Raw genomic sequence first — 230686 nt, forward strand, 5'->3', positions numbered from 1 at the left:
TTTTAATAAGTAATTAATTACTTTATATAGCATCGCTTTTTATAATAGAATCACCAGTCACTCGTTAAAACCTCCTTTTTTATAATTATTAAGCATTGGGTACTACTTTGATTCTTCTAATTGATAATTACGATTCTTTTACTTTTAATATCTATGATTACCTTTGCCGTGCAGGAGCCGAAGTTATGGTCATCAAAAATGATGAAAAGTCTATTGATGAATTAAAGCAATTATCGTTTTCCAAAATGGTCATTTCTCCGGGGCCGGGAATACCCGATAATGCCGGAATATCATTATCGGCGATCAATTGTTTTGCTAATCACTGCCCAATCCTTGGCATTTGTTTAGGTCATCAAGCGATTGCACAATATTTTGGTTATAGCATTGTTAAAGCCCCAGTACCAATGCATGGTAAAATTGATGAAATTACTCATGATGAGCAAGGCTTGTTTGTCGGGATTAAAAATCCACTATCTGTTGTAAGGTATCATTCTCTAATTGCCCAAACTAATTTGCCATCAAATGAATTACCTTTAATAGTCACCGCTAAAAATAGGCAAGGATTAATTATGGGATTACGCCATAAAACACTGCCAATTGAATCGGTACAATTTCACCCTGAAGCAATTAAGACAGAATTTGGTTTAAAAATAATTAGCAACTTTGTTAATGGTAATTAAAATGAAAATTTATATCGATTTTGAAGGTGAACGTAAATGTTTTTGTGATCCAATCAAAATTATAAAATCAAACGATTATAGATCTATTAAACAGCTCATTGATGAGATAGAAAACTTCACGAATAAAGGTTATTACGCCTGTGGCTATCTTGCTTATGAAAGTGCTATGGGATTTAGTGAAAGCAATAAAACCAAAATTATAAAAAGTTCAAATCATGATTTACCATTACTTTTATTTGGTATTTTTGATAATTATACGAGTGAGCCGATTCCAGATTCAGATCACTTTTCACCACTATCTTTAAAGCTATCTTGCGATACTGATATTAACGAATATCAGCAAAAAATTGACTATATTCGCACACAAATTGAATTAGGTAATACTTACCAAACCAATTATACCATCCAATTTAGTGCACCATTTAATGACGATCCTTTAGATTATTATCACTTTCTAGAAAAAAATAATCTTGCCAATTATTGTGCCTATATAGAATTTGAAAATTATCATATCTTATCTATCTCTCCTGAGCTATTTTTTAAATTAGAAGATAAAACTATTACAACAAAACCAATGAAAGGTACTACCGCACGAGGATTGACGACACAACAAGATAAACAACAAATAAAGTTGTTGAAATCAGAAAAAAATCTTGCAGAGAATATGATGATTGTTGATTTACTGCGTAATGATTTAAGCAGAATTTCAAAACCAGGATCGGTAACCGTTCCACATTTATTTACCGCAGAAAAATATCCAACGGTATGGCAACTAACCTCGACTATTCAAGGAATAGTAAAAGATAATATTAACCTGTATCAACTATTGCAAGCACTGTTCCCATGCGGCTCAATCACTGGAGCGCCTAAAGCAAGTACCATGCAAATTATTAGTAATATTGAGAATTCAGCTCGTGGCGTATATTGTGGTTCAATTGGTTATATTGAACCTTTTATGAAAAAGGCGATATTTAATATTCCAATACGTACCTTAACCATTAATAATCAACAGTTAAATTATGGTGTTGGCGGAGGTATTACCTGGGATTCAAGCGCCGATGATGAATATAATGAAGTCTTAGCGAAAACAGCTATTTTGCATAGAACTTTATCTATGCCTGAATATATTATTGAAACTTTATTGCTAGAAAATGGAGAGTTTTTGTTACTTAATGCACATTTGGAGAGATTGAACAACTCAACGCAATATTTTGATTTTACATGTGATATTAAAACAATCAAACAGACATTAACCAAGCTAGCAAAAAATTATCCATTAGGAAAATATAAAGTCAGACTTTTGCAATCAAAATCTGGACAATCAGAAATAAGTATAGATTTGCTTACCACCTCAATGGTGATTAATAATATAGCTTTTGCGCCTAAAAGTGTCGATAAACACAATGTTTTTCTCTATCATAAAACAACCAATCGGCAACATTTTCCTCAATTGACAGTTGGTAAAGAATTTATCAATTATAATCAACATGATGAAATAACCGAGTTTGTTAATGGTAATATCGCTTTATTAATTAATGATAAGTGGATAACGCCTGCCATTACATCAGGATTACTAGCTGGCACTATGCGACAACATTATTTAAAACAGCATAAATTAATTGAGAAAACGATTAACAAAAAAGATATTTTTCAGGCCGATAAAATAGCATTTATTAATAGTGTTCGTGGTTGGGTTGAGATTGATGAGCAGGTATTTAGTGAATTGAAAAAACAGTTATGATAATTTGAAATCAAATACTGATAACATTCCGCCATTATATAGGCGGAATGTTAAACAATAACTAATATTTGATTGAATTTGCAAATTCAAACTCTTCATCTTGCCAACCTTGCGATAAGGCTTTTACCAGTGCGTCATAACCATTTTTTGCCAATGGCACATGACGATCAATAAATTTAGTCCTAATTTGTCCTTTATTATCTGTCACTACCCAGCGTCCTTTTATCACTGCATCTCCATTATAACTACCATGGAAACCATCAATAAAAAGCTTAATTGTTAAGGTCGGTGTAGTAATAGATTTGGTTGAAACTAAATAATTAGGTAAAAGTTGGGTTAGATCCTGCGATAATCGATCTGCAAATTGTTGAGACAGTGTCGATGCCCATAAATTATTGGTTGCTGTGACATATTTTATATCTTGTGTTTGTAAAACAATACCTGATTTATTTAAAAAACTAGCTACTTCAATAGACTCAATCCAAATAAACTTATTGGTCGAGCGAGTCGTCATTGAATCAGCATTAATTAAATTACTTGTTAATTGAAAATAATTTTTTTCTGGAGTATTCGACGAACAGCCTACCATTACCGTTAATAATGCTATCAATAGTGTAATTTTAAAGCTTCGAATCAATTTCAACATTATTTGTTTCCTCTAGCTTTTGGTTCTTGATCTGTTTTGTTTGGTGCAGAAAAGATCAATGAGTTACTTTTATTGTTTAGCGTATGGAGTAAAGGTGTTAATTCATCCATCATTTGCTGAATTTTTTGTAAGCTTTCATTCATTTGTGTATTAAGTTGTGAACCTGGTTGTATTCCTTTCATCGCTTCATTTAACGAACGCATAGCTTTTTGTAAATCTTTCGGCATATTTTGCATCTCTTTGCTTGCCATAATTTGATTGATGGTATTCATTAAGCGTTCACTGGATTGTAAAGATTTATTAAATTGTTCCATAGTATTGGTGACTGGTAAATTATTAAAATTATCTAATAATTGCAGTATTTTTGCTTGAATTTGCGCAAATCCAGTTGATGTAGATTCAATCGTATCGTACCCATATTGTTTAGCCAATTTAGTATCATATTTGTCTTTTAACTCTGGATAAAAATCTAAATCAATATAGAGCGCCCCCGTAAACATATTTGAAGTCTTTAATGATGCTCGCAAACCATTTTTTTGCTCATTTATAATTAAATTAGCAATATCTATCTTATCTTCTACCAATTCAGCTAATCTGTCAGGTTCGATTTTGATTAGTATCGGTACTCTTTGATTGAGGATTGATCTTTCTTGCAACATTTCTGTGGTATAAAACGGCACTTTACTTACTGTACCGAGTCTTATGCCATGATATTCAACTGGCGCACCTTCGGTTAAGCCAGAGATTGAATCATTAAGCATGATAATAAATTCCTTATAATCGGTATATTGGGAATCTTGAATTGATTTTCTATCTTCATATAACTTATATACATCATGTTGTTTAGCAGGTTGTCCCAATTTAGCGCCATCAGGTAAATCAAAGCTGATACCGCCTGACATTAGAACATCTAAAGAAGGCACATCTAAGCTGGCACCACGAGAAGATAGCGATAAATTGATTCCCCCCTCTTTCCAAAACCGTACATTTTCAGTTACTAATGCATCATAAGGCGTGGTAATGAAAATTTGATACTTCATTTTTCGTGCTTCAACATCAAACTCGGACGTCTCAACATTACCGACATGATAGCCGCGAAACATTACTTTAGCGCCACGGGGCACAACACCGCTTTGATCGCTATCTAAATTTAAACGAATTCCTTTTATGCTTGGATCGGATAATGGCGGTGTATCAGACAGTACAAATGGATTGTTTTTAAAGCTATGAGTATCATTACCGGAAACAAGCTCAATATAAACACCGGATAAAATAGTACCTAGCCCTGTTACACCATCACGACCAATTTCAGGTTTAACTACCCAAAATATCGAATCATTTTTCAATAGCGGATTCATATCGTTATAAATTCTACCTTTAATTACGACTTGTTTGTAATCATCAGATAATGTCACTTCATCAACAATACCAACATCAACACTACGATTTTTTATAACTGTTTTACCGGCCACAATACCACTTGCATCTTTAGCTAATAAGGTAAAAGAAGTACCTCGATCAGCAAAATGAGCATAGATAATCCATAAACCAACAATTGCGGTAACTATGGGAATAATCCATATTGCTGAAATTGCTCTAATTTTAATTATTTTTGCTAACTTACTTGAGCTTGCCATATTATTCCTATTATTTTATTTTCTAGTTGGTATTCGATCCCATAGCAAACGTGGATCAAATTTTTGGGATGCAATCATTGTAATGATAACAACAGTGGCGAAAAAACTTACCCCTATATCAGGATATACGCCCATCATCTGTTGATTTCTTACTAAAGAACACACGACCGAAACCACAAAGATATCAATCATTGACCATTTACCAATAAATTCAACAGCATTATATAATTTCTTCATTTTTAGACAATTACGTTTTTTCTTATGCTTAACTGCCAAAGCAAAATAACAGAGCAAACTAAGTGAAATAATTTTTAAAATGGGGATAACCACGCTAGCAGCAAAAATAATTAACGCTACCGGTACATCACCAGCTTGCCACATATAAATAACGCCATCCATAATCGTCGAACTTGAAGGTGACCCAAATACTTCAGTAATCATGATGCCAAATAAATTAGCGGGTATATAAATAATCAGTGAAGTGACTAATAGTGCAATCGTCCACTGTATTTTATCCCTTCCTCTAAGTTGGCTTTTTTGTTTACATCTTGGGCATTTAGCATACTCAGTAGGAACCATTGCATGACAACAACTACACAATTTTATATTTTGATAAATTCCTGTTTTACCCACTTGTAACGGTTTTAAGGTAAAATTATTACGATGGATTTCATTCCATATTTTTCCTGGTGTAAAAATAACTAATGCTTTGATATAAAAGAAAACAAACAAACAAAACGCCCAAAATGTTCCTGTAACACCAAGGCTGCCATAACTCATTAATTTAACAAAACTAACTAAAATTCCCGTCAAAAATATTTCAGGCATACACCAATGCTGAAATTTTTCATACACGATCAAGAGATCTCTTTTTCGATATTTAGTCAGTTTTATTTTGGAACAAAGTAATACAATAATAGATAAATTGAGTAATGGAAAAACGAGCACAAATAGAACAAATAGTGCGGAAATATAGCTATATCTATCAAAAAAAAGTGTTTTAGGTATATCCAAAACACTTACACCATTAATATTACCAACTAAATTAATATCAATAAATACAAAACCACAAGCGACAACAAGCATAATTAATGAACAAAATGCATACATTGCCGCACGAAACTTCATATTGTTCTGATTTTTAAACAATGTCGTACCACAGCGAGGACAAGTTGCTTTATGACCAATTGCAACATCTGTTAATTCGATAACCAAATCACAATGGGAACACAATACATAATCTTGATTATCAACAGTCATCATTTTCCTTTATTTGATAGTGTATTAATTAGTAAAGATGTTTTTGATTAGCATAACGTTTAGGTATAAAAAATTGCCAATATTTGTTAAACGATTATGTTATGGGGTAATTAATTTAATACATCAATAATGGCCAACAGCTTTTGAGGTTAATCATACCAAATGCTTCTTTTTTATGAAAGTATAACCTAATTAAATTAGCATAATTTGATTATTATCATTTTTCCAAATGACAATATGAAGATCGTTATTCTAAATAACGCTTAAGATAACGTTTAATTAATTGCATAACGGGATTTATTAATAAATATTAAGAAAATTTGTGAGTAATTTCACATAATTAATCAATTTAAGGCTGTTTATAAAAAAAACTTGATACTGTATAACAATACAGTATAATGTGTTTCATATCCTTACTTATTGGAATTTAATTATATGAATGAAAACAAACAACGAGCACTTTCAGCAGCATTAAGTCAAATCGAAAAACAATTTGGTAAAGGTTCAATAATGCGTTTAGGCGACACACAAACCTTAGATGTGGACGCCGTTTCAACTGGTTCTTTGGGATTAGATATAGCATTGGGTATTGGTGGCTTACCAATGGGCCGAATTGTTGAGATCTTTGGACCTGAGTCATCAGGTAAAACAACGTTAACATTATCAGTTATTGCACAAGCACAAAAAGAAGGTAAAACCTGTGCATTTATTGATGCTGAACATGCTTTAGATCCAATATATGCTGCAAAATTAGGGGTTCAAGTTGATGATTTATTAGTTTCACAACCAGATACAGGTGAACAAGCGCTTGAGATTTGTGATGCATTGGTTCGCTCTGGCGCAGTAGATGTCATTATTGTCGACTCAGTCGCAGCATTAACACCGAAAGCAGAAATTGAAGGTGAAATGGGTGACTCGCATATGGGATTACAAGCACGTTTAATGTCTCAAGCATTACGTAAATTAACCGCTAACATCAAAAATGCGAATTGCCTTGTCGTTTTCATCAACCAAATTCGTATGAAAATTGGTGTTATGTTTGGTAATCCTGAAACAACTACTGGCGGTAACGCATTAAAATTCTATGCTTCAGTGCGTTTAGATATCCGCCGTACTGGTGCAGTAAAAGAAGGCGAAGATGTTATCGGTAGTGATACTCGTGTAAAAGTGGTTAAAAACAAAGTCGCTGCACCATTTAGACAAGCTGAATTCCAAATTCTTTATGGATGTGGTATATCAAAAGAAGGCGAATTGATTGATTTAGGTGTTAAACATAAATTAGTTGATAAAGCCGGTGCATGGTATAGCTATAATGGTGAGAAAGTTGGACAAGGTAAAGCTAATTCAATTAAGTTTTTACAAGAACATCCTGAAATCGCTACCGAACTTGAAACCAAATTGCGTGATTTATTATTAAATAGTCCAGCTGTTTTCTCTGCTGAAGATGAAGAATCTACAACAGAAGATGAAAATTTCGAATAATGTCACACAATCTTAATAAATTAATTTTAGCTAAAGCTGTGCAATTACTTGCACAGCGTGATCACTCTTCATATGAACTTACCAGAAAATTAACTTTATTTTTTAGTAAAAAAATAAAATGTATAGAAGATGATTATCCAGAAGAATTAAGCCAATTAAAGATACAAATAGAACATGTTATTAAACATTGTACTCATCAACATTGGATGGATGATGAGCAATATATTGAAAAATATATATTTATGCGTGCGAATAAAGGTTATGGAAAATATAAAATTAGTTTGGAATTAAAGCAAAGAGGATTATCATCCGATCTTAATAAAAAGCTATTAAATTTAGCTGATATTAATTGGTCTGAGATAGCTTATCAACAATTGTTGAAAAAGTTCAAACTTATTGATCCTAAAAATAATCAACAAAAACAAAAAGTAGCACAGTATTTAACCTCTAGAGGTTTTACACAAGGTGATATAAAAACTGTGTATAGTTTGTTGACTTAAACTATTATAGTCCCTACAATATTAAACAGAATGAATGCCCATTGCGTAAAAAAGCTCTCAAGATCTTTTAATTTTATTCCTTACTAATAGTAATTAGTTCAATCGCTGTATTAAGAATATTTACTTTTCAACTTAAGTTGTAACGGGTATATTACTATGTCTAAAAATTTATCGTTTAATATGGAAGCATAAATGAAAAGCACTGCAGAAATTCGTCAAAATTTTCTTGACTTTTTCCATAGCAAAGGACACGAAATTGTTGCGAGTAGTTCCCTTGTTCCACACAATGACCCAACACTTTTATTCACAAATGCGGGAATGAATCAATTTAAAGATGTTTTCCTTGGTATTGATAAACGATCTTATACCAGAGCAACGACATCACAACGTTGTGTGCGAGCTGGAGGCAAACATAATGACCTTGACAATGTAGGATATACTGCTCGGCATCATACTTTTTTTGAAATGTTAGGAAACTTTAGTTTTGGCGATTATTTCAAACATGACGCGATTCATTTTGCATGGGAATTACTTACCAGTGAAAAATGGTTTAACCTACCAAAAGATCGCTTGACAGTAACCGTCTATGAAACCGACGATGAAGCTTATGCAATCTGGGAAAATGAAATTGGTATTCCCAAAGAACGTATTATTCGCATAGGTGATAATAAAGGTGCACCATATGCATCTGATAACTTTTGGCAGATGGGAGATACCGGGCCTTGTGGACCTTGTACTGAAATTTTTTATGATCATGGTGATCATATTTGGGGAGGTCCTCCAGGAAGTCCTGAAGAAGATGGTGATCGTTTTATTGAAATTTGGAACATCGTTTTCATGCAATTTAATCGCCATGCTGATGGAACAATGGAACCATTACCTAAACCTTCCGTTGATACAGGCATGGGGCTTGAACGAATCGCAGCAGTATTACAACATGTCAATTCAAATTATGATATTGATCTGTTTAAAAAATTAATAAAAGATGCTGCGCAAATCATCAAAACTAAAGATTTAGAAAGTAAATCATTACGAGTTATTGCTGACCATATACGCTCTTGTGCTTTTTTAGTTTCTGATGGAGTTTTACCTTCCAACGAAGGTAGAGGCTATGTATTACGTCGAATTATTCGCCGAGCTGTACGTCATGGACATATGCTAGGCGCTAAAGATATATTCTTTTATAAGTTAGTTAAGCCTTTAATTGATGTAATGGGAAGCGCCGCTAATGAATTAGCAAATAACCAAAAATTGGTTGAAGAAACTTTAAAAATAGAAGAAGAACAGTTTTTAAAAACATTAGAACGAGGCTTATTTTTACTTGATCAAGAGTTAGGTAAGATTACTAATGCAATACTACCTGGAGATGTTGCGTTTAAACTGTATGATACTTACGGTTTCCCATTAGATCTTACTGCTGATGTATGTCGTGAAAAAAATATCACTATTGATGAAGACGGCTTTAATCAATGCATGGAAGAACAACGAAAACGAGCTCGTGAATCCAGTTCATTTAGTGTTGATTATAGCAATATGATTAAACTTGATGATAAAACTGAATTTTTAGGTTATAAATTTACCGAATCATCAGGAAAGGTCATTGCAATTTTTCAAGATGGAAATAAAGTTGAAGCTATCAATGCCGGTGATACCGCAGTTGTCATCTTAGACAAAACACCATTTTATGGTGAATCAGGCGGACAAGTTGGTGATAAAGGTGTATTAAGCTCAGCAAATCTATTATTCGATGTGACTGATAGCCAAAAATATGGCAAAAGTATCGGTCATATTGGTAAAGTCACCAAAGGAACATTAAAAGTTGGTGATATTGTAACCGCTGCAATAGATGTAGAACTACGGGAACGTATCCGTCGTAACCATTCAGCAACACATTTATTGCAAGCTGCTCTACAACGTATTTTAGGAAATCATGTACATCAAAAAGGATCACTAGTTAATGACAGTTACCTTCGATTTGATTTCTCGCATAATCAAGCTATTACGCAAGAACAAATTGTTGAAATTGAAAATCTAGTTAATCAACAGATACGTCGTAACTTGCCAGTCGACATAGAACTGATGCCTATTGATCAGGCTAAAAATAAAGGTGCTATGGCATTATTTGGAGAGAAGTACGAAGATATTGTTAGAGTATTAACCATGGGCGATTTCTCTATTGAACTTTGTGGTGGCACACATGTTGATAGAACTGGAGATATAGGCCTATTTAAAATCACTTCTGAATCAAGTATTGCCTCAGGAGTACGTCGCATCGAAGCCACATCAGGACAAAATGCGATGGAATATATACACCATGAATCCAATTTATTAAATCAAATTGGACAATTGGTCAAAAGTGATAAATCAGCGGTGTTATCACGAATTGAGCAATTGCTCGATCAAACTAAAGCATTAGAGAAAGCAATGGAGCAGCTAAAAGCCCAACAAGCTAGCCAACAAAGCGGGCAATTGCTTGATCAATGCGAAAAAATAAATAATAAGAACTTGCTAATTGCTAAACTTGATAACGTCGAAGCAAAAATGTTACGCACTATGATTGATGATTTGAAAAATCAATTAAAAACCGGCGTAATTATTTTAGCAGCTGTTAATGGTGACAAAATCAATTTAGCTGCCGGTGTAACTAATGATTTATTAAGCATTGTTAAAGCTGGTGAATTAGTATCTCAATTAGCATTAAAAGTAGGTGGTAAAGGTGGTGGGCGGCCTGATTTCGCCCAAGCAGGTGGAATGGATCTTTCAGCGTTACCAGAAGCGTTATCTTCTGTGAAAAAGGAAATCAGTAATAAATTACAAGCAAGTTAGCCAGATGTGCTCCAGTGTTTGTTTGTTAATTAAACATTAGAGTATTTCTGTAAATTCCGTCTTTCTATCTTATTGATGGGGGGCTGACGAAGCTATATCTTAAATTGTTTGGATATATACTTAACTGATATTAGGAGATCTAATGTTAATTTTAACTCGGAGAGTAGGTGAAACACTTATAATTGGTGACGATGTTGTTATTACCGTTTTGGGCGTGAAAGGTAATCAGGTCAGAGTCGGTATTAATGCACCTAAAGAAGTTTCTATTCATAGAGAAGAAATATACAACAGAATTCATCAATCGCAAGATAAAAATGATGAATCAGTTCAGCCCAAAGAGTAATATTGGGTACGAAATAAACAACTAGCACGTGTTCTTAAAAAAATGTTTGACTTATTTTTTCTAGAACGTAATATGTGCGCCACACATTATGATTTTGTTGTTGAAGCAAAGTCATAATGTTTTGGTGAGATGGCCGAGAGGCTGAAGGCGCTCCCCTGCTAAGGGAGTATGCGGTCAAAAGCTGCATCGAGGGTTCGAATCCCTCTCTCACCGCCATTTATAAATTAAAATATGCATCCGTAGCTCAGCTGGATAGAGTACCCGGCTACGAACCGGGCGGTCAGGGGTTCGAATCCCTTCGGATGCACCATTTTAAAATATTCAATACGCATCCGTAGCTCAGCTGGATAGAGTACCCGGCTACGAACCGGGCGGTCAGGGGTTCGAATCCCTTCGGATGCACCATTTTTTTACGAACTTACACGCATCCGTAGCTCAGCTGGATAGAGCACTCGGCTTCGAACCGAGCGGTCAGGGGTTCGAATCCCTTCGGGTGCGCCATTAAGCATCCAAAAGCATTTCGATTTCTTACACGCAAAAAAATTATAATTTATATAAACTCCAGCTGAACTGATAGCCATGCCTTGATCTCCATTAGATATTTCTCTTTACATATTTTGATAAAAACAAGGGACAAGAATAAGACAATTACTTTGTTAATAATCATCAACCCTGTTTATAGATTGAAATGATAAATATATAAGAATAATCTTTTAAATATAAATCTAATAAAACACAAAATATAATAAACTTGATTAACTACCCTACCTACCCCCTTACCTGACTCAAAAACGGCTAATAATGCTCATTTATAGCCTTTTAAAAGCATATAATCTATGGCTGTACTCGTTATACATTATCCAATACAATCATTGCTGTAAAATTCGAATATCGCGAGATGAATAAAAAACTCAAAAGGCAATAGTTAAACATGCAGAAAAAATCTAGATGAAACGTTTTATGGATTAAAAAGAAATGATTCTATATTTAAAAAGAATACGATATAAATGAAAATATAGATTTGCAAAGATAGAAAAATAACAAATTTATTATATTTTACTTTTAGATCAAAAAAAGCTGACTTTGTCAGCTTCAATTAATAATAATTTTATATTTTAGTTATATAATTAGGCAAATGATAATAATGCGCCACCAATCACAACTATCAATAAAACCCATAGTGCAATAGCAATAATTCCGCAAACCATCCCGGCTGTAGCAAAACCAGCACCATTTTTATTATTATTTCTTATATCACCCTTAGCAATAGCGCTTAACACTATAGCAACAATAGCCACAGCAATACTTAAAAGTCCCATAGGAATTAATGATACAATCCCACAAATCATTCCTGCTATAGCAAAACCACTTGTTGGTTTATTCTGTTGTTGTTCCATTTACCTTCTATCCTGTAAAAATTTTGAAAAGTTAAAATAAATAAATAGCAATTAAGTATAATATTATCGTTTTTGCAAATCAATATAAGATCCATTCAATGCGAACTATCACCAATTATCAAATAGTTCACTGAATCCCTCAAAAAAACTTATAAGGGATAGTTGATGAAAAAGAAAGCTAAAAAGTGTTTAAACCTTTTTCATTGATTATTTTAACTTTCAGATAAGACTTTGATGGATAGAAAATTGTCGATAACAATAGTAATCCGAACGAAACAACTAAAAATTCTAATAATATCTATATTAGAAAAATATAGTTTCAGTAGTAAATAAACGATTTAAAATTTGGTTTATTACTTTTGAAAAAAAGAATAATAAATTTTATAGACGGAACAACGTTTTTAATATTATATATTTTACTAAAAAATGACTGTTAATAACTTGTATTTGTATTTGCTTTTATTAATAATAGTCACCTGAAAATATTAAGCAAGATACACAACAGTAACAAACACAAAAAATAATAAATTTTATATGTATAGTATTTTGACATATAACGAATGATTATTTTCTTATCCAATTAAATAAATTTATGAATATCATTTAGCGTTGTTCGGGACTGCCACTTCGGTTGAATCCCAAAACAATTCTAGTATACTTAACTCACGAATTTCATATATGTTATTAATCATACTTTTTTATTTATATGTTTTGTTAGCTGTACTAAAATAAGAAATTAAATAAATAACATTAATAAACAATAATGGACTCTTTTTATGTTGGACCCAAATTTACTTCGAAATGAATTAGATCTCGTTGCTAGCAAATTAGCACGTCGTGGATTTAAATTAGATGTTGAGACAATTCGACAACTTGAAGAAAAACGTAAAACACTACAGGTTGAAACAGAAAACTTACAAGCACAGCGCAATGCACGCTCGAAAGCAATTGGTGAAGCCAAAGCACGTGGCGAAGATATTTCAACACTGCGCGAAGAAGTAAACAAACTTGGCGAGAAGCTTAATAGCGCAAAAACAGAGCTTGATAAACTTCTTAATCAAATCAAAGATATTTCTGCCAACATTCCTAATATTCCTAATGATTCAGTGCCAGATGGTAAAGATGAGAATGATAATGTTGAAGTTTCTCGTTTTGGTACCCCACGAACCTTCGATTTTCCTATTCAAGATCATGTTGCATTAGGTGAACGTTTTGGTGGTCTTGATTTTGCTGCTGGTGTAAAATTAACTGGCGCACGTTTTGTGGTAATGAAATCACAAATAGCACGTTTACATCGTGCAATTACGCAATTTATGCTAGATCTACATACCGAACAACATGGCTATGCTGAAATTTACGTACCATATCTAGTGAATCAAGCTACGCTTTTTGGAACAGGTCAATTACCTAAATTCGCAGGAGATCTATTCCATACTAAACCTCTTGATGAAGAGTCAGAAAGCAGTAATTATGCACTAATTCCAACTGCTGAAGTACCAGTTACTAATTTAGTGCGTGATGAGATTCTTGATGAAAGCGTATTACCATTAAAAATGACAGCTCATACACCTTGTTTCCGTTCTGAGGCTGGATCTTATGGTAAAGATACCCGTGGCTTAATTCGTATGCATCAATTTGATAAAGTCGAACTTGTACAAATTGTTAAACCAGAAGAATCAATGCAAGCATTAGAAGAATTAACTGCACATGCTGAAAAAGTTTTACAATTATTAGAATTGCCATATCGTAAAATTGTACTTTGTACTGGAGATATGGGCTTTGGTTCTTGCAAAACTTATGATTTAGAAGTTTGGGTACCAGCACAAAATACTTATCGTGAGATATCTTCATGTTCAAATATGTGGGATTTCCAAGCACGTCGTATGCAAGCTCGTTACCGCAATAAAGCTGATAATAAAACCTATTTAGTACATACCCTAAATGGTTCAGGTTTAGCTGTTGGACGTACACTGGTTGCTATAATGGAAAATTATCAACAAGCAGACGGAACAATTAAAGTACCATCAGTATTAGTGCCATATATGAATGGCCTTGAAGTTATTGGTTAGTTTTATAATTTCATATATTCATTGTAGCGCTATTCATTAGCGCTATTTTTTTATTAATTAAGGTAAATAAGATGATAAAAGGTGTTGCATTATCAATCCTAGCATCATGTCTTTTTGGTTTGTTGTATTACTATCCAGTATTATTGCAACCTTTATCTGTAGTAGATATTTTTTGCTGGCGATTATTAACATCTTTTCCGGCTATTATTGTCTTAGTTCTGATTGAAAAGCAATGGTCATCTATATCTGCCCTCTTTATTCGGATTAAACATCAGCCATTTCTTTTAGTTGGGTTATTGTTTTCCTCTTTCCTACTGACTATTCAAATGCTTATTTTTATTTGGGCACCAATAAATGGTCATGGATTGTCAGCTTCTCTTGGCTATTTTTTATTACCATTAAGTATGGTGGTCTTTGGGCAAATTTTTTATAAAGAAAGGCTAAGTATTTTTCAAAAAATTGCGGTACTACTCGCTAGCATAGGTGTTATATTAGAAATCTATATTACTGGCGCTTTCTCTTGGGAAACGGCGGTCATCGCCTTGGGTTATCCTATTTACTTTATGACACGACGTAAATTGCAAATAGAAGGTATTGCAGGAACATTTTCAGACTTCTTTTTTATATTTATCGGCTGTCTGATTTATTTTCTTTTACATTACTCTTGTAATCAGATTATAAGTGATTTATCTCATTTCCATATTTTTATCCCAATGCTCGGTATTATTACCGCCATCGCCTTTGCTATGTATTTCGTAGCTAGACGACTATTACCACTTGGATTATTTGGATTACTAGGGTATGTGGAACCAGTATTACTTACCATTGTTTCAGTATTATTTTTGCATGAATCAGTATCTAGTGAACATATTGTGTCATACGGACTGATTTGGCTATCTGTTTGTGTCCTAGCGCTTGAAGGCATCCTCTATCTGTTACGGGCGGTGAGAAGGAAAAGATTAAAATAGAAGGTTAACAGGCGCGATTTTAAGCGCCTTATTTATGTTGAAGTTTTTTATTTGCTAAATGTTACATATTGACCATAACTTTCAATAATTGCCTGAATTCGATCTAATGTTTCTCGTGGTGGTGCTTCCACACCTTCTAACATATATTTATCACCCAATGTATCCCATTTATATGCACCTAGCTTATGGTATGGAAGTAGTTCAACTCTTTCAATATTTTCCATCCCTTGAATAAACTTACCGAGTAAATGAGCAGAATTATCATCATCCGTCCATCCTGGCACAACAACATAGCGGATCCAAGTTCGTTTATTTATTTTTTGAAGATATTTAGCAAATTCCAGAACTCGTTTATTCGGAACACCTACCAATTTTTGGTGTATCTCATCATTTATTTGTTTCAAATCAAGCATCACAAGATCTGTTACTTCCATTAACTCTTCAACGGTATGATCAAGTTGTCTTGCATAACCATTAGTATCTAGACAAGTATGAATTCCCTCAGCATGACAAGCTTTAAACCATTCAGTGATAAATTCTGATTGTAAGGTTGCTTCACCACCAGATGCAGTCACACCACCACCATTAGGCATAATAAAATTTTTATAAGTGATGATCTCTTTCATCAGCTCAGCGACAGTAATTTCACGCCCTGCTTTTAAATCCCACGTATCACGATTGTGACAATATAAGCATCGCATTAAGCATCCTTGAAAGAAAACAATGAAGCGAATACCTGGTCCATCAACTGTACCAAAAGACTCAAAAGAGTGAATACGACCTTTAATCGGTTGTTGTGTTGTCATAATAATATTTTTTTCCATAACAATTCTCTGATAATTGCTTACATTGCTCTTTTTTCTTATTTTAACTCAGTTAGACTAATGTTTTCACCAATTACACCAATAAGTGAGAAACGATATTAATTTGATTATAGTGAATATATATCAAGACAAATAAATAAAATAGCTTTGCATTATCCAATAACGTTTTTTAGCAAAAAATTTCAACTATAAAAAAATAGCGCCCCTAAAGGACGCTATTTAATTTAAGTTTATTATTAACTAAATTACATTGATTGAGTGAAAGTACGTGTAATAACGTCTTTTTGTTGCTCTTTAGTTAATGAGTTGAAACGTACTGCATATCCAGATACACGAATAGTTAGTTGTGGATATTTTTCTGGATGTTCCATCGCATCTAATAATGTTTCACGATTTAATACGTTAACATTTAAATGTTGACCACCTTCAACTGTTGCTTCGTGATGGAAGTAACCATCCATTAAGCCAGCTAAGTTACGTTTACGTGCGTCATCATCTTTACCTAATGCATTAGGAACGATTGAGAAAGTATATGAAATACCATCTTTAGCGTAAGCAAAAGGAAGTTTAGCAACAGAAGTTAATGAAGCAACCGCACCTTTTTGGTCACGTCCGTGCATTGGGTTAGCACCTGGTCCAAATGGCGCACCAGCACGACGTCCGTCTGGAGTGTTACCTGTTTTCTTACCATATACTACGTTTGAAGTAATAGTTAACACAGACTGAGTAGGAATTGCATTACGATAAGTTTTAAGTTTTTGAATTTTCTTCATGAAACGTTCAACTAAATCAACAGCAATGTCATCAACACGTGGATCATTGTTACCGAATTGTGGATATTCACCTTCGATTTCAAAATCAGTTGCTAAACCATCTTCATCACGAATAGTTTTTACTTTCGCATATTTAATTGCAGATAATGAGTCAGCTGCAACAGAAAGACCAGCTATACCACAAGCCATAGTACGAATAATATCACGGTCATGTAGCGCCATTAATGATGCTTCATAACTATATTTATCGTGCATATAGTGAATTGCATTTAAAGCTGTCACGTATTGTTTTGCTAACCAATCCATAAAATGATCTAAACGAGCGAACACTTTGTCAAAATCAAGATATTCGTCAGTGATTGGATCTTCTTTAGGACCAACTTGCATTTTTAATTTCTCATCCACACCGCCATTGATTGCGTATAGAAGGGTTTTAGCAAGGTTTGCACGAGCACCAAAGAATTGCATTTGTTTACCAACAATCATTGGACTTACACAACATGCGATAGCATAGTCATCGTTATTGAAATCAGGACGCATCAAGTCATCATTTTCATATTGTAAAGATGAAGTATCGATAGATACTTTAGATGCAAATTCTTTAAATCCAGAAGGTAATTGTTCAGACCAAAGAATTGTCATGTTTGGTTCTGGAGAAGGACCCATTGTATATAGAGTATTTAAGAAACGGAAAGAAGTCTTAGTTACTAATGTACGACCATCAACACCCATACCTGCAATAGATTCTGTTGCCCAAATTGGGTCGCCTGAGAATAATTCATCATATTCAGGAGTACGTAAGAAACGAACCATACGTAATTTCATAACGAAGTGGTCAACAATTTCTTGCGCTTCTTTTTCGGTAATTAAACCAGCTGCTAAATCACGTTGGAAGTAGATATCAAAGAAAGTAGAAGTACGACCAAGAGACATTGCTGCACCATTTTGAGATTTAACAGCAGCTAAATAACCAAAATAAGTCCATTGCACAGCTTCTTGTGCTGTAGTTGCTGGTGCTGAAATATCGAAACCATATTTCGCTGCCATTTCTTTAATTTGACCAAGTGCACGATGTTGTTCAGCAATTTCTTCACGACGTTGCATAGTCATTGGTAAATCAACGCCATTTTCAAAGTCAGCTTGTAATGAAGTAAATTGTGCAAATTTATCTTGCATTAAGTAATCGATACCGTAAAGCGCAACACGACGGTAGTCACCAATGATACGACCACGACCATAAGCATCAGGAAGACCAGTGATTACACCTGATTTACGACAACGTAGGATATCTGGAGTATAAATATCAAATACACCTTGGTTGTGAGTTTTACGATATTCAGTAAAGATTTTTTTAACTAATGGATCTAAAGTTCTATCGTAAGCTTTACAAGAATTTTCGATCATTTTGATACCACCAAACGGGATAATTGCACGTTTTAATGGTTTTTCAGTTTGTAAACCTACAATCTTCTCTAAATCCTTTTCGATATAACCTGCATCATGAGCAGTGATAGTAGAGATTACACTGGTATCAAAATCAACTGGCGTATGAGTGGAGTTTTCAAATTTGATACCTTCCATCACTTTATCCCACAATTTAGTGGTTGCTTCTGTAGCGCCAGCTAAGAAAGATTCATCACCCTCATAAGGTGTGTAATTTTTTTGAATGAAATCGCGAACATTGACATTATTTTGCCAATCACCCTCTTTAAATCCTTTCCAAGCCTTTGCTTGTACTTCATTTAAATTACTCATAGTTATTAACCTCAGGTTTACAAAAATATCTATCTACTCTTACATAAGGGTAAATATTATAAAATCAATGTGGCTTACGTAGATGTAAAGCCCAATTAGGAACGGCGACTAATAAGCCCCCTAAAATATTCCCGATAGTAACAGGAATTAAATTATTTACAATAAAATGCTCAACTGTTAGTGCTTTAAAGGTATCAGGAGCGACCCCGACAGCAGCCCAAAACTCAGGTGACGCAAAATTATTAATTACAATTCCCATAGGAATCATAAACATATTTGCAATGCTATGTTCAAACCCACTGGCGACAAACATAGCTACAGGTAGCACCATAATTAGCATTTTATCAAGTAAACTACGACCAGCATAACTCATCCAAGCAGCTAAACACACCATTAAATTAGCTAATAAACCAAGGAACACCGCTTCGATGAAAGTATGGTGTAATTTATGATCTGCAGTTTGTAAGACATTTAATCCCCACAAACCATTGGCAACCATATATTGCCCAGAAAACCAAATAATTGCTACAAACAGTATAGCACCAATAAAGTTACCAATATAGACAAAAATCCAGTTACGAAACATTTTTACCCAACTTATTCTATGCATCATTTTAGGTAAAATAGTTAAAATGGTTGAAGTAAATAGATCCGTTCCACAACAAACGACAAGCATCAAACCAAGCGAGAAACAGATACCGCCAACTAATTTAGCGAGTCCGAAAGCAACGGTTGCTGTACCGGTAGTTGCAGTAATATAGAATACGAAGGCGATGGAGATAAAAACACCTGCAAGAATAGCAGATAAGATAGTACTACTAGGGTGTTTATTAACTTTATAATTGCCAAGTTCTTCGGCGATTTGGGTCATTTGTGCGGGAGAAAACGAGTCCACAAGCTTATCATTACTCAAGTTGACATCCTCAAAAAAACTATGCTTTTATGAGGCGCATAGTATACTCCAAAATTAACGTAGATCACGTTTTTTTTATTAAAAATCTTTAAAACTTAAAAAATCATTAGTTATTAATAATGTGAATTGTATATAAGATAGCCACTCTTTGTATCTCTTATCTAGACTAAAAAAGTGGCTAATAATCGTTGCGTAATTAATTATTTGCTATCTAAGATTTTACTTACTTTCACTAAATAATTACGTGATTCTTGAGAAACATGTGAGGTCACTAATTTTCGATAAACTTGTTGTGGTGTCATCGAGTTAATAATATTAATAGCTTCATTTCTATCATTAGAAAAAGTACGCAATACACTACCAGCACCACCATTATAGGAAGTGATCATTGCATATCTTAATGAAATTGGATTATTTATACCGGCTAAATACTTAGTCTTCAACAATGATAAATAAGCGGTTCCCATATCAACATTATTACGTGGATCGAGTAAAAATTGACGGCTAGGTTCGCCTGATTTTCCTCGTGAATTAAAGATATCTCGGCCGGCAGTATGTTGTTGAACTTGCATTAATCCTAACGCATCAGTACGACTGACTGCATAAGGGTTAAATGCAGATTCTACTTCCATGATAGCTAAAATTAATCGTTCATCAATAAAATAACGATTTGATGCTTCAGTAACAAGTGGTAAAAATTTTCTTGCTCGTTCATTAATATGATTTGGAACTAGCTTGATTTCAACATAGGTAATTTTATGAGAACCAGATGAACGGACTTTTAGATTATTGGCAAGTAAATAATCAGCAAAACTATTCGCCCTACCACTCCAACGAATTGGCTGTCTTTCTTGGTCAAGAACTTGGTTATATAAAAATGGTTCTCCTGATAAGTTCTGACTTATTTTATCATGGCGAATAATATCAACTGGCTCTGGCATAAGTAATGTCGAAACAATCGCATCTTTTAAATAAGCTAAAGGAGTATCAGATAAAGTCTCAATTGTTATTACACCTGAAACAAAATTAATGTGGACTCGTGTTTGCAAATTATCTTCATACTGAACATAATCTTTTGGTCCGGCAATAAGAATTTCTTTGGCCCCCCAAATTTGTTCTATATTATTTGCATACTGACTGATTAAAATATTAAAAGCATTGGTATCTTTTATATAATAATCTTCATCAGTACTTTTGTTTTTCGAACCAGGACAAGCTGTTAATAATGTTACGGAAATGAGTAAAGTAATAATTTTATAGTTATTTTTCATTTTAGCTCTCAATTTTCAGGTTTATACCCATCAATAACCACATCTTCACCTTCAAATAAAAACTTAACCATTTCGGTTTCTATTTTTTTACGATGTTCTAAATTCATCATATTGAATTTATTTTCATTAATTAACATTGTTTGTTTTTTAAGCCATTCTTGCCAGGCAATCTTTGAAATTTCATTATAAATACGTTTACCCAATTCACCTGGATAAAGCTGAAAATCTAATCCTTCAGATTCTTCTTTTAAATAATGGCAATAGATAATGCGACTCATATTTATTCCTATCTTATCGACGATTATTAATTAACCGTTGATTATACCCGAAAATAATTACAGAAAAGAATAAAATATATAACTTTATTTTAAATGAATATAAATTCAATAATTATGAATAAATATTAACTTTACTATCTTTTTAAATAACATAAAATATAAAATGACCGTTGGTTAAAATAAGGATTAAATAATGCAGCCCGAAATTACACGAGATCTGTTTGATAAAGTAATTCTACCCGTTTATTCACCTGCTAGCTTTATACCAGTGAAAGGGAAAGGTAGTCGAGTATGGGATCAAAATGGTGAAGAATACATCGATTTTGCTGGAGGTATAGCGGTTAATGCTCTCGGTCATTGCCATCCTGAGTTAATCAATGCGTTACACCAACAAAGTGAAAAATTATGGCATGTTAGTAATGTTTTTACCAATGAGCCTTCACTACGACTTGCCCAAAAAATTATTGATAATACCTTCGCTGACCGTGTTTTCTTTGCCAATTCAGGAGCTGAAGCAAATGAAGCCGCTTTTAAATTAGCAAGATATTATACTGCAGAAAAATATAGTCCATACAAGACGAAAATTATCGCTTTTTATCAATCTTTTCATGGCCGTACTTTTTTTACCGTATCAGTCGGAGGGCAAGCCAAATATTCTGATGGTTTTGGGCCTAAACCTGCCGATATTATTCATGTTCCTTTTAATGATTTAGATGCTGTTAAAGCAGTAATGGATGATCATACTTGTGCTGTAGTATTAGAACCAGTGCAAGGTGAAGGAGGATTAACCTCTGCCACACCAGAGTTTTTAAAAGGTGTTCGAGCACTTTGTGATCAATATAATGCCCTATTAGTCTTTGATGAAGTACAATGCGGTATGGGGAGAACTGGTAGTTTATATACTTATCAACAATATGACGTCATTCCTGATATTTTAACTTCCGCTAAAGCTCTCGGTGGTGGCTTTCCTATTAGTGCAATGCTAACCACAAATGAGATTGCATCGGTAATGCATCTTGGTGTTCATGGTACCACTTATGGTGGAAACCCACTGGCCTGTGCCGTTGGTTGTGCTGCCTTCGATATCATTAACAACCCAGAAGTACTTGAAGGTGTCCAAAAGCGTCGGGCAATGTTTATTGAACAACTTGAAACCATCAATGATAAATTCAAAGTATTTCGAGAGTATCGAGGTAAAGGCTTGCTTTTAGGTGCTGAATTACAACCTGAATTTCATAGTAAAGCGCGAGATTTTTTAAATTTTGCTACCGAGTATAAAGTAATGATACTTAATGCTGGGCCAAATGTACTACGTTTTACGCCATCTTTAATTATCTCGGAAGATGAAATAAAAGAAGGTATGAACCGATTTAGAAAAGCAGTCGAAAAAGTTGTCAATTCTTAAGTTTTTCTATACAGTAACGGCATTTTAAGTGATTAAGTGCCGTTAATGCACTTAAAGGATATTGTTTATGAGCGACATTCGACCATTAAATTATACTAAAACGCATTTTATCTTAAGTGCCCCTGACATTACACATTTACCAATTGATACTGGCGTTGAAATTGCATTTGCAGGCCGTTCCAATGCGGGTAAATCAAGCGCACTCAATACATTAACCAATCAAAAAGCCCTAGCAAGAACCAGTAAAACTCCAGGACGAACACAACTAATTAACCTTTTCGAAGTTGAAGAAAACTGTCGCTTAGTTGATTTACCTGGTTATGGTTATGCCCAAGTACCTGAAACGATTAAACGCAAGTGGCAAAAATCACTGGGTGAGTATTTGCAAAAACGAGAAAGTTTAAAAGGTTTAATTGTCTTAATGGATATTAGACACCCATTAAAAGATTTGGATCAACAAATGATTGAATGGGCTGTATCTGTAAATATTCCTGTAATGTTATTATTAACTAAAGCCGATAAACTGGCTTCTGGTGCACAAAAAAAACAAGTTAATATGGTTAAAGAAGCCATTTTACCTTTTCAAGGTGATATTACTGTTGCACCTTTCTCATCGCCAAAACGCGTTGGTTTAGATGCATTAAAACAAAAACTAGACGAATGGTTTAGCCAACAATAATGGAACATTATGAATAACAGTGCATTTTCTTTCCAAACATTAACGCCGGAACTGATTCTAGATAGCTTAGCCGCCATAGGTATCTACGTTGATTCAGGCCTTACGGCTTTAAATAGTTATGAAAATCGTGTATATCAATTTTCTGACGAAAATCACACTCGTTATGTCGTTAAATTTTATCGACCACATCGCTGGAATAGATCACAAATTATTGAAGAGCATCAATTTACCCAACAATTATCACAGGCAGATATCTCAGTTATTGCACCTCTGGTAATTAACAACAGTAGTGTGCATGAATATCAGGGCTATCTATTTGCATTATTTCCTAGTGTTGGCGCAAGGCAGTATGAAACCGATAATTTAGAGCAATTTGATTCCATAGCAACTATGCTTGGTCGAATTCATCAAATTGGCGCAAAACAACCTTTTGAACACCGTCCAACCATAGGTTTGCAAGAATATCTTTACCAACCGCAAGAAATTTTGTTATCTAACGCCATCATCCCGAATAAAATCCAAATAGAGCTTAAAATCATCCTCCGCGATTTAATTAAAACTGTTGAACAACATTGGCATAACGATTGGCAACCAATTCGACTACATGCCGATTGTCATCCTGGAAATATTTTATGGCGGGATAAAGCCATCTTGGTTGACTTTGATGATGCGAGAAACGGTCCAGCAATTCAAGATATCTGGATGCTACTCAATGGTGATCAACAACAGCAGAGAATTCAATTATCCAGTTTTATTGAACTTTATGAGGAATTTTTCCTATTTGATAATAACCAATTGAAATTAATCGAACCATTACGAGCAATGCGAATTGTGCACCATCTGGCATGGATTATTCAACGTTGGCAAGATCCGGCTTTTCCTCGAGCCTTCCCTTGGTTGACTGATATTGATTTTTGGCAACAACAATTAAAACAATTTAACCAACAAATTGAAGCAATTAAAGCCCCACCATTACAGTTATTATCAATTATGTAGACAACAAATAATATTAAATAGTTTTCATATTTAGAAAAATAAGTAATTCATTGAGACTTGGAGATATTGAAACTAACTTTTCTTTTTGAATTTTGGTTAACTGTTTAATACGATATTCTAATTTCAAGGCAGTTGATCTATCACCAACACTTAGTTGATAGACGATAATAAGATCCTTATGTCCTTTTAGATGTTTTGCACCTTTACCCATTTGATGTTGGTGTAATCTCCGAGCAACATCAGTAGTGATACCAGTATATAAAGATTGTTTTGCGGTTCTTATGATATATAAAAACCACACAGCAGCTTTAGTTTGCATAAAAAATAGTCGCTGTTAATAATAAACAGATCATATCATTAAGTGAATTTTTATAAATAGTAAATCTACCTTTTCCACTTTTCTACCTTAATTACTCATCTTTACTAATATTAGCTTTGTATTAATTTAACTTAAAAGTTCAATAAGTAGTTAAAATTCTTTTTATATACTTTTGATGTTTGTTCTAATAACTGTCAGTGATTGATTTACTTTAGGTGGGATAATGTTTAAGATAGCTTAATTTTTTTGATCTCTCTTAGGACTACAAAATTTGAATAACTTTGCAAAAATTATTGAAATTGAACGTGGCAATATGAAATTTGCCTATGTGCAAAATGATGAAATCAATTATTTAGACCTTTTTGACCAATTTTTGGCTGAAGAAGGCCATCATGAATTACTCGATCCAAGTGATAGAATTGAGCGATATACATATTTAATCAATCATGAGAAAACTAAATTCATTTTTAAAATTGATGGTGGTGTTGAACATCGTTTAGAACGCCGTATTATAGCCAAATTGACTGGTGACTTTTATTTCAATTTAATTCATAAGCTAGCTAAAATATCGTTGGAAAAATGTGATATTGCTTATGAACTTTATTTAGTTGCATTTGATAAAGTTACCAAACGTCATTATATGATTTTTAATTTTATTGAAGGTCGCTCGTTAAAATGGGAAGAAATGAAAACCTATGGTGAACAAATAAAAAACTGCGTTGAAAAATTACATAGTTATAATTTAGTTTCCAATGACATTCATGGAGGGAATTTTATTTTAACACCTGAAGGAACAATCAAAGCAATTGATTTAACCAACTCTGGTTTTATTTGGCTTACCAAAGCTAATGATGCGATCGAGTTGCGTGAGCGTTTTGATATTAAAATTAAAGTACCGGTCTTGGCAATGGCAATAAAGAAATTTACCCATGGTTTTAAACGATTATCACGGAAAATTCGCGGTAAAAAAGACTAATAATAAAATTGAGAGAAAAATTAATTTCTCTCAATTTCTCGCCAAAATTATTATTATTTTAATTTTATATAAAACAAATTACTGACTAATTTTTAATACTAAAAAATATTTATATGTTCATCTTTTAAATACTAGTAAATCCTTTTATAACCAGTTAGAATTAAAGTAGTTAATCAAACTAGGATGAGATATGAGAAAGTTAATTGGTTTTACTGTTTTAGTAATGTTGCTAACTGGCTGTGCTTCTCACAAAATGCAATCAATCTATCAAACTCCAGGAGTCGAAATTACCCAAAATCCTGTCGGTGTGGATATAATAAATAAATATAGTACTTCTCGTCCTATCACTGTTCTTCATTCTTCATTATCAGTTTGTATTGCTCAAGAACTTGATAACAGCCCAGTGGTTTTGAATAGCGATAACTATTTGGGTTCAGCTTGGTGGCCATATTACAATATGCCAACTCAACAAGCCATTACCATCAATGGCGGAGATACCATCAAATTAGTTGAAGGAAATAATATTGTTGCCAATGCGCTTACTGATTATCAATCGCAAACTAAATACTTTATCAGTTATACCTTAACAACTACGCGAAAAGCTAAAAATATTCATTACTTATTTAGCAACATTAAACAAGCTCAACAATATACCGGTTCGATTGCTAATGATGGATTTCAAAACGTAAAAACCCTTGAAAGATCACATCCTGATTTAGTTATTGATGCACTTAATAAAGAAGTCGATAAAATTCAAGCTTGCTTATTACGCTAATCCCCTCGTATTCCTTAAAAGTTTTTGAGGAACAGGGTTTTTAGCAACTATATATTATTTTTTAATAATTGAATAACGTTTCTATAAGCTTATCCTTCCTTGAACAACTAGCCTTACCTAACCTTTAGCTAAAGCTGGTTATTATGTTTTCCCTGTTATGTTTACTGATGAAGTATTTAAACAAAATGGCTTAACGGTAGCTAACGAAATTCACGCAGTTAGTTTATCTAAATTACAACAGACCTTTGATCCTGATGCAGTTTTATATATTAATGTGCAAAATTATGGAACTAATTATCAAGTGATCCAAAGTGATACACGTGTAACATTAGAAGCAAAACTACTCGATGCTCGAACTGGAAAAGTTATTTGGACAAGCAGTGCTACAGCTTCTAGTCTAGAAAACCAACAATCAAATAATAGTTTATTAGGTATGTTAATTTCTGCTGCTATCACTCAAATAAGTGATACTGTTACGGATCGAAGTGTAGCAATCTCAAGCGTCGCAGCTGCTCGTTTATTTACACCAAACCCGGTAAAAAGTAACGGGATTTTATATGGTCCTTATGCTAAACAAAAATAACTGATCTGATAATTTCTTTATAAAAGAGCGGTAATAATTACCGCTTTTTCATTGATATAATTTCACATATCATTATTACCTTTTTTAACCATACTCATCATCTTACAGAATCATTTATTCATCTTTTGTTTAGACACTAAAGACAACACTGTTTAGCTAATAATGGCTATATAAAAAAGTTTAAGAACCGGGATTGGTATACTCAAAAGGGGCAAAAATTAAAAATGGATGTATAGATTGATTTAATTAGTCAAATGATTATAAGAGCATCCTAATAAATTAGTCATTACTAATTTTATTATTTTAAAAATGGTCTAAATATAAATGTCTTTATAAATCAATAATTATGTTAGTAACATACTTACATTAATTACAAAATTAGTTAGATAACTTTCTTAATCTTCTGATTTATATCTACCTAACTATACTGCTTATGTACTATAAAAAAACATAAAGAGGTTTAGTTATGAGCGTGCTTGAAGATATAAAAAAAAATAAGATGTATATAGGTTCACTCCCCCTTCCTATATTTTTAGTTTGTTCCATTATAGTTATTATTGCCGCCCAATTGGACATGCTACCTAGAACGTTAATCGGTGGTTTTGCCGTAATATTACCTTTAGGTTGGTTTTTGGGAACTGTCGGACAAAATATTCCATTTTTCAAAAAGTTTGGAGCCCCTGCTATTCTGTCATTAATTGTTCCTTCATTATTAGTTTACTATGGTGTATTTGATGAAAATACCCTATCGGCGACAAAAATGTTAATGAAAGAATCTAACTTTCTGCTCTTTTATATCGCAAGTTTAGTATGTGGTAGTATTCTTGGTATGCATCGAGTCATTTTAGTTCAAGGCTTTATTCGCATGATGATCCCGATGTTATTAGGAATGTGTTTAGCGGCACTAGTTGGTGTAGCTGTCGCTGTAGCTTTTGGTGATACTTGGGAACACGCCTTTTTCTATACCGTTTCACCAGTAATGGCAGGAGGAATTGGTGAAGGTGTTTTACAACTTTCTAATGCTTATAGCAATATCCTAAATCAAGATTATGATAGTTTCGTTAGTGCATTAATTCCTGCTACAGTAGTTGGTAACTTTTTTGCAATTACATTTACAGCCGTTATGAGCCGAATAGGTGAAGTTAAACCTCATTTAAGTGGTCATGGTCAATTGGTCAAAATTGAGTTTGATGGTTTAGCTGAAGCATTAAAAGATGATAAAACCCCACTTGATGCTCGCTCAATGAGTGGTGCAGTAATGATTTTATCCACTTTATTCATTTTTGGAATGATTCTAGAAAAAATGATTCATTTTCCTGGCCCTGTTTTAATGATTATTGCTACAGCGGTAGTTAAATATTTCCGTTTATTACCAGAAAGTGTAGAACGTGGTAGCCAACAATGGTACAAATTTATTTCGGGCAATTTTACTTTCCCATTGATGGCTGGATTAGGTCTGCTTTATATTGATTTAGCTAGTGTAGTTAATGTATTAACAATCCCATATTTCATTACTATTATCGCGATTGTCTTCACAGTTTCAATGACAGGATTTGTCTGTAGCTTCTTCTTAAAAATGTATCCTGTTGAAGCATCAATTATTTCGTCTTGCCAAAGCGGTATGGGCGGGACTGGTGATGTAGCCATACTTTCTACAGCAAATAGAATGAACTTAATGCCTTTTGCTCAGGTCGCAACAAGATTAGGAGGGGCTTTGATGGTGATATGTACCACAGCACTAATGCGTTATTTACATATGTAATTTTATATAAAATAAAGAATTAATAAATAAATTTATAAACAGTTTGAGATGAATTATTGCATTAATTTAATCTTACAAAATATCTAACATAGATTTAATATATTTAAAAAGGTAAATATTATGACAACAGTACAAGAAAAAGCGCTAGCAATCAGTAAGCAAATGCATGGCAAATTTGAAACTCATTCTAAAGTGCCCGTTAATTCAATGGCAGATCTTAGTGTTGCTTATACACCTGGGGTTGCCGCAGTGTGTACTGAAATAGCGAAAAATCCTGAATCAGTTTACGAATATACCAGTAAACGTAATTTAGTAGCTGTTATAACTGATGGTTCTGCTGTATTAGGTTTAGGAAATATTGGACCAGAAGCAGCTATTCCAGTAATGGAAGGAAAAGCAATTTTATTCAAGCAATTTGCTAATGTTGATGCAATACCGCTATCAATTAGTACTCAAGATCCAGATGAGTTAGTGAAACATATTGCTGCGTTGGCTCCTTCATTTGGTGGAATAAATCTTGAAGATATTAGTGCGCCAAGATGTTTTGAAATTGAAAAAAGATTACAAGAAATTTTAGATATTCCTGTGTTCCATGATGATCAGCATGGCACAGCAATTGTGGTACTAGCAGCACTATATAATGCCTTAAAAGTTGCTGGCAAATCGATAGTATCAGCCAAAGTTGTGATTAATGGCGGAGGAGCAGCTGGTTTAGCGATCGCCGATATGTTATTAGCTGCTGGAGTCTCCGATCTTAAAATTGTTGATAAAATTGGTATATTATCTGAAGATGATACTTCGTTACCACCCCATCATTTAGCAATGGCGAAAAGAACCAATAAATCTAAACAAAAAGGTACATTAGAAGACGCAGTTAAAGGTGCTGATGTATTCATTGGTGTATCTGCGCCGGGAGTACTGAAACCTGAATGGGTTAAAACAATGGCCGAAAAATCGATTATTTTTGCAATGGCAAACCCTACACCAGAAATATTCCCTGACGAAGCCAAAGCTGCAGGAGCTTATATTGTTGGAACTGGGCGTAGTGATTATCCAAATCAAATCAATAACGTGTTAGCATTCCCAGGTATATTCAGAGGAGCCTTAGATGCTAGAGCAAAAAATATTACATTAGCCATGCAACTTGCGGCAGCCAAAGGATTAGCGGATATCATTACACCAGAAAAACTTTCAGTTGATTGCATATTACCTAACGCTTTCGAACCTAATGTAGCGAAAGTTGTTGCCGAAAGTGTCAAAAATGCAGCAAAACTGTAATGATAACTTGAAAATAAATTAGATTAACTAAAAAAACCTACTAATAAATTTATTAGTAGGTTTTGCCTGTTAATCAGTTAATATAGTTAGACGTTTATTTTTTATATATTAAATGATAATGAGATACTTATTTAACAAATTACCATTGAAAGTTAAGCTAATAAGCCTAATTTGTTTGGTTTTTATACTCTCAGTTATTGCACAAAACATCTATATTATTCATGTAGTCAATAACGAATATCTTATTAATTCTCGACAACGTGTAGAAAATATTGCCAGTATTATCTCAACTTCTCAGACGATCATTGATAAAATACAAAATCCTACTTTACAAAATATCGCCGCCATTCAGGCAACTACAGAACAAACTAGAGCTCTGACTCAAATCGATTTTATTGTTATATTCAATATGCAAGGTGTTAGATATTCACATCCAGATAAAAATAAAATCGGCCAAACTATAGTCGGAGGAGATGAACAACGAGCGTTAAATGGTGAGTCCTATACTTCAATTGCAAAGGGTACGTTAGGGGATTCTGTTCGAGCATTTAAACCAATCATGAATGAAAAACATCAACAAATTGGTGCCGTTTTGGTTGGTCAAACGTTGCAGAAAATTAATCATTTAGCATCGAGAACAAGCCAACCGATTTGGTTATCCTTATTTGCCTCGTTAACTATCGCTATTATTTTAGCCTACTTGTTATCCCATAATATAAAAAAGATCCTATATGGTCTTGAACCAATTCAAATGGCTCAGTTATTTGCAGAACGAAATGCAATTATTAGAACAGTAAAAGAAGGGATTGTTGTTATCAATCGAAACGGTTTAATAACTCAAATTAATGATGAAGCGATTAGAATTTTACGTATAGATGATGATAAAGAAAATATTATTGGCTTACCTATTAAGAATTTCATTCCTAATACTCGCCTACATGAAGTGATGATGAGTGGCAATGCTGAATATGATTGTGAACAAAATATCAATGGAGTGGTAATACTCACCAATCGAACTCCTTTATTTGTTAATGATGCTTTAGTCGGGGCCATTGCCTCATTTAGAGATATGACAGAGGTTCGTAAATTGGCAGAAAATTTAACTGGAGTAAATCGATACGCCGATGCCTTACGTTCACAATCACATGAATTCAATAACAAACTACATGTTATTTATGGTTTAGCTTTCAATGATAATAAACAAGAATTAATGGACTACCTTGAACAAATTATTGGCAACCAACAAGCTGAATCAAAACTTGTTAGTCAATATATAAAAGATCCAATTATAGCTGGTTTTTTAAATAGTAAGTTTAGCCGAGCCCGTGAATTAAATGTTACCTTAGAGTTCAATATTGATGGTGTTTTAGCACCCATAACAGACACTTCTGTTATTCATAGTTTAGTCACAATACTTGGTAATTTAATTGATAATGGTTTAGATGCTGTACAGTTTTTAGATGATAAACAAATAAAAGTTAGTTTAGTCATAGATAACTCTAATTTTGAAATAGAAATTAATGACAACGGCGAAGGTATTTCAGAAAAAGATATTCAATATATTTTTCAAAAAGGTTATTCGACTAAAGGTGATAACCGTGGCTTTGGACTCTATTTAGTATTGGCTAGTATTGACGAATTAGATGGGCATATACAATTATGTGATCTTAATAATAAAAAAGGGACTTGTTTTAAGGTACTATTACCACTAAAAGAGATATATAGGAATAAATAAGAAAATGGTAGAAGTTTTAATCGTTGAAGATGATCCAATGGTGGCTCAATTAAATAAAAAATATTTACAAATGTTACCTGGTTTCAATTTGGCATCTGTTGTTAGTCATGGAGAACAAGCACTACATTTTATTCATGATAACCACATTGACCTGTTACTGCTTGATGTATTTATGCCAAAATTAAATGGTCTTGAACTATTAAAATACATTCGCATTAGTTATCCCAAAATAGATATCATAATGGTAACAGCTGCATGTAATACCAACGACATTCAGACAGCATTACGTTTAGGTGTCATTGATTACATAGTTAAACCCTTTACTTTTCAACGATTTCGCACAGCCTTAATCTCCTATCAAGAACGAGTTCGGTTGTTATCATCATCAGAAATACTAAATCAAGATCAATTAGATGATCGGATTTTTACCAAACACGTTAATCCCTCAACTAGGTTACCTAAAGGTATCGATTCACAAACATTACAATCAGTGCGAGAGGTGGTCGCTAATTATCAGCAAGATTTTTCAATGAGTGATATTGTTGAATTAATTTCACTATCTAGAATATCAGTTAAGAAATATCTGGATTACTTAGAAGAACAGGGAGAGATAGAAAGTCATTTGACTTACTTACCAATTGGTCGCCCAGTAAAGCGTTATATTTATCAAAAATAGATCCTATGCACTTTAATTTTTTTCTTACTATTTAATAAATTAGTTATTAAAAAATAAATAAAACTATTTATCCATAGTAATTTCATCTAAAGATAAACTAAAACTTGGCACAAATATATCTAAAAAGTAATCCATTTCAGGACTGTTTCGTTCTGATAATGTTTTTTTCAAACGTTGCTCAGCTAACTTAAATTCATTATTGCCGGCGCTAAGTTCTTCAATGGTTTTAAGGTATGCACATAAAGCATCTGCTTGTTTTACGATACTTTTTTCAGACTCATCATAATAATCATCATCAATTAATGATCTAAAATCGTCTTGCAACTCTTTAGGCAACATATTAATAAGTTTATTTTGAGCTATTTTTTCAATTTTTTTATATTCAGATGTAATTTGCGGATTATAATATTTAGTTGGTGTTGGTAAGTCACCAGTCAGTACTTCTGATGCATCATGGTACATCGCTAATAATGCGATTCGCTCAGGATTAACATTGCCATTAAATCTTTTATTCTTAATGACTGCTAAAGCATGTGCAACAAAAGCAACTTGTAGACTATGCTCAGATACATTCTCTGTTCTCACATTTCGCATTAAAGGCCAGCGATTAATTAATTTCAAACGTGATAAATGAGCAAAGAAATGGCTATTATTCATGTTAATATCTCATAATTATAAAAATAAAAAACGCTTCCAATTCGGAAGCGTTAATAAAGCAATTATTCTCGTTTAAGGATTTATGCTAGAACAAGTTGTCTAGTACCTAAAGCAACAGGAACACTTTGCTCTTCAGTAAATGTCACATATTCCCAAGCATCTTGTTTCGCCAATAAAGCTTGCAATAGTTGGTTATTTAATGCATGACCTGATTTATAGCAAACGACTTCACCAATCATATTGTGACCACTCATATATAAGTCACCAATGGTATCAAGCATCTTATGACGTACAAATTCGTCTTCAAAACGAAGACCGTCTTCATTAAGAACTTTATAATCGTCAACAACAATCGCGCAATCTAAACTACCACCTAAACATAATCCTTTGGATTGCAGAGCTTCGATATCTCGCATAAAGCCAAAAGTTCTTGCACGACTAATTTGGCGAATAAAAGATTCAGAAGAAAAATCTAGTTGGTAACGTTGCGAACTACTATCAATAGCCGGATGACGAAAATCAATAGTAAAATCTAAACGGAAACCACTATATGGTCGCACTTCTGCCCACTTATCACCATTTTCAACACGAACAGTTTCTTTTACTCGTAAGAACTTTTTCAACGCATTTTGTTCAGCAATTCCAGCATCTAGTAATAAATAGATAAACGGACTTGCACTACCATCCATAATTGGAATTTCCGGAGCATTTACTTCAATAATAATATTATCGATACCAAGTCCAGCTAATGCTGAATTAATATGTTCGACAGTTGAAATACGAACATTATCTTCATTAACCAAACAGGTACAAAGCATTGTATCTCGCACTGATTTTGCATCCACTGGGAAATCAACATATGGATTTAAATCTGTACGACGATAAATAACACCTGTATTTTCCGGTGCAGGACGTAATGTCAAAGTAACTTTTTTACCAGTATGTAAACCGACACCAGTTGCTTGAATTGTCTTTTTTAATGTTCTTTGTTTCACTTCGCACCTACTTTTTTATTTGTTACTATGCCATTAGACAATAATAAATCAAATAAGTTCAATATTAATTAGCCTGCTTACGAATAAACGCAGGAATATCTAAAATTTTACGCTCTTCAATAGGAGACACATCAGGTTCATTCACAACCTTAGATATTGATGATTCTTCTTGTTGTAACGGTAAATGACTGGTTTGACCAAACAACGAGCCGTGATGAGCGGCAGGTTTAGTTATCTTAACTTCTGGACGTTTATCCATTCCTATACCTGTAGCAACCACAGTCACTCTAATCTCATCTGACATATCTGGGTCAAAAGTCGTACCAACAACAACAGTAGCATTATCAGATGCAAACGCTCTTACGGTGCTACCCACTGTTTCGAACTCTTCAAGACCAAGGTCAAGACCTGCTGTAACATTAACTAATACGCCACGAGCTCCTGATAAATCAATATCTTCAAGTAAAGGACTTGAAATCGCCATTTCAGCTGCTTCTTCAGCTCGATTATCACCAGTTGCACGACCAGAACCCATCATCGCATAGCCCATCTCAGACATTACAGTTCTAACATCAGCAAAGTCGACATTGATGTGACCAGGTTTGGTAATTAGTTCGGCGATGCCTTGCACTGCACCTTTTAATACACCATTTGCTGCAGCAAAAGCATCTAATAATTTAACGCCACGCCCTAAAACTTTTAATAGTTTATCATTTGGAATTGTGATAAGTGAATCAACATGTTTAGCTAATTCAGCAATACCTTGCTCAGCAAAAGCCATGCGTTTTTTACCTTCAAATCCAAAAGGTTTTGTAACTACAGCTACAGTTAAAATACCTAATTCTTTCGCAATTTCAGCAACAACTGGTGCAGCACCAGTACCTGTTCCGCCACCCATTCCGGCTGCAATGAAGACCATATCGGCACCTTCAATCGCACTACGAATAACATCACGATCCTCTTCTGCTGAATTTCTGCCAACTTCTGGATTAGCACCAGCACCAAGTCCTTTGGTAACATTATTTCCGATTTGGATAGTTTGACCAACTTTTATTCTTTTCAATGCTTGTGCATCAGTATTTGCTGCAAAAAACTCAACGCCTTCAATATGTTCAGCAATCATATGCTCAACAGCATTACCGCCGCCGCCACCGACACCAATAACTTTAATGACAGCTGCTGGCTCATCATCCGCAACCATAGGCTCAAACATAACTTATCTCCAAATTTACGATCTAAGGACATTGTACAGATAACCAGCTACAATGTCTACGAAGTTATTAAATATATTAGCTAAAATTCTTTTTTGAACCAACCGGTCAAACGTTTAGCTATCCCTTTTAATGATGATTTATTGCTGTCTTTAGCATCATCATGTAATAAACTTTGTTTACCATAATGCAATAACCCTACAGTTGTTGAACAATATGGTTTTTGTACATAATCAGTTAATCCTGAAATATTTAAAGGCTGGCCGATACGTACTTGATTTTGAAACACTTTCTCAGCACATTCAACCATACCTTTAATTTGAGCAGCACCGCCTGTTAACACAATCCCTGCTGCCAATTGATATTTAACATTTTGTCTTTTAAGCTCGTCTTGTAATACTAATAGCTCTTTTTGAACTAACGATAAAAGCTCTGAATAACGAGGTTCAATGACATCAGCTAATGTTTGCCGCTGTAATGAACGAGACGGACGTCCACCTACACTTGGAACATCAATAACTTCATCTTTACCGACTAGTGAACCAACAGCACATCCATAACGAATTTTAATATTTTCTGCATCCATTGGTGGTGCGCCAAATGCGTAAGCAATATCACTGGTAACCACATTACCAGCATAAGGAATAACCACAGAATGACGTAATGCTCCACCAGTATAAACTGAGACATCCATTGTTCCGCCACCAATATCTATGACGCAAACACCTAACTCTTTTTCATCATCAGTTAATACAGCATAACTCGATGCCAAACCAGAAAAAATAAGCTGATCAACTTTCAATCCACAACGCTCTACTGCTTTAACTATATTTCTCGCCATATCATTATGGCAGGTGATCAAATGAACTTTCGCTTTCATTCTTACACCAGATAATCCAATTGGGTTTTTAATACCTTCTTGTAGATCAATAGAGTACTCTTGGGCAATAACATGTAAGATTCTATGTTCATCTAAAATACGTACAGATTTAGCAGTATGAACAACATTTTCAACATCTTCTGCTGTCACTTCTTCATCTGCAATCGGCACCATTCCAATTTCATTCTGACAACGAATATGTTTACCTGACAGGCTTAAATAAACAGAAGATATTTGGCAATCAGCCATTAATTCAGCTTGATCAACAGCTCGTTGGATTGATTTAACCACTGATTCAAGATCGTTCACACCACCTTTATCAACACCTTTTGATGGACAATGGCCAACACCAATAATATTGACAATACCATCAGGAAGAACTTCACCAACGAGGGCAAGAACTTTCGAGGTGCCAACTTCAAGTCCAACAACCAATTTTTTCTCTGTTGCTTTCATACTTCAGCCTTTATTTATTCCTTATTGAGAGATTTTTTCTCGTTGCACTGAAATACCATTTTCATAACGTAAATCAGCAGCCGTTATTTTTTCACCATCCGGTATTCTTGACTGAATTTCTGGAAATAATTTGATAAATTGTTGATAACGTTGTTCTATTTTTTCGCTACCTAATATCAATTTTATTTCCTCATTTTCAGAACACAAATCAACTTTACATTGCTTTACCATTAATTGCCATGCATTACGTTCATCCGATATTGCTGCCTGAATTATCAAAGTAGACTTATTGTTAGCCCATTTTTTAGAGAGTTCCTCTAATCTAAAATAAGTTTCTAACATTGACTTGGCTTTACCTTCAGGGCTATAAAGCCTTGGCAATGATAAATCGTTCAAACGATCCAATGGCACACTGAAAGTATTGCCATTTTTATCAAGTAAATATAAATCATTCCAGTAAAATGCAGGTTTATATTCTTCAATGTTTACAATCAATCTGTCGGGCCATTGTTTACGAACACTTGCTTGTTTTACCCAAGGATATCGCATAATTTCTTGCTGAATATCATCCACATCTTGTCCAATATAGGTATTTGGCAAACCTAATCCTAGAATTGCTTGTCTAAGATCATCTTCAGTCGTATAAGTATAATCACCACTTAAGGTCAATTGTGATAATACCATCTGATCGGGATCTTCCATCCAGTCTCGAATAGAATTGACGACCCATCCACAAATAACAACTATTACTACTAAGAACAAAAAACCTAACATTTGTTCTGCATTGCGAAAAACAAGCAACTTTCTTTTATTCTGGTTTTGATGTTTATGCGCTGCTTGTCGGACTTTTTTCATAAAAATAAAGCCAATTATATGGTTGCTAATTGTAAAATACGTTTAACCAATTCACTAAATGACCAGCCATATTCTTTTGCCGCCATTGGTACCAAGCTGTGATCTGTCATTCCAGGGGCAGTATTTACCTCAAGTAAATATGGCTTTTCATTTTCATCAAACATAATATCGACTCTTCCCCAACCTCTACATCCTACAGCTTTATAAGCATCTAGAGCTAACTTACGAATTTCTTGTTCTTTAGCATCACTTAATCCACTAGGGCAAAAATATTGGGTTTTATCTGACAAATACTTTGCATCATAATCATAAAAATTGGTAGCAGGTTTAATGTAAATTGCAGGTAAAACATCTTCACCAACAATAGCTACAGTAAACTCTGGTCCAGCTAAAAATGATTCGATCATCACGGTATTATCATATTTAAAGGCAATATCAACAGCTGCTTTTAATTCGTCTGCTTGATTAACTCTGGACATACCGACACTTGAACCTTCATGGCTAGGTTTAACAAACAATGGTAAGCCAAGTTGTTTAATAATATTATCAACATCAATTGATTGTGATTTATCAACCATTACATAATCAGCAACAGGTAAACCAAGTGATTTCCACACTAGTTTGGTTTTTAACTTATCCATAGTTAATGCTGAGGATAAAACATCACTTCCGGTATAAGGAATATTTTGATAAGTTAAAATAGCTTGAGTAATACCATCTTCACCACCACGCCCATGCAAAATAATAAATGCTTTTGAAAAACCATCTTGTTTTAAATTAGTTATACAATACTCTTTTGTATCAACAAGATGGGCATCAATACCATTTTCTTTTAATCCTGCTAGAACAGCTTGTCCTGATTTTAGTGATACTTCACGTTCAGCAGAGGTTCCACCATACAATACAGCAATTTTATCAACCATTATTATAAAACCCCTTTTGAAAATAATTGACTACCAGCTAATTGACGGGCAATCCGACCAACACTACCAGCGCCTTGTGTTAATAACAAATCTCCACCTTGTAATATTTCTTTCATAATTTCCGGTACCAGATCTAAATCTGAAACATAAATTGGATCCACTTTTCCTCGATTACGAATTGAACGACAAAGTGAACGACTATCAGCACCAGCAATAGGTTGTTCTCCAGCAGAATAAACATCTAACATAACTAATGCATCAACTTGAGAAAGTACTTGGGCAAAATCATCAAAGAGATCTCTAGTTCGCGTATATCTATGCGGTTGAAATAACATAACTAAACGCCGATCTGGCCAACCATTTCTAGCCGCTTGAATTGTAGCATTGACTTCACTAGGATGATGCCCATAATCATCAACCATCATTATATCTTTATCATTGCCGTAAGGGAAAATACCTAGAAGATCGAAACGTCGACTAGTACCTGCAAATTTTGCCAGCGCGCGTACAATTGAATCATCATCAATACCATCCTCTGTTGCTGCAATAATCGCTGCTGCGGAATTTAAAGCATTATGTTTACCTGGAGCATTCAATTCAATTTGTAAATCATCTCTATCTGGACGGCAAACTGTATAATAGCTAACACCTCTTTCTTGGCGATAATTTTTAATCACAACATCGGCTTCTTCGCTAAACCCATAGGTTATAATTTTACGACCAACAACCGGTAACAACTCGCGATTAATCGGATCGTCATAACACATGACGGCTAAACCATAAAAAGGAAGATTGCGTAAAAAAGAGATAAAGGTTTGTTTAAGATTTTCTACACTTCCTTGATAGGTATCCATATGGTCAGGTTCGATATTAGTGACTATAGAGACCATAGGCTGTAGATGTAAAAATGAAGCATCACTTTCATCTGCTTCGGCAATAAAATAACGGCTACTACCTAATCTAGCATGTGTTCCTGCCGCTTTTACTAATCCACCATTAACAAAAGTTGGATCAAGTTTAGCTTCAGCATATATAGAAGTAACCATTGCTGTAGTGGTTGTTTTACCATGGGTACCAGCGATAGCAATACCATATCGAAAACGCATTAACTCAGCTAACATTTCAGCTCTTTGAATCACTGGTATCCGAGCCTCTCTAGCTGCAATAACTTCTATATTATCCTGAGAAATAGCCGAAGAGATAACCACAACACTAGCACTCAGGACGTTTTCAGCAGCATGACCAATGACAATTTTAGCACCTAATGTTTCTAAATGCTGAGTTACAGGATTTTCAGCAATATCTGAACCGCTAATTTGATATCCTTCATTAGCAAGAACTTCGGCAATACCGCCCATGCCCGCGCCACCAATACCAACAAAATGGATATGTTTGACTCGTTTCATTTCTGGAATGATTGCTCTTAATTCAGCTAATTCCTTAGTATTCACACTTAAACCCCTAGCTAGTTAGTTACTTCTTATTTAGTATTCGGTATTTAAAAATTTATTGGACAATCATTTGTCAAACAAATTAAGATTAAATATCAAACACATCAATAAGACCATTACTTAAAATTATATATAAAATTCACTATTTTACCACCGAAATAAGCGTTTCGGCTACTCTTTCCGTCGAATTTATAATTGATAAACTTTTTGCTTTAATAGCCATTTCAACTAAATCTTCGCGACTCAAATGCTCAAGTAACGTAAATAGTGAGTCAACATTGAAATCTGGTTGTTCAATTATCTTTGCTGCACCAATATCCGCTAAAGATTTCGCATTCCAAAATTGTTGGCGATCTTTATGCATAAATGGTACGAAAATAGCTCCAATACCAACAACTTCAATCTCACTTACAGTTAATGCCCCACTACGGCAAATTACGATATCAGCCCAATCATAAGCTTCTTTGACATCTGTTATAAATTCTGTCACACGATTATTTGTCATATCACAATGCTGATATGATTTAAGTACATCATCTAACATACCTTTGCCTGTTTGATGCCAAACAACATACTTATCAGACAATCTTGTAATTACTTGAGGTACAACATCATTAATGACTTTGGCTCCTTGACTTCCGCCCATAATCAAGACTCTAATTGGGCCTTGTCGATCTTTAAATCTTTCGCTTGGTTCTTTAATCGTTAATAAATCACTACGAACAGGATTTCCAACAACTTCTGCATTAGGAAATGCTGTTGGAAAAGCTTGTAAAACTCTGGTCGCAATTTTAGCTAAAGATTTGTTAGTTAAACCTGCTATACCATTTTGTTCATGTAATACAACCGGAATGCCTAAAGATTTAGCAGCAATACCACCCGGTCCGGAAACATATCCTCCCATACCTAAAACGACATCAGGACGATAATTTTTTAAGATTTTTCTTGCTTGCAAAACCGCTTTTAATATTTTGTAAGGCGCTTTTAATAACGCCATTTTACCTTTACCTCGCAAACCTGATATTTGGATAAAATCAATATCAATACCATTTTCTGGCACTAAATGTGCTTCCATACGGTCTGCAGTGCCTAGCCATCTCACTTGCCAACCCTGCTTCATTAAATAATGAGCAACGGCAATACCTGGAAATACATGACCACCGGTTCCACCAGCCATGACTAATAATTTTTTCATTATTTTATCGACCTTATTCTTGCTTGAGTTTGTTGTTGTCTAAACTCAAAATCTATTCTCAGTAATATTGCAACCGCAATACTCATCACAATAAGGCTTGAGCCTCCATAACTAATAAATGGCAAAGTTAAACCTTTTGTCGGTAACATACCGGAGGTGACACCAACATTAACAAAAGTTTGAAATCCAAACCAAATACCAATTTCACAAGCCAAATAGCCCGAAAATTGAGAACCTTCATTCAAAGCTCGATAGCCGATTGCTAATGCTTTGAAAGTTAGAAAGAAGAGTAATAGCAATAACGCAGCAACACCAATATATCCATACTCTTCTGAAATAATTGAGAAAATAAAGTCGGTATGACATTCAGGTAAATAGCGTAATTTAAAAATAGAATTACCAATTCCTTGTCCAGTAATACCACCATTACCAATTGCCATTAATGATGCAACGAGCTGATAACCAGCACCAGTTGCATCTTGCCACGGATCAAGGAATGTCATTAAACGCGTTAAACGATAAGACTCATATAAAATAAGACAAACTACAGCACCGACTCCAGTTAGTAAAATCGCAATAAATTGCCATAATTGAGCGCCAGCAATAAATAAAATACCTATTGTTACCATAAATAATACAATTACAGTACCTAAGTCAGGCTGTTTAAGTAACAAAATTGATAAAACTGCCATAACCACCATAGGTTTGAAAAAGCCCCAAAAGCCGCTTTGGACTTCTTCTGACTTACGGGCTAAATAACCTGCTAAAAATAAAAATAACGATAATTTAGAAAGTTCAGCTGGCTGAAAATTAAAAACACCTAATGGGATCCAACGAGACGCACCGTTGATTGAAGAACCAATCCCTAAAACCACTATCAACATAATAATTGAAAGGATTAATAAAACTGATCCAAATTGTTGCCAACGTTGCATCGGAATATATAACGTGATACCCATTAAAAAGAGCGACATTCCGATTTGAATCAACTCTCGTTGCGTATAGAAAAATGGATCACTCTCATTAAACGCCATTGATGAAGATGTCACCATAATTAAACCAAATACTATTAAACCAATTACAGTCCAAAGTAGTTGATTATCAAATGGAATATTGGGATTAACTTGTTTTTTTATCCAGAAGAATGTCATGTATCACTCCTTGAACCATACTGTTTGGCAAGTTGTGCAAATAGATTTCCACGCTCAATATAGTTTTTAAATTGGTCTAAACTCGCACAAGCTGGAGAGAGCAACACGACATCATTTGCGACTACTTTTTTAGCTATACACTGAATGGCTTCAGACATAGTTAACGTAACAGTTGTGATTTCAGGGGCTAAATTAGCAAGCAAATCTCGATCTCGGCCAAAACAGAAAATTTCAATATTTCTACTTTTTAAATAAGGAATCAAAGGGGTAAAGTCTGCCGATTTACCATCACCACCTAACAATAAAAATAGTTTTCCATTACATATAACACTTTTCAATGCCGCTTCAGTACTACCGACATTAGTGGCTTTAGAATCATTAATCCATTTGACATTATTGTTATCAAATACTAATTCAAAACGATGAGGTAAACCTTGAAAATTAGAAATTGTTTGTAAGCTTGAATCTCGTGGGATCTGTAAATTATCAGCAATAGCTAAAGCAGCCAAAGCATTCAGATAATTATGACAGCCGATTAGTTTCATTGATTTAGTTGATAAAACAGGCTGATTTTGTGCAATTAAATGTTCATACTTCTCATCTAAATGATAGTCTCCATTGTTTAATCCAAAAGAGACACAATGTTGTTGTTTACCAAACGGTTTAGTCAATTTATCATCATAGTTAATAACACAACATTTTGCATTATGATAAATGCGTTGTTTCGCTTCAGTATATTGCAACAATCCTTGTGGATAACGATCCATATGGTCTTCAGAAATATTCAAAATTGTTGCCACTGAAGCTTGTAAACTTGATGTTGTTTCTAATTGAAAACTTGATAGTTCAAGGACATAAACATCACAGTCTTGTTGCAATAATGATAAAGCGGGTTCACCTATATTGCCACCTACACCAACTTTTATACCAGCTGCTTTTATAATATCGCCAACCAAAGTAGTGACAGTCGTTTTACCGTTTGCCCCGGTAATGGCAATAACTTTTTTATTTGTTTGTTGATTAATTTCACGGCAAAAAAGTTCAATATCCCCAATAATCTCAATACCGAGTTCAGCAGCTTTTTGTAATTCAGGTGTTGATAAAGCAATACCTGGACTAGCAATAATCAAGTCAGACTCAAATAGCCAATCTGTATTTAAATTACCTAAATGATAAATAACTCGCTTATCTAATTGCTCTAATCCTGGAGGAGATGAACGAGTATCAATTACTTTCGGTATAACATTTTGAGCAAGAAAATAGTTAACGCAGGAAAGTCCTGTAATACCTAATCCGATAATAACAATTTTTTTACCTTGATAATCAACCATGATTTAATCCTGCTCTAATATTATTTAGCGTAATTTCAAAGTTAATAAACCAATTACCACTAACATCAGTGAAATAATCCAAAACCGAACAATAACTCTTGGTTCTGGCCAACCTTTTAATTCATAGTGATGATGAATTGGTGCCATTCGAAAAATTCGTTTACCTCTTAATTTAAAGGATCCTACTTGTAAAATTACAGATAAGGTTTCAATAACAAAAATACCACCCATAACTAACAATAAGAACTCTTGTCTGAGTAAAACAGAAATAATCCCAAACACACCACCTAAAGCTAATGAACCAACATCGCCCATAAAGACCATTGCCGGATAAGTGTTAAACCATAAAAAACCAAGACCAGCACCAATAATAGCTGTACAAACGATCATTAATTCGCCACTAAATTTAATATATGGAATATGTAAATAAGCAGCAAAATTAACATTACCAGTTGCCCAAGAAACAAGTGCAAAACCAGCAGCAACAAAAACTGTTGGCATAATTGCCAATCCATCGAGACCATCAGTTAAATTCACTGCATTACCAGCACCAACTATGACGACATAAGTCAATAAGATAAACCACAATCCTAATTGCGGCATAACATCTTTAAAGAATGGTACAACTAGTACTGTAACAGAACTATCTTTTCCATAAGCATAAAGACCAAAAGCAACAATTAATGCAATAACTGACTGCCAAAAATATTTCCATCGAGCAATTAGACCCGCTGTATTTTTACGTATAACTTTTAAATAATCATCTGCAAAGCCAACAATACCATAACCAAGTAATACAAATAATGTTACCCAAACATAAGGATTTCGCAGATCAGCCCATAAAAATACTGAAATTGAAATGGAGGCCAATATAAGCGTTCCCCCCATTGTTGGTGTTCCTTTTTTACTTAAATGAGATTCCGGACCATCATTACGGATAACTTGACCAATCTGCAATTTTTGCAACCAATCAATGACTTTTTGCCCCATAATTAGCGAAATGGTCAATGAAGTTAATAGCGCTAAAATAGCCCTTACCGTAAGATAAGAAATAACATTAAAGAAAGTAAAATATTTAACTAAATATTCTGATATCCACACCAACATAATTTTAATCCTGACCTATTTTTGTTTGAATTTCCACGATAAGATCTTCCATTTTTGCACTACGTGATCCTTTGACTAGCATAGTTAAAGTTGGATGTAGACGTAGTAAGTTTAATAAATAATCTACAGCACATTGTTTATCAATAAAATGATGGCCAACACCACTTAATTGACTGATTAATTCACTTAACTGGCCGACACTAACAACACAATCAATATTTTGTTGTTTAGCTAACTCGCCGATTTGTTGATGATAAATGTTTGCATCGTTACCCAATTCAGCCATATCACCAACGACTAATACTTTATATCCGGGCTGTGTTGCTAAAACCTGAATAGCAGCAGACATTGAGCCTACGTTAGCATTATAAGAATCATCCCAAATTAACTGCGTTTGATTTAATCTAACAGGATATAATCGCCCTTTTACCGATTTTGACGCAGCTAAACCTTTTTTAACCTGTGTTAACGTTGCTCCTACAGATATTGCTAAAGCAGATGAAGCTATGGCATTTGATATATTATGCTCACCAACTAATGGTAAGGTAATTTCACTATCACCAATTGGTGTATGTAATGTGAAAGTAGTCTGATCCATAATTTCAATATTACTAGCATAAAAATCAGCAGCTGAATTATGTATCGAAAAGGTCCAGACAGTTTTATTTTTGAGCATAGCTAACCATTTATCAGAACAACTTTCCAAATTAATAATTGCAATTCCGTTATCAGCTAATCCTTCAAAAATTTCACCTTTAGCTGTTGCTACACCCTCAAGAGAACCAAATCCCTCAATATGCGCCAAAGCTATATTATTAATTAGCGCACTGTTTGGTTTAACTAAGCGTGTAGTATAAGCAATTTCACCAATATGATTGGCACCTAATTCAACAACTGCAAATTGGTCTTGCTTCTTTAATCGTAGTAATGTTAGTGGCACACCTATATCATTATTAAAATTACCTTGAGTATAAAGAGTCTCACCACATTGTTGTAAAATATTAGCAGTCATTTCTTTGACGGAGGTTTTGCCCGATGAACCAGTCAACGCAACAAATTTTGCTGTACTTTGATCTCTTACAAATTCAGCTAGTTGACCTAATGCTATATAAGTATCATTGACCACTATTTGAGGAATATCATTATCGATTTTACGATTTACAATTACCGCAATAGCACCATCGTCAATTGCTTGTTTAGCAAATAAATGACCATCAAATTTTTCACCGACCAATGCAATAAATAATGATTGATCAGTAATTTTACGTGAATCAGTACAAATTTCCCTAATAGTCAATTCTTCATCTGGAATATAATAAGATGTTCCATTGACGATTGTGGCAATTTGTTTAATAACTAAAGGAATCATGATAGATTCTCTACTCCTAAAATCTGTTTTACCGTTTCTTGATCTGAATAATGATGTTTAGTTTTACCAATAATTTGGTAATCTTCATGTCCTTTTCCAGCAATTAAGATCACATCATCAGCTTTAGCCTGAGCAAGCGTTTCTCGGATAGCTGTAACTCTATCAGTAATAACTTGTGTATTTTTAATATTGCTTAAACCTTGCTCTATATCATGAATAATTTTAGCTTCATCTTCAGTTCGGGGATTATCATTTGTTAATACAATTTTATCAGCAAATTGTTCCGCGACTTCAGCCATTAAAGGTCTTTTACCGGTATCTCTATCGCCACCACAACCAAAAATCACCCATAATTGGCCTTTGCAATGAATACGACTTGCTTGTAATGCTTTTTGTAATGCATCTGGGGTATGTGCATAATCAATAATGACTGTTGGACTATTTTTTACATGTATCACTTCCATACGACCACAGATCGGCTTAAGATATGATGCCATATTAACAACAGCAAAAAATGGATAATCAAGAGTCAACAAGGTTGCAATTGCTAACAATACATTTGATACATTAAATTCACCTAATAATCGGCTGTGAATAATAGCATTACCCCAACTCGATTCCATATGAATTTTGGCCCCTTTATCATGATATTCAATCATTGATACGCCAACATAAGGCTTATCCAATGTTTTTAAACGGCGCAATGATTTAGGTTGACATGACACAACCGTAACACTTGATAATTTGTCAATCCAACGCCGTCCGTATTCATCATCATAATTAATAATTGATTTACCTGAACTAGCAACTTGCTTTTCGTGTTCATCACCGCTGAATAATGACCATTTTGCTTTAGCATATTTATTCATGGTTTTATGATAATCAAGGTGATCACGACTTAAATTAGTAAACACTGTTGCCGCACAATTTAATGCTTTTACTCGATTCATCGCTAAACCATGGGACGAAATTTCCATAGCGACAACTTGAACTTGTTGCGTGACAAATTCGGCTAAAGCTGATTGAACTTCAATAGCCGATAAAGTCGTATTTAATGAAGGCTCAAGTTGATTATAAATACCATTACCTATCGTACCCAATAATGCGGCTTTTTTATTTAACAAAGTTACACATTGTGCGATAAGCTGAGTTACCGTTGTTTTACCATTAGTTCCAGTTACACCAATAACCGATAAATTTTTAGATGGTGAAAAATAAAAATCGTCTGCAATTTTTGATAATTTTTGAGAAAGCTGAAATATACTAATTTGTGGAATAACTTTCTTATTTTTTTGTTTAAGATAATCAATTTTCAAATCATTTGATTTTCTATTTGTTTCAATTAGAACTACAGCGGCACCAGATGAGATAGCTTGCGGAATAAAATCCCGACCATTAACGGTATACCCTTTAATAGCAATAAAAACATCATCTTTATTTACTTTTCGACTATCAATTATCAAATGATTAAGTGAGAAATCATCTAGTTCTAGATCACTCCCACCTAATAATTTATATAACGTTTTAAATGTGTTAGTTGCCATTATTTGTTACCTACTAATATACGATCATTTGGCCATCTACTTGGCGGTCTGGTTTAACGTTCATTGTTCTAAGAACACCACCCATAATTCGACTAAAAACAGGCGCTGAAACGGATCCCCCGTAATATTGTCCTGCTTTTGGATTATCAATTACCACAACTAGTGAATATTTTGGCCCTGTTGCCGGTGCAATACCTGCGGTATAAGCTAAATACTGGTTGACATATCGACCACCAGCTAGTTTTTTAGCTGTACCCGTTTTAACACCGACACTATATCCAGGAACTGAGGCTTTAGTTCCGCCACCGGTTACTGCCACAGCTTCCATCAATTGCACTACAGTTTTAGCTATTTTTTCACTTACAACCCGTTTACCTTCTACGGGTTCTGTCACTTTTAATATTGAAACCGGTCGATAAACACCATAACTACCTATAGTTGCATAAGCTCGAGCTAATTGTAATGGGGTAACACTTAAGCCATAACCAAAAGAAAAAGTTGCACGCTCTATATCCGCCCATTTTCTTGTTCTATCGGCAGCAATAGAACCACTAACTTCACCGCCTAAACCAAGTTCTGTTGGTTGGCCTAAGCCAAAACGACTATAAAACTCAACAAGATCACCTGATTGCATTTGCAGTGCTAATTTACTTACCCCTACATTACTGGATTTTTCCAAAATACCAGCTAAATTCAGTGCTTTTTGATAAGAAACATCTTTTATTTCATAGCGGTTAACTAAAAATGGTCTAGTATCTATGATAGTGTTCAAATCAGCTATTTTCTTTTCTAATGCAGCCATAACAACTAAAGGTTTAACTGTTGAACCTGGCTCGAATGCATCTGTTATGGCTCGATTTCGTAACAAATTATAATCAATTGAAGAACGATTATTTGGATTATAGGATGGACTAGTTGCCATCGCTAAAATCTCACCAGTATGAACATCGATCAAAACAGCTGTACCACTATCAGCCTTATTAAATGTAACGGCTTGACTAAGCTCGCTATAAACGAGCGACTGTAAACGCTCATCAATACTTAACGTTAAATCAGAAGCAATTTCACTTTCGGTTCTTTCTAGCTCCTCAATAACACGACCAACTCTATCTCGTCTTACTACACGTTGTCCTGATTCACCAATAAGCCATTTATTAAAACTTTTTTCGATACCTTCAGAACCTTTTTCTGTACCGTTTTCATCGGTATCTGTTAAGCCAATTAATTGGGCGATATTTTCTGCTGCAGGGTAATAACGTTTTGAAGTCTTAGCAAACGATATTCCTGGTAATTTCAATTTTTTTAAATAATCCGATATAGTTGGTGTAATTTGTTTAGATAAATAAACAAAACGCATCGATGGATTACTCAATTTTTGTTCTAATGTCGACATTGGAATATTTAACGTTTTCGCTAATCCTTGCCAACGAATATCATTGGCATCAACCCCACCTTTCTGCACAACTATTTTCGGATCAGCCCAAACATCATACATTGGAACGCTAACGGCCAGTGCTCTGCCATTACGATCAGTAATCATCGCTCTCGGCGCACTCATTTCTTGATGACGAATGGAACGTTTATTGGCTTCAGCAATAAGTTTATCGGGTTCAATTATTTGTAAAATAGCCAATCTAATCAACAAACCAATAATGGCTAAAATAATAAAACCATATACTAGGTAGAATCGATTAAGCGTAAAAACTTGCTTTTTACTGTTTAATTTATTCCCTTTATTCGATTTCGTAGTAAGTCTTACGTTATCTTTTTTATTTTTATTGGCAAACTTCATTATTTACTCTTTATCACAATAACGGTTTCATTTTGAGGTGTAACATACGACATACTTAATTGATTTTTAGCTTTTTCTTCAATCCGTTTTGGATCTGCAAGCACGTTTTCTTCAATAACTAAATTACGCCATTCACTTTCTAATACATCTTGTTCAAGTAGTAATTGTTCACGTTCAAATAATTGTTTACGTACCTGCTGTGTTGTTATCAATATAGCACCAGCTGAGATAATAATAAGTAACAATAACAATAATGAAATCTTTTGATGACCAAGCAAATCATTAAGGATTAATCCAAATAAACTTTTGCTTGGTCTTTTTTGATTGTGTATTTCTACACTAGTTCTGTTATAAATTTCATTGTTTTGGTTACTATTCATTTTTCCTTTCTGCTATCCTTAATATCGCGCTACGTGAACGCGGGTTACCATATATTTCATCATTACTTGGCTTAATTTTGCCAAGTGATTTTAATTTAGCATTACCATATTGTTTAATTTGTTGTTCTGTTAATGGTAACCCTGCAGGTAAATCTGGACCTTTACTCTGTTTATTAATAAATTGTTTTACGATTCTATCTTCTAAGGAATGAAAACTAATCACAGCAAGTCTTCCTTGATTAGCCAGTATTGACAAGCTGCTATTTAATGCTTGTTCAACTTCCTCAAGTTCACTATTTATGTAAATCCTAATAGCTTGAAATGAGCGTGTTGCTGGATGTTTATTTTTATCTTTCTTCGGAGTTACTTTTTCAATTAAACTCGCTAACTCTAAGGTACGAGTGATTGGTGCTACCTTATTTTGCTCGACAATTGCCCGCGCGATACGTTTAGCAAATTTTTCCTCACCAAAAGTTTTTAATACCCATGCAATATCATTTTCATCACTATTTAGTAACCACTCACTTGCAGTTATACCTTTATGATTATTCATCCGCATATCAAGTGGTCCATCTTTCATAAAAGAAAATCCTCTTTCAGGATCATCTAATTGAGGTGATGACACACCTAAATCTAACAAAAAACCATCAACGCAGCCTAGGAACCCTAATTCATTAATATATTGATATACATTAGAAAATTCACCTCTAACAAAAGTAAATCTAGGATCATTTATCTGACATGCTGCTTGCTCAGCCCTATCATCACGGTCAATTGCTATTAGTTTTCCTTTGTCACCTAATTGTTCGAGGATCAAACGAGAATGACCACCACGGCCAAAAGTCCCATCAACATAAATACCGTTTTTTTTTAAATTCAATGCTTCTACAGCTTCATTTAATAAAACTGTTTTATGTTGATAATCCATTGTTATTTACTCTTATTAAATTGTTAGATTTTTTAAATTATCTGATAAGTTTTCAATATCTGTTGGTAACGCAGCAATATCATCACTAATTTGTTGATACCATATTCCTTCATCCCAAATTTCAAATTTATTAGATTGGCCGACAAACATAGTATGTTTTTCTAGTTTTGCATAAGTACGTAAAGTTGGTGGTAGTAAAATACGTCCAGCATTATCTAAATTACATTCCGTTGCATAACCTAATAGTAGCCTTTTAATTCTTCTTTCTACTTCAACAATAGTCGACAATGTTGACAGTTGAAATTCAATTTTTTGCCATTCAGACATTGAATAGAGCGTTAAACAAGGATGATACAAACCAATGGTACAAACTAAACCGTCAGACAAAAAATCACGATAACGAGTAGGAATTGCTATTCGCCCTTTACTATCTAAATTGATTGAAATTGCACCACTAAACATGAAAGCACCATAATTAACAATTTTTATTGTTTTTAATTTATAAAAAAATCAATATGTTAATTAAAATCCTATTTTTCACCACTTTACCCCACTTTTTACCACAAAAGTTAATAAAATAATAGATGTTTAATTAATTTATTTCTACCAATGTAAAAAATGTCTATAACTGCTAGTAACTGCTAGTAAATACTAACAACTGGAATAAAGTAATAAAAAATATTAAAAGGTACTATGAATGTAGTTCTTAAATACTAAACGTTATGTTTTCTAATAAAAAATGCTGTTGATCAGAGCATTATAAATATAAAAGATAAATGATTTTTGGTAACAATAGATTTTAGTACCAGACTGAAAATTAGAATATTGCCAGTCAGAACTGGCAATCTTGATTTAGTTAAGAAGCAGTCCAAAAACCAATAACATTAACTTTGTTTTGCTGCAAAACTGCACGAATAGGCATTTGATTAATATCGTCGCCTTGTTCTGCTTGCTCAAGTACTTGCATTTTACTTTCACCAACTAAATGTAAATAGATATTTTCACTATCTAAAATAGTAGGTAATGTTAAGGTAATACGATCAAGTGGAGCGGTTAATGGTGTCATACCGATAACTTTGCGACCGGATTTCATATCTAACCCCGCCATTAAATTAGCTGCGCCAGGGAAAAGCGAGGCAGTATGTCCATCTTCACCCATTCCCAAAATTAACACATCAAATGGCATCGGAATTTTATTTAATATTTTATCGGTAATTTCTGCACCGTCGAATGGATTATCACAATTATTTTTCAAGCCGACAAAATTAGCTAATTTAGCCTTATTTTGTAGTAAATAAGTTAATACTAACTTCTCATTACTCGCATCATCAGTATCATTTACCCATCGATCATCAACTAATGTAATAAAAACCTTATGCCAATCTAAATCTTGTTGGCTTAGTAATTTAAATAGTGGTATAGGTGTTTTTCCACCGGATACGGCGATAGAGGCATGTCCTTTTTTTTCAATAGCCTTTTTTAGTTCTTTAACAATATGGGCAGCTAAATCTTCAATCAATAATTGATTGTTTGAGTATTTATTTAATGTAAACATTTTCGCATTTCCTCTATTCAAACTCATGCCATGAATGACCATCTTTAGTGATCAAAGCCACTGAAGCGACAGGTCCCCAAGTACCTGCAGGATAGGTTTTTGGTAATTCATTATCTAACTTCCAAGCACTAATAATTGAATCAACCCATTTCCATGCTGCTTCAACTTCATCACGGTGAACAAATAAAGCTTGTCTGCCACGCATCACTTCTAATAATAAACGCTCATAAGCATCAGCACTATGTTGATGAAATGTTTCTCTAAAACTTAAGTCTAGCTTAGTAGTTTGTAAATTATGAGTACTATCTAAGCCAGGAACTTTATTTAAAATTTCAATGTCCATACCTTCATCTGGCTGTAAACGGATAGTTAGTTTATTTTGTGGCAATTCTGAATAAGATTCGCTAAATAAATTAAGCGGTAAAGATTTAAAATAAACCACAACTTCAGAACATTTGCTTGGTAAGCGTTTACCCGTTCTTAAATAGAAAGGAACCCCTGCCCAACGCCAATTATCTATATCCACACGAATAGCAACAAATGTTTCCGTATTACTTTGCTTATTAGCACCATCTTCTTCTAAATAACCAGGCACATTAATACCATTAACAAATCCAGCCGTATATTGGCCTCTAACTACTTTTTCACGAATATTAGCTTTATTAATTGGACGTAATGCATTCAGTACTGCAATCTTTTCTCTACGTAAACTATCGTCGTCAAGATTTGCCGGTGGCGACATTGCAATCATAGTAAGAATTTGTAATAAATGATTTTGCACCATATCTCGCATTTGCCCAGCTTTATCAAAATAACCCCAACGCCCCTCAATTCCAACTTGTTCGGCAACAGTTATTTCAACATGATCGATTGAATTTCTATCCCAAAATGCAGCAAACACAGGGTTAGCAAAGCGTAATGCAAGTAAATTTAAAACTGACTCTTTGCCTAAATAATGATCAATACGATAAACTTGTGACTCACTAAAAAATTTTGCAACTGAATCATTAATTTCTTTCGATGATTGTAAATCAAAACCTAATGGCTTTTCCATGACAATTCGACTTTGAGATTGGTTCAAACCTGCAGCTGCTAAGCCTTGACAGATAGTCCCAAATGCATTCGGATGCATAGCAAAATAAAAAATAGCAGGATGCGATTTTTCAAGTTTATTTTTCAAAGAATCAAACCCTGATATATCATTAACATCTAATTTATGAAAGTTTAGACGCTGACTAAGTCGTTGCCAAACACTTTCATCTAAAGGCTCGGACATAAATGAGGTCAACGCATCTTTAGCTACTTCAGCATAAGCCTTTTGATCCCAATCAGCACGGCCTACACCTAGAATTTTTGTCTGTTTTGGTAACTTTCCATATTTTTCTAATTGATATAGAGACGGTAAAAGTTTACGCCTCGTTAAATCCCCTTTAGCGCCAAAAATAACTAAATCGCAAGCTGGGATATCAGACATGAAGTTCTCCTAAAATGGTGTCATCTACAATTTATTTTATTATGTTTGATTACCAGTATACATCAAGTTAATAGAATAAATCATAATAATAGGTATTTGTCTTTTTTAGACTCAAATAAAAAAATAAAAGGTCACCTATATGGTGACCTTTTATCTAAAAATATGTTGAATAATACTTCAACAATCAGCAATTATGCACGTACAAAATCCATATGAACTAATTTTGGTTTAAATGGATGACGTTGTACTGCTTGTACTTTAACTTTAACTGCTTTACCATCAATTTCAATAGTTAATACTTCAGAATAAAATTCTGGTTTTTCTTGCATATTGAACACTTGGTTGTGATCTAACACGATAGAAACTGCAGGTTCTGTTCCACCATAGACAATAGCCGGGAACTGACCAGCGTGACGCAGGCGGCGGCTCGCACCCTTACCATGCTCTTTTCTTACTTCAGCTTTAAATGTAAACATATTGATTTCTCTTATTTATTCAAAATAAAAACCAATTACAGGCGACCCAGTAGTTGGTTATAAAATTAGTGCTCTAAAAAGCGCTAGGGATTATAAAGTGTTATGTTAGTAAACGCAATCAAATAATCAACTCTACAAAGATAAAGTCACATATTGATTGCATTTATAATAAGCAAAATATAATGCTTAAATCACTTCAATCTTAAACCCATATACTGATTTTTGTATTGTCGATAATTTTAACGGTTTATTAATACGACAGGTCTCAACGCATACCATAGATTGATATTCTTGATCAGCGAAATCAGCCATTGCTTTGGCCTTATCTATCCAAGGATTCCAAGTAACGACATCACTTGCATTAGTATTAGTTAATTTTATGGTTCGTTTTCCATCAAAAATGGTGATTGCTTCATCAGCATTAGTATAAACACGATCAACTTCTTGATTAAAGGTTAGTTGTCCTAAAATAGCCGGTTTATTTTCAACTGGTAAGCGATCTTGATATAAATCCCCTAAACCTTTAACAGTAACATTATCAATATTATTAATACCAAAATAAGTATGTAATGCACTTGTTGCTTCAAAATCTCCTTGGCAAGATAATGTCACTTCACAAGTTTGTCCCACATGAATGGTTAACCATGCCTGAAAAGGTTTTGTGAAAAAACGTTCTGTCTGTTGGTTATTGGTTAATGATAAAGTTAAATCCACACCATTATTGTCTTCTTTACAAGAATCTAATTGCCATTCAACTAAACGAGCAAAACCATGCATAGGATCACCCAATTTACCAAACCATGGCCAACAAATTGGCACGCCACCTCTAATTGCCATTTCTTTTTTAAAATTTGCTTTTTGACTCAACCAAATAACGGGTGTCGTTTCTGTTGAAGGTTGCCAAAATAGTAAATGAGCACCTTGTAACGATACTGCTGCTGAACATGTTGGATGTTTAATCACTAAGACAGGTAATTCACCAAATATATTTTGATGGACTGATAAACTCAATGACGAACCGGTAGCATAACTATCTAAAATCTGCTTAATAATACTCATTTTTACTCCTAACTATTTAATTTGCTTGGCGAATACTGCCTATAATCTAGATCTAATTGTACGCATATTACTCGAATTATAAAAACGGAATACAGACAATAAAAGCTTTTTTTACTAAATTGGAGTAATATAGCCAGCTATTTCTTATCAGTTACTTACGCTTTGTAAAAAATTTGAGGAAAGGCATATGTTTCACTATAAAATTCCACTGAGTTTATATATACATATGCCATGGTGCGTGCAAAAATGTCCATATTGCGATTTTAATTCACACAAAATGAAGAATGCGCCGGATTACTCTGCATATATTGATCATTTAATTAATGATTTAAAACAAGATGTATTGCTTACTCATGATCGTTCCATTCATTCAATTTTCATCGGCGGTGGAACCCCAAGCCTTTTTTCTGCTGAATTAATTAATAAATTGTTGGTAAGTATAAACAAAATAATACCAATTAATCATAATGCAGAAATTACTATCGAAGCAAATCCTAATTCCGTTGATGTAGAAAGATTTAAAGGATATCAGCAAGCTGGTATTAACCGAATATCGATCGGTGTACAAAGCTTTCAATATGATAAACTTCTAAAGTTAGGGCGAGTTCATAATCCACAGGAAGCAATAGATGCCGGAAAATTAGCCCATGATTTAAACTTAAAAAGCTTTAATTTAGACTTAATGCATGGCTTGCCAAATCAAACAATTCAGGATGCATTGCATGATCTTAAACAGGCAATTGCAATCGCTCCACCACATCTATCTTGGTATCAACTAACAATTGAGCCGAATACTTTATTTGGTTCTAAACCTCCTGTTTTACCTGATGATGATATGCTCTGGGATATTTATCAACAAGGCCACCAATTGCTAACTAACCATGGATATCAACAATATGAAACATCGGCTTATGCAAAACCAAATTATCAATGCCAACATAATTTAAATTATTGGCGATTCGGCGATTATATCGGTATTGGTTGTGGTGCTCATGGCAAACTAACACAAAATGACGGTACCATTATTCGGACGGTAAAAACAAAACACCCGCAGGGATATATGCAAGGACGTTATTTAGAGCGATCTTATACTGTAGCTAAAGATGAATTAGCCTTTGAATTTTTTATGAATAGATTCAGACTATTTGAACCAACACCTAAAATGGAGTTTGAGCAAAGAACATTTTTACCTATACAATCTATTGAACAATCGATTTCACTTGCTATCAAAAAGAATTATTTAATTGAAGATGAAAAAAACTGGCAAATAACAGACCATGGCAAATTATTCTTAAATTCATTGCTAGAAATTTTCTTATAACAAAATTAATTAAAATAAGATAACAATTTTTATTTACTCTAAATTAACAAAAAAAATACTAACTATTTAAACAAACATATAGAGATCTTTACTTACATTTTTTTAAAAAAAGAGCATACTAGATTCGACAATGCATTTATTTCATTGTTTTCCTATTCCTTATGTTTTCCCAATAACAATGTTATTGGGATTTTTTTGTAATAAGGAAAATTAAGTTTTCATTACCTCGTTAAACAGTTGTATGTTGTGATAAAAACTGTTTGATTTCGACAAGTGAAGATGTTCCTTCCATCGGCCCTTGTTTTGATACAGCCAATGCACCACTCACATTAGCAAATTGCAATGCAGTTTCAACAGGATATCCGGCTAATAATAAACTGACAAATGTTGCACCAAAACAATCACCAGCTCCTGTTGGGTCGACTGGATTGACATTAAAACCATCAACATGAATCATTTTTAAGCTTTTTTGTTCATCTAAACCATAATAATTGGCACCTTTAGCACCTCCTTTTACAACAATATGCTTAATACCATTGTTTAATAAAGTTGACATAGTTTGTTGTTCACTCTCATCATTATTTTGAGCAAAATAACAAACCTCATTTTCGCTAGGTAAGAAAATATCGGTATACTCCATAATATAACCAAAAGATTGCTCCATTTCTTGAATGTTAAACATCTCTTTACGTAAATTAGGATCAAACGAAATTGTTCCTCCTTTATTTTTAATGATATCTAATGCTTTTCTCATGGCATCAATGGCTCGAAAAGAGTAAAGCGAAGAGCCCATAACATGCAAATGAGTACAATCTTTTAACAATTTTTCATCAATATGATTAAAAGATAATAAACCACATGCACTATTGGGAATATTAAAAATGAAATCTCTATCACTATGGTCTTGATAACTAACAAACGCACTACCAGTATTAGCCATACTATGTGAAGTTATACCGTCAATAATCACACCATCTTTTTTAAGCCGATTAATACACATTTTTCCAAAGCTATCTTTTCCCACACAGCTAAAAAAAATGACAGGAAAACCTAATTTAGCGACTTGATCGGCAAATATTGCTGGAGCACCACTTGGATAAGGACCAATAAATTCACCTGTTTGATCAAAGCGTTGATTACTTTCCTTTGCCAAAAATTCAACCAGCAATTCACCTACAGTACAAATTTTAAATTCCATCTTAGTTATGTCCCCAATAGATTATGATAAGTCATACAATATTTATTAATTGCAATTTGTTTAAAATTAGAATTTAACAATTGGTGATGATATTCAGTCACCGCTGCTTTAGATAAAATTGTGACATCTATATGTTTTAATTTACCAATACTATGATTATCCGTAAGCAAAGATCTTTCTAATAAAAGACCAATAGTATGTTTAGAGTTTTTTAAGATTTGTTGATATGTTTCTTTTTGTTCACTATTTTCAATAATTAGATCATTATTTTCATCAATTGCTGCCAATTCGATAATGAAATGGGAAATGGCGTAGTTATTGCGAATACTGATTAGGTCATTACAGTTTTTAATAATATTTCCTTCACATAAAACGCCACCAATTAAAATGACTTCTGCATCAGAAAATTCACGTACTAATTGTGCATTTCTTAGGTCATTCATGATAATACGTAACGATTTTTTTTTATGCAAAAAAGGGATTAGTTTCCGAGTTAAAAAACCATGTCCTAAAAAAATAGTATCACCATCATTAATATAGCTTAAACAAGCTTTTGCTAAATCAATATCAGAATTGCCTTTGGATTGACTTGAATTAATTGTAGCAGAATTATGCACTTGCCCTTCTGGAGAAATATAAATAGCGCCGCCAAATGAACGTTTTAAATATCCTTGTTGCTCAAGGTAAGTTAAATCTTGTCGGATAGTAACATGAGAAACCTTTAACTGATCAGACAACTCATCAACTTTTACTTCACCATTTTGGCGTACAATTTTTGCGATATCTAATCGACGTTTCAATAGCGCTGAAGATGCTTTAGCCAATTTTCACTTCCTATGTTAATGGTAAATACTTTGTACAAGACACATAAAACAGGTCATATAAATATTTAGTAACGAACCATAACTATTTCAAACTGTAACTATATAATTTTCATATATATGATCCGTTATTTCTTATTCTAGGTTAGGAAAAAATTTTTGACAAAAAAAATACTCAATTACATTTCTTATTCAGCGACAAAAGTTAGTATTTGTGATCCATCTCACAAAATTTACACTAGTATAACTTTCATTTTGCAATCATAATTGATAAAAAATAATTCCAATTTGAAAGTAACTTAAGGTTATGAGGTTCACTACAGTTAAGGAGCAGTAAAATGAGTATTATCTCAAGTCATAATATGTTAAAAAAAGCCCAAAAAGAGCAGTATGCTATTCCCGCCTTTAATATTCATAATTTAGAGACAATGCAAGTAATTGTTGAAACCGTGGCAGAATGTCAATCTCCTGTCATTTTGGCTGGTACACCAGGAACATATAGCTATGCAGGAACTGAAAATATCATTGCTATTGCCAATGAATTATCAAGAAAACATAATGTTCCATTAGCAGTACACTTAGATCACCATGAAGAATTCAATGATATAACTAACAAAATTAATGCTGGTGTTAGATCAGTAATGATTGACGGTTCACACTTTCCTTTCGATGAAAATATTGCCCTCGTAAAACGTGTTGTTGATTATGCTCACAGATATGACGTAAGTGTTGAAGCAGAACTTGGCCGCCTTGGTGGTGTTGAAGATGATTTGGTTGTCGATGCTAAAGATGCATTATATACAAATCCACAACAAGCTATAGAATTTGTTAAGAAAACAAATATAGACTCTCTGGCTATTGCGATAGGTACAGCACATGGAATGTATAAATCAGAACCAAAACTTGATTTTGACCGCTTATCCGAAATTCGTTCAGTAGTAGATATACCATTAGTTTTACATGGCGCTTCAGGTGTTCCAGATAAAGATGTTCGTGAATGTATCAAACGTGGTATTTGTAAAGTAAATGTTGCAACTGAATTAAAAATTGCTTTTTCTGATGCCCTAAAACAATATTTTATTGAAAATCCAGATGCTAATGATCCTCGACACTATATGAAACCAGCTAAAGCAGCAATGAAAGAGATTGTCAAAAAAATCATTACAACTTGTGGCTGTGCAGGTAAGTTATAAAGGAAATCATATGATTTACACTTTAACACTTAATACTGCAATTGATATGAATATTCATTGCCAAGGGCTAAAACCCAATTCAGTAAATAGAACACTAGATACAGAATATAGCCCTAACGGTAAAGCAGTTAATGTTTCAATTGTATTAAATAAATTTGATAAGCCTACTTGTGCATTAGGCTTTTTTGGTGGTTTTTCGGGAAAATATATTATTGATGAACTAACTAAGATGCAAATTCAAACTATCCCTTGTTTGATCGATGATATTACCAGAATTAATGTTTTTATTAATGATGAACAAAATGAATATAAATTGGTCTCTAAAGGACCTTTTATTCCTGATAACAAAAAAGCTGAAATGCTAACTATTATTGAGTCACTCAACAATAACAGTTATTTAGTTATAAGTGGTAGTTTGCCAAATAACATTGAACCTGATTATTTGGAATTAATTTTAAAAATTTGCATAAGCAAAAATATCAAAATAATTTTAGATATTAGTCATACTAAATTAAAAGATTTATTAATTTATAAACCTTTACTTATCAAACCTAATAATGAAGAGTTAAAAGATATTTTTGGTTTTACAACTGATACAACAGAGCAAATAATTGCAGCATTAGAAAATGTTCATCAGCAAGGAGCACAAAATATTTTACTAACTATGGGTTCAAAAGGACTTTACTTTTCAAACGGGAAAAATATTTGGTTCTGTAATTCAGTATCCATAAAACAATTAAGTTCTGCTTGTGCAGGAGATGCATCGCTAGCTGCATTTCTTAGCGAATGGCTTCCTGCTCAAAACAATTATGAACTAGCCATGAAAAAGGCATCAGCAACTGGTGCCAATGTTGCCGAATCAAATGGTTTAGGATTATTAAACAAAGTTAGTACCTATATCAAACAACTTGAAGTGACTCAAATAAAATAAAATTAAATGGAAAATTGTTATGAAAAAAATACTAGCAGTAACAGGGTGTCCTACTGGTATAGCACATACCTATATGGCAGAAGAAGCATTGAAATCAGCAGCTCAAAAAGCTGGGGTTGAAATTAAAGTAGAAACCAATGGCGCAAGTGGTGTAGAAAACCTAATAACTGATGCAGATATTGCTGATGCAATTGGTGTGATTATTGCGGCTGATAAAGATGTTAATCCTGATCGTTTTAATGGATTACCGGTTATTGAAGTACCTGTAAAAGATGGTATTCATAAAGCGACTATGCTTATTGAAAAAATAAACTCAGGAACAGTACCTATTCGCAAAAAATTAAAAAACAACAGTCACTCATCAGAACTACCAAATCAAAATGAATTAAAAGAATCTGTTGGTCGACAAATATATAAGCATCTTATGAGTGGTGTTTCAAATATGTTACCATTCGTTGTTGCTGGAGGAGTATTAATTGCATTGTCATTTCTATGGGGTATTTATTCCGCAGATCAAAGCAATCCTGAATATAATGAGTTTGCTGCATTACTAATGAAAATTGGTGGCCAAGCTTTCGGTATTATGGTCCCTATTTTTACAGGTTTTTTAGCTTATTCAATAAGTGGGCGACCAGGTATGGTAGCTGGTTTTGTCGGTGGTTTAATTGCTAATATAACTGGTGCAGGTTTTTTAGGTGGTATTATTGCTGGATTCGCTGCTGGTTATTTAATGCTGATTGTTAAAAGACTTTTAGATGGCCTTCCTCGTGCATTTGAAGGACTTAAATCAATTTTCATAATGCCATTAATAGGGGTGTTTGTGATTGGTGCAGGCATGTTTTTACTTGGTGGACCGATTGCTGTTGTTAATAATGGTATGAAAGAATGGTTAGCCTCATTGCAATCTGCTAATCCTATTTTATTAGGAATTGTTATTGGTGCAATGTGCTCTTTCGACTTCGGTGGCCCTATCAATAAAGCTGCTTATGTAACAGGTACAATGCTGTTAGGAGAAGGTAATTACTATTTTATGGCTGGTGTTTCCGCTGCATGTATTGTACCTCCTTTTGTTATTGCCTTTGCAACTACTATTTTCCGAAGTAAAGCATTTACTGAAGAAGAACGTGCTGCTGGCATTGTAAATTATATACTTGGTTCAACTCATATAACCGAAGGCGCTATTCCATTTGCTGCCAAAGATCCATTACACGTTATTCCAATTATGATGTTTTCATCAGCTATTGCCTCAGTATTAACTTTTATTAGTCAAATCCAAGTTCCTGCACCTCATGGAGGATTTTTAGTCCTACCTTTAGTCAATAAACCTTTCATGTGGGTTGGTTGTATTTTTATAGGTGCATTAGTCGGAGCGATTTTATTAGGTTTATGTCGTATACGTGAAAAACGAAAATCGACTGTTGAAAAATAAAAAGTCAATTATTAAATATGGCTAATAAATTGATCTTTTGAATATATATGAATTTTTAAGGTAAATAAATGAGCAATATACAATTAAAAATTGAAGATATATCTATTATAAATGGCGTTTATACTAAACAAGATGCAATAAAAGCGGTATCAGAAAATATGATAAAAGCGGGATTAGTAAAGCCCGATTATACTCAATCGATGTTCGATCGTGATCTGCAAATATCAACTTTTCTGGGTAATGGTATAGCAATTCCTCATGGAACTACCGATAAACGTGATAGTGTTATACAAACAGGATTAAAAGTTATCTATTACCCTGATGGTATAAATTGGGATGAAGATAATAATATTGCCTATGTTGTTATTGGTATAGCGGCAAAAAGTAATGAACACTTAGATATTTTGCGTCAATTAACAAGAGCAGTTATTGCTGAAGATACAATAAAGCGAATTCAATCCGTTAAAAAACCAGAAGAACTATTAACAATCCTTCAAGGAAATTAATATTATCATCCCATGAGAAGAAATGATATTGTAAACTCATGGGATTTTTATCTTCATCTTATAAACGATGGAACAATTAAATCAGTAAACAGAGTTAGTTTTTAAACTACACAGAATATTAGGTATTAAAACTTTCCAAACGATTATTGATAATTGTTTTATTATTAACCATTTCAAATGAGATTAAAATGCCTTCCCAAGTAATACCTAAAACAATTAACATGCCTTCAAAATCATAATAATAAAGTATATGATCTTTATAGAGACCGTCTTTAAATTTATAATTATGATTAAATTCATCAGTTAATTCAAACGGGTGACCAATCTTAAAATCAAAACCAAGGTAACTTAAAATTTGATTAGCTTTATCAATTAAAAAAGTGTTATCCATAACTTCTTGAATTGATAATACTTCAACATGATCTAAAATATAAAAAAATTCAATTTGATAACCACCTTTTAGTATTCCTTGGACATCAGCATAACTGAAATCTTCAATAGTCTGATATTGATCTGAACTAAAAAAATCATCAATATTGAGCATACTAAATTTTGTTTTATCATACATATCAATTAAATCGCTTTTCTATTTTCCGTTTGATCTTATTCAAACTAGATAATTCAACTATCGCCAAGATTGAAGTTTATTTTCTTTTTAAGATAATCCTTAAATCATCACCCACAGTAACCACCGATTCAAATTGAAATTGGGGCGCTAAAGATAATTTTGTAAGATTAGGTAAAACACATAAGTCTTTGGCATTATGCCCTAGCAATTTAGGAGCATAATATATGATTAATTCATCAACCAGATCTTGTTCAATTAGTGCACCGGCTAAATGAGATCCAGCTTCAACCCATACAGAATTCATTTGTTGCTTAGCTAATATGGATAATAACTTTGATAAATCAACTTGATGATTATTTGATGATTCAATGATAAGTTTACTATTTGAAGATAATATTGGCAGATTTTGCTTGCGAACAATCCAAATTTCACCAGATTGATCGAAAATATTTTCATTACCCATCATTTGATTTTGACTATCGATTATCACTCGTACTGGTTGGCGAACTTCATCGAAAGGATAAATTTTTTTAATTGAATCAGGCAATTCACTAAATCTAACAGTTAAACTGGCATTATCAGCCTGAACTGTTTTCCTTGTGCTTAATATACAACTAGCTTGTGCTCTATATTGTTGAACATCTTGTCTTGCTAATGCAGATGTAATCCATTTACTTTCACCGGAGGCCATAGCAATTTTACCATCCAATGAAGCCGCCATTTTAAGTTGAACGTATGGCAGACCTGTTCGCATACGTTTTAAAAAACCTTTATTAATCGCTTCGGCTTGTTCGGTTAAAACGCCAACTTGAACTTCAATTCCAGCATCTTTTAATCGTTTAATGCCATTACCAGCAACGTTAGGATTAGGATCTTGCATAGCAATAATTACCCGCTTTATGCCAGCTTGAATAAGAGCGTCAGCACAAGGTGGAGTTCGGCCAAAATGACTGCAAGGTTCTAATGTTACATAAGCCGTTGCCCCTTTTGCTTGGTCACCAGCCATTCTTAATGCATAAACTTCGGCATGAGGTTGCCCGGCTTTTTGATGATAACCTTTGCCAATGATCTGATTATTTTTAACAATAACACAACCAACATTAGGATTAGGTGTAGTGGTAAATCGACCAAGTTTAGCAAGTTCAATAGCTTGCTGCATATAATATAGATCTTTATCCATAGCTATCTTTTAAATTAAGATTATTTTTGTTGCAATTTGGCAATTTCATTACTGAATTGTTCAATATCATCAAAACTGAAATAAACAGAAGCAAAGCGTATGTAAGCAACTTTATCAAGATTTCTAAGCTCTTCAATTACAAAATCACCAATTAATTTTGCCTGCACTTCACGTTCGCCAGTAGCTCTAAGTTTTGATTTAATACGCGTAATAGCATCTTCAATTGCATCAAAACTAACCGGACGTTTTTCAAGAGCTCGTTTTATACCATTACGAAGTTTTTCTTCATTAAAAGGTTCTCGAACCTTATTACTTTTAATAACATTAGGCATAATTAATTCAGCCACTTCAAAGGTTGTGAAACGTTCATTACATTCCACACATTGTCGACGACGACGAACTTGAAAACCTTCACCAACTAATCGAGAATCAATAACCTTTGTATCATCAGCATTACAAAACGGACAGTGCATAAATATATCCTGAAAACGTTTAACCTACATTACAATAGCTGAAATTATTATTTTAAACAAGATTTAAGCTAAGTAATATAAGTTACTGCATACTATTTCTAACTGCAGTATACTCAAATGAATGTTAGATTTCCGCCACTTATTTAGTGACGGAAAATTGATTTACCATGTTAATGAGATTAAAAAATCGCGTAATTTTGCAAAATCATCTGGCATATAATGAGACAGCAACGGCATTTCAGCCCTTTCAGCTAATGCAGGTGGTAATGGAATGGATCGACCAAGAATATCCTCTACCACTTCTTTAAACTTGGCTGGATGAGCTGTTCCTAAAAATAAACCATACTCCCCTTCTTGCAATTGATCGCGTAAAGCTCGATAAGCAATAGCTCCATGAGGCTCAGATAAATAACCCTTTTTATCCAATTGTTGAACGGTTTGTACAGAAACCTTATCAGAAACAGCTGCATGACCTAATGATTTTAATACCCAACCTTCTCGTTGATAAATTTCCTCAATTCTTGGCCAATTATTAGGCTGACTTACATCCATAGCATTAGATAATGTAGCTACAGTTTTATGAGGTTCCCACTTACCTGTTTCTAAATAACGAGGAACAGTGTCGTTGGCATTAGTTGCAGCAATAAAACGTTTAATTGGCAATCCCATAGTTTTAGCCAGCAATCCGGCAGTTAAATCACCAAAGTTACCGCTTGGCACAGAAATAACTAATTGTTCTCGTTGTTTTGCTGTCAATTGAGCATAAGCTTCAAAATAATAACAAATTTGCGCTAGAAGCCGACTTATATTAATAGAGTTTGCTGAGTTTAAACCAATAGCAGTTTTTAACTCTTCATCATCAAACGCCTTTTTAACTAATGCTTGGCAGGCATCAAAATCACTTTGAATAGCAATGGTGTGAATATTATCACCTAAAGTACAAAATAGTTTTTCTTGTAACGGGCTAATTTTACCTTCTGGATATAAAATCACTACGCGAATATTCGGTAAGTGATAAAATGCATGGGCAACAGCTGCACCAGTGTCCCCAGAGGTTGCCGTCAAGATTGTGATTTTTTTATCCGCAGCAACTTGAACTAATGCTTGTGCCATAAAGCGGCCACCAAAATCTTTAAATGCTAATGTTGGACCATGATAGAGTTCAAGTGAACCGATATCATCTTCTACTGATTTGACTGGAGCTGGAAATTGGAAGGCATTTTGTACTAATCGATGCATATCGTTATCACTAATTTCATTACCAATAAAAGCCGATAATATTTTGGCACTTCTAGTAACAAAATCCATAGTTAGCAATGACTCTATTTCTGCATCTGAAAATTTTGGTAATTGCTCTGGGAAAAATAATCCTTGCCCTTTACCTAATCCTTGTTGTACGGCCTGAGCAAAACTAACTTGTTCAGAATGATCTTTTAAGTTATACAATTTCATAATTTGTTCCAACTATTTTATACTTTAATTGTTTTCTTTTTGATTTAATTTTATTGTTCAATTTAATAACAATTAACTTAAATCACTCTTGCACCTTGTGGATCTATTTTACAAATATGGGTAAAACCATCTTCATTTTGTAGATAAGAGCTTTTTAATAATGACTCTATCTGCTGTGCCGTTTCAAGATTATCCGCCACAACAAACATCGTCGGTCCAGATCCTGATATCCCTGAAGCTAATGCACCAAGTTGTTTTACTTTCTTTTGAGTTTCATCAAAATTAGGTAGTAATTGTTTACGATAAGGTTCAGCAATATTATCAATTAACATTGCCGCAGCAAGTTTAGGTTGTTTAGTATAACAAGCATGCAAAAAACCACCGACATAGCGACCATGAGCGACACAATCAGCTTTTTGGTATTGAGCAGGCAGAATAGCTCTGGCTTCTGCTGTAGAGACTTTAATACCAGGATAGGCCATTACCCAATACCAATTTTCAAAGTGAGGTATCGACTCACTGATAACACCCATTTCATCAAGAATAAGTTGCATACCACCTAAATAACAAGGAGCGACATTATCATAATGGACACTACCAGATATACGCCCTTCTAGCTCTCCCATCATCGAAAGCATTTCAAACTCATTAAATGGTTCATTAAAAAACTTATTTAATGCAACAAAAGCACCAACTACTGAGCAAGCACTTGATCCTAAACCAGAACCAATTGGCATATTTTTTTCAAGAGTTATACTAACAGGCAATGTTTTATCCATAGCCTTACAGAAACGCTGCCAACATTGATAAACAATATTGAATTTTGGGTCTTTTGGCAGTTTTTTGACAAACTGACCTTTGCAAGTAAGGTTAAACTCAGTTGCAGACTCAATAGTAATACAGTCACCTAACATTGCACCACTAATTGGATTGATTGCCGCCCCCAAAATATCAAAACCAACACTAATGTTTGCCATTGATGCAGGAGCATAAACAGTTAATGATTTATGACTCATTTAGCCTCCAATTTTTCCCGATGTGGTTCGTAGAATATCAGCAAAAACACCTGCCGCTGTCACGTCATTACCAGCGCCATAACCACGTAATACTAATGGAATTGGTTGATAATACCTAGTATAAAATGCTAAAGCATTTTCACCATTTTTAACTTTATAAAGTGGATCATCTGTATCTACAGCTTCAATTTTGACGCAACATTGACCACCATCAATACTACCTACATACCGTAATACTTTTCCTTCTTTGGCTGCTTTTTCTGATTTTTCTTTAAATTCAGCATCTAGTTGTGGTAATTTTGACATAAACTCATCGATATTACCTTGAGAATATTCCGCAGGCAGAACTGATTCAACTTTAATTTGATCTAATTCCAGTTGTAATCCTGATTCTCTGGCTAAAATCAACAATTTTCTGGCTACATCTGTCCCTGATAAGTCATCACGAGGATCTGGTTCGGTAAAGCCCTTTTCTTTCGCCAATTTAGTCGCTTCTGATAAAGACATACCTTCATCTAATTTGCCAAAAATAAAAGATAACGATCCAGATAATATGCCGGAAAACTTGATCAGTTCATCACCAGCATTGAGCAGATTTTGTAAATTTTCTATTACAGGTAAACCAGCACCAACATTGGTATCATATTGAAACTTACGTTTACTATTGGCCGCTTCTTGACGTAGACGAAGATAATAAGCCATTGAACTTGTATTGGCTTTCTTATTTGGTGTGACCACATGGAAGCCATTGGCAAGGAAATCAACATATTTATCTGATACATCACTACTTGAAGTACAATCAACTAAAATTGGATTAAGTAATCGATTGTTTTTAGCAAAATCAATAATACTATTTAGAGTATAATCTGTATCACTTTGTTTTATTTGATCACGCCAATTAGCTAAATCAATACCATCACGATTAAGTACAGAATGTTTGGAATTGAATAAACCACAAACCCGTAAATCGATCTGTTTATTTTTAAGCCATTTTTGTTGACGACCAATTTGATCGACCAATGCACCACCAACACCACCAACACCAATAACAAACACATCTAACATTTTGTCTGTACCAAAAAGCATTTGGTGCGTTACACGTACTCCCATTACAGCAACATCATTATCAACCACAACCGAAATTGAACGCTCTGATGAACCTTGTGCAATTGCTACGATGTTAATATTGGCTCGAGCTAATGCAGTAAAGAAGTTAGCTGATAAACCACGTAACGTTCGCATACCATCACCAACAACAGAAATAATTGCCAATTTGTCAATCACTTCTATAGGTTCAAGTAAACCATCTTTTAATTCTAAATAAAATTCATCACTTAATGCCTCTTCAGCACGATATAGTTCGGTTTGAGGAACACAAAAACTAATACTATATTCAGATGATGATTGGGTAATCAGTACCACCGAAATCCCTGCATAAGTCATAGCAGAAAATACTCGAGCAGACATACCTACCATACCTTTTAGCCCTGGCCCTGATACATTAATCATCGCCATATTATTTAAGTTAGTAATACCTTTGACGGGGGTTGAACTGTCAATCACATTAGCGCCAATTAAAGTGCCTGGAGCATCTGGATTATTGGTATTTTTAATTAAGCATGGAATTTGGAATTGGGCGATTGGCAAAATTGTTCTTGGATGAAGCACTTTAGCACCAAAGTAAGATAACTCCATTGCCTCTTGATAAGACATGGTTTTTAATAATTTGGCATCTGGAACAATTCGAGGATCACAGGTATAAACCCCATCCACATCGGTCCAAATTTCACAGCTATTTGCACGTAAACATGCAGCTAAAACTGATGCCGAATAATCAGATCCATTACGGCCAAGAACAACTAATTCACCTTTTTCATTTCCGGCGGTAAAACCTGGCATCAAAATAATATTTTCTGGTGGAATATGCATCTCGCTGATGCGATGGGAAGATTCAACAATATCAACCGTTGATTCTAAATAATCACCTTCGGCAATTAACATTGCTACCGGATTAATTACGGTCACTGCATGACCTTTTGCTTTTAGCACCTCTTGCATGATTGCAATTGAAAGTTTTTCACCTCTGCAAATGATAGTAGCATTAATACTGTCAGGACATTGACCTAATAACCGAATACCTTCTAACAATTGTTTGACATTATTTAACTCATTGAGTGCAAATTTTTTCATCTCTTCATAGGCAAAATTAGGCAGTGCTTGTGATATTCCTGCTAAGAGATCCGCAAAGATTTTTTCTGCATCATAAATATTTGTTTGTATATCTTGTCGTGCTACAGTTTTTTCAACCATTGCGACTAAATGATTGGTAATTTTAGCTGGTGCAGATAAAACTGTTGCTGTTTGTTCTTGTTTAGCATTATTCTCAATAATCTCTGCTACACGCAAAAAGCGTTCTGCGTTAGCAACAGATGTTCCTCCAAATTTTAAAACTTTCATATCACACCTTACTTATTTTTCTAATTTATGCCAATGACAATTCAAAATGCAATTTTTTAGAATCACTTATAAAATCAATATTTTGAATTCTTTTTTTCTGTTATTAATGTTTTTAAATATTTTTTATTTTATAAAACAAAAAACCCGCCTTTTTTGGCGGGTTTTCGATATTTTTAAGGAAAAATCAACCCGCCCTATAATTAATAATAGTGCCGGTGGTGCCAATAATACCTGAAATCATCATCATAGTTTTCATTATTTTTCCTAAAAAAATCCCTAAACAAAACAGCCTGACATTTTCATGTCAGGCTGTAAAAATTAAAAAACTTTTTTGCTGTTTTCGTATTCGTTCACTACCTTATTTAAGGCTTGGTAGATACTTTCTGCATCCTGTTTTTTTAATGCTTCATCAAGTATATTGAGATACGATAACATTAACTTCTGATTGTCTTCAGCAAATTGTGGCGAAACTTCCTGATCTTCATATAACATGACATAAGTACGCGCAAATCCAAAGATCAAAAAATAAACTGATGCATTTTTTGGATCATCTTGGATTAAAGTCCTCATAGCCTTACGTAGTTTTACATACGAGTCGGTACCAGGTAAGCTTGTCGCAAATGTTTTTGTTACGTCAGAAAATGTCATTGCTAAAACCTCAATCAAAATCACAAGCGAAAAGGATAGCAATCCATTAACATAAGTGCAAGTCTATTTTGATTTTCAATTCTATTTTTTTATTATTTTTTATTTAACACATTGATATATATCAATGCCAATTTGGTTTAATGTTAAACTTGTTTACAAACAGATAACCCTGCCGAAGCTTGGGCAACTGGCATAATTTCAATTGAATTCACATTAAAATGATTTGGTGTATTCACTAACCATGACACCGTATTAGCAATATCCTCAGGAGTAACATAATCAACATCTTTATAAACTGTCGCGGCTTGTTCGTCATTACCATGGAATCGTACATTTGAAAATTCTGTACCACCACATAATCCTGGTTCAATATTTGTTACTCTGATTCTTTTACCTAATAAATCTGTCCGTAAATTAGCACTAAATTGCTTAACAAATGCTTTTGAGGCACCATAAACATTACCACCTTTATAAGCATAAGTTCCCGCCACTGATCCAAGATTTATTATGTAACCATAATTGCGTTCAACCATACTCGGTAAAATTTGATGAGTTAGGTGAACTAAGCCAATAATATTAGTTTGAATCATGGTTTGCCAATCATTGTAGTCAGCTTCATATGCAGGTTCTAATCCCAGTGCCAATCCAGCATTATTGATTAATATATCAATCGGTTGAAATTCTTTCGGTAGTTGTAACAAGATGGTTTCGACTGCATCTTTTTTGGTGACATCAAACGTTAAAGGTAAAAAATTATCCCCTAACTGATCAGCAAGTTTCTGTAATTTATCACCTCTTCTAGCAGCACCAATGACTTTATAACCGTCAGCAATAAGTTTTCGACAAATAGCTTGACCAAAACCAGAAGAAGCTCCAGTAACTAAAGCGATATTCATATTCAATCCCCTTTACTCATGATAATTGTCTGATTTTACCTTTATAACATTGAAATAAATAATAGATTATTCTGCATTAAATACAAAAAAACCCGCTATATAGCGGGTTGACATCGAATATTTCATTTAGCTGGTTCTTCGGAAAGCTCTTCATCTTTTAAAGGAACAATCAACGTATCAATATGGGTATTATTAATTAGTTGACGAGCAGAAGACATTAATTTGCTCCAGAAATCTTGGTGATGACCACAAACAACCAGATCTGCACCATATTCATGGATAGCTTCAATTAATACTTGGCCAAATTCACCATTGCCAGAAAGAGTGTGTGCAATTGGATAACCAGCATCATCAGCAAGTTTATTCAATGCAATATGAGCATCTTCAGTGATACGATCTTTCATATCATTCATATTAATATCAACTAAACCAGTATAAAGATCAGAATAATTAATACCGACATGAATTAGTGATATTTGAGCATTATATGGTCTAGCCATAGAAACTGCTTTTTCAACAAGAACTTCACTTTCAGGTGATAAATCCACTGCGACTAAAATATGTTTATAAGCCATAATATTCACTCCTTCCTATTTTTGATGCTCTAATTAAATTAGAATTTATATTTCCTTTTTACTACTAAATTAATTTTTGAGCAAGCCAAAATAGTGACCCAGATAACAAAATTGAAATTGGCAATGTAAGAATCCAAGTTAATGCAATATTTTTAATTGTTTTACTTTGTACCCCACCACCATCAACAATCATCGTACCAGCAACCGATGAGGAAAGAACTTGAGTTGTTGATACAGGCATTCCAGTATAGCTTGCTATACCGATTGATAACGCGGTTGTAATTTGTGCAGAGACACCTTGAGCATAAGTCATCCCTTTTTTACCGATTTTTTCACCAATGGTTACTGCAACCCGTCGCCAACCTATCATAGTACCTACAGCAAGCGCTGAAGCTACGCCGATGATAATCCAAACTGGTGCGTACTCTACAGTTTTTAATAAATCATTATTTAGCGATTTTAAGTATTGCTTATCTTCTGTAGGTACATTTGGTTGTTTAGCAACATGAGATACCGTATCGGATAAACATAATAAAATACGTCTAGCCTGGGAGCGTTGATCTACATTAAGAGAACCATAATCATTCATTTTATTAAACAAATTATTAGCAATCCCTAATGTAGTAAACGAACGAGAGTAATCACAATGATATTGATTTAAATCATTTACAGGGATTGAAGTATCTACAGCAGACTGTTTTCCTATTACAGTATTAAGTTCATCATTATGAGTAATAAAATATTCTTCAATATTATGAATGGCATTCCTAGTATTAGTAATTTCATAGGTTGATGCTCCCATATTTACAATAAATCCAGCAGGCGCAATTCCCATTAATACTAGCATTAATAAACCAATACCTTTTTGCCCGTCATTAGCGCCATGAGAAAAACTTACTCCAGCAGCAGAAATGATCAACATTATGCGAATCCAAAATGGTGGTTTTTTCTTACCATAGAGTTTTTCGCGTTGTTCGGGCGTCATAAAAATACGCTCTCTTTTTTTACTACGTTTTTTACTTTGACCTTTACGAGTCCAGTATTTCCGCAGTAAAAAAATCATTAATCCGGCTATAACAAGACCAACAACAGGTGAAATTATTAATGATAAAAAGATTTGAATCATTTTAGGAATATTAAGTGCATCAATAATAGAAGTATCCATAATAAATGCATTAGCCAATGCAACACCAATAATTGCACCAATTAAAGTATGAGAGCTTGACGCTGGTATACCTACGTACCATGTACCTAAGTTCCATATAATGGCGGCAAATAAAATCGAAAATACCATTGCCAGGCCATGTGCAGAACTTACATTTAATAATAAATCAGTAGGTAAAAGATGAACAATTGCATAAGCAACACTAAGTCCACCAAGCAATACCCCAAAAAAGTTAAACATACCAGCCATAAAAACAGCAAGCTGTTCTTTTAATGCTCTAGTATATATTACTGTCGCAACTGCATTTGCGGTATCATGAAAGCCATTAATTGCCTCGTAAAAAAGAACAAAAAATAGTGCTAAAACTAGTAATATAATGGTTGAAAAGTCTAAATCAGCAAATAGATGAAACATAATATATCTTTCTGTTGTTAATAGCGGCTCTATTATCCTTGAGAATACCGCAATGAGCAAAACAATTTTTACATTTTTCGTTTCGCATAATGGGATGCTAGAACAGCACAGATCATTAATTGAACTTGATGAAAAATCATTAACGGCAAAATCATTATTCCAGTTATAGACATAGGGAAAATCACACTAGCCATAGGAATACCACTTGCAAGACTTTTTTTAGAGCCACAAAATACAATTGTGATTTCATCTTCTTTGCTAAAACCCAACAATCGCGAGCTATAAGTAGTAATTAATAACACGATGGTTAACAAAATTATCGAATAAAAAATAATTTCTAAAAGAGATAAAAAACTAACTTTTGCCCAAATACCATTAACTACCGCATCACTAAAAGCAACATAAACAACTAATAATATTGATATACGGTCAGTTTTTGAAATAACACTTTTATATTTATCCACCCATTTGCCAATAAAACGTCTAGATAAATGACCAACTACAAAAGGTAACATCAGTTTAAGCATAATAGATTCAATGGCATCTAAAATATTCATCGAAGCAGCGGCTTGAGTATGCATTAATAGACCGACTAAGACAGGAGTAATAAATACACCTAATAATGTCGATGCCGATGCGCTACAAATTGCTGCAGCCACATTACCTTTTGCTATTGATGTAAAAGCAATTGCCGACTGGACAGTAGCAGGTAAAACACAAAGGTAAACAAAGCCTAGATAAAGATCTTCAGATAAAAAAGTTGGTACAAGCAATTGCATCATCATCCCTAAAATAGGGAACACCACGAAAGTAATAACAAATATCAATAAATGTAATCGCCAATTTTTTATACCAATAACTATCGCATCAAATGACAGTTTTGCTCCATGCATAAAAAATAATAGACCAATAGCAAAAGTTGTGAGAGCTTCAAAAACAACCTTAGCTTGTCCTTCACATGGGAAAATACTTGCCGTCATCACAACACAAATCAAAATCAGCAAGAATGAATCAATTTTAAAACGTTGAAGTATATTCATGATATTAGTTTGATTAGTTAAAAAAATCGCCACAAAAGTGGCGATATATCTAAAGTTATACTTTTACTCTAGGAAGCTTCGTAGTACATCAGATCGGCTTGGGTGACGTAATTTACGTAATGCTTTAGCCTCAATCTGACGAATACGTTCACGTGTTACATCAAATTGTTTACCAACCTCTTCAAGAGTATGGTCGGTATTCATATCAATACCGAATCGCATGCGTAACACTTTAGCTTCACGTGGTGTTAAGCCAGACAAAATATCACGTGTTGCACTACGCAGACTTTCAGATGTAGCGGCTTCTAATGGTTGCTCTAGTGCTGTATCCTCAATAAAATCACCTAAATGTGAATCTTCATCATCACCAACTGGTGTTTCCATTGAAATAGGCTCTTTAGCAATTTTCAATACTTTACGAATTTTCTCTTCCGGCATTTGCATGCGTTCAGATAACTCTTCTGGTGTTGGTTCACGACCAATTTCTTGTAACATCTGACGTGAAATTCGATTTAACTTATTGATTGTTTCAATCATATGTACAGGTATACGTATTGTTCTTGCTTGGTCAGCAATTGAACGTGTAATCGCTTGTCTAATCCACCAAGTGGCATATGTAGAGAATTTATATCCTCGGCGATATTCAAACTTGTCAACAGCCTTCATCAAGCCAATGTTACCTTCTTGAATAAGATCTAAGAACTGTAAACCTCGGTTAGTATATTTTTTCGCTATTGAAATTACCAAACGTAAATTGGCTTCTACCATCTCTTTCTTAGCTCGTCGGGCTTTTGCTTCACCGATAGACATTCGTCTATTAATGTCTTTAATTTGCTCAATAGAAAGATTCGTTTCTGTTTCTATCTGTTGTAAACAGATAATTTCAGCCTCAATTGGCGCTTCAAATTCCATTAAATTAGCAGCAAAAGCGCCTTTACCTGTGACGGCTTTTTTATACCAATTCATGTTATTTTCATTGCCACTAAAATGCGTCATAAATTGTTTTTTCGGCATTTTACACTGTTCAACACAGATCTTCATAATTACACGTTCATGTGCTCTTACGCGATCCATCATGCTTCTCATATTATTAACAAGAATATCAAATTGTTTACCTACTAATCTGAATTGTTTGAAAACTTCAGATAAATTTTCAATTTCTTGTTGTGCTTTTTTATGAGCACGTCCATATTTTTTTATTGCTGCTGAGGTTTTATCATGCTGTTCTTTAAGTTCAGAAAATTTGGCTCTTGCCACTTCTGGATCAATTGAAACATCATCATCAGCTGAGGAATCGCCATCTTCTTCACTTTCGTCATCGTTATCATCGATATCGATTTCAGCTTCACTCTCGTCTAACTCTTCTGGAAGCTCTTCAGATGCTTCTTCAGCATTAGGATCAACAAAACCAGTGATAAGATCAGATAAACGAACCTCACCACTTTCCACTAAATTGTATTGTTCTAAAAGATAAGTAATCGCTTCTGGGTATTCAGATACTGAGGTTTGAACTTGATTAATCCCATCTTCAATACGTTTTGCGATATCAATTTCACCTTCACGAGTTAATAATTCTACTGCACCCATTTCACGCATATACATACGGACAGGATCTGTCGTTCTGCCTATTTCTGATTCTACATTAGATAAAACTAGTGCTGTAGCTGCCTCAACGGCCTCTTCATCCGGAACATTATCTGAAAGTAATAATTCATCTGAATCTGGGGCTTCTTCAAGTACTTGAATGCCCATATCATTGATCATTTGGATAATATCTTCAATCTGATCTGAGTCAATGATTTCTTCAGGCAAGTGATCATTGACATCAGCATAGGTCAGGTATCCTAGCTCCTTTCCTCGGATGATCAGGAGTTTTAACTGTGATTGAGAATTTTGCTCCATAAAGGTATCCACATTTAGTTATTCGGTCATGTATATTATATATGCAGAATAAGAAATAATTTTCTACATATACCCTGTATATTTAGTCTTTTTTTGATAAAACAAGTATTAATGTCGCTAATTCTTTTTTCTCTGCGGTACTTAATCCGGAGACTCTCTCTTTTGCGATCAGTTCATCTTGCCTTTGGGCGAGTATATTATCATATAACTCTTTTAAAGTATGAGAAAAAATTGAATCTATTTCATCATCTTGGTAATGGTACTCCCATGTAGCTAAACGACTTAACTGTTTATAAAATGGTCGACTAGTACACTCTGTTAATATCTGTGCTGTAGTTATATTTGGGTATTGTTGGCATAATTCAAGTAGCTCAATAAATATATCTATGCCAGCTAAATTAACTTGTCGCATAACATTAATATCTGCAACCATTTTAGCCATATTCGGATATTGCAGTAATAAACCAATCAAAATCCGCATGGTCGTTAATTTCATCTGCGGTGCAGACACGGCCTCAATAGGTTTATTTTCACTTTTATTTTGATTAGCGGCAATAAGTTGTTCTATTTGTGATATATCAAGTAGACCTAAGTAACGACCTAATTTCTGAAGTAAATTAAGTCTGAATACTTTTGCTTTAACTTGCTCAAGTAAAGGTATGGCAAGCGAACTCAATTTAGCTTTACCTTCAGCAGTTTTTAGGTCAACTTGTTTTAATAATTCATCAAATAAAAATTCCGATAAATTAGGAGAATTTTTTACATAATCTTCAAAACCGTCTTTACCAACTTTACGCACAAAACTGTCAGGATCTTCATCTTGTGGTAAAAAAGCAAAAGTAATTTCTTTACCATCAATCAAACAAGGTAGTAAAACATTAAGTGCTCGCCAAGCTGCACTTCGCCCTGCATTATCACCATCATAACAAAATATGACAGAATCAGTTGCTCTAAATAATAATTTGATATGTTCTTCAGATGTTGATGTACCTAATGCAGCAACCGCATAATCAACTCCGTATTGAGCAAGTGATACGACATCCATATATCCTTCAACCACAATCAGTTGTTCTGGATTTCGATTAACCTCTTGCGCTTCATAAAGACCATACAATTGGAAACCTTTATGAAAAATTGGCGTTTCTGGTGAATTAATATATTTGGCTGAATCATTAACAATCGTTCTACCTCCAAAAGCAATGACATTACCTTGCCTATCGCGAATTGGAAACATTATACGACCACGGAAACGATCATATTGATTACCACTATCATTGGTAACTAACATGCCAGCTTGATTATATAATTTTGTTTCAGCTTTAGTTTTTACCACATTTTGTGAAGTTAAACGCCATTCATTAGGCGCATAACCTATTTTATATCTAGTTATAATCTCTTGATTTAAACCACGTTGATCAAGATACATATGAGCATCTTTTGACGTCGATAATGCTAATTGCTGTTGGTAGAAATCGGTGATTTTTGCCATCAAGGAGTAGAGATCACGACGCAAATTACGCGATTCAATTTGCTTTGATTGATCAGCTTGATTGCTATCACTTTCCGTGTAAGGAACACGAATGCCTTGCATACTAGCAATTTCTTCAATGGCTTCAGGAAACGTTAATCGTTCATACTGCATTAAAAAATTTACAGCAGAACCTGATGCACCACAGCCAAAGCAGTAGTAAATTTGTTTTTTTTCATTTAATGAAAAAGAAGCGGTTTTTTCATCATGAAAAGGACAACAACCAAAATAATTATTTCCCTTTTTTTTCATTTTAACGCGCTTACCTATCACATCAAGAATACTTGTGCGGGCAAGCAAATCTAAAATAAAATCGCGAGGAATAAGACCTTTCATGATAAAATTCAACCAATTATGGCATTATAAAAAGACAACAAGCCGTAATAATAATACGGCTTGTTAAAATTGTTTATATCTAGAATATAAATGAATTGTTTTTTAAAAACAATTTAAATTTTCAGTATAAAAATTAATATAGACGAGTGCGACGAGCGTTTTCTCTTTCTAATTTCTTAGCATGGCGTTTAACAGCAGCTGCTTTTGCGCGTTTACGAATAGTTGTTGGTTTTTCGTAAAATTCACGATTACGAACTTCAGCTAATACTCCTGCTTTTTCGCAAGAACGTTTAAAACGACGTAATGCTACATCGAAAGGTTCATTTTCACGTACTTTAATTACTGGCATGTGCCTCTCACCTCAAATTTGTTTAATATCACAAAGGACTAAAATTAGTGCGCAATTTTACTCCTAATTGGTATGGGTTGTAAAGTAAAATATCGTATAATTACTATATGATAAATTAATTTGCTAATCTACTTTTTCAATCAGATAATAAAATAGTTTGATTAAAGATATATAGGTGTTTTATGTCGTCTTTCTTTACTGGTCAATATCCACAAAAACGTTTACGTCGAAACCGTGCACAAGATTTTAGTCGTCGTCTAGTAGCAGAAAATCATTTAACGGTTAATGATCTAATTTACCCAGTATTTATTGTTGAAGGCAACAATATCAGTCAATCCGTACCATCAATGCCGAATGTAAAACGAATGAGTATTGATATATTAATGAAAGAAGCTGAACAAGTTGCTAAATTAGGTATACCAGTACTTTCATTGTTTCCGGCTATTGATACCTCACTAAAATCACTATTAGCCGAAGAAGCTTATAACGAACAAGGTTTAGTTCCTAGAGCAATTCGAGCATTAAAAAAAGAAATACCAGAACTTGGAATTTTAACCGATGTCGCTCTCGATCCTTATACGACACACGGTCAAGATGGTATTATTGATGACAACGGTTATGTTCTCAATGATATATCTGTCGAAGCGTTAATAAAACAAGCATTAATACAAGCAGATGCTGGTGCAGATATTATTGCACCAAGTGATATGATGGATGGCCGAATTGGTGCAATACGTAAAGAACTAGAATTACATAATTTTGTTAATAGCCAAATTATGGCTTACTCGGCAAAATATGCATCTAGCTTTTATGGACCTTTTCGTGATGCCGTTGGTTCAGCTAATAATATCAAAGGTGGCAATAAAAAAACTTATCAACTTGATCCAGCCAATAGCAATGAAGCCTTACAAGAAATTTATCAAGATTTAAGCGAAGGCGCAGATATGGTCATGGTTAAACCTGGATTGCCCTATTTAGATATCGTTCGTCGAGTAAAAGAAACTTTTGCAGTACCTACATTTGCCTATCAAGTATCAGGAGAATATGCAATGTTAATGGCTGCAATCGAAAACGGTTGGTTAGATGAAAAGTCTACTATCATGGAATCTCTACTCTGTTTCAAACGAGCAGGCGCCGATGGCGTGTTAACTTATTTTGCTAAGCAAGTAGCTCAATGGCTCAATAACCAGTGATAGCTACATTATATTTATCATATCAATTTACTAATTAAAGTGAATTGATATGATTAATAATTTAAAAACTAACACAAATCTTCACAGTAAATTCTAATCTATATTGAGAAACAAATAACCAAAATTAGCCCAATCAAACATATCAATAATAAATAACATCATTAATATTTTAATTTTTTTAATAAACATTAAATTAAATCAATTACAAAATCTTAATTTATGGATAAAATATATTAAGTTACTTGTTCTGACACTAAAAATCACAAATTAGGTGATGAGTGTGAAGATTAGTCTGATATGATGATCAAGTAACTATTCAATAATATAAATATTATTGCCCATAGCTAGAATAAACTGATGAATCGAAATATTAATATCGCTATTAGATATAAATAAAATTTTAACCAATAACATTAAGAAGCCAATATTATGAAAAATTATATCTATCTATTTTTATTAAGTATTTTATTGTTAACTGGATGTGATAATAAAAAAAACAGCCAATCATCATCTGATGAAACTCCAACGACTAATCAAAATAACGAAGTTAATACTAATACCCAAAATGATACAACTGATAAAACTACAGGTACAACAAATAACAATGAAGACAATACAATCAAATCTAGTAATGACAATAAATCACAGTTACCAACCCAAGTAACTAATAGCTATCTATTTCATACCGAACCAGAGTTGTTACCTAATAAGAAACTCATTAAACAGCAAACTATTCAAAGTTCGGATAAAAAATCTATTAATTATAACGATAAAGGTTATGTTAAAGATTACGACTTGGAAGGATTATATGGCGAAATAAATTATGATACAGCTAAATACATTTATGGTATGAAAGATACTAGAAACAGTTATGACATTACCTTCGATGAATCTAAAAATATTATTGGTATGAAAAATAGTAATGATGAAATTGTTGCTATTAGTGAATTTGATGAACAAGGCCGTTTAGTTGAAACCACTTTATCTAACTTCGCTGATAATAATATTAATTTTATCAGTAAGATTATTTATGAAAATGATCTGGTTGAACAAGTATTATATAACGCTTATGTAAAAATGGATGATAAAAAACAATTACCCGTTTTAGTAAGAGAAAAAGATGTTATTTATAATGCAGACAAACAATTAGAAAAAACTATCACTCGAACCTTCAAATTATCTGCCAAAGGCGAAGTCATTATCAATGATAAAAATGAACAAGAATTAGAATCTACTGAAACTTGTAGTTATTCTGAATATAACCAAAATAATGACTGGACCAAAGCTGTTTGTGAAACAACCGGAAATGGTTCAAGTAAAATTAATCTAACCAGGACCATCGAGTATCTATAACTTATTAAATAAAGTGAATATGATCAGTTTTCACCAAACTCATCATATTCACGACAAAGTATAATTGTATCCTCAATTAAACGCCTTGCTATCGTGCCATATTCAGGTATTTTTGGTAATTGAGAATAATGGTACCAATCAGCTTCTACTAACTCATTTTTATCGATAGTAATCTCACCACTATCATAATCTGCTAAATAAGCCATCATCATAGAATTAGGAAATGGCCAAGGTTGCGAACCGACATAACGAATATTTTTAATTTTTATTTTTGACTCTTCATAAACTTCTCTAGCTACTGTCGTTTCCATGGTTTCACCAATTTCAGTAAAACCCGCTAATACAGTATATAAATTATCTTGATTATGCCTTACATGTTTTGCCAATAAAATTTTATTTTTATTGCGAATAGCGACAATAATGGATGGTGAAATTTGTGGATAATAACGTTGATGACAATGATCACATAGACAACACCATTCGGTTTGACTGATATACATCTCATGGCCACAGTAGCCACAATATTTATGAGACCGATAAAACTCAGACAACTGTACCGCTCTGCCAGCCATATTAAACAAAGACTGATCTGTACTATTAAGTAAAGGTCTAATCGAGCCCATGGAACTACTCATTTCTTGACAAATTAACCACGCTGTTTGTCCATTCCATTCACCAATAGGCTGAGCGAGTTTATTGGTAAATCCTAATTCGCTGGCGATACCGTTGGGAACTTCGCCATTAGGTAACCATAGACGACCATTTTTACTCACAAACCAGTAGCCTTTTTCGTTACCGATTAAATTATATTGTTTTTGTATATCCATAATACCAATACCAAAAAATGAATATTAAAAAGGAGGATATTACTCCTCCTTTTTATCAAGCTATTTCTTTTTCTTCTCATGAAGACCTTTTTTCTCAAGTTCCCAGTAAATTATACGTTGCTGAGCAATCGTAAACAAGTTACTTACAGTATAGTATAAAACTAAACCTGATGGGAACCATAAGAAGAACACCGTAAAGATTAATGGCATATAAGTCATTAATTTTTGCTGTAATGGATCGGTAACCGGTGATGGTGACATCTTCTGAATTAAGAACATGGTTCCACCCATTAATAATGGCAAAATATAATATGGGTCTTGCGCCGATAAGTCATAAATCCAAAGAGCAAATGGAGCATGACGTAACTCTACTGTATTACCTAACATATAAAACAGTGATAAGAAGATCGGCATTTGAATCAACAATGGTAAACAACCGCGAAGAGGGTTAACTTTCTCTTGTCGATAAAGTGCCATTGTTTCCATACTCAGTTTTTGTCTATCATCACCATAACGTTCTTTTAGTGCTTGTATACGAGGTTGTAATAACTTCATTTTAGCCATTGAACGATATTGTGCTCGTGTTAGTGGGAATAAAATACCACGCACAATAAAGGTGATAACAATAATTGAAAAGCCCCAATTGCCTATAAAGCTCTGAATAAATTTTAATAAATAAAACAGTGGTTGAGATAAGAACCATAACCAACCATAATCAACAATTAAATCAAGATGATTAGCGGTTTCTTTTAACTGACTTTGGATTTCTGGACCTAACCATAATTTTGCACTTACTGATTGAGTTTTACCTGGTTGAATAACGGCAGTTTCACCTTTAAAACCAATCGTAGCTTGGGAATTTTTAGCCGTAGCACGTGAATAAAATAGGTTGTTTTGATCCTGTGCAGGGATCCAAGCAGAAGCAAAATAGTGTTGCAACATAGCAACCCAACCAACATTAGTTTCAACAGATAAAGCCTTATCTTTGATGTCACCAAAGCTATATTTACTATAATTAGTATCAGCACTGGAATAAGCAGTACCACGGAACGCACTTAATCCTAATCCGCCACCACCTTCGGTAACAGCATCATCTGGTAAATCAATAGTTTGTTTTAACTGACCATACATCGATACTTCTATAGGATTTTGGCTTTGGTTATCAATATCATACTGAACATCAATAGCATAATTGCCACGATGTAAAATATAATATTTAGTATAAGTCACTCCATTAACTTGATACGTTAATGGAACTTTCAACTCATCTACACCATCAGCTAAAACATATTCAGATTGAGCAGTTTGATATACTGGACGTTTACTTCCTTGAATTGCATTATCTGGACCATCTTTACCTGTTAAGCCACTTTCAGCAATATAAATAAAGTCAGGTTTAGATGTTAATAATTGGAAAGGCGTACCAGAATGAAGAGACTGCTCATATTTTAACAATTGTGCAGCTTGTACATCGCCACCATAGGTATTAACCGTTAATGACAATACATCAGATTTTATCGTGATTGTTTTACCTTGTGCAAAATCCGCTGGTGAATCTTCACCTATTTGTTGCGTCAATTGATTAGCAACAGGCGGTTTTGGCGCATGATCTTCTTCCCATGCTTTCCAAAGCAGGAAAGAGACGAAAAGTAAAGCAATGACTAAAATATTACGTTGAGATCCCATTAGTGTTTTTCTCTATCGGTTTTAGTTTTAGGAGGTACAAAATCTTCACCTCCTTCATGTAAAGGGTGACATTTTAATACACGTTTGACAGTTAGCCAACTACCTTTTATTAATCCAAAGCGTCTTAATGCAATTACAGCATATTGAGAACAAGAAGGAGTAAAGCGACATTTAGGCCCTAATAAAGGACTAATAATACGCTGGTATATTTTAATGACAAAAACAAAAGCATTAATAATCAAATAATTAAACGCATAAACATGCTGTTTAAATATCAATATTAATTTATTCAGTTTCTTTGTTTTTTGATGATTTGTTGACATAGTTTGTCTAATGTCTCAACTAATTGTTGATTATTCAATTGTATAACAGGCTGTTTAGCCATCAAAATAAAATCGATATTAGGAAACTGATGTTGATGGTGACGAAAATATTCTTTAGCTAATCGTTTAATTCGATTACGCTCGTGTGCTCGTTTAACCTGTTTTTTAGCTATAGCAAAACCTAATCTAGAATGAGCTAGATCATTTTTCCGTGTAACTAAAGTAAGAAAAGGCGAACCTGCACGAATAGATTCTTGAAAAACGCGATTAAAATCGAAGGGAGTTAACAAACGTAACTCCCGAGGAAAAGTGAGTTTAGTCACTCAACTTTAAATTAGCTAGCAACGGTTAAACGAACACGGCCTTTAGCGCGACGACGAGCAAGAACTTGACGACCGTTTTTAGTAGCCATACGTGCACGGAAACCGTGAGTTCTATTACGTTTTAATACTGATGGTTGAAATGTGCGTTTCATGACGATTTATATCCAAATCTAATTTATCAACAAGTTGTAGAGTATAAACTCCACAGCATTAATTAAAGAGGCCCGAATTATAGAGGCTATTTTATTTTTCGTCAATGAGATTTTAATACATAAATTGTAAGGACTGTATTAAATAAATATATCGCCTTTATTAATCATTAATCGCTATGACTCGCTTACTTTTTTCACCGCCGATTTCACGAGCTAATTTTGGCACAAGATAACCTGATACATTTTTCGCAAGTTGTCTCATAATTTGCTTAGCATTATCATCATCCACTAAAAAATGAGCAGCCCCTTGCACTTTATCCAATAAATGGATGTAATAAGGCAAAATGCCTATTGAAAATAATTTATTACTTAAACAAGCTAATACATCAGCATCATCATTAACTTTTTTCAATAACACACTTTGATTCAAAACCGTTACCTGATGTTCCTTTAAACGCTTGATAGCATTAGTAACATTATCATCAATTTCATTTGGATGATTAATATGAGTAACTAATACAATTTGTAACCTGGTTTTAGCAAATAACCGACACAGTTCGCTAGTAATACGATTAGGTATCACCACAGCTAAACGGCTATGAATACGTAACCGCTTGATATGAGGTATTTTCTCTAATTCGGTTATTAAAAAAGCCATCTCGTGATCCTTAGCCATTAACGGATCACCACCAGAAAGGATAATTTCATCCAGTTCTGGATGGCTTGCAATATATGCCAATGCAGCCCCAAGATTTTTTTTAGTTCCTTGATTATCGTGATAAGGAAAATGTCGTCTAAAACAATACCGACAATTAATCGCACATGCAGTTTTAGTCATTAATAATGCACGATTATGATATTTATGTAGTAACCCTGGAATGGTATTATTCTGCTCTTCTAAAGGATCTTCACTAAAACCCGCTACATTAATTAATTCTTTTTCATCACAAAGAACTTGTAACAACAATGGATCTTGACTATCACCTTTTTCCATCCGATTTATAAAAGCCATAGGAACCCGAAGCGGGAATTGCTTTCTCGCTTGCAACATAGGCAGAGAAATCTCCTCAGGATCTAAATTCAAACAACGATAAAGCTCTTTGATATCGGTAACGACATTAGCAAGTTCAAAAATCCACTCATCTTTATTTGGTTGTTCAATATTTTGCTGTATAATGTGGCTCATTTTTGTAATTCAGAATGATAGTTGGAGCTTTTATGGCATCTTTTAGTACTAATGAGTTTAAAGCCGGTCTTAAAATAATGCAAGATGGCGAACCTTGTGTAATTGTTGAAAATGAATTTTATAAACCCGGAAAAGGACAAGCAATTAACCGCGTAAAAATAAAAAAATTACTGTCTGGTAAGACTGTTGATAAAACATTCAAATCAGGTGAATCCGTTGAAGCCGCTGATGTTGTTGATATGAATTTAACCTATTTATATACTGATGGTGAATTCTGGCATTTCATGAATAACGATACATTTGAGCAACTTTCTGCTGATGCTAAAGCTGTAGGTGACAATGCTAAATGGTTAGTTGATCAAGCTGAATGTATTTTAACTTTATGGAATGGTCAACCAATTGCGGTAACGCCACCAAACTTTGTTGAACTAGAGGTTATTGAAACTGACCCAGGTCTAAAAGGTGATACAGCAGGGACTGGTGGTAAACCAGCGACACTATCAACTGGTGCTGTAGTACGTGTTCCATTATTTGTACAAATTGGTGAAGTACTTAAAGTTGATACTCGTTCTGGTGAATATGTTTCACGTGTTAAATAATATCAACGAGATATAAATACTATTTTTAAAAAAGAGGTCAATATGACCTCTTTTTTATTAACTAAATAAAAAAGTTAATATTTATTTTGAGGAAAGGGGTTTTTATTTCAATAATTAGGCTCAGCTTTTCGGCAATTACCTATCCAGCACTCAATCAAACCAGCGAACAGCAGTAAACTAACAATATCTAAATTAAGAATTTTAGTTTATTTAGCTCCAATATAATTTAGTTGTCGCCATGATTCATAAACAACTACAGCAACAGAATTAGATAAATTCATACTTCGACTATTGGCAACCATTGGAATTCTAATTTTTCTATCTTGTGGTAGCACATCAAGAATGCGATTTGGTAAACCGCGGGTTTCAGGGCCAAACATTAAAAAATCTGCTTGTTTATAATTGACTTCACTATGTGATTTTTGGCCTTTTGTGGTTAAGGCATAAACTTGTGAAGCCAAATCAAGCTGATTTGCCTCTAAAAAATGATCAAGATTTTTATAACGTTTTACATCGACAAATTCTTGATAATCAAGTCCTGCTCGCCTTAGTTTTTTATCGTCCCAAAAAAATCCCATTGGTTCGATAATATGTAAATTAAAACCAGTATTAGCACATAAACGAATAATATTACCCGTATTAGCCGGAATTTCAGGTTCAAACAACACAATATTTAAAGGCGCATTCAACACAATAATTTCTCTTAACAATTAATATTTTTGAAGTGGTAATACTATCACAATTTTCAGCCCACCTAACTGACTTTTCTCAGCTTTAACTGTGCCGTTATCTCGAGTAATAGCATTCGCTACAATTGCTAAGCCTAACCCTGTACCACCCGACTCTCGGTCTCGAGCTTCATTAGTACGATAAAATGGTCTAAAAATTTGCTCAAGCTCATTATCGGCAACACCTGGACCATCATCATCAATAGTAATAGTCACAGTTTGTTGTTGGATAATAAAATTCACATCAATCCTTTGATTTGAATAACGAAATGCATTTCTTATCACATTTTCAAGCGCACTACATAACGCTTCTGGATAGCACAAAATTGTATGATTAGAAGGAGAATTTTGAATAGAAAATTGTTTTGCTATCTGATTGGCTTCAAAAGTCGCATTATCCAATACATTTTTAAATAATACATCTAATGATTTAAATTCACGAACTTCATTATTATCATGCTGATTCCTTGCTAAGGATAATAAGTCACCTATCATCGAATCAAGCTTTAAAGCTTCATTATTTATCCGCAAAACTTCATTGCTTTCACCTTGCTTACGGCGCAATAACGAAGTTGCCAATTGCAATCGGGTCAATGGAGTACGTAATTCATGGGAAATATCAGAAAACAGCCGTTGCTGTAGATCTTGCATCCGTTTCAATTCTCTAAGCATATGGTTAAAACTTGCACCTGTGGCTTTATATTCATAAGAACCAACTTTTTCAAGCTCAGGCCACTGTTGTAAATTACCATTTGCGACCTGTTCTGCTGCCAATCGAAGTCCTCGTGCTGGTTTAGCTATACTCCAAGACAACCACAACAAAAATGGAGAACTGGCTAACATGGTTAATGTTAAAAGTAAGAAAGGATGATCAAAAATCAAATTAACAAATTGAGATTGAATATCTGATGCGGGCTGTAATAAAAATAGTTGATATTCATCATTAGCATAGTGAATAAGGAAAGGACCAATAATCTCTTGATTATCATAAATTTTTTTCGCTGGATCATCAACATCATGCGATTTTTCACTAAAACTTTTTACTAAATCAATATTTTTAGTATCTGCAGTAATAATTTGCTGATTAGGTGTAACAATAAATAGGACTTGACCAGTTTTTTGATAATTATCCATTACCACAATAAATCTCATCCACCAGCGAAAACTATCTTTCGGTATTTTAGTGAGATCTTTTTCTATCTGACTTGCAAGAACTTCACCACTTTCTTTATCTTTATTGGCTAAATAAGTTAAATTACGTGAGTCGAGTTCGGGCAATACCATTACAAGCGCAAGGAAAAAAGCGATCGTAAGTAAGAATATTGTGAAAATTCTAATTGTTAGACGATCAAAAATCCACATAGATTCTTACCATATTTAAAAAAGCTAATTTTGCAACAAATCATCATTTTGATCTACAACAAATAGATATCCTTTTGAACGCAATGTTTTAATCCATGGTAAGCCATCACTTCGAGGTGGAAGTTTTTTCCGTAAATTAGAGACATGAACGTCAATTGAACGTGCTAATGGGATAAATTCTTTCCCTAATACTGTCTCACTAAGAGTATCCCTTGAAATAGTCATCCCTTTATTTTCAAGTAATTTAAGTAATACTTGAAATTCTGTGCCAGTTAATTCGATGTATTTATCATCAAAATAAACAGATTGTTGTTTGGTATTTACCACAAGTTTATCAATAATATATTGTAATGGTTTTTCACTACTTTCATTACCGGCAGTATCCCATTTAGCCCTACGCAATAAAGCGTTAATTCGAGCAATTAATTCTCGATCATTGAAAGGTTTAAGAATATAATCATCAGCGCCAAGTTCAAGACCATTGATTTTATCGAGTTCGCTATCTTTAGCTGTTAAGAAAATAACAGGAACGGTGAATTCACTTCTTAGTGAAGACAAGACACTTAATCCATTCATTTCTGGCATCATAATATCAAGTAAAACCAGATCGATGGAATCATCAAACTTTTCTAACGCTTCAATACCATTATTTGCAACTTCGACTGTGAACCCTTCCAATTCTAATAATTCACATAATAACGACGCAATTTCTAGATCATCATCAACTACAAGTAATTTGCTCATTATAATCCTCAATAAGTAATGAAATCCTTAATTTTATATCTATTAAATAGACGACAACTAGGCTTTGTATTTTACAAAAATATTATATAGATATATGAAAAAAATATCGTAAATAATTGTTAAGAATTACAGTTTAAATACTTTAACATTGTTAAAACCTTGCTCCATTAAATAAAGTGCTTGTAGTTTACTCATCACGCCTTTAGCACAATACAGTAAATATTGCTTCGATTGATCTAAATCACCAAATTGAGTTGCCAATTTATAAAATGGTATAAGCTTAACTTCAACATTTTCGATTGCAAGTGGATACTCCTCTTGCTCTTCAGGCGCTCGAATATCAATGATAACGTGATTATCTTCTAATGTGGTAACAGTATCAACCTGAGTAATAGTATTATTAGTTTGTTTAGCTATTTCACGAATATCAATATTTTCAGCTTCTTCAACAGCCTTATCTAAAATAGCAAAATCAAAATTTTCCTCTTCAGCTTCTATTTTTTCTTTAACTGCTTTTACCGTTGGACTTTTCGATATGACACCACAAAATTCAGGCATAGTCTTAGCAATATCTTCAGTGCCTATCTGACGAGCTAGATTAATTATCGTTTCTTTGTCATGGGTGATAAGTGGGCGTAAAATTAATGTATCACTGACATTATCGATTAAACGCAAATTAGTTAAGGTTTGACTTGATACTTGACCTAACGCTTCGCCTGTAACCAGAGCTTCAACATTATAACGCTGTGCAACTTTAGAGGCTGCGCGAATCATCATTCGTTTTAAGATAACCCCCATCTGGCCATCATCAATTTTTTCCAAAATCTCGCCAACAACATCTGAAAAGTCAATGGCAATAAAACGAACTTTATGAGAACTTCCAAATCTATCCCACAAATAATGAGCCATCTGTTTCACGCCAATTTCATGGGTTTTGCCACCTAAATTGAAAAAGCAATAATGGACTCGACAGCCTCGTCTGATCAGCATATAGCTAGAAACACCAGAATCAAATCCACCAGAAATAAGAGAAATGACATCTTCTTGTGTTCCGGTTGGGAAACCACCTATTCCGGCATGCCGTTCTTTAACTAGTAGAAGTTTATCTTTATCAATCTCAAGATTAACCGTAATATCTGGACGAGTTAATTTGACTTTAGAGGTCGCAACATGTTGATTAAGACCACCACCGACATAACGCTCTACCTCAATTGAGGTAAATTCGTGCTTACCTCGTCGTTTAACTCTTACACAAAAGGTTTTATTCTCAATTAAAGGCGCATAGTGATTAAACGCTTTTTCATAAATATCATGTAAATCGGTAAAAGTAAGTTCTTCAACCACTAAAATATGATGGATACCAGGAATTCTTGTTAATAGTTCTAAAATTTGATTTTCGCTATTTTCAATTTTAGGGCGAACTTCAATAAAATCCCAATGACGAATAACTGCAACATCATTAATAGCATTTTTTAAAATATTACGAATATTGCTAGTAAGAATTTTAATAAAACGTAAACGAACAGACTCGCTTTTGATGGTAATTTCAGGGAAAAGTTTAACTATAAATTTCATACAACTGCATTAGCCAAGAATAAAAATGGCGACATTATACTGATTTTTCCCCTAAAAACGTACAATTGATTATGATAAATACAGAAAATAATAAAATATACTTGCTTGTTGCTCACTCTTTCGCTAATATTTCGCATCAATAAATTCTGTTCTATAACATAAAAATTGACAGGTTGAAATGTACGAACTTTTAATTATAGGTTATTTATTTATCGCACTTGCGATAATCGTTTTAGTGCTAATTCAGCGCGGTAAAGGTGCTGACATGGGCTCATCTTTTGGTGCTGGCGCTTCTGCAACTTTATTTGGTTCATCAGGAAGCGGCAATTTTCTAACTCGCACAACAACAATACTTGGTGTGTTATTTTTTGTGTTAAGCATTATTTTATCAAATCTTGGCAGCGCAAAAACCACAACTTCAAGTGATGAGTTTAAAAATATTGGAGATAGTGCTCCTGCGACTACGCAACAAAATACCGAAAGCACTAGCGGTAATGGAGACGTAATTCCAACTACTGATCCTGTTATTCAACCACAAAAGATTAATCCTACATCCGATATTCCAGAATAAAAACGGCGCCGTGGTGGTGAAATTGGTAGACACGCTATCTTGAGGGGGTAGTGCTCTAAGGGCATGCGGGTTCAAGTCCCGCCCACGGCACCAATTCAATATTCATTAACATTCTTTTAAATCCTTTAAAACACATCAAAACCAACAAATACAAGGCTTAAAGCCTATTTTGTTATTCATTTTAATCTAAGAAAGTATCTTTACCATGCTTATGTCGAATACATCTGCAACACAGGGTTAAGCAATCCCCTATCCCTTACCCAGTTCGGTACATCTTTAAGTTACGCATTAAACGAGAACGGCAAGCAATACATGAAGAAGCGCTTTACAGTAGGGGTTAAAACTAATTTAGAACTTAATTTAAACGCTAGTAAAGACTGGTTACCTAAAGCAGAAGAGCCTATCTAAAGCTAATTATTTATTAATGTTTAAACCGCCTTGATTGGCGGTTTTTTTGTATAGTACGAATGTTGAGTTAAAATATAGACCGTACATGGCGACTATTTAGCAATATAAATTTTAATATCATTTTGTTCATTATAAATTAAATAACAAAATTGGCTGTTATTTTCGTATTTATGCTTTGACCCAAATCGGGGCTACTGTTGGTCCTTGTCCAAGGAAAAAGGCAAAATGAATATTCATTGCACCAATAGGTTCAATAAAACGACTATTACACAAAGAACCAGCGTCAATCGGTTCAAATCCAATTGAATTAGCAATGTTTGATACAACGGTTTTCGCGTTATCATCATCAGAAGCAATAAAAACTTGCAAAGTTTGTTTTGTTCGTGCTGATGTAGGTAATAATTGAGCAAAGATAGTATTAAATGCTTTTACGATTTTCGCCTTTGGTGCCAATGCTTGAATTTCTTCTGCGCCTGATGTGACATGCCCAATCAGTAACTCTTTAAAGTCTTGCGTAACTGGGTTAGTGATATCAATTAATATTTTATCGGTTAAATCACCACAAGAGAGTAATACCTCTTTTACGGCTTGATAAGGTAGTGCTAAAATCACCATTTCGGCTGATTTTACCGCGGTTTCAATACAACCGCTTTCAGCGCCTATATTTTTTGCGAGAGTCTGAGCTTTTGCTGAGTTTCTGCTTGCAATTACAATATCATGATTTGTTGTGGCAAGTACATTTGCAAGTCCTGTCCCCATATTTCCTGTTCCAATAATAGCAATTTTCATTTTTATCTCCTGTTTATGAATGAATTGATAAAACTATACAATAGAAATAAAAAGTGATAAATTTCAGTTATATTTCATATTTAAAAACAAATTGTTTCTAATGGATAGATTAACTTCTATGTCTGTTTTTGTGAAAGCCGTTGAATTAGGCTCATTTTCGGCTACAGCGAACGTATTTAATATGTCACCACAATTAGTCGGTAAACATGTCCGAATGCTTGAAGAACACCTAAATGTTCGTTTGTTAAATAGAACAACTCGTCACCAGAGCTTAACCGAAGTAGGACGTGCATTTTATGAACGTGCCAAAAATATTCTTGCCGAAGTTGAAGAGTCAGAAGCGATTGCAGCACAAATTAATGCCATACCTCGAGGGCGAATTAAGATTAGTGCACCAACAACATTTGGCACTCATGCATTAGCACCTCAGTTACCCGAGTTTTTAAGCACTTATCCAGAAATTTCCATTGATTTATCACTTACTAATCGTATTGTTGATTTAATTGATGAAGGATTTGATTTAGTTTTCAGAGTTGGCGAATTACCTGATAGTGGATTAATTGCAAGGAAATTAAAACCTTACCAGTTGATTTTGTGTGCTGCCCCTTTATATTTAAAATCCTCACCACCGATTAATTCACCAAAAGATCTTAAATATCACGAATGTTTAGGTTTTTCTCACACAACATTACAAACTCATTGGCAATTTGAGGGAGCTGAAGGTCATTTTTCTGTACCTGTATCAGGGCGATTCATGACCGACAGTGGTGATGCACTATTACCAGCAGCCATTGCAGGATTAGGTATTATGTTACAATCAGCCGAAATGGTGACACCAGCAATAGAAAAAGGACTGTTAGTTCATCTTTTACCTGATTATCATGTACCAACCCGACCCATGCATATTCTTTATGCATCAAATCGCCATGTTTTACCTAAACTAAGATGTTTTATTGATTTTTGTATTAAAAAATTTGGTGAATGTGAACAAAGTTAGAAATCATAATAGGCTGTATAAATCGGTTACCTAAAGCAAAAGAGCCTATCTAAAGCTAATTGTTTATTAATGTTTAAACCGCCTTGATTGGCGGTTTTTTGTATTAAACAAAATAGACGCTTAAGGAAATAAACAAATATATTAAGGCTAAGGCTAAAATTACTTTGAAGTTAAGTGATAACTTTCAGTCAGTAAATCAAATATTTCTTTATCTGATAAATGTCCAGAAAGAATAATGCTGATCCAATGTTCTTTATTCATATGATATGCAGGCAAAATACCTTCTTTTTTCCTTAAAGAGCCTATATGTTCAGGTCTTGCTTTAATATCTAGAACATCAATCTCTTTATCATCTTTTAGCCCAAGTTTTGAGCCAGATACATTCATAACAATAGCATACCATTTATCACCATCCTGATGATGACGCAATACTGCATAGTTAGGTAAATTTTCCCAAAGATAGTTAGGTTCTGAATGAAAATGTTTTTTTGCATAGTTAAATAATGTTTCTCTATTCATTATAATCTCCTAAAGATGTTGGATATAGAAAATACAACTTAACTGCATTGAAGTTTATCTCATTAAGTATAACATTATAGTTATCTTGCACTAATCAAAATTATAAAAAATAAATAGTCCATTATTTAGCTAATCTAATGAAAAATTTTCACACCACTGAATTATGTACTGTTCGAATGTAGAGTTATGTATAGCTAAAATGTAGACCATACACAGTACAAACCATTATACAATAAGGCTTACAAGCAATCCTTACTCAACCTAGTTCAACTGAAATTACCCCAAATCTAGCATTAAATCGGATACCAAACAGGATATAGAAAAAGACATTAACTAAATTTTTTATTTTTATTCAAAATATTAGTTTAGTTATCCGAGTCCTATAACAGGGCTGGAAAAATATATTTCATAACTTTGCCTTAATAACGATTATAATTTTATTTCTTAAAAATTGAACAATCCTCTAAATCTTCGCATTTAAATTTAAACCCTCAACGTATTCACCACAACCCGTAATGCGGATGATATATTGCGATGTGGATAGTAGAGGTATAAAGGTGGAAAAGTATAGCTATACTCATTAAAAATGCGGATGAGTTGACCATTAGCCAGTTCCTTTGCAATCAGTTCCTCGGGTAAATAAGCAATCCCTAATCCCATTTTTGCGGCAACGAGCGTTGGATAATCATCATTTAAAATCCATTGTCCTTGTGGGGTGATTTTAACAATTTGACCTGAGTACTCAAATTCCCACTGAAAAAGATGTCCGTTGGATAAACGATAACCAATACATTGATGTTGTGTTAACTCTTGTATCGTGCTGGGAAATCCCTTTTTTTGAAAATAATCAGCCGTTGCTACCACCGCCATTTTCATAGGTTGACTAATACAAACAGCGACCATATCTTCCGCAACATCACTACCAAAACGAATACCCGCATCAAATTCTTTTGCAACAATATCAACAAAACGATTATCACTAATAAACTCAAACTGAATATCAGGATATTTGTCCTTAAAATGGGCTAATTTAGGGAGTAGTAGCGTTTCAATCACTTGTAGTCCACAGTTAATACGCACTAAGCCAGATGGTGAATTTCGATAGTGTTCAATCAGTTGAAGTTCGTTATCCATTTTAGCAAAACTTGTTTCAACAGTGCGAAATAGCTGCTCGCCAACTTGGGTAAGCGATTGCCAGTGCAACGGATAAAAGTAATAATATTACTACCATTTTATCAATCCACTTTTCATATTTTAATGCCTTATTTAATTTACTCCACACGACTTAGTGTTGCCACAAAATCCTGTTTTAAATTTGCTAATACCGTTCGGCCAGACTCAATATGACCCAATGTATACAATTGTGAATTTGTTCCTACACCTTGATAAAACAGAGCCAAATTCCCCCAAGGCGCATAATAAGTAAAATCCCCAGAAATATGAGCGGCACTTGCCATACCTTGAGTAATTAAGGGTTGTGGCAGATAAGCGATCTTCTCGGCACCAACATAATCACTAAAAGTCAGTGTTATCGGTAGTTGTGCCAGTAGCTGATGACTAGCAGGAGTATCGAGCAAATTGACAATCACTTGCTGATCGTCAATAGTCAATTTTATTTTTGCTAATGTTGTACTTTCAGTTTTTTGACTAAACGCCGAGAAACTCATCAAAAGTGTAATAAATGCGGTGATAAACAAGTTTAATTGTCGTAATGGATGTCTATTTATCATGATGATATCGCCTAGAGTGAGAATTATAATGTAATAAGATACGATTTTGATTATTTGGTGCAATCGTTTTAGGTGTGACCATAAAGGCATTAACATTACCAAGCTGCGTAGCTGTAACACTGACTTGCATTCGTTCTTTTAACGTAGGAAGTGTTTTTAATGTTTGGGCAGCAATCGTATCGACCCATTGATGCCATTCGGCATTAATTTTAGGATGATTATTCCAAAAAGTGGTGGCGCCAGAGACTAAAGTTTGTAATGCCTGACTCACTGTTGATGAATTTGGAAAATGTTGCACAGCCACTTCTGCCGTGTTCGCAAGTATTGTTTGTACAAAAGTTAGCATAAACTCTAAAGCCGTAAACTTGAATTTCATTTGTGATCCTTTTTATCTATATAAGATTGATTAAGCAAGGTTGCCTGTTGCTTTTTTATATAAACTAAAACACAAGGCGGTAATGACGGCACCCATAATACAAATAATCGTGGCCGTGATAAAAATGCCACTAACCCCTAATTGGTCAAAGGTCATTCCACCAACACCAGCCGCTAAACCAATGGAAAACTGAATCGCGGCAACCGATAATCCACCAACCAGTTCAGCTTTATCAGCAAGCGTTCGAGTGATCCACGTTGACCAACCAACAGGGATAAATCCAAACACAAATCCCCAAGCAATCACTAATGTAGTATCCATAGTCACATTATCAGAACTTAAAAACCTATATTTAATAAATAAGAGCATGGCTATAGCAGCTAAGACTAAATGAATGGCGATCATCACAGGTCTAAAAAATCGGCCAAGTAGTAAACCCGCAACAAAGGTTCCGATGCAATTAGCGATACCAAACACCAATAAAATAAGGGTTAATGGACCGGCTTGTAGTGCTAAATTGTGCTCTAAAAACGGTCGCAGATAAGTAAAAAAGAGGTGATAACCTCCATAACTAAAAATTGTACCGATAATGCCAAAAAAACACCAATTTTGCTTAAATAGGGCAAACATATTTTTAAAATTACTGCTTTCACACGGTGGTAAAGATGGTAGGGTAAGCCGTTGCCAAACTAGCGCGATGAAACTTAACGCCGCAGCAATAAAAAACACATTACGCCAACCGACTAAATGACCTAAATAACTGGCAAGAGGCAGTGAAATAATCGTTGCAACCGACACTCCGGCATAGACAATACTTAATGCTCGAGGAATATCTTTACTCGGCGCTAATTGTAATACTACAGCAGATGCCATTGACCAAAATCCGCCAACACAAATCCCTAATAGCGCTCGACCAATCAGCATAATGAAATAATTAGGCGCAACAGCAATGAACAAATTGGATAATACTAATAAAATAGAAAAAGTGAATAATACTACTCGACGATTAATATTTTGGGTCATGGGTGCGAGAACCAAACTGGTGATTACCGCAAAAATCCCCACCATTGTGACGCTTTGACCTGCTTGACCTTCAGTAATATTTAAATCTTGTGCGATAGGTGTTAATAAGCTAATGGGAATAAATTCCGCGGCAATCAAACTTGTTACCCCAATAAATAGCGAGAATATTGCTCCCCAATACGCCGTACTTGGGGAATTTAATAAGTTATCTGACATGGTTAATCCCATTATTATATTAAAGACCAATGAATTGAATGGTTATGGAATGGGTCATAGTTTAAATAGCAGCTAAAGATATGTAAATTACTTATATCTTATGGTTATTTATGCCTTAAAAGCATAGGTTAAGCTGTATTTAATATCATAATATCAATAAAAAGAAGTCATAAGAATAAGCTCAGCGAAATAGGAGGATCATTTTGCTCACTTCTATATTCAGAGGGATTTATTGAGAAAAAGCCTGTTTCATTCGCTGTAAACAGATTTCAGCTGCTTTTGAAAAAATTTGATAACGTTTCCAAACTAAGTGAATATCTACCATTAATTGTGGCTCTAAAGGTTTAAAGCAAAGATGACTATTACCAGTCGTGTTAATCAGCTTATCAATACTTAATGCATAACCCATGTTTTTTTCAACCATCAGTGAGGCATTGTAAAGTAGGTTATATGAGCCAATCACATTGAGTTTATCTAAATCACGTTTTAACCAGCGCGTAATTCGGTTATCGACTTCTTTCTGTTTAGAGATAATAAGTGGCAAGTTCCATAAATCGCTAGGTCTAATCACATCTTGATGCGCAAGTGGACTATCTTTACGCATTAACACTCCCCAAGTATCTTTTTCGGGCAATAGTAACGACTCATATTTGCTGATATTTTCCGCACCAATTAATAATCCAAAATCGAGTAAGCCTTTATCGATACGTTCTGTTACTTCATCAGCATCACCACTATAAATATGCACATGAATTTGCGGATAGTCGTGTTGTAATGCCTTAACAACCTCAGCAATTAATCCCATGGCATGGGTTTCGCCACAGCCAATATAGATATCGCCACTGACTTCCTCAGCTGAGGTTTGAAACTCTAATTCAGTTTTTTGCACTAATTCTAAAATTTCTTCAGCACGTTTGCGTAAATGCATACCTTCATCGGTTAAGGTAATTTTACGACTGCCTCGATTAAATAAGGTTTTACCCAATTCTTGCTCTAATTCAGCCAGTTGACGAGATAAGGTTGGCTGAGTCAGATGTAAATACTCAGCAGCCGCAGTGATACTTTCCTCTCTAGCAAGAGCTAAAAAATAACGTAATACTTTAATATCCAAAATAACCTCATATACAACTATTTTTTATGCTTAAAAAGTATAACAATAATTAAGTTATAGGAAAGAGGCATGTTGTTTTTATGTACAGTTCGAATGTAGAGTTATGCAGGGTTAAAATGTAGACCATACATAACGTAAACCCTTATAGAATAAGGCTTACAAGAAATGATGTATAGTATGCACAGTTTTTTATAAAATTTTATTTTAATGGGGGGTAGTTAATTTCTTTAACACTCAAATTTGGGTACCGCCTCTTTAGACAGTTTTTTACATCCGCGAAAAATCAACTTTAAATCAAAAATAAGAGAGCATTAAAAATACCCAATTTTAGGGGTCACTTTTCGTTTTAGGTATACGTTTAGGTATACGAAGTAAATTTTAAATAGATAAAACACTTTTACTAAAAAGGTTTAATACATGCTTTTCAAGTCCCGCCCACGCACCAATTCAATATTCATTAACATTTTTTTAAATCCTTTAAAACACATCAAAACCAACAAATACAAGGCTTAAAGCCTATTTTATTGCCCATTAAGTATCAGTAAGGTACATTTACAACCAAAAATAATGGGGGTATATTTGGGGGTAAGATAAATTATTGTTTTGATTGAACCAGTGATATAAATTAATAAAAGGTAACAATAATTTAACCTCACTTAAACGCTACATTGTAATTATAAAAAATGCTACCTATCTGATTATTAGATCATTTAATTATGAATAGGACTATATATTTATATTAACTACTTTATTTTTAATTCTTATAGCAATTTTAGTGTTGTTATTTTTGGAATATAATAAACTTAGACGTTTAGCTGAAAATGTTAAATAAAATCAATCGAATATATATGCGGCCGTCAAAAAAGGACATGATATCGCTCGACGAATTTCAGATATAGCTTCTAGCTATGGTGATCATGAAAAGTTGACTCATTTAAAACCGATGATGGAAAAATTTTAAGAGATACCATGGGTAGAATGGCGTCAGCGGCTAGCGAAAATGTAAAAAGAATAAAAAACAAAATCAATGATAATACAGAAGAAGATTCACCAGATAATTAGCAGAAATTAATCTCTTCTTAAAAAACTCTTCGCAGAGTTTTTATACAAATGACTAATAGGCAAAAGCATTTTAACTATCTAATTAATAATAACCTCTTTTTCCAATTCATTTGCAATAAAAAATAGTTTGCAGTAATTTTGATAATAGGCTCTAACTTTTTTAATGCTCGAGCCCATTGATTAATCATTAGTTTTGAATGATAATTTTGTAACCTTGCATGCTCATATTCATTTCCATAGCTTGATTGATTTCTTTTAATGGATAGCGATGAGAAATGAGCTTCTCAATAGGCAATTTTCTTGCTTGTGCTTCTTTTAAGAATTCACAGGCGTGTACCCAATCTTCCGCTTTGTAAGTCCAAGAGCCAACAACTTTTATCTCTTTGTTACAAATATCAAAATGCGGGTTATAATTCGCCTCACCATTATTAACAAAAAAACCAAGTTCACATAAACTTCCACCTCGACGAATATATTTCCAAATAGTGGAAGCAGCTTTTGTGGAACCAGTACATTGAAACGCCATATTAACACCTTGTTTTGACAATTTCATAACATCCTTGATACTGTCATAACTTTTAATAAAATTAATGGTGTGTTGCGCACCCAATTCTTGAGCAAGTTGCAAACGACTATCCTCACCATCAACAGCAATTATATGGCGAACGCCCATAGTTCGAATAATGGTCAATAACAACAATCCAATTGGTCCACAGCCTTGAATTAAAACTGTTGAATCATGTTTGAAATTAAAGATTTCTTTCGCTTTTTCAATTGCATGTATTACAACAGCCGCTGGTTCAATTAAGACACGTAAATCAAGGCTCATATCACTAACATTAAAAACAATTCCTCCCTTATTTATTTTGATATAATCTCCAAACCAACCATTAAAAAAATGGTTCTCACCTGGCATTAAACCAAAAATTTCACCTCCATTACATAAGTGAATTTGTTCTGGATGGTTTAAACAAATATCACACTTTCCGCAAGGACGTAAACCTGTAACGATTTTATCGCCGACAGCTAGTGGCTTACCAGTAAAGTCATGAGTAATGTTTTTACCAAGTTTTACTATTGTACCTGTTCCCTCATGCCCTAATTGAATTGGTATATAACCAAATGGATCACCCTTATATTCATGCACATCCGTTCCACATATACCGCAAGCTTCAACTTTAACGAGTATCTCATCATCATTAATATTTGGTAATGTTAATGATTTTAATTCAATTTTTTTGTTACCAGTTAATATAGCTACGTTAGCTTGCTTTGGTAGATTTTCAATATTCATTTTATGTCCTTAATCACAATTTATTCGACGATAATCAAACAATACCTAACGTGGCTAATATGATACTCATCCCAACGATGCCAATGATGATGAAATTAAAACTTACCTTTTTACTATTCATTAAATAAAAACAAAGTAATGTTGTAGTTAATGGGATAATACCAACAAATATCTGATCAAGTATGCTTTGTAGTGATAATGAAGAATTTTCACCTGAACTAATTGTTAATACAGAATTAAAAGTAACAATATTACTTGTCATTCCGCCTACCATAATTAATCCAAGGACACTTGCAGCCTTGGTCAAAATATTGATTAGGCCTGAAGCATATAATTCTTCAATATATTTAGAGCCTAATGAAAATCCAATTAATCCCAAAAAATAACGGCATGCGATAGAGGGAATATTATAAACGAGTAAAAAAACAATCGGGGCAAGAAAGCTACCTTCTTGCGCTAAACTCAGCGCAACTCCAGCGGCAACAACTCTTAAAACACCCCAAAATAGAGAATCACCGATCCCTGCAAGTGGCCCCATTAGACTTGACTTGACCGCATTGATAGATTGAGCATCAAAATCCGCTTTAACACTATTTTCTTTTTCCATGGAAGCTGCCAATCCCATTACAAATGTTGACACATTTTGCGTAGTATTAAACCAAACTATGTGTCGCGTTAACGCATCTTTTTTATCTTGTAATTTAGTGTAATAATGATTAATAAAAGGCATTAGTGAATAACAAAAACCGGAAGCGCCATGTTTAGCAAAACTAAATGGAGCGAATATCGTGAAAGAGCGAAAAAACATTTTTCTCAATAACTTTCTATCGGTAGTTGAGATTTGTTTAATTATTGATTTTAAATTACTCATGAGAAGAACTCCTCATCATCATCCATTATAGAATTCGAATTATTATTAGTGTGAAATTTATCCGACTTGAGATTAAGAATTTCATAATCTCGATAAGCGATTGCAACAGCAATAACTGTACCAATAATTGCTAATGCGATAAGTGGAATTTTGATATAAGCAACAATGACAAAACCCAAAATGTAATAAATAGAGAGCTTATTATTCCATAACATTTTTAGCAACATCGCAAAGCCGACTGCGGGTATTAATCCACCACAAGCAGCCAGACCTCGCATAATAACTTCTGGAATATTTTCGACAAAAAGTTTAACTGGAGTCGCACCTGACATAATTGCGATAAAAACAACTATCGCAAAGACAATATAGCGTAAAAACCATAATCCATAGTGCATTGCAACAATAGCTTTATCATTTCCTTCAAGTGCTAATTTATCAAAGTGACCGGCAAAAAAACTTAAAACGACACTCATAGTAGTTTCCAATAAACCACCTAACAATGCTAAAGGAATTGCTAATGTGATAGCAATTTCTACACCACCACCTGAGAGCATAGCAAAACCAGCACCGAGTACTGTACCAAAGGAAGGATTTAATGGTGTAGCACCTCCAACATTAACCGCCCCCATAAAAACAGCTTCTAGTGCCGCTCCCATTAACACTCCAGATTGCAGATCACCGAGAACTAATCCAACTAATGAGCCAACAACAATAGGCCTATCAGCCATATTTTGACCAATAAGCCAATTACCACCAAAAGTTATAAACATAACAACTGCAAGTAAAAAAGCTGACATTATCATAATACTATCCCTTTTTATGTAATAAAATTTTCCAAATTAATTACTCATTAGATCATGAAAAAGCTTTTCTGCATTATCAGGGACTATCTGATGAACAACTTTTCGATTACTAGCAAGCAATTGTTCTAAGGCAACTTGTTCTGATTTGCTAAGTAAGATCGTAGAACTCAATTTACTTTTTTCAGCTTCATCGACACCGTCAAAACGACCAACATTGGCAATGTTGATTCTTTCTATGTCATCTATATTTTCAGACAAAAACAGTGCATCACAAATTGAATTAACTAATACAAAAATGCGCATATCTTTTGCTTTTGGATTATTTATCAATTGCACAGCATCTTGCATGGATTTTATAGCGAGTTTGACATTTTCCGGGGTTGCCATTTTCAATGTCATTTGTTGAATGTGATCTTTACTTGCATGATCATTTGCCACAACAATAGCTTTAGCATTGAGTTTTTTGGTCCATACTAAGGCTACCTGACCATGAATCAATCTGTCATCAACTCTTATTTCTACTATCATAATTATTGCTCCGTATTTTTATAATTATTCCTAAAACTTCTTTTTTATTTAATCATCAAAAAATTGGTTATCTTCTAGAAGTTTCTGTGGTTGTATATTAACCAGTTGCATCTCTTGCCTCGATTGTTCGATTATTTCTGTTAGATTTTCGTCAGAAAGTTGCACATCAGTGAGGATAACTTCTAATACAAGTGGTAAATTAAATCCTGTTATTAAGTGAAAAGAATAACAACTTTTTAATTGTACAAATTTTTGATTAACACTACCGCCATTTAGATCAGTAAAAACGATTATTTGAGAATTATGTTGGTATTTTTTTAAAAAATCTTCAGCTTGAATCGTAAAATCACTCGAATCAATATAAGCATTAATATAGGTAATATCTTGTTTATCACCAATTAACATATTTATTGTATTAACAATACCTTCTGCTAATTTGCCATGGGTTACGATGAGAACTTTTATCATTAATTAGATCCTTTTAATTATAAATAAAGTTATTCAAACTAAAACTATGCATGATTATTAGAACCAAATATCAACATCTTTTTTAACGTAGCTTCACGTATCGCTTCTTTCATTGCGACAGCAACATCCGAGATACCTTTGCCTTTAACATAAAGTTGATGAATAGCTTCTAATCCAGCACAGTTAATATCAGTAAAAATATTAATTTTACTGACACCATGCTTTATACAATTTTGAAAATCGGTATCACTTAATCCTGAACCGCCATGCAAAACTAAAGGAGCTTTAACAACTTGAGCAATTTGATCTAAACGATTTATATCTAATTTAGGCGTTGATTTATAAGCACCATGAGCAGTACCAATAGCTACAGCTAAGGCATCTACTCCAGTTTGTTCAATATAATGCTTAGCTTCTAAGGGATCGGTATAGATACTATTATCTTGCTCACCATGACCTTCTGAAGCATGCTCATTAGCTCCTACATGTCCTAATTCCGCTTCAATAGAAGCACCATATTGATGAACCAATTTAGTAATATTGGCTACGCGTTTTATATTATTTTGATAACTATCAGTGGAACAGTCATACATAACTGAAGAAAAGCCTAATCTCAACGCTTCTTTAATTGCGTCTTCTGTTAATCCATGATCTAAGTGAACAACAACAGGAACTTTAGATTTTTTCGCCATAGGGATTAAAAAATAAGCTAATTCTTGTAATGTGGATATATCTAAAAAACATTCTGCAGTACCTATTATCACTGGCGATTTAGATTGTTCAGCCGCTTCAAGTACTGCTTTGGCCATTTCTAAATTTATAGTATTAAATAATCCTACTCCATACTGATTTTTTTGAGCATCTGATAAAACTTCACGTAATGTGACTAACATCCTTACCTCCAATAAAACGATATTTAAACTAGATAGTTAAAGTAATTATAAAGACAAATATTTCATTGCAAATTGCTGGCGAATATATTGATTAACAATCAAATTCGGTCATGTTAAACTTTAAAATATGATTGATATCGAGCAAATCTTAGTGATCTTGATCACAGTCATGTTGGAGGAAAGATGACCAGAGAAGATAAATTACTAAATATCATAAAAGAAAAGAATTTTGTGACAGTTAATAAACTTTGTAAGTTATTATTTATCAGTCAAGCAACTATTCGACGAGACCTTACTAAGCTCGAACAACAAGGTTTAATAAGAAGAACACATGGGGGAGCAATTTATGTTCAAAAAAGCTCGATAGAAACACCTATTACACTGAAAAATAAAGAAAATATTGAACAAAAAAGGTATATTGCTGATTTAGCCTTAGCATTTATTGAAGACGGTCAAACACTGTTTATTGAAGCTAGTAGTTCTTGCCTCTATTTGGCAAAAAGATTAAATGAAAAAAAAGGCTTAACTATACTAACAAATGGTATTACAACAGCTAACATCTTAGTTGAAGAGACCAATGCCGAGGTGTATTGTACTGGAGGTCGACTTCTACCTAAACATTTGAGCATCTGCGGTTTACAATCCTGTGACTTTATTTCACATTATCATGCTGATTTATTTTTTGCTTCATGTCGAGGACTTGATCCTGATATGGGAGCGACAGATGTTAGCGAAGCGGATTCAATGGTAAAAAAACAATTTTGTCGTAATGCAGAAAAAACAATTCTATTAGTTGATAGTAGTAAATTTAACAAAAAATTTTTCAACCAAACATTTACATTAGAAGATATTAATATCGCTATTTCAGATCAACCATTTCCTAACAGTTTAAAAAATGCATTAGAAAAAGAAAATGTTGAAATTCATTATTAGCGCATTAATATATAAAGGCTGACATACTTTATAAATGGAGTTTTTAGGTATATGACTATTAAAATTATTTAATTAATTTTTAGTAAAAAAACCCCTTTCCTCAAAATTTTTTCATTGGTAAAGTTTTCATTGGAAAAAGCTTAGTTATTTATTGTTTGATGAGTGGCTTTATAGTATTGTTTTTTAAATTTCAATAAGGCCAATTGCTCATTTAGTTGAGTTATAGTATCGATTAATATCTTTTCTTGTTGATTAATGATAGTTAGACGCTCATCCAATGTTTCATCACCTCTAAGACACAGCTTGACATAGTGTTGAACATCTTTAATTGACATATTGGCGTTACGTAAACATTCAATCAATTTTGCCCACTGTAAATCTGCATCAGAAAATAACCGTTTTTCATTTTGATCGCGTTGTAAAAATGGAAATAGATTAAGTGAGTCATAATACCTAAGCGTGTGGGCTGACAAGCCTAATAGTTTTGCTGCTTTAGTCACCGAGTATTTAGGTGTTTGGTTTAATTCACCATTTTGTGCAATTGATGCAATACAATCATTTATATTTACCATATTTATACCCATGTTTTCATAAAAATCAATTAAATAGATTAGCAAGTATGATAATTTGGCTAAACTTGACTTAGAGTTACTCTAACCATTATAGTTCACGCCAACATTTAAGAAAAGTATGGGAGAAATTAACATGAACCCAAATAATATAAGAAATTTTTGTATTATTGCCCATATCGATCACGGTAAATCAACACTGGCAGATAGATTAATTGAGATGACCAATACTGTCTCTGAACGTGATATGAAAGAGCAATTATTAGATAACATGGATCTCGAAAGAGAACGTGGTATTACAATTAAGTTACAAACTGTACGCATGTACTATAAAGCTTCTAATAATATTGAATATGAGCTTAATCTCATCGATACCCCTGGACATACTGATTTTAATTATGAAGTTTCACGCAGTTTAGCTGCTTGTGAAGGAGCTTTGTTGCTAGTTGATGCAACCCAAGGCGTACAAGCACAAACAATTGCTAATTTAAAACTGGCTCAAGAGCAGAATTTAACTATTATTCCAGTTATCAATAAAGTCGATATGCCGAATGCGGATGTTAACAGCGTGATTAAAGAAATCGAAGAGTTAGATGGCATAAACTTAGATAAAGTTATTTTAGCTTCAGCTAAAACCGGCGTAGGAGTTGATAATATTTTAGAATCGATCGTTGAAAACATTCCTGCGCCAGAAGGTAATAAAGATAAGCCACTGCAAGCGTTAATCTTTGATTCTCATTATGATGTGTATCGCGGTGTAGTGCTACACGTACGCGTTTTTAATGGTGCCATTCATACCGGAATGAAAATTAAAATGCTCAAAAGTGATATTGAGTTCGAAGCATTACAAACGGGCGTATTTTTACCAGCAATGAAAACTGTTGATTTACTTGATGCAGGTGAAGTTGGATATATTTCGACTAATATTAAAATCGTCGCAAATGTTAAAGTCGGTGATACCCTAATTGATCCTAATCACCCAAATACCGAAGCAGTACCTGGTTATAAAGAAGTCAAACCTATGGTTTATGCTGGATTATTTCCAATAAAAAATGAAGACCAAGAAAAATTGAAAGATGCGGTGGAAAAATTATCGCTTAATGATTCTGCATTTATTTATAAACAAGAAAACTCAATGGCCCTTGGCGCAGGATTTCGTTGTGGTTTTTTAGGCATTTTACATATGGAGATTATTCAAGAAAGACTTGAACGAGAATATGGTATCGAAATTCTCTCTACCTTTCCTAGTGTTGAATACCGTGTAACATTAAAAAATAGTGAAATCATAAACGTTAATAATCCTATGTTGTTGCCGAGTTTTGAAAAAATTGACTATATTGAAGAACCATTTATAGATGCAGCAATTATTATTCCTATGGAAAATATTGGCGAGATTATGGAACTTTGTCAGGAAAAACGAGGTATCTACGTCGATATGATTTATCTGAATAATAAAATGGCAGAATTAACCTTTAAATTGCCAATTTCAGAAATTGCATACAATTTTTATGATTCACTTAAATCGATTACTCATGGCTATGCATCTATAGATTATCGTGATAGAAGCTATATTGCATCGGATTTGGTAAAAATGGATATTTGGTTGAATGATGAGATTGTCGATGCGTTTTCTTTTATTTTGCCACGCGATAAAAGCTTTGAACGAGGCAAGCAAATTGTGCAGAAGATGAAACATGTTATTCCTCGCAAACTCTATCCAATGCCGGTTCAATCAGTAGTCGAAAATAAAGTCATTGCACGCGAAGACATTCCACCTTTACGTAAAAGTGTCACCGGTCGTGGATATTCGGGTTCGGCATCGAAAAAGAAAAAAATCGCTAAAAATATTAAAGAGAATAAGATTAGACAACGTAAATTTGGCGGTGTTGATATTCCTCAAGAGGCCTTTCATGCCGTGTTGGATATTCATTAATGATGTAGGCTAGTTGAAATTAACCATTGCTTACATAATTAATCAACATTAAATAACAATTTCGCCGGCATTTGCCGGCGAAACTGTTTTTAGTCAGTAATAACTAAGCAAAGCCTTTCAATCCAACAACATGTACATGTTCTTGGTTGTTGATCACTTTACGCACTAATTTATAGGTGGTACCTTTTTCCGGACTGATATTTTCTGGAGCAGCGATAATAAGTTGCATTTCTAATCGTTCACAAAGCTCAAAGAGCGTCGCAATCGATTTAGCATCAAGACGTGCCGCTTCATCTAAGAATAATAAGCGACATGGTGAAATATCCTTATTGCGCAGACGTTTAGACTCTTCTTCCCAACTTTGAATAACCATTAGTAGAATAGACATACCTGTACCAATCGCTTCCCCCGTTGATAAAGCACCACTTTCAGCACGTAACCAACCATCAGCACCACGATTAACTTCCACATCCATCTCTAAATAGTTTCGATAATCTAGCAACTCTTCACCAATATTTTGTGCAGTTCGTTGCCCCATATCAATATGTGGATTCAGACGTTGATAAAGTTTCGCTAACGCTTCTGAGAAAGTAATACGATTATTACTAAATAAATCCTGATGTTCATTTTGATCATCAGCTAATGCAGCTAATAATGAAGAGTGTGCCTCACGAATACTAACATTCAAACGAACACCATTAACCTGACCAAATGCCACTGCTTGTAATCCTTGATTAAGCATACGAATACGGTTTTGTTCACGTTGTATAGTTTTACGAATAATATTAGCCACACTTTTTGAACTAATAGCCAATTGCTGTTCTCGTGAAGTAAGTTCTTCAGTTAAGCGTGACAACTCAATTTCCATTTGTTCAATAGCTTCAATCGGATCATCAGTTTTGACGATATCTTGGCGAATTCGTTCACGTAAATGTTTATAAACCGCGATATAAAATTGGATTTTACGTTCTGGTCGTTTCGGATCTTCGGATAATCTTAATACATCACGTAAGTGTTCATTATCATTTACCGCTAAACGCAATGAACCAAGTGCTTTATCCGACATAGAACGTAGTTCATCAGCGCTGAGATAAGCCAATTCTCGTCGATGTAATCGTCGTTCTACACTGTTTTCTTTAACGAGTCGTAACACTAAACACCAACCAGCTTTTGCTTCAACAACTTGTTCACGTAACTGTTTATAATCACGCAGTGTTTGTGTTAAGCGTTTTTGCATTTGCGTCATTTCGCTTTCACACATAATAAGTTGTTTTTCCAAAGACGTGCATTGTTGGCGATTACTATTGAGTTTTTGATGAATTTCATCACGACGGATACGTGCTCGCTCTTCAGTGATTGCATCCGCTTTAACACCAATTTGTTCGATCTCTTTATGCAATTCATTAAGCATGTCTCGCTTAGTTTCAAATGCACTTTTAAGTGATGCTAATGTTTGATTGTATTGATTATATTTATCTTGATACTGTTGCATTTGACGACGAGCTTCACCTCGTTGTCCTTCAACAACTTCTAATCGAGTACGTAATTTTTCATTGAGATCACTATTTTCATTCAACATACCAGCTGAATCTTCATAGCTAAAATGAGCACGACGTTGCATCACTTCCGTTAAAGCAAAAACTTGTTGGCGAATGGTTTGCTGCTGAGCTTTAACAGTATTGTACTGCTCACGTAATGATTCATTCTGCTCAGGATCACTTTGCAATACTGCAACAATGGGTTCAAGTTCGGCAATAGTATGGCGATGACGACTAACATATTGCGCGGCCTCTTGCGCTTCAGCAACTTGCTCACGTAGATCATCAACCCGATCCGCTAAATCATCATCAGCCAATAAATGCATTTGAGCTACCAATCGATTTACTGTGATTAACTGCTCTTTACAATTTGCAACTTGTTGTTGATTTTGTTTATCAATACTTTCTTGTGCCAAGAGCTGACGTTCGATTTCATTACGTCTTGTCGATAACTTTTGCACTTCGGCTTCTGGATCGATATCAAATGCTACAGATAGATATTCACCAATAAACTGCCCAACATTTTGCTCAATACGTTGTAATTTTTGCAGATCAAATGAAATTGTTGCATAACGTTCATGTAGTTCATCGCGTTCTGCCGATAATTTTTCAAGATGAATTTCACGTGCTGCTCGGCCAAATAAAGGTACCTTAGGAAAGCTGGAAAAGCGCCATTGCCGATCACCAGTTTTAACCAATACGGATTTCGTCATCTCTTCACAATCAAAAACACTATCGTCAAATGAAGATGGATCACCTTCGATAAAATAGATATCTTCTGGATAATCTTCTTCACTATTTGTCAGGCTTTCTAGTTGAGCTTTTACCAGTGATAAATCAGGTACCACAATAGCTTGTCTTGATGGACCATATAATGCTGAAAAGTAAGGCGCATCATCAATGGTTACATCTTCATAAATTTCAGAAAGTAATACACCATTAAACCTTTCCGCTAATGTCGATAAACGACCATCATCAACACCACTTGGTTGATTGAGTTGTTCAATTTGTGCATCAAGTTGATTGCGTTTGAAGTTTATTTGATCACGTTGTGTAACTAAAGTGCGTTCCTGTTCAAGCAATTGTTGCATATGTTGCGTGACAGCATGACTGTTAGTAAACGTTTGCTCTGTTTGTTCTTGCAATGCGATAAGTGCATCTTGGGCTTTTAACCATACTGGTGCTTTTTGTCGATAAGCACCAATTTGCGTTTGAATTTGCTCAAGCTCTTGCTTAAATTCAATACGTTTTTCACTTGATTCATTGGCAAGCTCAGCATTTTGGTCTAATTGAACTTCTAGCTCTTGTTTGAATTCATCAAGCTCATCATAATTAAGTTGATGACCAAAACGCTTACAAAATTGAGTTAATAATGATTCAGCTTCTTTTTGCTCAAAAAAGCGTTGCTCTAATTCATCTAATTGCAGTTGTAAATGTTCTGCTTGATCGGCTTGGTAACATTGTGAAGGCCACTGCTTTAATGCTTCTCTAGCGGCACGCCAAGCATCACTGCGCACTACGTCCCCAACTAATTTAACAACTAGTTGATAAGCTCTATCAAATTGATTAATGGCGGCATCAGAAACACTTAGTCTTTGCTCTAATTCTAACAGTTGTTCAGTAACTTCTTTTTGTTTTTCTTCAAAGATTTCAAAATGATTTTCAACATTACTTACACCTAATTTTGGTAATTGGCATAGTTGCTGAGCATTTTTTAAAGCTTGAATAGCTTGTTGGTATTGGATTGCCCGAGTCTGCTGGACATCTAAAGCTTGTTGATAATCAGCTAATTGGTTTTTTATTTCATCAACTTCTTGCTCAGTATGTTCTACCTGATCACGGTAAGTTTGATACTGTTCATTGGCTTCGAGGACAACTTCATTTTGCTCTTCAAGTTTTAAATTCAGATCATCTAAGTCCGCTTGATAACGGTCTATTTTTTCTTGTTGACGTAAAGCTGTTTGCGCAAGGTTAAGATGATCATTGGCAGCCTGTAGATCCGTTTCTAAATCGCTTTGAGCATCTTGATATTCTTTTAATTCTTTTGCCATTTCAACTTGGCGAAATTGATTACTAATCAGTAGATCTTGCGTTTTAAACATGTCACGACGCAATCCTAAAACCGATTCGATATGAATTCTACGTTCATTAGCATGACGCATATAGTCAGCAGCAACGTAGTTGGTAGACTCAGTAATAAGGTGTTTGAATAAATCACGATCCGATTGTGTTACCCGAATAGCTTCAAGCGTCATTCTATTTTCACGTAATGCTGCTTCCATATCTTGGAAGGCTTTTCTGACACCACTATTTTCCGGCAACAAATAATCACGTAATGATCGTGTAATAGCACTTGAAATTCCCCCATATAGAGAAGCTTCAATCAAGCGATAATATTTACTGCGATCGGATGAAGAGCGTAACCGTTTCGGTAATATACCAAAATCAAACATGACTGAATGATAATCGGTGATAGAGTTAAATTGTTTAAAAATAACTCCTTCCATTGACTCAATTTTATCTTTTAATTCTGGTAATGATAAAATTCGAGCCTGTTTATCATTTAAACGTTCTGTTACCAATTCAGTTGGACTAATATTGACTGGTAAACCTTGTATTAAAAAAGGTTTAATATCTACTTTTTTGTCACGCCCTGCTACTTGCTGTAAACGTACACCACAGATAATTCGCTGATTACGAGAGTTAATAACGTCTAGCATAGAGTAACACACACCTGGCTTTAACTTACCATGTAAACCTTTATCTCTAGAACCGGAGGTTGCACCCGCCTCAGTGGTATTTCTAAAATGTAATAAAGTCAAATCAGGAATTAGCGCTGTGACAAATGCAGCCATAGTCGTTGATTTACCTGCGCCATTACCACCTGAAAGCGTGGTAACCAGTTGATCAAGCTCAAAGGTTCGAGCAAAAAAACCGTTCCAGTTAATTAATGTTAATGAATGAAATTTACCGTGTCCCATCATCATTATTCAATCTCCTCATTAACATCTTCATCTTGTTCTTCACTATTATCATCATCCAAAATAAGTGATGATTCTATTTTAATCGCTTCACCATCTCGAATTAAGCGTAATTGCGCTTCTTGCGCATCATCACTACTGCGAACATCAGCACCAAAGCGGAAAATAGATTCATTTATACGAAAACGACTACTGTCATTACCTACAATAAAGAAAATCATGCCTAGTCGACGTAAGCGATTTAATGCGGTTTTTACTTTATCAAATAGTTTTTGCCGATCTAAGTCAGATCCCGTTGAACGTTGATTAACTAATTTCAACAATTTACTTTCATCCGCTAAGGAAACCAGCTCATCAAAAAGTTCTTGCAAAGTGAAGATACCTTCATGCGCTAATCGTTCTGGGCTTAAATATAGATAACACAATACTTTACCCACTAACATGTCTAATTCAGAAAGAACTGAACGGGGAATTAAAGTGGTTGAACGAGGACGGAGATAAAAAAAGCCTTCTGGTGCACGAATAAGCTCAACATTATAACGTTGATAAAACTGTTCAAGTTCAAATTGAAAATCCATCAAAAATGCATGATTGTCCAGTTCATCAATACCAATATGGCGGCCTGAGCGTAATAAACTATCTAGTTCAGGAAAAATTGGATTGGCAATAGCTTGAGCCAATTTCACTGGCATATATTTATCTATAGACGCTTGAGAACTTGCAGCAATACGTCCCATGACTTCATCGAGATGATGAGCAGTTTGTTCCATTTCTATATCTTTAGTATCTGTTGATGACATGTGCTTGTACCTTAGCTCCATAATCGTTAATAGGTTTCCATTCGGCAGGAATACCAAGTAAATCACTTTCGGCAATACCTAATCGAATAGCCTGATCAATAAACAATCTTGCAATATCAAAATGCTGTTCTCGAGGGAACTGTGCTAAATAACTATGAATAGCAATACTCATATCAAGTGGTTTATTTTCTTGTTTAAAGATCAATAAATTTTGTTCAATATGTGCAACTATGTGCTCTTGAATTTCTTCAATCATTTCAAATTCGAGTTCAGAAGGTAACTCACCAGTCACTTCAGCTTCATGTAATGCCAACTCTTCGTCACGCATATCCAGTAAACGTTCAGCATTCGCAAAAGTAAGTGACCATGGTGAATCAAAATAGCTTTGGATCGATTTGCGTAATCGTTGAGAAAAAACTCGATTCTTATCTAAATCAATTGCAGTACGAATAAATTTATGAACGTGCCTATCATAACCTATCCATAGGTCTATTGCTTTTTGTCCCCAACCGATGATTCGGTCTAATTTACCTTGTAAATCAATAACTACATTATTAATTTTATCTAACTCAGGATTATCCAAAGTCGCATCTTGTATTAACAGCAAACTAGCTTGTAACTTATCACCAGCCGCTGCTAATGTATCTTGTAATTCACGTAAGGTTTGCGATGTTTCTGTCAGTAAGCCCTCACAGCTACTAATTGCCGCCTGCCAATCTTGACTTAATAATGCAGAAATATTTTGTTTTACATCAGCTTGTTGTTCATCCATCACTCGCTGAGTGATATCAATGCTATCAAAGATCTCAGCTACTGAATATTTTAAAGGTGCGAAAACATTACGATGCCAATGTAAATCATCACCACCTTCAAGAGCAGCATCTGCGGCACGTTTTAATTCTTGTGCAACAATTGAAAGTTGAATTGATAAACGTAAAGTCGAGAATTCTCGTTGACGAATATAGTAATCAGATATACCAATTCCCAAAGGTGTCAATCGATAAATAGAATAACCATCGGTCATTTCGCTAGCAAAACGTGTGATTAAACGCTGGCGTACTAAATCATTAATCGCATTATTAGCACGGACAGTAATAGTATCTTCACTTTGCTCAAAAATGTGTGAAACATGTCGAAAACCATCGATTAATTCAGATTCAGTCATTTCGCCATCGAAGCGTTCACTGTTTAATACAGCTATTGCCAATAAAAAGGCTAATCGCTCAACAGGCAAAGCAATCGAAAAATCATTTTTTTTTGCCCAAGAGACCAGTTCTGGCACTGATTGGGAAAAATCCATCATAGTGATTCCTTAATTAAGGATGTTCAGCAAGCCTGACATCTTAAAATAATATGAGAAACACAATATATTGTGTTATGGACAAAATTTTATCGATTATATAACAAATTGTAGTAGTTAAAAATAGCTAAGTTTAGGATTTATTATTAGAAGTAATAATCAATAATTAATTTTTTTAAATACGCTAATTGCCATTACAAAAAACGCAAATTTATTATCTAATTAACATTAGGTTTGAATTGACTTATGTAAATATAAAAATGATAATGATTATCGTTTTCACTTAAAATGTAGAGGTATTTATGCGAAAAGTATTATTATCAATTTTATTGGGGACTTTTATTGGTTTGGTTTCACAATCAGTAATTGCTCATGGTATATGGATTACTAATCGAGTCGATCAAAAACAAATTGTTTTAGGTGAAGGGCCTTTAGACAATGGTTATAAGACTGAAAGTGTAAAAGATGTTAAAGCTTATAATAGTAATTGGTCACTGCTACCGATATCTAAAAAGTCACATGATAATTTTGTGACTATTGAACCGTCAGATCAAACAGCGGTAGTAACGGTTGATTTTGATTATGGCTATTGGACCAAAAATTCAGAAGGTAAGTATGTTAATTTACCCATGAATAAAGTTAAAGGAGCCAGTAATGGCACTCACGCCATAAAATATAGCGTTAATTATTTATCATCCGTTAATAACCCTAAAATGGTTGAAGATATTCCTTTACAAATCGTTCCTTCTGTTGATCCGACAAAATTGAAACGTGGTGATAGTTTACCAATTACTGTGTATAAAGATGGAAAACCACTAGCTAACACAGCAGTTATTGTTGATGTGGTGAATAACTTAGATAAAACAGTGAAAACAGATGATAAAGGTCAAACTACTATTATTGTGCCAAACCAAGGTTTAAACGTTATTGGCGTTGAAATTGGTTTTCCGCTTAAAGATAACCAATTAGCGACACAAGATAAGTTTTTTACCACTCTAGTTTTTACACTAATTCCTGAAGAAGATTAATTTATATACAAAAAACGGGATTATTATCCCGTTTCCTATTAATCATCTGATTAAACTTCAGCATTGATTGGACGAGGTATAAGAAAACTACAAAGTAGAGCTAATACCGTGATCACTAATCCAAGTAACATGCCATTGAAATAACCATCAATTGAGTTACCATTCATCATTTGAATTGCTGGTAATAATGCAAAACTTAAGCCAGCGCCTAAATTAAATGCCCCAGCATTCATACCTGGTAGAAAACCTGGGTTTTCGCTAGGTGATAAAACAACACCTAGGCCATTCAAAATAATATTGGCCATGCCTGCGTAGAAAATACCTAGCACAATAACCCCTACGGATAAAATAGGTAGAGAATGAATGCCATAAAACATAATAACTAAGATGCCAATAACACAGCCCACAAGACCTAATTTTAGTACATTGTTATACCCCATTGTTGGTGCCAATCTTCCAGAAAATGGTCCCACAAACCAACCAATTAAAGCATAAGGAGTTAGAAAAATGAGTGAAGCCCAATCAGCTTCTAATCCAAAGCCAATCTCATGATTTTGAGCAATTGACATAACTAAACCATTAACAATAGCGAAAATACCTGTCATGGTTAAAGTTGTTGTTAATAACAAAGCCCATGTAGCACGTTTTTTTAAATGATTAGTGGTAACAAGCGGTTGTTTATTTCTTTTTTCTACATGCCAAAACAGAATAAAACATAAGATAGCAAACAGAGTTAATCCTACCACAATCAACCAATTTGCGTTACCTAGTTTACCCGCTTCATTAAGTGCGAGTAATAGCGCAGCTATGGTTAGAACAATTAGTAAAACACCTAACCAATCCATTTTGGTGCCTGCCGATGGTTTAGATTCGGAGGCAAAACGATGAACAAAGAAAGTGGAAATTGCGGCAACTATAGCTATAACCCAAAATACAGAACGAAACCCGAAATGAGTAGCAAGTAGACCGCCAGCTATCGCATCAACACCAGCAATACCACCATTTACTGCTGTTATTATTCCCATTAACATACCATACTGTTTAACATCTTTTACTTCAAAACTTAACATTAACAAGCATAGAGGTACGACTGGCCCTGAGACACCTTGAATAATCCGCGCGGCATATAACACTTCAATATTTGGTGCAACAGCAGCTAAAACTGTACCTAATGTCATGATTAATAACATAGCAGTTAAGACTTTTTTTCGCCCTTTTATATCACTTAATCGTGGTAAAAATAATGAAAATAAAGCCGCTGCTGTGAAAAACGAGGTTTGCGATAGCCCAACAGCAGCATCATTAGTTCCTAACTCTTTTGCTATGGTTACTAATACAGGGCTTAACATACTAGCATTAAGTTGGAAAGCAACACATGCAGCAAGCAAAGCCATCATCAGTGTAAATACACTGGATTTATCTTTACTTTTTTCAATCATAGATTAACCTCACCTATTCGTTCTAGGGAGTCAACAATTAAATCCCAAAAACCAGTATGATCAAGTTCAGTTGCAACCTGAGTATGACAACTATCATCAGGAGGGAAACGAAAATCAGCCACGGTCATTCCTAAAGTTAATGTACCTGTCAATTCAATATCAACTGGTACTCGTTTAGTTTTTATTAACTCAGGATTAATAACATAAGCAACAGCGCAAGGGTCATGAACTGGCGGATAAGTAAAACCTTGAGCTTGTTTATACATTTTTCCGAAGAATTCCAACATTTCCAAAACAAATTTAGCTGGTTTTGTTTTTATTGCAGATATTTTTTCAATTACATCTGGTGTAGCTAATGCTTGATGGGTAAGATCTAATCCAACCATAGTAACTGGCCATTTTTCATTAAATACTATGTGAGCTGCTTCTGGATCTATCTTGATATTAAACTCAGCAACAGCACTCCAGTTGCCAACATGATACCCACCGCCCATCAAAACAACTTCTTTTACTCGTTCAACAATTTTCGGCTCTTTACGTACCGCCATTGCAATATTAGTTAAACCGCCTGTTGGAACTAATGTGACTGTTTTAGGGGGATGTGACATGATGGTATCAATAATTAAATCAATAGCATGCCTTTTATCTAATTGAATTGCCGGTTCAGGTAAAACGGGGCCATCAAGTCCAGAGTCACCATGAATATCCGGTGCCACTTCTACATTTCTAATTAAAGGTCTTACCGCTCCAGCAGCAAAGGGAACATTAGTAATATTAGCGATACGTGCAACAGATAATGCATTACGAGTTACTTTTTCTAATGTTTGGTTACCAACAACCGTAGTTACCGCTAGCAATTCAATATTTGGATTACCATGAGCTAATAAAAGTGCGATAGCATCATCATGACCGGGATCGCAATCAAGGATAATTTTTTTTGGCTGATTCATCATAAATCGGTTCCTCAAGTAAATTTATATATTTGCCATTCGTTTAAGCACATTTTGATGCGATGGCATATTTGATGCACCTTCATGCTCAACGGCTAAAGATGCAAAAGCTGAAGCATAAACTGCTGCTTGATAAAGAGTTTCTCCTTTAGCCAATGAAGCACAAAAAGCTCCATTAAAAGCATCGCCAGCACCAGTTGTATCAACAGGAACAGCTAAGAAAGGCTTAATATGTTGATGATGTTTACCATCATAAATAAGAGAACCTTTACTACCTAAAGTAATAATGACTGTTTGAATACCTAATGAATAAATTTTTTCTGCTGCAAGCTTGGCACTATCGAAATCATTAACTTCAACTCCTGACATTAAACTTGCTTCAGTTTCATTCGGAGTAATAATATCGATATAAGATAATAACTGTTGAATATCTTTAGAATAAGGCGCGGGATTTAACACCACTTTAACCCCCATTGCTTTAGCTAATTTCATTGCATTTAAAACGGCATCAATATTATTTTCAAGTTGAACTAATAGAATATCAGATTGTTTGAGATAACTTTCTAACATTACAATTTCTTTATCAGTAATTGTTAAATTTGCACCAGGATAGATGGCAATCATATTCTCGCCATTCTCTTCAGAAACATAAATGACAGCATTGCCAGTAGGTTCTTTATCTGATTGATACAAAGTAAATGAGTTAATTTTTGATGAAGATAGATGATCATGAGCAAATTGACTAAATTGATCGGTTCCAACTTTTGCGACAAAATGAACTTTTGCATCGGCATGACTTGCAGCAAGTGCTTGATTAGCACCTTTTCCACCTGGACCAATCATACTTTTTTGCGCTAGAATTGACTCACCGCCTTTGGGAAATCTTGCCACTTGTGCAACAATATCAACATTAAATGAACCTAAAATACAAACATTACCGTTCATTCTGTCTCCTCGTTTTTTAAATTTTTGTTTATCATATCTTGTCATTAATGAGGTAATACACTCTTTATCAGTAATATTGCTTACTAATCTATGCCTTTTAATCATGGCTCCACCATAACAACGAATAACTAATAATTGTTTCGCCAGCGTAGAGAGATCTTTTCTAATAGTCTCTTTAGATACTTTAAATATTTCCGAAAAATATTGGACACTACCTTTTTCATGTTTATCTAAATAAGCTAAGATAGCTTTTTGTCTTTCTTCTAAGAACATAAAGTAAACCTCTTGATGATTAATTCAAAGTATAGCTGGATTAAATCATTAAAAGAGTGATAATAATCATAACTTATGAGATAAAACAGAAGCAAACGGAACAAAGATAGGTTAAACTCGACTGCTTTAAAAATAGTAAAATTTAATAAAAACTATCCATCTTATTATTGTCACGTCTATTATTAATAACTATCAGCAAAACAATTATACTTTTGCTATAACTCATAACCCTATATCAAGTTATCATAAAAAATAATAATCTAATTTCGATAATAAAAAATTAATTCCGTACTCGCACTGTCGCTAATTTATGCTAAAATCGCAAAACATGAATAATCTTTCTTAACATAAGGATGTAACGCAATGCATATCGGTATACCAAAAGAACGGTTAGCCAATGAAGCTAGAGTTGCAGCAACACCTCAAACCGTTGGACAACTGTTAAAACTAGGATTTACAGTTTCAGTAGAACAAGGTGCTGGACATGCTGCTCATTTCGAAGACCAAGCTTTTATTGATGCTGGAGCCACTATTCAAAGTACAAAGGATATTTGGCAAAATGATCTTATTTTAAAATTTCATGCGCCAACTGATGAAGAAATCGCTCTAATGAAAGAGGGATTAACACTTATCAGTTATATTTATCCTGCGCAACATAAAGATCTTTTAGAAAAACTTGCAACTAAAAATATTACTGTAATGGCAATGGATTGTGTACCTCGTATTTCACGAGCTCAATCTCTTGATGCATTAAGTTCAATGTCTAATATTGCCGGTTACCGTTCAGTTATTGAAGCTGCAAACCAATTCGGCCGTTTCTTTACAGGGCAAGTTACTGCTGCAGGTAAAGTGCCACCAGCAAAAGTATTGGTAATTGGTGCGGGTGTAGCGGGTCTGGCGGCAATTGGTGCGGCGGTTAGCTTAGGTGCGATTGTTCGTGCATTCGATACCCGACCTGAAGTTGCAGAACAAATTAATAGTATGGGAGCTGATTTCTTAGAATTAGATTTCGAAGAAGAAGCGGGCTCTGGTGACGGCTATGCTAAACAAATGTCTGCCGCATTTATCGAAGCCGAAATGGCATTATTTGCTGAACAAGCTAAAGATGTTGATATCATTATCACTACTGCATTAATCCCAGGTAAACCTGCACCAAAACTTATCTCAAAGGAGATGGTTGAATCAATGAAACCAGGCAGTGTTATTGTTGATTTAGCAGCATTAACTGGTGGTAACTGCGAATTAACTAAACCAGGTGAAGTATTTGAAACTGATAATAATGTTAAAATTGTTGGTTATACTGATTTAGCTAACCGTATGCCAGCACAAGCATCACAATTATACGGTACTAACATTGTTAATTTATTAAAACTACTTGCTAAAGAAAAAGATGGTAATATTGATATCAACTTTGAAGATGTGGTTATTCGTGGCGTAACAGTAGTCAAAGATAAAGAAATCACTTGGCCTGCACCACCGATTCAAGTTTCAGCACAACCACAGAAAAAAGCGGTTGAGCCTGTGGCTAAACCTGAACCTAAACCAATGTCACCAGCCAAAAAATATGGTATTTTTGCTTTATTAATTATTGCCTATTTCTGGTTAGCAAACTCTGTGCCTGAGAGCTTTTTAGGCCACTTTACTGTATTTGCTTTATCATGTGTAGTTGGTTATTACGTAGTATGGAATGTAACCCATTCATTACATACACCACTAATGTCAGTTACTAATGCTATATCCGGTATTATATTAGTCGGTGCAATATTGCAAGTCGGTGATGATAATGGCTTAACTACGGCGATTGCCTTCGTTGCTATTTTGATTGCTAGTATCAATATTTTTGGTGGATTCTTTGTTACCCAAAGAATGCTAAAAATGTTCCAACGTGGCAAGTAAAGGAGATTATTGATAATGTTAAGTCATGGAATCATTCAAGCAGCTTATGTTATTGCTGCATTACTGTTTATCTTTAGTTTACGAGGCCTATCAAATCAAGAATCAGCTAAATCTGGAAACATTTATGGCATGATTGGTATGGCAATTGCACTTATTGCTGCTGTTGCTAGTATCAAAGGTGGACTGCACTGGATCATTATTGCTATGGTTATTGGTGCAGCTATCGGTCTATATCTTGCTAAGAAAGTAGAAATGACCCAAATGCCAGAACTGGTTGCGCTTCTCCATAGTTTTGTTGGTATGGCGGCGGTTCTTGTTGGTTTTAATAGTTTCTTAGATGCACATACAATGATTACCAGCAATGAATTAACTGTGCATTTAGTTGAAATCTTTGTTGGTATCTTCATTGGTGCGGTTACATTCTCTGGTTCAGTAGTTGCATTTGGTAAACTAAATGGTCGTATTAGTTCTAAACCACTATCTATTCCATATAAACACTACTGGAACTTAGCAGCTATTGTTGTATCAGTAATTTTAATGTTTACTTTTATTGGTGTAAAAACTGGCGCAGGCGCACTTGTTAGTTTACTAGTTATGACAATCATTGCATTAGTGTTTGGCTTCCATCTTGTTGCTTCAATTGGTGGCGCCGATATGCCAGTGGTTATTTCAATGCTTAACTCATATTCTGGTTGGGCCGCAGCAGCAGCAGGATTTATGTTAGGTAATGACTTACTTATTGTTACTGGTGCTTTGGTTGGTTCTTCAGGTGCAATTCTTTCTTACATTATGTGTAAAGCAATGAATCGTTCATTTATCAGCGTAATTGCCGGTGGTTTTGGTAGTGATGGCAGTTCATCAAGCTCATCAGAAGAAGAACAAGGTGAATACCGTGAAATGCAACCAGCCGAAGTTGCTCAAACCTTAAAAGAAGCTCGTTCAGTGATTATTGTACCAGGTTATGGTATGGCTGTTGCTCAAGCTCAAGGCGCAGTTAGTAACATTACTGAAAAACTTCGTGGTATGGGTATAGAAGTTCGCTTTGGTATTCACCCAGTTGCAGGACGTTTACCTGGCCATATGAACGTATTATTAGCTGAAGCAAAAGTCCCTTATGATATTGTATTGGAAATGGATGAAATCAATGATGACTTCCCTGATACTGATGTTGTTTGGGTAATTGGAGCTAACGATACAGTTAACCCAGCGGCAGAAGAAGATCCTAATAGCCCTATTGCAGGAATGCCAGTTCTAGAAGTTTGGAAAGCAAAAACTGTCATTATTTCAAAACGTTCTATGAATACCGGCTATGCTGGCGTGCAAAACCCACTATTCTTTAAAGAAAATAGCTACATGTTATTTGGTGATGCTAAAGATAGTGTTGAAAAAGTATTACAAAATTTATAATGATATAACCATCATAAATAACAACAAACTGCGACTTCATGTCGCAGTTTGTTTAATGACAATTTTTATTTTTTGAATGTTTTAGATAAAAAGCCAATAATGAGATCTGTAACTTCACGATGTATCTCACCTTTTGTATGATAACTACCATCTTTACAATGAATACCCTAACCTTATTTTTCTTGATTTAAGATATCTTTTGCTGTAGATTTACAAATTTGCATAAAACAGAAATGTATTACATCTGGATTAATTATATAAATTGCGGAAGATTTAGCTAGAAATGTTTGTAAATAGGAAATAAATTAAAATAATTATAAAATGATGTAATAAAGTTTATTTATGGCAATTACTATTGAAATCTAAATTACAATTTGGGAATAAATATAAAATGAAAAAATGATCAATGATTTTCAAGTTTTACTTGTTCTTTATGATAAAGGTAATAAGCCCCTCGAGAAACCATTCGAAGTTGAAAAATAAGATCTTCTATTAATTTTTGACGTTGAATAGTATCAAAATCAAGCGCTTCCGCACCAGCATTAAAAGCAATAGTAACCATCGCTTCTGCTTGAGCTTCATTATAATGATGTGGCATTTGATTAGCATTATCTAAATAGTCAACAAGCTCGACAATGAAATGCTGAATTTCACGTGCAATTGCCGAGCGAAAAGCAGAAGAAGTTCCAGCTTTTTCACGCAGTAATAATAGAAATACTTTAGGATTTTTATCTACAAATTCAATAAAGGTGGTTACAGAAGTCCGAAGCACACTACCACCTTTTTCGATACGTTTTCGAGCTTGTCTTAATAATTGACGAAGAGTTAAACCACTTTCATCAACCATCGCTAAACCTAATTCATCCATATCACGAAAATGTCGATAAAATGAGGTAGCGGCAATACCTGCTTCACGAGCAACTTCACGCAAACTTAAACTTGCAAAACCTTGTTCAGCATTAAGTTGATTAAACGCAGCATCAATCAAACTTCGACGCGTTCTTTCCTTTTGCTGCGCTCTGATACCACCGGTTTTAATGTTTTTCATTTTCAAAATTCAGCATGATACAAATGTAAGTTATCAGTTTGTTTGCCCCAATAACCGCTCTTTTTCTGCAAAAACTTTTGGCATATGATCGCGAATAGTTTTAGCTATAGTTTCATAACGTGCTCTTAGTGGAGAGCCTGGTCGATAAATCAAAGCAATACTTCGCATTGGTATAGGATCACTACAAGGAATATAACAAATATTATCACGAGTACGTTCATTCGGTGCAGCAAGCTCTGGAAATAAGGTAATACCACGCCCAGCAGATATCATACTTCGTAATGTTTCTAAACTCGTTGCTTTAAATTGTTTGTCTTCATCAATTCCGACTTGAAAACAATATCCCATCGCATGTTCACGCAAACAGTGACCATCTTCTAACATTAAAAATTTTTGCCCTTTTAAATTAGAAAGCTTAACTGTTTGTTTAGTTGCTAATTCGTCACTTGCTGGAACCGCTAAAAACATAGGTTCATTAAACAGTGGTAATTCAATAAATTGTGCTGTTTCTTTTACTTGAGCAATAATCGCACAATCCAGTTTTCCACTCTCAAGTTGAGCAACAATATTGGCAGTTTGAGCTTCATGCAAATAAAGTTCTAATTGAGGAAAAGATTCGTGTAAAACGGTAATTACATGCGGTAATAAATAGGGTGCAATAGTTGGGATCAAACCTATATGCATCGGACCAGACATTTCTTCACCTTGACGACTAGCCATCTCTTTTAAAATTTGTATATTACGTAAAATTTCTTTGGCTTGCTCAACAAGCATCATACCGGTTTGGGTAAATAACACTTTGCGACTAGTTCGCTCAAGTAACATTACACCTAATTCGTCTTCAAGTTTTCTGATTTGACCACTTAATGTTGGTTGACTAACATTACAAGCATCTGCTGCTTTACGAAAGTGCCGAAATTCAGCTAACGATACAAAATATTCCAAATCACGAATATTCATAGTGTCCCCAAAAAATTATCAGTTAATGGTTATATACTCAGGAATATAATAAATAGATATAAAATACTACTGTTTTTTGTATAAAAATCATTTATAAAATAAGAGTATCAAATTCAGTAAAATTAATTAGTCATTTAAATACAGATAAAATCTGTTGTTATGCATAATTTCTTGATGCTTAATAGGCTAACTTTATTAATTGTACTATATAAATTACTATTGTTGATAATTATGTTTAAAAAATCAAATAGAATCTTTGATGATTATAAACTAAATCCCATCATTCTACTTACCATAGCCATATTAAGAAAAATGGAAAGTTAAAAGTAATTGCGATATAATCGCGCGCTAGATTGCTATATAGACTATTATTAATTTGAGGTGTGCTATTTTTAAACAAGTTTCTCGCTTTTATCGTAAAATGTTTCAGCATGAAGAACAGCAAAAATCGCACTATGTATCCATTTCTCGCAATGAACATAATATTTCTCGTAAAAATATAAGCGAAAATGCCCTAAAAGTTCTTTATCGCTTAAATAAACAAGGATATGAAGCTTATCTAGTTGGTGGATGTATTAGAGATCTTCTCTTAGGTAAAACACCTAAGGACTTTGATATTGCCACAAATGCTACTCCGGAACAAATTCTAAAGGTGTTTCGGAATTGTCGCCTGATCGGAAGACGTTTTCGTTTAGCACACATTATGTTCGGTAAAGAGATAATTGAAGTCGCCACTTTTCGTGGTGATCATGATGGTCAAAGTGAACATACCAATATATCTAAAAGATCACAATCTGGCATGCTATTACGTGACAATGTATACGGTACGATTGAACAAGATGCTATCCGACGGGACTTCACGATGAATGCCCTTTATTACAATGTTAAAGACTTTACTATCCGTGATTATTGTGGCGGATTAAACGATTTAAAAAATGGCGTTATTCGATTAATTGGCGATCCACAAACAAGGTATCGTGAAGATCCGGTTAGAATGTTAAGAACAATTCGTTTTGCCGCCAAACTTAACATGAAAATAGATCAAGCAACGGCTGATCCCATTAAAACGCTAGCCCCGTTGCTAAAAAATATTCCATCGGCACGACTTTTCGATGAATCTTTAAAATTATTACAATCTGGTCATGGTTACAATACTTATATCTTATTAAAACAATACCAATTATTTGAACAACTTTTCCCGGTAGTTGAACATTTATTTGTACACAATAATAATGGCAATTTGGAGAAAATTATTGCTCACGTATTAAAAAATACTGATTATCGAATAGCAAACGAGCAACGTGTCAATCCTGCTTTTTTATACGCAGCCTTTTTTTGGTATCCAATTATAGAACAGACTCAGATCAATTGTATTGAAAGCGGCCTTCAGTATTATGATTCTTTTTCTATGGCCATTAATGATGTGTTAAGCGAACAGTGTCAAATTATCGCAATACCCAAACGATTAACAAATATAATGAGTGATATATGGCGTTTACAATTAAGAATGAAGAAACGAGAAGGGAAACGTGCCTTTGTGATTTTAGAACATCCTAAATTTCGTGCTGCCTATGATTTGTTAGAAATGCGATCATCTATTGAAAAAGGTGAATTGTTAGATTTAGCTAAATGGTGGGATGAATTTCAACATGTATCCACCGAAAGAAAAATATTTATGGTTAAACAATTAGGCAAAAGTAATAAACGACGAACTAAACGTTAATTTTCATTCGCACTTTTATAAATAACCGCTATAATGTTTTAATTAAAATAATCATAATTACACTCTAATCATTGATGAAAAAATTATCACTCTCTCTTATTGCTATAGCTGTTACATTTTCTTTGTATAATTATAATAGTCCTAGCTATGCAATTGGCTTACCTAAAAATGATACTAATAATCCTAAGTGTCTTATTAATGTACCAAAATTTGAGCGACCAATTGTAAATGGTGATATAAATACATTACCGGTTAATGCAGAATCTAATGAATTCGAAGCAATTTATCCAGATTTAGCTATTTATAGTGGCGACGTGTATGTTGAACAAGGTAATCGCACCGTTCTAGCAGATAAAGTAACTATTGATTCTAAAGATACAAATAACCGCATGGCAATATTGGATGGAAACATCACTTATCAAGATAATTTAATAAAAATGAAAGGTGATCATGCGGCGATAAATCTCAACAATAATGATTCGGATATGCATCCCAGTGAGTATCATTTAGTTGATCGGCTTGGGCGTGGTAAAGCCGATGAAATGAAGCTAGAAAAAAACCGCTATATCATTCTAAAAAATGGTAGTTTTACTTCCTGTCCAGTAGATGATAGTACTTGGAATATTAAAGGTACTACAATAATTCATGATAACGAAGAACAATTGCTTGAAGCCTGGAATGCAGTATTTAGCATCGGCAAAGTACCTGTTCTATATTCGCCTTATTTACAATTACCAACCGGTAATAAAAGACGTTCTGGTTTATTAATACCCACTTTTGGTTATGATAGTATTGATGGTGTTGACTTCGCTTTACCTTTTTATTGGAATATAGCACCAAATTATGATGCAACATTAACACCAAGAGTATTACAACATCGTGGTATACAATTACAAACCGAATTTCGCTATTTAAATCAGTTAGGATTAGGAACTATCGCTTTTGACTGGTTGCAACATGATAGCCAATACAATGAAGATAGAAAGGCATTATTAAATGGCAATAATTATGATGATAATAATAATCGCTGGTTATTCCATTGGAAAAATGACGAATTAATAAATTATAATTGGCGCTTATATACTAATGTTACACGGGTTAGTGATAATCAATATTTAACCGATCTTAGCTCTAAATATGCCTTTCAGACAGATGGATATTTAACGCAATTCTATAAGTTAGCCTATAATGATGAAAGTTGGGATGTAGCTTTAGGTTACAACCATTTTCAAACATTTTATAAGAATAACCTTTATCAAACTCAGCCCCAATTCGATATTAATTATTATAATTACGACCTGGGCCCACTAAAATTCAAAACATTTGCACAAGTATATCATTTTATAAATGCCACAAAAGATAAACCTAATGCATGGCGAGCCCATATTGAACCAACACTGAATTATACAGTAACTAATTCTTGGGCCTCATTAGCAACAGAAACAGGCTTTATGGCGACTCATTACAAACAACAAAATCTTAAAAGATATAATCGCCTAAACAAAGATCTAGATAAAAAGTTATATAAAAAATTAGATAATAATGTAAATCGTTTTATTCCTAAATTTAGTCTGGATGGTAAAGTTATTTTCGAACGTGACATTGAGTTTAAGAATGGTTATACCCAAACACTTGAACCACGAATTAAATATACTTATATTCCCTATCGCGATCAATCCAATATCGATAACTATGACTCAAGTTATTTACAGACTGATTACGTTGGATTATTTAGAGATTTGGCATACAGCGGTTTAGATCGGATAGCCTCGACTAACAAACTTGCTACAGGGGTAACCACACGTATTTATAATAGTAATAAAATTGAAAAATTCAACTTATCTCTTGGTCAAATTACTTATTTCACTAAATCTAAAACTAGTGAGCATAATAATGAATTAGATAAAAATTCAGATACGGGCAGTATTACATGGGCAACAGATAATTTTTGGCGTATAAGTAATGATATTGTTTTTCGTAGTGGCATCCAATATGATACCCGAATTGACACCATTGCCTTAGCTAACACTACCTTTGAGTATCGACCTAACAGTGATAAATTAATGCAATTATCTTATCGATATGCAAACCATAATTATATTACTACTGTAGATGACAGATATAAAGATTCATCAGAAAAACGCTATAAGCAAGATCTGTCTCAAGCCGGTATCATGGCTAGTTGGCCATTATCTGCAACTGTAAGTGCTGTCGGATCATATTATTTTGATATGAAACAGAATCAAACTGCAGATAGCTTTGTTGGCCTACATTATAGTGATTGTTGCTGGGGAGTAACCATGCAATATGGCCGAAAGCTAACCGATTGGGACGACAAAACCCATGTGAGTAAATATAAAAATAAACTTTCAATTAACTTTGAATTACAAGGTTTAGGTAACAATAGTGATTACAAAGCTAAAATGTTAGACTTTGGTAAGTTACCTTATACATCAACATTTTAATAAACTAACAAATAAATTTATAGTGATAAAATTAATATCACAACAATATAATGAGTTAAATAACTATGAAATTATTAAAACTTTTTATTGCATTAAACTTAAGTATTAATGTAGCACTCTTTACCCCACTTTTAGCTCATGCAGCTCCCAAAGTTATAGAACAAGTGGCTGCGGTGGTTAATAATAATGTCATTTTAGAAAGTGACATTAATGATATGTTAAAAACCATTAAAGCAAGCGCCGATCCGAGAACTTTACCTAATGATAAAGTACTCCGAAAACAAATCATCGAGCGCTTAATCGTTGAAAATTTGATTTTACAAAAAGCAGCTAAAGCTAAAATTAACATAAGTGATGATGAAGTAACCGGCGCGATTGATAGTATTGCAGCTGAAAATGGTATGACAATCGATCAATTACGAAGTAAATTATCTGCAATGGGAATTAGTTATAGCACTTATCGAGAACGTATTCATAATGATATGTTGATTGAGCAAGCCCGTATAAATGAGGTTAGACCGAGAATCAAAGTATCACCTCGAGAAGTAGAAAACTTAACTAAAACAATGACTAATCAACCGACTAATAATATTGATGTCAAAATTAGTCATATTTTAATTTCCATTCCAGAAAAAGCATCTAAACAACAAGTTGATAGTGCCACAAATAAAGCCATGGACATTATTAATCGAGCTAAAAAAGGGGAAAATTTTGCTAAATTAGCCACATCATACTCTAATGATGACCTCGCACTAAAAGGTGGCTCTATGGGATGGCGAAAGCTCAATGAACTACCGACTATATTCGAAGAACGTTTGATTCGTGCAGCAAAAGGTAGTGTAGTCGGTCCTATCCGTTCAGGTGTCGGTATTCATATAATAAAAGTTGATGATACTCGTTCTGAAGCGCCGAAAAAAATTACCCTTCAAGAAGTGAATGCTCGACATATATTAATTAAAACTAACGTATTAGTTACCGATCAAATTGCTAAACAAAAATTAACTGATATCCGTAAAGCCATTACTAGTGGAGCAACCACATTCGCTGCTGCAGCAAAAGCTAATTCTGAAGATACTGGTTCGAAGGACAATGGCGGTAATTTAGGCTGGAATAGACCTGAAATTTATGATAATGGCTTTAAAAGTGCACTATTACAACTGAAAAAAGGTGAAATCAGTCAGCCAATAAGATCATCTTTCGGTTGGCATTTAATTCAACTAATTGATACCAGACAGACTGACGGCACCAATATGGTTAAGAAAGATCAAGCTTACCGACTTATTTTTAACCGAAAATTTGCCGAAGAAGCACAAGTTTGGATTCAAGAACTAAAAGGTGATGCTTATATTAAAATTACAGGTGAAGGAAAGAATGAATAGTCGTGTTCATCAAGGGCATTTTGCTCGCAAGCGATTTGGTCAAAACTTTCTACATGATGATTATATTATTGAAAGTATTGTTGCTGCGATACAACCTAAACAAGGGCAAGCTTTAGTTGAAATAGGCCCAGGACTTGCTGCATTGACAATACCGGTAAGTAAACATGTTGATCATCTGACTGTGATTGAAATTGATAGGGATTTAGCTAGTCGATTGGTCGAAAATCCTTTTTTACAAAATAAAATTAGTGTGATTGAACAAGATGCGTTAACATTTGATTTTAATCTATTATTCAATCAATTAGGTCAGCAATTAAGAGTATTTGGTAACTTACCTTACAATATTTCGACGCCCTTAATGTTTCATTTATTTGAATACGCGCCAATTATTGCTGATATGCATTTTATGTTACAAAAAGAGGTAGTTACTCGTTTAGTTGCAGCTCCAAATAGTAAAGATTATGGGCGCTTAAGTGTGATGGCACAATATTACTGCCAAATTATCCCTGTTTTAGAAGTACCACCAACTTCTTTTAAACCCGCCCCTAAAGTTGATTCAGCTGTAGTTAAACTAATACCTTATAAGCAAAAACCTTATTTAGTTAATGATGTCAAAGTACTTTCACGGATTACTACAGAAGCATTTAATCAAAGACGCAAAACCATACGCAATAGCTTAGGTAATTTATTTACGGCAGAACAAATGCTTGAATTAGATATTGACCCTAATTTACGGGCGGAAAATTTGACGGTAAAACAATATTGTCTATTGGCAAACGCTTGGAAATAATCTTATGGCAAATCTAATAATTGGTGATATTCATGGGTGTTATGATGAATTTATGCGTTTACTTGAAAAAGCAGGTTTTTCATCATCGGATACGTTATGGTTAACTGGTGATTTAGTTGCTAGAGGACCTAAATCACTGGAAGTTATCAGATTTGTTAAAAAAAATAGCGAACAAATTAGATTAGTACTAGGTAATCATGATTTACATTTGTTATCAATCTATGCCAATGTTACTCCTTCTAAAAAGAAGGATAATCTCGATGAATTAATTCATGCTGATGATTTTGATGAATTAATGAACTGGTTACGTAAACAACCACTTCTCCAAATAGATGAAAAACTAAAACTTATTATGACTCATGCGGGAATAACACCACAATGGGATTTGGAAACATTAAAAAAATGTGCCCATGATCTAAATGTCGTTTTAAGTAGTGATTCATATCCCCTTTTCCTCGACAAAATGTATGGTAATTTTCCAGATGAGTGGTCAATGGATCTACAAGGATTAGATCGACTACGATATATTGCCAATGCATTAACTCGAATGCGTTATTGCTACGAAGATGGCCGACTTGATTTTTATTACAAAAATCAACCTGATCAAGCACCCTCAAAACTTAAACCTTGGTTTGCTCTGCCAGGAAAAATCCCAACAGGTTATAGTATAGCTTTTGGTCACTGGGCAGCACTGAATGGAAAAGGAACTCCAGAGAATATTTACGCGCTTGATACAGGATGTTGTTGGGGCGGCAAATTAACTTGTTTGCGATTTGAAGACAAAAAATACTTCAAAAAGAAAAATACCGAAACCAATTAAATTAGAAAAAGGCTATTTTATTATGTCTGCACTATCTGTTATAAAATCAATCTGGAAAATTATCAATTTAATCAGAGAAATATTTCTTAATCTCGTTTTCTTAATCATTATTCTTTTGATTTTTAGTGGTATCGCATTAATAAAAGAAGTCAACAAACAAGATGTCATTCCTCAATCTGGCACTTTAATTATGGATCTTGAGGGAGTTGTCGTTGACAACTCACTTTATAGTGATGAAATTTATGAAATACAAGATAAGATCTATGGCAAAAAAGTAAATCTATCTCGTGAAAATAGCTTATTTGATTTAGTGCAAAAGATATCTCAAGCGACATCAGATCCAAATATTAAAAGTTTGGTGTTAAAATTAGATAATTTTGTCGGAGCTGATATGAGCTCCCTACAGTATATTGGAAAATATTTAACGAAATTCAAAGCAGCCAATAAACCTATTTATGCCATCGGTTCAAACTTTAATCAAAGCCAATATTATTTAGCCAGTTATGCTAATAAAATCTACTTAACTCCATTAGGGGCTGTAAATGTATTTGGGTTATCAGCCAATAATTTATATTACAAAACATTATTAGAGAATTTAAAGGTAAATACTCATGTTTTCCGTGTCGGTACTTATAAATCTGCTATTGAGCCGTTGATTCGAGACAATATGTCGGAAGAAGCTAGAAGCAATACCTCTCGATGGTTAAATCTAATGTGGAATAACTACCTTGGTGACATTTCAGAAGAACGAAAAAAAGCACCCTCACAATTAGTACCATTAGCCGAAAACATGCTATCAGAATTAAAAGCAGCTAATGGCAACATGGCACAATACGCGTTATCAAATGGTTTGATTGATGCAATAGCGACTAATCAAGAATTCGAACTAGAAATCAATATAAAAAATAAAGTAAGTATTTATGATTACCAGCTGAAAGAAAATGCTAAACCAGAAACTGAAGAACCCAAAATAGCGGTTGTTTTTGTCAATGGAACAATTACCAACGGTGAAAATAGCAGCAATGTTGCTGGAAGCCAAGATATTGTTGAGCAATTAAGAAAAATTCGTAAAAATTTAAATAAAAATAATATACAAGCGGTCATACTTAGAGTAAATAGCCCTGGAGGAAGTGTTGATGCTTCAGAAGCGATTCGCAATGAATTAGAAGCTTTACGTAGTTACCAAATTCCAGTTGTTGTCTCCATGGGTGGTATGGCCGCTTCTGGTGGTTATTGGATATCAACTGCATCGGACTATATTGTTGCCAGCCCAAATACTATTACTGGATCCATTGGCATCTTCGGTATAGTACCAACCTTTGAAAATTCACTTTCTCATATCGGAGTCTATAATGATGGAGTATCAACATCACCATTAGCAAATAGAAGCCTAACTCAAAATCTATCGAGTGAAATGAACCAATTTATACAAATGAATATTGACAATGGTTATCACACTTTTATTTCTTTAGTAGCAAAAGCACGAAATATGACTACAGAACAAGTAGATAATATAGCCCAAGGACAAGTGTGGCTGGGCTCAGAAGGAAGTAAAAACGGTTTAGTTGATAAGTTAGGTGATTTTGATGATGCAATCGAAATGGCCGCTACATTAGCTAATATTTCAGATTATCAAATAGATTGGCAAAAACAAGAAGGTAATTGGCTCAATGCTTTTTATTCAGATATGATTGCAATGATGCCTAAATCAACAGCAGAGGTATTGTTCGAACAAATACCCGAAATAAAACAGATCAAACAGCAAGTTTCATTCTGGGACAAATTCCAAGATGGGCAAAACCGTTATATTTACTGCCTAAATTGTGCAGATATTAGATAATAAAAAATCCACCTCTAAGGTGGATTTTTTTACTATTATTTGTCTGCTTGGAAAAAATAACGCATATTATTCATAGCTGCATTAATGAGATTATAATCAGGTGTTTCATTTACTTCATTATTGTAAACATCGAAATAATGACTAATACCGAGACGATTAACAAAATAAATGTTGTCTTTGGTCCGTACTGCATATGAACTATAATTAGACATAAGCAACCAATCTCTATCCATTATTGGACTAAATAAATCATAACCAATCGAATAATCGGTAATATCGTTTTTTACATGCAAATAATGGCGCATTATTGAAGGTACAACATCTTCATGGCTGGTAAATTTATTTATATTATCGCTTATATGTTGAAGATCTTTTGCGCCAACAATAATAAAAGGTACTTTAGTTTGAGCATCCGTATAATTGCCATTATGCCCCCAAAAACCTAATTTATTATCATTCATTTCTTGTGAATGATCACCAGTAATAATAATCAATGTATTATCTAATGAACCAGACTGTTTAAGTTCATCATAAACTTTCTGCAACAAATAATCATCATAATAGACACTCTGTTTATAACGATTAAAAATTGGAACGGGATCTGTATTGTTATTTAATGTCATATAATTGAGGTCACCAACTGGTTTAAATTTCACATCAAAATCTTTCGGGAAATCATAAGCATGTGGCGCATCAAAAAATAAAAACGAAAAACTAGGGTTAGATTTGTCCCTAGATTCATACCAATTTAGCCAGTCATCCGTTATCTGTTTATCACGACTTGACGCTAGACCATCTTTACTACTGATTCTTAAATTTTTGATAGTTAAAAAAGCAGTACGATCAAATTCAGGTGAGGTGATTTTAGCGGAAGTAAAAATTCCAATATTATAGTTTTCTTTTTGTAGAGTAGTTATAAATAACGATGGAATACGGTTTCTTATAAATGAATCCCAGTATGTCCCGGGAATACCATAGAAAAGACCAAAAATACCTGTACGAGTTGCATTACCTGTTGAATAATGATTATTAAAAATTATGCCATCATTCTGTTTAACAAAACGATAGGTGTTGGGGGAAATATCTGGACTAAAAGTATCATAACGCCAAGAATCTAACACAATAAACATAATATTAGGTGTTACTTGATTATCTGGATTAATCATAAGATCTTTTTTAGGGTAATAGATACTTGCGTGCTGGCTATCCCTTTCAATAAGCACTTTATGTTGTCCTGATTTATCAAAATATCCCATTATCTTTTTTGAGGTAAACGGACGATATAAAGGAATATATTCTTTTATAACCATAATCGGAGAATAGGCGTAATAAAAAGCAACCATATGTATCAAATGACTGATAACCAAGCAACTAGCAAGAAAAACTGTTGGTATAATTAATATTTTAGGTCGAATAGTTTTATGATTAAATTTTTTATCAAATAGATAAAGGATTAAATATTCTATTCCACAAAAACCGAATATTAACAAAAACATTAATACATAAGTCGGAATTGAAAAATCCACGACCTGACCGGACAAAACCATAGATAATACCGACTCATTGATATGAAATCGATATTGTTGGAAAACGATAGTATCTATATATAAAACAATTTGCAATAAACTGAATATAAGTGCCAAGCAGATATTAGTTAATTTTTTACTCATCCAAAGGAAAGGAATAGATAAAACGAAAAATAATAAATATATTGAAAAAAAATGACCTAAAACTGCAATAAATGCAAAAAGGCTTCCATCCCAATTAAACGATGCACCAGGTACCCAAAAATATCGGATTGCTATTATTGCCGAAATAAAAATATTTACTAACATAAACCAATAAAGTTTTTTCATAGAAATCCATTAAATAACAGGCTAAATTTTTTTAATAATAATATTTTTTTTATTTTGAGTTAGGGCTTTCCGCAAAATTTTTAACAAAAAAACAATAAATGTATGGAGATTAATATAAAATTAACAAAAAGAAATAACAATACCAATTAATTCCACGAATAAAAGCTATCTAAACCAGACAAATGATGTTTAGTTGTATAGCCATAAAATGCGAACACACTCAACATTCAAACAGTAATAAAAAGAAGACACTGGCAATTGAAAACGACGTATAATATTTAAAATATATAGAAAAAATTAAAACATTTACCACTGAATAAAGTAGTTGCTGTAACACCAGATAAACGATTAATCATTCCTGAAATAACAAAGCCTAATCGAAGCTCTACAATCAAGAGCACCCACATTACTCATGATAACAGAGTAAGAAACTCATAATTAGTTGATGCTAACCAAGCAACAAAAGCATTTAAAAGTAACCCAACAACCATCCATACACTTGACTCATGTATGGTTGTATACGGCGCTTATTCTTCAACTGAACCGTTAGGAGTATAACTTGATATATCTTAACTCCCATAAAAGTAACATAATACCTTATTATATATTAAATAAAGATTAATACCATTTTTTCAAGGCATTTACATCAGATTGCTTTGCCTCAACCCAATTTTCACCATTACCAGTTTGTTCTTTCTTCCAAAATGGTGCTTCGTTTTTTAATACATCCATAATAAATTCTGTTGCAGCAAAAGCATCACTTCGATGCGCAGAACTAACGCCAACAAAAACAATACTCTCATTAACATTAATTTTGCCCACACGATGCACTAATGCAACTCGATTAATTGACCATCTATCTCGGGCTTGATGAATAATATTCTTCAATACTTTTTCTGTCATTTGAGGATAATGTTCCAACGTTAAACTAATCACTTGGTTTTCTGAACTACGTACTTTCCCAATAAAAGTGACTACTGCTCCATCTTGAGGTGCCCCATAGAGCCATGTTATTAATGAATTTATATCAATATATGATTGGTTGACTTCAATAATATTCATATTGTCATCCACCCGTTACTGGTGGAAAAAATGCAATTTCATCACCATGTTGAATTATATGATGATAATCAACTAGCGCATGATTTACCGCACATAATACAGTTTTTTCTTTTAAAGCAAATGCCCATTTGTCACCACGTAAACTCAGCTGATCTAAAAGTTGTGCTATAGACATTTGCTCTACCATTAATTCCAAAGATTCAATTCCTAGTAGCTCTCTAATTTGTGCAAAAAAATAAATTTTATTCATACTTTCACTTTTCTAATTAAACTATAGTCACCAGATTTTCCACCAATTTTATTTAATAATCTAACCTGATTAATAATCATATCTTTCTGACTAGCTTTGCACATATCATATATCGTTAATGCAGCTACAGAAGCAGCAACTAACGCTTCCATTTCCACGCCTGTTTGACCAGTTACCTTACAAACTGACTCTATTCTTACACTATGATTTTCAAATAGCGGTTCAATATTAACCTCTATTTTAGTAAGTAGTAATGGATGACAAAGTGGTATTAACTCCCATGTCCTTTTCGCAGCTTGAACTCCAGCAATTCGAGCAGTTGCAAACACATCACCTTTATGATGTTTTCCTTCAATAATCATATTAAATGTTTCTTCATTCATTAATACTATTGATTCTGCCCTAGCCTCTCGATGGGTTATCTGTTTTTCTGAAACATCCACCATATGAGCATCACCACGCTGATTAATATGTGAAAATGACGCTGACATTTTTGAATACCCTTAAACATTATGTTTTAATTTGTTACTCAAGATAACAAATTTTGTTTATCGATACTACTAGCATATACATAAAGTATTAATATTTAATTTAGAAATAATTAATTAATCTGCCTGCGTAATTTTTGCGAGTTAAACAAAATCTGCGTACAATAGCAATTTTATAACTGTAATAGTGATTGTTAATGCTGATTGCACATGTAGCCTTACCGGTACCCCTTTATCAACTGTTTGATTACACACTTACGACGCAGGCTGAAATTGGTATGCGAGTTAAAGTGCCATTTGGTAAACGGGAAATGATTGGAATCATCGTTAAGATTGATCAACAAACAACTTTTGATATCGAAAATTTAAAACCTATTACCGAAATTATTGATACAAAAAACCCCTTTCCTCAACCAATTTGGCAATTATTAAATTGGGCAACCAATTATTATCATTTTCCAATTGGTGAAGTAATATTTCACGCTATGCCGATCCCATTAAGGCAAGGACGTCCAGCCATCAAAGATGGCATAAAACATTGGCAATTAACACCAAAAGGGCAGCAAATTGATTTAAACCTTCTATCACGAACACCAAAACAGAAATTATTAGTATCTTCACTCAGAAACAACTGTTTGAATGAAAGTGAATTTAAATCGAATATCTATCAAGAATTACAGAAAAAACAGCTTATCGAGCTTGTTTATCGCCAACCTGATAAAATTTGTTGGCATACAAATTATTCAACCAACAAAGCACCGATCCAATTAAATCATGAACAATTAAATGCAATCACTACTATTAATAAACAAAACAAACAATTTGGTGTATTTTTGCTTGATGGTATAACTGGTTCTGGTAAGACGGAAGTTTATCTAAATATTATTTCTGATGTTTTAGCTCAAGGAAAACAAGCTTTAGTATTAGTACCTGAAATTGGTTTAACACCGCAAACTATCAAACGTTTTAAACAGCGTTTTAATGCACCAATTGATATTTTACATTCGGGCCTTACTGATAAGGAACGTTTAGAGGTTTGGTTAAAAAGTAAAGATGGTGACAATGCTATCGTCGTAGGTACACGATCAGCACTTTTTACTCCATTTCAAGATTTAGGTATTATTATTATTGATGAAGAGCATGATAGTTCTTATAAACAGCAAGAAGGCTGGCGTTATAATGCCAGAGACTTAGCAATCATCCGAGCAAAAATTGAAAATATACCTATTATTTTAGGATCGGCTACGCCCTCTCTTGAAACCATTAATAATGCCCAAAATCATAAGTATCAACAGCTCAAGCTTACACAACGAGCGGGTAATGCCAAATTAGCAAAACAATCTATTTTAGATATTCGCGGTATGGCTCTAACTTCTGGACTTTCCCAGCCATTAATTACCCGAATAAAAAAACATTTAGATAATAATAATCAAGTTATGTTGTTTCTTAATCGTAGGGGATTTGCGCCATTAATCATTTGTCATGATTGCGGTTGGATTGCCGAGTGCCCACGTTGTGATCGACCTTATACCTTTCATAAAAAACAAAATAGACTAATTTGTCATTATTGCGATACACCTAGAAATATCCCACAACAATGTCCTAAATGTGGTTCGACACAATTACTACCGATTGGATTTGGAACAGAACAACTAGAAAAACAACTCAATATATTATTTCCGAATATAAAAATCACTCGTATTGATCGTGATACCATAACCAAAAAAGAGGCATTAAACACTTATTTACATGACATCCAAAAAGGCGGTGCCCATATTTTAGTTGGTACGCAAATTCTGGCTAAAGGACATCATTTCCCTGATGTTACATTAGTTGGAATAGTGGATGTTGATGGCGCTCTATTTTCCAGTGATTTTAGAGCCACAGAAAGATTTGCACAAATATATACCCAAGTTTCAGGACGAGCAGGTCGGGAAACAAAAGCTGGCGAGGTTATTCTACAAACCTATCATCCAGAACATCCATTATTAAATATATTACTAACGCAAGGTTACCAAGCATTCGCCAAACAAACTTTACAAGAACGTAAGCAAACATTACTACCACCATTTAGTTATCAGGTGCTAATTCGTGCCGCTGATCGTAATAATCTACAAGCACCAAAATTTTTACAGCGTATCCATGATTGGCTAAAAGCAAATTATAATCAAGATTTATGGCAACTTGGGCCTATACCTGCAAGCCAACCGAAAAAAGCGGGCTATAATCGTTGGCAATTACTCTTGCAACATAGCAACCGACAAGTATTACAGCAAATATTAGATAACCTTCTTATAGTTATTGAACAGTGGAAAGATACATCAAAAGTAAGATGGAGTATTGATGTTGATCCGATTGATAATTAAACATCTCTTCCAACAGGTAACCAGTTGGAAGAGATTAAATTTATAATGTAATTTTTCCTATATTTTTATCTAGTGTTGCTTGACCAATACCTGAAACCTCTTTTAACTGCTCTATAGAAATAAAAGGACCAAATTTTTCTCGATATTCAATAATCTTCTGAGCCTTACTCATACCAATACCAATTAACCCTTTAGTTAACTCTTCAGCTGTTGCTGTGTTGATATTAACTTGAACAACTTGTTTTTGTACCTCTGTGGTAGTGGTTTCTGATTTTGATTCTGCAAAACTGAAAGTTGAAAAAAAGAAGCTTGAGAATAAAAAACATAATATTGTAAAAATTTTCATTTGATTAACTCCAAAATAATTATGCAAGTAAATTTGCAAGTTAACTATCTCATTAAGTTAATAAAATGAATTTTACTATTAATAAAAATGCGAAAAGCCACTTAAGTGGCTTTACTTTAATTACAGCGAATATAAATTTATTTCGATCTCAATCACATATTCGCATCAGGCATTATTTCAATTTTTGATTTAGAACGAATATCATCACGAAGATAATAATAAGTATCATCAACGAATAATGGTAATAATTCTGATGAAATATCTTGATACTCTGTTGGTGTATCTACTTTAGTTAATGCAACAATATAAGCAGTATTATTTTCTAAAAATTGTGCTCCATAAGTCACAGATTTAACACCTTTAATCGGTTGCTCTAAATTAAATACCATATCGACAACCTGTTTATCTAAATTGGTTGAGTCTCTATTTAACTCATACCTTTGACTTAATCTAATTTTATCAGATTTACCAGTAGTATTTAATTCAGCTAATAAATTTTCAACATTAGATTTAAAACGATTATCAGATATATTCTTAGTTAACTGTTGTTTAATTGTATCTTTAACTTCATCAAATGGTGCTATCCCTTCAGGACGATTATCAGTAACTTGAATTACAAAATCATAACTACCTTGTTTTCTTTCAATTGGAATTAAATCAGACATTTTATGAGTTAACTGACCATCAACTATCATTTCTTCACTAAAAACTAAATCGCTTATTTCAGGATGAATCATGATTGAAAATGGATCTTGATAAGTTGTCCAATCAGTCGTATTTACAGTAAGCCCTGTTTTTTCAGCTAACTCCTCAAGAGATTTTGGTGATTCACTTAATGCAACTTTAATTTTATCTTCAATTGCATTGAATTCTTTTTGTATTTTTTGATTAGCTATGCTTGCTCCAATCCTAGCTCTAACTAAATCAAGATCCATACTTTTACTTGGCTGTATACCATCTAACTTAATTATTGCAAACCCTTCATCCGTAGGTATCGGTGTTGAAATTTGGTTAATTTTTTTTAAATTTGCTTTTTTAAATACTTCAGGTAAAGAATTATCTTCAGCAAACCAACCTAATGAACCATTTTTACCATAAGCTGACATATCATTATTTGTATTCAGCGTTTGCGCAATTTGTTCAAAATTAGCACCTGTAGCCAATTCTTTAGTAATTTTATATGCTTGTGCTTTATCAGTTACAAAAATTACACTAAAAGCTTTTTGCGCTGGATAACTATATTCATGAATATTTTTATTATACTCTGCTTTAACTTCATCATCACTGATTTTAACTGATTGAGCGATAAGATCTTTAGAATTATAAATATATTTAATTTTTACACGTTCTTTTTTGTGAAAATTATTTTTATGCTCATCATAATATTTTTTTTCGTCAGCTTCAGAAATATTTATATCTTTATTATCATCAATTGATGAATCAATTACCGTCGCATAAATATTTCTCGTTTGATTTTTTAATAATCCTATTTCTGAATCAGATGGTAAAACAAAACTCGATTGTACTAATGCATCCATAACTTGTTGTTGTTGTAATGACGTTTTTAATATTTCAGCATAACTATCAGGAGTGAAACCATTTTCAGCCAGTAAATCTAAATAGTTCTGATTATCAAATTTACCGTCTATAAAGAAAACTTTTTGTTGTTTAATATAATTCTTTATATTCTCATTACTGATGGCGGTATTAATTTTATCTGCAAACTGATAAGCTAAATAATTATCTATTTGTTGAGCTAAAATATTACGACGCAACATTTTGATAAAAGATGCATCACCAGTAGTTTTTGCTAAGGATTGTTTGACTTGATCTTCAAATCCTGCACGACTGATACCTTCACCATCAACTTTAGCAATATATAATTGTTCATCGTTGGCACTATTACCACTACCACCAAAACCTAAAAATCCTACGCCGGTAAAAATAAAACATAAAATAATGATTGCAAAGATTATTTTAACAACAACACTATTTGCTGCTGTTCTAATTGTTTCCATCATAACTGGCTATTCTCCATACACCTGAATTTTAATTTCGCAAGTATAGCATATTTGCTAAAATAGGCTATTATTCAATTAAAAGTCGATAAAAAAAGTCAACACACGGTTGACTTTTTCATTCATAAAACTCAAAAACATTAGCTAATAGGTTTATAATTTATTTATATTTTTGCTAGATTTTACGCTAGCTTTTCTTCTTTTAGCTTTTCCTATTACAGGTTCAATACCAAATGGATTGTTTTGTAAGGCGATAGTTAATACTTCATCAATCCATTTTACTGGTTTAATTTCGATTTCAGATTTCACATTATCTGGAATATCTTCAAGATCTTTGACATTATCAATAGGAATCAATGCTGTTTTTATACCACCTCTATGCGCAGCTAATAATTTTTCTTTTAATCCACCAATTGGTAATACTTCACCTCGTAAGGTTATTTCACCGGTCATTGCAACATCAGAACGAACAGGATTACCTGTTAAGGTCGAAACCAACGAGGTACACATAGCAATACCAGCACTTGGACCATCTTTAGGTGTAGCTCCATCAGGAACATGCACATGTATATCACGTTTTTCATAAAAATCGTTATTGATACCAAGTTTTTCTGCTCGTGAACGAACAACAGTCAGTGCTGTCTGAATTGATTCTTGCATCACATCACCAAGAGAGCCGGTGTAAGTTAATTTCCCCTTCCCAACTACACTTACCGATTCAATTGTCAATAAATCGCCGCCAACTTCAGTCCAGGCTAAACCAGTAACTTGACCGATTCGATTTTCACTTTCTGATTTGCCATAATCAAAACGTTGTACACCTAAAAAGTCTTTTAGATTGTCTTGGCTAATATTCACTTTATGTAATTTACTATTTAAAGCCAATTGTTTAACTACTTTACGGCAAATTTTAGCTATTTCTCTTTCTAAACTACGCACACCAGCTTCACGAGTATAATAGCGAATAATACCAATGATAGCAGAGTCATCAATATCTATTTCTTTGGCTTTTAAGCCACTGTTAGCGATCTGTTTAGATATTAAGTGTTGTTTAGCTATATTTAATTTTTCATCTTCAGTATAACCAGACAGTCTAATGACTTCCATCCTATCAAGTAAAGGGGCAGGGATATTCATTGAATTAGCCGTTGCCACAAACATTACGTCAGATAAATCATAGTCTACTTCTAAATAATGATCATTAAATGCATTATTTTGTTCTGGATCTAGTACTTCAAGCAATGCAGACGCTGGATCACCTCGCATATCAGAAGCCATTTTGTCGATTTCATCTAATAAAAATAGTGGATTTTTAACTCCAACTTTAACCATACGTTGGATTAATTTACCTGGCATGGATCCAATATAAGTTCTTCTATGGCCACGAATTTCCGCTTCATCACGAACACCACCTAAAGCCATACGCACATATTGTCGACCAGTTGCTTTTGCAATAGATTGGCCTAGAGATGTTTTACCAACCCCTGGAGGTCCAACTAAGCATAAAATTGGACCTTTTACCTTATTAACTCGCCCCTGTACAGCTAAATATTCCAATATTCTGTCTTTTACACGCTCAAGCCCATAATGATCTTTATCTAAAACCTTTTGTGCAGCTTGGATATCTTTTTTTACTTTACTACGTTTATGCCAAGGCAACTGTAGCATCCAATCGATATAACCTCGAACGACAGTTGCTTCAGCTGACATAGCAGGCATCATTTTAAGTTTATTAAGTTCGGATAGCGTTTTTTCCTTGGCCTCTTGAGGCATTTTTGCCTTAGAAATTTTTAAGTTTAACTCTTCAAATTCATCCGGTTTATTATCTATATCACCTAGTTCTTTATGGATTGCTTTAATTTGCTCATTCAGATAATACTCTTTTTGAGCCTTTTCCATCTGTTGTTTAACTCGCTGACGAATATTCTTTTCTACTTGCAACAAGTCTATTTCAGCTTCCATTAATGAAATAAGTAATTCAAAACGTTTTTCTAAATCAGCAGTAACCAAAATATCTTGTTTTTGCTCAACTTTTATAAATAAGGTTGCGGCGATGGAATCCGCAAGTTGTGATGGTTCTTTTATAAGATGAATAGAATCAACAACTTCTTGTGTTACTTTTTTATTAAGTTTGGCATAATCATCAAAGTTTGACAATAGTACTCTTGTCATTGCTTGATTGATTTTATCTGTTTTTTTCGACTCTTTTAATGGTTTGATATCAGCTATTAAATAGTCATCCTCTTTTCGTTCAACTATATCACCAATCTTAGCTCGAGTAACCCCTTCAACCAGTACTTTCACAGTTCCATCTGGTAATTGAAGTAATTGTAAGACATTAGCTACTGTCCCCACTTCATATAAATCTTCAACATTTGGTTCATCTTGAGAAGGATGCTTTTGCGTAACAAGAAAAACTTGCTTATCCATTTCCATCGCACTTTCTAAGCAACGAATTGATTTATTTCGACCGACAAAGAGAGGAATCACCATATGAGGAAATACAACAACATCACGTAATGGTAAAATAGGCATAATCATTTGTTTAGTTTGTTTTGTCTTCATTTTATTCTCTCGGTAGTACAAACTTATCTGTCTTATATTGGGGCCATTTTAAGATATTCAAGCTTATCCTTTGATGTTTTAAATACGGTAAGTGCTCTTTCAAAGCACATCCGTATCTTAGCGAACTGAACATTAACTGCGATTTGTCTGCTTAAAAAGACATATTGGTTTATCTATTAAGCTGACAATTCTGTATTTCCACTATAAATTAATTTAGGTGATTGCAACTGTTCAACAGTTTCTTTATCAACAAGGACTTTTTTTACATTATCCATTGATGGTAAGTCATACATTGTATCTAACAATATATTTTCCACGATTGAGCGTAATCCTCTAGCACCTGTTTTGCGTTTCATCGCTTTTATGGCAATTGCCTCTAAAGCCTCTTGTGTGAATTCTAGTTCTACACCGTCTAATTCTAATAATGCATTAAATTGTTTAGTTAAGGCATTTTTAGGTTCAGTCAATATATTGACTAAAGCATCTTTATCTAGTTCCGATAAAGTTCCAATGACAGGTAATCTACCAATAAATTCAGGAATTAAACCAAATTTGACTAAATCTTCTGCTTCAATTTGCGCTAGTAATTCAGACTCTGTTGCTTTATTTTTGCTACTTTTTACATCTGCACCAAAACCAATACCAGTATTGGTAGAAACTCGATTTTCAATAACTTTATCTAAGCCACTAAAAGCACCGCCACAAATAAAGAGAATCTTTGATGTATCCACTTGTAAAAACTCTTGTTGTGGATGCTTACGCCCACCTTTAGGAGGAACCGATGCTACTGTTCCTTCAATTATTTTTAACAATGCTTGCTGTACCCCTTCACCAGATACATCTCGCGTGATAGATGGATTATCTGATTTTCTTGAGATTTTATCTATTTCATCAACATAGATAATTCCTCGTTGAGCTTTTTCTACATCATAATCACAACTTTGTAATAATTTTTGAATAATATTTTCAACATCTTCACCAACATAACCTGCTTCGGTTAAAGTTGTTGCATCCGCCATAGCAAAAGGAACATCTAAAAAGCGCGCTAATGTTTCAGCTAATAATGTTTTACCACTACCAGTTGGACCTATTAATAAAATATTACTTTTACCTAACTCTACATCACTACGTGTAGAATAACTACGCAAGCGTTTATAATGATTATAAACAGCCACAGATAATACTTTTTTTGCTCGTTCTTGACCAATGACATATTCATCAAGATGGTCACGTATTTCATGAGGAGTTGGCAATGGTTTACTTATAAATTCTTCATGAGAAAGAAAATTTTTGGTCTCTTCTTTTAAAATATCATTACACAAACCAATACATTCATTACAAATATAAATAGATGATGGCCCAGCAATTAGTTTACGGACTTCATGCTCACTTTTACCACAAAAAGTACAATAGAGTAATTTTTCTGAGTTTTCTTTATCCACTTTTTTCCACCTATTTAGTTTTAAGATCGTTTACTGTATATGGCGTCAACCAATCCATATTCAACTGCTTTCTCAGCTGACATGAAATTATCACGATCTGTATCCTTCTCAATTACACTAATATCTTGTCTGGTATGTTTTGCCAAAATATTATTTAATCGACTTTTTACCTGTAATATTTCTTGAGCATGAATTTGAATATCAGATGCTTGGCCTTGAAAACCACCCAAAGGTTGATGAATCATAACACGTGCATTCGGTAGACAGTAACGTTTACCTTTAGTTCCTGCGGTCAAAAGTAGAGATCCCATTGAGCATGCTTGTCCTAAACAGATAGTACTTACATCTGGTTTTATAAACTGCATTGTGTCATATATAGCCATACCAGCAGTTACAACTCCACCAGGAGAATTAATATATAAGTAAATATCTTTTTCAGGATTTTCTGCTTCAAGAAAAAGCATTTGAGCTATTATTAGATTCGCCATATTATCTTCAACTTGTCCAGTTAAAAATATAATTCTTTCTTTTAATAGTCGTGAGTAAATGTCATAAGCTCTTTCTCCTCGAGAGCTTTGCTCAACAACCATTGGAATCACACTCATGCATGGTTCTAAAGGCATTTTCATCTCCTAATTAAACAAAATAGCCCAAACAGTTAATCCTTATTTGGGCTTTATAGAAATTTTTAATTAAATAAAATAACAAATTGCTTATGCAACTTGCTGATTCATTAATTCAGAAAACGAATAGGTTTTCTCTGTTACTTTAGCACTAGCTAATAATAAATCAACTACTTGATCTTCTAGCGCAACAGAACGGATATTATCCATTGCTTTCTTATCTTTGTGGTAATAATCTACTACTTCTTTTGGATCTTCATAAGCTGTTGCAATTTCATCGATTAATGATTGAACTTTAGTATCATCAGCTTGTAATTTATTGCTTTCAATAATTTCACTAAATAGCAATCCAACTAATACTCGACGTTTTGCTTCTGCTTCAAATAACTCTTTAGGAAGATCCATTGCTTGTTTAGCATTACCACCAAAACGAGTTACCGCTTGTTGACGTAACACATCAACTTCACGATCAATTAAAGCCGCTGGCACTTCAATATCGTTATTTTTAACTAAACCATCAATAGCTTGTGATTTGATTTTATTACGAATTGTAGCATTAAGTTCACGTAACATATTTTTGCGCACTTCTGCACGTAAACTATCAACAGTTCCATCAGCAATACCAAATCTTTTAACCACATCTTCAGTAAGTTCTGGAAGTTCAAGTTCTTCAACTTTCTTAAGTGTAGCAGCAAATACCGCAGGTTTACCTTTTAAATTTTCAGCATGATAATCTTCTGGGAAAGTAACATTGATATCAAATTGATCACCGGCTTTATGACCAATAATTGCATCTTCAAAACCAGGAATCATACGACCTTGTCCTAAAACAAGTGCAAAATCATCAGCTTTACCACCTTCAAATTCATCACCGTCAACTTTACCTAAAAAGTCGAGAGTAACACGGTTTTGTTCTTTAGCTTCTTGTTCAACAACTTTCCAAGCTCCCTGTTGTTTACGCAAAGTTTCAATCATTGTGTCAACATCTGCATCAACAATTTCGGCAATCGGTTTTTCAACTTCGATCTTATCTAAATCTTTAATTTTGATTTCAGGATAAACTTCAAACTCAACCGTAAATGTATAATCTTCACCATCTTTATATTCTTTTGGAGTATATACAGGTGCACCAGCTGGGTTTAATTTTTCTTGAATAATAGCATCGACAAAATTACGTTGCATTAAATCGCTTAAAGCATCCTGTAAAATAGAAGCACCATAGCGTTGTTCAACAATTTTTAAAGGAACCTTTCCTTTACGAAAGCCATCGATACGAACTTTTTTTGCAGTATTTAAAAGTTCTTTATTAACCGCTTTAGTGATATCTTCTGATTTAATAGTAATTGATAAACGACGACCTAAACCTTGTGTTGTTTCTACCGAAACTTGCATCTTTATACCTCGAAATTATTAAATATATTTGCTCATAATCATATTATAAACAATAATTGAGCTAATTAATTTTACAAAATAGGAAAGCATTATACAGACCGTAATCGACTACGTCGAGATATTTAACTGCTTCTTCTCAAGTGCTTTCAAACGTTTATTCATTTCATCAATATGTAATACTAATGAAGCTGTTTTACGCCATACTTTATTTTGTTGTAAAGGGATTCCCGATGAATATACACCAGGTTCGGTAATTGGGCGCATTACCATTCCCATTCCTGTCACTGTAACTTGATCGCAAATTTCCATATGTCCATTAATGACACTAGCACCGCCAATCAAACAATGACGACCAATAGTTAAACTTCCAGCCATGATTACACCACCGGCAACAGCAGTATGATCACCAATAATATCGTTATGAGCTATTTGGCATTGATTATCAATAATAACACCATTGCCGATAACAGTATCATCTAGAGCACCACGATCTATGGTTGTTGATGCACCAATTTCAACATTATTACCTATTACTACTCGACCTAGTTGAGGAATTTTTATCCATTTACCTTTATCATTAGCATAACCAAATCCATCTGCGCCAATTACAGTTCCTGATTGGATTAAGCAATTTTCACCAATAACACAGTTATGATATATAGATATATTAGCCCATAGTTTAGTGCCTGCTCCAATAACTGTATCCTTACCAATAAAGCAACCGGCACCGATAATACAATTATCACCAAGAACTACACCACTTTCAATAACAGCATTAGCTCCAACAGCAACATTGTTACCTAGTTGCACTGTAGGATCGATAACTGCGGAATCAGCGATATCTTTAGCGGGTAAAGGAGTTGTATCCAAAATTTGAGCTAATTTTGCATAACATAGGTAGGGATCTTTTACGATTAAAGCCGCCCTATTCCAATATTTAAGACTATCCTCAGTCATAACAACAGCGGATGCATCACAGCTAGATAAATTATTTTGGAATTTCTTATCAGACAAAAAAGTTATTTGACCTTGCGTGGCGCTTTTCATTGATGCCACACCAGTGATGATTAATTCACCATCACCGTGTAACGTAGCACCCAACTGTTCAGCTAATTGCTTTAAACGAAAAGCAAACATTAATTTTTAACCTTTTCCAAAACTTTATTTGTAATATCAACAGCATCAGAAGCAGATAATGTTGCTTCAGCTTTTAATATTAAATCATATTTTTCTTCTTCAACAATTTTTTTAACTACTTCTTGAATTTTAGTTAATAATTTACTTGCTTCTTCAGTTTCTCGTTTACGATAATCATTTGAAAACGCTTTTGCTTTATTTTCAAAATCAGAAATAGTTTTATTCAGTTTTGTTTTTTCAGAAGAAGATAAAGTTAAACCATCTTTCTTTAAACGTGCTGCCGCATCATTAGCTTTCTTCTCTTCTTGCTGTAGTGTTTTCGCTCTAGCTTCGAATTCTTTATCTAAAGCCTTTCCAACTGTTTCTCGTTGCGGCATTTGTTGTAATACAGACATAACATCAATAACGCCAATTTTAATTTCGGCATTCGCTGCGCCAGTAAAAAGTAATGCAACACTAAGACCAAGAACAGATATAATTTTTTTCACTTTATTCACCTATATATTTTAGTTATTCACAACTTGGTATTACCATGTTGAACCTATATTAAATTGAAATTGTTGCGCTGAATCGCCATTATATTTCTTAAGTGGTTGTGCATAAGAAAATACCAATGGACCTAATGGAGACATCCATTGAACAGCAAGACCAGCTGACATTCTAATATCTGATGGGGAACTATAATCAGGAACATTTTTTCCTTTTAGATCCCATTCTGTATCCCAAACAGTACCGGCATCAAAAAATACTGAAGTTCTAATACTATCGGAATATTTTTCACTGGCAAATGGTGTTGGAACAACCAATTCTGTGCTAGCAAATGCTAGAGCATTACCCCCGATCGCATCTTTAGATTTTTCACATCCAGATGTATCATTTAACGTACGACAACCGTTTTTGTTAAAATATACCGCTTTAGGACCCACAGTGTTCGATTTAAAACCACGTAAAACAGTTGAACCACCAGCATAGAAGTTTTCATAAAATGGTAACTCTTTACCACCAAATCCACCACCATAGCCTAAACGACCACGAGCTAAGAACACCCAATTATGATCTCCGTCAATTGGATAGTAATAAGATGCATCAGTAACCATCTTATAGTATCGATTATCAAAGACTGGCGCAGTCGCTTTTATATTTGCTGTTAATTTTAGACCATCAGTAGGAAAGTATCCTCGGTCTAATGAATTATATGTCCAATAAGCATTCAACAATAAATCGTTGGTATCATATGAAAACGATTTATCTTTGTTTTTCATATTTTCACCCATGGATTCAAAATAGCGCCACATATTATACTGTGCCTGCATATCAGTTAAATTATGGTTAGCATATTCAGCGCCAAAACGGAGGAAATTATTTTCACTTATAGGGAAACCTAAATTAGCTGTAGCGCCCCAAGTTTTACTTGAATATTCTGATTCATCATCATCGCTATCAGTTTTATAAGTATTGTAATAAACACTACCGCCTAAACTGACACCATCAACCGTAAAATATGGGTCTACTATCGATATTGATGCTGTCTTATCATTGCTAGTAGTATTAATATCAAAAGAAACACTGTTACCTGTGCCTAACCAGTTATCTTGTGAAATACCTGCATTAAAACTGACACCACTATCAGAACCAACACCAATACCAAATTTAATACTACCTGTATTTCGCTCGGAAACTTTATAAATAATATCAACTTGATCATCTACTCCCGGAACACGTTCAGTATTTGCTTCTACCGAATCAAAAAATCCAAGTCGATTTAAACGATCTTTACCTAGTTCAACCAAACCATTACTTAACCATGAGCCTTCCATCTGACGAAGTTCACGACGAACGACACTTTCACTAGTAATTGTATTTCCGACAATCTTAATATTACGGACATAGAAACGTTGTCCAACATCAACTAATACTATTAATTTAACGGTATGTGATGCATCATCCATTTCAGGTTGAATAGCTACTTGTGGGTAAGCATAACCAAAATTAGCTAACAAACGTTTAACATTATCTTCAATATCAGTAATTTTTTTACCATTATAAAGGTCCCCAACAGTCAGTTTTTCTTTGGCTATTTTGGTTATTGCCTCTTTATGACCAGCAAAGTTACCTTTAAAATCCAATTCTGATAATTTATATTGTTCACCTTCATGGATGTTAATAGTTACATAAATACCTTTTTTATCTGGTGTTAAACTAACTTGTGTAGATTCAATGTTGAAACGTGCATAACCTCGATTTAGATAAAAGCTTTGCAATTCATCTAAGTCAGATGCTAATTTTTGTTTTTGATATTTACGATCACCTAACATATTCCACCAAGGAACCTCATCACGTAATGTAAAACGAGAAATCAGTTCTTCTGATGAAAATGCTTTTGCACCAACAATATTGATTTGATCAATTAACGCCGATTTACCTTCAGCAATAACTAATTTTAGATCAACACGATTACGAGATAATGGCGTAACTACAGCTTTAATTTGAGCATTATATTTACCAACACTGTAATAAAAATCCTCTAAACCTTTTTCAATACCAGAAAGCATAGTGCGATCTAATGCATCACCTTCTCGAATACCAGTACTATCTAAATTCTTCTTCAACATATCATCTTTAACAGATTTATTGCCAGAGAAAGTAATGCTTGCAATAGTAGGACGTTCTTGCACATGTACAATCAATCTATCACCATCTCTTGATACGGTTATATCATCAAAATTACCACTTGAGTAAAGAGATTTAATAATACGGCCTAAGTCAGCTTCATTGACATAGTCACCAACTTGGATTGGCATTTCAAGCATAGCTGCGCCAACAGTTACACGCTGTAGCCCCTCAAACTTGATATCTTTAACTACAAAATCATCAACACAAAATGCATTGGAACTATATACTGCTGTAGTACTAAACAGCAAAGATGCTATAAGTAAGTTTTTTATTTTCATCGTATATATTTATAACCTCATCCCATTACAATCGTAAAATATCATTAAATAGTGCAATTCCCATTATTACCATTAATAAAACAAATCCAATACGAAAAAAACGCTCTTGTGCTTTATTTGATAAGGCATTTCCTTTTATTCCTTCAAATAATAAAAAAAGAAGCTGCCCGCCATCTAACATTGGTAATGGAACAAGATTGATTACACCTAAGCTTATACTAATAAAAGCCAGAAAATATAAGTAAGGAGTAAAACCATAACTTGCTGTTTGCCCTGCGCTTTTTGCTATTGTTATCGGTCCTGATAAGTGCTTAAGACCAATAACACCTGTTACTAATTGATAAAGAGATCGAACTGTTAACTTTGTTGTTAATATAGTTTGTTCCATCGCCTTGTCAAATCCATTTAAAAAACTATACTGCTTAATTACCGAATCAGATGTCGGATAAAATCCCGCAACCCTCTCTCCATTTTGATTTATTTTGGGTGTTAGCGTCAGATTGATATCTTTACCATTACGATCCACTTTCAATACCATGATTTCGGCTTTTTTTATTGTATTCGCAAAATCACTCCAATTTGTATATAAGTGATCATTATAACTGATAATTTTATCACCAACTTGCAAACCAGCTTGTTCAGCAGCCGAATCTGTCACAATTTTACTCACAATTGGATAAATTTCCAACTGTTTAGGTATAAAACCAAAAGCTGTTATAGCAGAATCTTTCTCAATATCAAAATACCAATCGTTAATATTAACATTTTTAATGATTTCTTTTTGGTTACTATCACCATTAGAACTATCTATATATGTAATATTAACGTTTTGATTGCCTAACGCAGTAATTAATGCAATATTTACATCATTCCAACTATAAATTTTTGTATTATCTATCATTTTTAACTCTGAATTAGCTGGAATATTCAATGTTGCAGCCGGAGTTAAAGGTATAACATTTTTTACTTTAACGGGGTACTCAATGACTCCCATCAAAAAAATAATCCAATAAATAAGCACTGCTAAAACAAAATTGGCAAATGGACCAGCAAAAATAATTGCTGCTCTTTGCCATAGTTTCTTTTTGTCATAGGCAAATTTTTCAAAATTGGGAGCTAATTCGCTAGCTCGACTATCAAGCATTCTAACATAGCCACCTAGTGGAATCATAGCAATAACTAACTCTGTTCCATTTGAAAACTTATGCGCCCATATTTTTTTTCCAAACCCAATCGAAAAACATTCAACATGGACCTTGCATAACCTAGCCACATAGAAATGTCCAAACTCATGTACAGTGACTAATATACTGATAGTAATGAGAAATAATAACAGTGACCAGAGCAAAATCAATAACCTTTTAAAGTAAATGTAAAGATAGTGCTGCAAATATTGGAACTGCAGCAGTTAAACTATCAATCCGATCTAAAATACCGCCATGTCCAGGAATAATATTACCACTATCTTTAATGCCTGCTTCTCGTTTAAACATACTTTCAGTTAAATCACCTAATACTGAAACTAAAATAGCTAACAAAGAACTCAATATAAAAGTAATGAAACTAATTTGGAAATAACCGGTTAAATAAACAAACACACTAATCAAAATGGCTGAACTAATCCCACCTAAAAAGCCCTCTATTGTTTTCCCTGGTGATACTTTTGCTGCCAATTTTCGTTTACCTATCGCTCTACCAACGAAATATGCACCGGTGTCGGTTGCCCATACTAACACAAATACATATAGCAGCCAAACAGCACCTGTATAAGTATTAAATATATAATTAATTGACCTAAGCTCAATCATACCGACAAAGAAAGGAAACAGTGTAAAAAAAGCAAATAATAATTTAATAATCAGTGAATTAGACCAGTATTTTACTGACTTTGGATAACCAATAACCAATAAAAATGCAACTAACCACCAAATAATCGAGAAACAAATTATATAATTAAATAATCTATATTTTATTAATTCTGTATTTGGAATTAGATAAACTAAACTTAATAACATTACAACAGAAAATGTAAAAACAATTTTATGTAATGGTTTAGTCATAGCTAGAAAATTAGTCCATTCCCATGCAGCTATTCCACAAACAGCGATAACTAGATAAGAAAATATTGATAATGGCGCAAAAAACAAGGCAATAATTACCATTGGAATAAGTATTAGTGCAGTTAGAATACGGTGAATTAACATTAAATTTCCTCATTTTGAACACCGCCGAAACGTCGTTCTCTAGTATTAAATACGTCTATCGCTTCATCGAAGGATATTGAGTTAAAGTCAGGCCAAAGTGTGTCGGTAAAATAGAATTCTGCATAGGCACTTTGCCATAATAAAAAGTTACTAATTCGATACTCACCACCAGTACGTATAACTAATTCAACTTCAGGCAAATCACTCATGCAAATGGTTGTGGCAAAACTATCCTCATTAATATCTTCAAGTTTTATCTCTCCTTGCAAAACTTTAGTCGTCATTTTTTGTGCTGATTGTACAATATCCCAGCGACCACCGTAATTAGCCGCAATATTGAGAATAAGGCCGGTATTATTTTGTGTTAGGCATTGAGCATCAATAATCAGTTTTTGAAGATGTTCATTAAACTTTGATATATCACCAATAATATTTAAACGAACGTTATGTTTATTTAAATTTTTGATTTCTCGATTTAAAGCATAAATAAAAAGTGATATTAAAGCTGAAACTTCATTAGATGGTCGCTTCCAATTTTCACTACTAAATGCATATAAAGTGAGTACGTTGATATTTAGTTTTGCTGCATGGGTGACAATTTTACGAACCGCTTTTAAACCAGCTCGATGACCAATCGCCCTTAATTGATTACGTTGTTGAGCCCAACGACCATTACCATCCATTATAATAGCAACATGATTTGGGATGTATCTTTGTTGTGTCATTTAATATCTCGTAATATCTCAATCATTTTTATCATAATTTCGATAATCAACGGGTACCATAAACCACAATTGTTTTGCCATGTGCTGAAATCAAATGTTGGTCTTCAAGCATTTTTAAAATTCTACCCACTGTTTCACGTGAACAGCCAACTATTTGACCGATTTCCTGACGGGTAATTTTAATTTGCATGCCATCTGGATGGGTCATTGCGTCAGGCTGTTTGGTTAAATTCAATAAGGTTTGTGCAATTCGTCCAGCAACATCTAAAAAGGCTAAGTTGCTTACTTTTTCTGATGTCACTTGTAATCGACTTGCCATTTGACTAGCGAGCCGCATTAAAATATCGGGATTAACTTGTACAAGCTGTTTAAATTTTTTATAAGAGATTTCAGCCACTTCACAACTTGTTTTCGCTTTTACCCAAGCACTACGCTCTGTTCCTTCTTCGAAAAGACCTAATTCACCTAAAAATTGATTTTGATTTAAATAAGACAAAATCATCTCATTACCTTCATCATCTTTAATTAATACAGCAACAGATCCTTTCAAAATATAATAGAGAGTTTCGGCTTTTTCTCCTTGATGAATAAGGGTACTTTTAGCTGGATATTTATGAATATGGCAATGAGATAAAAACCATTCTAATGTTGTATCTGATTGCTGTTTACCAATCATTATTCCGTCCTCTCCATTCAATTACTACAATGACACTATAACAAAGTTACACAATAAATCATATACTCAGTAAAACGATTTTAATCATTATTTAATAATTTTGATATCAATTGTTTCATGTAATTCAGACCAAAAAATTGCGGCAGTTCCATTAATTAAATGAAGTTTTACATCATTGACTTTATCTGCAAGTGTTTTTTCCTGCACACCATAATCGGTACCTTCTCGTAAAACAAAAGATTCAATAAGATTATTTAATGTTTGAGGGTCAAGAGTCTGCCAAGGAATAATCATGGTTGTAATTATCGATTCGATTAATTATTGTATCAATTTAATACTTAGAAGTGCACAATTAAATATTATATTACGTAACACTTTTTATCCATTTAATTTAATTTGATTAAGCTTATTTTATTAAAAAAAACCACTCAATAGAGTGGTTTTTATCAATTTCATAACTAAATAGATAATTATCTTGCTATAACTTGAAGTTTGAAGCCTTGAATACCTGCTCTAGTCGTTGTTAAGGTATTATATAATGAGTTATGTTTAGTATTTGCTATCGTAGCAACATTGCCACCAGCTGCTTCTACCGCACCTAAGGCAATTGAATCACCAATATCAGCTCCAGCTACACTATACACACCTGTAGTTAATGCATCTGCAGGTGCAGCTACACTACCTGTATTATCACTAGAGGTACCGTAAAGTTTCCATGTGAATCTATATGAATCAGTAATTATTCTATCAGTACCAGCAGTATTTGGTAAGCTATGATCTCCAGTAGTATTTCCATCCGTTATTTGCCATACAACAGCAGCTAAACGATCGCCATATTGTGGAACTGTTCGTTTCGCCCAGTCTGCATCACTAACTCCAGTTGGTTGAGCTGGTAAAGTAGTTGCTATATTTATACTCATGTCAAGTGTACCATCAGTTTTATATTTGAAAATACCAATTTTTGTACTTTGATCAGAGAAGATCGGTCCTACTGGGTTGTTAGGATCAGGGTCACCAGAACCAGTATTAGTAGCTGGTTGTTCGTTATCACCTATTGTTTCTTGATGTTGAGGAGCTTGAGTACTCCAAATATCAGCAAGGTTTAACCATTCATTTACATTTGGATTACCAAATGAAGTTTTTTCTTGAAGTTGTAAACCAACTTTCACCGCACCAGCCATAGCTTCAGTAATTCTAAAATATATATGACCTTCTTCACCATTATTACTATAGGTAAGTGAACTGGAAATATCACTAGTCACATTTGTCCATGACACATCATCAGTAGTTTTATTAATCCATACTCTTAATGTGTCTTTGATTGCACCTGTTGTATCAATATCGCCATCTGAATCTTTTAAATTATAAAAGATATGAATAAAATCACCAACTTGAGCTTTTCTATCGTTACCAGCAGCAGTTGTATCAGATTCACTTGCGGTAATACGAATGGTAATAGCGCGTTCAACGTCATGATCTTTAGCGAAAATAACCGGTGCATTACCTTGTATTTGATTAACGGTTTCTCCCACTATATCTACTGCGTAAGCACTACTAGCAGCATAACCAGCTAAGAATAAGCCTAATGCGACTTTTTTGATTGTTAGATTTTTCATGTTTAACTTCCTATTTTTCTTTGATAAATTAACATGTTGTATTTATATAAATACACCATTTTTTGGTGTTCCCTTTTGAATTATCAACGGTAATTTGTGATAATTAAAAAACTTCTTAACTTTAATAAGCAATAACTTGTAATAAGAAACCTTGGTCTCCAGCACATGCTCTTTCAGGAATAGATACTTGCTGCCAATCCACGTGCTCAGGTGCACCTTCAACTTTTGGAATACTTGTACCAATAAACGCATAGCTATCTTCACCGTCGATATTACTGCCATTTACTGTCGATTTGATTCCTCGAATCTTATAACGTGCATTTTTACCCATACTCACATTAAACCATGGTCCATTTCGATAGTCAGGATTACCCAAGGCATTTTTAAGATTAATCGCTCTATTTCCAGGGCATGCGCTATCATTTGATCCAACAAGTGACCAGACAATAAATGGATCCTGAATTACGTTGTCAGCCAGATCATAAGCGACTGCATAATATTCGTTATGAACTTTCCACTCATTTGGACCATTTGGATTAAATACTAGATAAGGGTTATCATCAGTAGCTGCAACTAATGCATTATCTGAACTTCGATAAACTTCAAGTCTACCAGCCTGACCACCATTAAAATAAACAATCGCATGGTTCAAAGATTGACCATATTGATTCAGCTTAGCTACGAAATCAACTGTACCTGTGATATTAGAAGCAACATTGATAGCATAAGTATCACCAATTGCCTCTATATCTCTATTAGATATCTTATGTCCCATCTTGATTTTTTCAAATGATTTAACAATGACACAAGGATCTGCTGTCGGACAAGCCGTTATATTTCCAGTGGTTCCATCAATAAAATTAATTGGATTACCATTACTAGTTGCTACCCACAAATCGGTAACAGAAGCTTCAAACGAATTTTCAATACTATCCATTAAGATAGTATCACTAAATCCATCATAGTCAGTTAGGCCCCGAGTTTCTACGCCATCTTTTGGTGTGACCAACGTAGCCATTAACGTAACGGTATCCCTACCGTTAGCAGGATTGTGAACAGGAGCAGTACTTGCTCTACCATAAACATCAATAGCCCAAACGCCCACTCTGCGTAGTTCATTATTAGGTAGAACTTCAAAAGAAACTGAGTTAGATGTTGCTGATCTTTTCCCCTTTCCATCAGTAACTGTTACCGATAAAGAATAAACACCATTGGTGCTAACTGGGTTGCGTTGACCATTTTTATCAAGGTACTTTGGAGCAACTATTTTCCAATTATCAACACTTGCTGGTGGATTAAACCATGAAGAAGCGGTACAAGTTCCGATTGCCGAACATAAGAAACCACCACCATCATCGATATCTTGCATATTACCAGACCATACCAACTTGGATACACCTTTAGCATTATGCAAACCTATAAAGATGTTAGATGTTGTACCTTCGATTATTTGAATAGATTCTAATCCTAAATCGACAGTCATTTTTCTATCTTTATATTCAAGGACGATATAGTTGTTACGATCAACTAAATCATATCGACTGCCTTTTAAGGATCGTGCTGATTGGACCATATCTGGATCTAATTGATCTTTTAATGGCGTACCAATCCGATAATTCATGGTTAATTCTGCTGTAGTAGTTTTTTTATTATCTTGCCCGCGTTTATGTTGAGCTTTTATCGTGAAAAGCGGAACAGGAGTATAATCTAATCCAATTGTTATCGCTCGTGGATCTTTTTGTAAATTATCTTTACCAAACAATGCAACTTTATCACCAAAGTATTGTTCATACATTAGCGACCCACCTAGATGTGGATATTGTGGCAAATAACCTTGAAAACGGATATCAAAACCTTTAGCAGCTCTTTCTAAATATTCATCAAAATCTTTAGACTCTTTCCAGTCCGAGAGAGGATGATAATAGTTCACCGCGAATTTCATGTAATCACTCCATGCCTCGGCACCAATACCTAAACGATTATGTGCACGTTGAAAGTCGTGATCCAAAAAGACATTATAACCAAGTAACCATTTTTTATCGGCTACATCCCAACGTTGGCCAATACCAATATTACCTATACGGCGATTATGTTCATATTCTTGGAATGTAATTTGGCTAAAAATCAACATATCCTCGGTATCAATCCAAGGACTAAATAATTTTAAATTAACGTTATTAAATTGGCCTTTATCACTCAAATCAAACTGTAATTGAGCTGTACCAAAACGACCTAAGAAATCTTGTGCTGCATTGCGAACTGGGTCAACAATTTGCGTTTTAACGCCATTACGAACATAATTTTCAGCATAATCTTTACCTTTGTCTTTCAGATGGCCTGATATACCACCATTATCTGATGAAGTAATTTGCTTCCAATCTTGAGTAGCGAGCGTTTGTAATGTAGACGCCACTTGAGTAGCTAAAGCATCTTTATCTTGTTTTACATCATAATTATCGTCAGAACTTAATTTAGGTAAATTCGAATATTTATCTTTTTTATCATCATTAATTTTTATAGCAGGTAATAAAGGAGAATTTTCAGGCAGAACTAGACGCTCACCAATATCAACGACGTCTTTCTTGTCAAATCGACCGGCATTCATCGCTCTTAGCTCTGAAATCGAAATACTACTTAACAACGCAATCTGATATAGGCTGCGCTGTTGATTATTTATCATCTCTCGAGCTTTAGTGCCATTTTTCAATTCAATTATCTTGTTACTATCAACTGCATTTGAAGACGTCTCCGAGTCTGTAGCGTAAACAGGCTGTAAAGATAGTGTTGCAATCACGAAAGCTGAGATAATTTTTAAATTAAGACTCTTAGTCATCTTAATTATTCCTTATATTCCTCTGACAATATTACAATGTTTTTTCTGTTTTCTAGCATTACTGCATTGTCATTAATAGTTGTGATTATTTATTGGTTTTTTATATATATTTTTAAATCACTTTTTACAAAATTAATATTTCTTTACAAAATAACCAAATTTACAAGGATTTTATTACAAAAAAGTAATTTATCAAAATATTTTATTTTATTTTTTGATTTTTTTTGTAAAGAATATTTTTATTATTATTTTTCATTAGGTTATATTGATGCGATTTTGAAGGTAAATTAGCTTTTTAATTAATTTATTGAAAAATACTGTTTTTTATTAATAGATATATTCAAATTTTAAACTAATAAAATTGGTTAGTTTTTCAATAAATAAATCTGAAAAAATATTTCAGATTTATTTATTATAATCTTGTCATAATTTTACAAGATTAAATAATTGCTATTGTTCTTCGTTATAAATTTCAAGATTTTCAGATTCTTTAATTGATAAAGATGTTTTCGTTTCAGCTCTATTATTCTCTAATTGATTAAAATAATTATCATCAACATCTTCTGTAATATAATTGCCATTAAATACGGAACATTCTAAATGATGAATATCGGGATTTTGTTCTCGAATAGAATCAATTAAATCAGAAAGATCTTGAAATATTAATTTATCTGCTCCAATTTCTTTTGCAATCTCATCAACTGATCGATTATAAGCAATTAATTCACTCGCAATAGGCATATCAATACCATAAACATTAGGATGTCTAATTTCTGGCGCAGCCGAAGCTAAATAAACTTTTTTAGCGCCAACAGAACGTACCATTTCAAGAATTTTTTCAGACGTCGTTCCTCGTACAATAGAATCATCAACAAGAAGCACATTTTTGCCCTCAAACTCAATACGATTCGCATTAAGTTTTCTTCTTACTGACAGTTTTCTGGCATTTTGTCCTGGCATAATGAAAGTACGCCCTACATAACGATTTTTAACAAATCCTTGTCTATAAGGTTTACCTAAAATACGAGCAATCTCAAGCGCTGCATCACAGGATGTTTCTGGAATAGGGATGACGACATCAATATCAATATCCTTCCACTCTCTGGCTATTTTTTGTCCCAGTTTTTGCCCCATTAATATCCGTGACTGATAAACAGATACACCATTCATTAACGAATCAGGTCGAGCAAAATAGACATACTCAAAAATACATGGATAATATTGAGGATTATCAGAGCACTGTTTAGAATAAAATTGGCCATCTTGAGTAATATAAATAGCTTCACCAGGCTCCACATCTCGCATAAATTCAAAATCGAGAATATCTAAAGCAACACTTTCTGATGCAACCATATATTCTGTTTTTTGATCATCAATGACTTTTTTGCCAATAACCAATGGTCGAATACCAAATGGATCACGAAAAGCAACCAGTCCATGACCAATAATCATTGCCACACAAGCATAAGCCCCTTTAATAATTTGATGAACTTGATGAACTGCACTAAAGATATTATCTGCAGTTAAAGGATAAGTCGGGAATTTATCAAGTTCACTTGCAAAAATATTAAGTAATACTTCAGAATCAGAGCTAGTATTTATATGGCGCCTTGCTAATTCGAATACCTTATCACGTAACTGATCAGTATTAGTTAAATTACCATTATGGGCAAGAGCTATACCATATGGCGAATTTACATAGAAAGGTTGAGCTTCTGAAGGGCTTGAACTACCCGCGGTTGGATAACGAATATGACCTATACCTAGGTTACCTTGTAATCGTTGCATATGATGTTCTTGAAATACATCTTTCACCAAACCATTTGCTTTACGTAAACGAAAGCGATTTTGTTCATCAATGGTTACAATCCCAGCTGCATCTTGTCCACGATGTTGCAAAACAGTTAAAGCATCATAAATAGATTGATTAACAGTACTACATCCTACAATACCAACAACACCACACATACAATGATTACCTCAAACTTATTGAACTAAAAATGAAGACGACTGCTGTATAAAATCAAAAAACCAGCGAATGATAAAATGGAAATGCGGGATAAGTTGTGATTGCACCCAATACGGAGATTGGGATAAAGGCGTAAAGGTATCAACAAAAAAGAGCACTGCTGCAACAACTAAAATACCTCTTAATACCCCAAAACAAATTCCCAATACTCGATCGGTGCTTGATAGTCCCGTTTTTTGAACTAATTGTCCTATAAGATAAGAGACGATTGCACAAACAATTAATGTCGAAATAAAAAGTATCGCAATAGCAACTGCAATCCGAATGACATCACTATCAAAATAAGTCAAATAACTAGTGATGTACATATAAAAACGACTAGCTATAAAGAAAGCTAACACCCAACTAATTAAAGATAGCGCTTCTTTGACAAAGCCTCTAATAATACTAATCAGTGCAGATAAAATAATCACACCGATAATCGTAAAATCAACCCAATTCATCATAATAACTCACAATTTTTACATTAATATTTTTTAATTTTGATAAATCATAAAATGATTATTAATTGACAACAATTACACCTTTTAACTTAGTTAAATTATTTAAATTACTAATCAACTGTTCAGCTTGTTCTCTTTTCGCATAAGGACCTACTTGTAATTTTATTAGTTGATTTGGTCCTGGATTATTTGGTATCACTCTAACGTTATAGTTATTCAGCCTTAATAAGGCAACTAGTTCCTCAATTTTTTTCTTATTTTTTAATGCACCAAGCTGAATCATATAGGGTTTATCAGTTTGTTCAGAAGATGTCGTTATTTGAGAATCAACACTATCATCAATAATATCAGGTGAAGCTAAAGGGCTAGGATATTGATCTGAATCAGGTGTATAAGAAGATTCATTTTTCACTGCAACATCTTGGTTTTGTCCATCTATTACACCTGATTGTAATATAGGAACTGTTGATGTTTGCGAATTAGATTTATCAGTGATTATATTAGGGGCAATAATAGCAATTATTAACAAAAATGTAGCAAAACCAACAAGTTGATTTCTAACTTTATTTGAGCTACATTTAATTTTCTCTTGATTATTATCCATGTTCACATTTACCTAGTTGCCTACTATATCCAAAACGGCAGAAACGGTATGAAATGAGCCACAAACGACAATAATATCATCTTCTTTTGCTTCTTGCATAGCCTTTTGATATGCTTCATTCACCGAATCAAATGTTGCGATATTCTCTACATTTCCCTCTTGTAAAAACTGCTTTAATATATCAGCATTACATCCGCGCTCACCATAAAGTGAAGCACAATACCACTGATCAGCATTAAATATAGATAAAGTACTTTTAATATCTTTATCCTTAAGCATCCCTATCACAAATCTCACTTTTCCAACTTTTGATTGTTGCTGTTTTAATAACTCAATTTGCTTGACTAAATAACTGGCCGCATGAGGGTTATGCGCAACATCAACGATTACAGTTGGTGATGCTTGGATAATTTGAAAACGTCCTATTAAACTAGTTTTTTCAAGAGCACTGTCTATTTGTTTTTGAGTGATAGAAAATGGTGAATGACTAAGGGCAGCAATTGCTGTTGCGGCATTAGCTAGAGGGACTTGCGGAATCGGCAGATTTTGATATTGCTTTATTGAAGAATTAAATTGCCATGTTAATTTATCAATTTGTTGATAAGACCAATCTTTGTTTACAGCAAAGAGCGGGCAATTTACGGCATGAGCAACATCTAAAATGGTCGATGGTATTTCAGGTTCACCAACAACAGCAATACTTTTCGGTTTAAAAATACCGGCTTTTTCTCGACCAATACTTTCTCTTGTATTTCCCAAATATTCAACATGATCAATACCGATTGTCGTTATAATTGCTATATCAGCATCAACAATATTGGTGGCATCAAGTCTACCACCTAGCCCAACTTCCAAAATAACAACATCTAGTTGGGCTTGCTTAAATTGATATAAAGCTGCCAGTGTTGCATATTCGAAATAAGTTAATGAAATATCGCCTCTGGCCTTTTCAATCGCAGCAAATGCCTTAACAGTATCTGATGGTGTTGACTCTTGATTATTGATTCTAACTCGCTCAGTAAAATGTAATAAATGTGGAGAACTATAGACACCAACACGCTTATCAGCAGCAAGTAAAATCATTTCTAAGGTACGACAAGTTGTCCCTTTGCCATTAGTTCCTGCTACAGTGAAAATATAAGGAGCTGGTTGTAATAGGTCTAATCGCTCAGCAACTGACTTTACCCTTTCCAGCCCTAGTTCAATACTTGAAGGGTGTAACTGTTCCAAATAACAAAGCCATGTCTTAAGATCTGACATGGCATCTGGGATTTTATTTTGCATGATCAGTTAAATTGTCTCATCATTAGCGACATTATCAAAAGGGTTAGGAAGTTTCATTAACTTAGCCAATAAACCAGCAATTTTTGGTCGCATATCTCGACGATGAATAATCATATCAATTGCACCTTTTTCAAGTAAAAACTCACTACGTTGGAATCCTTCTGGTAAGGTTTCACGTACAGTTTGTTGTATTACTCTAGGACCAGCAAAACCAATTAATGCTTTAGGTTCGGCGATATTAATATCGCCCAACATAGCTAAACTTGCAGATACACCACCCATTGTTGGATCGGTCATTACTGAAATATATGGTAACCCTTCATCTTGCATTTTGGCTAAAATAGCACTTGTTTTTGCCATTTGCATTAATGAGAATAGTGCTTCTTGCATACGAGCACCACCACTGGTTGAAAAGCAAATTAATGGACATTTATCTGCAATAGCTTGTTCAGCAGCACGAGTAAATAAAGCACCGACCACTGATGACATTGATCCTCCAATAAAAGCAAACTCAAAACAAGCTACGACAACCGGTATGCCTAGTAACGTTCCTTTCATAACAACCATAGCTTCTTTTTCGTGAGTTTCTTTTTGCGCAGCAGTTAAACGATCTTTATATTTTTTAGTATCTTTAAATCTTAAAATATCTTTTGGCGCAAGTTCTGCACCAATTTCAACATCAGAACCTTCATCTAAAAAACGATATAAGCGAACTCGGGCAGGAATATGCATGTGGTGATCACATTTCGGACAAACCTCTAAATTTCGGTCAAGTTCAGCTTGATAAATGACCTGCTCACAATTGCTACATTTAGTCCAAACACCACCTGGAATATTCGCCTTTTTATGATCTGACGATATATTATTTTTACTCAGAATTTTTTCAATCCAGCTCATTATGATTCTCTCATTCGGTACTCTTTACAATTAACAACGTATTGTATAATACTTTGCAATAATTCTTAATACTTGTTTTTGCTTTTATTCCAATTTATCCGTAATTAGATAACGTTTTTGATACTACACAAAAATAATATACAACCAAACTTTAAAAAAGTTCAGATAAAACAAAAATAACCATCTATGTTAATTGTTAAATTTATCATTTAACAAATGAAACTATATTTAATATGACCACAAAAAATTATTAGTATATAATTAAAGAATAATTGTTTTTCATCTTTTCAGAAATAAGGGGTTATAGATGGACAAGGAAAAATCAGCCGCACCATCATTTCAAGATGTTCTTGAATACATTCGTTTGTCACGTCGTTTAAACAAATTAAAACGCGAAATCTCAGATAACGAGAAGAAAATTCGTGACAACCAAAAGCGCGTATTATTACTTGAAAATTTAAGTGATTATATTAAACCTGATATGACTTACGAAGAGCTTCAAGCTATTATTGCCAACATGAAAAGCGATTACGATGATCGTGTTGATGATTACATCATCAAAAATGCTGAAATTTCTAAGGAACGTCGCGACATCAGTAAAAAAATGCGTGGTTACCGTTCTAATTAATTTTTTTTCAAATAATACCCTTTTCAAAAGGGTATTATTTTTTGGTTAACTAACCTCCAGCAAGTTTAACTTTAAATCCTTTATCTTCTATTAGTGATTTTAATAGATCGCGTTTATCACCTTGAATCTCAATTTTTCCATCCTTAACCGAACCACCACAACCACAACGTTTTTTAAGATCGGCGGCTAATTGCTGTAATTGGCTATCATCTAGGTCAAAACCATCAATCACGCAAACACCCTTCCCTTTTCGGCCCGATGTCTGACGTGAAATACGAATAATACCATCACCTTTAGGCCGAGGCTTAATGGCTTTTTCAGGCGTTATTCGACCATGTTCAGTTGAATAAACAATTGGATTATCTGTCATACTAATTGCTCTTAGATGAATCAAGAGTTGATAAAATAGTCTGTAATGCTTTGCTTGGATCCTCCGCTTGCGTTATAGGACGGCCTATGACTAAATAATCGGCACCCGCTGCTTGCGCTCGCTGTGGAGTCATAATTCGTCGCTGATCATCAGGAGTAGAACCTGCTGGACGAATACCAGGTGTAACCAATTTGAAATCACTACCAAGCCGTGTTCTAAAACTCTGTACTTCTTTGGCAGAACAAACTACACCATCAAGCCCACAATTTTTGGCCAATAATGCTAAACGAGTTGCTTGTTCTAATGGCGATACCTCAATACCAATTTCTTTAAGATCTGAAGATTCCATACTCGTTAGTACAGTGACCGCAATTAATAAAGGTGCATCTTTTCCAAATGGGTAAAGCGCATCTTTTGCCGCCGCCATCATACGAATTCCACCACTGGCGTGAACATTTGTCATCCAGACACCTAGTTCAGCGGCAGCAGCTACTGCTTTGGCTACCGTATTAGGTATATCATGAAATTTGAGATCTAAAAAAATATCGAAACCTTTTTGTTTTATCTGTTTAATAAAATCAGGGCCAGCATGAGTAAATAATTCTTTACCAATTTTAAGACGGCAATCTTTAGGTTCAACTTTATCAATAAAATTCCACGCGGACTTTGTATCAGCAAAATCAACAGCAACAATAATTGGAGATGACATAACTTAGTTATTCCTTTTAATTATAAATTTTTAACTATTCTTTTTAATAAATTCATTTAAATCAGCATAGAATATACGAGCACTTTCTTTATAACCTTGTAATGTTTGATGTACTAAATCTGGACGAGCAAGGCCTCGTTTACGCCAATCTTTAATAGAATGAGGGCCGCCCATAGCCAGTTGCCAATCCCAAAAAAGTGTTTTCTCTGATTTAGCAACTTGTTTTTGGATACTCATTACCTTAGCAAAAGACTTTGGAAAACTCTTTTCATTTAACATCGTATCTGGTGGCGTCATTAATAATATTACCGAATTTGGTAATGATTTGCGAATTTGACGAATATTTTTCACCAAGTTTTTACGATAAGCATTCGCATCTAAGGTTTCATCAAAACTTTCATTTGTACCATATTCAAGAATAATCAAATCACTTTTTGAGGCCGATAATTCATTTAACCAGTTAGAACCCCATTTCTGCCATATTGTCTGTTTGGCGCCATTAGTTGCAATCGAAGAGACAATAACCCCAGATTGTTGGTAACGATTTAACCATATACCACCGATTTCAATATCGCTAGTTGCTTTGATAGAAAAAGGAGCTTTAGTGATAAAAGATATCGTCTGCCAGACATTGCTTTTGGATGAATAATTAATATCTATTTTTTTATCATTAGCATCATAAATATTCAGCAAATTAGGACTGTTTTTTAAAGCTTTAACGGTTAATTGTACTTGCCAATTTTTATTGCCAGCATTTTTAGGCATCAGCTGAATAGTCGCTACATCTTTGGTTGGCTTAGCAATAAATCCTCCCATCGGAAAATCTAAATTACTTAATGTACGGCTACTTAATACATTCCAGTTTTTTGTTTTCCAACTTACCCCGGCATGGCTTTGACCTTTTATCGCAACCGGAGTGACCCAGCCAATCCCTGCATTACCATATTTTTGTTGCATCAATGTTCGAAATTCACCAGTAAAAAAATCGGCCGCTGAGTGAGAATCGCCAAGCTGAGTAATATTCACAACTTGATTACTATTTTTAGACAATGAATTTAAATGTTGGATAAATTGTTTGCTATTGGGATCGCCAAAGTCAACAATACTTGATAGTGTACTTGTTCTACTTTCAGCAACACTGCAACCAACAGAAACAGTGACAATCATTACAGTAAAAATATACTTTAAAAGTTTAATCACTATCATTGTCCTCTAATTGTTTAAAGATAATTTTTTCCATAATAGCCGTGGCTAAAATTTTCTGGCCGGTGGAGGTAAAATGGACGCCATCATCAACCCTTACTTTTATTTTTCCTTTATCGGATTCAACAAAACTTGTAAAGTTCTCATAAGTACAACCTAATAACTGATTAGTAGTTAAAAAATGTTGTTGTACTTTTTCTATTTCAGATTGATACAACATATTTAAATATACCATGCCATCATTGAGTTTTGGTTTACGCATACAAGGTGCAGCTAGCCAAAGGACTTGTACATCATGCTCATAAGCACTATTTAAAATAGCAGCTATACGCATACGGTATTCTTCTTCCCATATAGGTGATTTGAATTTAACGTATTTAGGGTATCCTTTTACGGGAAAATCCCACGGATCATTAGGCCCTAGAAATACCACAAGTAATTTAATAGAAGGATCGGTAATTAAGTTATCACTAATTGTTTTTGGCCAATTAAAGGCTTTTGGATAAGCAAGTCCCGTACTTTGTTTACTAAGATCAATACTTTCTATTTTATATTGTTTGAATAACATTTTTTTAACATATGGTGCAACGCCTTGCATTAATGAATCACCGGCAAAAAAAACCTTATCATTTTCGGTTAATACTATTGGTAATGGTTCATGAATTAATGGAATATCATGCTTTGGTATCTTAGGTGTTTCAAGGTCAGTTAATAAAGATGCTTGATTGTTTTCTAGTTTATTAGTTTGATTTTTTTTAACAATATCTGGCTGTGGAATAATTAGAATATCTTTAATTAAATGAATATTGGTATCTTCTACATTGTCATCATGATCGATAATTGTTGCTTGTGATCCTAACAAAATTTCATCTATAGCTTCGTTAGAATCTTCTTTTATGAAGTCTTGAGTAACACCTCCTGAATTAAAAAGATCGGAATGATAAGTTTGTTGCCAATAGATTAAAATTGATCTGTGATAAATTGCAATTAATGCAATACCAGTAATAAATAATAGGAAAAAAATTTTTTTTGCAGAAAGCGTATCATGATTATTTAGTAAACAATCTGATTTTTTAAAATTGTTTTTAGTTCTTTTGTTATTATTAGAAGTATTATTTTTTAATACTCTATTTTGCTGTCCATTTTTTCTGGACCTATTTCTTCTATTTTTCGAAAATGTTTTTTTGTATGTCATTTTAATTTTTCATCATAATCAAAAATTAGCATAAATAAAGTTTGGTACACCAGAAGGTGCTAAATAGATTGTTAGCCATAGTATAAAGATAAATAAAACTGGCAGGTAAATACTATTTATTCTACTAAGCTGTACCGCACACCAAGTAGGAATATTTTTACATAATGGATATATAAAAAATATGACACATATACTTATAAATGCCGCCATATAATGTGGTTCGACTGTAAAATTGTGGCATAGTGCATTTAGATAATCTAACGCATCCGCTAAACTCTCACAACAGAAAAATAGCCAAGTAAAACAGATATAGTGCCAAGTTAATAATCGAGCAACAATTGGCGAACGTTCTGTTATCCATCTTGGACCTATACAACGGTCTAAAATATTAAGAAAGACAATGCCTATACCGTGACAAACGCCCCAAATAATAAAATTAATCCCTGCTCCATGCCATAATCCAGACAGTAACATAGCTAACATCACATTAATTTGAGTGCGAACAAAACCACGACGACTACCACCTAATGGAATATAAATATAATCTCTAATCCAATGAGATAAACTAATATGCCAGCGATCCCAAAACTCACGTAAATTAGAGGCTAAATAAGGAAAATTGAAGTTAATCGGCAGCCGGAAACCTAATAAAAGCGCAATCCCAGTCACTAAGTCAGTATAACCTGAGAAGTTAAGATAAATTTGCATAGCATAAGCATATAAGCCAACTAATAAATCAATAAAGCTATATTCTAAAGGGTTTGAAAAAATTGGTGTTACCCAATTTTCACTAATTAATCCGCCCAGACAATAAACTTTTATGACTGCTAGAATAATTAATGTAAAAGCTCGGAAAGGTTCTAAAATATCTCTAGGTTGACTTACCGCAATTTGCGGCAAAAACGTTTTTGCTCGATTGATTGGCCCAGCAATTAAACTAGGAAAAAAAGCTAAAAATAAGGCAAAATCCCAAAATTTCGCTACGGGTAATTCTCTCTTTTTAATTGAGACCAAATAACTTACTGAATGGAAGGTATAAAATGAAATGCCTATTGGAATAAGAACAGTAACAACAGGTATTAAAATTGATAAGTTTAAATAATTACATAATGACTGTAACTCATATCGAAAAAAATCAAAATATTTAAATAATGCTAAATTGATGATTGCCGCAACCAATCCTAATATCAACCATCGCTTAGCATGATGTTTGGAACCAGCAATCATCAAGGAAAAGAAATATATCGCACAGGTATAAATAAAAAGAATAACAGCAAACTGTAAACTATAGCTACCAACAATAAGATAACTTGAAATCAAAAGTAATTTATTCTGAAATTTTGGTAATAATCTAAAAGCCCAATATATCGCAAAGAAAACCACAAAAATTAGACCAAATTCAATCGATAAATAACTCACTGCAATCCTTTCATCTGTAAATATATCGTTGACCAAAAACTTTATTACTACATTATCACTATATTAATTCTGCTGCTGATAGCTTATTAGTTGCGATTGAGCTAAAACATTATAGATAATCAATTCTTTATTTAATCCAGTCACCGATAACAATAAATTCCTCGCTTTTAACCAAATTTGATACAACGAAGCTATTTCATCATTATTTTTTGTTGCAAGTAGTCTGACTAAAGGTACTTGATCACGATTAATTATATATCGACCTACTTTTTGTTTGGCTTTTAATGCATCGCTTAATAATGCACAAAACCAAGTAATTTGCTCAAAAAAACCTTCATGATTAAAAGTTTTCGCTAATTGCCAAAAATTATTTCGTGGTAAGACTTCTGTTAAATTTTCACAAAATGATTTTCTCTGCTGCCATTTTTCAGGTTGTAGTAATGTTGCTGCATTTATTGGCGCATTTTCGCTCAATAATAATGCAGTGGCAAGTTCATTATCACTGTATAGATGATTGTGTTGCTTTTTTAACCAAATAATAGATTCTTCTAATTTTGGAATAGGCAAAAAATAACAAAAACAACGGCTGTGAATCGTGGGTAAAAATTGGCTATTATGCTCATCACTCAAAATAAAATAGGTATTTTCGGGTGGCTCTTCTAAAGTTTTTAGCAATGCATTAGCTGCCGCCTCGGTCATTGAAGCCGCATGTTTGATCCAAATTATTTTATTACCACCTTGTTGTGATTTTTCATAAACTTTAGTCGAAATACTACGTATTTGATCAATACCAATTGATTGTTTACCTTGCTCATGTGTAATAACGTAATAATCAGGATGATGCTGAGATAAAAACAACTGGCAATTATGACAATTACCACAAGGCTCTAATTGTTGTGAAGATTGACAAATTAATCGATTAATCAGTAGATTTATCAATTCTTCTTCACCACTTCCCTGAATATAATTAATTAACAAGGCATGATGCGCCCGATTATTAACAATCGTATCAGCAAGTTGCTGAAAAGGTAATGCAAGCCAAGGATATTTATTAAAAATCATAAAACTAAAACCTAATTTATTAGCCATGAATTCAAAATAGTTTCAATTTGAGTTGTCACTTCTTCTATAGATTTATTGGCATCAATGGTTACAATAGTATTATCACGTTCAGCTAATTGTAAATAACGCTGACGAATACGCTCAAAGAAAGGTAATGATTGTTGTTCAATGCGATCAAGCTGCCCGCGCGATCTGGCCCGCATTAAACCGAGTTCTGGCGCAATATCTAAGTACAATGTTAAATCAGGTTTAAAATCACCCAAAACCTGAGCTTGTAATGTTTCAATAAAAACCTGGTCGATCTGTCGCCCACCACCTTGATAAGCTTGAGTTGATAAATCATGTCGATCGCCAATAACCCATTTCCCCATTTTTAATGCCGGTTTAATTACATTATCAACCAATTGAATACGAGCAGCATAAAGCATTAGCAATTCCGCTTTATCAGTTAGCGGCTCATTATCTAAACCATTTTTAATAATATTTCGTAATGCTTCTGCAATTGGAGTACCGCCAGGTTCGCGAGTAAATTGTAAATCACAAATATGATGTTGTTTTAAAATACGTGCAACAGTATTGATGGCTGTTGTTTTGCCAGCACCTTCTAAACCTTCGATGACAATAAATTTACCTGTCATACAAAATTCCTAAATGATTGATAATGAATTTACGATTAATGTTGAGTATTGTACGCTATTTTTAATAATTATTTTAGTTTAACTAAAAAACCTCTATTTCATATTATCTCTGCATATGATTATTAAATTTTATTTTTATAAATAGCTATCATTAGAGCCTTGTAAAAAATATTGAGGAGTGTATACCATCTACTCACATAAAGGTAGATAATTTAAAACCATTTGGATGTAATTTTATTAGCTAATAAAGTTATATCCCTGTACCTACAGAGAACTCTATATACGTGCTCAATAACATATTTCTCCGAGCAGTATATCCCTGTACCTACAGGGAACTCAAATAATGATGGTTCACCACTCGGAACTTCACCGGTATATCCCTGTACCTACAGGGAACTCAACATCGATTCGGTTATTCGTAAAAAATTTAACGGTATATCCCTGTACCTACAGGGAACTCAATCAACACTAATAATAGGTATATGTTCATAACGGTATATCCCTGTACCTACAGGGAACTCAAAACCAAGAAATATCGTAGAGATAGCTAAAGCGGTATATCCCTGTACCTACAGGGAACTCGTTTATGACCATTACGGAGACCCTGTGCCAATCGGTATATCCCTGTACCTACAGGGAACTCTCTCGGCCTCGCATATCTCTCCCGTTTTATATCGGTATATCCCTGTACCTACAGGGAACTCGACTTTAAATCGGACGTTAGTAACAGGTTTAACGGTATATCCCTGTACCTACAGGGAACTCGCCATTTTTGGTGTTGCAGTCATGAACAAATGCGGTATATCCCTGTACCTACAGGGAACTCCACATGAATCAATTATAGAATGTTTGCATTATCGGTATATCCCTGTACCTACAGGGAACTCACGTTGTTGACATGACAAAGCTGTCTCGATACCGGTATATCCCTGTACCTACAGGGAACTCTCACAAATTGGTCACACAGTTATTCGACCATTCGGTATATCCCTGTACCTACAGGGAACTCATGTATTAGCAAAAATAATTGATGATGCTGGGCGGTATATCCCTGTACCTACAGGGAACTCTCTAAATATAGATAATTGTTTTATATAATATTTTTTAGTTAGTTAAAATCTACCAAATTTTCCTAATTTTTAAAGAACATTAACTTATTGATTTTCAATAGGTAAAAAAGAGACCAACCTTAGTCCATCTAAATCTACCGGAACCCTTCTATTTGCACCATAAGTTTGAAAGTCAAATCCTGACTCAGTATTAGTCGCCCAAGCAAGGACAACATTGCCTTCCTCAGCAAGTTTAGTGATTTGTTGCCATAGCATTTCTCTTATTGGTCTTGATATATCACCGATGTAAACCCCGGCTCTAATTTCAAGTAACCAAATTGCTAAACGACCTCGTAACCTTGGAGGGACATTTTCAGTTACTACAACACACATACTCATTTTTAGTGACTCCTAAAGCCACTGTCAGCAAGAGATTGAGGTTCTGGGATAGCTGGTGGTTGGGCATCATCTGGAGCTGGTGGCGGTTCAATTCCACCAGCAGATAAAACTTCTTCGATAAGCGGAATTAATATTGCTAATGTTTTTTGGCTTCTAAAAATTTCACGGCATGCCACACGAACTTCCCGATCGGGATCAGCTTTGTTTTTTGCCGCTATTTCAAAAGCTTTAGGAACAACGGTATCAAATTTAATAATATCAGCAATATCATAAACAAATGAGAGTGGTTTTCCACTATGCACAAAACCGATAGCCGGTGCGTAACCGGCCGCCAAAACAGCTGCTTCGGTGATGCCATATAAGCAAGACGTGGCAGCACTTATACATTGATTAACCGTATCTCCTTTTTGCCAATCTTTGGGATCGTATTTTCTTCCATGCCATTTAACATGATAACGTTTAGCCAGTAATGAATAAGTTTCACGTACTCGCGATCCTTCAATGCCTCGTAACTGTTCAATAGAGCGACGACTCGGTGCCGGTTCACCAAATCGTAACTCAAACATTTTTTTGACCACTTTTAAACGTAAATCATCATCTAAAGCCAATTTAGCTTGATAAAGTAGTTTATCTGATCTTGCCCCACCTGGTTGACCCGATGAATACATTCTGACGCCAGCTTCACCGACCCAAACGAGCAAAGTGCCAACCGTTGCCGCTAGTTTGATAGCAGCATGAGAAACTCTAGTTCCGGGTTCTAACATTATGCAAGCTATCGAGCCCACTGGAATATGCGTTCTGATCCCGGTTTTATCAATTAATACAAACGCTCCATCTAGAACGTCAATTTGTCCATATTGCAAAAAAATCATTGACGTTCTATTTTTTAAAGGAATCGGATTAAGAGGAACATAAACCATTATCGCTTATCCTATTGATAATGTTTTAATAAAAATAAACCACAACCAAATCCTTTACTTTTGCCAACTCCTTGATAGATGGTATTTAAAAATAAGTCAACATCCGTTACGGTTAACACCCCTTGATAATCAACACTGCTATAAGTAATGGGTTTAAGAGTGCTTTTTTTAATAAATTGCTCTTGGGTATAATTAATTACTGTACAATCCAGTTGTTGTCCATCAGTTGTTGATAATGAAAATCCTCTGGATTCACTCTGTTTAATTAACCAATTTATGGCAGCTTCATTCTGACGAATTTTTATCTCATTATCTAAACCTTGTTGTTTAGCCAGATATTTAGCATTCATCATCACATCACTACGCTTACCATTTTTAAACACCACTGGATTTGCTCGCAGGGAAAAAATCAATTTCATACCAACGGTTAATTTTGGCTGGTATGGTTTAGTTTCTATTAAAAATAGCTCATGATTGGTTAGTGGTGCTATTTCCGATAACAGATAGTATTGATAGCCTTTGCCAATTCTCTCTTCACGAAATAAAAAGCAACGTTTTTCTTGATTAGGAAAGAGTTGCCATAACCATTGATGAATAGCATAAAGTCCTGAATTTTGCATTTTCTGTTGCATAACATAAGGAAGTCGATTTAATTTTAAAGTAACTCGAGAAAAATACATCTATTCACTCCCTTTCAAATAGCCGGAAAACTGCTGACGATCACTAAATTGCCAACGGTGACGGCTTATTGGTTGATCTTGACGACGCTGAATTTTAATTACCTCAAAGTGATCTTCTTGATTGGTCTGTTGCCAATAATATTCATCAGCAATACCTTTTAATAGTTTATCAATAACCGGATCTTGACGATGACACTCTTGATAGTGTTTATCGGCAAAACTAAAAGCCTCACGCAATGTTCCTTGATACAAAATAGGCGATAACGGTAACGATAAAGGTGAATTTTTTCTTCCTGCGTATAAGGGAAAAACAGGTTTAAGTAATGCTTGCTGAATTTGCTCTAAACTATAAGGTGCATTCTCAGTCTCAGTCATGACTATTTGATAGTAAACGTCATTATAATATTCACGCTGTGATAATAACGTCTCTAGTTCAAGAGGGTTTTGTCGTATTTCATCAAAGCGTGTATACCAGACTTGCTTTTTATTAGCCCTAGGAGCTTGGACGGTATGAAAATCTCGAAACCAACTATTGTTAGCAATAAAAGGACGAATCGCAAAATGATAATGCTGATTAAAATGATCAATCTGATTATCATCACGACGAATGCCGAGTGCAGCCGAAACTAATCCCAATAAAGCAGAGCGAGAGGGAATAATATTGCTGTGGCGAACTTCGCCAACAGCAGGTTCGCCCCAAGAGGTAAATGGGGCATAAATCTGAAAAATAAGATGGTTGATCATCTTGTCCGCCCCCCTATTTTTGCGCAACAAAATCTAATGCAGCACTAAGGGTTCCTTCTCCAGTTTCACTATTGAGAACATAGCGACTATCAGCACATTGACCATAAACTTTATCAAATTTATCTCGTTGCTCTTCCAAACGACTAATAGCATCATTTACCATATCTTGACTACGAATTGGATTAAAATAAGCTACCGCTAAAGAGCGCGGTTGTTGACTTCCTTTTTCTATTAAAAGATAGGAAGTATATGCTCGTGAAGCGAAACTATTTTGCATTCCTGTTGGTGCAACTTTGGCGGCTGATTCAGTTAAAGCTTTTAAGGTTTTTTCAACCAATGCTTCATCACCATTTAAATTTTCGAGAAGTAAATCTCGGCTAATACATACATAAGTATAAAACAGCGCCGAAGCAAATCCACGTTCGCCCAAATGCGCTGAACCAGCATCAACATCATTATTATTTAAATCATCAACAGCAGTAAAAAAATCATCCTCAATGGTTACCGTACTTACACCTAATGCATGAGAAACTTGGCAGGCAGCTTCAATATTAAATGCCGGGCTATCTGCTAACATTCTGCCAAATAAGGCGATATCAATACTACTATTTTCTTTACGTAATAATTTAACTTCATCATCGCTAGGTTCGCGTTTTTCACTAATTAGTACATCAACTAATTGTTTAATTGCTTGCTGTTCATTGCTACTAATATGTACTAATTGTTCAATTTCTAAATTACTCAATGGATCTTTTGGTGATTTCTCATTTTTGACTTTACCAAACTGACTAGCTATTTTAATTGCACTTTCTTTAGCTATTTTTTCAGATATACCATTATCAATCAGTGGTTTGTATACCCAATCTCGAGCAAAACGACGTGAACGAACACCAATATGATCACTTAATGATTGATAAAAACAGTCAGAAGTACGCCACGCTCTTTTTAAGCTTTGTGACGAAATACGCAAACGGTCAGTATTTCCCATTTTAGCGGTTTTTGGTCGACCTAAATCATCACGGTTTAAGTTTGAAGGAGCATAAGCGGTTAATAGATGTAATTGAATAAATGTAGTCATGATGATTATTCCTTAGTATTATTTTTAGTTGAAAAATAGTCCATAGCCCAACGAGTAGAAAAGCGTTTAAACGGATTAGTATTAGCTGGCCAGTTGTGTTCACGAGCATACCACTCTTGCATCCATAGAAAGATGCCGTCAGCAAGAGAAGTTAGATTAACGCCTTTTTCACCGCGTAACTTAACGGCACGAATTAAACGCTGACAAAATTCTTCTGGAGTTTCACTGGCAAGAAGACGTTCAAATCGCAATTTAGATAAATAATTACGTTCTCCACCTTTTACTTTTTCACTCAGTTGCGCAGCAAATGGTGCCTTATCATTATTTAACTCTGCAAAAACAGCCACATTAACCAATATCTGTAATGCATGATAATGAATATCCGTTTGCGCTAACTTACTGTCGTTATTAAGAAGTTTATTAGCTAAAATCGTATAGCCATCCTGTAGAATTATTAATTCAGACAATGAAACCCGGCGTAATTCAGCACGTAATTTTCGTCCATTGTAATTAATACCATTAAATTTACATTGCCGTTGCTGCAACATAGAAAACCATTCATCGATAATCTTTTTGTGGCTATCATTTAAGATCATCAGCTTTTTTTGGATAGTGTCTGACATGTTGTTCTCCCTACATGCAATCAAGACGTTTTATTAAGTTTAATCTTTTTGATATTTCTAAGTTTGTTAAAATCTTTAAGTAATTTTTCTCTGGTTGTAATTTTTTCGGAACTTATCATCTGTTGATCTGGGTCAGAAAAAGCCGCTTTATCGTAGATTTGAGTAATATATTTTAATAAGGTATTTGTCCAATCTAACAACAGATGAAAACGTCCATTAGGATTCTCTTTTTCTTTGATAAGTTGTTTCACAAATTGGTAAAAAGGCATTTCTGTTTCTTTCCAATAAGCAATATCCACTGAACTGGACTGTTTATTGATAGCTGTCAAGGCTTTACGCTGTAATGATAAAGCGTCTTTGCTAAATTCTAATGCTTGTTCAATCAGCTCTTTAAGATCGCTGTCAGGATCAGCTAATGCAGGATATACTGGAAAAGTGTGTTCATACCAACAGCGTGCCTTCATATTGTCAAAATCGTATCCAAAGCACCAAAGGTGATATTTTTCAGCAAATTTCAATCCTCGATTATAATGAACTCTTACCACCTGAGCTGATTGGGTTTCATCATTAGTGCTAACCATGCCTAGCCAATCGCGGTAAATTAACCCACCAGGTTGCCCTTTAATCGCAATGGGTGCATTTGTTTTGCTATCAGTTCGATATGGCGATAAAGGATGGCGCCAGTTTTGGTATTGAACACCATAATTTTTAGTTTGATAATGGCTAATAAGCTCAGACGACTCTTCGCCACAAAGATCACAATGGCCTTGTGTTGTATTTTCAAAATCTAGCTCAATGCGACGAGGCATACCCCAAAATGCTTGACAACAATTAGCTTGTTCAGGAAATACACTTAAATTTTTAGGTGGTTCACTGGTTATGGTTTTGTTTAACCAAGGGAAGACAGTTTCATCATAGCATTGTGGCTTTTCGTCATCATCAAGTGGCACTACATTTAACCATAATTTTTTCCATAATGGTGTTGAGGTGTTTAACTCTGGCATCATTAAAGTGGTAATTGGTCCGCCACCTCGCAAACTCACTCGATGTCCTTGTCCTCCTGATGGTGCATTAGTTTGTAAAGTAAATAATGCCATAACAGCGCAATGTGGACAGATAGCGTTAACAAAATCCCGCTTAATAAAATGGTCGGTATTTTTCTTTAGTGCATTTTCACCCGGTGCTTCAACCAATAAACCTGATATAGGCACTTTATTACCATTTAATGGTGTAAAGTCTTGCATAAAGGCCGGTTTAGCTGCACCAAATTGCATTGCTGGTTTAACTTGTTCAAATGCCTCGTCGAGTTGTACTTGAGTTATACCTTCATGCCAATAATCTAACCATTCATCATTATCTTCAGGGGAAAAAGTAGTTTGCAGTAAACCTATAAGGAATTGATAAGCAGCACCTTGAAAATCAGGTCTAAAATAGGCTAAGTCGGAAATGGTTTCGTCAACTAACTGACTGGGTTTAATTTTACTAATATGACCATCAAAATAAACAACAGGAATCCATTCATGGTCTAACAGTGATAAAGAAGACAATTTATCCCCCTTTTTTAGTTTAAAATAAGCGAAATATACGTTATTTCGCTTATCGGTTTAAGTTTAAATTACTTAAGTCTAAATGAAGCTGACCTATTGATTTCAAAGCTAAAAACATACGATCGAATTTCTTGATCATCTATTACATGTTTTAATTCAATTGCCCACCGTTTTTTTCGGTAATTGCATTTATTCTGCAGAGTATTACACATTTTTAATAATTTATTTAATAAATTCATATTGATGTCCATTTTAAAAAAATTTATATTGAAATTATCAGCAACACATGTATACTCATAGGTGCCAACCATAATGGTTATTACATGCGAAACTGATAAGCTTAGCTAGTATGTTCTAGCCATTTTCTAATTTAACATATAATTTTATGACAATCAACAAAGATAGCAAATAAGAATTAAATTAAGATAGCTAGTGATAATTATGATAATAAATTTATCTATGTTACAATCATATTATTATTTGTAATCAATGTTCCTTATTTTAATAGGGATAAACCTATAGCAAGTAATAATTAAACTCAGTTCCCCACTCTCGTGGGGATTTTTATTCCAAAGTCGGATGGATAGAAAATTATAGTTAATTTAACAAAGTTCTCTCTTCAAAAATGTGAGCTGAGTTGCTTTTTTAAATTTTTTTGTTTTTTATCTACTCTCTCTACTTATTTGAGTCATCACTATTGCAATGTTATTGCTGTTAAGTCAACGCACTTTCTGCCTAGTGTTATTACCTTAAAAACCGATATTATGCAGGACTTTAATTTGACGATTTGAATCACTTAATGTTTATAATACAACATTAAACATTCAGCCCTAGAAACGTTAATTACATAATAATGTTACTCACATTGAGAAAGTTATGATTAAGAAGAATAATGATAATTATCCAGCAAATAATGATTTAAATAATAACAATACTGGTACACAGTCCAAGATCACATCGTTACAGACAAAACAGCCGTTATTTCTGTCAATCATTGATAAATTAACGCCTTTTTCCATGATTTGGGTTAGTTTGGTGTTGATGTATGGTGTTATCTGTATGTATACAAATAGAATGGGACAAGATGAGTTTTATCGTTTTATCTTTTTCTTACAAAGCCCAGTTGTTGTAGTGCTAAACTGTATTGCATTATCACTCGCTTTATTTCATTCAATAAACTGGTTTAGGTTAATGCCAAAGATTATTTTTAAGCAAAATATTCATAAAAAGAAACAAGGATATTTACTTATTATTGGCTTATGGGGTCTAACCATTTTACTTTCATATTGCTTACTATTATTGATAATTAAATAAGTGGTATTTGATCAATGAAAAATCAACAAACTCAACCAATACAGTCTGACTCAAAAGTGGCCAAAGGATTATTTGCTTTAGGTGGGCTTTGGGCAGCTATTTTCGCACCAGTGGTATTAATCATTGTTGCGTTTATCATTCCTTTTGGTGACGCAATAACGCGTTCATATATTTTAAAGTTAGCCAATACTGAATTAGGTAAATTATTTTTGTGCTTAATGATTTCGCTACCAATTTGGTATGGATTGCAACAGATTCTAACTTTGTTACATCAATTTAATATCTATCCAAAGCGAGAAAAGCTACTTACGTATGGTTTAGCGTTAGCATGGACAGCTCATGCGATTTATATTTTATTTGTAAGATAAAACTAGAGTGATGTTTATTCATTGGCGTTATCGAGTTCACTTGTGATAACGCCATGTTTAATTGATTAATAATAAGTAATCTGCCGAACGATATTAGTTTGTTTGTTTTTTCTATTTTGTTTTGATTGTGTTGCACTCAGCCAATCATTTTTCTCATTAAAAGTTAAAAATTCAGTCATGTAATGAGTTGTATTTTTTCCAACTATTGAATAAGTCGATTGGATTGCATTTAATCGATTTTTATCATCATATTGGTAAGAAAAATCGCTTTCATTTTTAGTTTTATTACTATATTGCGCCGATACTTTTGCTAAATGGCGATTTTGATAACCAAATGCATAAATCGAAGCACCTTTTTGCTCTGTTCCTACTACCTGACCATTAGCATCCAACTCTTTTAGCTGCCATTGCACATTTTTATTAATTAAACAATTGTTATTATCAAATTGATAACTATCATTCTCAATAAAGGTAAAATCGGGCGCTTGTTTTATCTGTTCAGAAGCAATAACTCGACCTTGTGTATCGATTTTGAACTGAGTAGTGCTACTTGTTTTATCCTCTATATCTTCAATCACATTTTGCCAACCAGATTCATTTTTTTGTAGATGTTCAGAATAGAGTTTTTCATTGTCACCGGAATAAAGATCGTAATGACTTTCTGTAATCAAACCATTTGGATCATAATTTAAACTATGTTTGACAATTGAACGTATCGTACCAGTATCTGATGTAATGGTTGAAGTTCTCACTTCTTGCTTAATCCCTTTAGCTGTTGAATCAATAAAGTCTAATATTTTAAAAATATAGTTATTTGCCTCAACTTTATTTTGTTCGGGATTATCTGAACACGTCAATGCCATTGCATTTATTGAGATAAATGATAAACATGAAGCGGTTAAAAAACGGAATATATTTTTTTGCATAATGAACCTGTTAACTCGTTTACTAAACTAAATATTTAATAGTGGCTTATAGCTAAACCACAAAGTTGTACATTTATTTTTTTCGCATTAATAATGCGTCTTCCCAATTAACCTTTTGTTCTTGTTTATGCTCTTGCTGAGCTTGTTGTTTTTCATCAGACTGTTCATCTTTTTCTACATTTTCAGGTGATTCTGCTTTTTGAGTTTTTTCGATAATATCCGCATGAATTAACGTTTTAGTCGCTTTTCTCGGTGGTTTATCTAAAAATGATAGTAAAACTTTGGTGTACTCAGATTCCGGCGTATAAAACACTTTTTCTCGTGACCCTTGTTCAACAATTTTACCGTCTTTCATAACCACAATCTGATGACATATTGAATAGACTAAGGCAAGATCATGGCTAATAAACAGATAGCTAAGATGATGTTTCTCTTGCAATGATTTAAGTAAATTAATTATCTGCTTTTGAATTGTATGATCTAAAGATGACGTTGGCTCATCTAAAATTAATAGTTCCGGTTGCAATATTAAAGCTCTAGCAATCGCTATTCTTTGCCGTTGTCCACCAGAAAACTCATTTGGATAACGAAAACGCATTTCAGGGTCCAAACCAACCTCTAGCATAATATCAATTACCGCTTGTTCTCGCTCAGCTTTAGTCAATTTTTTATGTGTCATTAGACCTTCACTGATAATTTGCTCAACATTAAAGCGCGGATTAAGTGATGAAAAGGGATCTTGAAATACAACCTGAATTCGGCTACGGAATGGTAATAACTTCTTACCAGATAAATTCTGGATAGGATGGCTATCAAATAGGATATCACCTTTTGATTTGATTAAACGTAAAATAGCCAGTGCGGTGGTACTTTTACCTGAGCCTGACTCCCCAACAATACCAACTGTCTCACCTTGATGTACCGCAAAACCAATATTATCAACAATTTTTTTCTTTTTGCTGCTAAATAATCGTTTTTGAGTAACGACCTCAACATCAAGATGATTCACATTCAGCAATATACCGGGAGTATCAGGTAAAGGAACCGGTTCACCACTAGGCTGAGAATTTAATAATGTTTGAGTATATTCATGCTGTGGACGCAAAAAGATACGTTGTTTATTATTGAATTCAACAAGTTGGCCATCTCGCATTACCGCTACTTTATCTGCCAATTTTTTTACTATGCCCAAATTATGTGAAATAAATAACATGCTCATATTAAGGTCTTTTTTGAGCTCTTTGAGTAATTCAATAATCTGTCCCTGAACAGAAACATCTAAAGCAGTAGTTGGTTCATCAGCAATTAATAATTTTGGATGAGTTAAAATGGCCATGGCAATCATTACACGTTGCCTCTCACCGCCAGATAACTGATGAGGATAAGAAGCCAGTTTGCTTTTAGGATCTTTAATGCCAACCCGATCGAGATATTGTAAGATTTCACCTCGAGCCACATTACGTCGCATACCCCGATGTAAAGATAAGACTTCATAAAGTTGTTTTTCAACGGTATGCAATGGATTAAGTGATACCATTGGCTCTTGAAATATCATACTAATTTCATTACCGCGAATTTTACGCAATTCTTTTTCCGAGGCATGTAATAATGATTTATCTTCGAAAATAATATCTCCTGAAGGATAAATCACTCGCTCTTTTGATAACAGTCTTAATATTGACAGTGCTGTTACACTTTTACCAGAGCCTGACTCACCGACTAATGCCACTGTTTCTTGTTCATTAATATCAAAACTAATAGCGTCAACAACTTGATTTTGTGAATGCTGGCCAGTTTTAAAGGCAATACTTAAATCAATGATAGATAATAAAGGAGAACTCATTTATATACTCCTTTGTTTGGATCGAATGCATCTCTAATTGCTTCACCAATAAATATTAACAGTGACAATAAGATGGAAATAACTAAAAAAGAACTAATTCCTAACCAAGGCGCTTGCAAATTATTTTTGCCTTGGAGTAATAATCGCCCTAAAGATGGTGAATCAATTGGTAAACCAAAGCCAAGAAAATCAAGTGCCGTTAGTGTTGAAATTGAACCACAAAGAATAAATGGTAAAAATGTTAATGTTGCCACCATCGCATTTGGTAGCATATGTCGTAACATAATTTTACTATCGCTTACTCCCATAGCCTTAGCGGCTCGAATATAATCGAAGTTACGGGTTCGGAAGAATTCTGCTCGAACAACACCGACCAATGCCATCCAGCCAAATAACACCGTAATACCTAATAACCACCAAAAATTAAGCGGTAAGATACTGGCAAGCAGAATTATCACAAATAGTTCAGGTAAACCACTCCAAATCTCAATAAATCGTTGTCCTAATAGATCAACTTTTCCACCATAATAACCTTGAATCGCGCCAATTAGCACGCCGATAATGGAGGTAAAAAAGGTAAGAAACAGGGCAAAAAACATTGAAACTCTAAAACCATAGGCAATGTTTGCTAAAACATCAAATCCAGCATCGGTGGTGCCAAGCAGATGGTTTTTTGATGGTGGTGTAGGAAACGTGCTGGTTGTGTCATGAATCACAGTATTATGAGTATAACGAAATGGAGGCCAAAGTATCCAACCATCAGACTCAATCTTATTTTGTACCGCTGGATCTAAATAATTAGTTTGTGTTTGAAATTGTCCACCAAATTCAGTTTCCGGATAAAAATGGAATATTGGCGAATAATAGTTATTTTGATACTTGATAAATATTGGTCGATCATTAAATATAAAATCAGAAAATAGGCTGATTATAAATAATATTGAAAATAACCATAATGAATAATACCCACGTCGATTGCGTTTAAATCGTTGCCAACGTAGCTGATTAATTGAATAGTGCGTAGTCATCAGTTGCGAGCCTCAAAGTCAATACGTGGATCGATTATCATATAAGATAAATCTGATAAGAGTTTGGTAATAAGCCCAATCAATGTAAATATATACAATGAACCAAAAATAACCGGGTAATCGCGCTGAATAATTGCTTCATAACCGAGAAGACCCAATCCATTAAGCGAAAAAATAGCTTCAATCAATACGGAACCGGTAAATAAAATGCCAACAAATGCCGCAGGAAAACCCGATACAATAAGCAAGGTTGCATTACGAAAAACATGCTTATACAGAATTTGCCTTTCACTTAACCCTTTCGCTCTGGCAGTAACAACATATTGTTTACGAATCTCATCTAAGAATGAGTTTTTGGTTAACATGGTTAGTGTGGCAAAACCACTTACTACCATAGCAATAGTCGGTAAGCAAATATGCCACGCATAATCTTTTACTTTGCCCCAAAAATCTAATTGTTCAAAATTATTAGAAATCAATCCGCGTAGCGGGAAAATATCCCAATAACTGCCACCTGCGAACAAAACAATTAATAATACGGCTAATAAAAAAGCGGGTATTGCATAACCAATGATAATTAACGTACTTGACCAAAAATCAAATCTTGAACCATCTTTAACCGCTTTACGAATTCCTAATGGGATTGAGATTAAATAAATGATTAATGTACTCCATAATCCCAATGAAATAGAAACAGGTAAACTTTTGGCAATTAAACTTAATACTGATTCACTTTTAAAAAAACTGTTACCAAAATCAAACTGGATATATTGCTTTAACGTATTGATATAGCGTTCCCAAAGCGGTTTATCAAATCCATACTGTTTTTCAATCATTGCCACAATTTCTGGATCTAAACCGCGAGCACCACGATAATTTGATTCATTTTTTGGTTCGGTCAGCTTAGCAGGGCTATTTTCACTGCCAGGCAGCAACACTTGCCCTGCTTGGGGACCATTCTCTATCATAGCTAAAGCTTGATCGACGGGGCCACCTGGTGCAATTTGCACAATAAAAAAGTTGATAGTCAAAATGATTAATAAGGTTGGTATAATTAGCAATAATCGACGGATAAAATAATTCAACATATTAGCGTACTCTATTCTTTGTCAAACTAGCTGCTTTGTTAGCATCATACCACCAGCTATCAATACCTATTGCATAAGTTGGCTGTATGGCTGGTTGCCCAAATTTGTTCCAATATGCATAATAAGTTTTGCTGTTATACCACATTGGAATCATCGGATATTCTTGAGTTAAAATACGATCGAGCGCTCTTCCTAGTGAAATTAACTCTCTTTGATTACCTACATTTTTGATTATTTCAGCAATAATCGAATCAATTGCCTGATTATGTAATCCTGAACCATTATAAGAAGAATTTAAATATTCACTCCCCCAAAAAATCATTAAATCTGAGGATGGATAATCTATTGCACTATAATTACGTGGCATCATGTCATAATCACGCTCACGCATTCTGCGCGTCAATTGGGCATAATCTAATGAAGTTATTTTCATTGTAATACCTAAACGAGCTAAATTTTGCTGAAATGGAATCGCATATTTAATGTCATCACCTAGATAAGTCAACAATTCAAACGCAAAAGGTTGCTCAGTTTTAGCATTAATTAACTTACCATCTTTAATGATCCAACCCGCTTCTTCTAACAATTTAGCTGCAGTTAATAAGTTATTGCGGTTAAAACCTTGTCCATCACTTTTCGCAATAGTGTAGGCTTCATCAATGGTTTGCTCGGGAATAATATCTTTATATGGTGTTAACCATTTAAGTTCTTGTTCACTAGGTTTACCTTTTGCAGCATAAATGGTATTTTCAAAAAAGCTAAACGGTCTTTTATAACTATCATAATAAAAGGCGTGATTAAGCCATTCAAAATCAAAAGCTAAGGTTATTGCTTGGCGAACTCTAACATCTCTAAAAAGATCTTTCTGCAAATTAAATGCTAACCATTTAGTATCTACAGCGGTTTCGACGTTTTTTTCTTGCTTTATGATATCTTTTGAATCAAAGTATTTTCCTTGATATTGAGTAAACCAGTTTTTCGGTTGTCCTTCACCTCGGAAATCGTATTCTCCAGCTTTAAACGCCTCTAAAGCTATACTCGTATCCATATAATAATCGATACGTTTTTCATCAAAATTATCTAAACCTTTATTAACAGGTAAATCTTTTGCCCAATAGTCAGGATTACGCTTATAAACTACATACTGCCCCATTTTATAATCACTAATATAATAAGGGCCACTGCCAACAGGAGGAGTACTTAACGGCTCAGAAAAATTATGATCTTGCCAAAAATGTTTAGGAATAACACGCATACTACCAACAAAAGAAAGTAATTTTTCACGATCGGTTTCAGGTAATTCCACCCTAACCCGATAATCATCTATCGCTTTAACATTTATACCTTTGTTATAAACTCGATATTGTGAAACACCTTCGGTCATAAATTTATGAAAAGTAAATTCCACATCATATGCGGTTATTGGTTTACCATCCTGAAAACGTGCATTAGGATTAATCGAGACTTCTGCCCAACGATAACTATCAGAATAAGTTATTGAAGTTGCTATCAGTGGATAAAAGCTGGAAATATCATCGGCTGTTGAGGTAAAAAGAGAATCATATAGCGAACCAGAATGATGTTCAGGTGCGCCACGACTAGCAAAACGGTTAAAATTATCAAAGGTACCTATTTCATGTAGTTTGATAATCCCACCTTTAGGGGCATTGGGATTCACATATTCTAGATGGTCAAAATTTTCAGGATATTTCGGATCACCCAATAACGAAAAAATGGTTTTATGGTAAATATGCTCGGTTGGTTGATTCGGTTCTATGCTGTCAATCGGCTGGGATTCAATGGTCTCAGTTGATGGGTTAGCTTGTAGCGGTGTATCTGACAGCAAAGTGACATTTGGTTCTTCTTCGGCATAGATAGTCATTGAACAAAATAATAATCCACTAAAACAGCTTGAGATGAATAACTTTTTGATATTTTTTTTTCTTTGACTAATCATCCTAATTTAGTTCCTGTTTTATCAACAATTTATCAAAATAAGATTTTACCCTATTGAGTCTTAAAAATTTCAAACAATTTAGAATACGCTTAATAACATAGTAAGTTAACTATTTTGCCAAACTTCCAGCGAATGAGCAAAACCTTATTAATAAACTTAATAATGAACAGCGATTATAACATTAATTGTTATCAATATTTGTTTAAGATTTATTCTTTTATAGAAAATAAATTTTTAACTAGATAAGAATAAATCGTCATGATTCATAATAAAAAAATTTTGAGGAACGGGGTTTTTTAGTATAAAAATTTAGCAATTTAATCGATATTATTTTATTATTTTAGAATCATTAATGATACTCAGCTAAATACTCCAACCAGTTAATCATCTAAAATAAGGATATCCGTTTTAATGCTTGAATCATTCTACAAATATTGGGGAAAATGCCAACAAGGCGATCAGTCAGATAATTATCACCTTTTAGCCTACCACAATTTAGATGTTGCAGCTTGTGGATATCATATAGTAAAAAACGATTATTTTAATTCTGCAGAGCTATTTGAACAGATTGGTTTTTCATCAGATGACACTGAAACAGCAGCCCTTTGGTTCGCCTATTTTCTAGCTTGGCATGATATTGGCAAATTCGCTAATGGATTTCAGCAATTATTCAAACACAATAATCCCCATCTCGTCGCCCCAGATCCTGCCAAAAGTTATTTAACTCGACATGATTCTCTTGGACACTGGTTATGGAAGAATTATTTAATGCAAGAATCAGAAATCCAATTAGAACATTACAATTATAATATTGACCAAATATATAATATCTGGTTATTAATCATGACCGGCCACCATGGCAAGCCGCCAATCTTAGATGCCAAAGGCAACTTAGCATTTAATTCACAAGATAAACAAGCATCTTTAGATTATATTAAAGCAATTAATAAGTTGTTTATCGTAGATAATCGGTTAGCTGGCTACCACACTAGTTTTTTTGATAAAAAATTTCGCAAAATTCTCGGCAAATTGAGCTGGTTAATCGCAGCCATAACCGTTATTAGCGATTGGTTAGGTTCCAATGAGCAATTTTTCCCTTTTTGTTCAAAATCAATGGAGTTATCAGAGTATTGGGCAAACTATGCACTCGCTAATGCTGAAAAAGCCGTAGCAACTTTACCTAAAAGGGCCTCCATTACTCCTTTTAATGGTATTAAGAACCTGTTTCCATTTATAGAAAAACCGACACCACTACAACAACAAGCACTATCCTGCCAATTAACCAATATTGGACCTGAATTATTTATTATGGAGGATGTCACAGGTGCCGGTAAAACCGAAGCATCCATGATTTTGGCACATCGATTAATGGCTGCCGGGAAAGCACACGGTATTTACATCGGTATGCCTACTCAAGCAACCGCTAATGGTATCTATCAACGAACGGCAGAGGTCTACGGCCAATTGTATCAAGCCGACAGCCATCCATCACTGGTTTTGGCTCATGGTGCAAGTTACATGAATCCGACTTTTACTCAAACAATAATTAATTTAGATAATATTAGTCAGCAAAAATATCTCAACAATGATAATTCAGCCAGTAGCGAGTGCAATGAATGGTTTGTCGATACTCGTAAAAAGTCATTACTGGCGGAAGTTGGGGTTGGTACGTTGGATCAAGCTTTGATGGCTGTGATGCCATTTAAACATCAATCTTTGCGATTATTAGGGTTGCGTCATAAATTACTTATTTTAGATGAAGTTCATGCTTATGATAGTTATATGGTAAAACTATTAGAATCATTATTGCATAATCATGCATCGCAAGGTGGCAGTGCAATTATTCTTACTGCGACTTTACCATTTTTTCTGCGCGAAAAATTGCTTAACGCCTTCTATAGTGGATTAACATCAACACCATCATCTTTAACAGTTAATACAGATTTACCTTTTCCTTTATTTACTCAACTAAATCAAAAAAGCTTAGTCGAACAAGCAATAGAAACAAGAGATGAAGTAAAGCGACAAGTTAAGATTGACTGGATTGATAATATCAATTCCGGTATCGAAAAAATAAAGAGTACAATTGAGCAAGGAAAAATTATTTGTTGGATAAAAAATAGTGTGGCTGATGCCATTAGTTTATATCAACAAATACAACAAAATTTACATCTTGATACTAAGCAAATTTTGCTATTTCATAGTCGTTTTGCTTATTGTGATCGTTTGGCTATCGAGCAAAAAACTATCGAATGGGCGGGAAAAACTTCAAATAACACCATTCGCTCGGCAAAAATCATAATTGCGACTCAAGTCATTGAGCAATCATTAGATCTTGATTTTGACGAAATGATTAGTGACATTGCACCTATTGATCTATTGATTCAACGTGCAGGGCGTTTACAACGACATGTGCGAGATAAACACGGAAATATCAAATCAGCCACTCACCAGAATCAACCACGTGATGAGCGAAATCCACCTATATTGACCGTATTTGCGCCAACATGGCAGGATGATCCAAGCGAAGATTGGCTAGATAATCCAGAATTTCGCAATACTAAATATGTTTACGCTAATCATGCCTATTTATGGTTTACCCAACGGGTTTTACGTGAAAGAGGTGTTATAACAATGCCTGAAGCGGCGAGACTACTTATAGAAGCGGTTTATCGCCATGATCTTGAACCACCAAAAGGTTTACAAGAGGCTTTTTATAAAGCATTAGGAGAACAATTAGGACAAAGTTCACAAGCTAAAAGTATTATATTGAATTTTAATAAATGCTATAGCCGTGAACAGTTCAATGGTGAATGGGATAGGGAAATTGAAGTTTCAACCCGTTTATCAAAAGATAATATTGATCTTTATTTAGCATATCAACAAGATGGAAAAGTTATTCCTTACTGTAGTGGTAACGAATACGCATGGGAACAAAGTCATTTTACAATTAGTGCATCTAAATGGGCTAGAGTTAAAAATACCGTCCCACAACTTGACCAACAGCATCTAGAAAAATTGAGACAACAAATACATAGACCAAATGCCATTATTGTTCTTATTGAAAAAGAGTCTTCTTTTTATTCTAAGGAATTAGGCTTTTATCTAAATTAATTTAAAGTTAAATATTAATAATTTTAACTTGCAATAAGTTGAGTGAATTTCATACAGAAAAAATCGGTAAAAAATTAATCCCTTATATTTCAATTATAAAACAAATGGTTATAATTAGGGTGTTCCCTATACACATAGGGATAAACCGTGCCCCCAAATATCGCGAATAGCGTCACCTTCGTGTTCCCTATATACATAGGGATAATCATAGATTGAGTAATTAGTTAGAATCAAATATTAATTAGCTTTGATTAACCAAAGCCAAAATATTTTGGATGGCTGTTTTAGCTTGATGGCTATTTTTCCAACAAGTTGAGCCAGTTAATAATGCACCTTTGTTAAGAATTTCATCTAACGAGGCATTGCGTAATTTATCAAAAGAATCAAGTTGCATCTCTTCAAGTCTTTCAATAATTTTATCGCCAACGTATTTAAGTTCTAGTAGTTGTTCCTTTTCTAATTCTGAAAAAGCCATATATTTTCCTATCTATTTTAAAAAATTGTTATGATGTTACTAATGTGAATTTAGTTTTTTCCATTTCCTGATTTTAGTTCTAAAGGATTTAAATGGTGCAACTGAATTAATGTGGATAAATCGTGCCACAGGCCATGCTGAAGGATAAGGTTTTGTCCAATTACGAGCATCTTTAGTAAAAAGCGTATCATCATCTAATGACTCAATCCAACTATTCCAAGTAGTCAGTTTCTGCTTAAATAATTGGATCTGTTCTTGTAATGAATAATCTTGATATATTTTATAAAAATGTTGGTATAATTCACCTAACTGATTCCATTTATATCCTTCCGCTGGCAATACAGGGGTTTGCCCAGCAAGTTCAGCATCATCCCAAGATTTAACAAGATCTAACCATCCAAGTTGATAAGCAATCATTTGTGCTGGCGTTCGATCAACACCTTCAATTAGTTTATCTTTTTCGGCTTCGCTTAATTCACTGAATTCATCAATAAATAGTTTAGCTGTTTTGTTAATTTCATCTAATAGTTGTTGTTTATTGGCGTAATTCATTTTATTTACCATTATTATTAAAATACTTTAATTCTTCATCAATAAAATATCTAACTAAGTTAGCATACAATTCTTTAATTACATCGCCATTGAGACCTAACTCATCAGCCCAAAGTTTACGTTGCTCAAGCATGCTATTAAAACGTTCTTTAGCTTGCACATCGGTAGCATTTTTTTTGAATTGGCTTGCTGTTTTAACATAGTCAAAACGAGTTGCGAGTAATTGAATTACCAGATGATCTATATTGTCAATTTCTGCTCGAATATCATTCATATCACGACATTCATTTGCTAAGATATTTGGATTGTATTGAATCATATTTAACGACTAATAATTGCTAGTTTTGCTATCTTAGCACTGTATAAATATTTCTAAAAGGATTTGAATTGCAGAATTTAGAATTGGTGGAGCCAAGGGGGATCGAACCCCTGACCTCAACGCTGCCAGCGTTGCGCTCTCCCAGCTGAGCTATGGCCCCTAAAGGGATAAAAAAACTGTGGCTAATAATATGCAACTAGTTAAAGGGTGTCAAATAAATTAATATTATTTGCTCAAAAAACAATCTAGCAAAGCTCTGTCAGGCTATGACAGAGCTTGAATGATTAACGTAAAATTGCGTTTTGATCCGCGCCTTCTGCTTCAACTTTTGGTGGCATAAAGTGTTCACGTTTCACACCTAATTTAAGCGACATATATGCTGCTACATAAATTGATGAAATTGTACCTAACACAATACCGACCCCTAATGTTTCAGAGAAGCCTTTTAACATTGAACCACCGAAAATATATAAGATAATAACAACGGCTAACGTTGTGCCAGATGTCATTAAGGTTCGATGTAATGTTTGAGTTAATGAGATGTTGATAACATCATATGGCGACGCACGTCGTATTTTTCTAAAATTCTCACGAATTCGATCGAATACAACGATAGTATCATTAAGTGAATAACCAATTATAGATAACATTGCTGCAATAATGGTTAAATCTAATTCACGATCAAAGAGTGATAAATAGCCAGCGGTAATGACTACGTCATGCGCTAATGCTACAACAGCACCAGTACCAAATCGCCATTCAAATCGAAATGCAATATAGATTAAGATACAAATTAATGCTGCACAGATCGCCAAAATACCATCCTGTGCTAATTCAGTACCAACCGTAGGACCAACGAATTCAACTCGCTTAATTTCAGCATTACTATCAATATCTTTATGTACTAAATTAGAGATTTTAGTACCTAATGCATTATCAATTGCAGATGATACACTACCCTCATTTTGATTAGCGGTTGCTAATCGGATAATAATATCTTTACTGCTGCCATAATACTGAACGACTGGCTCATGATAACCGGCATCACGTAAACTATTACGTAAGTCATCAAGATTTACGGCTTTAGTTACTGTCAGTTCAACTGTGGTACCACCGGTAAAATCCTGTCCCAGATTGAACCCTTTAACAAGAATAACCACAAATGAAGCAACAACCAATAACATTGAGATAACAAAAGCAATGAAGCCAAATTTTAAAAAGTCGAGTACTCTTCGGCCATGATTTAATTCTCTAACATCATGATTTTCTTTTTTATTAATAGTCACAATAAACCTCTAAATTGATAACTTATTGACGCGACGACCACCATAAATAAGATTGGCCAGAGCTCGAGTCCCTACGATCGAGGTAAACATCGATGTTACAATACCGATACCTAATGTAATGGCAAAGCCTTTGATAGAACCTGTACCTACTGCATAAAGAATAATCGCAGTTATTAATGTGGTAATATTGGCATCAAAAATACTACTCCAAGCGCCAGCATAACCTTCGTTAATTGCATGTTGGACACCTCGACCATTACTGAGCTCTTCTTTTATACGCTCATTAATTAAAACATTCGCATCAACCGCCATACCTACAGTTAGTACGATACCGGCAATACCTGGCATACTTAATGTTGCCCCTGGTAATAAAGACATTGCACCAACAATAAGAATTAAGTTTGCAACTAATGCAAGGCTAGCGAATACACCAAATAAACGATATACCACTAACATAAAGATTACCGAAATTAATAATCCCCATACACAAGATTCTAAACCTTGAGTAATATTTTCTTGCCCCATTGACGGACCAACGGTACGTTCTTCAATTATTTGGATCGGCGCAATCAATGCACCTGCTCTTAATAGTAGTGATAAATTTCTAGCTTCATCAACACTACTAATCCCAGTTACTTGGAACCGGTCACTAAAAATACCTTGGATCGTTGCTACATTGATAACTCTCTCTTGTTTTTCAAGAATAGGTTTATCATTTTCATCACGTTTTCCTGTATCTTTATATTCAACAAATAATGTTGCCATTGCTTTTTTCAGATGTTTCTGCGTGAAATCAAGCATAGTTTTGCCGCCAGCACTATCTAAGTTAATAGAAACTTCAGGCTGGCTATATTCATTTACTCTAAATGAAGAATCGGTAATATGATCACCTGTTAATACTACACGTTTATAAAGTAAGACCGGACGACCATTTTCCATATATTTTATTTCAGAACCATATGGAACACGCATTTCACCTTTTAAAATAGCTTCTAAGTCAGTTGAACCATCTTCATTTACTTGTCTAAACTCGAGGGTTGCAGTTGCACCTAAAATTCGTTTAGCTAATGCAGTATCTTGAATACCAGGTAACTCAACAACAATACGATCAGAACCTTGACGTTGAACAATTGGTTCAGCAACACCTAATTGATTAACACGATTACGCAAAATGGTGGTATTTTGTTGTACAGCATCACTTTTAGCTTGTTGTAGCCGCTGTTGGCTGACACTAATAACGATACTATTTTCACTTTGCGAAGTTAATTCATAATCTTGCAATCCATTAATTTTAGTAATAGCTTTGTTTCGATCTTCTGTATTATCGAATTGCATTAAGATTTGTTGATTACTACTTTTATTTAATGCTTTGTAATTTAGATTATTTTTATTGAACTCTGCTTTTAAATTTTCAATCGATTGTTCTGTCAATTTACTTAACGCAGTAGTCATATCTACTTCCATTAAGAAATGCACACCACCACGCAAATCAAGCCCTAATTTCATGGGTTCGGCACCAATCATTGTTAACCATGATGGTGTTGCAGGCGCTAGATTTAGTGCAACAGTATAATCATCACCTAATTCTTGTGATATTAATTCCTTAGCTTTCAGCTGAGTATCATTATCACTTAAACGAATTAAAATAGATTTATTTTCATAAACTAGTGATTTAGGTTCAATTTGATTTTTCACCAAAAGTTGTTTGACTTTATCTTGCGTAGCAACATTAATTTCGGCACTATTTGAACCTGAAATTTGTATAGCGGGATCTTCACCATAAATATTTGGAAGAGCATAAAGTAGGCCGACGCAAATCACGACGACCAACATAATGTACTTCCACAAAGGATAGCGATTTAGCACGACATATTCTCTTGTGGGATTAGATAATTAATACAATGAATTATAATAGCAAAATCTATTATAATGATTTCATTGTTCCTTTTGGTAATACCGATGTGATGAAGTCACGTTTGATAACAACTTCAGTTGTATCATTTAACTCTAACACAATATAACCATTTTCATTAACTTTTGATACTCGACCAATAAGTCCACCATTAGTTAATACTTCATCACCTTTTGAAATAGAAGCCATTAACTCACGATGTGCTTTAGCACGTTTTTGTTGTGGACGCATAATCATAAAATAGAAAAATAGCCCAAACACCACCAACATAATTGGCATTATGTAATCGCCACCAGGCTGAGCACCATCAGCTGCGTATGCATTAGAAATAAAAAAGTCCATATTGGTCCTCTTAATGAATATAAAAATATTAAAGTGCAGAATTATAACACAATAAATAAATCGATTATTAACTATTTCTTGCCAATATCTTTTAAGTCAACAACAAATATCGCTATTATTAACAATTTTATTCAATTAACTAAATAAATACAGTACCCGCCAACAATGAACCAGCAAAAAAATTAAGTCGTTAAATATTGTGCCATACTAACCAAGTTAAATAACCATTTAGGATAAACACCACATACCATGGTTAATAATGCTGCGATAACAATAAATAATTCACTCACTTTTATATCTTGCCATTTCAATTTAATAATAGAATTATTACTTGAGAAATCATCATGGCTGATAGGTGGCCTAATATAAAGATTAAGAATAAGTCGTGAGTAGAAATATAAACCTATAGTACTACCAATCACTACTGCAGCAATTAACCACCATAACTCAGCCGTCACACCTAATAGTACTAAAAGAAAACGTCCTACAAAACCTGCTGTAAGTGGTGCACCTGCTAGAGATAATAAACCAACTCCCATTGCCAAGGCTAAAATAGGGCGACGCCAAAATAATCCTGAAAGATCAATTTCCTTTTCATGATCCTGTAACTCATTGGAATGGGATTCTAAGCTGATCACGCCTAAAACACAGATGTTGGCAAAAATGTAGCCAATTAAATAAACACCTATTGTTTCTAAAGCGAGCACCTGATACTGCACGGCAATTAAAGCCAGTAAAAGATAGCCAAAATGGGCAACTGAGGAATAAGCCAATAACCTTTTTAAGCTACTTTGCATTAATGCCAATAAATTTCCCCATAAAATTGAACAAAAGGCCATAATAACCAAAATAATACGGATTGTTTCATTATTTACTATTGGTGCTAATAAAAATAGTCTGGCAATAGCACAAAACACGGCGACTTTACCTACCGTTGATAGTAGTAATGAAACAACTGTCGGAGCCCCTTGGTAAACGTCAGGTAACCAAAGTTGAAAAGGTACCAGCGAAAGTTTAAAACCAATACCAACTAACATTAAACAAATACCAATTAATAATAATGTACTTGGATAGGTCATGGTTGATAATTGATAACTTAAACCACTAAATGTCAGCTCGCCAGTCGTAGCATAATAAAAAGCAATACCCATTAACAAAAATGAACTAGCAATCGCAGACAAAATCATATATTTAATCGCAGCTTCTAGCGCATGGGTTTGGATGTATTGATAGCCGATTAAGCCAATAAATGGAATCGAAAGTAATTCAATTCCAAGAAAGAATGACATTAAATGACTAGCATAAACTAAAGTGATTCCGCCTAATGTCATAAATAGTAAAATTATATAGAATAATCCATGGTTGATTTCTTCTTGTACAAACCATCGATAAGCTAATGATGCGACCACAATTGAAATGATTAAAATTAAGCTGGTATAAAGTAACCCATAACCATCACAAGTAAATAACGCAGTAACATGGTGAGCTCCCCATTCGTTATTAGCATCATTCTGCTGAGTATCATCTACATTAGGTGACGATCCAACCATATCATTATTTTCTGTAACAGACTCTGTAATTTCCGCATTTTCCGAGGTAGTGATTTCTTGTTCTGTAGGTACGGCATCAATAGCTACCGTTTGTTCAGTTGCAGGCGTTTTATCACTAGTATCTAGTGGCGAAGAAACAGATATTTGCATATTGTCACTACTAATATCTGATATTGCTTGGGTATTAAACGAAATTTTATACCCCAAAATTGCTGAGAAAACTAATGCAAAAATTAATCCCGATATGGTTAAAGTAGCACATTTTTTAGTATCTATTTTGAAAATAAATAATGCGATGAGCAAAACTATTATGGCAAAGCTCAATATAAATATTGGCAATAAAGCTATCATAAGTTATTACTCTCCCACTCTTTCAGTAATTATATATTGCAGTGTTTGGTTGACAATAGAATAAGACATATCTAAAACCATTTTTGGATATAATCCAATAAAAATTAATACAATAAGCACACTAGACAATAGAAAAATATCTTTTTTACTCAGCAAGTGTTTTGTAACCGTAATTTTATCAACTACGCCATAAAAAATAGGTTGCATGCGAATAATTAACGATATCGACAATAACAATAATCCAATTGCCAGTAAGATAGTGTAATAAGGATATGAGTTATAACTACCTAATAACATCATATAATTACCAACAAAGTTAGCCGTTCCTGGAATACCTAACACAGCTAACATAAAAAATAGAGTAAAAGAAGACAAATACTTTACCTGCTCTTTTAATCCAACGAATTGATTAATGTTTCGGGTTAAATAACATTCTGCTAACAAACCACTTATTATAAACATACCAACAATAGCTAAATTAACAGCTATCATTTGAATAACAACACCTTGGAAAGCAATAACTGAGCCGCTATAAATAATAGCCGTGACAAATCCCATTAAAGCAATATGGATATAAGCAATCAGCTTCTTAATATCTGTCTGATTAAAAGCAAGTAAAGCGGTATAAAACAACGTACATATAGCCAACACTAAAATAAACGGCATAATTGTTAGCGAAGCATTAGGAAAAAGTGGGATCACAAAACGTAATAAACCAAATGCCGCTGTATTAACTAACAAACCACTTATCATCATCGAACCACTTGTTGACGATTCAATATGTGCTTCAATAAACCAATTATGAAAAGGAATTAAAGGAATACGTATAATAAAAGCAGCTAAAAAGCCTAGCATTAATAAAAATTCGGTATTACTTGAAATCGGCGTATTAGTTAAAATTTGATAATCAAAAGTCCATTTCGCCGTTATGTTCCAGTTGATTAAGGCCAATGATACAATCGATATTAGCATTAGTAGGCTACTTATCTGAGTGTAAATTAAAAATTTGCTAGCACCATTAAAACGTAATTGTGAATTTAAATCTCGTCTGCCCCACAACGAAATTAAAAAATAGATTGGAATAGCTACCGCTTCCCAAAAGAAAAACATTAAAAACAGATCAGTGATTACAAATAACATCATAATGGCTGATGCCATAAATAATACACATAAATAAAATAATCCGACATTATTAAGATTTTCTTTACTAGAATAAACAATAACTAACAATACAATAAAGAGTGTTGAACTAATAACAATCAAAGATAAACCATCTAATACCAAATGAAAATGAATACCAAGTAAAGGGATCCAATCAATATTAACTTCTTTAATCCAGTTTGGACTTTGTTCTAAAGAACTGCTTGCATCTGCCCATAAAACAATTACCAAAATAAACGTGATTAATATGGTTGTAAGAGCAATCATCATTGGTAAACGTTGCCAGCGCAACTGTATATCGGTTGAAGTCATGATTCTTTGTAAAAATACATGACAAAGCCAACCAATAAATCCGCCAATTACAGGTAAGAAAACAAGCCATAACAACATTAAGTTCACACCTTTATCAAATAAAAATCAATAACATTAATATAATAATGCTACCTATTACCATTGAAACCATATACCATCTTATTTGTCCGTTTTCTAAACTGACAATATAAGCATTTATTTTCTTTATCCCCCACATAATCCAATCATCCCATAATGCTAATGGATCCTTTTTCAGTAAGTTTGCTAAATAAATATATGGTTTTACAAAAACATTATTTAACAAATAGTCAAATCGCCAATCACTTTTACATAATTTTCCTAACGATTTGATCACCGGAGTATTGAGAATTTCATGAACTTCAGCGTTCGGATGAGCATAAAGAATATAGGCAATGACTAAACTTAATAAGGTTACTGCACACAGCAATATTCTAAATGGGATCTGACCTTGCGTATCTAAATTGGCTATTGGGATTATCCCTTTTATCGGCAATGGCAAGTAAATAAACAGTGCCGTAGTAAATATCAATAAGATAAAAAGCGGATAATAATTTATTTTTCTGATTCTTATTATCTTTTCAATTTTAATTGAATGATGGAAAACCAAAAATATCAATCGCCAAATACATAAACTAGACAATAAAATACCTAATAAGCCGATAGTACCGGCCATTAAGCTATCTTGAGCCATTAATCCCCAAATAATATCACCTTTAATATAAAATGATGCTGACACCCACGGTAAGGCACTAAGTGATAACATGATTACTAAGAAGATTGCATATAAAACTCGATTAGACTTTAACAAGCCACCAAGTTTATTGATGTCTCGTTCACCTTGGCACTGTTTGATTAAAATTGCAGAAGCAAGAATAAGTAAAGTGCTAGTTACAGCATAATTAATCAAACAACTTAATGACAAATTCCAGCTCTGGGTCGAAAATGCATAAAATAGATAACTTATTTGCGCTAAATTGATATAAGTTATAATCTGTTTTATATCATTTTGAACCAAAGCAATACTACTGGCAAAAATAACAGTCAAAGAAGCAAATAAAAGCATTATATTAAGCGTATCACTTGACATCATAAACAGATTGCTTAGTCTTAAGACCAGATAAACACCAGCAAATATAACAGTAGAAGATTGCAATAACGCAACCGCTGGCATCGGTGCTAGTGTTGTTTCTTTGAACCATGAATGCATTGGGAAAAGCGCAGATTTACTCATAGCGCCAAGAAATAACATTAACGTAATCCAAAAAATAATATCTGAATCAACAGCTAAATCATTATGCGCTTTTATTAAAATATCGCTAATTTTTAATGTTTCTAAAGTCTGATAAAGTAAGAATATACCTATGATTAGAAAAATATCAGTTAAATGCATCATAACAAATGCTTTAACGGCAGCATAACTATTGCGAGCTTGTTTGTAGTAGATACCAATAAGTAAGTAAGTACTTATACTCACCCCTTCCCAACCAAGTAACATCACAAACAAATTATCAACAAGAACAACCGTTAACACACTTGCTATTAGTAAATTGCTATATGCATAAAAAGTATAAATATCTTTTCTCGATTTTAAATAACAAGCGGCAAAAAAATAGATCAATAAACCAAAGAATGATATTAATACTAAGAATGTTAGTGATAAGCCATCTAGTGTTAAAGATATAGGAACTTCAAAATCACCGACTGAAAACCAAGTCCATAAATTTCTTGTATAAACCAATGTCATATCAGGAACAGTATTGGTAGTAAAATCAATACAAGAAAATATTGTTATTAATCCAACAAGAAACATCGTACAAATCCCGATTAACATAACATTAATGGATTGTATTTGTCGCCCAAAACAGACTAATATCAAGAAAGATAATAATGGAACAATGATAGTTAAATAAAGTAAATTCATCCTTTCATTTCACTCAATGAGTCAATATTAAAGTTTTTACGTCGATAAATTAATTTTACCAGTAAAGCAAGCCCGACAGATATTTGAGCTAATACCGCCGTTACCGCTAATATAGCAAGCACCTCTCCATCAGATTGCTGCCAATAACTACTTGCAACAAAAAGTGCTGCAATGGCTCCATTATTCATGATGACAAGACTTAACAATAAGAAGTAGAGATTACGTCTAATCATTACCCCTAAAAGCCCTACTACAAATAAGATAGAGGCAAAAATCAAACCATACATAAGTGGTATCACATTATTTCTCCGACAGCATTCGATGCATAAAATGATAAGATATAACTGCAGCACCTAATAATAAAAATGTAGCTAACTCAGCCATTAATACATAAGCATAGATTGACATTTGGTGCATCAATTCATGAGATTCCGTGAACTGTGTATAGTCAGTGCTTACTACGCCATAAATAAGAACAACTAATAAAATAAATGCTAAAACTAATGGTCCTAGCCAAATTTTGGGGCTGATACCATGTTTACCATTTTCAACATTGTCACGACGCATTTCGAGCATTAAAGAAACAGCCCTAAACAGAATGACAGCTCCACCAATAAAAAAAAGAATATATAAAACAGCCGAAATATATGTTTCAAGGAGAATAAATATTAATGCTGATGCAAAAAGTGATATAGCCAGATATAAAATTGCTTTTTCTACTCGCCGACAAAAAATCACTTTTATACTTGCAAAAACAGCAATTATCGATGCGATATAAAAAACAACGATCATTAATTCATCCAATACTTATTCATAATGACATTAGTATATACTTAATTGACAACAATATACAGTTTACTAACGCAGTGTTAATACAAAAAAGTCTTTCTAAATAAAATTTTAACTTTTCATAATAGTAAGAATATTTATTTAGCAAATATAATAAAAACAATAGAAATAATAAAATCCATAAAATTTTATTATTTAAATTCAATACAACATTGTTATAAAGTATGTATCCTGAGCAATTAATCTATATTTATACCTTTTTCTTTAAATTGTCATTTTAATCATACAGTTTAAACGCACTTAGGCAAAAATATAAACAAGTAGAGAATAGAATGAATAATCAATACTCATCAATGCGAAGTAACGTCAATATGTTAGGCACCCTATTAGGCGATGCAATTAAACGCGCAACAGGTAATGAAACTTTCGATTTAGTCGAAAAAATCCGTCAGTTATCCAAATCGGCGCAACAAGGAAATAAACAAGCGCATAATGAATTACTTAAGTTAATTGAGAATCTTAATGATCAAGATCTACTTCATGTTGCACGTGCATTCAACCAGTTTTTAAATTTAGTTAACACTGCTGCAGAGTATTATGGTATTTCGCCTCATGGCGAAGCATCAAGTAGTCCTAAAAAGATGACTGAATTATTCAAATCACTTAAAAACTTAAATTTTGCCCCTCAAACTATTTCACAAGCGATTGATAATTTATCTATTGAGTTAGTACTTACTGCTCATCCAACCGAAATCAATCGCCGCACAATGATTAATACTTATACCGCAATTAATAGTTGCTTATCACAACTTGACCATAATGATTTAGCCGATTATGAAAAAGAACGGATTATGCGTCGTTTAAAACAGCTCGTTTGCCAAGCATGGTATACCGACGAAATTCGTAAAAAACGCCCTACACCTCTTGATGAAGCTAAATGGGGATTTTCGGTTATTGAAGATAGTTTATGGGAAGGTGTTCCTCTATTTTTACGTGAGTTCAATGATCAACTTGTGGATTCCTTTAATGAAGAACTATCCGTTGAACATGTACCAGTTAAATTTACCTCATGGATGGGCGGAGATCGAGATGGCAATCCAAATGTCACAGCTAAGGTGACAGAAAAGGTCATGTTACAAGCCAGATTAAAAGCAATTGAATTATTTTTAGCGGATATTCAGATTCTAGTTCGTGAATTATCCATGACAGAATGTAGTCAATCGGTTATTGATTTATTAAACGAACAAAATAAAACTGCATCAGAGCCTTACCGAGCCGTAATGAAACAACTACGATCTCGTTTAGTTAAAACCCACGGTTATATCATTTCACTATTAAACAATGAGCAAGTTTTAGCGCCAGCCGATCTTTTGACTAAAAATGAACAATTATGGACACCACTTTATATCTGTTATGAATCTTTAATAGAGAATGGCATGTCAACTATTGCTCATGGGCCATTATTAGATACATTAAGACGTATTAAAAGCTTTGGATTGCAATTAGTTAGATTAGATATCCGTCAAGACAGCTCGGTCCATACTGAGGCTTTAGATGCTTTAACTAAAGAACTTAATTTAGGTAGTTATGCCTCATGGACAGAAGAAGAAAAACAGGAATTTTTATTAGCTGAATTGCAATCTAATCGACCATTACTTCCTTATAATTGGCAACCAGATGAAATGGTAAAAGAAGTGTTAGATACCTGCCGAGTGATTAAAAAAGCGGGTGAGGAATCAATTGCTTCTTATGTAATTTCAATGGCCAAAGCTCCTTCTGATATTTTGGCAGTTTATTTACTCCTAAAAAGTGTTGATTGTCAAAAAAATATTCCTGTTGCACCGTTATTTGAAACCTTAGAGGATTTAAATAATGCTAAATCTGTTATGCAAAAACTTTTAGATATTTCTTGGTATCGAGAAAAGATCAATGGCAAACAGATGGTAATGATTGGCTATTCAGATTCTGCGAAAGATGCAGGAACACTTGCTGCGTCATGGGCACAATATCGGTCACAAGAAGAACTAGTCAATTTATTTGAAAAATATAATATTAACTTAGTATTATTCCATGGTCGTGGTGGTTCAATTGGACGTGGTGGTGCACCAGCTCATGCGGCTTTACTTTCACAACCACCAGGATCACTTAAAGGTGGTTTACGTGTTACAGAACAAGGCGAGATGATTAGATTTAAGCTTGGTTTACCTGAGGTTGCACTTAGTAGCTTAATGCTTTATGCATCAGCGATTTTACAAGCAAATTTACTTCCACCTCCAGAGCCTAAGCAAGTCTGGCGAGATATTATGGATGAAATGTCAGATTATTCTTGCCAATGCTATCGAAGCTATGTTCGCGAAAAAGCTGAATTTGTTGATTATTTTAGAGCAGTTACACCAGAAGCTGAACTAGGTAGATTACCATTAGGTTCCCGTCCACAAAAACGTCGAACAGGTGGTGGAATAGAGAGCCTACGTGCAATACCATGGATTTTTGCTTGGACTCAAAACCGTTTAATGGTGCCTTCATGGCTTGGTGCAGGTAGTGCACTTAGAGTTGTTATCCTTGAAGGTAAAAAAGAGCAATTGCAAGATATGTATCATAATTGGCCATTTTTTAATGCTCGTTTAGGAATGCTAGAAATGGTTTATGCCAAAGCAGCACCAAATATTCATGAATATTATGAACAACGTCTAGTTTCCTCTACATTATGGCCATTAGGTGATGAATTAAGAAATTTATTAACTGAAGATATCAATACTGTACTAACCATCACGGATGATATTAGCTTAATGGCTGACTTACCATGGATTGCCGAGTCAGTCGCATTGCGTAATACTTATATTGAACCACTTAACTTATTGCAAGCCGAATTATTGAGTCGTTCTCGTAAAAATAATGATGAAAATAGTATTGTTGAACAAGGATTAATGATAACAATTTCAGGTATTGCAGCAGGAATGCGAAATTCAGGATAATAAAAAAGGGCTATTCGCCCTTTTTATTTTGAGAAAGTTGTTCCAGATATGCTTTAGCATCTTCATCACCTTGCTCACTGGCTTTAGTGAACCAATAGATAGCTAAATTAATATTCTGTTTAATATCCTGACCTTCAAGATATTTAATAGCTAAATTATATTGAGCATCAACACTTCCTTGATTGGCAGCTTTATTATACCAATCTATAGCTTTCTTTTCGTCTTTCGGGACACCACCACCCACATCATACATAACAGCAATATTATATTGGGCATCAGCATTACCGCCTTCGGCAGCTTTAGTAAACCAATGAGCTGCTTGAGTATTATCAGGTCTTGTTCCTGAGCCTGTTGCATACATAATACCTAAATTATACATGGCCAATATATGGCCACGTTCTGCAGCTTGCGTATAAAAATAAAGTGCAGCAACATAATCCTGAGTTAAACCATCACCATTTTGAGACATTAATCCTAAATAATATTGTGCTTCAGCATTATTATCTTTCGCTGCTTGACTAAACCAATCAGCAGCAAGCATTCGATCTTTTTCTACATCATCACCAAAAAAGTACATAATACCCAAATTTAAGTAGGCATCATAAATACCTTGATCACCTGCTTGACGAAAATAATTAATCGCAGCAGAAATATCTTTAGCAACTCCTTCACCATTTTTATACATTAACGCCAAATTATATTTAGCTAAAGGATAATTCTGATCAGCTGCCAATTTAAAAAATTTGAATGCTTCAGATAAATTCGCTTTGGTTCCTAATCCATTTTGATACATATAAGCTAAATTATTTTGTGCTTTAGCTAATCCTTGTTCCGCAGCTTTATTGAACCAAAAAAATGCTTTTAAATCATTAACTTCAACACCTAACCCTTGTTTATAAATGGTACCGAGATTATATTGTGATTGCATATCACCCTTTTCAGCAGCAAGCAATAAAGAAGGTATTAGTGAACCTGGGTCGCTCACTTTTAATTCCGTATCAGGCTGTGTTTTAGCTTCACTTGCCATTACTCCATAAGAGATAAATAACATCAAAGCCAATATAATTTGAAGTTTTTTCATAATTGTCTAAATGCCATAATATTGGCAATAATTATACATAATTGCTCCAAAAGGGAATAGTTTTGTTTTGCAATTAACTTTATCCATTACTTTCCCATTAATTAGTTAAATATATTACAAACCAAGTTCCTGCCAAATTTTATCAACATGGGCAACCACTTTTTCATCTTTAGTAATAATGCTACCCCATTCTCGATTTGTTTCACCCTGCCACTTATTTGTAGCATCCAATCCCATTTTAGACCCTAAGCCAGATACAGGTGAAGCGAAGTCTAGATAATCAATTGGAGTATTATCAACAAATGTAGTATCTCGGTGTGGATCCATTCTTGTTGATATAGCCCACATAACATCTTTCCAATCCCTTGCATTAATATCATCATCACAAACAATAATAAATTTAGTATACATAAATTGTCTTAAATAGGACCAAATACCCATCATGACTCTTTTGGCATGCCCTGGATATTGTTTTTTGATTGTGACAATAGCAATTCGGTAAGAACATCCCTCTGGTGGAAGATAAAAATCAACAATTTCAGGAAATTGTTTTTGTAATATTGGAATAAACACTTCATTTAATGCTAATCCCATTACTGCCGGTTCATCTGGTGGCCTACCGGTATAAGTGGAATGATAAATTGCATCTTTGCGTCGAGTTAAATGAGTTACCGTGAACACGGCAAATTTTTCAACTTCATTATAATAACCAGTATGATCACCATAAGGGCCTTCAGCAGCAAGTTCGTTGGGATCGATATAACCTTCGAGAATAATTTCAGCTGTTGCTGGCACTTCTAATTCATTTGATAATGACTTAACAACTTCAGTTCGACTATTTCGTAACAATCCTGCAAAAGCGTATTCTGATAATGTATCTGGCACTGGCGTAACGGCACTTAATATAGTGGCTGGATCTGCGCCTATTGCGATACTAACTGGAAAATTTTCATTTGGATGAGATTTTTGCCATTCAGCAAAATCAAGCGCACCACCACGATGTGATAACCAACGCATGATTAATTTATTTTTACCTAATAATTGTAAGCGATAAACACCAATATTTTGACGCTCTTTATGAGGACCTTTGGTTATTGTTAACCCCCAAGTTACGAGTGGGGCAACATCTCCTGGCCAGCAATGCATAATAGGTAATTGAGTTAAATCGACCTCTTCATCTTTAAAAATTAATTCCTGACAAGGTGCTGAAGACCGATGCTTTACCGGCATATTGAGAACTTGTTTATATTTAGGCAAAACATCAAAAAATTGTCGGATACCTTTCGGTGGTTCAGGCTCTCGTAAAAAAGCGAGTAATTCGCCAATTTCTCGCAATTCTGTAGTTTCTTCTCGCCCCATCGCCATAGCAACTCGTTTAGCCGTACCAAAAAGATTACACAACACTGGGATTTTATAACCAATTGGATTTTCGAACAATAATGCCGGACCTTGTGAACGTAATACACGATCAGCGATTTCTGTCATTTCAAGATGAGGATTAACCGGATAACTAATTCGTTTCAGTTCGCCTTGCTGTTCAAGGTAATCTAAAAAATCCCGAAAATTAGATAATGCCATTATTGCTCCTTTCAACTCTAAATTACATTAATCAAATACAAGCTGATAAATATTAATTAATCTGCATCGAAATTTTCACTATATATAGGAACTTCTTTGATCTGATTACACCCAACAATTTTAGGTAATAAAATTTGAAACTGTTGCTGATCAATTTCAGTAAATTTATTTTGATCTACTTGATAAAATAAATAATCTTCAGTTTTATTATCAGTTTTAATCGAAGCTAACCAATAATTACGATCATCACTATTTTCATTGGCGAAAATTTTAATAATACTATTTTCTCGTTTCTCGGGTTGATTATGTAATTTATAATCGATGATTTTTTCGGCGATTTGAGAATCATACTCATCAAAAATAATGTAGTCACCTTGATTAACTTTGCACCTTTTTATATTTATCTCAGCATAACTGTTTGATATTAAAAAGGATAAACTAAACAACAAAAAGATATATTGATTAAATTTCATTTTTGATCTCTTAAATTAATTTTCTCAATTGAACCAATTTTACCAATAGCCTCACCATTATTTGGTGATACAGTAAGATTGGCTGCACTATTTATAGTTAACCATTGATAAGATAAATGTTCAGTAAGTACTGGCGTTACCTCATCACAAAGAGGTAAATAAAACCAATGCTCTTTATTTATCTTTACTTCTGGTGCATACCGATATCTAAACTGAGGGAAAATTTCAAATTCAACCACATGTTTTGCATCAATTAATTTAAGATTTTTTCCATTAATATCTATACCGGTCTCTTCAAAAACCTCACGAATTGCCGTATCCCTAGGCAATTCATTTTTTTCCAAACTACCTGTAACTGATTGCCAAAAATTAGGATCATCTTTACGTTGCAACATAAGAACTCGCTGAGTGCTTTTACAATAAATAACAACTAAAACTGACTCAGGGTTCTTATACTTTTGCATATAAATACCGTTACTTTTGGCTCACTTCAATACCAAGTTCCTTTAACGCTGCTGGATTAGCTGGACTAGGTGCATCAGTTAACAAACATGTTGCTGCAGTTGTTTTTGGAAAAGCAATAACATCACGGATATTATCAGTTCCAGTTAACAACATAGTTAATCTATCTAAGCCAAAGGCTAAACCTGCATGCGGTGGTGTACCATATTTTAGTGCATCAAGTAAGAAACCAAATTTTTCACGCTGATCATCTTCATTAATACCCAAAATTGAGAATACAGCTTGTTGCATTTCGCTTCGATGAATACGTACAGAACCACCACCTACTTCATAACCATTAATAACCATATCGTATGCATTAGCTACCGCATTTTCAGGATTATTAATTAATTGCTCTGGCGTGAAATCCTTCGGTGATGTGAATGGATGATGCATAGCACTTAAGCCTTCCTCTGTTTCTTCAAACATTGGGAAATCAACAACCCAAAGTACTGCCCATTTATTCTCATCAGTTATACTTAAATCTTTACCGACTTTCAAACGTAAAGCCCCTAATGCATCACTAACAACTTTATAACTATCTGCACCAAATAGTAAAATATCACCATCTTTAGCATCAGCACGATTCAATAAAGCTTCCATTTGAGATTCATTAAAGAATTTAGCTACTGGGCTTTGTACACCTGCTAAACCTTTGTTACGTTCATTAACTTTGATCCACGCCATACCTTTAGCGCCATATACCGAGATAAATTGCGTATAATCATCTAATTGTTTGCGTGTTAATTGTGCACCATTTGGTACGCAAAGTAGCGCAACTCGACCTTTTGGATCATTCGCTGGTGTTGAAAATACTTTAAAATCAATATCTTTTACTAAATCAGCCACATCAATAATTTCCAGTGGATTACGTAAATCTGGTTTATCACTACCAAATCGTCGCATTGCTTCAGCAAAAGTTAATATTGGAAAACGACCTAAATCGATATTTTTTACATGTAACCAAAGTTCGCGAATCATTTTCTCCATAATTTCACGCACTTGTTCAGCACTCATAAAAGAGGTCTCAACATCAATTTGGGTAAATTCAGGTTGGCGATCAGCACGAAGATCTTCGTCACGAAAACATTTAACAATTTGATAATAGCGATCAAAGCCTGACATCATTAGCAGCTGTTTAAATAACTGTGGCGATTGTGGCAATGCATAAAACTCACCATTATGAACACGACTTGGTACAAGATAATCTCGAGCCCCTTCAGGTGTTGCTTTGGTTAACATTGGTGTTTCGATATCTAAAAAGCCATGTTCATTCATGAAAGAACGAACAAATGCGGTAATTTGGGCTCGAGTTTTGAAAATGGTAGACATTTCTGGTCGACGCAAATCAATATAGCGATATTTTAAACGTTGTTCTTCACTGTTGTTTTGATTAAAATCAAGAGGTAAGACATCACTACGATTGAAAATAGTCAGCTCAGTAGCCAAAATTTCAACTTCGCCAGTTGCCATATCTTTATTAACTTGACCTTCAGGTCTTGCTCTTACTTTACCTTTAATTTGAATACAAAATTCATTACGTAATTCGCCAGCTAATTCGTGTGCTTGTGGGTAATCAGGATCAAAAAAAACTTGCACAATTCCTTCACGATCACGCATATCAATAAAAATCATTCCACCTAAATCTCGGCGTTTATTGACCCATCCACATAGTGTGACTTCTTGATTAATATAACTTGCGTTTATTTGTCCGCAATAAATTGTTCTCATTAAATATATCCTGTGTACAATTGTCAAAAATGATAATTATTATAGAGCAATTTATCGGGGGATAAAGACTATCTATAAAAATAATCCTTATTTAATTTATTTATACTCAGTTTATGATAATAATTTTAATTTATATAATCATTTGTAAATTTATTTAAATTCAATAAGATAATTAATCAAAATACATCTTTTATAAATAAATTTGAAAAATGATTAATTTAATAACTTGTCATATCTGATATTTATTAATAAGCTTTAGGATTATTTAAATGTTGTTTATTGGATATGAAAGCTTTAATTTCAATTGATTATACTAATGATTTCATTGCTGATAATGGAGCTTTAACAACCGGTTCCGTAGGTCAACAAATTGAATCAGAAATGATAAACATAACTCAATCATTTATTAACAATAATGAATTTATCGTTTTTGCTATTGATGCTCATGAACCTTTAGATAAATACCATCCGGAAAATTCGCTATTTCCCCCTCACAATCTTGTTGGGACTGTTGGCCAACAATTATTTGGTAAATTACAGCAACTTTACCAACAACACCGATATTCAGACAATATCTACTGGATCAATAAACGTCACTACTCAGCATTTTGTGGTACGGATCTTGACCTCCGTTTACGCGAAAGACATATCACTGAAATCCATCTGATTGGCGTTTGTACTGATATTTGTATTTTACATACGGCTGTAGATGCCTATAACTTAGGTTATAAATTAGTTATTCATCAAAATGCTGTTGCAAGCTTTGATCCTATTGGCCATCAATGGGCTTTAAAACACTTTCAAAATACCTTAGGAGCAACAATAGTATAAGAAGTGCAGTGTAAAAATAGATAAAAAAATGAAGAAGGAGCAAGAATGGAAGTTTTACGAGACTATAAATTGCATTTAATTGCCTTTTTAGTAGTAATTATTTGTGAGCTTATCGGCAGACAAACTATATGGATTATTGCTGTTTATCCAATGCTATATGCAATGATTTTTGGTGGCATTATTAGCTTCCCAAAACTAAAAATATTAACCAATAAAAATATGCAAAATGCAAGTCTTGTTATGATGGTTACATTAATTCTACTTGTCGCAAAACTTGGTGTAGCTGTAGGCCCGAAAATTGATATGATTTTAGAAGATGCCAAACTAGCCCTAATTTTTCAAGAATTAGGTCATTTTGCCGGAACCATTTTACTGGGCCTACCATTAGCAATGATCTTAGGTATGAAACGAGAAGCTGTTGGGGCTACTTATTCGGTAGCTCGCGAACCTAATATCGCCATAGTTGCAGATAAATATGGTTTAGATTCACCCGAAGGTCGAGGTGTTATGGCTATGTATGTCTGCGGTACTCTTTATGGTGCGATTTGGATGAGTATTCTTGCCAGCTTAATAGCAAAATTGAACATTCTACACCCATATGCGCTAGCAATGGGAGCTGGTGTAGGTAGTGGAAGTATGATGGCAGCCTCACTTGCACCAATAAGCGATTTATATCCTGACTTATCAGAAAACATTAATGCTTATGCTACCACAGCGAATTTAATGTCGGGAATGGTGGGTATGTATATTTACACACTATTTTCTTTGCCTTTCGCTTCTTTTATGTATAACACTTTAGACCGTTTTCGACGCAAAAAATAAGGATGTCATAATGAAGATTTTCGAGACGATTTTTGTATTTATTTTAGTCGCCATTATTATGGCAGCTGGTAACACTGTGGGATATAAAATTGATTTGATTTCATCGCTTGAAGCAGTAGCGATGCTAGTTATTATCTCTATTGTAGGGCTGTTAATAAGTAAGTTACCCGGATTTAATAAATTACCGGTAATTTTATGGGTATCTGTGGTTGCAGCTATCATGTCAGCACCAATATTCCCATACCATCAAGAAATTGTTGCAATTACTGATCAAGTGTCATTACTTGCAGTTTGTACGCCTATACTTGCTTATGCAGGATTAGCTATCGGTAAAGATCTTGCGTTATTTAAAAATATCTCTTGGCGCATTATTCCCGTATCTTTAGCTGTTTTTTCTGGTACATTTATTTTTGCAGCTATAATTGCTCAAGTCACACTACACTGGGAAGGCGTTATCTAAATTTAGATAAGGATTTTATTTATGACAAAAGAAGAACTAAAGAAAAAAGTTTGCGATGCAATTGCAAATCGAAAAGCAGATATCAAGTCAATTGCCGAGGCAATTTGGTCAGAACCAGAGCTTGGCTATAAAGAACACAAAACCGCTAAAAAAGTAGAAGATGCTTTTGAGAAATTAGGTGTTCCTTTTAAAAATAAATTAGCCTTAACCGGGGTAAAAGGTCGTCTTAAAGGCGGTAAAGATAGCAAATATAGTATAGCGGTTATTGGTGAGCTTGATGCGATTATTTGTGCTGACCACCCTGCTGCTGATGAAACATCCGGTGCGGCTCACTGCTGTGGACATAATGCGCAAATCGCTAATATGATGGCTGTCACTATGGGACTAATTGACTCAGGTGCAATGGAATTTTTAGCTGGTGATGTAGTACCATTTGCCGTTCCAGCCGAAGAATATGTTGAAATTACGTATCGAAATCGATTAATAGAAGAAGGTAGGATTAAATATATTGGAGGCAAACCAGAATTAATTTCTCGCGGTGATTTTGATGATGTTGATATGGCATTACAAATACATTTAACCAGTGTTCCAAATGAACGCCAAGATGGTTTTATTGAGATCTCAACTACAAGCAATGGCTTTATTGGTAAACTAATTAAATATAAAGGTGAAGCATCCCATGCTGCCGCAGCTCCTCATGCTGGTGTAAATGCATTAAATGCAGCTATGATGGGAATGATGGGTGTACATGCTATCCGTGAAACATTTCAAGAAAAAGATTATATTCGTTTTCATCCAATTATTACCCAAGGTGGTGATTTAGTAAATGTTGTACCAAGCGATGTAAGAATGGAAAGTTATGTGCGAGCAGGTAATGTACCAGCCATGATTGACGCTAATGAAAGAATTAATCAAGCACTAAAGGCAGGAGCAATGGCTGTTGGTGCTACTTGTGAAATTAAAGATCTTCCAGGTTATCTGCCGTTAAATAATAATCCAACACTGAATGATTTTCTAAAACAAAATGCTGAAAATTTAATTGGTGAAGAAAATGTTTCAATTGCACCTCATATGACAGGAAGTACCGACACAGGTGATCTATCGCATATTATGCCAGTAAGTCATCCTTGGATTGGTTCGGTTAGAGGCGTGTTACATGGCAAAGATTACACTGTATTTGATGAAGATATGGCTTATATTCGCCCTGCACAAATGATGGCATGTACCATTATTGATCTACTTTATGATGATGCGAAATCAGCTCAAACATTAATGACAAATTACCAACCACTTATGACAAAAGAAGAATATTTAACATTCCTATCTGGTTTTGATAAATAAAGTTAAAAACTTGGCACAATCATGTGCCAAGTTTTTGTTATACTATACAAATCATTATCAACAATAACTATCACTTCATATGTTAACGCTTTCTGATCAAGAATTGCTACGCTACGACCGACAAATCACTTTGCATGGATTTGATATCGACAAGCAGCAAATTTTAAAAAATAGTACAGCCTTAATTATCGGGTTAGGCGGGTTAGGTTGTGCTGCTGCCGTCTATATAGCAGCATCAGGCATCGGTAAACTAACATTAATTGATTTTGATACAATATCAGCGTCGAATTTAAATAGACAAATTTTATATACTCAACAATCAATAAATCAGTATAAGGTTGAAGTCGCAAAACAAGCATTATGTAATATTAATGCCTATATGATTATTGAAACAATTAATCAGAAACTGAGTGATAATGAGCTAATTTCCCTAATCAAACAACATAATATCGTTATTGATTGCACCGATAATTTAACTAGCCGTGAACAAATTAATCGCTGTTGTTTTCTCGAAAAGAAACCATTAATTTCTGGTGCAGCAATCCGCATGGAAGGTTTACTCACTGTATTCAATTATCAAGATAATCAACCATGCTATCAATGCTTAAGTCAATTATTTGGTGAAGACCAACTTACTTGTATTGAAGCCGGGGTAATGGCACCATTAGTTGGTATGTTCGGTTCAATGCAAGCTCTAGAGGCAATCAAAGTACTTACCAATTATGGAAAACCTTTAATTGGTCGAGTTCTAATGATTGATAGTATGACAATGGAATTTAACCAAGTCATATTTACTAAACAAACTAATTGTATTGTCTGTGGAAACCAACATGCTAAACAGGATCTAAAATGCAAATAAATCGCATCATTTTAGCACCAATGGAAGGGGTTCTTGATTATCATGTGCGGCAAATATTAACTGAAATCAATCAATTTGATTATTGTGTCACTGAGTTTGTAAGAGTAACTCAGCATAAATTATCAAACCGAACTTTTTATCGACTATGTCCAGAACTTTATAATGAAGGAAAAACCTTATCAGGAACGCCAGTCCGAGTTCAATTATTAGGACAATCTCCTGAATGGATGGCTGAAAATGCCATTAAAGCGCTTGAACTTGGTTCTTATGGCATAGATATCAATTTTGGTTGTCCAGCTAAAACCGTTGTTGGCAGCCATGGTGGTGCTTATTTATTACAATATCCTGAGCAAATATTTAATATTGTAACTCAAGTTAGGACAGCAATTGGCTCTGCCTCAACTTTATCTGTTAAAATTCGATTAGGTTGGGATGATAAATCTCACTGTTACGAAATAGCTGAAGCAATTGAACAAGCTGGTGCTAATGAAATTGTTATTCACGGACGTACTAAAGCTGATGGATATAAAGCCGAGAAAATTGATTGGCCAACCATTGGTAAAATTAAACAAAAATTAACCATTCCGGTTATTGCTAACGGTGAAATATTTTCTATTGCAGATGCTCAAAATTGCTTAACGCAAAGCCAAACAAATGACATTATGCTTGGTCGAGGAATACTTAATATTCCTAATTTAGCCAATACAATTCGTTTTAATCATTCACCATTAAATTGGCAAGAAGTAATGCAATTACTGCTTCGTTATGCAATGACATCCATCGAAGATGCTAAACCACTTTACCATTCGGCTAGAATAAAACAGTGGTTAGCTTATTTAAGACAATATTACCCACAAGCATCAATATTATTACCTGAAATCAGGCAACTAAAATCACAAAATGAAATCTGTAATTTTTTGAAAACCAAATTAGATAATGAATCTAACTAATTTTGACTCTTTCTAAATACTGCCTTACCAAAATAATATTTAGTTGTTTTATTAATAGTTAGACAAATCAATGAAATAAGCAATATCACTAAAAGTAATTTATTAATATTGTTAAAAACAGATATAAATGAATCAATATAGTATTTTGATGGATTATTATCAATGATAGTAAAGGCAATAAAAACAAAGAAGAAAATTAAACCACTAGATATTGATACACTTTTAAAAAGTTTTTCATATTGAATTTTATCAAAGAAAACATGAAAAGATTGTTTGCTTAATACCAAACCACATAATATCGCAACCAAATAAATAGCCGTTAAATAATTATAAATAGAACCATTAAATACATTTAAAAAGGCTCGATTTAGAAAAATAAAACATTTAATCAATATAAAGCAACTAAAAATAGAAAAAAGAACAAAGTGAATATTTGGGGAGTCTTTTTTCGTTAAAATAAACTGATTTTGGCTTTTAATAAAATAACCTTTACAAAAAACAATCAAATAATATAAAAGTAAAGCATCAAGTACATAACGGATAATAGCAAATGCTATATTAAAAAATATTAGAAACAAAGGCGATTCTATTTTTAAATAAACGTTCGTATTAATTGTTATGAAATAGGCAACAATACAATAAATCAACATTATAATAATTAACAAAGTGATATTAACTTTATTAACAACATAAACATGGGCAGAATGAAAGAATAGAGTTAAAAGGCCAAAAACTAATAAGGAATCTATAAAATAGTGTTCAAAAAAAAACCGTAATAAAAATGAAAAAGGCCCATCAAAAAATACATACCAAGTAAAATTACCTAAGAAAAGTTCATCTGCGTGCAAATATAAAGAAAATATATTCAATAATATGTTTAACAAAAAATAGATTAAACAACCTATCAACGGTAGTTTAAATAAACTCTTTTCCATATGTATATTACACTCCATTCCATTGATTATTTTTTATTATCAAATTTTAAAAAATAATATTTAGTCACTTTATTGAAAATTAGATAAGTTAATAAAAGAAAAAATACAACTAAAAAAAACAGTTTAACATAATCTAAGATTAACGAGGAATAATCAAAATAAAAACTTCTAGACTCTCCTCTAAGAAGTAAACAAATTAAAACATTAACTAACAACAAGACACTAGATACGAATACACTTTTAAATAACCTTGCGTATTGAATTTCATCAAAAGAAATCATGAAATTTTTTTTACTAACACGCATACAAAATAGTATAAAAAGGATAAAAGTAAATTTTAAATCAAGATTAACAGATCCATGGCCAAAAAACATAATTAAATTTTCAATTATTCTAAATCCACTATACAAAATTGGACAAATAAATGCTAAAAAAAGTATCGCATGTATTAAACTACTATTTTCGGACGTTAAACAAAAAGCTTGTCGATTTTTAAAAAAAATTTTTTTCGATAATTCAACCAAATAATATAAAAGTAAAGAATAAAAAATATAATGAAGAAAAATGAATGCAGAATCACATAATACACGCAGTGATGAAGAAGATAGCTCATCAATATAAGTGTCAATAGAACGCCATATACAAAAAGTGATGCCTGAATACGCTAATATTAATAGCAATAATAAAAGGACATTATGTATGTTAACAAGATAAATATTATTAAAATGAAGAAATAATGTTAATAAACCAAAAAGCCATAACGCTTCAAAAAAATGAGATAAAAAAAGCGAATCTAAGCTAGTGGAGTCAAGATTTTCCCAAAATAATTCTTGAGAGAAACCTATATCTGGTAGACAAGAGCGATACAAGATAATCAATAAAAAACTCAGAAACAAATAAATTGTACTACCTATCATCGACAATTTAAAAAAAAACGTTTTCTCCATCTTACTTCCTTGTTATCTATATTTATTCAATTCGTTTAATAAAATGCTTTATTTTAAAACCCATTAAAGCCAGCGATCCAAAATAGATGCCAATACCAACTATAACCAATAAGAATAGACGACCAATTCTGGCTAACATTGAGCCAGTTGACCAATCGGGTAATAACTGTGCACCAAACCACAAAGTAAAAGACATCAATATAACAGCAATAATTACCTTGATTAAAAATCGGTACCAGCCCGGTTGAGGTTGATAGAGTTTCTTTTTGCGAAGTTGCCAAAATAACAGCCCAGCATTAAAACATGCTGCCAGCCCAATTGATAATGAAAGTCCTGCATGTTGTAATGGCCCAATAAATGCCAAATTCATTAACTGAGTTAATATCAAAGTGACAATAGCTATTTTAACGGGTGTTTTAATATCTTGTCTGGAATAAAATGCAGGAGCCAATACTTTAATTAAAATCAGCCCGAGTAAACCAATTGAATACGCAATTAATGCACGTTGGGTCATTAACGTATCATTCAAAGTAAATTGCCCATACTCGAAAAGAGTTGATATTAATGGTTTTGAAATAACACCTAATGCTACGGTACTTGGCAAAGCTAATAAAAAGCAGAGACGAAGCCCCCAATCTAATAGCTCTGAATATTGTTTTTGGTCACCTTTGGCAAAACTTTTAGCTAAAGATGGCAATAAAATAGTACCTAGAGCCACACCGAGCACACCGGCAGGAAACTCCATAAGTCGGTCAGCATAATACATCCATGAAACAGAACCTGAAATTAGGAATGAGGCAAAAATCGTATTTATAATCAGTGATATTTGTCCAACTGATACACCTAAAATAGCTGGCCCCATCTGTTTTAACACTCGCCAAACACCACTATCTTTGAAGCTAATTCGCGGTAAAACTAACATACCAATCTTTTTTAAATATGGTAGCTGATAAAGCAGTTGTAAAACACCACCAATAACTACCGAAACAGCGAGTGCAAGTACCGGAGGATTAAAATAAGGTGTTAAAAATAATGTACCAACTATCATACTTAAATTAAGTAAAGTTGGCACAAACGCAGGAACAGAAAAACGATTCCAGGTATTAAGTATGGCACCAACTAATGATGCGAGTGAAATAAAAAAGATATAGGGAAATGTTATTCTCAACATCACAGTAGCAAGCTCAAACTTTTCAGTTGAATCTTGCATAAATCCGGGGGCAGTTAACATTATAATAAAAGGTGCAGTTATAACACCAATTAAGGTAACAATAGCCAATACTAGCGTTAATAGCCCCGCAACATAAGCTACAAAAGTACGTGAAGCCTCAATGCCTTGTTGATTTTTATATTCAGCTAAAATCGGTACAAACGCCTGTGAAAACGCACCTTCGGCAAAAATACGGCGAAGCAAATTTGGTAATTTGAATGCAACAAAAAAGGCATCCGTTGCCATTCCCGCACCAAAAAAGCGGGCAATAATAGCATCACGTACAAATCCTAAAACACGTGAAACCATTGTCATCGAGCTAACTGTAGCTAAAGATTTTAAAAGATTCATATATAATTTATGTACAAAGTACATAGCCAAAAACGATTAATTAGGCATAGTCTACAAACTATTGTTCTAAATCACCACGATTTTTTAATAAGCAATATTTTTAGCAGCTACCGTCAGGAAATACTGACGGTAAATAAACTAACGATCTTTTAAAGGAGTAAATGACATAAGTTGGCCAATATTTTTATAGGCCGGACGGATAATTCGACGATCATCAAAATTGAGTTCTTCAATGCGATGAGCACACCAACCAACAATTCGCGACATAGCAAATAAAGGAGTATAAACTTCTTTAGGTAAACCAATCATGTCGTAAACAAACCCAGAGTAAAAATCAACATTGGCACAAACTTGTTTTTTGGTTCGGGCATTTTTACGATTCACCACCGCATGAATAGCTCGTTCTTCTAGTAAATTTAAAAAGTTATACTCTTTTTCTCGGCCTTTTTCTTGAGCGAGTTTATATGCCATCTCTTTTAGTAACATTGCCCGTGGATCTGATACCGTATAAACAGCATGACCAATACCATAAATTAGCCCTTTTTGATCAAAGACCTCTTTATTTAAAATACGTTGTAAATAAGCATCAATTTCATTCACATCAGTCCAATTTTTAATCTCATCAGCGAGATGTTTAAGCATTTTTCCGACTTGTAAATTTGCTCCGCCATGTAATGGGCCTTTCAATGAACCAATCCCAGCGGCAATTGATGAGTAAGTATCAGTACCCGTTGAGCTCGTTACTCGAACAGTAAAAGTTGAGTTATTCCCGCCACCATGTTCAGCATGAATTATCATGGCTAAATCAAGTACTCTTACATCTAACTCTGTATATCCTCCTGAGCCTTTCATCATATAAAGAAAATTTTCCGCAATTGAATAATCCTCATGAGGATGGCGGATATGTAAGGATTTTCCTTTAGCGCTATGGCTTAACATATTATAAGCATACGCAATAATAGCTGGAAATTTAGCAATCAGATCTATGGATTGACGCATTAAATTATCGCGTGAGGCATCGTCAGGCTCCGGATCATAAGTATACATTTCTAGAACAGTTCGAGCCAAAATGTTCATTACATCGTGCCCTTCAAGCTCCATAATTGCAATCTTGGTTTGCTTTTCTAATGCCATTGATTCACAAAGTAAACGTGAGAAATCACGTAATTCTTCTTTATCGGGCAAAGAACCAGATAAAAGTAAATAAATAGTCTCTTCGAAACCTGTACGTTGTTCTTGTTGAGCATTATGCACAAGCTCTTCAATATCAATACCACGATATAATAATTTACCTGCAATTGGTTTTAGTGAGCCATCATCTAAGCGTTCATAACCTAATACATCACCAATTTTGGTTAACCCAACTAAAACACCGGTATGGTCAGCATTACGTAATCCACGTTTTACATTAAATTGTTCGAATAGCTGAGATTCAATTTTACTGGTATTTTTAATGGTTTCCGATAATTTATAAACTAAGAACTTTTCTTTCATTAACCATCCCCTTTGAATTATAAATTATCGATAACGGCTTGAGTAAATTGGGTTGTTGATAATGGTTGCCCATTTTGCATAAAGCGCGCTAAATCTGCAGTTGCTTTGCCTGATTGAAATAAGCTTTCCATTGCATTAGTAATTAGTTGCCCAACTTCATGCCATCCTAAATATTCAAACATCATCACGCCAGATAATAAAAGTGATGATGGATTGGCCTGATTTTGGCCGGCAATATCAGGAGCGGTACCATGGGTCGCTTCGAATATAGCATGTCCGGTTAAATAGTTAATATTAGCGCCCGGTGCAATACCAATCCCACCTACCATGGCGGCAAGCTGATCGGAAACATAATCACCATTAAGGTTTAATGTCGCAACAACCGAATAATCCTCGGGTTTTAACAAGGTATTTTGTAAAAATGCATCACAAATCACATCTTTTATAATCAATTTACTGGCTGATTTCGCGGCTTGTAATGCTTGTTCAGCTGCTGCCTTACCTTCGGCTTTTTGAATTTTAGCATATTGATTCATGGTGAATACTACGTCAGTAAATTCTCTTTCCGCAAGTTCATAGCCCCATTGCTTAAATCCACCTTCTGTGAATTTCATAATATTACCTTTATGAACTAAAGTAACCGATGGTAATTTATGTTGTAATGCATAGTTAATTGCGGCTCGGATTAAACGCTCAGATCCCTCAATAGAAACAGGTTTAACCCCGAAAGCCGAAGTGTTAGGAAAACGGACTTTGGTCACTTTCATCTGGTCAGCTAAAAAATGATAAAACTTTTCAGCTTCAGCTGTACCTTGTTGCCACTCAATACCGGCATAAATGTCTTCAGTATTTTCACGAAAAATGGTCATACTGACTTTTTCTGGGTGCTTTAACGGTGATTCAACACCTTTAAACCAACGCACTGGGCGCAAACAGACATAAAGATCTAACTCTTGACGCAAAGCAACATTGAGTGAGCGGATCCCACCGCCAACTGGTGTCATTAATGGTCCTTTGATACCGATAAGATAATGTTTGAAGGCATCCATGGTCTCTTGCGGTAACCATGATCCATTTGCATTAAACGACTTTTCACCAGCAAGTACCTCTTTCCATAGAACACTACGTTTGCCTTGGTAAGCCTTTTCAACTGCTTTATCAAAAATAGTTTGAGCAGCATGCCAAATCTCTTTACCAACGCCATCGCCTTCAATAAAAGGAATCGTTGGATGATTTGGAACGACTAATTGTCCATTTTCAATTGAAACTTGCTGATTCATATTGTCTCTTCCTCTTATTTCTTATTTAAATTCTTCTTTTAACTTATTCAATGCGCTACCCGCTTTGAACCATTCAATTTGTGCTTGATTATAAGTATGCGCCACTGCAAAAGAATCTTGACTACCATCACGATGATGAAGGGTTAATGTCAAATTTTTACCCGGTGCAAAATCGCAAAGTCCTGTAATGCTAATTTGATCATCTTCCCGAATCTTGTCATAGTCATCTTTGTTAACAAAGGTTAATGCAAGCATGCCTTGTTTTTTCAGATTAGTTTCATGAATACGCGCAAACGATTTAACCACAATTGCTTTAACATTTAAAAAGCGCGGCTCCATTGCGGCATGCTCTCTTGACGAACCTTCACCGTAATTCTCTTCAGCAACGACTATTGAGCCGACTCCTTGTGCTTTTAATTTACGAGCCAACGCAGGGACTTCAACATAATCGCCAGTTTGTGCATCCAACACACTGTTGGTTTTCTGATTAAAAGCATTAACCGCACCAATTAACATATTATTGGAAATATTATCTAAATGACCACGAAATTTTAACCATTTACCGGCCATTGAAATATGGTCAGTGGTACATTTACCGGTTGCTTTAATCAATAACGGTTGCGAAATAATATCTTTACCATCCCAAGGTGAGAAAGGTAACAGCTGTTGCAACCGTTCTGAATTAGGTGCAATACGAACTTCAACTAAACTACCATCAGCCATCGGCTCAATATAACCGGCATCATCGACAGCAAATCCTTGTTTTGGTAACTCATCGCCAATGGGTTCAGGAAGCTTCACTTTTTCACATTTATCATTGATCAGATTGTCGGTTAATGGATTAAAACTTAATTTACCAGCAATTGATAGCGCTACTACTATTTCTGGCGAGCAAACAAATGCATAGGTGTTTGGGCTACCATCATTACGTTTAGCGAAATTACGATTGAACGAAGTGACAATCGAATTTTTGTGTTCATCGGCAACATCATCTCGACGCCATTGCCCAATACAAGGCCCGCATGCATTAGCCATAATAGCTGCACCAGCTTGTTCAAAACGACTTAAAATACCATCCCGTTTTGAAGTATATTTAACTTGTTCTGAACCAGGATTGATAATTAGCTTGGCATTTACTTTCAAGCCTAACTTATTGGCATTATCAATCACTGAGGCTGCGCGCATCATATCTTCGTAAGAAGAGTTAGTGCATGAGCCAATAAGTCCAACTTCCATATTATCAGGATAATCATGTTCCTTAACAGCAGAGGCAAGCTGGGAAATAGGATAAGCTAAGTCAGGAGTAAATGGGCCATTAACATAAGGTTCTAACGTCGATAGATTAATCTCGATAACTTGATCGTAATAATTTTCAGGTTGTTCTAATACCGCTTTATCAGGATTGAAACAATCGGTTAATGTATTAGCAAAATCAACGATTTCTTGACGACCGGTCATGCTAAGATAATCAGCAGATTTTTTACTATAAGGGAAGATTGAAGTCGTTGCTCCCACTTCTGCCCCCATATTACAAATCGTTGCTTTACCGGTGGCAGATAATGACTCAGTACCTTCACCAAAATATTCAATAATAGAATTAGTACCACCTTTAACTGTTAAGATACCGGCTAGTTTTAAAATGACATCTTTTGGTGATGCCCAACCCGATAATTTGCCAATCAATTTTACGCCAATAATTTTTGGCATTTTCAGTTCCCATGGCATACCAGCCATTACATCAACAGCATCAGCACCACCAACACCAATTGCTATCATGGATAAACCACCGGCATTAGGGGTATGTGAATCGGTACCAATCATCATCCCACCAGGAAAGGCATAATTTTCCAGCACCACTTGGTGAATAATACCAGCATCAGGCTTCCAAAATCCGATACCATATTTGTTCGAAACATCACGTAAAAATTGATAAACTTCATGGTTATTACTTTCAGCAATAATCAGGTCATCATGGGCATTTTTATAAGCTTGGATAAGGTGATCACAGTGGACTGTTGATGGAACTGCAACTCGTTTACGGCCTGAATTCATTAACTGCAATAGTGCCATCTGTGCGGTTGCATCTTGCATCGCGACACGATCGGGGGAGAAATTTACATAATCTTCCCCTCGTTTATAAGCTTTAAGTTCCTCTCCTTCAGCCAGATGAGCATAGAGAATTTTTTCCGTCAATGTTAATGGTTTTCCAATTTTCTGGCGGATAACATCAATTTTTTGTGGATAACTTTGATAAATATCTTTTATTAAATCAATATCGAAAACCATAATTAAGCTCCCATTGCTGATATTATAATATCCTTTAAAGCTCTATTCATAAGCACAATAATTGAATATTTATTCTATTTTTTTGATTAATTATTCATATAATATAGCATTGTTTTTATTTTATGCAATCCTAACGTAATTACTACTATCAATAGTATTAACAGTAATTAGTTTAGCCTTGTTAACTAGTACAAATTCTATACTAGCGAAATATTAAATATTATGCACATTAAAGAAAATTCAAAATTAGCAAATTGTATAAGTAAAAATAATGTAAAAATTTTGAGGAGAGGGGTTTTTAAGTCATAAAATAGCTAAATAAGGATGTTTTTTGATATTAATAAATGATTTTTTGCTACATCTAAATTTTATTTTAAGTTTTTTAACATTAATCTCATTATTCAAATTAGTTGCTCAGAATTATTTAATCAGTCGTTAAAAGATAAGAATAATTAAAAAAGGGAATACTATTCCCTCTTTAATGTATCAAAACCTAATTTAGCTCTGACAAATACTTATTAACAATTATAATTTATAACTAGCAGTTAGTAAGAAAGCTCTAGGCGTTCCCGGCATACTACTTGATCGCCAATACTCTTTACCCAATAAATTAGTTACAGCTAAAGTTATATCAACAGATCGTGTTTGATAACCTACTGCCGCATTCCATATTCCATAACCAGAACGTTTAACCAGATTTTTATCATCGTTATACATTGAGCCCTTATAATTGAATTCAATTTCGGTAAACCAATTTTCATAAGGTAAATAACGAACACCTAAATAACCACTATGTTTGGCTGTGTTAGATAAATACTTATCTTTATTATCAGGTGATTTTTTATCTTTATGAACTTTAGCCTGTTGATAACCAACACCACTATTGATATACCAATTTTTACTCAATTGTCCTATTGCACTTAATTCTATACCTTGGCTTCGATCACTACCTCTAACCTGCCAATTATAAGGGTCATTGACGGCATCTGGTTGATAACGATCATTATACAGTTCAAGGTCATAGAGGGCGATTTGAGAAGATAGCTTATCATTAAACCAATCACTCTTAATCCCGACTTCATACTGGCGTGAATATTGAGGTTTGTCATCATAGACCGTCTTAGAATCAGTAGCAATAGTTATCATGCCTCGACCACCATAAGGTGCAAAATTTTTACTATAAGAAGCATAAAAACTTTGTGACTCTATCGGCTGCCAAATTAATCCTATCCGTGGGCTTAAAGAGTGACCCTCATAAGAACGACTTTGATGATTTAATTTATTATCCGAAGCAAACTCATATTTATCATAACGTAATCCTGCAAGTAATTTCCATTGTTCAGTAAAACTAATGAGATCTTGCCAATATAATCCTTTAGATGTAGCTTTATGATTTGTCTTAGTATTTAATTTATTGTAGCGAGGCTTTTTAGAGTTCCAATGAGGATGAAACGGATCAATTGCTTCTGGATATTCACTAGTTAAAGCTAATCGAGGTTGTCGTTTTTCAATATTATATTCAATTCCGATTAACATATCATGAGCAATACTTGCCGTAGCAAATTTACCCGCTAAATCAAGCGTATTACTATAGGTTTTGTTTGAGGTTTCTTGCCAAGCTCGACGGAATTTCAATTTACCTTGGTAGTTACAAGAGGCATTTCTGCTAGTTTTTCCATTCAGATCACAATAAGTACCCGCATAAAGATGATCAAAATTTTGATCAGCTTTACGATACATATTCGTTAATTTGATAGACCAATTATGATTGAATTGATATCCCATTACCGAACGTAATGAATTAAAATTATCTTTGACATAGTCATCTGGATGCGCATAAGCCGTTTTAATCGAAACACCTTTAGGTAAATCATAATAAGCTGGAGCCCGATCAGGTTTACGCCATAATTTATCATTAGTATATTGTACTAACCAATTAAATCCTTCCAAATTATCGTACAATAAACTTGGAGAAATCATTGTATCTCGTTGTTTAATACCTTTACGAAAACTTTTATCCGATTGATGATCAATGGTCATTCGTACCGCAAGCTTATCATGTAAAACATGGTTAATATCTACCATTCCACCATATTTATCCCAAGATCCACCACGAATACTTAATGTCGTTGGTGAATCAAAGTTGGCTTGTTTACTGATCATATTTATTATTCCGCCACCAGAACCTCGACCGTAGAGTACCGAGGCAGGCCCTTTTAGTACTTCAATTCGCTCAATATTAGCGGTACTTTGCCTAACCTGTCCGCTTGCACGAACACCATCTCGGTAAATATCACCAGAACTTGCCGAAAAGCCTCTAATTTTTATGCCTTCATCCCGCATATCATAGGTTGCATCTACACCAGGCAATTTATTGACAATAACACTTAGGTCGTTTTGTCCATAAATTTTCTCTTGTTCAAGATTAACCGAATTGATGGTTTGTGGTATATCCTTAATATCAAAGGATGTTTTAGTTGCTGTTGATGATTTTTTTATGCGCTGATCATTATTATCCTTAATAGTTGCGACAACTTTCATAGTTTCAATATCATTATCACCATTAACTTTTTCTTGGGCATTAACTATAAAAGCTGATGAGCCCAATATACAAGGTAAGACTAATTGATTAACTAATTTCATTATTTTTCCTATTATTTGCTGTGTTATCTAATTAATTTCAAAATAACAACAAATAATGATAATGATTATTGTTTGCATTTACAAATTATTTTATATTTTTTAATCAATTAAAAAAGGTTATCAACTCATATCTTATTGAAATTAATTTATATAATTAGGAAATTTAATTAATTTTAGTTAGGGACCAATTTACTAGTTTAAGCAAATTTTAGAAATGATAAAAAATTGAATAAACGATAATTGAAATAATTCAGACGAATTTATCGAACGCTAGCGTTCTCATCGCTTTATCTATTAATTTTATTTGAGTTGTTTTTTATATTGATGAAAAAGTGGTGGTGGGTCGTGAGCTAGATTATTCGACACATCCTGTGTCTCACCCTTTCAGGGCCAACACGTTGTGTTGTTCAAATTCGTTCCTGACGAATTTGTCGAACGCTAGCGTTCTCATCGCTTTATCTATTAATTTTATTTGAGTTGTTTTTTATATTGATGAAAAAGGGTGGTGGGTCGTGAGCGATTCGAACGCTCGACAAACGGATTAAAAGTCCGCTGCTCTACCGACTGAGCTAACAACCCATTTTGATAAGATAATTCTTGTTAAATTACTTTGTGTTTCAAGCAATTTCGGGTTGCTATAATACTTAGAATTGTAAAAAGGCGCAACCCTTTTATTGCTATTTTTATTCGATAGCTGGTTATTTATACACTTTGTTACAGCGATGATAGCTTTTTATTTGCTTGCTCAACTGCATTTTTATCTTTAGCGTATTTATTTACCACTTGTTGAAAAACAGCTTTAGCATTCTTTTTATCACCTTTATCAAGTAAGATAACACCTACTTTATAAAGACTATCTGCAGCTTTTGGTGAAGAAGGAAAATCTTTTACTACTGTTGCATAATAGAATGAAGCATCATCTTTTTTACCTTTTTTATAGCAAAGTTGACCAAGCCAATAGTTAACATTTGCACGATAGTTGGTCTTTGGATAAGCTTTTAAGAAATTTTGGAAGGCAACAATAGCATTGTCACTTTGTTTGTCATCATTGATAAATTGCATGACAAAATTATAATCAGCTTTATCATCTCCCGATGTCGACCATCCAGATAGTTCTGAAGATGATTGTTCAGGACTCGCAACCGAATCAGAACTGTTTTCTTGTGATCCTGTATTGGAATTACTTGCGGAGAAACCTGTACCATTAGCCATTTCCTGCAAAATCATTTTTTGACGTTCAATAGTTTGATTAAGTTGGTGCCTTGTTTCTTCTAATTGGCCACGAAGTGTATCTAAATCAGATTGTAGATCACTAATTTTTTGTTGATTCTGAATGATTAACTGCCCTTGAGCTTGTATTGTTCTATCAACATCAGAACTACCAGCAGCACAACCATAACCAGCAAACAAAAGAAATAAGGACAATGTGATTATTTTTTTATACATATTATATAAACTCAACGTGAACATTGGAAATAAAAAACGGCTGATGATTCAGCCGTCATTAGATGGGATTAGTATCCAGCGTAAGTAACTACTGCACGACGGTTTTTAGCATAAGCTGCTTCGTTGTGACCTAATACTGCTGGTTTTTCTTTACCATAAGAAACGATTGATAATTGTTCACCAGAAACACCATTACCTTGTAGGTAAGATTTAACTGCTGATGCACGACGTTCACCTAAAGCGATATTATATTCTGGAGTACCACGCTCATCGGCATGACCTTCAATAATAACGTTTAAGTTAGTTGAACGAATAAATACAGCATGTGCATTTAACAATGTTTCATATTCTGATTTAACATTGTATTTATCATAATCAAAATAAACAGTGTTAATTTGTTGTAGTTTTTGAAGTTGCTCTAAAGCTTCTTTTGATAAAGCACCGTTACCGCCTGCTTTACTGCTACTGTTTGATGAACATGCAGTTACAGCGATTAATGGTAAAGCAACCGCGGCTACTTTAAGAAATTTAGAAAATTGCATTGTATTAACTCCTTTGTTTTTAAATAAATTTTACTTATTTTTTTATACATCTAACCAACTTCAAAGTAACGCACGGTTACTAACTAGAAAGATTAGAAGTATATATTATAACGACCTTAACATTTACACAATTTTAATAATGTCATTATTGCCTAAAATTTAGCCGTTCTTATAAATAAGGTGACCAAGAAGGGAATTTCACTTGCCCATCCGTTGCTGGTAACCTTGCTTTAAAATTACCATCAGTAGAAACAAGATTTAAAATTGTACCTAAACCTTGTGAAGAACTGTAGATAATCATAGTGCCATTTGGAGCAATACTCGGTGTTTCATCTAAAAAAGTATCGGTTAATCTTTGATATGTATTAGTTTCTACATCATATCGAGTAATATGTTGCTCACCATTATTAGTAGAAATTACAGCAATAAACTTGCCGTCTGGAGATACGCGAGCATTTTGATTTTGGGTATTATCCCAAGTTACCCTTTGCGATGCTCCACTACCAATATTAATTGAATAAAGTTGCGGACGTCCAGCCTGGTCAGAGGTATAAACTATGGTTTGATTATCTGGCATCCAAGAAGGTTCTGTATCATTGCTACGTCCTGATGTAATTTGGGTAATTTTTTTAGAACTCAAATTCATCATATATAAATTTAAACTGCCCCCTTTTGACAAAGCAAAAGCTAATTTACTACCATCAGGCGAAAATGCTGGCGCACCATTATGTTGAGGGAATGAAGCAATAGTTTCAACTGCACCACTATCTAAAGTCTTTAATACAAGAGCAGAACGGCCACTTTCAAAAGTTACGTAAGCTAATTTTTTACCATCAGGAGACCATGTTGGCGACATTAATGGCTCTTTAGAACGATGTACTGTAATTTGATCATAACCATCATAATCTGATACACGCAATTCATGGGTATAAGGTCCTTTATTATTTTTTACCACATAAGCAATACGTGTTCTAAATGCACCTCTAATACCGGTTAATGCTTCAAAGATTTCATCACTTGCAGTATGAGAGGCATAACGTAACCAACGTTGCTCTATAGAGAATTGGTTTTCTGCTAATACTGAACCTGGTCGATCAACTGTATCAATTAGTTGATAAGTTATAAGATATTTCCCCGACACATCTGGTTGAATTGATCCTACTACAACAGCAGAAATACCCATATTACTCCAAACGCCAGGATTAACTTCTGATGCTGTAGTTGGTTTTTGTGGCATTGCTGCGACGTCAATAGGATTAAATTTACCACTATTACGTAAGTCAGATGCGACAATATTATCTACAAGTTGGGGAGGCTCTCCGCTACCAGTCCATTTAAATGGTACGACAGCAATTGGCTTGGCCGAACTGACGCCATCAGTAATTACAATCTTAACTTCAGCTGTAGCCATCATTGTTGATAATAAAACAAAACAAGCTATCAAAAAGCGAGAAGCAAATTTGATCATCTTAAATTCCTTAATCAAAGCGAAATACACTAGGTTAAAATAAACTTAACCCCATATAAAGAAAAGTATTTTAAAATTAAAACATTATAATTAATTTATAATAGATACTATGCTTTACAAAATATAGTTAATTTTACAGCGAGAAAGATAGCCGATATTGTGTAACAAGTCCATAGCCTTTTGAGTAAAAAAGATTTTTTAATTGATACTATTATATTCTTTTTGATTCCATAAATAAATTGTTTATTATCTATACTATTCCGAAATAAACTAAGTGAAAAGAGATTAATAAGTATTTTTATATGATTGATAACTAAAAAG

200 protein-coding genes, 7 tRNA genes, 1 pseudogene and 1 CRISPR repeat array are annotated in these 230686 nt (G+C 33.9%); of the genes and pseudogenes, 57 read left to right on the top strand and 151 right to left on the bottom strand.

What is annotated here, in order from left to right:
• The first annotated feature begins 107 nt into the window (after positions 1-107).
• A complete protein-coding gene (locus H3U96_RS04280; RefSeq protein ID WP_065651581.1) occupies positions 108-680 on the top strand; it encodes an aminodeoxychorismate/anthranilate synthase component II in 573 nt (190 codons plus the stop codon).
• Between the two features lies 1 nt (position 681).
• A complete protein-coding gene (pabB, locus tag H3U96_RS04285; RefSeq protein WP_165755054.1) occupies positions 682-2421 on the top strand; it encodes an aminodeoxychorismate synthase component I in 1740 nt (579 codons plus the stop codon).
• Positions 2422-2482: 61 nt separating this feature from the next.
• Here pabB and H3U96_RS04290 read toward each other — a convergent pair whose 3' ends face one another.
• Genes H3U96_RS04290 through H3U96_RS04300 form a run of 3 tightly spaced genes read right to left on the bottom strand, consistent with a single transcriptional unit; the run spans position 2483 to position 5964 of the window.
• The gene (locus H3U96_RS04290) at positions 2483-3067 is read right to left on the bottom strand and encodes an ABC-type transport auxiliary lipoprotein family protein (RefSeq protein ID WP_198195716.1); all 585 of its coding nucleotides are present in this window, start codon (positions 3065-3067) and stop codon (positions 2483-2485) included.
• Positions 3067-4704 (bottom strand): intermembrane transport protein PqiB, encoded by a 1638-nt coding sequence (gene pqiB, locus H3U96_RS04295; protein WP_065578105.1) that lies wholly within the window; start codon positions 4702-4704, stop codon positions 3067-3069. Before pqiB ends, H3U96_RS04290 begins: the two co-directional genes overlap by 1 nt.
• Before the next feature lie 15 nt (positions 4705-4719).
• The gene (locus H3U96_RS04300) at positions 4720-5964 is read right to left on the bottom strand and encodes a PqiA/YebS family transporter subunit (RefSeq protein ID WP_065614447.1); all 1245 of its coding nucleotides are present in this window, start codon (positions 5962-5964) and stop codon (positions 4720-4722) included.
• 435 nt (positions 5965-6399) lie between these two features.
• On the opposite strand from H3U96_RS04300, the gene recA reads away from it, so the two are divergent.
• The 8 genes from recA to H3U96_RS04340 all read left to right on the top strand — a co-directional run bounded on the left by recA (position 6400) and on the right by H3U96_RS04340 (position 11616).
• Entirely contained in the window at positions 6400-7446 is a 1047-nt protein-coding gene (gene recA, locus H3U96_RS04305; protein ID WP_034903468.1) for a recombinase RecA, read from the top strand.
• On the top strand, positions 7446-7946 hold the full coding sequence (locus H3U96_RS04310; protein WP_086356861.1) for a regulatory protein RecX: 501 nt from the start codon (positions 7446-7448) through the stop codon (positions 7944-7946). Before recA ends, H3U96_RS04310 begins: the two co-directional genes overlap by 1 nt.
• Before the next feature lie 192 nt (positions 7947-8138).
• A complete protein-coding gene (gene alaS, locus H3U96_RS04315; RefSeq protein WP_065614445.1) occupies positions 8139-10772 on the top strand; it encodes an alanine--tRNA ligase in 2634 nt (877 codons plus the stop codon).
• 142 nt (positions 10773-10914) lie between these two features.
• The gene (gene csrA, locus H3U96_RS04320) at positions 10915-11115 is read left to right on the top strand and encodes a carbon storage regulator CsrA (RefSeq protein ID WP_086356860.1); all 201 of its coding nucleotides are present in this window, start codon (positions 10915-10917) and stop codon (positions 11113-11115) included.
• A 123-nt stretch (positions 11116-11238) separates the two neighbouring features.
• Positions 11239-11331 (top strand) — tRNA-Ser (locus H3U96_RS04325).
• 17 nt (positions 11332-11348) lie between these two features.
• Positions 11349-11425, top strand: a tRNA-Arg gene (locus H3U96_RS04330).
• Positions 11426-11443: 18 nt separating this feature from the next.
• Positions 11444-11520: transfer RNA gene (locus tag H3U96_RS04335), tRNA-Arg, on the top strand.
• 19 nt (positions 11521-11539) lie between these two features.
• Positions 11540-11616, top strand: a tRNA-Arg gene (locus tag H3U96_RS04340).
• 626 nt (positions 11617-12242) lie between these two features.
• On the opposite strand, the gene H3U96_RS04345 is transcribed toward H3U96_RS04340, so the two are convergent.
• Positions 12243-12512: a DUF4190 domain-containing protein gene (locus H3U96_RS04345; protein WP_034903477.1), complete on the bottom strand. Its 270-nt coding sequence runs from the start codon at positions 12510-12512 to the stop codon at positions 12243-12245.
• Positions 12513-13288: 776 nt separating this feature from the next.
• Here H3U96_RS04345 and serS point away from each other — a divergent pair.
• Both serS and rarD read left to right on the top strand, forming a co-directional pair.
• Positions 13289-14581: a serine--tRNA ligase gene (serS, locus tag H3U96_RS04350; RefSeq protein ID WP_086353897.1), complete on the top strand. Its 1293-nt coding sequence runs from the start codon at positions 13289-13291 to the stop codon at positions 14579-14581.
• Positions 14582-14652: 71 nt separating this feature from the next.
• Complete coding sequence (gene rarD / locus H3U96_RS04355; protein WP_110453082.1) at positions 14653-15549, top strand: EamA family transporter RarD; 897 nt, start codon at positions 14653-14655, stop codon at positions 15547-15549.
• Positions 15550-15596: 47 nt separating this feature from the next.
• Here the strand turns inward: rarD and pflA are convergent, their stop codons facing one another.
• The 5 genes from pflA to H3U96_RS04380 all read right to left on the bottom strand — a co-directional run bounded on the left by pflA (position 15597) and on the right by H3U96_RS04380 (position 21363).
• Positions 15597-16373, bottom strand: a complete 777-nt coding sequence (gene pflA, locus H3U96_RS04360) for a pyruvate formate lyase 1-activating protein (RefSeq protein WP_217331941.1) — start codon at positions 16371-16373, stop codon at positions 15597-15599.
• Between the two features lie 245 nt (positions 16374-16618).
• Entirely contained in the window at positions 16619-18901 is a 2283-nt protein-coding gene (gene pflB / locus H3U96_RS04365; RefSeq protein WP_065578112.1) for a formate C-acetyltransferase, read from the bottom strand.
• Between the two features lie 64 nt (positions 18902-18965).
• Positions 18966-19814, bottom strand: a complete 849-nt coding sequence (gene focA / locus H3U96_RS04370; RefSeq protein WP_232347734.1) for a formate transporter FocA — start codon at positions 19812-19814, stop codon at positions 18966-18968.
• Positions 19815-20014: 200 nt separating this feature from the next.
• Positions 20015-21085: a membrane-bound lytic murein transglycosylase MltC gene (gene mltC / locus H3U96_RS04375; protein ID WP_086356858.1), complete on the bottom strand. Its 1071-nt coding sequence runs from the start codon at positions 21083-21085 to the stop codon at positions 20015-20017.
• Between the two features lie 8 nt (positions 21086-21093).
• Complete coding sequence (locus tag H3U96_RS04380; protein ID WP_034902970.1) at positions 21094-21363, bottom strand: oxidative damage protection protein; 270 nt, start codon at positions 21361-21363, stop codon at positions 21094-21096.
• Positions 21364-21556: 193 nt separating this feature from the next.
• Between H3U96_RS04380 and H3U96_RS04385 the strand changes: the two genes are divergently transcribed.
• From H3U96_RS04385 to H3U96_RS04395, 3 genes are all read left to right on the top strand, one after another.
• The gene (locus tag H3U96_RS04385; protein WP_198195717.1) at positions 21557-22768 is read left to right on the top strand and encodes an aspartate aminotransferase family protein; all 1212 of its coding nucleotides are present in this window, start codon (positions 21557-21559) and stop codon (positions 22766-22768) included.
• Between the two features lie 76 nt (positions 22769-22844).
• Complete coding sequence (yihA, locus tag H3U96_RS04390) at positions 22845-23447, top strand: ribosome biogenesis GTP-binding protein YihA/YsxC (RefSeq protein ID WP_086360240.1); 603 nt, start codon at positions 22845-22847, stop codon at positions 23445-23447.
• 9 nt (positions 23448-23456) lie between these two features.
• Complete coding sequence (locus H3U96_RS04395; RefSeq protein ID WP_198195726.1) at positions 23457-24443, top strand: serine/threonine protein kinase; 987 nt, start codon at positions 23457-23459, stop codon at positions 24441-24443.
• Positions 24444-24456: 13 nt separating this feature from the next.
• Here the strand turns inward: H3U96_RS04395 and H3U96_RS04400 are convergent, their stop codons facing one another.
• Positions 24457-24762: a GIY-YIG nuclease family protein gene (locus H3U96_RS04400; protein ID WP_086360215.1), complete on the bottom strand. Its 306-nt coding sequence runs from the start codon at positions 24760-24762 to the stop codon at positions 24457-24459.
• Positions 24763-25033: 271 nt separating this feature from the next.
• Here H3U96_RS04400 and H3U96_RS04405 point away from each other — a divergent pair, with 271 nt between their 5' ends.
• The 7 genes and pseudogenes from H3U96_RS04405 to H3U96_RS04435 all read left to right on the top strand — a co-directional run bounded on the left by H3U96_RS04405 (position 25034) and on the right by H3U96_RS04435 (position 32547).
• Positions 25034-25738: a lipopolysaccharide core heptose(II) kinase RfaY gene (locus tag H3U96_RS04405; RefSeq protein ID WP_198195728.1), complete on the top strand. Its 705-nt coding sequence runs from the start codon at positions 25034-25036 to the stop codon at positions 25736-25738.
• A 190-nt stretch (positions 25739-25928) separates the two neighbouring features.
• Positions 25929-26513, top strand: a complete 585-nt coding sequence (locus H3U96_RS04410) for a hypothetical protein (protein ID WP_086364829.1) — start codon at positions 25929-25931, stop codon at positions 26511-26513.
• Between the two features lie 133 nt (positions 26514-26646).
• A pseudogene (locus H3U96_RS04415) lies at positions 26647-27096 on the top strand (GNA1162 family protein); the annotation flags it as partial.
• A gap of 466 nt (positions 27097-27562) precedes the next feature.
• The gene (locus H3U96_RS04420; protein ID WP_086360218.1) at positions 27563-28858 is read left to right on the top strand and encodes a 2-hydroxycarboxylate transporter family protein; all 1296 of its coding nucleotides are present in this window, start codon (positions 27563-27565) and stop codon (positions 28856-28858) included.
• 120 nt (positions 28859-28978) lie between these two features.
• Positions 28979-30136 carry an NADP-dependent malic enzyme gene (locus tag H3U96_RS04425; protein WP_086360219.1) on the top strand — a complete coding sequence of 386 codons (1158 nt, stop codon included), beginning with the start codon at positions 28979-28981 and terminating at the stop codon, positions 30134-30136.
• A 118-nt stretch (positions 30137-30254) separates the two neighbouring features.
• A complete protein-coding gene (dcuS, locus tag H3U96_RS04430) occupies positions 30255-31871 on the top strand; it encodes a DcuS/MalK family sensor histidine kinase (protein WP_065614431.1) in 1617 nt (538 codons plus the stop codon).
• Positions 31872-31875: 4 nt separating this feature from the next.
• The gene (locus tag H3U96_RS04435; RefSeq protein WP_086360220.1) at positions 31876-32547 is read left to right on the top strand and encodes a response regulator; all 672 of its coding nucleotides are present in this window, start codon (positions 31876-31878) and stop codon (positions 32545-32547) included.
• Between the two features lie 63 nt (positions 32548-32610).
• On the opposite strand, the gene yfbR is transcribed toward H3U96_RS04435, so the two are convergent.
• The 21 genes from yfbR to H3U96_RS04540 form a co-directional block, all read right to left on the bottom strand.
• Positions 32611-33204 (bottom strand): 5'-deoxynucleotidase, encoded by a 594-nt coding sequence (yfbR, locus tag H3U96_RS04440; protein WP_034901196.1) that lies wholly within the window; start codon positions 33202-33204, stop codon positions 32611-32613.
• A gap of 80 nt (positions 33205-33284) precedes the next feature.
• A complete protein-coding gene (lpxC, locus tag H3U96_RS04445) occupies positions 33285-34199 on the bottom strand; it encodes a UDP-3-O-acyl-N-acetylglucosamine deacetylase (RefSeq protein ID WP_034901194.1) in 915 nt (304 codons plus the stop codon).
• Between the two features lie 64 nt (positions 34200-34263).
• Complete coding sequence (gene ftsZ / locus H3U96_RS04450) at positions 34264-35412, bottom strand: cell division protein FtsZ (protein ID WP_034901192.1); 1149 nt, start codon at positions 35410-35412, stop codon at positions 34264-34266.
• Between the two features lie 80 nt (positions 35413-35492).
• The gene (gene ftsA / locus H3U96_RS04455; protein ID WP_034901190.1) at positions 35493-36746 is read right to left on the bottom strand and encodes a cell division protein FtsA; all 1254 of its coding nucleotides are present in this window, start codon (positions 36744-36746) and stop codon (positions 35493-35495) included.
• A 21-nt stretch (positions 36747-36767) separates the two neighbouring features.
• Positions 36768-37601, bottom strand: coding sequence for an FtsQ-type POTRA domain-containing protein (locus H3U96_RS04460; RefSeq protein ID WP_086320946.1), 834 nt, complete (start codon positions 37599-37601; stop codon positions 36768-36770).
• 14 nt (positions 37602-37615) lie between these two features.
• Positions 37616-38524, bottom strand: a complete 909-nt coding sequence (locus tag H3U96_RS04465; RefSeq protein ID WP_065578124.1) for a D-alanine--D-alanine ligase — start codon at positions 38522-38524, stop codon at positions 37616-37618.
• A 2-nt stretch (positions 38525-38526) separates the two neighbouring features.
• Positions 38527-39975 carry a UDP-N-acetylmuramate--L-alanine ligase gene (murC, locus tag H3U96_RS04470; protein ID WP_065578125.1) on the bottom strand — a complete coding sequence of 483 codons (1449 nt, stop codon included), beginning with the start codon at positions 39973-39975 and terminating at the stop codon, positions 38527-38529.
• A gap of 142 nt (positions 39976-40117) precedes the next feature.
• The gene (murG, locus tag H3U96_RS04475; protein ID WP_065578126.1) at positions 40118-41170 is read right to left on the bottom strand and encodes an undecaprenyldiphospho-muramoylpentapeptide beta-N-acetylglucosaminyltransferase; all 1053 of its coding nucleotides are present in this window, start codon (positions 41168-41170) and stop codon (positions 40118-40120) included.
• Complete coding sequence (ftsW, locus tag H3U96_RS04480) at positions 41170-42321, bottom strand: cell division protein FtsW (RefSeq protein WP_081298822.1); 1152 nt, start codon at positions 42319-42321, stop codon at positions 41170-41172. The genes murG and ftsW overlap by 1 nt, the downstream gene beginning before the upstream one ends.
• Complete coding sequence (gene murD, locus H3U96_RS04485) at positions 42318-43652, bottom strand: UDP-N-acetylmuramoyl-L-alanine--D-glutamate ligase (RefSeq protein ID WP_198195732.1); 1335 nt, start codon at positions 43650-43652, stop codon at positions 42318-42320. Before murD ends, ftsW begins: the two co-directional genes overlap by 4 nt.
• Before the next feature lie 24 nt (positions 43653-43676).
• On the bottom strand, positions 43677-44759 hold the full coding sequence (gene mraY, locus H3U96_RS04490) for a phospho-N-acetylmuramoyl-pentapeptide-transferase (RefSeq protein WP_065578128.1): 1083 nt from the start codon (positions 44757-44759) through the stop codon (positions 43677-43679).
• A 4-nt stretch (positions 44760-44763) separates the two neighbouring features.
• Positions 44764-46128, bottom strand: a complete 1365-nt coding sequence (gene murF / locus H3U96_RS04495; RefSeq protein ID WP_198195734.1) for a UDP-N-acetylmuramoyl-tripeptide--D-alanyl-D-alanine ligase — start codon at positions 46126-46128, stop codon at positions 44764-44766.
• Positions 46125-47672, bottom strand: coding sequence for a UDP-N-acetylmuramoyl-L-alanyl-D-glutamate--2,6-diaminopimelate ligase (murE, locus tag H3U96_RS04500; RefSeq protein WP_198195736.1), 1548 nt, complete (start codon positions 47670-47672; stop codon positions 46125-46127). Before murE ends, murF begins: the two co-directional genes overlap by 4 nt.
• Positions 47673-47685: 13 nt before the next feature.
• A complete protein-coding gene (ftsI, locus tag H3U96_RS04505; RefSeq protein WP_034901166.1) occupies positions 47686-49464 on the bottom strand; it encodes a peptidoglycan glycosyltransferase FtsI in 1779 nt (592 codons plus the stop codon).
• Positions 49464-49844: a cell division protein FtsL gene (ftsL, locus tag H3U96_RS04510; protein WP_065578131.1), complete on the bottom strand. Its 381-nt coding sequence runs from the start codon at positions 49842-49844 to the stop codon at positions 49464-49466. The genes ftsI and ftsL overlap by 1 nt, the downstream gene beginning before the upstream one ends.
• Entirely contained in the window at positions 49837-50772 is a 936-nt protein-coding gene (gene rsmH / locus H3U96_RS04515) for a 16S rRNA (cytosine(1402)-N(4))-methyltransferase RsmH (protein WP_065614421.1), read from the bottom strand. The genes ftsL and rsmH overlap by 8 nt, the downstream gene beginning before the upstream one ends.
• Before the next feature lie 15 nt (positions 50773-50787).
• Complete coding sequence (gene mraZ, locus H3U96_RS04520) at positions 50788-51234, bottom strand: division/cell wall cluster transcriptional repressor MraZ (protein ID WP_065578133.1); 447 nt, start codon at positions 51232-51234, stop codon at positions 50788-50790.
• Positions 51235-51628: 394 nt separating this feature from the next.
• Complete coding sequence (pgl, locus tag H3U96_RS04525; RefSeq protein ID WP_198195738.1) at positions 51629-52327, bottom strand: 6-phosphogluconolactonase; 699 nt, start codon at positions 52325-52327, stop codon at positions 51629-51631.
• A 13-nt stretch (positions 52328-52340) separates the two neighbouring features.
• Entirely contained in the window at positions 52341-53801 is a 1461-nt protein-coding gene (gene zwf, locus H3U96_RS04530; protein ID WP_198195740.1) for a glucose-6-phosphate dehydrogenase, read from the bottom strand.
• A gap of 191 nt (positions 53802-53992) precedes the next feature.
• On the bottom strand, positions 53993-54277 hold the full coding sequence (gene rplY / locus H3U96_RS04535; protein ID WP_034901157.1) for a 50S ribosomal protein L25: 285 nt from the start codon (positions 54275-54277) through the stop codon (positions 53993-53995).
• Between the two features lie 186 nt (positions 54278-54463).
• Entirely contained in the window at positions 54464-55336 is an 873-nt protein-coding gene (locus H3U96_RS04540; RefSeq protein ID WP_198195742.1) for a D-hexose-6-phosphate mutarotase, read from the bottom strand.
• Between the two features lie 187 nt (positions 55337-55523).
• On the opposite strand from H3U96_RS04540, the gene hemW reads away from it, so the two are divergent.
• Positions 55524-56657 carry a radical SAM family heme chaperone HemW gene (gene hemW, locus H3U96_RS04545; RefSeq protein WP_198195744.1) on the top strand — a complete coding sequence of 378 codons (1134 nt, stop codon included), beginning with the start codon at positions 55524-55526 and terminating at the stop codon, positions 56655-56657.
• Between the two features lie 229 nt (positions 56658-56886).
• Here hemW and H3U96_RS04550 read toward each other — a convergent pair whose 3' ends face one another.
• Together H3U96_RS04550 and H3U96_RS04555 are read right to left on the bottom strand one after the other, a co-directional pair.
• Positions 56887-57855 carry a sugar kinase gene (locus tag H3U96_RS04550; protein ID WP_034901154.1) on the bottom strand — a complete coding sequence of 323 codons (969 nt, stop codon included), beginning with the start codon at positions 57853-57855 and terminating at the stop codon, positions 56887-56889.
• 5 nt (positions 57856-57860) lie between these two features.
• Positions 57861-58679 carry a DeoR/GlpR family DNA-binding transcription regulator gene (locus H3U96_RS04555; RefSeq protein WP_065578138.1) on the bottom strand — a complete coding sequence of 273 codons (819 nt, stop codon included), beginning with the start codon at positions 58677-58679 and terminating at the stop codon, positions 57861-57863.
• Between the two features lie 335 nt (positions 58680-59014).
• Between H3U96_RS04555 and H3U96_RS04560 the strand changes: the two genes are divergently transcribed.
• The 4 genes from H3U96_RS04560 (at position 59015) to H3U96_RS04575 (ending at position 62735) form a co-directional block, all read left to right on the top strand.
• Positions 59015-59869 (top strand): tagatose bisphosphate family class II aldolase, encoded by an 855-nt coding sequence (locus tag H3U96_RS04560; protein WP_034901151.1) that lies wholly within the window; start codon positions 59015-59017, stop codon positions 59867-59869.
• 10 nt (positions 59870-59879) lie between these two features.
• Positions 59880-60800, top strand: a complete 921-nt coding sequence (locus H3U96_RS04565) for a 1-phosphofructokinase family hexose kinase (protein WP_065651613.1) — start codon at positions 59880-59882, stop codon at positions 60798-60800.
• A 19-nt stretch (positions 60801-60819) separates the two neighbouring features.
• A complete protein-coding gene (locus H3U96_RS04570; protein ID WP_198195747.1) occupies positions 60820-62229 on the top strand; it encodes a PTS fructose transporter subunit IIC in 1410 nt (469 codons plus the stop codon).
• 68 nt (positions 62230-62297) lie between these two features.
• Positions 62298-62735, top strand: a complete 438-nt coding sequence (locus H3U96_RS04575; protein WP_065651614.1) for a PTS sugar transporter subunit IIA — start codon at positions 62298-62300, stop codon at positions 62733-62735.
• A 118-nt stretch (positions 62736-62853) separates the two neighbouring features.
• Here H3U96_RS04575 and H3U96_RS04580 read toward each other — a convergent pair whose 3' ends face one another.
• The 14 genes from H3U96_RS04580 to rpsU all read right to left on the bottom strand — a co-directional run bounded on the left by H3U96_RS04580 (position 62854) and on the right by rpsU (position 78734).
• Positions 62854-63303: a hypothetical protein gene (locus H3U96_RS04580; RefSeq protein WP_198195749.1), complete on the bottom strand. Its 450-nt coding sequence runs from the start codon at positions 63301-63303 to the stop codon at positions 62854-62856.
• Between the two features lie 76 nt (positions 63304-63379).
• Complete coding sequence (gene ribD, locus H3U96_RS04585; RefSeq protein ID WP_198195751.1) at positions 63380-64483, bottom strand: bifunctional diaminohydroxyphosphoribosylaminopyrimidine deaminase/5-amino-6-(5-phosphoribosylamino)uracil reductase RibD; 1104 nt, start codon at positions 64481-64483, stop codon at positions 63380-63382.
• A 20-nt stretch (positions 64484-64503) separates the two neighbouring features.
• Positions 64504-64956: a transcriptional regulator NrdR gene (gene nrdR, locus H3U96_RS04590; RefSeq protein WP_034901142.1), complete on the bottom strand. Its 453-nt coding sequence runs from the start codon at positions 64954-64956 to the stop codon at positions 64504-64506.
• A 162-nt stretch (positions 64957-65118) separates the two neighbouring features.
• Positions 65119-66408 carry a threonine synthase gene (thrC, locus tag H3U96_RS04595; protein ID WP_198195754.1) on the bottom strand — a complete coding sequence of 430 codons (1290 nt, stop codon included), beginning with the start codon at positions 66406-66408 and terminating at the stop codon, positions 65119-65121.
• Between the two features lie 77 nt (positions 66409-66485).
• Positions 66486-67424, bottom strand: coding sequence for a homoserine kinase (thrB, locus tag H3U96_RS04600; protein ID WP_065578144.1), 939 nt, complete (start codon positions 67422-67424; stop codon positions 66486-66488).
• Complete coding sequence (gene thrA / locus H3U96_RS04605) at positions 67425-69881, bottom strand: bifunctional aspartate kinase/homoserine dehydrogenase I (RefSeq protein WP_086360226.1); 2457 nt, start codon at positions 69879-69881, stop codon at positions 67425-67427. It lies immediately after the preceding gene.
• 318 nt (positions 69882-70199) lie between these two features.
• Entirely contained in the window at positions 70200-70529 is a 330-nt protein-coding gene (locus H3U96_RS04610; protein WP_034901131.1) for a hypothetical protein, read from the bottom strand.
• Positions 70530-70672: 143 nt separating this feature from the next.
• Positions 70673-71425, bottom strand: a complete 753-nt coding sequence (locus H3U96_RS04615; RefSeq protein WP_198195756.1) for an SDR family oxidoreductase — start codon at positions 71423-71425, stop codon at positions 70673-70675.
• A gap of 122 nt (positions 71426-71547) precedes the next feature.
• Complete coding sequence (gene uspA / locus H3U96_RS04620) at positions 71548-72000, bottom strand: universal stress protein UspA (protein WP_086360228.1); 453 nt, start codon at positions 71998-72000, stop codon at positions 71548-71550.
• A gap of 64 nt (positions 72001-72064) precedes the next feature.
• Positions 72065-73579 (bottom strand): inorganic phosphate transporter PitA, encoded by a 1515-nt coding sequence (gene pitA, locus H3U96_RS04625; protein ID WP_198195759.1) that lies wholly within the window; start codon positions 73577-73579, stop codon positions 72065-72067.
• 68 nt (positions 73580-73647) lie between these two features.
• Positions 73648-74619, bottom strand: a complete 972-nt coding sequence (locus H3U96_RS04630) for a bile acid:sodium symporter family protein (RefSeq protein WP_065614407.1) — start codon at positions 74617-74619, stop codon at positions 73648-73650.
• A gap of 63 nt (positions 74620-74682) precedes the next feature.
• Positions 74683-76521, bottom strand: coding sequence for an RNA polymerase sigma factor RpoD (gene rpoD, locus H3U96_RS04635; RefSeq protein WP_086360230.1), 1839 nt, complete (start codon positions 76519-76521; stop codon positions 74683-74685).
• 82 nt (positions 76522-76603) lie between these two features.
• Positions 76604-78385: a DNA primase gene (dnaG, locus tag H3U96_RS04640; RefSeq protein WP_086360231.1), complete on the bottom strand. Its 1782-nt coding sequence runs from the start codon at positions 78383-78385 to the stop codon at positions 76604-76606.
• Between the two features lie 133 nt (positions 78386-78518).
• Positions 78519-78734 carry a 30S ribosomal protein S21 gene (rpsU, locus tag H3U96_RS04645; RefSeq protein ID WP_034882800.1) on the bottom strand — a complete coding sequence of 72 codons (216 nt, stop codon included), beginning with the start codon at positions 78732-78734 and terminating at the stop codon, positions 78519-78521.
• A gap of 182 nt (positions 78735-78916) precedes the next feature.
• Here rpsU and hemB point away from each other — a divergent pair, with 182 nt between their 5' ends.
• Both hemB and H3U96_RS04655 read left to right on the top strand, forming a co-directional pair.
• Positions 78917-79927 carry a porphobilinogen synthase gene (hemB, locus tag H3U96_RS04650; protein WP_086360232.1) on the top strand — a complete coding sequence of 337 codons (1011 nt, stop codon included), beginning with the start codon at positions 78917-78919 and terminating at the stop codon, positions 79925-79927.
• 429 nt (positions 79928-80356) lie between these two features.
• Entirely contained in the window at positions 80357-81280 is a 924-nt protein-coding gene (locus H3U96_RS04655) for a hypothetical protein (protein WP_086360233.1), read from the top strand.
• A gap of 23 nt (positions 81281-81303) precedes the next feature.
• Here the strand turns inward: H3U96_RS04655 and nudC are convergent, their stop codons facing one another.
• The 6 genes from nudC to epmB form a co-directional block, all read right to left on the bottom strand.
• Positions 81304-82107 (bottom strand): NAD(+) diphosphatase, encoded by an 804-nt coding sequence (gene nudC, locus H3U96_RS04660; RefSeq protein ID WP_086360234.1) that lies wholly within the window; start codon positions 82105-82107, stop codon positions 81304-81306.
• Positions 82108-82167: 60 nt separating this feature from the next.
• Positions 82168-83793, bottom strand: a complete 1626-nt coding sequence (yidC, locus tag H3U96_RS04665) for a membrane protein insertase YidC (protein WP_086360235.1) — start codon at positions 83791-83793, stop codon at positions 82168-82170.
• Complete coding sequence (gene yidD / locus H3U96_RS04670) at positions 83793-84116, bottom strand: membrane protein insertion efficiency factor YidD (RefSeq protein ID WP_086353902.1); 324 nt, start codon at positions 84114-84116, stop codon at positions 83793-83795. The genes yidC and yidD overlap by 1 nt, the downstream gene beginning before the upstream one ends.
• Complete coding sequence (gene rnpA, locus H3U96_RS04675) at positions 84083-84439, bottom strand: ribonuclease P protein component (RefSeq protein ID WP_034901111.1); 357 nt, start codon at positions 84437-84439, stop codon at positions 84083-84085. Before rnpA ends, yidD begins: the two co-directional genes overlap by 34 nt.
• Positions 84440-84450: 11 nt before the next feature.
• A complete protein-coding gene (rpmH, locus tag H3U96_RS04680) occupies positions 84451-84591 on the bottom strand; it encodes a 50S ribosomal protein L34 (protein WP_025314679.1) in 141 nt (46 codons plus the stop codon).
• A gap of 160 nt (positions 84592-84751) precedes the next feature.
• A complete protein-coding gene (epmB, locus tag H3U96_RS04685) occupies positions 84752-85777 on the bottom strand; it encodes an EF-P beta-lysylation protein EpmB (protein WP_198195761.1) in 1026 nt (341 codons plus the stop codon).
• A gap of 32 nt (positions 85778-85809) precedes the next feature.
• Here epmB and efp point away from each other — a divergent pair, with 32 nt between their 5' ends.
• Positions 85810-86376, top strand: a complete 567-nt coding sequence (efp, locus tag H3U96_RS04690) for an elongation factor P (protein WP_034901106.1) — start codon at positions 85810-85812, stop codon at positions 86374-86376.
• A gap of 206 nt (positions 86377-86582) precedes the next feature.
• Here efp and trmL read toward each other — a convergent pair whose 3' ends face one another.
• The 4 genes from trmL to thiI all read right to left on the bottom strand — a co-directional run bounded on the left by trmL (position 86583) and on the right by thiI (position 90785).
• On the bottom strand, positions 86583-87065 hold the full coding sequence (trmL, locus tag H3U96_RS04695; RefSeq protein ID WP_086360241.1) for a tRNA (uridine(34)/cytosine(34)/5-carboxymethylaminomethyluridine(34)-2'-O)-methyltransferase TrmL: 483 nt from the start codon (positions 87063-87065) through the stop codon (positions 86583-86585).
• A 21-nt stretch (positions 87066-87086) separates the two neighbouring features.
• A complete protein-coding gene (gene cpxA, locus H3U96_RS04700) occupies positions 87087-88460 on the bottom strand; it encodes an envelope stress sensor histidine kinase CpxA (RefSeq protein WP_198195854.1) in 1374 nt (457 codons plus the stop codon).
• Between the two features lie 30 nt (positions 88461-88490).
• A complete protein-coding gene (locus tag H3U96_RS04705; protein WP_034901102.1) occupies positions 88491-89210 on the bottom strand; it encodes a response regulator in 720 nt (239 codons plus the stop codon).
• A gap of 126 nt (positions 89211-89336) precedes the next feature.
• The gene (gene thiI, locus H3U96_RS04710) at positions 89337-90785 is read right to left on the bottom strand and encodes a tRNA uracil 4-sulfurtransferase ThiI (RefSeq protein WP_086353904.1); all 1449 of its coding nucleotides are present in this window, start codon (positions 90783-90785) and stop codon (positions 89337-89339) included.
• Positions 90786-90963: 178 nt separating this feature from the next.
• Here thiI and secG point away from each other — a divergent pair, with 178 nt between their 5' ends.
• The 3 genes from secG to H3U96_RS04725 all read left to right on the top strand — a co-directional run bounded on the left by secG (position 90964) and on the right by H3U96_RS04725 (position 91764).
• Positions 90964-91356: a preprotein translocase subunit SecG gene (secG, locus tag H3U96_RS04715; RefSeq protein WP_034901097.1), complete on the top strand. Its 393-nt coding sequence runs from the start codon at positions 90964-90966 to the stop codon at positions 91354-91356.
• Positions 91357-91363: 7 nt separating this feature from the next.
• Positions 91364-91449: transfer RNA gene (locus H3U96_RS04720), tRNA-Leu, on the top strand.
• Between the two features lie 81 nt (positions 91450-91530).
• On the top strand, positions 91531-91764 hold the full coding sequence (locus H3U96_RS04725; protein ID WP_081298780.1) for a primase-like DNA-binding domain-containing protein: 234 nt from the start codon (positions 91531-91533) through the stop codon (positions 91762-91764).
• 168 nt (positions 91765-91932) lie between these two features.
• On the opposite strand, the gene H3U96_RS04730 is transcribed toward H3U96_RS04725, so the two are convergent.
• Complete coding sequence (locus H3U96_RS04730; RefSeq protein WP_335340516.1) at positions 91933-92574, bottom strand: NADPH-dependent F420 reductase; 642 nt, start codon at positions 92572-92574, stop codon at positions 91933-91935.
• Between the two features lie 79 nt (positions 92575-92653).
• On the opposite strand from H3U96_RS04730, the gene H3U96_RS04735 reads away from it, so the two are divergent.
• Positions 92654-93550: a LysR family transcriptional regulator gene (locus tag H3U96_RS04735; protein ID WP_081298781.1), complete on the top strand. Its 897-nt coding sequence runs from the start codon at positions 92654-92656 to the stop codon at positions 93548-93550.
• Positions 93551-93709: 159 nt separating this feature from the next.
• Here the strand turns inward: H3U96_RS04735 and H3U96_RS04740 are convergent, their stop codons facing one another.
• The 12 genes from H3U96_RS04740 to H3U96_RS04795 form a co-directional block, all read right to left on the bottom strand.
• Positions 93710-94069: an MmcQ/YjbR family DNA-binding protein gene (locus H3U96_RS04740; protein WP_037489287.1), complete on the bottom strand. Its 360-nt coding sequence runs from the start codon at positions 94067-94069 to the stop codon at positions 93710-93712.
• 483 nt (positions 94070-94552) lie between these two features.
• Complete coding sequence (locus tag H3U96_RS04745; RefSeq protein WP_198195763.1) at positions 94553-95203, bottom strand: LysR substrate-binding domain-containing protein; 651 nt, start codon at positions 95201-95203, stop codon at positions 94553-94555.
• Between the two features lie 137 nt (positions 95204-95340).
• Positions 95341-95799, bottom strand: coding sequence for a cyclophilin-like fold protein (locus H3U96_RS04750; RefSeq protein WP_198195765.1), 459 nt, complete (start codon positions 95797-95799; stop codon positions 95341-95343).
• Positions 95789-96175 (bottom strand): hypothetical protein, encoded by a 387-nt coding sequence (locus H3U96_RS04755; protein ID WP_198195767.1) that lies wholly within the window; start codon positions 96173-96175, stop codon positions 95789-95791. Before H3U96_RS04755 ends, H3U96_RS04750 begins: the two co-directional genes overlap by 11 nt.
• Before the next feature lie 30 nt (positions 96176-96205).
• Positions 96206-97414 (bottom strand): MFS transporter, encoded by a 1209-nt coding sequence (locus tag H3U96_RS04760; protein ID WP_198195769.1) that lies wholly within the window; start codon positions 97412-97414, stop codon positions 96206-96208.
• 229 nt (positions 97415-97643) lie between these two features.
• Positions 97644-98525, bottom strand: a complete 882-nt coding sequence (locus tag H3U96_RS04765; protein WP_065577686.1) for a LysR family transcriptional regulator — start codon at positions 98523-98525, stop codon at positions 97644-97646.
• A gap of 1249 nt (positions 98526-99774) precedes the next feature.
• On the bottom strand, positions 99775-100881 hold the full coding sequence (locus H3U96_RS04770) for a zinc-binding dehydrogenase (protein WP_086357416.1): 1107 nt from the start codon (positions 100879-100881) through the stop codon (positions 99775-99777).
• A gap of 34 nt (positions 100882-100915) precedes the next feature.
• Positions 100916-101752 carry a PTS system mannose/fructose/sorbose family transporter subunit IID gene (locus tag H3U96_RS04775; protein WP_034902271.1) on the bottom strand — a complete coding sequence of 279 codons (837 nt, stop codon included), beginning with the start codon at positions 101750-101752 and terminating at the stop codon, positions 100916-100918.
• Positions 101749-102555, bottom strand: a complete 807-nt coding sequence (locus H3U96_RS04780) for a PTS sugar transporter subunit IIC (protein ID WP_065577688.1) — start codon at positions 102553-102555, stop codon at positions 101749-101751. Before H3U96_RS04780 ends, H3U96_RS04775 begins: the two co-directional genes overlap by 4 nt.
• 36 nt (positions 102556-102591) lie before the next feature.
• On the bottom strand, positions 102592-103083 hold the full coding sequence (locus H3U96_RS04785; protein ID WP_065577689.1) for a PTS sugar transporter subunit IIB: 492 nt from the start codon (positions 103081-103083) through the stop codon (positions 102592-102594).
• Between the two features lie 48 nt (positions 103084-103131).
• Positions 103132-103551, bottom strand: a complete 420-nt coding sequence (locus H3U96_RS04790; RefSeq protein ID WP_065577690.1) for a PTS sugar transporter subunit IIA — start codon at positions 103549-103551, stop codon at positions 103132-103134.
• Positions 103552-103595: 44 nt separating this feature from the next.
• Positions 103596-104444 carry a class II fructose-bisphosphate aldolase gene (locus H3U96_RS04795; RefSeq protein WP_065577691.1) on the bottom strand — a complete coding sequence of 283 codons (849 nt, stop codon included), beginning with the start codon at positions 104442-104444 and terminating at the stop codon, positions 103596-103598.
• Between the two features lie 183 nt (positions 104445-104627).
• Between H3U96_RS04795 and H3U96_RS04800 the strand changes: the two genes are divergently transcribed.
• Entirely contained in the window at positions 104628-105377 is a 750-nt protein-coding gene (locus H3U96_RS04800; RefSeq protein WP_065577692.1) for a DeoR/GlpR family DNA-binding transcription regulator, read from the top strand.
• A gap of 140 nt (positions 105378-105517) precedes the next feature.
• On the opposite strand, the gene H3U96_RS04805 is transcribed toward H3U96_RS04800, so the two are convergent.
• On the bottom strand, positions 105518-105949 hold the full coding sequence (locus H3U96_RS04805; protein ID WP_065577693.1) for a MerR family transcriptional regulator: 432 nt from the start codon (positions 105947-105949) through the stop codon (positions 105518-105520).
• Positions 105950-106082: 133 nt separating this feature from the next.
• On the opposite strand from H3U96_RS04805, the gene lepA reads away from it, so the two are divergent.
• Positions 106083-107879 carry a translation elongation factor 4 gene (gene lepA, locus H3U96_RS04810; RefSeq protein WP_232347737.1) on the top strand — a complete coding sequence of 599 codons (1797 nt, stop codon included), beginning with the start codon at positions 106083-106085 and terminating at the stop codon, positions 107877-107879.
• A 103-nt stretch (positions 107880-107982) separates the two neighbouring features.
• Here lepA and mukB read toward each other — a convergent pair whose 3' ends face one another.
• Genes mukB through mukF form a run of 3 tightly spaced genes read right to left on the bottom strand, consistent with a single transcriptional unit; the run spans position 107983 to position 114501 of the window.
• Positions 107983-112401 carry a chromosome partition protein MukB gene (gene mukB, locus H3U96_RS04815; protein WP_198195855.1) on the bottom strand — a complete coding sequence of 1473 codons (4419 nt, stop codon included), beginning with the start codon at positions 112399-112401 and terminating at the stop codon, positions 107983-107985.
• Between the two features lie 2 nt (positions 112402-112403).
• On the bottom strand, positions 112404-113135 hold the full coding sequence (gene mukE / locus H3U96_RS04820; RefSeq protein ID WP_081298793.1) for a chromosome partition protein MukE: 732 nt from the start codon (positions 113133-113135) through the stop codon (positions 112404-112406).
• A 43-nt stretch (positions 113136-113178) separates the two neighbouring features.
• On the bottom strand, positions 113179-114501 hold the full coding sequence (mukF, locus tag H3U96_RS04825; RefSeq protein WP_086353907.1) for a chromosome partition protein MukF: 1323 nt from the start codon (positions 114499-114501) through the stop codon (positions 113179-113181).
• 299 nt (positions 114502-114800) lie between these two features.
• Here mukF and H3U96_RS04830 point away from each other — a divergent pair, with 299 nt between their 5' ends.
• The gene (locus H3U96_RS04830; RefSeq protein WP_034902283.1) at positions 114801-115526 is read left to right on the top strand and encodes a DUF4198 domain-containing protein; all 726 of its coding nucleotides are present in this window, start codon (positions 114801-114803) and stop codon (positions 115524-115526) included.
• 50 nt (positions 115527-115576) lie between these two features.
• Here H3U96_RS04830 and H3U96_RS04835 read toward each other — a convergent pair whose 3' ends face one another.
• From H3U96_RS04835 to rbsK, 3 genes are read right to left on the bottom strand one after another with little or no spacing between them, the layout of a single operon-like run.
• On the bottom strand, positions 115577-116965 hold the full coding sequence (locus H3U96_RS04835) for an MFS transporter (protein ID WP_034902285.1): 1389 nt from the start codon (positions 116963-116965) through the stop codon (positions 115577-115579).
• Positions 116962-117915, bottom strand: a complete 954-nt coding sequence (locus H3U96_RS04840; protein ID WP_370545631.1) for a nucleoside hydrolase — start codon at positions 117913-117915, stop codon at positions 116962-116964. Before H3U96_RS04840 ends, H3U96_RS04835 begins: the two co-directional genes overlap by 4 nt.
• 24 nt (positions 117916-117939) lie before the next feature.
• Positions 117940-119133: a ribokinase gene (rbsK, locus tag H3U96_RS04845; protein WP_198195773.1), complete on the bottom strand. Its 1194-nt coding sequence runs from the start codon at positions 119131-119133 to the stop codon at positions 117940-117942.
• A gap of 363 nt (positions 119134-119496) precedes the next feature.
• Between rbsK and pntA the strand changes: the two genes are divergently transcribed.
• Positions 119497-121029 (top strand): Re/Si-specific NAD(P)(+) transhydrogenase subunit alpha, encoded by a 1533-nt coding sequence (gene pntA, locus H3U96_RS04850; RefSeq protein WP_034902289.1) that lies wholly within the window; start codon positions 119497-119499, stop codon positions 121027-121029.
• Positions 121030-121044: 15 nt separating this feature from the next.
• Positions 121045-122436, top strand: coding sequence for a Re/Si-specific NAD(P)(+) transhydrogenase subunit beta (gene pntB / locus H3U96_RS04855; RefSeq protein ID WP_034902291.1), 1392 nt, complete (start codon positions 121045-121047; stop codon positions 122434-122436).
• Between the two features lie 403 nt (positions 122437-122839).
• On the opposite strand, the gene fabR is transcribed toward pntB, so the two are convergent.
• Complete coding sequence (gene fabR / locus H3U96_RS04860; protein ID WP_034902293.1) at positions 122840-123484, bottom strand: HTH-type transcriptional repressor FabR; 645 nt, start codon at positions 123482-123484, stop codon at positions 122840-122842.
• Positions 123485-123517: 33 nt separating this feature from the next.
• The gene (gene oxyR / locus H3U96_RS04865; RefSeq protein WP_034902295.1) at positions 123518-124444 is read right to left on the bottom strand and encodes a DNA-binding transcriptional regulator OxyR; all 927 of its coding nucleotides are present in this window, start codon (positions 124442-124444) and stop codon (positions 123518-123520) included.
• A 421-nt stretch (positions 124445-124865) separates the two neighbouring features.
• Between oxyR and pcnB the strand changes: the two genes are divergently transcribed.
• From pcnB to sppA, 6 genes are all read left to right on the top strand, one after another.
• Entirely contained in the window at positions 124866-126167 is a 1302-nt protein-coding gene (gene pcnB / locus H3U96_RS04870) for a polynucleotide adenylyltransferase PcnB (RefSeq protein WP_217332437.1), read from the top strand.
• 74 nt (positions 126168-126241) lie between these two features.
• Entirely contained in the window at positions 126242-128632 is a 2391-nt protein-coding gene (lptD, locus tag H3U96_RS04875; RefSeq protein ID WP_086361215.1) for an LPS assembly protein LptD, read from the top strand.
• A gap of 65 nt (positions 128633-128697) precedes the next feature.
• A complete protein-coding gene (gene surA, locus H3U96_RS04880; RefSeq protein ID WP_086361214.1) occupies positions 128698-130011 on the top strand; it encodes a peptidylprolyl isomerase SurA in 1314 nt (437 codons plus the stop codon).
• Positions 130004-130801 (top strand): 16S rRNA (adenine(1518)-N(6)/adenine(1519)-N(6))-dimethyltransferase RsmA, encoded by a 798-nt coding sequence (gene rsmA, locus H3U96_RS04885; protein WP_065650796.1) that lies wholly within the window; start codon positions 130004-130006, stop codon positions 130799-130801. The genes surA and rsmA overlap by 8 nt, the downstream gene beginning before the upstream one ends.
• 4 nt (positions 130802-130805) lie before the next feature.
• Positions 130806-131621, top strand: coding sequence for a bis(5'-nucleosyl)-tetraphosphatase (symmetrical) ApaH (gene apaH, locus H3U96_RS04890; protein ID WP_065614385.1), 816 nt, complete (start codon positions 130806-130808; stop codon positions 131619-131621).
• Positions 131622-131643: 22 nt separating this feature from the next.
• Entirely contained in the window at positions 131644-133461 is a 1818-nt protein-coding gene (gene sppA / locus H3U96_RS04895; RefSeq protein WP_086361217.1) for a signal peptide peptidase SppA, read from the top strand.
• 35 nt (positions 133462-133496) lie between these two features.
• Here the strand turns inward: sppA and H3U96_RS04900 are convergent, their stop codons facing one another.
• From H3U96_RS04900 to moaC, 4 genes are all read right to left on the bottom strand, one after another.
• Positions 133497-135317 (bottom strand): sulfatase-like hydrolase/transferase, encoded by a 1821-nt coding sequence (locus H3U96_RS04900; protein WP_198195775.1) that lies wholly within the window; start codon positions 135315-135317, stop codon positions 133497-133499.
• Between the two features lie 618 nt (positions 135318-135935).
• Positions 135936-136379, bottom strand: a complete 444-nt coding sequence (gene moaE / locus H3U96_RS04905; protein WP_065577705.1) for a molybdopterin synthase catalytic subunit MoaE — start codon at positions 136377-136379, stop codon at positions 135936-135938.
• 4 nt (positions 136380-136383) lie between these two features.
• The gene (gene moaD, locus H3U96_RS04910) at positions 136384-136629 is read right to left on the bottom strand and encodes a molybdopterin synthase sulfur carrier subunit (RefSeq protein ID WP_065577706.1); all 246 of its coding nucleotides are present in this window, start codon (positions 136627-136629) and stop codon (positions 136384-136386) included.
• A complete protein-coding gene (moaC, locus tag H3U96_RS04915; protein ID WP_065577707.1) occupies positions 136626-137120 on the bottom strand; it encodes a cyclic pyranopterin monophosphate synthase MoaC in 495 nt (164 codons plus the stop codon). The genes moaD and moaC overlap by 4 nt, the downstream gene beginning before the upstream one ends.
• A gap of 194 nt (positions 137121-137314) precedes the next feature.
• On the opposite strand from moaC, the gene priA reads away from it, so the two are divergent.
• Entirely contained in the window at positions 137315-139483 is a 2169-nt protein-coding gene (gene priA, locus H3U96_RS04920) for a primosomal protein N' (RefSeq protein ID WP_198195777.1), read from the top strand.
• A 40-nt stretch (positions 139484-139523) separates the two neighbouring features.
• Here the strand turns inward: priA and H3U96_RS04925 are convergent, their stop codons facing one another.
• From H3U96_RS04925 to accD, 21 genes are all read right to left on the bottom strand, one after another.
• Positions 139524-139829, bottom strand: coding sequence for a helix-hairpin-helix domain-containing protein (locus H3U96_RS04925; protein WP_198195779.1), 306 nt, complete (start codon positions 139827-139829; stop codon positions 139524-139526).
• A gap of 152 nt (positions 139830-139981) precedes the next feature.
• Positions 139982-141850 carry a SurA N-terminal domain-containing protein gene (locus H3U96_RS04930; protein ID WP_198195781.1) on the bottom strand — a complete coding sequence of 623 codons (1869 nt, stop codon included), beginning with the start codon at positions 141848-141850 and terminating at the stop codon, positions 139982-139984.
• A 150-nt stretch (positions 141851-142000) separates the two neighbouring features.
• Entirely contained in the window at positions 142001-144412 is a 2412-nt protein-coding gene (lon, locus tag H3U96_RS04935) for an endopeptidase La (protein WP_198191914.1), read from the bottom strand.
• A gap of 176 nt (positions 144413-144588) precedes the next feature.
• Positions 144589-145854 (bottom strand): ATP-dependent protease ATP-binding subunit ClpX, encoded by a 1266-nt coding sequence (gene clpX / locus H3U96_RS04940; RefSeq protein WP_065614377.1) that lies wholly within the window; start codon positions 145852-145854, stop codon positions 144589-144591.
• 20 nt (positions 145855-145874) lie between these two features.
• Positions 145875-146477, bottom strand: a complete 603-nt coding sequence (gene clpP, locus H3U96_RS04945; protein WP_305040903.1) for an ATP-dependent Clp endopeptidase proteolytic subunit ClpP — start codon at positions 146475-146477, stop codon at positions 145875-145877.
• 90 nt (positions 146478-146567) lie between these two features.
• Positions 146568-147869, bottom strand: coding sequence for a trigger factor (gene tig, locus H3U96_RS04950; RefSeq protein WP_034903424.1), 1302 nt, complete (start codon positions 147867-147869; stop codon positions 146568-146570).
• A 108-nt stretch (positions 147870-147977) separates the two neighbouring features.
• Positions 147978-149006, bottom strand: coding sequence for a UDP-3-O-(3-hydroxymyristoyl)glucosamine N-acyltransferase (gene lpxD / locus H3U96_RS04955; RefSeq protein ID WP_198195785.1), 1029 nt, complete (start codon positions 149004-149006; stop codon positions 147978-147980).
• Complete coding sequence (locus H3U96_RS04960; protein ID WP_034903430.1) at positions 149006-149494, bottom strand: OmpH family outer membrane protein; 489 nt, start codon at positions 149492-149494, stop codon at positions 149006-149008. Before H3U96_RS04960 ends, lpxD begins: the two co-directional genes overlap by 1 nt.
• 39 nt (positions 149495-149533) lie before the next feature.
• Positions 149534-151957 (bottom strand): outer membrane protein assembly factor BamA, encoded by a 2424-nt coding sequence (gene bamA / locus H3U96_RS04965; protein ID WP_065577716.1) that lies wholly within the window; start codon positions 151955-151957, stop codon positions 149534-149536.
• 25 nt (positions 151958-151982) lie between these two features.
• A complete protein-coding gene (gene rseP, locus H3U96_RS04970; protein WP_232347739.1) occupies positions 151983-153311 on the bottom strand; it encodes an RIP metalloprotease RseP in 1329 nt (442 codons plus the stop codon).
• Positions 153312-153318: 7 nt separating this feature from the next.
• Positions 153319-154161: a phosphatidate cytidylyltransferase gene (locus H3U96_RS04975; protein ID WP_086360943.1), complete on the bottom strand. Its 843-nt coding sequence runs from the start codon at positions 154159-154161 to the stop codon at positions 153319-153321.
• Positions 154161-154886: an isoprenyl transferase gene (locus H3U96_RS04980; protein ID WP_065577718.1), complete on the bottom strand. Its 726-nt coding sequence runs from the start codon at positions 154884-154886 to the stop codon at positions 154161-154163. Before H3U96_RS04980 ends, H3U96_RS04975 begins: the two co-directional genes overlap by 1 nt.
• Positions 154887-154932: 46 nt before the next feature.
• On the bottom strand, positions 154933-155565 hold the full coding sequence (gene crp, locus H3U96_RS04985; RefSeq protein ID WP_034903327.1) for a cAMP-activated global transcriptional regulator CRP: 633 nt from the start codon (positions 155563-155565) through the stop codon (positions 154933-154935).
• A gap of 84 nt (positions 155566-155649) precedes the next feature.
• On the bottom strand, positions 155650-155856 hold the full coding sequence (locus H3U96_RS04990; protein ID WP_034903307.1) for a YheU family protein: 207 nt from the start codon (positions 155854-155856) through the stop codon (positions 155650-155652).
• A 176-nt stretch (positions 155857-156032) separates the two neighbouring features.
• Entirely contained in the window at positions 156033-157178 is a 1146-nt protein-coding gene (locus H3U96_RS04995; RefSeq protein ID WP_198195789.1) for a hypothetical protein, read from the bottom strand.
• A gap of 121 nt (positions 157179-157299) precedes the next feature.
• On the bottom strand, positions 157300-160011 hold the full coding sequence (locus tag H3U96_RS05000; protein WP_065577720.1) for an inverse autotransporter beta domain-containing protein: 2712 nt from the start codon (positions 160009-160011) through the stop codon (positions 157300-157302).
• A gap of 450 nt (positions 160012-160461) precedes the next feature.
• Positions 160462-161979, bottom strand: a complete 1518-nt coding sequence (gene purF, locus H3U96_RS05005; protein WP_198195791.1) for an amidophosphoribosyltransferase — start codon at positions 161977-161979, stop codon at positions 160462-160464.
• 18 nt (positions 161980-161997) lie between these two features.
• Entirely contained in the window at positions 161998-162483 is a 486-nt protein-coding gene (locus H3U96_RS05010; protein WP_034903542.1) for a CvpA family protein, read from the bottom strand.
• A 61-nt stretch (positions 162484-162544) separates the two neighbouring features.
• On the bottom strand, positions 162545-163087 hold the full coding sequence (locus tag H3U96_RS05015) for an SPOR domain-containing protein (RefSeq protein ID WP_086357355.1): 543 nt from the start codon (positions 163085-163087) through the stop codon (positions 162545-162547).
• Between the two features lie 12 nt (positions 163088-163099).
• Complete coding sequence (folC, locus tag H3U96_RS05020; RefSeq protein WP_086361091.1) at positions 163100-164371, bottom strand: bifunctional tetrahydrofolate synthase/dihydrofolate synthase; 1272 nt, start codon at positions 164369-164371, stop codon at positions 163100-163102.
• Between the two features lie 6 nt (positions 164372-164377).
• On the bottom strand, positions 164378-165268 hold the full coding sequence (gene accD / locus H3U96_RS05025; RefSeq protein WP_086361092.1) for an acetyl-CoA carboxylase, carboxyltransferase subunit beta: 891 nt from the start codon (positions 165266-165268) through the stop codon (positions 164378-164380).
• 307 nt (positions 165269-165575) lie between these two features.
• Between accD and tmaR the strand changes: the two genes are divergently transcribed.
• Complete coding sequence (gene tmaR, locus H3U96_RS05030) at positions 165576-165896, top strand: PTS system regulator TmaR (RefSeq protein ID WP_065577725.1); 321 nt, start codon at positions 165576-165578, stop codon at positions 165894-165896.
• Positions 165897-165945: 49 nt separating this feature from the next.
• On the opposite strand, the gene yciH is transcribed toward tmaR, so the two are convergent.
• From yciH to casA, 14 genes are all read right to left on the bottom strand, one after another.
• On the bottom strand, positions 165946-166266 hold the full coding sequence (gene yciH, locus H3U96_RS05035) for a stress response translation initiation inhibitor YciH (protein WP_065577726.1): 321 nt from the start codon (positions 166264-166266) through the stop codon (positions 165946-165948).
• A gap of 1 nt (position 166267) precedes the next feature.
• Entirely contained in the window at positions 166268-166975 is a 708-nt protein-coding gene (pyrF, locus tag H3U96_RS05040; protein ID WP_086357352.1) for an orotidine-5'-phosphate decarboxylase, read from the bottom strand.
• A 30-nt stretch (positions 166976-167005) separates the two neighbouring features.
• Entirely contained in the window at positions 167006-168175 is a 1170-nt protein-coding gene (locus H3U96_RS11395) for a GDSL-type esterase/lipase family protein (RefSeq protein ID WP_165755235.1), read from the bottom strand.
• On the bottom strand, positions 168168-169373 hold the full coding sequence (locus H3U96_RS05050; protein ID WP_086361096.1) for an SGNH family hydrolase: 1206 nt from the start codon (positions 169371-169373) through the stop codon (positions 168168-168170). Before H3U96_RS05050 ends, H3U96_RS11395 begins: the two co-directional genes overlap by 8 nt.
• Before the next feature lie 18 nt (positions 169374-169391).
• Positions 169392-170792 carry an MBOAT family protein gene (locus tag H3U96_RS05055; RefSeq protein ID WP_198195793.1) on the bottom strand — a complete coding sequence of 467 codons (1401 nt, stop codon included), beginning with the start codon at positions 170790-170792 and terminating at the stop codon, positions 169392-169394.
• A 63-nt stretch (positions 170793-170855) separates the two neighbouring features.
• Positions 170856-171854, bottom strand: a complete 999-nt coding sequence (gene holB, locus H3U96_RS05060; RefSeq protein WP_165755110.1) for a DNA polymerase III subunit delta' — start codon at positions 171852-171854, stop codon at positions 170856-170858.
• Positions 171855-171865: 11 nt separating this feature from the next.
• Positions 171866-172492: a dTMP kinase gene (gene tmk, locus H3U96_RS05065; RefSeq protein ID WP_198195795.1), complete on the bottom strand. Its 627-nt coding sequence runs from the start codon at positions 172490-172492 to the stop codon at positions 171866-171868.
• A gap of 248 nt (positions 172493-172740) precedes the next feature.
• Positions 172741-173562: a CRISPR direct-repeat array (repeat unit 29 nt; unit sequence CGGTATATCCCTGTACCTACAGGGAACTC).
• A gap of 84 nt (positions 173563-173646) precedes the next feature.
• Complete coding sequence (gene cas2e, locus H3U96_RS05070; RefSeq protein WP_065577731.1) at positions 173647-173940, bottom strand: type I-E CRISPR-associated endoribonuclease Cas2e; 294 nt, start codon at positions 173938-173940, stop codon at positions 173647-173649.
• 2 nt (positions 173941-173942) lie between these two features.
• Complete coding sequence (cas1e, locus tag H3U96_RS05075) at positions 173943-174860, bottom strand: type I-E CRISPR-associated endonuclease Cas1e (protein WP_198195797.1); 918 nt, start codon at positions 174858-174860, stop codon at positions 173943-173945.
• A gap of 11 nt (positions 174861-174871) precedes the next feature.
• Positions 174872-175540, bottom strand: coding sequence for a type I-E CRISPR-associated protein Cas6/Cse3/CasE (gene cas6e, locus H3U96_RS05080; protein WP_198195799.1), 669 nt, complete (start codon positions 175538-175540; stop codon positions 174872-174874).
• Positions 175541-176284: a type I-E CRISPR-associated protein Cas5/CasD gene (gene cas5e, locus H3U96_RS05085; protein ID WP_110453044.1), complete on the bottom strand. Its 744-nt coding sequence runs from the start codon at positions 176282-176284 to the stop codon at positions 175541-175543.
• A 13-nt stretch (positions 176285-176297) separates the two neighbouring features.
• Positions 176298-177362, bottom strand: a complete 1065-nt coding sequence (gene cas7e / locus H3U96_RS05090; RefSeq protein WP_086320423.1) for a type I-E CRISPR-associated protein Cas7/Cse4/CasC — start codon at positions 177360-177362, stop codon at positions 176298-176300.
• Between the two features lie 5 nt (positions 177363-177367).
• On the bottom strand, positions 177368-177985 hold the full coding sequence (gene casB / locus H3U96_RS05095) for a type I-E CRISPR-associated protein Cse2/CasB (protein ID WP_086320424.1): 618 nt from the start codon (positions 177983-177985) through the stop codon (positions 177368-177370).
• Between the two features lie 20 nt (positions 177986-178005).
• Complete coding sequence (casA, locus tag H3U96_RS05100) at positions 178006-179532, bottom strand: type I-E CRISPR-associated protein Cse1/CasA (protein WP_198195801.1); 1527 nt, start codon at positions 179530-179532, stop codon at positions 178006-178008.
• A gap of 876 nt (positions 179533-180408) precedes the next feature.
• Between casA and H3U96_RS05105 the strand changes: the two genes are divergently transcribed.
• On the top strand, positions 180409-180846 hold the full coding sequence (locus H3U96_RS05105; RefSeq protein WP_198195804.1) for a hypothetical protein: 438 nt from the start codon (positions 180409-180411) through the stop codon (positions 180844-180846).
• A gap of 14 nt (positions 180847-180860) precedes the next feature.
• A complete protein-coding gene (gene frdD / locus H3U96_RS05110; protein WP_198195806.1) occupies positions 180861-181214 on the top strand; it encodes a fumarate reductase subunit FrdD in 354 nt (117 codons plus the stop codon).
• Between the two features lie 65 nt (positions 181215-181279).
• Here the strand turns inward: frdD and H3U96_RS05115 are convergent, their stop codons facing one another.
• The 5 genes from H3U96_RS05115 to H3U96_RS05135 form a co-directional block, all read right to left on the bottom strand.
• Entirely contained in the window at positions 181280-182140 is an 861-nt protein-coding gene (locus H3U96_RS05115) for a hypothetical protein (protein ID WP_086360722.1), read from the bottom strand.
• A 73-nt stretch (positions 182141-182213) separates the two neighbouring features.
• Complete coding sequence (gene yejF, locus H3U96_RS05120) at positions 182214-183983, bottom strand: microcin C ABC transporter ATP-binding protein YejF (protein WP_198195808.1); 1770 nt, start codon at positions 183981-183983, stop codon at positions 182214-182216.
• Positions 183980-185011, bottom strand: a complete 1032-nt coding sequence (locus H3U96_RS05125) for an ABC transporter permease (RefSeq protein WP_065577742.1) — start codon at positions 185009-185011, stop codon at positions 183980-183982. The genes yejF and H3U96_RS05125 overlap by 4 nt, the downstream gene beginning before the upstream one ends.
• The gene (locus H3U96_RS05130; protein WP_110447102.1) at positions 185011-186099 is read right to left on the bottom strand and encodes a microcin C ABC transporter permease YejB; all 1089 of its coding nucleotides are present in this window, start codon (positions 186097-186099) and stop codon (positions 185011-185013) included. The genes H3U96_RS05125 and H3U96_RS05130 overlap by 1 nt, the downstream gene beginning before the upstream one ends.
• Before the next feature lies 1 nt (position 186100).
• On the bottom strand, positions 186101-187981 hold the full coding sequence (locus H3U96_RS05135; RefSeq protein WP_198195810.1) for an extracellular solute-binding protein: 1881 nt from the start codon (positions 187979-187981) through the stop codon (positions 186101-186103).
• Positions 187982-188467: 486 nt separating this feature from the next.
• Between H3U96_RS05135 and cas3 the strand changes: the two genes are divergently transcribed.
• Positions 188468-191170 carry a CRISPR-associated helicase Cas3' gene (gene cas3, locus H3U96_RS05140; protein WP_198195812.1) on the top strand — a complete coding sequence of 901 codons (2703 nt, stop codon included), beginning with the start codon at positions 188468-188470 and terminating at the stop codon, positions 191168-191170.
• A 241-nt stretch (positions 191171-191411) separates the two neighbouring features.
• Here the strand turns inward: cas3 and H3U96_RS05145 are convergent, their stop codons facing one another.
• From H3U96_RS05145 to H3U96_RS05200, 12 genes are all read right to left on the bottom strand, one after another.
• Positions 191412-191645, bottom strand: a complete 234-nt coding sequence (locus tag H3U96_RS05145; protein ID WP_198195814.1) for a hypothetical protein — start codon at positions 191643-191645, stop codon at positions 191412-191414.
• Positions 191646-191684: 39 nt separating this feature from the next.
• Positions 191685-192197, bottom strand: a complete 513-nt coding sequence (locus H3U96_RS05150) for a ClbS/DfsB family four-helix bundle protein (protein ID WP_198195817.1) — start codon at positions 192195-192197, stop codon at positions 191685-191687.
• A 1-nt stretch (position 192198) separates the two neighbouring features.
• Positions 192199-192516: a chorismate mutase gene (locus H3U96_RS05155; RefSeq protein WP_086357525.1), complete on the bottom strand. Its 318-nt coding sequence runs from the start codon at positions 192514-192516 to the stop codon at positions 192199-192201.
• An 84-nt stretch (positions 192517-192600) separates the two neighbouring features.
• A tRNA-Ala gene (locus tag H3U96_RS05160) sits at positions 192601-192676 on the bottom strand.
• A gap of 124 nt (positions 192677-192800) precedes the next feature.
• Complete coding sequence (gene secF / locus H3U96_RS05165) at positions 192801-193796, bottom strand: protein translocase subunit SecF (RefSeq protein ID WP_065614568.1); 996 nt, start codon at positions 193794-193796, stop codon at positions 192801-192803.
• A 15-nt stretch (positions 193797-193811) separates the two neighbouring features.
• Positions 193812-195668 carry a protein translocase subunit SecD gene (gene secD / locus H3U96_RS05170; protein WP_081298790.1) on the bottom strand — a complete coding sequence of 619 codons (1857 nt, stop codon included), beginning with the start codon at positions 195666-195668 and terminating at the stop codon, positions 193812-193814.
• Between the two features lie 58 nt (positions 195669-195726).
• Positions 195727-196056 (bottom strand): preprotein translocase subunit YajC, encoded by a 330-nt coding sequence (yajC, locus tag H3U96_RS05175; RefSeq protein ID WP_065577759.1) that lies wholly within the window; start codon positions 196054-196056, stop codon positions 195727-195729.
• A 182-nt stretch (positions 196057-196238) separates the two neighbouring features.
• Positions 196239-197957, bottom strand: coding sequence for an NADH-quinone oxidoreductase subunit N (locus tag H3U96_RS05180; protein ID WP_086360730.1), 1719 nt, complete (start codon positions 197955-197957; stop codon positions 196239-196241).
• 6 nt (positions 197958-197963) lie between these two features.
• Positions 197964-199508 carry a NuoM family protein gene (locus tag H3U96_RS05185; protein ID WP_086357527.1) on the bottom strand — a complete coding sequence of 515 codons (1545 nt, stop codon included), beginning with the start codon at positions 199506-199508 and terminating at the stop codon, positions 197964-197966.
• A gap of 16 nt (positions 199509-199524) precedes the next feature.
• Entirely contained in the window at positions 199525-201372 is a 1848-nt protein-coding gene (locus tag H3U96_RS05190) for an NADH-quinone oxidoreductase subunit L (RefSeq protein WP_086360731.1), read from the bottom strand.
• Positions 201369-201671 (bottom strand): NADH-quinone oxidoreductase subunit NuoK, encoded by a 303-nt coding sequence (gene nuoK, locus H3U96_RS05195; RefSeq protein ID WP_086360732.1) that lies wholly within the window; start codon positions 201669-201671, stop codon positions 201369-201371. The genes H3U96_RS05190 and nuoK overlap by 4 nt, the downstream gene beginning before the upstream one ends.
• 1 nt (position 201672) lies before the next feature.
• Complete coding sequence (locus H3U96_RS05200) at positions 201673-202164, bottom strand: NADH-quinone oxidoreductase subunit J (RefSeq protein ID WP_065577764.1); 492 nt, start codon at positions 202162-202164, stop codon at positions 201673-201675.
• A gap of 329 nt (positions 202165-202493) precedes the next feature.
• On the opposite strand from H3U96_RS05200, the gene ppc reads away from it, so the two are divergent.
• Positions 202494-205136, top strand: a complete 2643-nt coding sequence (ppc, locus tag H3U96_RS05205; RefSeq protein ID WP_086360733.1) for a phosphoenolpyruvate carboxylase — start codon at positions 202494-202496, stop codon at positions 205134-205136.
• A gap of 10 nt (positions 205137-205146) precedes the next feature.
• Here ppc and H3U96_RS05210 read toward each other — a convergent pair whose 3' ends face one another.
• The 5 genes from H3U96_RS05210 to aspS form a co-directional block, all read right to left on the bottom strand.
• Positions 205147-206217 (bottom strand): SEL1-like repeat protein, encoded by a 1071-nt coding sequence (locus H3U96_RS05210; RefSeq protein ID WP_065650833.1) that lies wholly within the window; start codon positions 206215-206217, stop codon positions 205147-205149.
• A gap of 114 nt (positions 206218-206331) precedes the next feature.
• A complete protein-coding gene (ubiD, locus tag H3U96_RS05215; RefSeq protein ID WP_086360735.1) occupies positions 206332-207795 on the bottom strand; it encodes a 4-hydroxy-3-polyprenylbenzoate decarboxylase in 1464 nt (487 codons plus the stop codon).
• 56 nt (positions 207796-207851) lie between these two features.
• Positions 207852-208268 (bottom strand): hypothetical protein, encoded by a 417-nt coding sequence (locus tag H3U96_RS05220; RefSeq protein ID WP_086360736.1) that lies wholly within the window; start codon positions 208266-208268, stop codon positions 207852-207854.
• Positions 208265-208732 carry a dihydroneopterin triphosphate diphosphatase gene (gene nudB / locus H3U96_RS05225; protein WP_065614346.1) on the bottom strand — a complete coding sequence of 156 codons (468 nt, stop codon included), beginning with the start codon at positions 208730-208732 and terminating at the stop codon, positions 208265-208267. Before nudB ends, H3U96_RS05220 begins: the two co-directional genes overlap by 4 nt.
• A gap of 10 nt (positions 208733-208742) precedes the next feature.
• Positions 208743-210500, bottom strand: a complete 1758-nt coding sequence (aspS, locus tag H3U96_RS05230; protein WP_086360737.1) for an aspartate--tRNA ligase — start codon at positions 210498-210500, stop codon at positions 208743-208745.
• A gap of 285 nt (positions 210501-210785) precedes the next feature.
• Between aspS and H3U96_RS05235 the strand changes: the two genes are divergently transcribed.
• The 6 genes from H3U96_RS05235 to dusC all read left to right on the top strand — a co-directional run bounded on the left by H3U96_RS05235 (position 210786) and on the right by dusC (position 215763).
• The gene (locus tag H3U96_RS05235) at positions 210786-211331 is read left to right on the top strand and encodes a cysteine hydrolase family protein (protein ID WP_086360738.1); all 546 of its coding nucleotides are present in this window, start codon (positions 210786-210788) and stop codon (positions 211329-211331) included.
• Positions 211332-211376: 45 nt separating this feature from the next.
• A complete protein-coding gene (locus H3U96_RS05240) occupies positions 211377-212153 on the top strand; it encodes a DUF3100 domain-containing protein (RefSeq protein WP_065650838.1) in 777 nt (258 codons plus the stop codon).
• Between the two features lie 10 nt (positions 212154-212163).
• Positions 212164-212613 (top strand): hypothetical protein, encoded by a 450-nt coding sequence (locus tag H3U96_RS05245; RefSeq protein ID WP_065577773.1) that lies wholly within the window; start codon positions 212164-212166, stop codon positions 212611-212613.
• A gap of 21 nt (positions 212614-212634) precedes the next feature.
• The gene (locus tag H3U96_RS05250) at positions 212635-213954 is read left to right on the top strand and encodes an amidohydrolase (protein WP_198191936.1); all 1320 of its coding nucleotides are present in this window, start codon (positions 212635-212637) and stop codon (positions 213952-213954) included.
• A 79-nt stretch (positions 213955-214033) separates the two neighbouring features.
• Positions 214034-214813, top strand: a complete 780-nt coding sequence (locus tag H3U96_RS05255) for a molybdopterin-synthase adenylyltransferase MoeB (protein ID WP_086360740.1) — start codon at positions 214034-214036, stop codon at positions 214811-214813.
• On the top strand, positions 214804-215763 hold the full coding sequence (dusC, locus tag H3U96_RS05260) for a tRNA dihydrouridine(16) synthase DusC (RefSeq protein WP_198191938.1): 960 nt from the start codon (positions 214804-214806) through the stop codon (positions 215761-215763). Before H3U96_RS05255 ends, dusC begins: the two co-directional genes overlap by 10 nt.
• Here the strand turns inward: dusC and H3U96_RS05265 are convergent.
• From H3U96_RS05265 to tolB, 11 genes are all read right to left on the bottom strand, one after another.
• A complete protein-coding gene (locus H3U96_RS05265; RefSeq protein ID WP_065577777.1) occupies positions 215760-216698 on the bottom strand; it encodes a hypothetical protein in 939 nt (312 codons plus the stop codon). The genes dusC and H3U96_RS05265 overlap by 4 nt on opposite strands.
• 26 nt (positions 216699-216724) lie before the next feature.
• Positions 216725-217645, bottom strand: a complete 921-nt coding sequence (locus H3U96_RS05270) for a hypothetical protein (RefSeq protein WP_065577778.1) — start codon at positions 217643-217645, stop codon at positions 216725-216727.
• Positions 217646-217667: 22 nt separating this feature from the next.
• Positions 217668-219206 carry a murein biosynthesis integral membrane protein MurJ gene (gene murJ, locus H3U96_RS05275; RefSeq protein WP_086357405.1) on the bottom strand — a complete coding sequence of 513 codons (1539 nt, stop codon included), beginning with the start codon at positions 219204-219206 and terminating at the stop codon, positions 217668-217670.
• A 138-nt stretch (positions 219207-219344) separates the two neighbouring features.
• Positions 219345-220700: a citrate synthase gene (locus tag H3U96_RS05280; protein ID WP_086361011.1), complete on the bottom strand. Its 1356-nt coding sequence runs from the start codon at positions 220698-220700 to the stop codon at positions 219345-219347.
• A 17-nt stretch (positions 220701-220717) separates the two neighbouring features.
• Complete coding sequence (gene icd / locus H3U96_RS05285) at positions 220718-221980, bottom strand: NADP-dependent isocitrate dehydrogenase (protein WP_086361010.1); 1263 nt, start codon at positions 221978-221980, stop codon at positions 220718-220720.
• Between the two features lie 21 nt (positions 221981-222001).
• Positions 222002-224266, bottom strand: coding sequence for an aconitate hydratase (locus tag H3U96_RS05290; RefSeq protein ID WP_086361009.1), 2265 nt, complete (start codon positions 224264-224266; stop codon positions 222002-222004).
• A gap of 525 nt (positions 224267-224791) precedes the next feature.
• The gene (locus H3U96_RS05295; protein WP_198195819.1) at positions 224792-226909 is read right to left on the bottom strand and encodes a TonB-dependent siderophore receptor; all 2118 of its coding nucleotides are present in this window, start codon (positions 226907-226909) and stop codon (positions 224792-224794) included.
• A 503-nt stretch (positions 226910-227412) separates the two neighbouring features.
• Positions 227413-227488, bottom strand: a tRNA-Lys gene (locus tag H3U96_RS05300).
• 135 nt (positions 227489-227623) lie between these two features.
• Positions 227624-228355: a tol-pal system protein YbgF gene (ybgF, locus tag H3U96_RS05305; protein ID WP_165754873.1), complete on the bottom strand. Its 732-nt coding sequence runs from the start codon at positions 228353-228355 to the stop codon at positions 227624-227626.
• A gap of 68 nt (positions 228356-228423) precedes the next feature.
• On the bottom strand, positions 228424-228897 hold the full coding sequence (gene pal / locus H3U96_RS05310; RefSeq protein WP_034903771.1) for a peptidoglycan-associated lipoprotein Pal: 474 nt from the start codon (positions 228895-228897) through the stop codon (positions 228424-228426).
• A 169-nt stretch (positions 228898-229066) separates the two neighbouring features.
• Positions 229067-230362, bottom strand: coding sequence for a Tol-Pal system beta propeller repeat protein TolB (gene tolB, locus H3U96_RS05315; RefSeq protein ID WP_065577804.1), 1296 nt, complete (start codon positions 230360-230362; stop codon positions 229067-229069).
• Between the last annotated feature and the right edge of the window lie 324 nt (positions 230363-230686).

Source organism: Gilliamella sp. M0364, assembly GCF_016100565.1.
Classification (GTDB): domain Bacteria; phylum Pseudomonadota; class Gammaproteobacteria; order Enterobacterales; family Orbaceae; genus Gilliamella; species Gilliamella apis.

Coding starts and splice junctions, on each gene's coding strand:
- H3U96_RS05235 (WP_086360738.1), top strand. CDS start 210,786: ATGAAAGCTTTAATTTCAATTGATTATACTAATGATTTCATTGCTGAT.
- thiI (WP_086353904.1), bottom strand. CDS start 90,785: ATGAAATTTATAGTTAAACTTTTCCCTGAAATTACCATCAAAAGCGAG.
- moaD (WP_065577706.1), bottom strand. CDS start 136,629: ATGAATAAAATTTATTTTTTTGCACAAATTAGAGAGCTACTAGGAATT.
- H3U96_RS04630 (WP_065614407.1), bottom strand. CDS start 74,619: ATGAATATACTTCAACGTTTTAAAATTGATTCATTCTTGCTGATTTTG.
- H3U96_RS04570 (WP_198195747.1), top strand. CDS start 60,820: ATGAAAAAAATACTAGCAGTAACAGGGTGTCCTACTGGTATAGCACAT.
- fabR (WP_034902293.1), bottom strand. CDS start 123,484: ATGAAAAACATTAAAACCGGTGGTATCAGAGCGCAGCAAAAGGAAAGA.
- thrB (WP_065578144.1), bottom strand. CDS start 67,424: ATGAGTCATAAATCATTAACTGTTTATGCTCCTGCATCAATGGCAAAC.
- H3U96_RS05145 (WP_198195814.1), bottom strand. CDS start 191,645: ATGGCTTTTTCAGAATTAGAAAAGGAACAACTACTAGAACTTAAATAC.
- dnaG (WP_086360231.1), bottom strand. CDS start 78,385: ATGAAAGGTCTTATTCCTCGCGATTTTATTTTAGATTTGCTTGCCCGC.
- casB (WP_086320424.1), bottom strand. CDS start 177,985: ATGTCAGACACTATCCAAAAAAAGCTGATGATCTTAAATGATAGCCAC.
- H3U96_RS04930 (WP_198195781.1), bottom strand. CDS start 141,850: ATGATGGAAACAATTAGAACAGCAGCAAATAGTGTTGTTGTTAAAATA.
- H3U96_RS04560 (WP_034901151.1), top strand. CDS start 59,015: ATGAGTATTATCTCAAGTCATAATATGTTAAAAAAAGCCCAAAAAGAG.
- H3U96_RS05270 (WP_065577778.1), bottom strand. CDS start 217,645: ATGGAGAAAACGTTTTTTTTTAAATTGTCGATGATAGGTAGTACAATT.
- mraY (WP_065578128.1), bottom strand. CDS start 44,759: ATGTTGGTGTGGATATCAGAATATTTAGTTAAATATTTTACTTTCTTT.
- murJ (WP_086357405.1), bottom strand. CDS start 219,206: ATGAATCTTTTAAAATCTTTAGCTACAGTTAGCTCGATGACAATGGTT.
- H3U96_RS05115 (WP_086360722.1), bottom strand. CDS start 182,140: ATGCAAAAAAATATATTCCGTTTTTTAACCGCTTCATGTTTATCATTT.
- thrC (WP_198195754.1), bottom strand. CDS start 66,408: ATGAAATTGTATAACTTAAAAGATCATTCTGAACAAGTTAGTTTTGCT.
- mukB (WP_198195855.1), bottom strand. CDS start 112,401: ATGATGGGACACGGTAAATTTCATTCATTAACATTAATTAACTGGAAC.
- recA (WP_034903468.1), top strand. CDS start 6,400: ATGAATGAAAACAAACAACGAGCACTTTCAGCAGCATTAAGTCAAATC.
- H3U96_RS04705 (WP_034901102.1), bottom strand. CDS start 89,210: ATGAGCAAATTACTTGTAGTTGATGATGATCTAGAAATTGCGTCGTTA.
- nudC (WP_086360234.1), bottom strand. CDS start 82,107: ATGGATATACAAAAACAATATAATTTAATCGGTAACGAAAAAGGCTAC.
- H3U96_RS05050 (WP_086361096.1), bottom strand. CDS start 169,373: ATGACATACAAAAAAACATTTTCGAAAAATAGAAGAAATAGGTCCAGA.
- rarD (WP_110453082.1), top strand. CDS start 14,653: ATGATAAAAGGTGTTGCATTATCAATCCTAGCATCATGTCTTTTTGGT.
- H3U96_RS04800 (WP_065577692.1), top strand. CDS start 104,628: ATGACCAGAGAAGATAAATTACTAAATATCATAAAAGAAAAGAATTTT.
- dusC (WP_198191938.1), top strand. CDS start 214,804: ATGCAAATAAATCGCATCATTTTAGCACCAATGGAAGGGGTTCTTGAT.
- H3U96_RS05200 (WP_065577764.1), bottom strand. CDS start 202,164: ATGATCGTTGTTTTTTATATCGCATCGATAATTGCTGTTTTTGCAAGT.
- hemB (WP_086360232.1), top strand. CDS start 78,917: ATGTCGTCTTTCTTTACTGGTCAATATCCACAAAAACGTTTACGTCGA.
- pitA (WP_198195759.1), bottom strand. CDS start 73,579: ATGTTTCATCTATTTGCTGATTTAGACTTTTCAACCATTATATTACTA.
- uspA (WP_086360228.1), bottom strand. CDS start 72,000: ATGGCTTATAAACATATTTTAGTCGCAGTGGATTTATCACCTGAAAGT.
- nudB (WP_065614346.1), bottom strand. CDS start 208,732: ATGCAAAAGTATAAGAACCCTGAGTCAGTTTTAGTTGTTATTTATTGT.
- pcnB (WP_217332437.1), top strand. CDS start 124,866: ATGTTTCAGCATGAAGAACAGCAAAAATCGCACTATGTATCCATTTCT.
- H3U96_RS04900 (WP_198195775.1), bottom strand. CDS start 135,317: ATGAAAAAACTTTATTGGTTTATGTTAGTAAATATTTTTATTTCGGCA.
- H3U96_RS04610 (WP_034901131.1), bottom strand. CDS start 70,529: ATGACATTTTCTGACGTAACAAAAACATTTGCGACAAGCTTACCTGGT.
- H3U96_RS04995 (WP_198195789.1), bottom strand. CDS start 157,178: ATGAAAAATCTAACAATCAAAAAAGTCGCATTAGGCTTATTCTTAGCT.
- apaH (WP_065614385.1), top strand. CDS start 130,806: ATGGCAAATCTAATAATTGGTGATATTCATGGGTGTTATGATGAATTT.
- pyrF (WP_086357352.1), bottom strand. CDS start 166,975: ATGTCATCTCCAATTATTGTTGCTGTTGATTTTGCTGATACAAAGTCC.
- H3U96_RS04615 (WP_198195756.1), bottom strand. CDS start 71,425: ATGAATATCGCTTTAGTTACTGGAGCTTCTTCTGGTTTTGGTCAAGCT.
- efp (WP_034901106.1), top strand. CDS start 85,810: ATGGCATCTTTTAGTACTAATGAGTTTAAAGCCGGTCTTAAAATAATG.
- H3U96_RS04755 (WP_198195767.1), bottom strand. CDS start 96,175: ATGAAATTCAAGTTTACGGCTTTAGAGTTTATGCTAACTTTTGTACAA.
- pflB (WP_065578112.1), bottom strand. CDS start 18,901: ATGAGTAATTTAAATGAAGTACAAGCAAAGGCTTGGAAAGGATTTAAA.
- secG (WP_034901097.1), top strand. CDS start 90,964: ATGTACGAACTTTTAATTATAGGTTATTTATTTATCGCACTTGCGATA.
- icd (WP_086361010.1), bottom strand. CDS start 221,980: ATGAATCAGCAAGTTTCAATTGAAAATGGACAATTAGTCGTTCCAAAT.
- H3U96_RS04395 (WP_198195726.1), top strand. CDS start 23,457: ATGAATAACAGTGCATTTTCTTTCCAAACATTAACGCCGGAACTGATT.
- pgl (WP_198195738.1), bottom strand. CDS start 52,327: ATGTTTACATTAAATAAATACTCAAACAATCAATTATTGATTGAAGAT.
- rplY (WP_034901157.1), bottom strand. CDS start 54,277: ATGTTTACATTTAAAGCTGAAGTAAGAAAAGAGCATGGTAAGGGTGCG.
- folC (WP_086361091.1), bottom strand. CDS start 164,371: ATGCAAAATAAAATCCCAGATGCCATGTCAGATCTTAAGACATGGCTT.
- zwf (WP_198195740.1), bottom strand. CDS start 53,801: ATGTCTGATATCCCAGCTTGCGATTTAGTTATTTTTGGCGCTAAAGGG.
- sppA (WP_086361217.1), top strand. CDS start 131,644: ATGTCTGCACTATCTGTTATAAAATCAATCTGGAAAATTATCAATTTA.
- lptD (WP_086361215.1), top strand. CDS start 126,242: ATGAAAAAATTATCACTCTCTCTTATTGCTATAGCTGTTACATTTTCT.
- H3U96_RS04460 (WP_086320946.1), bottom strand. CDS start 37,601: ATGAAAAAAGTCCGACAAGCAGCGCATAAACATCAAAACCAGAATAAA.
- lon (WP_198191914.1), bottom strand. CDS start 144,412: ATGAAGACAAAACAAACTAAACAAATGATTATGCCTATTTTACCATTA.
- cas3 (WP_198195812.1), top strand. CDS start 188,468: ATGCTTGAATCATTCTACAAATATTGGGGAAAATGCCAACAAGGCGAT.
- H3U96_RS04310 (WP_086356861.1), top strand. CDS start 7,446: ATGTCACACAATCTTAATAAATTAATTTTAGCTAAAGCTGTGCAATTA.
- rbsK (WP_198195773.1), bottom strand. CDS start 119,133: ATGTTCTTAGAAGAAAGACAAAAAGCTATCTTAGCTTATTTAGATAAA.
- H3U96_RS05105 (WP_198195804.1), top strand. CDS start 180,409: ATGATTAAGAAGAATAATGATAATTATCCAGCAAATAATGATTTAAAT.
- yidC (WP_086360235.1), bottom strand. CDS start 83,793: ATGGGATCTCAACGTAATATTTTAGTCATTGCTTTACTTTTCGTCTCT.
- lpxD (WP_198195785.1), bottom strand. CDS start 149,006: ATGTTTGCTTTTCGTTTAAAGCAATTAGCTGAACAGTTGGGTGCTACG.
- rpoD (WP_086360230.1), bottom strand. CDS start 76,521: ATGGAGCAAAATTCTCAATCACAGTTAAAACTCCTGATCATCCGAGGA.
- H3U96_RS05280 (WP_086361011.1), bottom strand. CDS start 220,700: ATGAAAGAAAAGTTCTTAGTTTATAAATTATCGGAAACCATTAAAAAT.
- cas7e (WP_086320423.1), bottom strand. CDS start 177,362: ATGACTACATTTATTCAATTACATCTATTAACCGCTTATGCTCCTTCA.
- H3U96_RS04740 (WP_037489287.1), bottom strand. CDS start 94,069: ATGAATAGAGAAACATTATTTAACTATGCAAAAAAACATTTTCATTCA.
- H3U96_RS05295 (WP_198195819.1), bottom strand. CDS start 226,909: ATGAAATTAGTTAATCAATTAGTCTTACCTTGTATATTGGGCTCATCA.
- ftsW (WP_081298822.1), bottom strand. CDS start 42,321: ATGACATTCTTCTGGATAAAAAAACAAGTTAATCCCAATATTCCATTT.
- H3U96_RS04780 (WP_065577688.1), bottom strand. CDS start 102,555: ATGATAATGTCAGCTTTTTTACTTGCAGTTGTTATGTTTATAACTTTT.
- H3U96_RS05240 (WP_065650838.1), top strand. CDS start 211,377: ATGGAAGTTTTACGAGACTATAAATTGCATTTAATTGCCTTTTTAGTA.
- H3U96_RS04385 (WP_198195717.1), top strand. CDS start 21,557: ATGCAGCCCGAAATTACACGAGATCTGTTTGATAAAGTAATTCTACCC.
- hemW (WP_198195744.1), top strand. CDS start 55,524: ATGTTTCACTATAAAATTCCACTGAGTTTATATATACATATGCCATGG.
- mukF (WP_086353907.1), bottom strand. CDS start 114,501: ATGATGGATTTTTCCCAATCAGTGCCAGAACTGGTCTCTTGGGCAAAA.
- yfbR (WP_034901196.1), bottom strand. CDS start 33,204: ATGAATAATAGCCATTTCTTTGCTCATTTATCACGTTTGAAATTAATT.
- mukE (WP_081298793.1), bottom strand. CDS start 113,135: ATGGGACGTATTGCTGCAAGTTCTCAAGCGTCTATAGATAAATATATG.
- H3U96_RS04420 (WP_086360218.1), top strand. CDS start 27,563: ATGAGCGTGCTTGAAGATATAAAAAAAAATAAGATGTATATAGGTTCA.
- H3U96_RS04980 (WP_065577718.1), bottom strand. CDS start 154,886: ATGACACAACAAAGATACATCCCAAATCATGTTGCTATTATAATGGAT.
- pntA (WP_034902289.1), top strand. CDS start 119,497: ATGCATATCGGTATACCAAAAGAACGGTTAGCCAATGAAGCTAGAGTT.
- H3U96_RS05245 (WP_065577773.1), top strand. CDS start 212,164: ATGAAGATTTTCGAGACGATTTTTGTATTTATTTTAGTCGCCATTATT.
- H3U96_RS05125 (WP_065577742.1), bottom strand. CDS start 185,011: ATGACTACGCACTATTCAATTAATCAGCTACGTTGGCAACGATTTAAA.
- thrA (WP_086360226.1), bottom strand. CDS start 69,881: ATGAAAGTTTTAAAATTTGGAGGAACATCTGTTGCTAACGCAGAACGC.
- lepA (WP_232347737.1), top strand. CDS start 106,083: ATGAACCCAAATAATATAAGAAATTTTTGTATTATTGCCCATATCGAT.
- mltC (WP_086356858.1), bottom strand. CDS start 21,085: ATGAAAAATAACTATAAAATTATTACTTTACTCATTTCCGTAACATTA.
- H3U96_RS05250 (WP_198191936.1), top strand. CDS start 212,635: ATGACAAAAGAAGAACTAAAGAAAAAAGTTTGCGATGCAATTGCAAAT.
- H3U96_RS04290 (WP_198195716.1), bottom strand. CDS start 3,067: ATGTTGAAATTGATTCGAAGCTTTAAAATTACACTATTGATAGCATTA.
- H3U96_RS04735 (WP_081298781.1), top strand. CDS start 92,654: ATGGATAGATTAACTTCTATGTCTGTTTTTGTGAAAGCCGTTGAATTA.
- H3U96_RS04775 (WP_034902271.1), bottom strand. CDS start 101,752: ATGAGTAATTTAAAATCAATAATTAAACAAATCTCAACTACCGATAGA.
- H3U96_RS04760 (WP_198195769.1), bottom strand. CDS start 97,414: ATGTCAGATAACTTATTAAATTCCCCAAGTACGGCGTATTGGGGAGCA.
- ftsZ (WP_034901192.1), bottom strand. CDS start 35,412: ATGTTTGAGCCTATGGTTGCGGATGATGAGCCAGCAGCTGTCATTAAA.
- cas2e (WP_065577731.1), bottom strand. CDS start 173,940: ATGAGTATGTGTGTTGTAGTAACTGAAAATGTCCCTCCAAGGTTACGA.
- serS (WP_086353897.1), top strand. CDS start 13,289: ATGTTGGACCCAAATTTACTTCGAAATGAATTAGATCTCGTTGCTAGC.
- mraZ (WP_065578133.1), bottom strand. CDS start 51,234: ATGTTTAGTGGTGCAATTTCAATCAATTTAGATAGTAAAGGGCGAATA.
- bamA (WP_065577716.1), bottom strand. CDS start 151,957: ATGAAAATAAAAAACTTACTTATAGCATCTTTGCTGTTTAGTACTACA.
- H3U96_RS04300 (WP_065614447.1), bottom strand. CDS start 5,964: ATGACTGTTGATAATCAAGATTATGTATTGTGTTCCCATTGTGATTTG.
- H3U96_RS04925 (WP_198195779.1), bottom strand. CDS start 139,829: ATGAAAATTTTTACAATATTATGTTTTTTATTCTCAAGCTTCTTTTTT.
- clpP (WP_305040903.1), bottom strand. CDS start 146,477: ATGCCTTTAGAACCATGCATGAGTGTGATTCCAATGGTTGTTGAGCAA.
- H3U96_RS04425 (WP_086360219.1), top strand. CDS start 28,979: ATGACAACAGTACAAGAAAAAGCGCTAGCAATCAGTAAGCAAATGCAT.
- ftsL (WP_065578131.1), bottom strand. CDS start 49,844: ATGAATAGTAACCAAAACAATGAAATTTATAACAGAACTAGTGTAGAA.
- H3U96_RS05150 (WP_198195817.1), bottom strand. CDS start 192,197: ATGAATTACGCCAATAAACAACAACTATTAGATGAAATTAACAAAACA.
- ftsI (WP_034901166.1), bottom strand. CDS start 49,464: ATGAAGTTTGCCAATAAAAATAAAAAAGATAACGTAAGACTTACTACG.
- murG (WP_065578126.1), bottom strand. CDS start 41,170: ATGAAAAAATTATTAGTCATGGCTGGTGGAACCGGTGGTCATGTATTT.
- moaE (WP_065577705.1), bottom strand. CDS start 136,379: ATGAATATTATTGAAGTCAACCAATCATATATTGATATAAATTCATTA.
- pabB (WP_165755054.1), top strand. CDS start 682: ATGAAAATTTATATCGATTTTGAAGGTGAACGTAAATGTTTTTGTGAT.
- H3U96_RS04745 (WP_198195763.1), bottom strand. CDS start 95,203: ATGGATAACGAACTTCAACTGATTGAACACTATCGAAATTCACCATCT.
- H3U96_RS04655 (WP_086360233.1), top strand. CDS start 80,357: ATGAAAAATTATATCTATCTATTTTTATTAAGTATTTTATTGTTAACT.
- tig (WP_034903424.1), bottom strand. CDS start 147,869: ATGCAAGTTTCGGTAGAAACAACACAAGGTTTAGGTCGTCGTTTATCA.
- H3U96_RS04785 (WP_065577689.1), bottom strand. CDS start 103,083: ATGATAGTAGAAATAAGAGTTGATGACAGATTGATTCATGGTCAGGTA.
- yajC (WP_065577759.1), bottom strand. CDS start 196,056: ATGGACTTTTTTATTTCTAATGCATACGCAGCTGATGGTGCTCAGCCT.
- pflA (WP_217331941.1), bottom strand. CDS start 16,373: ATGGAAAAAAATATTATTATGACAACACAACAACCGATTAAAGGTCGT.
- yciH (WP_065577726.1), bottom strand. CDS start 166,266: ATGACAGATAATCCAATTGTTTATTCAACTGAACATGGTCGAATAACG.
- cas1e (WP_198195797.1), bottom strand. CDS start 174,860: ATGGTTTATGTTCCTCTTAATCCGATTCCTTTAAAAAATAGAACGTCA.
- H3U96_RS05015 (WP_086357355.1), bottom strand. CDS start 163,087: ATGGATAATAATCAAGAGAAAATTAAATGTAGCTCAAATAAAGTTAGA.
- accD (WP_086361092.1), bottom strand. CDS start 165,268: ATGAGCTGGATTGAAAAAATTCTGAGTAAAAATAATATATCGTCAGAT.
- H3U96_RS04435 (WP_086360220.1), top strand. CDS start 31,876: ATGGTAGAAGTTTTAATCGTTGAAGATGATCCAATGGTGGCTCAATTA.
- surA (WP_086361214.1), top strand. CDS start 128,698: ATGAAATTATTAAAACTTTTTATTGCATTAAACTTAAGTATTAATGTA.
- H3U96_RS04565 (WP_065651613.1), top strand. CDS start 59,880: ATGATTTACACTTTAACACTTAATACTGCAATTGATATGAATATTCAT.
- pal (WP_034903771.1), bottom strand. CDS start 228,897: ATGCAATTTTCTAAATTTCTTAAAGTAGCCGCGGTTGCTTTACCATTA.
- ftsA (WP_034901190.1), bottom strand. CDS start 36,746: ATGAAAGCAACAGAGAAAAAATTGGTTGTTGGACTTGAAGTTGGCACC.
- H3U96_RS04790 (WP_065577690.1), bottom strand. CDS start 103,551: ATGATAAAAGTTCTCATCGTAACCCATGGCAAATTAGCAGAAGGTATT.
- nrdR (WP_034901142.1), bottom strand. CDS start 64,956: ATGCACTGTCCGTTTTGTAATGCTGATGATACAAAGGTTATTGATTCT.
- cas6e (WP_198195799.1), bottom strand. CDS start 175,540: ATGTATTTTTCTCGAGTTACTTTAAAATTAAATCGACTTCCTTATGTT.
- H3U96_RS04575 (WP_065651614.1), top strand. CDS start 62,298: ATGAGCAATATACAATTAAAAATTGAAGATATATCTATTATAAATGGC.
- aspS (WP_086360737.1), bottom strand. CDS start 210,500: ATGAGAACAATTTATTGCGGACAAATAAACGCAAGTTATATTAATCAA.
- rpmH (WP_025314679.1), bottom strand. CDS start 84,591: ATGAAACGCACATTTCAACCATCAGTATTAAAACGTAATAGAACTCAC.
- H3U96_RS05135 (WP_198195810.1), bottom strand. CDS start 187,981: ATGACTATCTATGCCGAAGAAGAACCAAATGTCACTTTGCTGTCAGAT.
- moaC (WP_065577707.1), bottom strand. CDS start 137,120: ATGTCAGCGTCATTTTCACATATTAATCAGCGTGGTGATGCTCATATG.
- H3U96_RS04770 (WP_086357416.1), bottom strand. CDS start 100,881: ATGAATATTGAAAATCTACCAAAGCAAGCTAACGTAGCTATATTAACT.
- H3U96_RS04795 (WP_065577691.1), bottom strand. CDS start 104,444: ATGTTAGTCACATTACGTGAAGTTTTATCAGATGCTCAAAAAAATCAG.
- csrA (WP_086356860.1), top strand. CDS start 10,915: ATGTTAATTTTAACTCGGAGAGTAGGTGAAACACTTATAATTGGTGAC.
- tmaR (WP_065577725.1), top strand. CDS start 165,576: ATGGACAAGGAAAAATCAGCCGCACCATCATTTCAAGATGTTCTTGAA.
- H3U96_RS04345 (WP_034903477.1), bottom strand. CDS start 12,512: ATGGAACAACAACAGAATAAACCAACAAGTGGTTTTGCTATAGCAGGA.
- H3U96_RS04550 (WP_034901154.1), bottom strand. CDS start 57,855: ATGGAATTTAAAATTTGTACTGTAGGTGAATTGCTGGTTGAATTTTTG.
- rpsU (WP_034882800.1), bottom strand. CDS start 78,734: ATGCCAGTAATTAAAGTACGTGAAAATGAACCTTTCGATGTAGCATTA.
- frdD (WP_198195806.1), top strand. CDS start 180,861: ATGAAAAATCAACAAACTCAACCAATACAGTCTGACTCAAAAGTGGCC.
- oxyR (WP_034902295.1), bottom strand. CDS start 124,444: ATGAATATTCGTGATTTGGAATATTTTGTATCGTTAGCTGAATTTCGG.
- H3U96_RS05220 (WP_086360736.1), bottom strand. CDS start 208,268: ATGAAATTTAATCAATATATCTTTTTGTTGTTTAGTTTATCCTTTTTA.
- H3U96_RS04805 (WP_065577693.1), bottom strand. CDS start 105,949: ATGGTAAATATAAATGATTGTATTGCATCAATTGCACAAAATGGTGAA.
- ybgF (WP_165754873.1), bottom strand. CDS start 228,355: ATGTATAAAAAAATAATCACATTGTCCTTATTTCTTTTGTTTGCTGGT.
- H3U96_RS05155 (WP_086357525.1), bottom strand. CDS start 192,516: ATGATTCAATACAATCCAAATATCTTAGCAAATGAATGTCGTGATATG.
- dcuS (WP_065614431.1), top strand. CDS start 30,255: ATGAGATACTTATTTAACAAATTACCATTGAAAGTTAAGCTAATAAGC.
- H3U96_RS05290 (WP_086361009.1), bottom strand. CDS start 224,266: ATGGTTTTCGATATTGATTTAATAAAAGATATTTATCAAAGTTATCCA.
- H3U96_RS05000 (WP_065577720.1), bottom strand. CDS start 160,011: ATGACTAAGAGTCTTAATTTAAAAATTATCTCAGCTTTCGTGATTGCA.
- H3U96_RS04410 (WP_086364829.1), top strand. CDS start 25,929: ATGAGAAAGTTAATTGGTTTTACTGTTTTAGTAATGTTGCTAACTGGC.
- epmB (WP_198195761.1), bottom strand. CDS start 85,777: ATGAGCCACATTATACAGCAAAATATTGAACAACCAAATAAAGATGAG.
- H3U96_RS04540 (WP_198195742.1), bottom strand. CDS start 55,336: ATGAGTATTATTAAGCAGATTTTAGATAGTTATGCTACCGGTTCGTCA.
- murD (WP_198195732.1), bottom strand. CDS start 43,652: ATGGTTGATTATCAAGGTAAAAAAATTGTTATTATCGGATTAGGTATT.
- purF (WP_198195791.1), bottom strand. CDS start 161,979: ATGTGTGGTGTTGTTGGTATTGTAGGATGTAGTACTGTTAATCAATCT.
- H3U96_RS05210 (WP_065650833.1), bottom strand. CDS start 206,217: ATGAAAAAACTTCAAATTATATTGGCTTTGATGTTATTTATCTCTTAT.
- holB (WP_165755110.1), bottom strand. CDS start 171,854: ATGATTTTTAATAAATATCCTTGGCTTGCATTACCTTTTCAGCAACTT.
- murE (WP_198195736.1), bottom strand. CDS start 47,672: ATGGCAACTAACACATTTAAAACGTTATATAAATTATTAGGTGGGAGT.
- H3U96_RS04830 (WP_034902283.1), top strand. CDS start 114,801: ATGCGAAAAGTATTATTATCAATTTTATTGGGGACTTTTATTGGTTTG.
- H3U96_RS04750 (WP_198195765.1), bottom strand. CDS start 95,799: ATGATAAATAGACATCCATTACGACAATTAAACTTGTTTATCACCGCA.
- H3U96_RS05130 (WP_110447102.1), bottom strand. CDS start 186,099: ATGTTGAATTATTTTATCCGTCGATTATTGCTAATTATACCAACCTTA.
- H3U96_RS05190 (WP_086360731.1), bottom strand. CDS start 201,372: ATGAATTTACTTTATTTAACTATCATTGTTCCATTATTATCTTTCTTG.
- cas5e (WP_110453044.1), bottom strand. CDS start 176,284: ATGATCAACCATCTTATTTTTCAGATTTATGCCCCATTTACCTCTTGG.
- H3U96_RS05255 (WP_086360740.1), top strand. CDS start 214,034: ATGTTAACGCTTTCTGATCAAGAATTGCTACGCTACGACCGACAAATC.
- H3U96_RS04835 (WP_034902285.1), bottom strand. CDS start 116,965: ATGATTGAAAAAAGTAAAGATAAATCCAGTGTATTTACACTGATGATG.
- yidD (WP_086353902.1), bottom strand. CDS start 84,116: ATGTCAACAAATCATCAAAAAACAAAGAAACTGAATAAATTAATATTG.
- yejF (WP_198195808.1), bottom strand. CDS start 183,983: ATGAGTTCTCCTTTATTATCTATCATTGATTTAAGTATTGCCTTTAAA.
- rsmA (WP_065650796.1), top strand. CDS start 130,004: ATGAATAGTCGTGTTCATCAAGGGCATTTTGCTCGCAAGCGATTTGGT.
- murF (WP_198195734.1), bottom strand. CDS start 46,128: ATGATTCCTTTAGTTATTAAACAAATTGCCACAATCGTCAATGGAACA.
- H3U96_RS05010 (WP_034903542.1), bottom strand. CDS start 162,483: ATGAATTGGGTTGATTTTACGATTATCGGTGTGATTATTTTATCTGCA.
- rsmH (WP_065614421.1), bottom strand. CDS start 50,772: ATGGATTATCAACATAAAACAGTTTTATTAAATGAAGCTGTAGAAGCA.
- alaS (WP_065614445.1), top strand. CDS start 8,139: ATGAAAAGCACTGCAGAAATTCGTCAAAATTTTCTTGACTTTTTCCAT.
- pqiB (WP_065578105.1), bottom strand. CDS start 4,704: ATGGCAAGCTCAAGTAAGTTAGCAAAAATAATTAAAATTAGAGCAATT.
- ppc (WP_086360733.1), top strand. CDS start 202,494: ATGAATAATCAATACTCATCAATGCGAAGTAACGTCAATATGTTAGGC.
- pntB (WP_034902291.1), top strand. CDS start 121,045: ATGTTAAGTCATGGAATCATTCAAGCAGCTTATGTTATTGCTGCATTA.
- H3U96_RS05185 (WP_086357527.1), bottom strand. CDS start 199,508: ATGTTGTTATGGCTTGTTTTCTTACCTGTAATTGGCGGATTTATTGGT.
- H3U96_RS04380 (WP_034902970.1), bottom strand. CDS start 21,363: ATGAGTCGCATTATCTATTGCCATTATTTAAAAGAAGAATCTGAAGGA.
- H3U96_RS04840 (WP_370545631.1), bottom strand. CDS start 117,915: ATGAATCAGCCAAAAAAAATTATCCTTGATTGCGATCCCGGTCATGAT.
- H3U96_RS05180 (WP_086360730.1), bottom strand. CDS start 197,957: ATGATAGCTTTATTGCCAATATTTATATTGAGCTTTGCCATAATAGTT.
- ribD (WP_198195751.1), bottom strand. CDS start 64,483: ATGGATAAAGATCTATATTATATGCAGCAAGCTATTGAACTTGCTAAA.
- priA (WP_198195777.1), top strand. CDS start 137,315: ATGCTGATTGCACATGTAGCCTTACCGGTACCCCTTTATCAACTGTTT.
- H3U96_RS05265 (WP_065577777.1), bottom strand. CDS start 216,698: ATGGAAAAGAGTTTATTTAAACTACCGTTGATAGGTTGTTTAATCTAT.
- ubiD (WP_086360735.1), bottom strand. CDS start 207,795: ATGGCATTATCTAATTTTCGGGATTTTTTAGATTACCTTGAACAGCAA.
- tmk (WP_198195795.1), bottom strand. CDS start 172,492: ATGACAGGTAAATTTATTGTCATCGAAGGTTTAGAAGGTGCTGGCAAA.
- H3U96_RS04990 (WP_034903307.1), bottom strand. CDS start 155,856: ATGATTATTCCTTGGCAGACTCTTGACCCTCAAACATTAAATAATCTT.
- H3U96_RS04465 (WP_065578124.1), bottom strand. CDS start 38,524: ATGGTTGATAAAATTGCTGTATTGTATGGTGGAACCTCTGCTGAACGT.
- H3U96_RS04400 (WP_086360215.1), bottom strand. CDS start 24,762: ATGCAAACTAAAGCTGCTGTGTGGTTTTTATATATCATAAGAACCGCA.
- H3U96_RS04975 (WP_086360943.1), bottom strand. CDS start 154,161: ATGTTAATTCACCGTATTCTAACTGCACTAATACTTATTCCAATGGTA.
- H3U96_RS04580 (WP_198195749.1), bottom strand. CDS start 63,303: ATGTATGATAAAACAAAATTTAGTATGCTCAATATTGATGATTTTTTT.